The sequence below is a fragment of the Lysobacter sp. CFH 32150 genome, from assembly GCF_022758295.1.
Taxonomy (GTDB): Bacteria; Pseudomonadota; Gammaproteobacteria; order Xanthomonadales; family Xanthomonadaceae; genus CFH-32150.
In genome coordinates, this window is record NZ_JALDWJ010000003.1 from 169,519 (window position 1) to 400,204 (window position 230,686).

General features: G+C 65.1%; 198 protein-coding genes, 1 tRNA gene, 1 other RNA gene, 2 pseudogenes and 1 riboswitch (2 of these 203 running past the window's edge). Of the genes and pseudogenes, 139 read left to right on the plus strand and 63 right to left on the minus strand.

Going from position 1 to position 230,686, the window contains the following annotated elements; genetic code table 11:
• Nucleotides 1-288 carry the beginning of an orotidine-5'-phosphate decarboxylase gene (gene pyrF / locus MO486_RS07025; RefSeq protein WP_242905986.1) on the minus strand. Its footprint begins 555 nt before the window's first position, so the window shows 288 of its 843 coding nt (coding positions 1-288); the start codon lies at nucleotides 286-288; the stop codon falls past the left edge of the window.
• A 106-nt stretch (nucleotides 289-394) separates the two neighbouring features.
• Complete coding sequence (gene ettA / locus MO486_RS07030; protein WP_242905583.1) at nucleotides 395-2,062, minus strand: energy-dependent translational throttle protein EttA; 1,668 nt, start codon at nucleotides 2,060-2,062, stop codon at nucleotides 395-397.
• A gap of 175 nt (nucleotides 2,063-2,237) precedes the next feature.
• On the opposite strand from ettA, the gene glyA reads away from it, so the two are divergent.
• The 9 genes from glyA to thiL all read left to right on the plus strand — a co-directional run bounded on the left by glyA (nucleotide 2,238) and on the right by thiL (nucleotide 9,750).
• A complete protein-coding gene (glyA, locus tag MO486_RS07035; protein WP_242905584.1) occupies nucleotides 2,238-3,488 on the plus strand; it encodes a serine hydroxymethyltransferase in 1,251 nt (416 codons plus the stop codon).
• Between the two features lie 4 nt (nucleotides 3,489-3,492).
• Nucleotides 3,493-4,038, plus strand: coding sequence for a transcriptional regulator NrdR (nrdR, locus tag MO486_RS07040; RefSeq protein WP_242905585.1), 546 nt, complete (start codon nucleotides 3,493-3,495; stop codon nucleotides 4,036-4,038).
• A 16-nt stretch (nucleotides 4,039-4,054) separates the two neighbouring features.
• Nucleotides 4,055-5,158: a bifunctional diaminohydroxyphosphoribosylaminopyrimidine deaminase/5-amino-6-(5-phosphoribosylamino)uracil reductase RibD gene (gene ribD / locus MO486_RS07045; protein WP_242905586.1), complete on the plus strand. Its 1,104-nt coding sequence runs from the start codon at nucleotides 4,055-4,057 to the stop codon at nucleotides 5,156-5,158.
• Nucleotides 5,155-6,051: a class I SAM-dependent methyltransferase gene (locus tag MO486_RS07050; RefSeq protein WP_242905587.1), complete on the plus strand. Its 897-nt coding sequence runs from the start codon at nucleotides 5,155-5,157 to the stop codon at nucleotides 6,049-6,051. The genes ribD and MO486_RS07050 overlap by 4 nt, the downstream gene beginning before the upstream one ends.
• A 1-nt stretch (nucleotide 6,052) precedes the next feature.
• Nucleotides 6,053-6,655, plus strand: coding sequence for a riboflavin synthase (locus MO486_RS07055; RefSeq protein WP_242905588.1), 603 nt, complete (start codon nucleotides 6,053-6,055; stop codon nucleotides 6,653-6,655).
• The gene (gene ribB, locus MO486_RS07060; RefSeq protein ID WP_242905589.1) at nucleotides 6,652-7,755 is read left to right on the plus strand and encodes a 3,4-dihydroxy-2-butanone-4-phosphate synthase; all 1,104 of its coding nucleotides are present in this window, start codon (nucleotides 6,652-6,654) and stop codon (nucleotides 7,753-7,755) included. Before MO486_RS07055 ends, ribB begins: the two co-directional genes overlap by 4 nt.
• Before the next feature lie 61 nt (nucleotides 7,756-7,816).
• Nucleotides 7,817-8,299 carry a 6,7-dimethyl-8-ribityllumazine synthase gene (gene ribH, locus MO486_RS07065; RefSeq protein ID WP_242905590.1) on the plus strand — a complete coding sequence of 161 codons (483 nt, stop codon included), beginning with the start codon at nucleotides 7,817-7,819 and terminating at the stop codon, nucleotides 8,297-8,299.
• A complete protein-coding gene (gene nusB, locus MO486_RS07070; protein ID WP_242905592.1) occupies nucleotides 8,296-8,754 on the plus strand; it encodes a transcription antitermination factor NusB in 459 nt (152 codons plus the stop codon). Before ribH ends, nusB begins: the two co-directional genes overlap by 4 nt.
• Before the next feature lie 48 nt (nucleotides 8,755-8,802).
• Nucleotides 8,803-9,750 (plus strand): thiamine-phosphate kinase, encoded by a 948-nt coding sequence (thiL, locus tag MO486_RS07075; protein WP_242905594.1) that lies wholly within the window; start codon nucleotides 8,803-8,805, stop codon nucleotides 9,748-9,750.
• Between the two features lie 4 nt (nucleotides 9,751-9,754).
• Here the strand turns inward: thiL and MO486_RS07080 are convergent, their stop codons facing one another.
• From MO486_RS07080 to MO486_RS07095, 4 genes and pseudogenes are all read right to left on the minus strand, one after another.
• Entirely contained in the window at nucleotides 9,755-10,573 is an 819-nt protein-coding gene (locus tag MO486_RS07080) for an SGNH/GDSL hydrolase family protein (protein WP_242905596.1), read from the minus strand.
• A gap of 25 nt (nucleotides 10,574-10,598) precedes the next feature.
• On the minus strand, nucleotides 10,599-11,978 hold the full coding sequence (locus MO486_RS07085; RefSeq protein WP_242905598.1) for an FAD-linked oxidase C-terminal domain-containing protein: 1,380 nt from the start codon (nucleotides 11,976-11,978) through the stop codon (nucleotides 10,599-10,601).
• On the minus strand, nucleotides 11,975-12,382 hold the full coding sequence (locus MO486_RS07090; RefSeq protein WP_242905599.1) for a YraN family protein: 408 nt from the start codon (nucleotides 12,380-12,382) through the stop codon (nucleotides 11,975-11,977). Before MO486_RS07090 ends, MO486_RS07085 begins: the two co-directional genes overlap by 4 nt.
• Nucleotides 12,366-13,640: pseudogene (locus tag MO486_RS07095) on the minus strand (penicillin-binding protein activator); the annotation flags it as partial. The pseudogene MO486_RS07095 and the gene MO486_RS07090, both read right to left, overlap by 17 nt.
• Nucleotides 13,641-13,843: 203 nt before the next feature.
• Here MO486_RS07095 and rsmI point away from each other — a divergent pair.
• From rsmI to rnpB, 3 genes are all read left to right on the plus strand, one after another.
• Nucleotides 13,844-14,677, plus strand: a complete 834-nt coding sequence (gene rsmI / locus MO486_RS07100) for a 16S rRNA (cytidine(1402)-2'-O)-methyltransferase (protein WP_242905600.1) — start codon at nucleotides 13,844-13,846, stop codon at nucleotides 14,675-14,677.
• A 36-nt stretch (nucleotides 14,678-14,713) separates the two neighbouring features.
• On the plus strand, nucleotides 14,714-15,613 hold the full coding sequence (locus MO486_RS07105) for an alpha/beta hydrolase (protein WP_242905601.1): 900 nt from the start codon (nucleotides 14,714-14,716) through the stop codon (nucleotides 15,611-15,613).
• A 30-nt stretch (nucleotides 15,614-15,643) separates the two neighbouring features.
• Nucleotides 15,644-16,012: RNase P RNA component class A (rnpB, locus tag MO486_RS07110), an RNA gene on the plus strand.
• A gap of 183 nt (nucleotides 16,013-16,195) precedes the next feature.
• On the opposite strand, the gene MO486_RS07115 is transcribed toward rnpB, so the two are convergent.
• Nucleotides 16,196-16,774, minus strand: coding sequence for an ester cyclase (locus MO486_RS07115; RefSeq protein ID WP_242905602.1), 579 nt, complete (start codon nucleotides 16,772-16,774; stop codon nucleotides 16,196-16,198).
• 359 nt (nucleotides 16,775-17,133) lie between these two features.
• Here MO486_RS07115 and mraZ point away from each other — a divergent pair, with 359 nt between their 5' ends.
• The 15 genes from mraZ to lpxC all read left to right on the plus strand — a co-directional run bounded on the left by mraZ (nucleotide 17,134) and on the right by lpxC (nucleotide 33,881).
• On the plus strand, nucleotides 17,134-17,580 hold the full coding sequence (gene mraZ, locus MO486_RS07120) for a division/cell wall cluster transcriptional repressor MraZ (protein ID WP_242905603.1): 447 nt from the start codon (nucleotides 17,134-17,136) through the stop codon (nucleotides 17,578-17,580).
• Nucleotides 17,577-18,524 carry a 16S rRNA (cytosine(1402)-N(4))-methyltransferase RsmH gene (rsmH, locus tag MO486_RS07125; RefSeq protein ID WP_345779200.1) on the plus strand — a complete coding sequence of 316 codons (948 nt, stop codon included), beginning with the start codon at nucleotides 17,577-17,579 and terminating at the stop codon, nucleotides 18,522-18,524. Before mraZ ends, rsmH begins: the two co-directional genes overlap by 4 nt.
• A complete protein-coding gene (gene ftsL, locus MO486_RS07130; protein WP_242905606.1) occupies nucleotides 18,521-18,787 on the plus strand; it encodes a cell division protein FtsL in 267 nt (88 codons plus the stop codon). The genes rsmH and ftsL overlap by 4 nt, the downstream gene beginning before the upstream one ends.
• 11 nt (nucleotides 18,788-18,798) lie before the next feature.
• The gene (locus tag MO486_RS07135) at nucleotides 18,799-20,646 is read left to right on the plus strand and encodes a penicillin-binding transpeptidase domain-containing protein (RefSeq protein WP_242905607.1); all 1,848 of its coding nucleotides are present in this window, start codon (nucleotides 18,799-18,801) and stop codon (nucleotides 20,644-20,646) included.
• A gap of 8 nt (nucleotides 20,647-20,654) precedes the next feature.
• Complete coding sequence (locus MO486_RS07140) at nucleotides 20,655-22,118, plus strand: UDP-N-acetylmuramoyl-L-alanyl-D-glutamate--2,6-diaminopimelate ligase (protein ID WP_242905988.1); 1,464 nt, start codon at nucleotides 20,655-20,657, stop codon at nucleotides 22,116-22,118.
• Nucleotides 22,115-23,527 (plus strand): UDP-N-acetylmuramoyl-tripeptide--D-alanyl-D-alanine ligase, encoded by a 1,413-nt coding sequence (gene murF, locus MO486_RS07145; RefSeq protein ID WP_242905608.1) that lies wholly within the window; start codon nucleotides 22,115-22,117, stop codon nucleotides 23,525-23,527. Before MO486_RS07140 ends, murF begins: the two co-directional genes overlap by 4 nt.
• Nucleotides 23,517-24,599 carry a phospho-N-acetylmuramoyl-pentapeptide-transferase gene (gene mraY / locus MO486_RS07150; RefSeq protein ID WP_242905609.1) on the plus strand — a complete coding sequence of 361 codons (1,083 nt, stop codon included), beginning with the start codon at nucleotides 23,517-23,519 and terminating at the stop codon, nucleotides 24,597-24,599. Before murF ends, mraY begins: the two co-directional genes overlap by 11 nt.
• Nucleotides 24,599-25,894, plus strand: a complete 1,296-nt coding sequence (gene ftsW, locus MO486_RS07155; RefSeq protein WP_242905610.1) for a putative lipid II flippase FtsW — start codon at nucleotides 24,599-24,601, stop codon at nucleotides 25,892-25,894. The genes mraY and ftsW overlap by 1 nt, the downstream gene beginning before the upstream one ends.
• Complete coding sequence (gene murG, locus MO486_RS07160) at nucleotides 25,891-26,985, plus strand: undecaprenyldiphospho-muramoylpentapeptide beta-N-acetylglucosaminyltransferase (protein ID WP_242905611.1); 1,095 nt, start codon at nucleotides 25,891-25,893, stop codon at nucleotides 26,983-26,985. Before ftsW ends, murG begins: the two co-directional genes overlap by 4 nt.
• Nucleotides 26,982-28,415: a UDP-N-acetylmuramate--L-alanine ligase gene (gene murC / locus MO486_RS07165; RefSeq protein ID WP_242905612.1), complete on the plus strand. Its 1,434-nt coding sequence runs from the start codon at nucleotides 26,982-26,984 to the stop codon at nucleotides 28,413-28,415. The genes murG and murC overlap by 4 nt, the downstream gene beginning before the upstream one ends.
• Nucleotides 28,412-29,374: a D-alanine--D-alanine ligase gene (locus tag MO486_RS07170; protein WP_345779201.1), complete on the plus strand. Its 963-nt coding sequence runs from the start codon at nucleotides 28,412-28,414 to the stop codon at nucleotides 29,372-29,374. Before murC ends, MO486_RS07170 begins: the two co-directional genes overlap by 4 nt.
• Nucleotides 29,371-30,129, plus strand: a complete 759-nt coding sequence (locus MO486_RS07175) for a cell division protein FtsQ/DivIB (RefSeq protein WP_242905613.1) — start codon at nucleotides 29,371-29,373, stop codon at nucleotides 30,127-30,129. Before MO486_RS07170 ends, MO486_RS07175 begins: the two co-directional genes overlap by 4 nt.
• Nucleotides 30,126-31,361 (plus strand): cell division protein FtsA, encoded by a 1,236-nt coding sequence (gene ftsA, locus MO486_RS07180; protein ID WP_242905614.1) that lies wholly within the window; start codon nucleotides 30,126-30,128, stop codon nucleotides 31,359-31,361. Before MO486_RS07175 ends, ftsA begins: the two co-directional genes overlap by 4 nt.
• Nucleotides 31,362-31,475: 114 nt before the next feature.
• Nucleotides 31,476-32,702 (plus strand): cell division protein FtsZ, encoded by a 1,227-nt coding sequence (ftsZ, locus tag MO486_RS07185; protein ID WP_242905615.1) that lies wholly within the window; start codon nucleotides 31,476-31,478, stop codon nucleotides 32,700-32,702.
• A 270-nt stretch (nucleotides 32,703-32,972) separates the two neighbouring features.
• Nucleotides 32,973-33,881, plus strand: a complete 909-nt coding sequence (lpxC, locus tag MO486_RS07190; protein WP_242905616.1) for a UDP-3-O-acyl-N-acetylglucosamine deacetylase — start codon at nucleotides 32,973-32,975, stop codon at nucleotides 33,879-33,881.
• A 189-nt stretch (nucleotides 33,882-34,070) separates the two neighbouring features.
• Here the strand turns inward: lpxC and MO486_RS07195 are convergent, their stop codons facing one another.
• Nucleotides 34,071-34,541 carry a DUF721 domain-containing protein gene (locus tag MO486_RS07195; RefSeq protein ID WP_242905618.1) on the minus strand — a complete coding sequence of 157 codons (471 nt, stop codon included), beginning with the start codon at nucleotides 34,539-34,541 and terminating at the stop codon, nucleotides 34,071-34,073.
• A 7-nt stretch (nucleotides 34,542-34,548) separates the two neighbouring features.
• On the opposite strand from MO486_RS07195, the gene MO486_RS07200 reads away from it, so the two are divergent.
• From MO486_RS07200 to MO486_RS07210, 3 genes are all read left to right on the plus strand, one after another.
• Complete coding sequence (locus tag MO486_RS07200) at nucleotides 34,549-35,463, plus strand: M23 family metallopeptidase (protein WP_242905993.1); 915 nt, start codon at nucleotides 34,549-34,551, stop codon at nucleotides 35,461-35,463.
• 232 nt (nucleotides 35,464-35,695) lie between these two features.
• Entirely contained in the window at nucleotides 35,696-38,413 is a 2,718-nt protein-coding gene (gene secA / locus MO486_RS07205) for a preprotein translocase subunit SecA (RefSeq protein WP_242905620.1), read from the plus strand.
• Nucleotides 38,414-38,455: 42 nt separating this feature from the next.
• The gene (locus tag MO486_RS07210) at nucleotides 38,456-39,409 is read left to right on the plus strand and encodes a Nudix family hydrolase (protein WP_242905623.1); all 954 of its coding nucleotides are present in this window, start codon (nucleotides 38,456-38,458) and stop codon (nucleotides 39,407-39,409) included.
• Here MO486_RS07210 and coaE read toward each other — a convergent pair.
• From coaE to pilB, 4 genes are all read right to left on the minus strand, one after another.
• On the minus strand, nucleotides 39,396-40,016 hold the full coding sequence (coaE, locus tag MO486_RS07215; RefSeq protein ID WP_242905625.1) for a dephospho-CoA kinase: 621 nt from the start codon (nucleotides 40,014-40,016) through the stop codon (nucleotides 39,396-39,398). The two genes, MO486_RS07210 and coaE, sit on opposite strands and share 14 nt — an antisense overlap.
• A 53-nt stretch (nucleotides 40,017-40,069) precedes the next feature.
• A complete protein-coding gene (locus tag MO486_RS07220) occupies nucleotides 40,070-40,933 on the minus strand; it encodes an A24 family peptidase (protein ID WP_242905626.1) in 864 nt (287 codons plus the stop codon).
• A 15-nt stretch (nucleotides 40,934-40,948) separates the two neighbouring features.
• Nucleotides 40,949-42,103 carry a type II secretion system F family protein gene (locus MO486_RS07225; protein WP_242905995.1) on the minus strand — a complete coding sequence of 385 codons (1,155 nt, stop codon included), beginning with the start codon at nucleotides 42,101-42,103 and terminating at the stop codon, nucleotides 40,949-40,951.
• 213 nt (nucleotides 42,104-42,316) lie between these two features.
• On the minus strand, nucleotides 42,317-44,041 hold the full coding sequence (gene pilB / locus MO486_RS07230) for a type IV-A pilus assembly ATPase PilB (RefSeq protein ID WP_242905997.1): 1,725 nt from the start codon (nucleotides 44,039-44,041) through the stop codon (nucleotides 42,317-42,319).
• Nucleotides 44,042-44,159: 118 nt separating this feature from the next.
• On the opposite strand from pilB, the gene MO486_RS07235 reads away from it, so the two are divergent.
• From MO486_RS07235 to MO486_RS07280, 10 genes are all read left to right on the plus strand, one after another.
• Entirely contained in the window at nucleotides 44,160-45,011 is an 852-nt protein-coding gene (locus MO486_RS07235; RefSeq protein ID WP_242905627.1) for a glycosyltransferase family 2 protein, read from the plus strand.
• Nucleotides 45,012-45,104: 93 nt separating this feature from the next.
• Complete coding sequence (locus tag MO486_RS07240) at nucleotides 45,105-46,082, plus strand: glycosyltransferase family 2 protein (RefSeq protein ID WP_242905628.1); 978 nt, start codon at nucleotides 45,105-45,107, stop codon at nucleotides 46,080-46,082.
• A 27-nt stretch (nucleotides 46,083-46,109) separates the two neighbouring features.
• Nucleotides 46,110-46,880 (plus strand): glucose-1-phosphate cytidylyltransferase, encoded by a 771-nt coding sequence (rfbF, locus tag MO486_RS07245; protein ID WP_242905629.1) that lies wholly within the window; start codon nucleotides 46,110-46,112, stop codon nucleotides 46,878-46,880.
• Nucleotides 46,877-47,962, plus strand: a complete 1,086-nt coding sequence (gene rfbG, locus MO486_RS07250) for a CDP-glucose 4,6-dehydratase (protein WP_242905636.1) — start codon at nucleotides 46,877-46,879, stop codon at nucleotides 47,960-47,962. Before rfbF ends, rfbG begins: the two co-directional genes overlap by 4 nt.
• A complete protein-coding gene (locus tag MO486_RS07255) occupies nucleotides 47,959-48,522 on the plus strand; it encodes a dTDP-4-dehydrorhamnose 3,5-epimerase family protein (protein WP_242905637.1) in 564 nt (187 codons plus the stop codon). The genes rfbG and MO486_RS07255 overlap by 4 nt, the downstream gene beginning before the upstream one ends.
• Nucleotides 48,519-49,751, plus strand: a complete 1,233-nt coding sequence (locus tag MO486_RS07260) for a class I SAM-dependent methyltransferase (protein WP_242905638.1) — start codon at nucleotides 48,519-48,521, stop codon at nucleotides 49,749-49,751. Before MO486_RS07255 ends, MO486_RS07260 begins: the two co-directional genes overlap by 4 nt.
• Nucleotides 49,748-50,236 (plus strand): acyltransferase, encoded by a 489-nt coding sequence (locus MO486_RS07265; protein WP_242905639.1) that lies wholly within the window; start codon nucleotides 49,748-49,750, stop codon nucleotides 50,234-50,236. The genes MO486_RS07260 and MO486_RS07265 overlap by 4 nt, the downstream gene beginning before the upstream one ends.
• Entirely contained in the window at nucleotides 50,233-51,054 is an 822-nt protein-coding gene (locus tag MO486_RS07270) for an NAD(P)-dependent oxidoreductase (protein ID WP_242905640.1), read from the plus strand. The genes MO486_RS07265 and MO486_RS07270 overlap by 4 nt, the downstream gene beginning before the upstream one ends.
• A gap of 22 nt (nucleotides 51,055-51,076) precedes the next feature.
• Nucleotides 51,077-51,805, plus strand: a complete 729-nt coding sequence (locus tag MO486_RS07275) for a CmcI family methyltransferase (protein WP_242905641.1) — start codon at nucleotides 51,077-51,079, stop codon at nucleotides 51,803-51,805.
• Nucleotides 51,806-51,920: 115 nt separating this feature from the next.
• Nucleotides 51,921-53,426, plus strand: a complete 1,506-nt coding sequence (locus tag MO486_RS07280; RefSeq protein ID WP_242905643.1) for an oligosaccharide flippase family protein — start codon at nucleotides 51,921-51,923, stop codon at nucleotides 53,424-53,426.
• A 41-nt stretch (nucleotides 53,427-53,467) separates the two neighbouring features.
• Here the strand turns inward: MO486_RS07280 and MO486_RS07285 are convergent, their stop codons facing one another.
• The 6 genes from MO486_RS07285 to MO486_RS07310 all read right to left on the minus strand — a co-directional run bounded on the left by MO486_RS07285 (nucleotide 53,468) and on the right by MO486_RS07310 (nucleotide 61,155).
• Nucleotides 53,468-54,514 (minus strand): glycosyltransferase, encoded by a 1,047-nt coding sequence (locus MO486_RS07285; RefSeq protein WP_242905645.1) that lies wholly within the window; start codon nucleotides 54,512-54,514, stop codon nucleotides 53,468-53,470.
• Nucleotides 54,487-55,401 (minus strand): NAD-dependent epimerase/dehydratase family protein, encoded by a 915-nt coding sequence (locus MO486_RS07290; protein WP_242905647.1) that lies wholly within the window; start codon nucleotides 55,399-55,401, stop codon nucleotides 54,487-54,489. The genes MO486_RS07285 and MO486_RS07290 overlap by 28 nt, the downstream gene beginning before the upstream one ends.
• Nucleotides 55,398-56,606, minus strand: a complete 1,209-nt coding sequence (locus MO486_RS07295; RefSeq protein WP_242905649.1) for a glycosyltransferase family 4 protein — start codon at nucleotides 56,604-56,606, stop codon at nucleotides 55,398-55,400. Before MO486_RS07295 ends, MO486_RS07290 begins: the two co-directional genes overlap by 4 nt.
• A 59-nt stretch (nucleotides 56,607-56,665) precedes the next feature.
• Nucleotides 56,666-58,519, minus strand: coding sequence for a hypothetical protein (locus MO486_RS07300; protein ID WP_242905651.1), 1,854 nt, complete (start codon nucleotides 58,517-58,519; stop codon nucleotides 56,666-56,668).
• Between the two features lie 73 nt (nucleotides 58,520-58,592).
• The gene (locus MO486_RS07305; RefSeq protein WP_242905653.1) at nucleotides 58,593-60,602 is read right to left on the minus strand and encodes a tetratricopeptide repeat protein; all 2,010 of its coding nucleotides are present in this window, start codon (nucleotides 60,600-60,602) and stop codon (nucleotides 58,593-58,595) included.
• An 82-nt stretch (nucleotides 60,603-60,684) separates the two neighbouring features.
• Complete coding sequence (locus tag MO486_RS07310) at nucleotides 60,685-61,155, minus strand: pilin (protein WP_242905655.1); 471 nt, start codon at nucleotides 61,153-61,155, stop codon at nucleotides 60,685-60,687.
• Between the two features lie 297 nt (nucleotides 61,156-61,452).
• Between MO486_RS07310 and MO486_RS07315 the strand changes: the two genes are divergently transcribed.
• Nucleotides 61,453-64,452 (plus strand): spermine synthase, encoded by a 3,000-nt coding sequence (locus MO486_RS07315; RefSeq protein WP_242905657.1) that lies wholly within the window; start codon nucleotides 61,453-61,455, stop codon nucleotides 64,450-64,452.
• Nucleotides 64,453-64,461: 9 nt separating this feature from the next.
• On the opposite strand, the gene MO486_RS07320 is transcribed toward MO486_RS07315, so the two are convergent.
• Together MO486_RS07320 and MO486_RS07325 are read right to left on the minus strand one after the other, a co-directional pair.
• Nucleotides 64,462-65,841, minus strand: a complete 1,380-nt coding sequence (locus tag MO486_RS07320; protein ID WP_242905659.1) for a sigma-54 dependent transcriptional regulator — start codon at nucleotides 65,839-65,841, stop codon at nucleotides 64,462-64,464.
• A gap of 63 nt (nucleotides 65,842-65,904) precedes the next feature.
• Nucleotides 65,905-67,494 (minus strand): ATP-binding protein, encoded by a 1,590-nt coding sequence (locus MO486_RS07325; RefSeq protein WP_242905660.1) that lies wholly within the window; start codon nucleotides 67,492-67,494, stop codon nucleotides 65,905-65,907.
• A gap of 157 nt (nucleotides 67,495-67,651) precedes the next feature.
• Here MO486_RS07325 and sucC point away from each other — a divergent pair, with 157 nt between their 5' ends.
• From sucC to MO486_RS07355, 6 genes are all read left to right on the plus strand, one after another.
• Nucleotides 67,652-68,812, plus strand: a complete 1,161-nt coding sequence (gene sucC / locus MO486_RS07330) for an ADP-forming succinate--CoA ligase subunit beta (RefSeq protein ID WP_242905661.1) — start codon at nucleotides 67,652-67,654, stop codon at nucleotides 68,810-68,812.
• Nucleotides 68,813-68,893: 81 nt separating this feature from the next.
• A complete protein-coding gene (sucD, locus tag MO486_RS07335) occupies nucleotides 68,894-69,769 on the plus strand; it encodes a succinate--CoA ligase subunit alpha (RefSeq protein ID WP_242905662.1) in 876 nt (291 codons plus the stop codon).
• A gap of 91 nt (nucleotides 69,770-69,860) precedes the next feature.
• Nucleotides 69,861-70,109: riboswitch (cobalamin riboswitch) on the plus strand.
• Nucleotides 70,110-70,403: 294 nt separating this feature from the next.
• A complete protein-coding gene (locus MO486_RS07340; protein WP_242906004.1) occupies nucleotides 70,404-72,728 on the plus strand; it encodes a ribonucleoside-diphosphate reductase subunit alpha in 2,325 nt (774 codons plus the stop codon).
• A gap of 105 nt (nucleotides 72,729-72,833) precedes the next feature.
• Nucleotides 72,834-73,853 carry a ribonucleotide-diphosphate reductase subunit beta gene (locus MO486_RS07345; RefSeq protein ID WP_242905663.1) on the plus strand — a complete coding sequence of 340 codons (1,020 nt, stop codon included), beginning with the start codon at nucleotides 72,834-72,836 and terminating at the stop codon, nucleotides 73,851-73,853.
• Nucleotides 73,840-74,250 (plus strand): acyl-CoA thioesterase, encoded by a 411-nt coding sequence (locus tag MO486_RS07350; RefSeq protein WP_242905664.1) that lies wholly within the window; start codon nucleotides 73,840-73,842, stop codon nucleotides 74,248-74,250. Before MO486_RS07345 ends, MO486_RS07350 begins: the two co-directional genes overlap by 14 nt.
• Nucleotides 74,251-74,310: 60 nt before the next feature.
• Nucleotides 74,311-75,957: an NAD+ synthase gene (locus MO486_RS07355; RefSeq protein ID WP_242905665.1), complete on the plus strand. Its 1,647-nt coding sequence runs from the start codon at nucleotides 74,311-74,313 to the stop codon at nucleotides 75,955-75,957.
• A 59-nt stretch (nucleotides 75,958-76,016) separates the two neighbouring features.
• On the opposite strand, the gene MO486_RS07360 is transcribed toward MO486_RS07355, so the two are convergent.
• A complete protein-coding gene (locus tag MO486_RS07360) occupies nucleotides 76,017-76,877 on the minus strand; it encodes an outer membrane protein assembly factor BamD (protein WP_242905666.1) in 861 nt (286 codons plus the stop codon).
• 101 nt (nucleotides 76,878-76,978) lie between these two features.
• On the opposite strand from MO486_RS07360, the gene rluD reads away from it, so the two are divergent.
• The 3 genes from rluD to MO486_RS07375 all read left to right on the plus strand — a co-directional run bounded on the left by rluD (nucleotide 76,979) and on the right by MO486_RS07375 (nucleotide 80,375).
• Nucleotides 76,979-77,965, plus strand: a complete 987-nt coding sequence (rluD, locus tag MO486_RS07365) for a 23S rRNA pseudouridine(1911/1915/1917) synthase RluD (RefSeq protein WP_242905669.1) — start codon at nucleotides 76,979-76,981, stop codon at nucleotides 77,963-77,965.
• Nucleotides 77,962-78,708: a peptidoglycan editing factor PgeF gene (gene pgeF, locus MO486_RS07370; RefSeq protein WP_242905675.1), complete on the plus strand. Its 747-nt coding sequence runs from the start codon at nucleotides 77,962-77,964 to the stop codon at nucleotides 78,706-78,708. The genes rluD and pgeF overlap by 4 nt, the downstream gene beginning before the upstream one ends.
• A 65-nt stretch (nucleotides 78,709-78,773) precedes the next feature.
• Nucleotides 78,774-80,375 (plus strand): hypothetical protein, encoded by a 1,602-nt coding sequence (locus MO486_RS07375; protein WP_242905677.1) that lies wholly within the window; start codon nucleotides 78,774-78,776, stop codon nucleotides 80,373-80,375.
• A 98-nt stretch (nucleotides 80,376-80,473) separates the two neighbouring features.
• Here MO486_RS07375 and MO486_RS07380 read toward each other — a convergent pair whose 3' ends face one another.
• A complete protein-coding gene (locus tag MO486_RS07380) occupies nucleotides 80,474-82,594 on the minus strand; it encodes a tetratricopeptide repeat protein (protein WP_242905679.1) in 2,121 nt (706 codons plus the stop codon).
• 108 nt (nucleotides 82,595-82,702) lie between these two features.
• Between MO486_RS07380 and clpB the strand changes: the two genes are divergently transcribed.
• The gene (clpB, locus tag MO486_RS07385; protein ID WP_242905681.1) at nucleotides 82,703-85,303 is read left to right on the plus strand and encodes an ATP-dependent chaperone ClpB; all 2,601 of its coding nucleotides are present in this window, start codon (nucleotides 82,703-82,705) and stop codon (nucleotides 85,301-85,303) included.
• A 56-nt stretch (nucleotides 85,304-85,359) separates the two neighbouring features.
• Nucleotides 85,360-87,633 (plus strand): EAL domain-containing protein, encoded by a 2,274-nt coding sequence (locus MO486_RS07390; protein WP_242905683.1) that lies wholly within the window; start codon nucleotides 85,360-85,362, stop codon nucleotides 87,631-87,633.
• Nucleotides 87,634-87,699: 66 nt separating this feature from the next.
• On the opposite strand, the gene MO486_RS07395 is transcribed toward MO486_RS07390, so the two are convergent.
• Entirely contained in the window at nucleotides 87,700-90,129 is a 2,430-nt protein-coding gene (locus MO486_RS07395; RefSeq protein ID WP_242905686.1) for a TonB-dependent receptor, read from the minus strand.
• Nucleotides 90,130-90,234: 105 nt separating this feature from the next.
• Here MO486_RS07395 and abc-f point away from each other — a divergent pair, with 105 nt between their 5' ends.
• Nucleotides 90,235-92,130: a ribosomal protection-like ABC-F family protein gene (gene abc-f / locus MO486_RS07400; RefSeq protein WP_242905687.1), complete on the plus strand. Its 1,896-nt coding sequence runs from the start codon at nucleotides 90,235-90,237 to the stop codon at nucleotides 92,128-92,130.
• 9 nt (nucleotides 92,131-92,139) lie between these two features.
• On the opposite strand, the gene MO486_RS07405 is transcribed toward abc-f, so the two are convergent.
• A complete protein-coding gene (locus MO486_RS07405; protein WP_242905690.1) occupies nucleotides 92,140-93,045 on the minus strand; it encodes a PhzF family phenazine biosynthesis isomerase in 906 nt (301 codons plus the stop codon).
• A 147-nt stretch (nucleotides 93,046-93,192) separates the two neighbouring features.
• On the opposite strand from MO486_RS07405, the gene MO486_RS07410 reads away from it, so the two are divergent.
• Nucleotides 93,193-93,510 carry a zinc ribbon domain-containing protein gene (locus MO486_RS07410; protein ID WP_242905693.1) on the plus strand — a complete coding sequence of 106 codons (318 nt, stop codon included), beginning with the start codon at nucleotides 93,193-93,195 and terminating at the stop codon, nucleotides 93,508-93,510.
• Between the two features lie 7 nt (nucleotides 93,511-93,517).
• Here the strand turns inward: MO486_RS07410 and MO486_RS07415 are convergent, their stop codons facing one another.
• Nucleotides 93,518-94,606 (minus strand): DUF3011 domain-containing protein, encoded by a 1,089-nt coding sequence (locus MO486_RS07415; RefSeq protein WP_242905695.1) that lies wholly within the window; start codon nucleotides 94,604-94,606, stop codon nucleotides 93,518-93,520.
• Nucleotides 94,607-94,694: 88 nt separating this feature from the next.
• Nucleotides 94,695-95,771 carry a GGDEF domain-containing protein gene (locus MO486_RS07420; protein WP_242905697.1) on the minus strand — a complete coding sequence of 359 codons (1,077 nt, stop codon included), beginning with the start codon at nucleotides 95,769-95,771 and terminating at the stop codon, nucleotides 94,695-94,697.
• 117 nt (nucleotides 95,772-95,888) lie between these two features.
• Here MO486_RS07420 and aspS point away from each other — a divergent pair, with 117 nt between their 5' ends.
• From aspS to MO486_RS07510, 18 genes are all read left to right on the plus strand, one after another.
• Nucleotides 95,889-97,658: an aspartate--tRNA ligase gene (gene aspS, locus MO486_RS07425; protein WP_242905699.1), complete on the plus strand. Its 1,770-nt coding sequence runs from the start codon at nucleotides 95,889-95,891 to the stop codon at nucleotides 97,656-97,658.
• Nucleotide 97,659: 1 nt separating this feature from the next.
• A complete protein-coding gene (locus MO486_RS07430; RefSeq protein WP_242905701.1) occupies nucleotides 97,660-98,184 on the plus strand; it encodes a GNAT family N-acetyltransferase in 525 nt (174 codons plus the stop codon).
• Nucleotides 98,181-98,795, plus strand: a complete 615-nt coding sequence (locus MO486_RS07435; RefSeq protein WP_242905703.1) for an alpha/beta hydrolase — start codon at nucleotides 98,181-98,183, stop codon at nucleotides 98,793-98,795. The genes MO486_RS07430 and MO486_RS07435 overlap by 4 nt, the downstream gene beginning before the upstream one ends.
• A gap of 68 nt (nucleotides 98,796-98,863) precedes the next feature.
• Nucleotides 98,864-99,592 (plus strand): YebC/PmpR family DNA-binding transcriptional regulator, encoded by a 729-nt coding sequence (locus tag MO486_RS07440; RefSeq protein ID WP_242905711.1) that lies wholly within the window; start codon nucleotides 98,864-98,866, stop codon nucleotides 99,590-99,592.
• Between the two features lie 9 nt (nucleotides 99,593-99,601).
• Nucleotides 99,602-100,123 (plus strand): crossover junction endodeoxyribonuclease RuvC, encoded by a 522-nt coding sequence (gene ruvC, locus MO486_RS07445; protein WP_242905715.1) that lies wholly within the window; start codon nucleotides 99,602-99,604, stop codon nucleotides 100,121-100,123.
• 24 nt (nucleotides 100,124-100,147) lie between these two features.
• The gene (gene ruvA / locus MO486_RS07450; RefSeq protein WP_242905718.1) at nucleotides 100,148-100,738 is read left to right on the plus strand and encodes a Holliday junction branch migration protein RuvA; all 591 of its coding nucleotides are present in this window, start codon (nucleotides 100,148-100,150) and stop codon (nucleotides 100,736-100,738) included.
• A 45-nt stretch (nucleotides 100,739-100,783) separates the two neighbouring features.
• On the plus strand, nucleotides 100,784-102,700 hold the full coding sequence (locus tag MO486_RS07455; RefSeq protein WP_242905720.1) for a potassium transporter Kup: 1,917 nt from the start codon (nucleotides 100,784-100,786) through the stop codon (nucleotides 102,698-102,700).
• Between the two features lie 169 nt (nucleotides 102,701-102,869).
• Nucleotides 102,870-103,910, plus strand: coding sequence for a Holliday junction branch migration DNA helicase RuvB (gene ruvB / locus MO486_RS07460; protein ID WP_242905726.1), 1,041 nt, complete (start codon nucleotides 102,870-102,872; stop codon nucleotides 103,908-103,910).
• A complete protein-coding gene (ybgC, locus tag MO486_RS07465; RefSeq protein ID WP_242905731.1) occupies nucleotides 103,894-104,340 on the plus strand; it encodes a tol-pal system-associated acyl-CoA thioesterase in 447 nt (148 codons plus the stop codon). The genes ruvB and ybgC overlap by 17 nt, the downstream gene beginning before the upstream one ends.
• 11 nt (nucleotides 104,341-104,351) lie before the next feature.
• Nucleotides 104,352-105,122 carry a protein TolQ gene (tolQ, locus tag MO486_RS07470; protein ID WP_242906007.1) on the plus strand — a complete coding sequence of 257 codons (771 nt, stop codon included), beginning with the start codon at nucleotides 104,352-104,354 and terminating at the stop codon, nucleotides 105,120-105,122.
• A gap of 15 nt (nucleotides 105,123-105,137) precedes the next feature.
• On the plus strand, nucleotides 105,138-105,584 hold the full coding sequence (gene tolR, locus MO486_RS07475; RefSeq protein ID WP_242905733.1) for a protein TolR: 447 nt from the start codon (nucleotides 105,138-105,140) through the stop codon (nucleotides 105,582-105,584).
• Nucleotides 105,581-106,561 carry a cell envelope integrity protein TolA gene (gene tolA, locus MO486_RS07480; protein ID WP_242905735.1) on the plus strand — a complete coding sequence of 327 codons (981 nt, stop codon included), beginning with the start codon at nucleotides 105,581-105,583 and terminating at the stop codon, nucleotides 106,559-106,561. The genes tolR and tolA overlap by 4 nt, the downstream gene beginning before the upstream one ends.
• A gap of 89 nt (nucleotides 106,562-106,650) precedes the next feature.
• Entirely contained in the window at nucleotides 106,651-107,982 is a 1,332-nt protein-coding gene (gene tolB, locus MO486_RS07485; RefSeq protein WP_242905737.1) for a Tol-Pal system beta propeller repeat protein TolB, read from the plus strand.
• Nucleotides 107,983-108,092: 110 nt separating this feature from the next.
• The gene (pal, locus tag MO486_RS07490) at nucleotides 108,093-108,608 is read left to right on the plus strand and encodes a peptidoglycan-associated lipoprotein Pal (RefSeq protein ID WP_242905739.1); all 516 of its coding nucleotides are present in this window, start codon (nucleotides 108,093-108,095) and stop codon (nucleotides 108,606-108,608) included.
• A 24-nt stretch (nucleotides 108,609-108,632) separates the two neighbouring features.
• Nucleotides 108,633-109,439 (plus strand): tol-pal system protein YbgF, encoded by an 807-nt coding sequence (gene ybgF / locus MO486_RS07495; RefSeq protein ID WP_242905740.1) that lies wholly within the window; start codon nucleotides 108,633-108,635, stop codon nucleotides 109,437-109,439.
• 9 nt (nucleotides 109,440-109,448) lie between these two features.
• Nucleotides 109,449-110,126, plus strand: coding sequence for a 7-carboxy-7-deazaguanine synthase QueE (queE, locus tag MO486_RS07500; RefSeq protein ID WP_242905741.1), 678 nt, complete (start codon nucleotides 109,449-109,451; stop codon nucleotides 110,124-110,126).
• A gap of 93 nt (nucleotides 110,127-110,219) precedes the next feature.
• Nucleotides 110,220-110,915 (plus strand): 7-cyano-7-deazaguanine synthase QueC, encoded by a 696-nt coding sequence (gene queC / locus MO486_RS07505; RefSeq protein ID WP_242905745.1) that lies wholly within the window; start codon nucleotides 110,220-110,222, stop codon nucleotides 110,913-110,915.
• A 157-nt stretch (nucleotides 110,916-111,072) separates the two neighbouring features.
• Nucleotides 111,073-111,148, plus strand: a tRNA-Lys gene (locus MO486_RS07510).
• Nucleotides 111,149-111,535: 387 nt separating this feature from the next.
• Here MO486_RS07510 and MO486_RS07515 read toward each other — a convergent pair.
• Nucleotides 111,536-112,138 (minus strand): TetR/AcrR family transcriptional regulator, encoded by a 603-nt coding sequence (locus MO486_RS07515; RefSeq protein ID WP_345779202.1) that lies wholly within the window; start codon nucleotides 112,136-112,138, stop codon nucleotides 111,536-111,538.
• A 66-nt stretch (nucleotides 112,139-112,204) separates the two neighbouring features.
• Here MO486_RS07515 and MO486_RS07520 point away from each other — a divergent pair, with 66 nt between their 5' ends.
• The 4 genes from MO486_RS07520 to MO486_RS07535 all read left to right on the plus strand — a co-directional run bounded on the left by MO486_RS07520 (nucleotide 112,205) and on the right by MO486_RS07535 (nucleotide 117,423).
• Entirely contained in the window at nucleotides 112,205-112,822 is a 618-nt protein-coding gene (locus MO486_RS07520; protein WP_242905749.1) for a TetR/AcrR family transcriptional regulator, read from the plus strand.
• Between the two features lie 85 nt (nucleotides 112,823-112,907).
• Nucleotides 112,908-114,017 carry an efflux RND transporter periplasmic adaptor subunit gene (locus MO486_RS07525; protein ID WP_242905750.1) on the plus strand — a complete coding sequence of 370 codons (1,110 nt, stop codon included), beginning with the start codon at nucleotides 112,908-112,910 and terminating at the stop codon, nucleotides 114,015-114,017.
• The gene (locus MO486_RS07530) at nucleotides 114,014-117,100 is read left to right on the plus strand and encodes an efflux RND transporter permease subunit (protein WP_242905752.1); all 3,087 of its coding nucleotides are present in this window, start codon (nucleotides 114,014-114,016) and stop codon (nucleotides 117,098-117,100) included. The genes MO486_RS07525 and MO486_RS07530 overlap by 4 nt, the downstream gene beginning before the upstream one ends.
• Nucleotides 117,097-117,423 carry an SDR family NAD(P)-dependent oxidoreductase gene (locus MO486_RS07535; protein WP_242905754.1) on the plus strand — a complete coding sequence of 109 codons (327 nt, stop codon included), beginning with the start codon at nucleotides 117,097-117,099 and terminating at the stop codon, nucleotides 117,421-117,423. The genes MO486_RS07530 and MO486_RS07535 overlap by 4 nt, the downstream gene beginning before the upstream one ends.
• Nucleotides 117,424-117,861: 438 nt before the next feature.
• Here MO486_RS07535 and MO486_RS07540 read toward each other — a convergent pair whose 3' ends face one another.
• On the minus strand, nucleotides 117,862-118,779 hold the full coding sequence (locus MO486_RS07540) for a rhodanese-like domain-containing protein (RefSeq protein WP_242905756.1): 918 nt from the start codon (nucleotides 118,777-118,779) through the stop codon (nucleotides 117,862-117,864).
• Nucleotides 118,780-119,025: 246 nt separating this feature from the next.
• Between MO486_RS07540 and MO486_RS07545 the strand changes: the two genes are divergently transcribed.
• From MO486_RS07545 to MO486_RS07590, 10 genes are all read left to right on the plus strand, one after another.
• Nucleotides 119,026-119,874 carry a CoA ester lyase gene (locus tag MO486_RS07545; protein ID WP_242905758.1) on the plus strand — a complete coding sequence of 283 codons (849 nt, stop codon included), beginning with the start codon at nucleotides 119,026-119,028 and terminating at the stop codon, nucleotides 119,872-119,874.
• Nucleotides 119,875-119,933: 59 nt separating this feature from the next.
• Complete coding sequence (locus MO486_RS07550; RefSeq protein ID WP_242905762.1) at nucleotides 119,934-122,360, plus strand: sodium:solute symporter; 2,427 nt, start codon at nucleotides 119,934-119,936, stop codon at nucleotides 122,358-122,360.
• 57 nt (nucleotides 122,361-122,417) lie between these two features.
• Nucleotides 122,418-123,293, plus strand: coding sequence for a LysR family transcriptional regulator (locus tag MO486_RS07555; RefSeq protein ID WP_242905764.1), 876 nt, complete (start codon nucleotides 122,418-122,420; stop codon nucleotides 123,291-123,293).
• A gap of 260 nt (nucleotides 123,294-123,553) precedes the next feature.
• On the plus strand, nucleotides 123,554-125,794 hold the full coding sequence (locus MO486_RS07560; RefSeq protein WP_242905765.1) for a TonB-dependent receptor: 2,241 nt from the start codon (nucleotides 123,554-123,556) through the stop codon (nucleotides 125,792-125,794).
• A gap of 85 nt (nucleotides 125,795-125,879) precedes the next feature.
• Nucleotides 125,880-127,160, plus strand: a complete 1,281-nt coding sequence (locus tag MO486_RS07565; RefSeq protein ID WP_242905766.1) for a serine hydrolase domain-containing protein — start codon at nucleotides 125,880-125,882, stop codon at nucleotides 127,158-127,160.
• Nucleotides 127,157-128,116 carry a ribokinase gene (locus MO486_RS07570; RefSeq protein WP_242905768.1) on the plus strand — a complete coding sequence of 320 codons (960 nt, stop codon included), beginning with the start codon at nucleotides 127,157-127,159 and terminating at the stop codon, nucleotides 128,114-128,116. Before MO486_RS07565 ends, MO486_RS07570 begins: the two co-directional genes overlap by 4 nt.
• Before the next feature lie 14 nt (nucleotides 128,117-128,130).
• A complete protein-coding gene (locus MO486_RS07575) occupies nucleotides 128,131-130,320 on the plus strand; it encodes an SUMF1/EgtB/PvdO family nonheme iron enzyme (protein ID WP_242905770.1) in 2,190 nt (729 codons plus the stop codon).
• Nucleotides 130,320-132,173 (plus strand): beta-L-arabinofuranosidase domain-containing protein, encoded by a 1,854-nt coding sequence (locus MO486_RS07580; protein WP_242905772.1) that lies wholly within the window; start codon nucleotides 130,320-130,322, stop codon nucleotides 132,171-132,173. Before MO486_RS07575 ends, MO486_RS07580 begins: the two co-directional genes overlap by 1 nt.
• A gap of 88 nt (nucleotides 132,174-132,261) precedes the next feature.
• Nucleotides 132,262-133,461, plus strand: a complete 1,200-nt coding sequence (locus MO486_RS07585) for a CoA transferase (protein ID WP_242905774.1) — start codon at nucleotides 132,262-132,264, stop codon at nucleotides 133,459-133,461.
• Between the two features lie 90 nt (nucleotides 133,462-133,551).
• A complete protein-coding gene (locus MO486_RS07590) occupies nucleotides 133,552-135,399 on the plus strand; it encodes an acyltransferase family protein (protein ID WP_242905776.1) in 1,848 nt (615 codons plus the stop codon).
• 28 nt (nucleotides 135,400-135,427) lie between these two features.
• On the opposite strand, the gene recQ is transcribed toward MO486_RS07590, so the two are convergent.
• Nucleotides 135,428-137,236: a DNA helicase RecQ gene (recQ, locus tag MO486_RS07595; RefSeq protein ID WP_242905778.1), complete on the minus strand. Its 1,809-nt coding sequence runs from the start codon at nucleotides 137,234-137,236 to the stop codon at nucleotides 135,428-135,430.
• Between the two features lie 77 nt (nucleotides 137,237-137,313).
• Nucleotides 137,314-137,853: a Dps family protein gene (locus MO486_RS07600; RefSeq protein ID WP_242905780.1), complete on the minus strand. Its 540-nt coding sequence runs from the start codon at nucleotides 137,851-137,853 to the stop codon at nucleotides 137,314-137,316.
• 85 nt (nucleotides 137,854-137,938) lie between these two features.
• Here MO486_RS07600 and hrpA point away from each other — a divergent pair, with 85 nt between their 5' ends.
• From hrpA to MO486_RS07615, 3 genes are all read left to right on the plus strand, one after another.
• Nucleotides 137,939-141,832: an ATP-dependent RNA helicase HrpA gene (gene hrpA / locus MO486_RS07605; protein WP_242905788.1), complete on the plus strand. Its 3,894-nt coding sequence runs from the start codon at nucleotides 137,939-137,941 to the stop codon at nucleotides 141,830-141,832.
• A 100-nt stretch (nucleotides 141,833-141,932) separates the two neighbouring features.
• On the plus strand, nucleotides 141,933-144,074 hold the full coding sequence (locus MO486_RS07610) for a bifunctional (p)ppGpp synthetase/guanosine-3',5'-bis(diphosphate) 3'-pyrophosphohydrolase (RefSeq protein ID WP_242905791.1): 2,142 nt from the start codon (nucleotides 141,933-141,935) through the stop codon (nucleotides 144,072-144,074).
• Nucleotides 144,071-145,558, plus strand: coding sequence for a hypothetical protein (locus MO486_RS07615; protein ID WP_242905793.1), 1,488 nt, complete (start codon nucleotides 144,071-144,073; stop codon nucleotides 145,556-145,558). The genes MO486_RS07610 and MO486_RS07615 overlap by 4 nt, the downstream gene beginning before the upstream one ends.
• Here MO486_RS07615 and MO486_RS07620 read toward each other — a convergent pair.
• Complete coding sequence (locus tag MO486_RS07620) at nucleotides 145,555-147,657, minus strand: glycosyltransferase (protein ID WP_242905794.1); 2,103 nt, start codon at nucleotides 147,655-147,657, stop codon at nucleotides 145,555-145,557. The two genes, MO486_RS07615 and MO486_RS07620, sit on opposite strands and share 4 nt — an antisense overlap.
• An 88-nt stretch (nucleotides 147,658-147,745) precedes the next feature.
• On the opposite strand from MO486_RS07620, the gene mrcB reads away from it, so the two are divergent.
• From mrcB to lepB, 5 genes are read left to right on the plus strand one after another with little or no spacing between them, the layout of a single operon-like run.
• Nucleotides 147,746-150,154: a penicillin-binding protein 1B gene (gene mrcB, locus MO486_RS07625; protein ID WP_242906013.1), complete on the plus strand. Its 2,409-nt coding sequence runs from the start codon at nucleotides 147,746-147,748 to the stop codon at nucleotides 150,152-150,154.
• Nucleotides 150,151-150,657, plus strand: coding sequence for a hypothetical protein (locus MO486_RS07630; RefSeq protein WP_242905796.1), 507 nt, complete (start codon nucleotides 150,151-150,153; stop codon nucleotides 150,655-150,657). The genes mrcB and MO486_RS07630 overlap by 4 nt, the downstream gene beginning before the upstream one ends.
• A gap of 1 nt (nucleotide 150,658) precedes the next feature.
• On the plus strand, nucleotides 150,659-152,665 hold the full coding sequence (locus MO486_RS07635; RefSeq protein ID WP_242905797.1) for an ATP-dependent DNA helicase: 2,007 nt from the start codon (nucleotides 150,659-150,661) through the stop codon (nucleotides 152,663-152,665).
• 53 nt (nucleotides 152,666-152,718) lie between these two features.
• Nucleotides 152,719-153,417 carry a tRNA (adenosine(37)-N6)-threonylcarbamoyltransferase complex dimerization subunit type 1 TsaB gene (gene tsaB, locus MO486_RS07640; protein WP_242905798.1) on the plus strand — a complete coding sequence of 233 codons (699 nt, stop codon included), beginning with the start codon at nucleotides 152,719-152,721 and terminating at the stop codon, nucleotides 153,415-153,417.
• 18 nt (nucleotides 153,418-153,435) lie between these two features.
• Complete coding sequence (gene lepB / locus MO486_RS07645) at nucleotides 153,436-154,059, plus strand: signal peptidase I (protein WP_242905800.1); 624 nt, start codon at nucleotides 153,436-153,438, stop codon at nucleotides 154,057-154,059.
• An 18-nt stretch (nucleotides 154,060-154,077) separates the two neighbouring features.
• Here the strand turns inward: lepB and MO486_RS07650 are convergent, their stop codons facing one another.
• Nucleotides 154,078-154,974, minus strand: a complete 897-nt coding sequence (locus tag MO486_RS07650) for an energy transducer TonB (protein WP_242905801.1) — start codon at nucleotides 154,972-154,974, stop codon at nucleotides 154,078-154,080.
• Nucleotides 154,974-155,921 carry a glutathione synthase gene (gene gshB, locus MO486_RS07655; RefSeq protein WP_242905802.1) on the minus strand — a complete coding sequence of 316 codons (948 nt, stop codon included), beginning with the start codon at nucleotides 155,919-155,921 and terminating at the stop codon, nucleotides 154,974-154,976. Before gshB ends, MO486_RS07650 begins: the two co-directional genes overlap by 1 nt.
• Nucleotides 155,922-156,121: 200 nt before the next feature.
• Between gshB and pilG the strand changes: the two genes are divergently transcribed.
• The 8 genes from pilG (at nucleotide 156,122) to MO486_RS07695 (ending at nucleotide 168,733) form a co-directional block, all read left to right on the plus strand.
• Nucleotides 156,122-156,520 (plus strand): twitching motility response regulator PilG, encoded by a 399-nt coding sequence (pilG, locus tag MO486_RS07660; protein WP_242905804.1) that lies wholly within the window; start codon nucleotides 156,122-156,124, stop codon nucleotides 156,518-156,520.
• Between the two features lie 19 nt (nucleotides 156,521-156,539).
• Complete coding sequence (locus MO486_RS07665) at nucleotides 156,540-156,905, plus strand: response regulator (RefSeq protein ID WP_242905805.1); 366 nt, start codon at nucleotides 156,540-156,542, stop codon at nucleotides 156,903-156,905.
• A gap of 1 nt (nucleotide 156,906) precedes the next feature.
• Nucleotides 156,907-157,476, plus strand: a complete 570-nt coding sequence (locus MO486_RS07670; protein ID WP_242905807.1) for a chemotaxis protein CheW — start codon at nucleotides 156,907-156,909, stop codon at nucleotides 157,474-157,476.
• A gap of 30 nt (nucleotides 157,477-157,506) precedes the next feature.
• On the plus strand, nucleotides 157,507-159,522 hold the full coding sequence (locus MO486_RS07675; protein ID WP_242905809.1) for a methyl-accepting chemotaxis protein: 2,016 nt from the start codon (nucleotides 157,507-157,509) through the stop codon (nucleotides 159,520-159,522).
• 85 nt (nucleotides 159,523-159,607) lie between these two features.
• Nucleotides 159,608-165,934 (plus strand): Hpt domain-containing protein, encoded by a 6,327-nt coding sequence (locus MO486_RS07680; RefSeq protein WP_242905812.1) that lies wholly within the window; start codon nucleotides 159,608-159,610, stop codon nucleotides 165,932-165,934.
• Nucleotides 165,927-167,141 (plus strand): chemotaxis protein CheB, encoded by a 1,215-nt coding sequence (locus MO486_RS07685; protein ID WP_242905814.1) that lies wholly within the window; start codon nucleotides 165,927-165,929, stop codon nucleotides 167,139-167,141. The genes MO486_RS07680 and MO486_RS07685 overlap by 8 nt, the downstream gene beginning before the upstream one ends.
• Before the next feature lie 10 nt (nucleotides 167,142-167,151).
• The gene (locus MO486_RS07690) at nucleotides 167,152-167,616 is read left to right on the plus strand and encodes a chemotaxis protein CheW (RefSeq protein ID WP_242905816.1); all 465 of its coding nucleotides are present in this window, start codon (nucleotides 167,152-167,154) and stop codon (nucleotides 167,614-167,616) included.
• 43 nt (nucleotides 167,617-167,659) lie between these two features.
• Nucleotides 167,660-168,733, plus strand: a complete 1,074-nt coding sequence (locus tag MO486_RS07695; RefSeq protein WP_242905818.1) for a heparan-alpha-glucosaminide N-acetyltransferase domain-containing protein — start codon at nucleotides 167,660-167,662, stop codon at nucleotides 168,731-168,733.
• A gap of 34 nt (nucleotides 168,734-168,767) precedes the next feature.
• Here MO486_RS07695 and MO486_RS07700 read toward each other — a convergent pair whose 3' ends face one another.
• On the minus strand, nucleotides 168,768-169,508 hold the full coding sequence (locus MO486_RS07700; protein WP_242905821.1) for a 16S rRNA (uracil(1498)-N(3))-methyltransferase: 741 nt from the start codon (nucleotides 169,506-169,508) through the stop codon (nucleotides 168,768-168,770).
• The gene (gene bioA / locus MO486_RS07705; RefSeq protein ID WP_242905823.1) at nucleotides 169,499-170,932 is read right to left on the minus strand and encodes an adenosylmethionine--8-amino-7-oxononanoate transaminase; all 1,434 of its coding nucleotides are present in this window, start codon (nucleotides 170,930-170,932) and stop codon (nucleotides 169,499-169,501) included. Before bioA ends, MO486_RS07700 begins: the two co-directional genes overlap by 10 nt.
• Before the next feature lie 83 nt (nucleotides 170,933-171,015).
• On the opposite strand from bioA, the gene nudE reads away from it, so the two are divergent.
• The 4 genes from nudE to MO486_RS07725 are packed head-to-tail and all read left to right on the plus strand — an operon-like array spanning nucleotide 171,016 to nucleotide 173,515.
• Nucleotides 171,016-171,564: an ADP compounds hydrolase NudE gene (nudE, locus tag MO486_RS07710; protein ID WP_242905825.1), complete on the plus strand. Its 549-nt coding sequence runs from the start codon at nucleotides 171,016-171,018 to the stop codon at nucleotides 171,562-171,564.
• Between the two features lie 10 nt (nucleotides 171,565-171,574).
• Nucleotides 171,575-172,375 carry a 3'(2'),5'-bisphosphate nucleotidase CysQ gene (gene cysQ / locus MO486_RS07715; protein WP_242905826.1) on the plus strand — a complete coding sequence of 267 codons (801 nt, stop codon included), beginning with the start codon at nucleotides 171,575-171,577 and terminating at the stop codon, nucleotides 172,373-172,375.
• 4 nt (nucleotides 172,376-172,379) lie between these two features.
• Nucleotides 172,380-173,216 carry a nucleoside triphosphate pyrophosphohydrolase gene (mazG, locus tag MO486_RS07720; protein WP_242905829.1) on the plus strand — a complete coding sequence of 279 codons (837 nt, stop codon included), beginning with the start codon at nucleotides 172,380-172,382 and terminating at the stop codon, nucleotides 173,214-173,216.
• Nucleotides 173,213-173,515, plus strand: coding sequence for an Mpo1-like protein (locus MO486_RS07725; RefSeq protein ID WP_242905830.1), 303 nt, complete (start codon nucleotides 173,213-173,215; stop codon nucleotides 173,513-173,515). The genes mazG and MO486_RS07725 overlap by 4 nt, the downstream gene beginning before the upstream one ends.
• 604 nt (nucleotides 173,516-174,119) lie before the next feature.
• Here MO486_RS07725 and MO486_RS07730 read toward each other — a convergent pair.
• Nucleotides 174,120-174,461, minus strand: coding sequence for a DMT family protein (locus MO486_RS07730; RefSeq protein ID WP_242905831.1), 342 nt, complete (start codon nucleotides 174,459-174,461; stop codon nucleotides 174,120-174,122).
• 109 nt (nucleotides 174,462-174,570) lie between these two features.
• On the opposite strand from MO486_RS07730, the gene MO486_RS07735 reads away from it, so the two are divergent.
• From MO486_RS07735 to MO486_RS07765, 7 genes are all read left to right on the plus strand, one after another.
• Nucleotides 174,571-175,284, plus strand: coding sequence for a response regulator transcription factor (locus tag MO486_RS07735; RefSeq protein WP_242905832.1), 714 nt, complete (start codon nucleotides 174,571-174,573; stop codon nucleotides 175,282-175,284).
• Nucleotides 175,285-175,302: 18 nt separating this feature from the next.
• Nucleotides 175,303-176,589: a HAMP domain-containing sensor histidine kinase gene (locus MO486_RS07740; protein WP_242905833.1), complete on the plus strand. Its 1,287-nt coding sequence runs from the start codon at nucleotides 175,303-175,305 to the stop codon at nucleotides 176,587-176,589.
• 85 nt (nucleotides 176,590-176,674) lie between these two features.
• Nucleotides 176,675-178,192: an efflux RND transporter periplasmic adaptor subunit gene (locus MO486_RS07745; RefSeq protein ID WP_242905834.1), complete on the plus strand. Its 1,518-nt coding sequence runs from the start codon at nucleotides 176,675-176,677 to the stop codon at nucleotides 178,190-178,192.
• Nucleotides 178,189-178,893: an ABC transporter ATP-binding protein gene (locus MO486_RS07750; RefSeq protein ID WP_242905835.1), complete on the plus strand. Its 705-nt coding sequence runs from the start codon at nucleotides 178,189-178,191 to the stop codon at nucleotides 178,891-178,893. The genes MO486_RS07745 and MO486_RS07750 overlap by 4 nt, the downstream gene beginning before the upstream one ends.
• Nucleotides 178,890-180,125 carry an ABC transporter permease gene (locus MO486_RS07755; RefSeq protein WP_242905836.1) on the plus strand — a complete coding sequence of 412 codons (1,236 nt, stop codon included), beginning with the start codon at nucleotides 178,890-178,892 and terminating at the stop codon, nucleotides 180,123-180,125. Before MO486_RS07750 ends, MO486_RS07755 begins: the two co-directional genes overlap by 4 nt.
• A 369-nt stretch (nucleotides 180,126-180,494) precedes the next feature.
• Nucleotides 180,495-181,445 (plus strand): isoaspartyl peptidase/L-asparaginase, encoded by a 951-nt coding sequence (locus tag MO486_RS07760; RefSeq protein ID WP_242906015.1) that lies wholly within the window; start codon nucleotides 180,495-180,497, stop codon nucleotides 181,443-181,445.
• A gap of 99 nt (nucleotides 181,446-181,544) precedes the next feature.
• Nucleotides 181,545-182,012 (plus strand): hypothetical protein, encoded by a 468-nt coding sequence (locus MO486_RS07765; RefSeq protein WP_242905837.1) that lies wholly within the window; start codon nucleotides 181,545-181,547, stop codon nucleotides 182,010-182,012.
• Nucleotides 182,013-182,102: 90 nt separating this feature from the next.
• Here the strand turns inward: MO486_RS07765 and MO486_RS07770 are convergent, their stop codons facing one another.
• Nucleotides 182,103-182,591 (minus strand): VOC family protein, encoded by a 489-nt coding sequence (locus MO486_RS07770; protein WP_242905839.1) that lies wholly within the window; start codon nucleotides 182,589-182,591, stop codon nucleotides 182,103-182,105.
• A 322-nt stretch (nucleotides 182,592-182,913) separates the two neighbouring features.
• Here MO486_RS07770 and MO486_RS07775 point away from each other — a divergent pair, with 322 nt between their 5' ends.
• The 9 genes from MO486_RS07775 (at nucleotide 182,914) to MO486_RS07815 (ending at nucleotide 189,646) form a co-directional block, all read left to right on the plus strand.
• The gene (locus tag MO486_RS07775) at nucleotides 182,914-183,294 is read left to right on the plus strand and encodes a diacylglycerol kinase (RefSeq protein WP_242905841.1); all 381 of its coding nucleotides are present in this window, start codon (nucleotides 182,914-182,916) and stop codon (nucleotides 183,292-183,294) included.
• 26 nt (nucleotides 183,295-183,320) lie between these two features.
• Complete coding sequence (locus MO486_RS07780) at nucleotides 183,321-184,058, plus strand: TerC family protein (protein WP_242905843.1); 738 nt, start codon at nucleotides 183,321-183,323, stop codon at nucleotides 184,056-184,058.
• Between the two features lie 94 nt (nucleotides 184,059-184,152).
• A complete protein-coding gene (locus MO486_RS07785) occupies nucleotides 184,153-184,746 on the plus strand; it encodes a LemA family protein (protein ID WP_242905844.1) in 594 nt (197 codons plus the stop codon).
• A 16-nt stretch (nucleotides 184,747-184,762) separates the two neighbouring features.
• A complete protein-coding gene (locus tag MO486_RS07790) occupies nucleotides 184,763-185,656 on the plus strand; it encodes a TPM domain-containing protein (RefSeq protein WP_242906017.1) in 894 nt (297 codons plus the stop codon).
• A gap of 5 nt (nucleotides 185,657-185,661) precedes the next feature.
• Nucleotides 185,662-186,159, plus strand: coding sequence for a TPM domain-containing protein (locus tag MO486_RS07795; protein ID WP_242906019.1), 498 nt, complete (start codon nucleotides 185,662-185,664; stop codon nucleotides 186,157-186,159).
• 70 nt (nucleotides 186,160-186,229) lie between these two features.
• Complete coding sequence (lgt, locus tag MO486_RS07800) at nucleotides 186,230-187,111, plus strand: prolipoprotein diacylglyceryl transferase (RefSeq protein WP_242905845.1); 882 nt, start codon at nucleotides 186,230-186,232, stop codon at nucleotides 187,109-187,111.
• 13 nt (nucleotides 187,112-187,124) lie between these two features.
• On the plus strand, nucleotides 187,125-187,919 hold the full coding sequence (locus MO486_RS07805; RefSeq protein WP_242905846.1) for a thymidylate synthase: 795 nt from the start codon (nucleotides 187,125-187,127) through the stop codon (nucleotides 187,917-187,919).
• Nucleotides 187,920-187,973: 54 nt separating this feature from the next.
• Complete coding sequence (locus MO486_RS07810) at nucleotides 187,974-189,146, plus strand: hypothetical protein (RefSeq protein ID WP_242905847.1); 1,173 nt, start codon at nucleotides 187,974-187,976, stop codon at nucleotides 189,144-189,146.
• Nucleotides 189,147-189,148: 2 nt separating this feature from the next.
• Nucleotides 189,149-189,646 carry a dihydrofolate reductase gene (locus tag MO486_RS07815; RefSeq protein WP_242905848.1) on the plus strand — a complete coding sequence of 166 codons (498 nt, stop codon included), beginning with the start codon at nucleotides 189,149-189,151 and terminating at the stop codon, nucleotides 189,644-189,646.
• A 41-nt stretch (nucleotides 189,647-189,687) separates the two neighbouring features.
• Here the strand turns inward: MO486_RS07815 and MO486_RS07820 are convergent, their stop codons facing one another.
• The 6 genes from MO486_RS07820 to lptD are packed head-to-tail and all read right to left on the minus strand — an operon-like array spanning nucleotide 189,688 to nucleotide 196,479.
• Entirely contained in the window at nucleotides 189,688-190,572 is an 885-nt protein-coding gene (locus MO486_RS07820) for a symmetrical bis(5'-nucleosyl)-tetraphosphatase (protein ID WP_242905857.1), read from the minus strand.
• 1 nt (nucleotide 190,573) lies between these two features.
• On the minus strand, nucleotides 190,574-190,960 hold the full coding sequence (apaG, locus tag MO486_RS07825) for a Co2+/Mg2+ efflux protein ApaG (RefSeq protein WP_242905859.1): 387 nt from the start codon (nucleotides 190,958-190,960) through the stop codon (nucleotides 190,574-190,576).
• A 34-nt stretch (nucleotides 190,961-190,994) separates the two neighbouring features.
• Entirely contained in the window at nucleotides 190,995-191,843 is an 849-nt protein-coding gene (gene rsmA / locus MO486_RS07830; protein WP_242905861.1) for a 16S rRNA (adenine(1518)-N(6)/adenine(1519)-N(6))-dimethyltransferase RsmA, read from the minus strand.
• The gene (gene pdxA, locus MO486_RS07835; protein ID WP_242905863.1) at nucleotides 191,840-192,832 is read right to left on the minus strand and encodes a 4-hydroxythreonine-4-phosphate dehydrogenase PdxA; all 993 of its coding nucleotides are present in this window, start codon (nucleotides 192,830-192,832) and stop codon (nucleotides 191,840-191,842) included. Before pdxA ends, rsmA begins: the two co-directional genes overlap by 4 nt.
• Nucleotides 192,833-194,191, minus strand: coding sequence for a peptidylprolyl isomerase (locus MO486_RS07840; protein ID WP_255746243.1), 1,359 nt, complete (start codon nucleotides 194,189-194,191; stop codon nucleotides 192,833-192,835).
• The gene (lptD, locus tag MO486_RS07845; protein ID WP_345779203.1) at nucleotides 194,188-196,479 is read right to left on the minus strand and encodes an LPS assembly protein LptD; all 2,292 of its coding nucleotides are present in this window, start codon (nucleotides 196,477-196,479) and stop codon (nucleotides 194,188-194,190) included. Before lptD ends, MO486_RS07840 begins: the two co-directional genes overlap by 4 nt.
• Nucleotides 196,480-196,667: 188 nt before the next feature.
• On the opposite strand from lptD, the gene msrB reads away from it, so the two are divergent.
• The gene (gene msrB, locus MO486_RS07850) at nucleotides 196,668-197,078 is read left to right on the plus strand and encodes a peptide-methionine (R)-S-oxide reductase MsrB (protein ID WP_242905868.1); all 411 of its coding nucleotides are present in this window, start codon (nucleotides 196,668-196,670) and stop codon (nucleotides 197,076-197,078) included.
• A gap of 4 nt (nucleotides 197,079-197,082) precedes the next feature.
• On the opposite strand, the gene MO486_RS07855 is transcribed toward msrB, so the two are convergent.
• The 3 genes from MO486_RS07855 to MO486_RS07865 are packed head-to-tail and all read right to left on the minus strand — an operon-like array spanning nucleotide 197,083 to nucleotide 199,227.
• Entirely contained in the window at nucleotides 197,083-198,000 is a 918-nt protein-coding gene (locus MO486_RS07855; protein WP_242906026.1) for a histone deacetylase family protein, read from the minus strand.
• A 32-nt stretch (nucleotides 198,001-198,032) separates the two neighbouring features.
• Nucleotides 198,033-198,587 (minus strand): cob(I)yrinic acid a,c-diamide adenosyltransferase, encoded by a 555-nt coding sequence (locus tag MO486_RS07860; RefSeq protein ID WP_242905871.1) that lies wholly within the window; start codon nucleotides 198,585-198,587, stop codon nucleotides 198,033-198,035.
• A gap of 34 nt (nucleotides 198,588-198,621) precedes the next feature.
• Complete coding sequence (locus tag MO486_RS07865) at nucleotides 198,622-199,227, minus strand: hypothetical protein (protein ID WP_242905873.1); 606 nt, start codon at nucleotides 199,225-199,227, stop codon at nucleotides 198,622-198,624.
• Nucleotides 199,228-199,311: 84 nt separating this feature from the next.
• Between MO486_RS07865 and ubiH the strand changes: the two genes are divergently transcribed.
• Entirely contained in the window at nucleotides 199,312-200,535 is a 1,224-nt protein-coding gene (gene ubiH / locus MO486_RS07870; protein ID WP_242905875.1) for a 2-octaprenyl-6-methoxyphenyl hydroxylase, read from the plus strand.
• Nucleotides 200,535-201,713: a UbiH/UbiF family hydroxylase gene (locus MO486_RS07875; protein WP_242905876.1), complete on the plus strand. Its 1,179-nt coding sequence runs from the start codon at nucleotides 200,535-200,537 to the stop codon at nucleotides 201,711-201,713. The genes ubiH and MO486_RS07875 overlap by 1 nt, the downstream gene beginning before the upstream one ends.
• Before the next feature lie 87 nt (nucleotides 201,714-201,800).
• On the opposite strand, the gene MO486_RS07880 is transcribed toward MO486_RS07875, so the two are convergent.
• From MO486_RS07880 to MO486_RS07900, 5 genes are all read right to left on the minus strand, one after another.
• Nucleotides 201,801-202,364: a hypothetical protein gene (locus tag MO486_RS07880; RefSeq protein WP_242905879.1), complete on the minus strand. Its 564-nt coding sequence runs from the start codon at nucleotides 202,362-202,364 to the stop codon at nucleotides 201,801-201,803.
• Between the two features lie 159 nt (nucleotides 202,365-202,523).
• Nucleotides 202,524-203,582 (minus strand): 23S rRNA (cytidine(2498)-2'-O)-methyltransferase RlmM, encoded by a 1,059-nt coding sequence (gene rlmM / locus MO486_RS07885; protein WP_242906027.1) that lies wholly within the window; start codon nucleotides 203,580-203,582, stop codon nucleotides 202,524-202,526.
• 19 nt (nucleotides 203,583-203,601) lie between these two features.
• Nucleotides 203,602-204,162 (minus strand): nucleoside deaminase, encoded by a 561-nt coding sequence (locus tag MO486_RS07890; protein WP_242905880.1) that lies wholly within the window; start codon nucleotides 204,160-204,162, stop codon nucleotides 203,602-203,604.
• Nucleotides 204,162-204,479, minus strand: a complete 318-nt coding sequence (locus MO486_RS16475) for a hypothetical protein (protein ID WP_345779205.1) — start codon at nucleotides 204,477-204,479, stop codon at nucleotides 204,162-204,164. The genes MO486_RS07890 and MO486_RS16475 overlap by 1 nt, the downstream gene beginning before the upstream one ends.
• Nucleotides 204,480-204,622: 143 nt before the next feature.
• A complete protein-coding gene (locus MO486_RS07900) occupies nucleotides 204,623-206,344 on the minus strand; it encodes a glutamine--tRNA ligase/YqeY domain fusion protein (protein ID WP_242905883.1) in 1,722 nt (573 codons plus the stop codon).
• Between the two features lie 150 nt (nucleotides 206,345-206,494).
• On the opposite strand from MO486_RS07900, the gene MO486_RS07905 reads away from it, so the two are divergent.
• A complete protein-coding gene (locus tag MO486_RS07905) occupies nucleotides 206,495-206,761 on the plus strand; it encodes a DUF2007 domain-containing protein (protein ID WP_242905885.1) in 267 nt (88 codons plus the stop codon).
• Between the two features lie 103 nt (nucleotides 206,762-206,864).
• Nucleotides 206,865-207,539 (plus strand): glutathione S-transferase family protein, encoded by a 675-nt coding sequence (locus MO486_RS07910; RefSeq protein WP_242905887.1) that lies wholly within the window; start codon nucleotides 206,865-206,867, stop codon nucleotides 207,537-207,539.
• A 36-nt stretch (nucleotides 207,540-207,575) separates the two neighbouring features.
• Here MO486_RS07910 and MO486_RS07915 read toward each other — a convergent pair whose 3' ends face one another.
• On the minus strand, nucleotides 207,576-209,210 hold the full coding sequence (locus MO486_RS07915; RefSeq protein WP_242905889.1) for a peptide-N4-asparagine amidase: 1,635 nt from the start codon (nucleotides 209,208-209,210) through the stop codon (nucleotides 207,576-207,578).
• 106 nt (nucleotides 209,211-209,316) lie between these two features.
• Here MO486_RS07915 and msrA point away from each other — a divergent pair, with 106 nt between their 5' ends.
• The gene (gene msrA / locus MO486_RS07920; protein ID WP_242905892.1) at nucleotides 209,317-209,973 is read left to right on the plus strand and encodes a peptide-methionine (S)-S-oxide reductase MsrA; all 657 of its coding nucleotides are present in this window, start codon (nucleotides 209,317-209,319) and stop codon (nucleotides 209,971-209,973) included.
• Between the two features lie 116 nt (nucleotides 209,974-210,089).
• Here msrA and katG read toward each other — a convergent pair whose 3' ends face one another.
• From katG to MO486_RS07935, 3 genes are all read right to left on the minus strand, one after another.
• On the minus strand, nucleotides 210,090-212,261 hold the full coding sequence (gene katG / locus MO486_RS07925; RefSeq protein ID WP_242906028.1) for a catalase/peroxidase HPI: 2,172 nt from the start codon (nucleotides 212,259-212,261) through the stop codon (nucleotides 210,090-210,092).
• 344 nt (nucleotides 212,262-212,605) lie between these two features.
• Nucleotides 212,606-213,250, minus strand: a complete 645-nt coding sequence (locus MO486_RS07930) for a hypothetical protein (protein ID WP_242905895.1) — start codon at nucleotides 213,248-213,250, stop codon at nucleotides 212,606-212,608.
• Nucleotides 213,247-214,215 carry a LysR substrate-binding domain-containing protein gene (locus tag MO486_RS07935; RefSeq protein ID WP_242905897.1) on the minus strand — a complete coding sequence of 323 codons (969 nt, stop codon included), beginning with the start codon at nucleotides 214,213-214,215 and terminating at the stop codon, nucleotides 213,247-213,249. Before MO486_RS07935 ends, MO486_RS07930 begins: the two co-directional genes overlap by 4 nt.
• Nucleotides 214,216-214,365: 150 nt before the next feature.
• Here MO486_RS07935 and MO486_RS07940 point away from each other — a divergent pair, with 150 nt between their 5' ends.
• From MO486_RS07940 to MO486_RS07965, 6 genes and pseudogenes are all read left to right on the plus strand, one after another.
• Entirely contained in the window at nucleotides 214,366-214,905 is a 540-nt protein-coding gene (locus tag MO486_RS07940) for a peroxiredoxin (protein WP_242905899.1), read from the plus strand.
• Nucleotides 214,906-215,022: 117 nt separating this feature from the next.
• The gene (locus MO486_RS07945) at nucleotides 215,023-215,556 is read left to right on the plus strand and encodes a carboxymuconolactone decarboxylase family protein (protein ID WP_242905902.1); all 534 of its coding nucleotides are present in this window, start codon (nucleotides 215,023-215,025) and stop codon (nucleotides 215,554-215,556) included.
• Nucleotides 215,557-215,650: 94 nt separating this feature from the next.
• Entirely contained in the window at nucleotides 215,651-218,347 is a 2,697-nt protein-coding gene (locus MO486_RS07950) for a M1 family metallopeptidase (protein WP_242905904.1), read from the plus strand.
• Nucleotides 218,348-218,425: 78 nt separating this feature from the next.
• Nucleotides 218,426-219,259: a peptide chain release factor N(5)-glutamine methyltransferase gene (prmC, locus tag MO486_RS07955; RefSeq protein WP_242905907.1), complete on the plus strand. Its 834-nt coding sequence runs from the start codon at nucleotides 218,426-218,428 to the stop codon at nucleotides 219,257-219,259.
• Nucleotides 219,260-219,300: 41 nt separating this feature from the next.
• Nucleotides 219,301-220,242 carry a prolyl aminopeptidase gene (gene pip, locus MO486_RS07960; protein ID WP_242905910.1) on the plus strand — a complete coding sequence of 314 codons (942 nt, stop codon included), beginning with the start codon at nucleotides 219,301-219,303 and terminating at the stop codon, nucleotides 220,240-220,242.
• 88 nt (nucleotides 220,243-220,330) lie between these two features.
• Nucleotides 220,331-220,540, plus strand: a pseudogene (locus MO486_RS07965) (alkylphosphonate utilization protein); the annotation flags it as partial.
• Here MO486_RS07965 and MO486_RS07970 read toward each other — a convergent pair.
• Genes MO486_RS07970 through MO486_RS07985 form a run of 4 tightly spaced genes read right to left on the minus strand, consistent with a single transcriptional unit; the run spans nucleotide 220,527 to nucleotide 223,133 of the window.
• Nucleotides 220,527-220,988, minus strand: a complete 462-nt coding sequence (locus MO486_RS07970; protein ID WP_242905911.1) for an MmcQ/YjbR family DNA-binding protein — start codon at nucleotides 220,986-220,988, stop codon at nucleotides 220,527-220,529. The pseudogene MO486_RS07965 and the gene MO486_RS07970 overlap by 14 nt on opposite strands.
• A 9-nt stretch (nucleotides 220,989-220,997) precedes the next feature.
• Nucleotides 220,998-221,561 (minus strand): NUDIX hydrolase, encoded by a 564-nt coding sequence (locus MO486_RS07975; RefSeq protein WP_242906029.1) that lies wholly within the window; start codon nucleotides 221,559-221,561, stop codon nucleotides 220,998-221,000.
• Nucleotides 221,562-221,595: 34 nt separating this feature from the next.
• Nucleotides 221,596-222,540 (minus strand): 5'-3' exonuclease H3TH domain-containing protein, encoded by a 945-nt coding sequence (locus tag MO486_RS07980; RefSeq protein ID WP_242905913.1) that lies wholly within the window; start codon nucleotides 222,538-222,540, stop codon nucleotides 221,596-221,598.
• Nucleotides 222,537-223,133, minus strand: a complete 597-nt coding sequence (locus tag MO486_RS07985) for a nitroreductase (RefSeq protein WP_242905915.1) — start codon at nucleotides 223,131-223,133, stop codon at nucleotides 222,537-222,539. The genes MO486_RS07980 and MO486_RS07985 overlap by 4 nt, the downstream gene beginning before the upstream one ends.
• 103 nt (nucleotides 223,134-223,236) lie before the next feature.
• Between MO486_RS07985 and MO486_RS07990 the strand changes: the two genes are divergently transcribed.
• Together MO486_RS07990 and MO486_RS07995 are read left to right on the plus strand one after the other, a co-directional pair.
• A complete protein-coding gene (locus tag MO486_RS07990; RefSeq protein WP_242905918.1) occupies nucleotides 223,237-225,381 on the plus strand; it encodes a DUF1631 family protein in 2,145 nt (714 codons plus the stop codon).
• Nucleotides 225,382-225,510: 129 nt separating this feature from the next.
• Nucleotides 225,511-226,608: an NAD(P) transhydrogenase subunit alpha gene (locus MO486_RS07995; protein ID WP_242905920.1), complete on the plus strand. Its 1,098-nt coding sequence runs from the start codon at nucleotides 225,511-225,513 to the stop codon at nucleotides 226,606-226,608.
• Nucleotides 226,609-226,672: 64 nt separating this feature from the next.
• On the opposite strand, the gene MO486_RS08000 is transcribed toward MO486_RS07995, so the two are convergent.
• Genes MO486_RS08000 through MO486_RS08010 form a run of 3 tightly spaced genes read right to left on the minus strand, consistent with a single transcriptional unit; the run spans nucleotide 226,673 to nucleotide 228,019 of the window.
• A complete protein-coding gene (locus MO486_RS08000) occupies nucleotides 226,673-227,092 on the minus strand; it encodes a DUF3106 domain-containing protein (RefSeq protein WP_242905922.1) in 420 nt (139 codons plus the stop codon).
• A gap of 4 nt (nucleotides 227,093-227,096) precedes the next feature.
• Nucleotides 227,097-227,465, minus strand: coding sequence for a hypothetical protein (locus MO486_RS08005; protein ID WP_242905924.1), 369 nt, complete (start codon nucleotides 227,463-227,465; stop codon nucleotides 227,097-227,099).
• Nucleotides 227,462-228,019: an RNA polymerase sigma factor gene (locus tag MO486_RS08010; protein WP_242906031.1), complete on the minus strand. Its 558-nt coding sequence runs from the start codon at nucleotides 228,017-228,019 to the stop codon at nucleotides 227,462-227,464. Before MO486_RS08010 ends, MO486_RS08005 begins: the two co-directional genes overlap by 4 nt.
• Nucleotides 228,020-228,073: 54 nt before the next feature.
• On the opposite strand from MO486_RS08010, the gene MO486_RS08015 reads away from it, so the two are divergent.
• From MO486_RS08015 to MO486_RS08025, 3 genes are all read left to right on the plus strand, one after another.
• Nucleotides 228,074-228,394 carry a hypothetical protein gene (locus tag MO486_RS08015; protein WP_242905927.1) on the plus strand — a complete coding sequence of 107 codons (321 nt, stop codon included), beginning with the start codon at nucleotides 228,074-228,076 and terminating at the stop codon, nucleotides 228,392-228,394.
• A gap of 182 nt (nucleotides 228,395-228,576) precedes the next feature.
• Nucleotides 228,577-228,906 (plus strand): NAD(P) transhydrogenase subunit alpha, encoded by a 330-nt coding sequence (locus MO486_RS08020; protein WP_242905928.1) that lies wholly within the window; start codon nucleotides 228,577-228,579, stop codon nucleotides 228,904-228,906.
• Nucleotides 228,903-230,342 carry an NAD(P)(+) transhydrogenase (Re/Si-specific) subunit beta gene (locus MO486_RS08025; RefSeq protein WP_242905929.1) on the plus strand — a complete coding sequence of 480 codons (1,440 nt, stop codon included), beginning with the start codon at nucleotides 228,903-228,905 and terminating at the stop codon, nucleotides 230,340-230,342. The genes MO486_RS08020 and MO486_RS08025 overlap by 4 nt, the downstream gene beginning before the upstream one ends.
• A gap of 170 nt (nucleotides 230,343-230,512) precedes the next feature.
• Here the strand turns inward: MO486_RS08025 and MO486_RS08030 are convergent, their stop codons facing one another.
• A protein-coding gene (locus MO486_RS08030) for a hypothetical protein (RefSeq protein WP_242905930.1) crosses the window boundary here: on the minus strand, nucleotides 230,513-230,686 show its 3' portion. Its footprint extends 582 nt past the window's final position; 174 of the gene's 756 nt are visible here — the last part of the coding sequence; its start codon lies off the right edge, out of view; the stop codon is at nucleotides 230,513-230,515.

Here is a 230,686-nt window from a genome sequence, read left to right on the forward strand (position 1 = left end):
GCGCTTGCTGTCGAGGATCACCGGGACGCCGGGATGCATCGCGTGGATGTGCGCGATGAGGCGTTGCAGTGCGTCCTCGGCGCCGAGCGCGGCGAAGTGTGCGATCTGCGGCTTGAAGCTGCAGGCGTATTCGGCGGTGGCGTCGACGATGGCGCGGCTGAAGTTGAAGACCGCATCGGGGTCGTTGGCGAACTTCCCCGGGAACTTCGCCGGCTCCGGATCGAGCCCGACGCAGACCAGCGAGTTGGCCAGTTCCCAGCGCGTGCGCAGTGCCTGCATGAAGCCCATCGTCATCCTCTCCAAGCCCGACCTGTGGGAGCGACGTGAGTCGCGATGCATTTCCGCAGGTCAATCGCGACTTACGTCGCTCCCACAGGAATACAAGAACATACGATTACTTCAGCGCCTTGAACCGCAACCGGTGCGGCTGCGCGCCTTCTTCACCCATGCGCCGCTTCTTGTCTTCCTCGTACTCGCGGTAGTTGCCCTGGAAGAACTCCACGTGCGAATCGCCTTCGAAAGCGAGGATGTGCGTGGCGATGCGATCGAGGAACCAGCGATCGTGCGAGATCACGAACACGTTGCCCGGGAATTCCAGGATCGCGTCTTCGAGCGCGCGCAGCGTTTCGATGTCGAGGTCGTTGGATGGTTCGTCGAGCAGCAGCACGTTGCCGCCCTGCAGCAGCGTCTTCGCCAGGTGCAGGCGACCGCGTTCACCGCCCGAGAGCGTACCGACCAGCTTCTGCTGGTCCTGGCCCTTGAAGTTGAAGCGGCCGATGTAGGCGCGCGACTGGATCTCGATGCCGTTGATGTTGAGGATGTCGGCGCCGCCGGACACTTCCTGGAAGACGTTGTGGTTGCCCTCGAGTTTCTCGCGGCTCTGGTCGACGTAGGCCAGCTTGACCGTCGGCCCCATCGTGATCGAACCCTTGTCCGGCTTTTCCTGCCCGGTGATCATCTTGAACAGCGTCGACTTGCCGGCGCCGTTGGGGCCGATGATGCCGACGATCGCGCCCGAGGGCACGATCAGGCTGAGGTCGTCGATCAGCAGGCGGTCGCCGAAGCTCTTTGACACGCCCTTGAACTCGACCACCGACTGGCCGAGGCGTTCGCCCGGCGGAATGAAGATTTCGTTGGTCTCGTTGCGCTTCTGGTAATCGACCGCCTGCAGTTCCTCAATCCGCGCCAGGCGTGCCTTGCCCTTGCTGCGGCCGCCCTTGGCGTTGCTGCGTGCCCACTCGAGTTCGCGCTGGATCGCCTTCTGCCGCGCCTTCTCCGAGGACTCCTCCTGCTTCAGCCGCGCATCTTTCTGCGTCAGCCAGTCGGTGTAGTTGCCCTTCCACGGAATGCCGCGGCCGCGGTCGAGCTCCAGGATCCACTCGGCGGCGTTGTCGAGGAAGTAGCGATCGTGGGTCACCGCCACCACGGTGCCGCTGTAGCGCGCGAGGAACTGCTCCAGCCACTCGACCGATTCGGCATCGAGGTGGTTGGTCGGTTCGTCGAGCAGCAGCATGTCGGGCTTCTGCAGCAGCAGCTGGCACAAGGCGACGCGGCGCTTCTCGCCGCCGGACAACTTGCCGATCACCGCGTCCCAGGGCGGCAGGCGCAGCGCGTCGGCGGCGACTTCCAGCTGGTGCTCGAGGGTATGCGCGTCGCCGCTGGCGAGGATCGCTTCCAGCCGTTGCTGCTCGGCGGCGAGCTTGTCGAAGTCGGCGCCTTCCTCGGCATAGGCTTCGTACACGCGGTCGAGCGCAGCCTGCGCGCGGAGCACTTCGCCAACACCCACCTCGACCGCTTCGCGGACGGTGTGCTCGGGGTTGAGCTGCGGTTCCTGCGCCAGGTAGCCGACCTTGATGCCGGGCTGGGCCCGCGCTTCGCCGTTGAAGTCGGTATCGACGCCGGCCATGATCCTCAGCACCGTCGACTTGCCCGCGCCGTTGAGGCCGAGCAGGCCGATCTTGGCGCCGGGGAAGAACGACAGCGAGATGTCCTTGATGATCTGACGCTTCGGCGGCACGGTCTTGCTGACGCCGTTCATGGTGTAGATGTATTGCGACGACATGGGAGCTCCGCAGGGGGACGGCGGCGCCTGCATCGCGGGCGCCGTGAAGGAATTTCGGGATGGCGCCGATTATCCCGGAACGGGCTGGGTCGTGCCAGCTTTGGTGCCACCTCGATGGCCGTAAATCCGCGCTACAGCTACAATTTGCGCTTCCCCGACCCCCTCTGGAGCGCCGATGTTCCCCCGTGATGCCCGCATCGAAGGCTTTGACCCCGAACTCGCCCAGGCCATCGCCAACGAGAACCGCCGCCAGGAAGACCACGTCGAGCTCATCGCGTCCGAGAACTACGCCAGCCCGCGGGTGATGGAGGCGCAGGGCAGCCAGCTCACCAACAAGTACGCCGAGGGCTATCCGGGCAAGCGTTATTACGGTGGCTGCGAATACGTCGATGTCGCCGAACAGCTGGCGATCGACCGTGTAAAAAAACTCTTCGGCGCCGATTACGCCAACGTGCAGCCGCATTCGGGTTCGCAGGCCAACCAGGCGGTGTACCTCGCGCTGCTGCAGCCGGGCGACACCATCCTCGGCATGTCGCTGGCCCACGGCGGTCACCTGACCCACGGCGCCAAGGTCAACATCAGCGGCAAGTTGTTCAACGCCGTGCAGTACGGCGTCAACGACCAGGGCCTGATCGATTACGACGAAGTCGAGCGCCTAGCGCTGGAACACAAGCCGAAGATGGTCGTCGCCGGGTTCTCCGCGTACTCGCAGGTCATCGACTGGGCGCGCTTCCGCGCCATCGCCGACAAGGTGAATGCATACCTGTTCGTCGACATGGCCCACGTCGCCGGGCTGATCGCCGCCGGCGTCTATCCGAATCCGGTGCCGCACGCGCACATCGTCACCTCGACCACGCACAAGACCCTGCGCGGTCCGCGCGGCGGCATCATCGTCGCCAAGGCTGACGCCGAGATCGAGAAGAAGCTGCAGTCGATCGTGTTCCCGGGCATCCAGGGCGGGCCGCTGATGCACGTGATCGCGGCCAAGGCGGTTGCCTTCAAGGAAGCGCTGGAACCGGAGTTCACTGCCTACCAGCAGCAGGTCGTGAAGAATGCGCAGGCGATGGCGAAGACCATGATCGCGCGCGGCTACAAGATCGTCTCTGGCGGCACCGAGAACCACCTGATGCTGGTCGACATGATCGGCAAGCCGATCACCGGAAAGGTCGCCGAAGAGGCATTGGGCAAGGCCCACATCACCGTCAACAAGAACGCGGTGCCAAACGATCCGCAGAAGCCGTTCGTGACTTCGGGTCTGCGCATCGGCACGCCGGCGGTCACCACGCGCGGTTACAAGGAACCGGATTGCGTCGCGCTGGCGAACTGGATCTGCGACGTGCTCGACAACCCGAACGACGACAAGGTCATCGCCGGGGTGCGCGAGAACGTGACGCTGCAGTGCCGACAATTCCCGGTATACGGATAAGTCATTGCATTGCCCCTTCTGCCAGCACGAAGACACCCGCGTGATCGACTCGCGCGTGTCCGACGACGGGGCGACGATCCGTCGCCGCCGTGAGTGCGAGGCCTGCGGGGAACGCTTCAGCACGCTGGAAACCATCGAGCTGAAGCTGCCGTTGATCATCAAGGGCGATGGGCGTCGCGAGCAGTTCGACGCGCGCAAGTTGCGCCTGAGCCTCGACCGGGCGCTGCACAAGCGCCCGGTGTCTGAGGAGCAGGTCGAGGCGGCAGTGCGCGCGGTGGTGCACCAGTTGCGCATGACCGCCGAACGCGAACTGCCTTCCCGCCGCGTCGGCGATTTCGTCATCGCCGAACTGCGCAAGCTCGACCATGTCGGTTATGTGCGGTTCGCCTCGGTCTATCGCTCGTTCGAGGATGTCGCCGATTTCCGCGAGGAACTCGACCGGCTCGAACGCGATATCCCCGGCGACGGGCAGCTTCCGCTGCTGGGCGACGTGGTCATGCTCGACAAAGGCGGCATCGACAAGCACGCCGACAAGCACAAGAAGAAGTGATGCCTGGTTTGCCGATATGACGTTTTCCGCCACCGACCACGCGATGATGGCGCGCGCGCTGCGCCTGGCCGAGCGAGGTGCCTACACCACCAAGCCGAACCCGATGGTCGGTTGCGTCATCGCGCACGGCGACGAGATCGTCGGCGAGGGCTGGCACCAACGCAAAGGCGGGCCACACGCGGAGGTGTATGCACTGCAGGCCGCGGGCGAGCGCGCCAAGGGTGCGACTGCCTACGTGACGCTGGAACCATGCGCCCACACCGGCAATACCGGCCCTTGCGCCGATGCCCTGGTCGCCGCCGGCGTCGCCCGCGTGGTCGGTGCGATGCGCGATCCATTCCCGAAAGTGGACGGTGTCGGTTTCGAAAAGCTGCAAGCCGCGGGCATCGCGGTGGAAACGGGGTTGATGGAAGCCCAGGCGCGCGCGCTCAACCGCGGCTTCCTGTCGCGGATCGAACGCGGCCGGCCTTGGCTGCGCGTGAAGCTGGCAACCAGCCTCGATGGACGCAGCGCGCTCGCGTCGGGCGATTCGAAATGGATCAGCGGCGAGCCCGCGCGCATGGACGTGCAGCATTGGCGCGCGCGCTCAGGCGCGATCCTCACCGGTGCCGGCACCGTGCTGATCGACGATCCGGAACTGACCGTACGCCTCGGCGATGCCACCGAATTCGTCGCGCCTTTACGGGTGGTGCTCGATCCCGGCCTCGCCACGGTCGCACGCGGCCGCGTCCGCGAAGGCGATGCGCCGACGTTGTATCTGCATGCGTCCGACGCGAAGCCACCACGGGATTTCAAGGCGCAGCACGCGGCGGCACCGGTGTTCGAAGGTCGGTTCGATCTCGACGCGGTACTGAAACTGCTGGCCGAGCGCGGCATCAACGAAGTGCAGGTCGAAGCGGGTGCCACGCTCGCTGGCGCATTCCTGTCGGCGGGCCTGGTTGACGAGCTGCTGCTGTACGTCGCGCCGGTGTTGCTCGGCGACCGTGCGCGACCGCTGTTCGATGGTTTGCTGATCGACGCGATGTCCGATCGCCTGCACATGCGCATCGTCGAGACGCGCCGCATCGGCGAGGACGTGCGCGTGTTGCTGCAACCGGATGCGTCCCGGGCCACGAAGTGAACACCTCGTTCGCCGGCGCGGCTTTCAAGGATCATTTCTCTGCAGTCGCTGCCGATTACGCCAGCGCGCGGCCGGAATATCCCGAAGCGTTGTTTGCCTGGATCGGATCGCTGACGCCCGCAAGTGGCCGCGTATGGGAGGCGGGTTGCGGCAGTGGCCAGGCCAGCCGCGGGCTCGCCCGACATTTCGACACGGTGTTCGCCACCGATCCGAGTGCCGCGCAGATCGCGCAGGCCAGCGGACCGGCAAACGTCACGTTCGCGGCCGAACCCGGCGAGCGCTGCAGCCTGCCCGATGCCAGCGTCGATGCCGTGTGCGTGGCGCAGGCCCTGCATTGGTTCGATCGCGCCGCATTCTTCGCCGAGTGCGCGCGCGTGCTCAGGCCCGGCGGCGTGCTGGTCGCATGGGGGTACCAGGACATCGAAGTACCGCCGTCGCTGGTCGCGGCGAATGCCGCGTTGCAGGAGGAAATCCGCGTCTACTGGCCGCCAGAACGCGCGCTGGTGGATTCGGCGTATGCCGGGTTCGCGTGGCCGTTCGCGAAGGTCGAGGTGCCAGCGTTCGCGATGACTGCGGAATGGGCGCTGCCACGCCTGCTCGGCTATTTCTCCAGCTACTCGGCGACCAAGCAGTATCGCGAGGCCACTGGCACCGATCCGGTGGCGCAGCATGCGCCAGCATTGGCTGCGGCATGGGGCGATCCCGAATCGACGCAAACGTTGTGTTGGCCATTGTTCGTGCACGCGCGGCGCAAGGGTGAGCGGGCGCGTACAGCCGATGCCCTATCGGCATCGGCTGCGGCCGTGAACGCCCGGCCAGGGATGGCCGGGCAGGGCGATCCGAAGCGAGATAGTGCCGCCATGGATGGCTGCGAGGACATGGGGAAAAACTGAAGTGTTCACTGGTCTCATCGAAGGCGTCGGCGCGCTCGCTGCACGCGACATGCGCGGCGGCGATGCACGCCTGCGCATCGACGTCGGCACGCTGGCCGTCGCCGACGTGCAACTCGGCGAAAGCATCGCGGTCAACGGCGTGTGCCTGACCGTAGTTGCGTTCGACGCAACCAGCTTCGAGGCCGATGCCTCGAACGAGACTCTGGCGCTGACGACGCTCGGCGAATTGCCGATCGGTCGCGCCCTGAACCTGGAACGCGCCATGCGCCCGACCGACCGCCTCGGCGGCCACATGGTCAGCGGCCACGTCGATGGCGTTGGCCGTGTGCTGCAGGTGCGGGATGACGCCCGCGCGCAGCGTTGGCAATTCACCGTTCCGCCTGCACTGCTGCGCTATATCGCGCAGAAGGGCTCGATCTGCGTCGACGGCGTCAGCCTCACCGTCAACGCGGTCGACCCCCAGGGCTTCGAAGTCGCGCTGGTGCCGCACACGGTGGCGCACACCGCGTTCGCGCAGACGGCAGTCGGCGACGCGGTCAATCTGGAAGTCGACCTGGTCGCGCGCTATGTCGAGCGACTGCTAACCGCACGAGACAACGCATGAGTTTTGCACCGATCCCGGAACTGCTGGACGAACTGCGCGCCGGGCGCATGGTCGTGATCGTCGACGACGAGGACCGCGAGAACGAAGGCGACCTGATCATGGCCGCCGAACTGGTGCGGCCGGCCGACATCAACTTCATGGTTACGCATGCGCGCGGCCTGGTCTGCCTGTCGTTGACGCGCGAGCGTTGCAAGCAACTCGGACTGCCGCCGATGGTGCGCGACAACACTTCGCCGCACGGCACCAACTTCACCGTCAGCATCGAAGCCGCCGAAGGCGTCACCACCGGCATCTCCGCTTACGATCGCGCACACACCATCCGCACCGCGGTGCGGCCCGACGCGCATCCGAACGATCTGTCGCAGCCGGGGCATATCTTCCCGCTGATGGCGCAGCCGGGCGGGGTGCTCAATCGCGCCGGTCACACCGAAGCGGCGAGCGATCTTGCACTGCTCGCCGGATTCGAGCCGGCGGGCGTGCTGGTCGAAATCCTGAACCCGGACGGTTCGATGGCGCGGCGCCCGGAACTGGAAGTGTTTGCGCGCGAGCACGGCTTGAAGATGGGTTCGATCGAGGACCTGATCCGCTATCGGCTTGCCACCGAGCACACCATCGAGCGCGTCGACAGTCGCGATATCGACACCGAGCACGGGCCGTTCCGCCTGGTCACCTATCGCGACCGCGTCAGCCGCGCGCTGCATTTTGCGCTGCTGCGTGGCGAAGCCGAAGCCGCCACGCCAACGCTGGTGCGCGTGCACATGCAAAACCCGCTGGCCGATGCGCTGCACTGGCGTCGTGCGGACTTCGGGCCTGCGGTCGGCGATGTCCTCGCTGCCATCGTGCGCGAAGGCAGGGGTGCGCTGGTATTGCTTGGCGAGGCGCAGGACGCCGACGCGCTGCTGGGACGCATCCGCGAGCAGCCTGAACCCATCACACGTGGCGGCGCGCTGGTCGAATGGCGTCGCAACGGCGCCGGCAGCCAGATCCTGGCCGATCTCGGCCTCGGCAAGCTGCGCGTACTGGGCACCCCGCGCAAACAGATCGGCCTGGCCGGCTTCGGGCTGGAAGTCGTCGAGTACGTGGAATTGCCGCATTCCTGACATCCGCGGCCAGCCTGTGCTGGCAGGCGTTAAACTGGCCCACCTTTTTGAAAGCCTGCCCATGCCCCGTTACGAAGGCGATCTGCGTGCCGCCGAAGGCGCCCGCTTCGCGATCCTCGCCAGCCGCTGGAACCCGCGCGTCACCGATGCGCTGGTCGCCGGCGCGCGCAAGGCGTTCATCGACAACGGCGTGGCCGAAGCCGCGGTCGACGTGATCCGCGTGCCGGGCGCGTGGGAGTTGCCGCTGGCCGCGGCGCGACTCGGTGCGGCGGGATCGCACGTCGCCATCGTTGCGCTCGGCTGCGTGGTGCGTGGCGATACGCGTCATTACGAACACGTCGCCGATCGTTGCGCCGAAGGATTGATGCGCGTGGCGCTCGACTATCGCCTGCCGGTGCTCAACGGCGTGCTCGCAGCAGAGCGGTTTGAAGACGCCGAAGCACGCGCGGGCGGCACGCATGGCAACAAGGGCGAGGAAGCCGCACTCGCGGCAATCGAAATGGCGAACTTGTTGGAGAAACTGCCCTTGAGGACCCAGCCGTGAAGCACCGCAAGGACGGCATCGACCCCGTGGCGCGTTCGCGCGCACGTCGCCGCGCATTGCAGGCGATCTACGCCTGGCAGCTGTCGGGGGGCACGGCCCAGCAGATCATCGCGCAGTTCGCGCACGAGCAGGCGCACGAAGTCGCCGATCTCGAGTACTTCGATGACCTGGTCCGTGGCGTGATGAAGCACACCGACGAACTCGATCACGCGCTCGCGGAATTCGTGGACCGTGACGTGGACCAGATCGACCCGATCGAGCGCGCCGCATTGCGCATTGCTGCCTACGAACTGCGCCATCGTCTGGATGTACCGTACCGGGTGGTGATCAACGAAGCGATCGACACCACCAAACGCTTCGGCTCCGAGCACGGGCACACCTACGTCAACGGCGTGCTCGACCATGCCGCCGCCGCCTGGCGTGCGCCGGAATTCGGCGCCACGCGCGACAAGTAACTTTTTCTCCCTCCCTTTCGCGAAGGGGAGGGTTGGGGAGGGGTGCTCTTGCGGGAATTCGATCTCATCGCGCGCATCCGAGCGCGCTCCAAGTCTCGCGATGATGTCGTGCTCGGTATCGGTGACGATGCCGCGCTGTTGCGGGTACCCGCGGACAAGTTGCTGGTCGTGGCGACGGACACGCTCAACGCCGGCGTGCATTTTCCGGATGAGGCCATGCCCGCCGACATCGGCTGGAAAGCGCTGGCCGTGAACCTGTCCGACCTCGCCGCGATGGGTGCGCAACCGGCGTGGTGCACGTTGTCATTGTCTTTGCCGGACAGCGATGCCGCGTGGATCGATGCTTTCCTCGACGGATTCCTTGCGCTGGCCGATACGTTCGATGTTGCCCTGGTCGGCGGCGACACCACCCGCGGGCCGTTGTCGGTCTGCGTCACGGTGCATGGATTTGTCGACGAGACGCGCGTGTTGCGTCGCGATGCCGCGCGCATTGGCGACGAGATCTGGGTGACCGGTACGTTGGGCGATGCCGCTGGTGCGCTGGCGCAGTGGCAGGCGCAGCAACCAATCGACCCGATGTTGCGTGCGCGACTCGATCGGCCGGCGCCACGCATCGCAGCCGGCCTGGCATTTGCCGGCATCGCGCATGCAGGCATCGATCTCTCCGATGGTTTGCTTGCCGACCTCGGCCATGTCTGTAGCGCGAGTGAAGTCGCTGCCGAGGTGGAGGTCGATGCGCTACCAGCATCGCCGGCATTGCAGGCCGCGTTCGATAGCGCTGCGCGCCGCGCACTCCAAACGAGCGGCGGCGACGATTACGAGCTGTGCTTCACCGCTGCTGCGGATCAACACGAAGGTGTCGTTCGCGTGGCACAAGAAACTGGCATCGCTGTTACCCGTATCGGCCGCGTCGTCGCGGGATCAGGCGTGCATGCCGTGTTGGCGGATGGCACCGAATGGATACCGCCGCGCGCGGGTTACGTCCACTTCGCGTAGCGCATTACTGCATTGCTGCTTCCAGCAACGGCGCCACCGCCTCGGCCTTGAGCACGAAGCGTTTGCCGTCGCCGGCGAGTTGCGGTTGCTGCTCGAGCGGTGCATCGGGTTTGATCAATGCATTCGGCGGCAACAGCGGGAAATCGATGGTGACGTCGCGTGCCTGTGCTTCGCTACCGGTGATGGCGCGAAACAGCTGTGCGGCCATGATCAAGGTTGCCGGCAGGCTCGGATGCACCTTGTCGGGGAAGGTGGTGTCCTGCGAGTGCTTCGCTGCGTAGGCGCGCAATGTGCTGCCAGCGGGCACGACTTCGGCGGATGCACGCGATGCCAGCTGTTTGATGGCGCGATCGAGCTTGAGTTGCCAGGCCTCGTCGGGACCCCATGTTGCGAGCAATAGCGTGCGCGCACCGCCGGCCTTGGCGAGTTCTGCGAACTGCTTGTGTGCGCGTTCGGCGGCGCGGCACTCGCCTTGCTGGCGTTGCTCGGCATCGACCATGCAGGCCAGGAGGCCGCCGCGTTCTTGGAGCACGAGCGCGTCCCATTTACCTTCGCGCAAGGCAGCGGCGGCATGGCCATCCTTCCAGCGTTCCGCGACGGTGCCACCCGGTGCGACGAAGGTCGCGGTGGTGATGCGCATGGACGTGGGCTGCGCGATGGCGAGCGCGCGCAATGTTGCAGGCAGGTTGTTGACGTAGGTGAGGCTGTTGCCGACGAACAGCACGCGCAATTCTTGCGGTACACCGGTGGCCTGTTCGCTGGCCGCCGCTGGAGCCGCATGCCAGAACAGCAACGCAGCGATCAGTAGCAGAGGTGCACGCATGGAAACCTCGAATGCAAAGCTTGCGTCATGGCAACAGTTTGCCCGGGTTGAGGATGCCGTCCGGATCGAACACCGCTTTTACTTGTCGCATCAGCGCCAATGTCGGCGCGTCGATCGCCTGCGGCATGAATTCGCGTTTCATCATGCCGATACCGTGCTCGCCGGACAGGGTTCCACCGAGCGACAGCGTCAGTGCGAACACCCGCGCCAGTGCGGCCTGCGCGCGTTCGCCCTGGCCAGCATCGGCCGGGTCGTAGAGGATATTGACGTGCAGGTTGCCGTTGCCGGCATGGCCGAAAGTCACGATCGGCAGCAGGAATTCACTCGCAAGCGCTTGCACGCCGCCGACCAGCGCGGGGATGCGCGATACGGGCACCACCACATCTTCGTTGATCTTGCCCGGGGCCAACGTGCGCAGCGCCGGCGACAGCGCCTTGCGCGCAGCCCAGAGTCGGGTGCGGCTGGTTTCGTCCGCGGCATCGTCGAGCGAGACCAGGCCTTCGCCTTCGGCGGCACGCGCGAGCGCTTCGATCGCGTGCGGCAAGGTTTCGGCATCGCCATCGGCTTCGATCATCAGCAACGCGCCGGCCTCCAGCGGCAGATCGGCGCCGCCCACGTCGCGTGCGAGCTTCACGCACTCGCCATCCATGAACTCCAGCATCGACGGCGTCACCGGCTGTGCCATCAAGCGCGCGACTGCAGCCGCGGCAGACGCGACGTCGTGGTACAGCACGCGCAGCACGCGCCGGTGCGGCGGCAACGGGACGAGTTTCAGCGTCGCCTCGACGATCAGCGCGAGCGTGCCTTCGCTGCCAACCAACAGGCGTTGCAGGTCGTAGCCGGTAGCGCCTTTGGTCGTCGCGCTGCCGCAGTGAACCAACTCGCCGGTGCCGGTCACTGCACTCAATGCCAGCACGTTGTCGCGGCTGGCGCCGTACTTCACCGCGCGCGGACCACCGGCATTGCACGCGAGATTGCCGCCCACGGTCGAGTAATCGGCGCTGGTCGGATCCGGCGGCCAGAACAACGCATCCGGCGCCAGCGCACGCTGCAAGTCGCCGTTCAACACCCCAGGCTCGACGATCGCACAGCGATCGCCAGGACGGATGTCGAGGATGCGGTTCATGCGCTCGAACGACACCACCACGCCACCTGCGACCGGTACCGCGGCGCCGGTGGTGTTGGTGCCGCGGCCGCGCGCGATCACCGGCACGCGTTGCGCACGACAGAGGCGGACCAGGGCGACGACCTGCTCGCGGGTGGTCGGCAGCGCCACGGCATCCGGCACGGCCAGCCTGCGCGAATTGTCATAGCCGTAGGTCAGGCGTTCGTCGGGGTCGGTGCGCCAACCGTCGCCGAGCAGGGCGGCGAGTTCGTTCGATAGCGATGCCGGCAGTGCGTTCACGCGAGATCGTCGGCGCGGAATGCGTCGCGTAACCAGTTGAGCTGCGGTGCGGCGGGATCGCCGCTGGCTTCGACCACGTCGAAACGACAAGGCGCATGGGCGAGTTCGCGATGCGCGGCGAGGAACGATTGCGCGGCATGGATCAGCTTGCGGCGCTTGCCGGCATCGATCGAGGCAGCACCACCGCCGAAGCCGCCGTGGCTGCGATAACGCACTTCGATGAAAACGACGCAATCGCCATCGCGCCCGCCGTCGTCCAGCATGATCAGATCGAGTTCGCCGCCGCGGTAGTTGGCATTCGCGGCGATCCTGCGTAGTCCCGCGCGCTGCAGATACGCATGCGCAGCGGCTTCGACCGCGGCGCCGCGCGCCTTCCGGTCCAGCGATTTAACGACGGTTGCCATCCGCCAGCGGCAACGGGTTGCCGCCACTGAAGGTCGACCAGGTCGGCGTGCGTTGCACGTTGCCGAAACCGTCGACACGCAGGGTGCCCGTGGCGCCTTGCACTTCGCCGCCGGCGCTGAGCGCGAGGTGTTCGAGATAGGCGGTGAGTAACCATGCGTCGTAACCGAAGGCGAATAACCGTGCCGCCGGGCCGCGCGCGGTCTTCAGCCGTGATCCGACGCTGGCCGCCGACGGCAGCGCCGCAATGCCGCGTGCGCTCCAGGTGTCGGTGGGATAGGCGATGCCGTCGAGGACGAGATCGTCGACGGGCTTGCCGGTGCCGGACACGATTTGCGACGTGGCTACGCGCAACTTGCCGCCGAGCCCGGCCGCGGCCAGCTGCGGCGCCAGCGCGCGCGCCTGCGCACCCTTCACCGCGAAGAACACGGCGTCGACGCCGCCGTCCTTCTGCGCAGCAGCTTGCAGGCGTGCGTTGAGGTCGCCGACGACTTCGGCAACATCGAGGCTGTCGACCACGTTGCCACCGCGCTCGCTGAAGCGCTGGCGGAATGTTGCAACCGCACGACGCATACCGTCGTCGCTGCTGCCGATGATCAGCACGCGGCGTGCGTTGCGTTCGATCAGGTATTCGGCGGCAGCGAGTCCCTCGTCTTCCGGCGACAGCGAGAAACTTGCGCTGCCGGCCGGCGTGGCGACGTTGCCGCGATTCAACGCCAGCATCGGCACGCCAAGGTTGGCTTCGCGGAATACCGCACTGACTTCGTCACGGCCGAGCGGCCCAAGCACGAAATCATTCCCTTCGGCCGCAGCCTTGCCATAGGCAGCTACGGCGCCGGCAGCGGTGCCGGTCGTGTCGTAGAAAGTGATGTCGGGGCGACGACGGGTTTCACCGTAATACCCGGTGAGCAGGCCGTCGCGTACCGGCGCGGCCGCGGCGGCGAGGCTGCCGGACAATGGCAGCAACACCGCCAGCTTCATCGGCGGACGGTAACCATCGCGCTCGGCAGGCGGGCGATTGCCCGCGTTGAACTGCCATGCGCCGCGATCGAATGGACGCGGCAGTGGCAGACCGCGATTGAGCAACGCGCGGCCTGCGAAGTTGTAGAGAGGATCCTCGGGCGGCAAAGCGGCGGCGTTGCTGGCCAGGGTGGCGTCGTCGAGTCCGGCGAGCAGACGTTCGATCTGACGCGCATTGTCGGCTTTGGCCTGGCCGCTGAGCGTGGCGTCGTTGCGGGCGAGGTCACGGGCGCTGGCGAAGGCTGGGTCCAGCGTTTTCGCAGCCGCGCCCGGGCCTTCGCTGACGCGCACCGTGGCGCAACCAGCAAACAACAGCGTTGCCGCGACAAGCGCGGCCGAAAGCCCCTTCAATGCGATCCGCGATGCGGACAAATCCATGGCAGCCTCGTCGGCATTCCAGTCAGACCGGCTAGGATTCTACCCGTGACCGTGATGGATGGATGATGCAGACCGCCGCAACCCCTGCTGGAACCTTGTTCGTGGTCGCCACGCCGATCGGCAATCTCGGCGATCTGTCGCCGCGCGCGCTCGACACGCTGAAGGCGGTGGCCGCGATCTGCGCCGAGGACACGCGCCACACCCGCCAGTTGCTGGCGCATTACGGTGTGGAGAAACCTCTGGTGGCGCTGCATGAACACAACGAGGAGCAATTGGCGGCGAAGATCGTCGCGCGGCTGTTGGCCGGCGAATCGCTGGCACTCGTCTCCGATGCCGGTACGCCACTGATCAGCGACCCGGGCTTCCGCCTGGTGCGCGCTGCGCGCGCTGCGGGCGTACGAGTGTCGCCGGTGCCGGGTGCATGCGCCTTCGTTGCCGCACTCAGCGCGGCTGGATTGCCAAGCGACCGTTTCGTCTTCGAAGGTTTCCTGCCGGCGAAGGCGAGCGGGCGGCGCGAACGATTGGCGCGACTGGTTGCCGAAACGCGCACGCTCGTGTTCTACGAATCCGCGCATCGCATCGAGGAAGCGCTCGCTGACCTCGCCACCGCATTCGGCGATGAACGCCCGGCGGTGCTCGCGCGCGAGCTGACCAAGCTGTTCGAAACCGTGCTCGACGGTACGCTCGCCGAATTGCGCGCGAAGGTTGCCACCGATGCCAACCAGCGAAAGGGCGAATTCGTCTTGTTGGTGCACGGCGCTGGCGAGGATGCCGACGCCCAGATCGCCGAAGGTCGACGGCTGTACGCGAAATTGTCCGAACATCTGCCGCCTTCGACGGCCGCCAAACTCGCTGCGGAGCTCAGCGGTGCGCCGCGCAAGGCGCTGTACGGCCAGTAAGCATTGCGTGATACGGTCCGCGCGCAGATCTGCGCGATGTTCGGAACCCAAGGAACGGACCACATGATTGCAAAGATCATTTTTGGCATGGTTTTGGCTGTAGTGTTACCGCTCGCAGGCCAGGCAAGAGCGGCCGAAGCGGCTGCTACGGAGCCGGAGGTCGAAACGTATGCCCGCATCGACAATGTGCCGCTGACAGCGCGCATCTTCCGGCCGACTGAACAATCGAATGCGCCACGTGCGGCGATCGTGCTGTTCCATGGTGGCGGCTGGAACAAGGGCGATGCCAGCTGGATGGATGGGGTCGCGCAGCGCCTGGCGACTGCCGGCCTGGTAGCGATTTCTGTCGATTACCGCTTGTCCGATCAGAAAACGACGACGCCTTTCGATGCGGTCTCCGATGCGCGCGCCGCGATGCGATGGGTGCGGAGCAACGCCACACGATTGGGTATCGACCCCAAACGAATCGCCTCGGGAGGCACCTCCGCAGGCGCGCATCTCGCTGTTGCAACGGCGATTTTCGATGATCCTTGGGGCGATGCCGTCTCCGCACGTCCTGACGCCTTGGTACTACGGTCGGCGGCGGTATCGACCGCAGACTCGACATGGTTCCGGAAGCTCACCGGCGGCACCGCGCAAGCCGCGTCGCTCTCGCCGGACCTGCATGTTCGGCCGGGAATGCCACCTGCCATCGTCCTGCAGGGTGCAGAGGACAATGTCACCCCGGCAGCAGGGGTACAACGCTTCTGCGATCGCATGCGGCAGTCCGGCAATCGCTGCGATCTGCAGCTTTACCCGGGCGTGGGCCATCTGTTCACGCGGAATCTCCAGCAGCAGGAGATTCCAGATTACGACGCCATCGACCGGGACATTGCAGCGGACGCCAATGCCAGGACTGTCGCCTTCCTGCGCGATATCGGCTTCGCTCAGCCTTGATCTTCGGCCGCGTGCGACAATGCCCGCGGCGGAGCCGGCCAGACAGCCGCGTCATCCGCATCCATTTCGGTGGAGGCGGGTGCCGAGGAAAGTCCGGGCTCCACAGGGCACGGTGCCAGGTAACGCCTGGGCGGCGCGAGCCGACGGAAAGTGCAACAGAGAGATACCGCCGAACGGCGTCGCAAGACGCGCGTGGTAAGGGTGAAATGGTGCGGTAAGAGCGCACCGCGAGTCCGGCAACGGACCGGCACGGCAAACCCCACCGGGAGCAAGGCCAAATAGGGACCCCATGACGCGGCCCGCGTCGGGTCCGGGTAGGCTGCTTGAGCGTAGCGGTGACGCTGCGCCTAGAGGAATGGCTGTCCACGACAGAACCCGGCTTACAGGCCGGCTCCGCCACCTGCCCCAAGCAGGCGAAGCGTGTTTGGGGCAGGTGGCGACGCCTTCGCGCTGCGCGCGAACCCAAGATGCTGTGCATCTTGGGTCCCGGCTAGTACTTCCAAATCCCTGCCGCTGTCGCGGCACCCCCTTTTACTAAAAGGGGGCTATTCACGATCGATTGATGTAGCGGGTGGAATCTCTTCATTTCGTCAGGCCGATCTGTTGCATGAAGGCGTGGTTGTCCCAGAACAACCATTCCTCCTGCATCACGCCGTTTTCCCAGCGGCCGATGGTGACCATATCGAGTTTGAAGGGCTTGTTGGTCGGCGGGATCGTCTTGCCGTCCGGTGTCGGCATCGGCTGACTGAAGGTGCCTTCCATCACGCCGGTGACGGCAGTCCAGTTGCCTTGCGCGATCTTGATCGGGTGCGTCTTGATCTTCGTATCGGGGGCGAATACGAACTGTTTCTTGAGATCCTCGATGTGCGGCTCGATGCCGGTCGTGGTGCGGCCGTCGGGCCAGTGCACGACGATGTTCGCGGCGTGGCTCTTCGACAATTCATCCCACTTCTGGTTGCTGTAGACGTTGAAGTCGAGATCGTCGAAGTTCGCCAGGTTTTGTTCGATCTTTGCTTGCTCGGCCTTGATCTCGGCGAGTTCGCTGGCGGCGGCGGTGTCGGCGGACAGTGCGGCTGGCGCGGGCGCGGTCCGATCGCAACCGATTCCGCACAGGGCGACCAGCACCAGGGCAACGGTGCGTTGGTGGAGGGAAGAGAGCATTGCGGTCTCCGAGGGGGTTGGGTCGAGGCGAGGCTAAGCCTGTAACTGTTACGGACTCGTCTCGCCCTACTGCTGCATCGCAACAAGGAGAGGGCCGAAATACCACGCTCCGTCCCAGGTCGATCAGCAGCCGGGCAAAAATCTCAAAATTTGAGACTAAACAGCAGCTAGTGGATAACTCTTGAACCAGTCTCTCAAGTTTGTCGCAAGCCATTGATGCCAAAAGCGAAATTCCCCAGCAAAGTTGTTGACAACCCTGTGCACCACTCCTAAGGTGGCGGCATGTGGGAAAACCGGGAGATTTGTGGTTTTCCTGAGCTGAGAAGCCCGCGGCAGACGGGCACCCACCAGGCAGGGCCATGTTCCAGGGCGAGACCGCCATCACGATCGACGACAAGGGCCGGCTGGCGATCCCGACCAGTTACCGGGACCTGGTCGCGCGCGAGTGCGGCAATCGCCTGGTGATCACCTACAACCCGTTCGAGTCCGGCTGCCTCTATCTCTACCCGCAGCCGGTGTGGGAACGCGTGCGCGACCAGATCAACGCATTGCCGCGCACCAAGAGCGTCAGCCGCAACCTGCAGTTGAAGCTGGTCGGTGCGGCGAGTTTCGTCGAGCCCGATGGCAGTGGCCGCATCAGCGTGCCGGCGAGCCACCGCAACGCGGTCGGCATCGAGAAAAAAGCGGTGCTGCTGGGCATGGGCGACAAGTTCGAGTTGTGGAGCGAGCAGGCGCATCACGCGCAGATCCGGCAGACGTTGACCGATGCCGATCTGGGCGACGACCTGCTCGACCTGCAGCTGTGAGCCGCGGTGGCGCGGGCGCCCGGCCCGGCCACCTTCCGGTTCTGTACGCACAGGTCATGGACGGGCTGGCGGTGAAGGCGGAGGGAACCTATCTGGACGGCACGTTCGGGCGCGGCGGCCATGCGCGCGGAGTGCTCTCGAAGCTCGGGCCCGGAGGGCGGTTGCTGCTGATGGACAAGGATCCCGAGGCGATCGCGGTGGCTGAACGCGAGTTCGGCACGGATCCGCGCGTCTCGATCCGGCGCGGCAGCTTCGCCGACCTCGCGCACTGGGATGCCGTATCCGGCGGCCTCGATGGCGTGCTGCTCGACCTCGGGGTGTCCTCGCCGCAACTCGACGTCGCCGAGCGCGGCTTCAGTTTCGGCAAGGACGGCCCGCTCGACATGCGCATGGATCCCGACAGCGGCGAAAGCGCGGCGCAGTGGTTGGCGCGTGCCAGCGAGAAGGAAATCGCCGACGTGTTATTCACCTATGGCGAGGAGCGCATGTCGCGGCGCATCGCGCGCGCCATCGTCGCCCGTCGTGGCGAACAACCGCTCACGCGCACCGCGCAGCTGGCGGAGTTGATCGCATCGGTCATGCCGCGCGGCGACAGCAAGATTCATCCGGCGACGCGTTCATTCCAGGGCATCCGCATCTTCATCAACCGCGAGCTGGCCGATCTCGAAGCCGGCCTCGATGCCGCCTACGCATGGCTGAAGCCGGGCGGTCGCCTTGCGGTGATCAGCTTCCATTCGCTGGAAGACCGCATCGTCAAGCAGTTCATCGCCCGCCACGCCAAGGCGCCGCCGACGCATCGCCGCATGCCGGTGGTGCAGCCGTTCACGCCGACGCTGAGGGCGATCGGCGATGCGCAGAAAGCCGATTCCACCGAGCTCGCGATGAATCCACGCGCGCGCAGTGCGGTCCTGCGTGTCGCCGAAAAACTCGCGGAGGCAGCATGAGCCTGCGCCTCATTCTCGCCGTGCTGATCGCCGCCAACGTCGCTTCCGCGATCGGCGTGGTCTATGCGCGCCACCAGCATCGCCTGCAGTTCGTGGCGCTGGACAAGCTGACGAAAGCGCGCGATGAGCTCAATATCGAATTCGGCCGGCTGCAGCTGGAACAGGCGACCTGGGCCGAAAGCAACCGCATCGACCAGGTCGCGCGTAATCGCCTGCACATGGTGTTCCCGCAGACGGACGAAATCGTGGTGATCAGGCCATGAAGCAGCCGCCCATGAGCAGCAAGAAGGCGCCACCGAAGTCGAACAAGCCGCGCAACCGCGCGCAGTTCAACCTGCGCGGACGGCTGGCGATGGTCGCCGGAACGCTCGGGCTGTGCTCGCTGGCGCTGCTCGGCCGCGCGGTCGATCTGCAGGTGGTCGACAACGATTTCTACCAGAAGCAGGGCGATGCGCGTTTCCTGCGCGAGATCCCGATCCCGACTTCGCGCGGCATGATCACCGACCGCAACGGCGAGCCGCTGGCGGTGTCGTCGCCGGTGGAAACGATCTGGGGCAATCCGCAGGAACTGCTCAAGCAGCCACAGCGCTTGCCAGAACTGGCGAAAGCGCTCGGCATCCCCGTCGAGCACCTGACACGCAAGCTCAGCCAGCGCGCCGACAAGGAATTCGTCTATCTCAAGCGCCGGATCAACCCGGACGCCGCGCGCAAGATCCTCGCGCATGAGATCCCTGGCGTGTTCTCGCAGCGCGAGTTCCGCCGCTTCTACCCGCAAGGCGAAGCGGTCGCGCACGTGCTTGGTTTCACCAACATCGACGACCGCGGTCAGGAAGGCCTGGAACTCGCGTTCGACGACTGGCTGCGCGGCAAGGCCGGCGCCAAGAAGGTGATCCGTGACCGCCGCGGCCGCGTCGTCGAGAACGTCGACCTGGTACGCGCGGCCGAACCCGGCCATGACCTGACGTTGTCGATCGATCGCCGCATCCAGTTCCTCGCTTACCGCGAGCTCAAGGGCGCGCTGCTCGAACACGGCGCCGGCAGCGGTTCGGCGGTGGTGCTCGACGTCGCCACCGGCGAAGTGCTGGCGATGGCGAACCTGCCTTCGTACAACCCGAACGCGGTCGATGCCGGGCAACGCGATGCGCACCGCAATCGCGCCGTGACCGATCTGCTCGAGCCCGGTTCGACCATGAAGCCGATCACGGTCGCCGCCGCGCTGGAAGCTGGCGTGATCACACCGCAGACCCGGTTCGACACCAATCCCGGCTGGATGCCGAACGGTCGTTTTCGCACTACCGACACCCACAACTACGGCGTGCTCACCACGGTTGGCGTGATCACCAAGAGTTCCAACGTGGGCGCGTCCAAGATCGCATTGCGTTTGTCGAATCGGCAGTTCTACGACTATGTGCGCAAGCTCGGTTACGGCCGCAGCACGGGCAGTGGTTTCCCGGGCGAAGCCGCGGGTTTGTTCCCATCACCCGACCGTTGGAGCGGTACCTCCAAGCAGACGATGTCCTACGGCTACGGCCTCAATGCGACGCCGTTGCAGATCGCGGCCGCCTACGCCGCGCTCGGTAATGGCGGCAAGCTGATCGCGCCGACGTTCGTGAAAGGACAGCGCAACGAAGCGCGGCAGGCGATGGATCCCGGCGTCGCCCGCGAAGTCGTGCGGATGATGGAAACCGTGACCTTGCCCGGCGGTACGGCGCCGCACGCGCACGTGCTCGGCTATCGGGTCGCCGGCAAGACCGGCACCGCGCGCAAGGCCAGCGGGGGCGGCTATTCGCGCCGCTATGTCTCGTATTTCGCTGGGCTGGTGCCGGCCAGCAATCCGCGCTTCTCGATGGTGGTGGTGATCAACGATCCGGATGTGAGCAAGGGCTGGACCTATGGCGGCGGTGGTCGCGTTTCGGCACCGGTGTTCCACAACGTCATGGACGGCGCGCTACGCCTGATGGACGTGGCGCCGGACGACCTCGACGCCTGGCTCGCCGCGCAAGCCGCGGCCGAAGCCAAGCGCAATGCGCGAATGCCACTGGCCAGTGATGTTCCGATCGCCGCTGCACCGACGGCTGCATCCGCCGCGCCGCTGTTGCCAGCGCAAAGGGCTTCGCAATGACCCGCGCGATGGCGCTCGCCGAGCTGCTGCCCGACATCGCCGGCATCCCCGGCGATCTGCGCATCAGCGGCCTGGTGCAGGACAGCCGCGAAGTCGAACCCGGGAACGCGTTCGTCGCGATCGCGGGCTTCGGTGCGCATGGCTTGAAATTCGTCGACCAGGCCCGCGCTTCAGGCGCCAGCGCGATCCTGTTCGAGCCACCTGCACCGGACGATCTGCCGGTGCCAGCCGATGCGATCGCGGTGCCGGGTTTGCGTGCGCGCCTTGGCGAACTCGCCGACCGCTTCCACGATCATCCCAGTGCAGCGATGACGATGGTGGGCGTCACCGGCACCAACGGCAAAACCTCCACCGTGCAGCTGCTGGCGCAGGCGTGGTCGTTGCACGGGACGCGCGCCGGCACCATCGGTACGCTCGGCGCCGGCCTGTACGGCGAAGCTGCGCCGACGGGTTTCACCACGCCCCTGGTACTGCGCATGCACGCATTGCTCGCCGAGCTGCGCGATGCCGGTGCGCAGGCGGTGGCGATGGAGGTCAGTTCGCACGCGCTCGACCAGGAGCGCGTCGGCGGCGTGCATTTCGACGTAGGCATATTCACCAATCTCACCCGCGACCACCTCGATTACCACGGCGACATGGCCACCTACGGCGCGGCCAAGGCCAAGTTGTTCGGCTGGCCGGGATTGCGCGCCGCCGTCATCAACCTCGACGATGATTACGGCCGCGCGCTGTACGACGCGCTGCCGGCTTCGCTGCAGCAAGTCGGGCTGAGTTCACGCGATGTCCAGGATGCGACGCTGCGCGCGCAGGCGTTGCAGTTCGACAACCGCGGCATCGGCTTCGATCTGGTCGCAGCGGCTGGCGAAGCGCATCCGGTGCAATCGCCACTGCTCGGACGCTTCAATGTCGACAACCTGCTGGCCGTGGCCGGTGCGCTGTACGCATTGGGGGATACACCCGCGCAGATCGCCCAGATCCTGTCGCGGCTGCAGCCGGTGCACGGCCGCATGAACCGACTCGGTGGCGATGGTGTCAAACCGCTGGTGGTGATCGACTACGCGCATACGCCCGATGCCCTGGAGCAGGCGTTAGCCTCGCTGCGTGCACATGTGCACGGCCGACTGGTCTGCGTGTTCGGCTGCGGTGGCGAACGCGATCGCGGCAAGCGTCCGCAGATGGCGGTGATCGCCGAGAAACTTGCCGATGTCGTCATCGTCACCGACGACAATCCGCGCAACGAGGACGGCGATGCCATCGTCGTCGACATCATGGAAGGGTTCGTCGACGCGCGGCGCGTGCTCGTCCAGCGCGACCGCGCTGCCGCGATCGCGCGCGCGATCGGCGAAGCCGGTCCGAACGACATCGTATTGATCGCAGGCAAGGGTCACGAGCCTTACCAGGAAATCGCTGGCGTCCGGCATCCGTTCGACGATACCGAAGTCGCACGGATGAACCTGGAGGCGAAGGCATGAGGCCGCTGCCGCTCTCGCAGATCGCGCGCATGGCCGGCGGCCGCCTGCATGGCGCGGCTTTGGATGGAAATGAAGTCGTGATCGATGGCGTTGCCACCGACACGCGCGCGCTACCCGGCGGCAGTGCGCTGTTCGTCGCGCTCAAGGGCGAGCGCTTCGACGGCCACGATCATGTCGCAACGGCGGCGCAAGGCGGCGTGGCCGCGGCGCTGGTGTCGCGCGAACTTGGCGTGGCGACTGCTCGCGGCATGCTCCCGCAGATCGTCGTCGCCGACACCGAGCGCGCGCTGGCCGCATTTGCCGCAGCCGTGCAGCGCGAACGCAAGACCAGGGTGGTCGCGATCACCGGCAGCAACGGCAAGACCAGCGTGAAGACGCTGACGCTGGCGATCCTCTCGCGCGTCGGCAGCACCTACGCCAATCCTGGCAACCGCAACAACGAGATTGGCCTGCCGCTGGCGGTGCTGGACGCACCGGAAGATGCCGCGTTCGCAATCTACGAAATGGGCGCGGGCAAGCTCGGCGACATCGCCTATCTCACCGCGGTCGCGCAGCCTGACGTCGCCGTGGTCAACAACATCGCGCCTGCGCACCTGGAACGCATGGGCAGCCTGCTTGGCGTCGCCGATACCAAGGGTGCGATCTACGACGCACTGCCTGCCGACGGTGTCGCCGCGATCAATGCCGACGATGCGTTCGCCCCGTACTTCGCCGAGCGCGCGCACGGCCGGCGCCTGATCCGTTTCGGCCTCGATGCCAGCGCCGATGTCACCGCGCGCGATGTACGCCTGAGCGCCGAGGGCGCGCATTTCACCCTGGTCACGCCCTCCGGGAAAGCGGAAGTCGCCCTGGCGATGCCCGGACGCCACAACGTGCTCAATGCACTGGCCGCGACCTCGCTGGCGCTCGGTGCCGGCGCGTCTCTCACGGCGATCCGTGAAGGCCTCGACGCCGCGCAACCCGTTGCCGGGCGCTTGATCAGCCATCGCCTGGCCAGTGGTGCGGTGCTGATCGACGACAGCTACAACGCCAACCCCGGCTCGCTGCAAGCTGCAATCGACACGCTCGCCGCCGCCTCCTCATCAGAGCGTGGCGGCGAAAGCTGGCTGGTGCTCGGCGACATGCGCGAACTCGGCGCCGATGCCGAATTGCTGCATGCCGAAGCGGGGCGCCGCGCCAAGGCCGCCGGCATTGCGCGGCTGTATGCGCTCGGGCCGCTCAGCGTGCACGCAGCACGCGCGTTCGGCGAGGGCGCCCGTCATTTCGAATCGCATGCCGAACTGGCCGACGCCTTGCGCGTCGACCTGCACGCCGGCGTGCGTTGCCTGGTCAAGGGCTCGCGCGGCAGCGCGATGGACCGGATCGTTTCCGCGTTGCTGCCTGGGGAGGGCACCACGCATGCTGCTTGAACTCACAAGATGGCTGGAGCAACTGCAGAGCCTGTTCGGCCTGTTCGGCTATCTCACCGTGCGCGGCATCCTCAGCGCGTTGACCGCGCTGGGACTGTCGCTGTGGTGGGGGCCGGCGGTGATCCGCAAGCTCGCCACTTACAAGGGCGGCCAGCCGATCCGGCAGGAAGGCCCGCAAACGCACTTCTCCAAGGCCGGTACACCGACCATGGGCGGCGCGCTGATCATCATGACGGTGATGGCGGCGGTGCTGTTGTGGGGCGACCTGCGCAATCGCTATGTCTGGATCGTGCTGGCAGTGCTGGTGGGTTTCGGCCTGATCGGCTGGCTCGACGACTGGATCAAGATCGTGCATCGCGATCCGAACGGGTTGAAGTCGCGACTGAAGTATCTGTATCAGTCGATCTTCGGCCTCGCTGCCGGCCTGGTGCTGTTCTACACCGCGGATACGCCGGCGGCGACGACGTTGTTCGTACCGTTGCTGAAGAACGTCGCGATCCCGCTCGGATTGTTCTTCGTCGTCATCGCGTACTTCTGGATCGTCGGTTTCTCCAATGCAGTGAACCTCACCGACGGACTCGATGGCCTGGCGATCATGCCGACGGTGCTGGTCGCCTGCGCGCTCGGCGTATTCGCCTATGCGTCGGGCAATGCCGTGTTCTCCGAATACCTGCAGATCCCGGCGATTCCAGGCGCCGGCGAGCTGGTCATCATCTGCGCCGCGATAGCGGGGGCGGGGCTGGGGTTCCTCTGGTTCAACACGTATCCAGCGATGGTGTTCATGGGCGACATCGGCGCGCTCGCGCTCGGTGCCGCGCTCGGTGCGATCGCGGTGATCGTGCGCCAGGAAGTGGTGCTGGTGATCATGGGCGGCGTGTTCGTGATCGAAACGTTGTCGGTGATGATCCAGGTGGCTTCGTTCAAGCTTACCGGCAAGCGCGTATTCCGGATGGCGCCGATCCACCATCACTTCGAACTCAAGGGCTGGCCCGAGCCGCGCGTGATCGTGCGCTTCTGGATCATCTCGGTGATCCTGGTGCTGGTTGGCCTGGCCACGTTGAAGGTGCGCTGATGAGCGAAGCACCACGCCAGGCGACCCGACTGGACGCGATCGAAGGCCGCTTCGATCCGTGGCTGCTCGGCGCGAGCATCGCGCTGGCGTGCCTGGGCGTGGTGATGGTGGCGTCGAGTTCGATCGCGATCGGCGAAGGGCTGAATGTCGGTCCGTTCTATTTCCTGACCCGTCACATCGTCTTCCTCGCCATCGGCCTCGGGCTGGCGGCGTGGATGATGCGCACCGAGTTGAAGATGATCGAACAGCACAACCAGTGGTTGCTGCTGTTGTGCTTCGTGCTGCTGCTGCTGGTGTTCGTGCCCGGCATCGGCCACACCGTCAACGGTGCGCGGCGCTGGTTGAACCTGGGGGTGTCGAACTTCCAGGCCGTCGAGGCGGTGAAGCTGCTGTACATCGTGTGGCTGTCGAGTTACCTGGTGCGTTTCCGCGACGAGGTCAATGCGACCTGGATGGCGATGCTGAAGCCACTCGGTGTCGCCGTGCTGTTGGTCTGTCTGTTGATCATGCAACCCGATTTCGGTTCTCTGTCGCTGATCCTTGCCATCACCGCAGGCATGCTGGTGCTCGGCGGCGTGCATCTGCCACGGATGTTCGGTCCGGTGCTGGTCGGGTTGCCGGTGTTGGCGGTGATCGCGATCGCCGAACCGTACCGCATGCGCCGCTTCACTTCCTTCCTCGATCCGTGGGCGGATCCGTTCGACAGCGGGTATCAGCTGACGAACGCGCTGATGGCGGTCGGTCGCGGCGAATGGTTCGGTGTCGGCCTTGGCGACTCGGTGCAGAAACTGTCGTACCTGCCGGAAGCGCATACCGATTTCATTCTCGCGGTGATTGCCGAGGAACTCGGTCTGTTTGGCGTCACGCTGGTCATCGGCCTGTACGCATTGCTGGTGGGTCGCGCGTTCTGGGTCGGGCTGAAATGCGTGGAGATGCGCCGTCATTTTGCTGGCTACTGCGCGTTCGGCATCGCGTTGTGGATGAGCCTGCAGAGTTTTGTTTCGATCGGCGTCAACCTCGGCTTGCTGCCGACCAAAGGCTTGACGCTGCCGTTGATTTCATCGGGCGGCTCCAGCGTGCTGATGACCTGCGCCGCACTCGGCCTGCTGCTGCGGGTGTCGTACGAACTCGATCGCGCCGAACGCCAGGTCGCGCGCCTGCGTGGCGAGGCGTTGCAGCCGTCGGCTGGCAACATCCCGGCGACTGCGCAACCGGTGGGCGCCACGGCCACGGCCGTGCGCGGTACCAACCGCCTGCGCCAGCGCATCGAACCCACGCTGGGGAGGACGGCATGAAGCTTGCTGCCACCGACTCCGACCTGCATCCGGTGATGATCCTCGCCGGCGGCACCGGTGGGCACATCTTCCCGGGGCTCGCTGTCGCGCACGCGCTGCGCGATCGCGGCGTGCCGGTGCTTTGGCTCGGCGCCGAAGGCGGCATGGAAACGCGATTGGTGCCGCAGCACGGTTTCCAGATCGACACCATCGAAGTGCGCGGCGTGCGCGGCAAGGGTATTGCCACCCTGCTGGCAGCGCCGTTCCGCGTACTGGCGGCGGTGCGGGCGGCGTTGCAGACGCTGCGCGAACGTCAGCCGCGGGCCGTGGTCAGCTTCGGCGGCTATGCCGCGGGTCCCGGCGGACTTGCGGCGAAATTGCGCGGGATTCCCCTGCTCGTGCATGAGCAGAATCGTGCGCCGGGCCTTACCAATCGAGTGCTGGCGCGGTTCGCGCGGCGCGTGCTCACCGGGTTTCCACAGACATTCCCGAACATGATCGAAGAAGTCGTAGGCAATCCGGTGCGTGCCGAGATCGCCGCAGTCACGCCGCCGGAAATCCGCTTCAACAACCGCGGCGGCCCGCTGCATCTGCTGGTGCTGGGCGGCAGCCAGGGTGCGCGCGCGCTCAACGCCGCGGTGCCGCAGGCGCTGGCGGCGCTGCATGGACAATCGATCGAAGTACGTCACCAATGCGGCGAAAGAATGCGCGAGGACGCCGAGCGCGCCTATGCCGCCGCCAACGTGACTGCATCGGTGGAGCCGTTCATTGCCGACATGGCCGCCGCATATGCCTGGGCCGACATCGTCGTCTGCCGCAGCGGTGCGCTGACGCTGGCCGAGTTGTGCGCGGTCGGTATCGGCAGCGTGCTGGTGCCGTTCCCGCAAGCGGTCGACGACCATCAAACCAAGAATGCCGAGTTCTTGGTCGAACGTGGCGCGGCGCTATTGCTCAAGCAGGACGAACAACTCGCCGCACGCCTGAGCGAGGTATTGGGCGATCTTGCCACCGACGCCGGCAAGCGCCGCGCCATGGCGGTCACTGCACGCGCGCTGGCCAAACCAGACGCTGCCGCGCGCGTCGCTGCTGCTGTTATCGAGGAAGCCGCATGATCCGCCGCCTGCAAGCATCGGGTGACCTCGCCAAGGCGTATCCGCGCGTGCATTTCGTCGGCATCGGCGGCGTCGGCATGAGCGGCATCGCCGAAGTGCTGTGCACGCTCGGCTACCAGGTGTCCGGTTCCGACACCGCCGACAACGCCGTGACCCGGCGGCTGACTTCACTCGGCGTCACCGTGCACCGCGGCCACTCCGCCGCCAACGTGCTCGACACCGACTGCATCGTCGTGTCGAGTGCGATCAAGCGCGACAACCCCGAACTGATGGAGGCCCGCTCGCAGCGCATTCCGATCGTGCCGCGCGCGGAAATGCTGGCCGAACTGATGCGTTTCCGTCGCGGCATCGCCGTCGCCGGCACGCACGGCAAGACCACCACCACCTCATTGCTTGCGAGCGTGCTCGGTGAGGGTGGGCTCGATCCGACCTTCGTCATCGGCGGGCAACTGCTCGCCGCCGGTGCCAATGCACGACTGGGCGGTGGCCAGTGGCTGGTGGCCGAGGCCGACGAGAGCGACGGCAGCTTCTTGCGCCTGAATCCGGTGGTGGCGATCGTCACCAACATCGATGCCGATCATCTCGAGAACTATGGTGGCGACTTCGCCAAGGTGCAGGCGGCGTTCGCCGAATTCCTGCATCGCCTGCCGTTCTACGGGCTGGCCGTGCTGTGCATCGACGACCCGGAAGTCGCCGCACTCGCCGTCGACACACCACGCCACCTGATCACCTACGGCTTCGCGGCGCACGCCGACGTGCGCGCCGAGGGCACCACGCAGACCGGCGCGCGCATGCACTTCACGCTGTGCCTGCCGGATGGCAGCCGCACGCCGGTGACGCTGGCGCTGCCGGGCCGGCACAACGTGCAGAACGCGTTGGCTGCGGCGGCTGTGGCGTGGCAGCTCGGCGTGGCGCCGGACGTCATCGCGCGCGCGCTCGAAGGGTTCGCCGGCATCGGTCGCCGCTTCAACCTCCTGGCGCAGATCCAGACGCCGCGAGGCGCCATGGTCACCGTGGTCGACGACTACGGCCATCACCCGAAGGAACTGGAAGCGGTGTTCGCCGCTGCACGCGGTGGCTGGCCGGACAAGCGCCTGGTCGTCGCGTTCCAGCCGCATCGCTACAGCCGCACGCGCGATCTGTTCGACGATTTTGCCGGTGTGCTGTCGAGTGTCGACGCGCTGGTGTTGACCGAGGTCTATCCGGCTGGCGAACAACCCATCGCCGGCGCAGATGCGAAGTCGCTGGCGCGCGCGATCCGTGCGCGCGGCCGCATCGATCCGGTCGTGGTCGGCAGCGCCGGCGAGCTCGCCAGCGTCCTGCCCGACGTGCTGCAAGACGGCGATCTGTTGCTGCTGATGGGGGCCGGCGACATCGGCCACGCCGCGCAGCATCTGGCCGCGCATGGATTCGACGGAGCCAGCAAGTGACGACAAAGTTTCCTCCACTCAAAGTCACCGATCCGACCGCGTTCGGCCGTGTCGCGGTGCTGATGGGTGGGACCAGTTCCGAGCGCGAGGTGTCGCTCGATTCCGGCCGTAACGTGCTGGAAGCGCTGCAGGCGCGCGGCGTGAATGCGTTCGCGGTCGATGGCATTCCCGCGCTGATCGATGCGATTCAAGCCAAGCATGTCGATCGCGTCTTCAACATCCTCCATGGCCACGCTGGCGGTGGCGAGGATGGTGTGCTGCAAGGCCTGCTCGAAGCGCTGGGTGTGCCATACACCGGCTCCGATGTGCTGGGTTCGGCACTGAGCATGGACAAGATCCGTACCAAGCAGGTGTGGCTGTCGCTTGGATTGCCGACACCGCGTTACGTGCGTCTCGCCAAAGGCAGCGACGTGCATGCGGCTGCGCGCGAACTGGGTCTGCCGGTGATCGTGAAGCCGGCGGCGGAAGGTTCCAGCGTCGGCGTGTCGCGCGTGTACGCCGATGCCGATCTCGATGACGCGGTCGAGCTCGCCGCGCGTTATCCCGGCGAACTGTTGATGGAACAGTTGATCGAAGGTGACGAGCTGACCGTGGGCATCCTCGGCGACGTCGCGCTGCCGTCGATCCGGATCGTGCCGAAAGGCCAATGGTACGACTACCACGCCAAGTACGTTGCCGAAGACACGCAATACCTGTGCCCGGGGCTCGAAGGCGAGGCCGAAGATGAAATCCAGCGCATTTCGTTGGCCGCGTTCGAAGCGGCCGGATGCAGCGGCTGGTCGCGCGTCGACGTGATGCGCGATCGCAACAGCGGCAAGTTCTATCTGCTCGAAGTGAACACCGCCCCCGGCATGACCAGCCATTCGCTGGTGCCGAAGGCGGCGCGCCAGGTCGGGATCGCATTCGAGGAGTTGTGCTGGCGCATCCTCGAACAGACCTTGGAGGGCGCGCACGGGTGAACGCGTTGCTCCGCATCGTTGCGTGGATGCTCGCGGTCGTGCTGGTCGCGTTGCCGGTCGTCGCCGTGCTCAACGGTTGGATCGGCGCCGAGCGCTGGCCGCTGCGGACGCTGCGCGTCAATGGCGAACTGCAACGCGTGAACGCCGAGAAACTGCGCGCGACCGTACTGCCGTATGCACAGCGTGGTTTCTTCGCGGTGCGACTGGAAGACGCGCAGGCGGCGGTGGCTAAGCTGCCGTGGGTCGAGCGCGCGGAAGTGCGCAAGCGCTGGCCGGACGTGCTGGAAGTGCGTGTGATCGAACACAAGCCGTTCGCGTTGTGGGGCAAGGACCAGTTGTTGTCAGAACGTGGCCGCGTGTTCCCGGCCGCCGGCATCAAGTTGCCGAAGGACCTGCCGCAGCTGGCCGGGCCGGATGCGCGGGTTGGCGAAGTGGTCGCGCTCTACAACGAATCACGCGTGTTGTTTGCCAGTAGCGGAAGTGATGTGCGGGTGTTGGAGCTCGACCGTCGCGGCAGTTGGTCGCTGACCTTGTCGCACGGCGCCACATCGATCAGCACGCAAGTCGTGGTCGGACGCAGCGATGCCCGCCCGCGCCTGGCGCGCTTCGCGCGGCTGCTGCCCCAGCTGCTGTCGCAACACCAGCAGCGGGCACTGACGCGCGCCGACCTTCGCTACACCAATGGTTTTGCACTCAGCTGGGCGACGCAACCGACGCCAGCCGTAGTGCCGCCGCAACTGCAGGGACAGACATGAATCGCAAAGGTGACAAGTCGCTGATCGTCGGACTCGACATCGGCACCTCCAAGATCACCGCGCTGGTCGGCGAATACTCGCCGGGCAATCCGATCGAGGTGATCGGCATCGGCTCGCACGAATCGCGCGGGATGCGGCGCGGCGTGGTGGTCGACATTGAATCAACAGTGCAGTCGATCCAGCGTGCAGTCGAGGAAGCCGAGCTGATGGCCGGCTGTGAGGTGCGTTCGGTCTACGCCTCGATCTCCGGCAACCACGTGCAGTGCCGCAATTCGCAGGGCATCGCACCGATCCGCGATGGCGAAGTCACCTACGCCGACCTCGACCGCGTACTGGATGCCGCGAAAGCCGTCGCCATTCCCGCCGACCAGAAAATCCTGCACGCGATCCCGCGCGACTACGTGCTCGATGATTCGCAGGAAGGCATCCGCAACCCGGTCGGCATGACTGGCGTACGGCTGGAAGTGCACGCGCACCTGGTGGTGTGTGCGCAATCGGCCGCGGCCAACATCAGCAAGTGCGTGGCGCGTTGCGGGTTGCAGGTCGACGACCTGATCCTGGCTTCGCTGGCATCCAGCACCGCGGTGTTGACACCGGACGAGCGCGAGCTCGGCGTGGTGCTGGTCGATCTCGGCGCCGGCACGACCGACATCGCGGTGTTCGTGCAGGGTGCAATCGCACACAGCGCGTCCCTGCCGATCGCCGGCGATAAGGTCACTGAAGACATCGCGCACATGCTGCGCACGCCCACGCCCGAGGCCGAGCAGATCAAGGTGCGTTATGCCTGCGCGCTCGCACAGCTGGCGACGGCGGAGGAATCGATCCAGGTGCCCAGCGTCGGCGATCGTCCGCCGCGCCGGCTGCCGCGGCATTCGCTCGCGCAGGCAGTGCAGGCGCGCTACGAGGAAATCTTCGAAATGGTGCAGGCCGAACTGCGCCGTTCCGGCTTCGAACAGCACGTCCGCGCCGGCATGGTGCTGACCGGCGGTGCTTCGAAGATGGAAGGCGTGGTCGAGCTCGCCGAGGAAATGTTGCAGATGCCCGTACGCGTGGGCATCCCGCAACACGTCACGGGTCTGGGCGAAGTGGTCGGCAATCCGGTGCATGCCACCGGCGTCGGCCTGCTGCTGATGGGCAGCCAGATCGAGCATCCGCGCCGGCCGGTGATCCCAACCGGGCGCGCCGGCAGTTTCTTCAACAAGTTGAAGAACTGGTACCGCGGTGAGTTCTGACGATTGGACGCCGGCGCGATGGCGCGGCGGCGGGCAGGGCAGGAGAGGACGACTTGCAGTGCGTTTGGCAGCACCCGATTCGATAACTAGCAATACATAACGGAGGACGTGGACATGGCGCATTTCGAACTACTGGAAAAAATGGCCCCGAACGCGATCATCAAGGTGGTCGGCGTGGGCGGCGGCGGCGGCAACGCCGTGGCACACATGGTCAGCGGCAACGTCGATGGCGTGGAATTCATCACCGCCAACACCGACGCGCAGGCGATCAAGAACTGCGGCGCCAAGCTGCAGTTGCAACTCGGCAGCAACGTGACCAAGGGTCTCGGTGCAGGCGCGAATCCGGAGGTCGGCCGTCAGGCCGCGCTCGAGGATCGCGAGCGCATCATGGACGCCCTCGGCGGTGCCGACATGGTGTTCATCACCGCCGGCATGGGTGGCGGCACCGGAACCGGCGCGGCGCCGGTGGTGGCGCAGCTCGCCAAGGAAATGGGGATCCTCACGGTGGCGGTGGTGACCAAGCCGTTCCCGTTCGAGGGTCGCCGCCGCATGCAGGTGGCGCTCAAGGGCATCGAGGAGCTGTCGCACCACTGCGACTCGCTGATCACGATCCCGAACGAGAAACTGATCACCGTGCTCGGCAGGAACGCGACGATGATCCAGGCGTTCCGCGCTGCGAACGACGTGCTGCTCGGCGCGGTGCAGGGTATTGCCGACCTGATCGTGCGTCCGGGTCTGATCAACGTCGACTTCGCCGACGTCCGCACCGTCATGTCCGAGATGGGCCTGGCGATGATGGGCACCGGCTCGGCCCGTGGCGACGACCGCGCGCAGGCCGCGGCCGAGGCGGCGATCCAGAACCCGTTGCTCGACGACGTCAATCTCACCGGCGCCAACGGCATCCTGGTCAACATCACCGCGGGTCCGGATTTCACCATGGCAGAGTTCGACGAGGTGGGCCGCACCATCGAAAACTTCGCCAGCGAAGACGCCACCGTCGTCATCGGCACCGTGCTCGACCCGGACATGCAGGACGAGGTCAAGGTCACCGTGGTCGCCACCGGCCTCAACCGCGCTGTCGCGCGCCAGGCTGTGCCGACCTCCACCGTCCGTGGTGGCATGGAGCGCGAGCCGATGCGCCAGCCGGTGCGGCTGGTCCGCAACGCCACCACCGGGCAGGCCGACTTCGACGCGATGGCCAACGTCAACGAGCCGATCCTGCCGAACTTCGGCAGCAGCAGCCTGCGCAGTGGCGGTCGGAGCGATGGTGCCCCGGCGACGGCCGATCTGCCGCCGGACTACCTGGATATCCCGGCCTTCCTGCGGAGGCAGGCCGACTGATACGCACTGCGCCGGCAGGCAGACTGATCTCTGCCTGGGCGTCCTCCCACCGTCGGGCCTGCGCCGGCCCGACGGGTGTCTTTCGGTCGGTCGGCGACAGCCGGCCGGCCAGTTTCGTCGCCGGTCGTTGCATGCCTGCGACAGAGCGTCGTTTACGTTCAGGTTCAGGCAGTCGCGTGCTACCCTGTTCGGCCGCTGCGCTGCAGGTTGGCGCGCATTTAGCCAGTTCGCCCAGAACCATCCACGGACAGGTCGTTCCCTGACCCCACCATGCTGCGTCAACGCACCCTAAAGAATGTGATCCGCGCCACCGGCGTGGGCCTGCACAGCGGCGAGAAGGTTTATCTCACCCTGCGCCCGGCCCCGGTCGATGCGGGCATCGTATTCCGGCGCGTCGACCTGGACCCGGTGGTGGAGATTCCGGCTAGCGCCGAGCTCGTCACCGAAACCATGCTCTGCACCGGACTGTCGCGCGACGGCGGCAAGGTGATGACGATCGAGCACCTGATGTCGGCCTTCGCCGGCCTCGGTATCGACAATGCCTATGTCGACCTGTCGGCGCCGGAAGTGCCGATCATGGATGGCTCGGCCGGTCCATTCGTGTTCCTGCTGCAGTCCGCGGGCATCGCCGAGCAGCAGGCGCCGAAGCGCTTCATCCGCATCAAGAAGCCGGTGGAAGTGCGCGAAGGCGACAAGGTCGCCCGTTTCGAGCCGCACGACGGTTTCCGCATCGGCTTCACCATCGACTTCGACCACCCGATGATCCCGACTGCGCAGTCGCGCGCCGAGGTCGACTTCTCGACGACGTCCTACGTCAAGGAAGTCAGCCGCGCACGCACGTTCGGCTTCATGCGTGACCTGGAGTTCATGCGCGAGCGCAACCTCGGCCTCGGTGGCTCAATGGACAACGCCATCGTCCTCGACGAATTCCGCGTGCTCAACGATGACGGCTTACGCTACGCCGACGAATTCGTCCGCCACAAGATCCTCGATGCCGTCGGCGATCTCTACCTCGCCGGCCGGCCGATCATCGGCGCTTTCGAGGGTTTCAAGTCCGGCCACGCCCTCAACAACAAGCTGGTCCGCGCCTTGCTGGCCGAACGCTCGGCCTGGGACGAAGTGACCTTCGACGATCCGGCCGCCGCGCCGGTGCTGTACGCGAATCCCGCCACGGCCTGAGCTGCCGGCACCCTGCAGTGACCTCCGGTCACCAAGTGAGTGTTCTGTGAATCCCGCCATCCGTATTAACGGATGTTTAACTTTTGCCTAGCGGGTTATTAACGAAATCAGAGGGTTACCCCGGTAGGATGCCCACTGGTCGGTTCGAGGCGGGCTATGAAACGCAGTCCGAAGCCTGTATCGGCCAAGTTAGGAGTCGTCTTCCGGCCCTGTGGATGCGGGGTTTTTCAGGGACGCCAGCGCGGCTTGCAGGGCATCGCGTGCAGCCGCAGACATCGGTTTGACCTTTGTGTCCGCCCGCTCAGGCGGGTGGACCGGGGAAGTCGTCACCTTGACGACCAACTCGGTCACGCCGAGCCCGAGGGATCGGGCCGCGTCAAGCACCTCGGGTGCGGCGAGCCGCAATTTGGCGCGCCACACGGGGGAATCGACGAGGAAAACGAGTCTGCCACCATCGAGGTTCGCCAGCCGCGCATGCGCGGCCAGCGCAGGCGGCAGACAGGGGCGCAACCGTTGGTCCAGCGCGTCAAGCCACAAGGCACGACGCAAGGGGTCGAACGCGGCGTCAGCAAGCAGCGCGTCGAGCGCATCTTGCGGGCCGGCGGTTCGACGCGTGCTTTTTTGAGGCGGGCGTGACGAGCTGGATTTGGAATCAGACATGCGGAAGATCACCTTCGACACCATCCTAAACAAACGACGCGGCAGTATCGCTGACCGCATCGCTGTTCGCGCTGCGGAACGCCCCGGCATCGCCGTCGGCATGCTGCTGGGCGCCGGCTTGATCCTCGGCGTGGCCGGCAGCGCCGGCTTCGCCATGACGTACAGCGCGCACCTGCAGGCCAAGGTCGCCGCGCAGGACGCTGAGCTCGCCACCGTCCGCGACGGCGCGCAGCGTGAAATCAATGCCCTGGCCGCGCGCCTGGGCGAACTGCAGGCCCAGGCCAACCGCCTCAATGCCCTCGGCGAGCGCCTGACCCGCGTCGGCCAACTGCAGGACGGCGAGTTCGATTTCGATCAGCCAGTCCCGACCGGTGGTGCCGGTCCCGTCCGCGATATGCCGCCGGGTGAGCTCAAAGCTGGCCTGGGCGAGCTGGAGCACGAATTCGCGTCTTCCACCCGGCAGCTGACCGTGCTGGAAGCGCTATTGTTCAACCGCGAACTGGACCGCAATGCGCTGCCGTCGCGCGAACCGATCGCCAACAGCTACATCACCTCCGGTTTCGGCGGCCGTGCCGACCCCATCCGCGGCGGCCACCAGTTCCACAAGGGCATCGACTTCGAAGCCGACGTCGGCGACCCGGTGCTGGCAGTGGCCGACGGCGTCGTCAGCTATTCCGGCGCGCGCAGCGGCTACGGCAACGTGATCGAAATCGACCACGGCAACGGCTACGTCACCCGCTATGCGCACAACTCGCGCCTGAGCCGCCGGGTTGGTGACCTGGTCCGTGCCGGCAACGAAATCGCCAAGGCCGGCTCCACCGGCCGCTCGACCGGCGCCCACGTGCACTTCGAAGTGTGGGAAAACGGCCGCGTCACCAATCCGCGCAAGTTCCTCGGCGACCGCAAGGCGGTACGCGGCTGATTAGCCGGGTATTCGGAACCGGGAATCGTTAAGGCGGCGCGGCTTTGGCTGCGCCGTCTTGTTTTGGTGGGAGAGCCAGGGCACGAATCCGTGCCTTGTAAACGCGTGGACCCGCCACCACGCTACAATGCGCGTTGCCAAAAAGGGCGCCCAGCGCCCTTTTTTATTGCGGGATTCGCGGCGGTCTTTCCGCCGGCGATTCCGACTTCTCCATTCCTGATTGCGGTCACCCATGCTCAACAGTCTGCTTACCCGCGTCTTCGGCAGTCGTAACGAACGACTGCTCGGCCAACTCGCCGGCCTCGTCAAGAAGATCAACGCACTCGAAGCGCAGATGCAGGCGTTGTCCGACGCCGAACTGCAGGCCAAGACCCCGGAATTCCAGCAGCGCATCGCCAAGGGCGAATCGCTCGACAAGCTGCTGCCAGAAGCCTTCGCCGTCTGCCGCGAAGCGAGCACGCGCGTGCTCGGCATGCGCCACTACGACGTGCAGCTGATCGGCGGCATGGTGCTCCATCTGGGCAAGATCGCCGAAATGCGCACCGGCGAGGGCAAGACCCTGGTCGCGACGCTGCCGGTGTACCTCAACGCGCTCGAAGGCAAGGGCGTGCACGTGGTTACCGTCAACGACTACCTCGCCCGCCGCGATGCCGCCTGGATGGGCAAGCTCTACACCTGGCTCGGTCTGTCGGTGAGCGTCGTGTATCCAGGCATGCCGCACGGCGACAAGCACGCCGCCTACGCCGCGGACATCACCTACGCCACCAACAACGAAATCGGCTTCGACTACCTGCGCGACAACATGGCGCTGGCGAAGGAAGACCGTTTCCAGCGCGGCCTGAATTTCGCCATCATCGACGAAGTCGACTCGATCCTGATCGACGAGGCGCGCACGCCGCTGATCATCTCCGGCCCCGCCGACGAATCGCCCGAGCTCTACCATAAGGTCGACAAGATCGTGCCGCAGCTGACCCGGCAGAAGGTCGAGGACGGCATGGGCGACTACTGGGTCGACGAGAAGGGCAAGCAGGCGCACCTGTCGGAATCCGGCATGGAGCACGTCGAAGCGCTGCTGCGCCGCGCCGGCGTGTTGCAGGGCGAGGACGATGCGCTGTACGCCGCGCACAACATCCATGTCGTCCACCACCTCAACGCCGCGCTGCGGGCGCACGCGATCTACCAGCGCGATGTCGATTACATCGTGCGCGATGGCGAAGTCATCATCGTCGATGAATTCACCGGCCGCACTTTGCCGGGCCGGCGTTGGTCGGATGGCCTGCACCAGGCGGTGGAAGCGAAGGAAGGGGTGGCCGTACAGCGCGAGAACCAGACACTCGCCAGCATCACCTTCCAGAACCTGTTCCGCATGTACAAGAAGCTGTCGGGCATGACCGGCACCGCGGACACCGAAGCCTATGAGTTCCAGAGCATTTACGGCCTGGAAGTGATCGTGATCCCGACCCACCGTCCGATGGTGCGCAAGGACCATTCCGACCAGGTCTTCCTCAACCGGGTCGGCAAATATCGCGCGGTGGTGAACGAGATCAAGGCTTGTCACGAACGCAGCCAGCCGGTGCTGGTCGGCACCACCTCGATTGAGGTATCCGAACTGCTGTCCGAACAACTGCAGGAAGCCGGCATTCCGCACGAAGTGCTCAACGCCAAGCAGCACGAACGCGAAGCGCAGATCGTCGCCCACGCCGGACGCCCGAAGGCGGTCACCATTGCCACCAACATGGCCGGCCGAGGTACCGACATCGTGCTCGGCGGCTCGCTTGAAGCGGAACTCGCCGCGCTTGGCGAGGACGCAAGTGAAGCCGACAAGGCACGCGTGAAATCCGACTGGCAGCAGCGCCACGAAGCCGTCAAGAGCGCTGGCGGCCTGCACATCGTCGGCACCGAGCGCCACGAATCACGCCGTATCGACAACCAGCTGCGCGGCCGCTCCGGCCGGCAGGGCGACCCGGGCTCCTCGCGCTTCTACCTGTCGCTCGAAGACAACCTGATGCGCATCTTCGCCGCCGACTGGGTGCAGCGCGTGATGGCGCGGATGGGCCTGCAGGAAGACGACATCATCGAAAGTCCGTTGGTGACCAAGCAGATCGCCAACGCGCAGCGCAAGGTCGAAGCGCACAACTTCGATATCCGCAAGAACTTGCTCGACTACGACGACGTCAACAACGACCAGCGCAAGGTGATCTACCAGCAGCGCGACGAGTTGCTTGAGGCCGAATCGGTGCAGGACAACATCGAAGGCATCCGCGGCGACGTGGCAGCCGACATCGTCGAGCGTTTTGTGCCGCCGAACTCGATCGACGAACAGTGGGACCTGCCGGGGCTGGAGTCCGAACTGGCCAACGAATTCAACCTGCAGCTGCCGCTGGCGAAGATCGCGCAGGAACAGGCCGAACTCGACGCCGAGCAGATCGCGCAGCGCGTGCAGGACGAGCTGACCAAGCTGTTCGCCGACAAGGAAGCGCAGATCGGCGGCGACAACATGCGCATGCTGGAAAAGCACATCATGCTCAACGTGCTCGACCAGAACTGGAAGGAACACCTTGGCCGCATGGATTACCTGCGCCAGGGCATCCACCTGCGCGGCTACGCGCAGAAGCAGCCCAAGCAGGAATACAAGAAGGAAGCATTCGAGCTCTTCAGCGAGATGCTGGAGAAGGTCAAGCGAGAAGTGGTAACCCTGCTGGCGCGCGTGCGCATCCGCACCGAGGCCGAGATCGCACAGGCGGAGGCCGAAGAGCGCGCCCGCGCCGAAGCGATCGCCCGGCAGATGCAGTTCCAGCACCCGGAGATGGGCGGCCTCGGCGCCGACGAGGAAGCCGCGCAGGCACAAGCCGCTGCGCAGCAGGGTGGGATGTCGAAAGTCGGTCGCAACGATCCTTGCCCCTGCGGCAGCGGCAAGAAGTTCAAGCACTGCCACGGCCAGCTCACCTGACGTATCGCCATGGGCGATGATCGAAGTCGCGAACGGGCTGAGATGCGTGCCATCGACGTCGTCGCTGGCGTCATCACCGACGCGCGCGGCCGCATCCTGCTCGCGCGTCGTACCGAGGGCCGCGACCTCGCGGGTTTGTGGGAATTCCCCGGCGGCAAATGCGAACCCGACGAGTCGCCCGAAGCTGCGCTGGCGCGCGAACTGCATGAAGAGCTTGGCATCGAAGTCGAACTCGGCGCTCCACTGATCACGGTGCCTCAGCAATATCCGCACAAGCGCCTACGTCTGGACGTTCGGCGGATCGCCTCCTGGCACGGCAGCATCAAGGGACACGAAGGCCAGGCATTGGCTTGGGTGCCGCCGCACAAGCTGGCGAGTTATGCGATGCCGCCTGCGGATATCCCAGTAGTTGCGGCGTTGCTGCAACCCGATCGCTACCTGGTCACGCCTGAGCCAGGCGCGGACGATGCCGCGTGGCTAGGGGCGCTCGAGCGCGCGTTGGCAATAGGCATTCGCCGCGTGCAATTGCGCGCGCGTACGCTCGATCCCCCGCGTTGGCGTGCACTCGCAGGCGAAGCTGTGCGGCGCTGCCGCAAACACGACGCCGAAGTGCTGCTCAATGGCGATGCCGTGCTCGCGGCAGAACTTGGCATCGGCCTGCATCTGCGCGCGTTGCAGTTGCGCGCCATCGATCGGCGTCCGATGCCTGCGGGCGTTGCGGTTGCTGCGTCTTGCCACGACATCGACGAACTGCGCCAGGCGGAACTGCTCGGTTGCGATTTCGCCGTGCTCGGTCCCGTGAACGCGACGGCGAGCCATCCCGGTGCGCCACCGCTGGGCTGGTCCGGATTCGCTACGCTGCGTGAGCAGGTGTCGTTGCCGATCTATGCGATCGGTGGCATGACGCAGGCCGACATCGCGATCGGGCGTGCGCACGGCGCACAGGGAATCGCGGCGATCCGCAGTATTTGGCCCGGCGCCGCTACGAGGTGCTGAGCGTTGCGAGTGTGCGATAGCGCATGTCCAGCGCCGCGACATGCGCATCCAGCCGCTGCAGCGGTCCGTCGTTGACGATCACGTCATCCGCGATCGATAGCCGCTGCCGGCGGTCGGCCTGTGCGGCCAGCATCCGCTCGGCCAGTGCAACATCGATGCCATCGCGCTGCACCAGACGGGCAAGTTGCGTTTCACGCGATGCATCGACGACGAGGATCCTGTCGAGCCAGGCATAGGCTGCGCGAGCTCCCCCTTCGGTCAACAAGGGGATCGCGGCGATGGCGTATCGGCCTGGCGCGGCCGCGCACTCGCGGCGCAGTTGCGCGCGCACGTGGGGATGGACGATCGCTTCCAGTCGTCGGCGTGCGTCTGTATCGGCGAACACGCGCTGGCGCATCGCGACGCGATCGAGACTGCCATCGTCGGCGAGTACTTCCGTGCCGAACGTCGCCGTCACTTCGGCCAGACCCGGTGAACCGGGCGCAACTGCGGCGCGCGCGGCCAAGTCGGCGTCGGCCACGAATACGCCCAGGGCCTCGAAGCGTCGTGTGACTTCGCTCTTGCCCGAAGCCACGCCGCCGGTGACGCCGACGATATAGTCGCTCATATGTGCTTTTTAGCGGCCCACTCGAGGTGGGACAAGCTTGCCAGGGCGCAGTGCTATTTGAGGCCCGACAACTGCAGGTAGCCGTCGATCAGCGCCTGTCCCCAGAAGAACGTGACCCAGCCGGCAATGGCGAGGTACGGACCAAACGGGATCGGGGTGGCGCGATCGCGCCCCTTCGCCGCCAGCCAGATCGAGCCGATGATGGCGCCAACCAGCGATGACAGCAGCAGGATCGGCAGGACTCCCTTGAGGCCGACCCAGGCGCCGAGTGCCGCTAGCAGCTTGAAGTCGCCGTGGCCCATGCCTTCCTTGCCGGTCAACTGCTTGAACACCCAATACACCGACCAGAGGCTGAAATAGCCGGCCATCGCCCCGAGCAGCGCGGCCTTCGGTCCCATGTACAGGTTCTCGACGCTCGCGATCAGGCCCAGCCACAGCAAAGGCAGGGTGAGCTGGTCGGGCAACAGCTTGGTGCGCAGGTCGATGCCGGTCAGCGCCACAAGGAAACAGGACAGCAGGATCGCGCCGAAGCCCTGCCAGCCGAAGCCGAAGCGCCAGACGCAGGCGAGGAACAGCAGCATCGTCAGCAGTTCCACCAGCGGATACTGCAGCGAAATGTGGGTGCCGCAGCCGCGGCAGCGCCCGCGCTGGATCAGGTAACTGACAACCGGGATGTTCTCGTACCACGACAGCACGCGTTTGCAGTGCGGACAGTGCGAGCGTTCGACAACGATGCCGGGCGGCGGCGGGTCGTAAACCTCCGGCTCGCCGAGGATCTCGCGGCTATCGCGTTGCCACTGCCATTCCAGCCGCCTGGGCAGGCGCAGGATCACCACGTTGAGGAAGCTGCCGACAAGCAGCCCAAGTCCGGCCGCGGCAGGAAAGCCGAGGCCGGGGTTCTGGTCGAGGAAGGCCATGCTTTCTTGCGGCCCTTACACGACTGCCGCGAGCTTGAAGATCGGCAGGTACATGGCAATCACCATGCTGCCGACGATCACGCCCAGCATCACCACAATGATGGGCTCGATCAGGCTGGCCAACGCATCGACCGCATTGTTGACCTCTTGCTCGTAGTACTCGGCGACCTTGTACAGCATGGTGTCGAGCGCGCCAGCCTCCTCGCCGATCGCGGTCATCTGCACCACCATGTGCGGAAACAGGTTGGTCTGCTTCATCGCCATGTTGACCTGGTAACCGACTGCAACGTCGTCGCGAATCCGCAGCACGGCTTTTTCATAGACGGTGTTGCCGCAAGCGCCGGAAACCGTGTCCAGTGCTTCCACCAACGGCACGCCAGCACTGAAGGTAACCGCCAGGGTGCGGGAGAAGCGGGCGAGCGCAGCGTTGTGCATGATCTGGCCGATCACCGGCATCCTCAGTATCAACCGATCGAGGAAGTGCGAGAACGCTATCGAGCGCTTCTTGGCCATGATGAACGCGATTCCGCTTCCGACCACCGTCAACAGGATCACCCACCACCAGGCGACCATGAACCTGCTGAAGCCGATGATCAATTTGGTGAAGGCGGGCAGATCAGCGCCGAAATTCTTGAACACTTCCTCGAATTGCGGGACCACGAACACGAGCAGAATCGCACTGACTATCAGCGCCACCGCGATGACCATGGCAGGGTAGAACATCGCTTTCTTGATCTTGCCCTTGAGGGCTTCGATGTTTTCCTTGTAGGTCGCGATCGTTTCGAGGACGGTATCGAGTACGCCGGCCGATTCGCCGGCCTTGACCAGGTTGCGGAAGAGCTCGTCGAACTGGACCGGATGCTTGCCCAACGCCTCCGATAGTGACGAACCACTCTCGATGTCGGACCGGATGCTGTTGACCAGATCGCGCATCTTTGGATTCTTCTGGCCGCCGGAAATGATTTCCATCGCGGTCACGATCGGCACGCCGGACTTCAGCATGGTGGCGATCTGTCGGCTGAATACTGCGATGTCCTTCGCCGTGATGCGCTTGCCGGTACTGCCGAACAAGGGCTTCGGCTTCGGTTTGACCATGGTCGGGGTGATGCCCTGCTTGCGCAGTTCGGCACGCAGCAGGTTGGGGCTCTTCGCCGCCTGCTCACCCTTCATCTTGGTTCCGCGCTTGTCATTGCCCTCCCACACGAACGTGGTCAGCGGGTCGGGACGGCGGACGGCCCGGGGAGTGGCGGCCTTCGCTGCGGTCTTTGCGGCGGATCGAGTCACGGCCATGGGCGAATTTCCTGTGCTGTATGCAGTGCGGAGACGGTATCAGTTACGAATGGTGATCGTTGCGGGCGTCCCGCACCGAGGGTTTTCATCGCATCAGTCCTTGGTCACGCGGTTGATCTCGGCGAGGCTCGTGAGACCGTTCTTCACTTTGAGCAGGGCTGATGCGCGCAGGTCCTTTACCCCGGCCTGCTTGGAGGCTTCTGTGATCTGCAGCACATTGCCGCCGGCGAGCACGATGTCCTGGATCTCATCGGACATCGGCATCACCTGATAGATGCCTGTGCGACCCTTGTAGCCCTCGGTGCAGTCGGGGCAGCCGACCGCATCGTAGATCTTCAGCCCGGCATGGATCTCGTCGGCGGTGAACCCCTCGGCGAGCAGCGCATGGTCGGGCAGGTGCACTTCGCGCTTGCAGTCGTGCAGGCGACGGGCGAGGCGCTGGGCGATCACGAGTGAGATCGACGAAGTGATGTTGTAGGGCGCCACACCCATGTTCATCAGGCGCGCGATGGTCTGCGGCGCGTCGTTGGTATGTACCGTCGACAGCACCATGTGACCGGTCTGCGCGGCCTTGATCGCAATTTCGGCCGTTTCCAAGTCGCGGATTTCGCCGACCATGATCACGTCCGGATCCTGGCGCAGGAACGAGCGCAGCGCAGCGGCGAAGGTCATGCCGCGCTTGACGTTCATCTGCACCTGGTTGATACCCGGCATGCGGATTTCGACCGGATCCTCGACGGTGGAAATGTTGCGGTGATCGTCGTTGAGGATGCCGAGCGCGGTATACAGCGACACGGTCTTGCCGGAGCCGGTCGGGCCGGTCACCAGCACCATGCCATAGGGCTTCTGCACTGCCTCAAGGAACAGGTTTTTCTGTTCCTCCTCGTAGCCGAGCTTGTCGATGCCGAGCTTGACCGCGCCGCCGTCGAGGATACGCAGCACCACCTTTTCGCCGAACAGGGTTGGCAGGGTGCTGACACGGAAGTCGATCTGCTTGGTCTTGGACAGGTTGAGCTTGATGCGACCGTCCTGCGGTATGCGTTTTTCGGCGATGTCGAGTTGCGCCATGACCTTCAAACGGGCAGCGATGCGCAGGTGCAGCTTCACCGGCACCTTGGCGACCTGCTTGAGCAGGCCGTCGATGCGCAGGCGCACGCGGAATTCGGTTTCGTAGGGTTCGAAGTGGATGTCCGAGGCACCACGGCGGATCGCGTCCACCAGGACCTTGTTGATGAACTTGACGACTGGGGTGTCGTCGCCCTTGGCGTCGACGCCGGTGTCGGCACTCAGGTCTTCCTCACCGCCGCTGACCTGGAGGCCTTCCAGCCCCTCGTCATCGGAGACAGCATCGCCCAGCGCATCGGCCGACTCCAGCCACGAGTCAAGCGTGCGACGGATGCGGTCTTCGTCGACCAGGATGGGTTCCACCACCAGGTTGGTGTGGAACTTGATCTCGTCCAGCGCGTGGCTGTTGGTCGGATCGGTCACGCCGACGAACAGGCGCCCGCCGCGTTTGAACAACGGCAGGGCATTGTGCTTCCGCACGAGTTCTTCGCTGACCAGCTTGATCGCGCTTTGAGCCGGGTCGAGCGCCGAGACGTCGAAAATCGGCATGCCGAACTCTGCGGAATTGGCCGCGGCCAACTGCGCTGGACTGACCAGCCTCTTCTCCGCCATGAACGTCGCCAGCGGCTTGCGCTCGCGGGTAGCGCTCTCCATGGCGTCGCGGGCGACGCCTTCCTCAAGTGCGCCGTCCAGCACCAAACGCCGGGCGATGCCGGTGATGCCCACCAGATTGGCAGTCGCGACGGTTGCCATCGCCATGTCCCCTAGTTTCCCACGCCGACTGTACCGCAAACCCTCATTAACACAACGGATCGCCGTCTCTTTTCCGGACGTGAATTCACGGTACCCTTTCACGGAAAGGGGAGGCTGTATGCGCGTTTCGGTGATCCTGCCAGCCAAGAACGAAGTCGAGGGGCTGCGGCGGACCCTGCCAGCGCTACGGGCTGTGCTGCCCACGGCGGAAGTGATCGTGGTCGACGATGGCTCTACCGACGCCACCGCGGCCGTGGCCTCCGAACTTGGTGCGGGCGTCCTGTCCGCACCTTACTCGATGGGCAACGGCGCGGCGATCAAGCGCGGCACCCGTGCTGCCACCGGCGATATCCTCGTATTCATGGACGCCGACGGCCAGCACGATCCGGCGCAGATCCCGCAGCTGCTGGAACGGATCGAAGCCGGCTTCGACATGGCCGTGGGAGCGCGCGGCGCGGACGGGCAAGCCAATGCCGGGCGCGGATTGGCCAACGCGTTGTACAACCGCCTCGCCAGCTGGATGACCGGTCACCGCGTCGCCGACCTGACCTCGGGTTTCCGCGCGGTACGTGCCGACAAATTTCGCGAGTTCCTGCACCTGTTGCCGAATGGGTTCAGTTACCCCACTACTTGCACCATGGCTTTCTTCCGAAGCGCTTATCCCGTCAGCTACGTACCTGTGGCGGTCGCGCAGCGCATCGGCCGCAGCCATATCCGTCCATTGCGCGACGGTCTGCGTTTCTTGTTGATTATCTTCAGGATCGCCACGCTGTACTCGCCACTGAAACTTTTCGCGCCAGTCGGATTTCTGTTTTTCCTGCTCGGTGCGGGCTATTACGGCTGGACTTTCACTACATCGGGTCGTTTTACCAACATGAGTGCGTTGTTGCTCAGCGCCGCCGTCATCGTCTTCCTGATCGGGTTGGTCTCGGAGCAGATCACGGCATTGACCTATCGCCGGCATGATTGAACCAGACGCGCAGATGCAGGGCGACGGGCTGCCTGTTTGGATACGGGTTCGGAGGGGGTTGGGCGGCCATCGCCGGGTCATGGCGGTGTGATCATGAAGGTGCAGGTCTTCATACCCACCTTCAATCGGTCGGAGCGGCTAGCCAAGGCGGTTGCAAGCGTCCTGGGCCAGACCTTCAGCGACGTGGAAGTCGTGGTGCTCGACAACCATTCCACGGACGATACGCCGGTGGTCATGGCATCACTGATGGCTTCCGACCACAGGGTGAGGCTGGTACGGCACGCGGAGAACATCGGAATGATGGCCAATTTCAATGCCATCCAAGGTCTTGCGAACAGCGACTTCTTCACCGTGCTCACCGATGACGACGAATACGAGCCCTGTTTCATCGAAACCGCCATGCAGTGCTTCGCGGGCCATCAAAGTGCAGGGTTCGTGGCCTGCAACGCTCCGACCCGCATCGACGGCCAGGTAGTCAAGAGCCAGCTCGATTACTGGCGGGAAGGTTTTTACAAGTCGGGCAGTGCCGTATCGAAGTGTTTGCTGGGGCATTACCCATTGGTCACCAACTGCCTCTTCCGGGCAGAGACGAAGGGCGACTTCTACTTCGACCCGGCTCTTGGCATCGTCAGTGATGGGTTGCTGCTGACCTGCATGTTTGCCAAGTACGATGCCGTCATCAGCAAGACGGTGACCGGGTACTGGGACAATCACGGCGGGAACGCATCTTCAGTCCACCGGCTGGACCCGGCAGCCCTGGTCGACGCAGCGATCACCGAGGCAAGGCTGTACCGTGAGTTCTGCGGGAGGAACGGAATTCCGGTGCGAGGCCGATTGCTCTCCTGGTTCAAGCAGGCGCTTACGGTTTTGGTGGCGGCAGACAAATCCAGTTTCGAGCATGTCCATTCCCATAGCCTGATGCAGCAGCGTTTTGGCTGGGCATCGATGCTGGTGCTAAGGGGGGTGCACGGCTCCCGCCTGATCCGCGTGTTTACCTGGGCGCTAGCCATGGGACGCCGGCGTTACACCGCATGGGTTGCACGCCAGTCAGTACGTAACCGCCATGTCTAAGCCACGATCTGTGTTGGGAGAGGACGCATGAAGGCTGTGATTCTTGCCGGTGGTCTTGGCACCCGGATATCCGAAGAAACACATCTCCGGCCCAAGCCGATGATCGAGGTCGGCGGTCGGCCGATCCTGTGGCATATCCTCAAAACGTATTCCGCACATGGCGTCAACGAGTTCGTGATCTGTTGTGGCTACAAGGGTTACGTCATCAAGGAATATTTTGCCAACTACTTCCTGCACATGTCCGACGTCACCTTCGACATGGCCAGCAATCAGATGCAGGTACATCAGCGTAACGCGGAGCCCTGGAAGGTGACGCTGGTGGATACCGGCGACGATACGATGACCGGCGGCCGCCTCAGGCGCGTTGCGCGCTACATCCAGGACGAGGACGCGTTCTGTTTCACCTACGGCGATGGTGTTGCCGATCTCGATATTTCCCGCCAGATTGCTTTCCATCGGGCCCATGGCAAATGGGCGACGGTGACGGCTGTGCAGCCACCAGGACGCTACGGTGCCCTTCAGATGGATGGACAGAATGTCCTGGGCTTCATGGAAAAGCCGCGTGGTGATGGCGGTCTGATCAACGGTGGTTTCTTTGTCCTTTCCCCACGCTGCCTCGATCTGATCGAAGGCGATGAAACGAGTTGGGAAGTCCAACCGTTGGCGGAGCTTGCCAGGCTGGGCCAGTTGATGGCGTTCGAACACCAGGGGTTCTGGCAGCCGATGGATACGCTGCGGGAGAAGACGCTCCTGGAGGACCTCTGGGCAACCGGCAAGGCGCCATGGAAAGTCTGGTGAAATCCGGCGCCGGCGTCTGGCGCAACCTGCCGGTTTTCGTCACGGGACATACCGGCTTCAAAGGTGGGTGGCTGGCGCTATGGTTGGAGGAGCTCGGAGCCCGGGTCCACGGCTATGCACTTGGCCCGCCGAGTCAGCCGGCCCTGTTCGATGCCGCTGGTATCGCATTGGGACTGGCCTCGGATGTGCGCGCCGATCTGGGAGACCTTCCACGGCTCAAGGCGGCGCTGCACGAAGCGCAGCCGGAGGTGGTCTTCCACCTTGCCGCGCAATCCCTGGTGCGGGAGAGCTATCGCGATCCCCTTGGCACGCTTGCCACGAACATCATGGGAACGGCCAACCTGCTGGAAGCGGCCCGTGGCATTGCTTCGATCCGCGCCATCGTGGTGGTCACCACCGACAAGGTCTACGAGAATCGCGAGTGGCAGCAACCTTATCGAGAAGCGGATGCGCTGGGCGGACATGATCCGTACAGCGCCAGCAAGGCCGCCGCGGAGATCGTGGCCGCGAGCTATCGCGACAGTTTCTTCAACGCCAGAACCGGCCATTCGGCACGCATAGCGACCGCACGGGCAGGCAACGTGATCGGCGGTGGCGACTGGGCCATCGATCGCCTGATTCCGGATTGCCTGCGTTCGTTTGCGCTCGGCCAGCCAGTGCAGCTGCGTTTTCCCGATGCCGTCCGCCCTTGGCAGCACGTGCTGGAACCATTGGCGGGTTACTTGAAGCTGGCGGAGCATTTGCTGGCGCCCGATGGCGCCGACTTCGCCCGCGCCTGGAACTTTGGACCCGATGCCGGCGGCGATGCCACCGTCGGCGAGGTGGCCGAGGAAATTGCGCGACTCTGGGGTGGAAACGCACGCGTGGAGCGCGAGCCTGCCAGCGGGCATCCGCACGAGGCCGGGTTGCTTCGTCTCGACAGCACGCTCGCACGCGACGAGCTCGGGTGGGCGCCACGCTGGTCGCTGCAGCATGCACTTGCACAGACAGTCGCCTGGCAACGTGCCTGGAAGGAGGGCGCGGACATGCACACCTTCGGCCTGGAACAGATCCGCCACTATCTTGCGGATGTCCCGGCATGACGCGTCGTTTCGAAGTGCTTGATGCGCCGCTTGGCGGGCTCAAGATCATCCAACGCATGCCCATCGGCGACAGTCGTGGCTATCTTGAGCGTCTCTATTGTGCGGACGAATTCGAAGGGTGCCTTGTGGGGCGGAGTATCGTGCAGATCAATCGTTCGTTGACATTGCGGATGGGCACGGTGCGCGGCATGCATTACCAGCGTTCGCCGCATGCCGAGACCAAGTTCGTAAGCTGCCTGCGCGGCGAGGCTTTTGATGTCGCCGTCGATTTGAGGCCCGATTCGCCTACGTTCCGCAGCTGGCATGCAGAAATCCTGTCTGCCGATAATCATCGGACCATGATGATTCCGGAAGGTTTCGCCCACGGCTTCCAGGCGCTGAGCGACGACTGCGAGCTGCTGTACTTCCACACGGAGGCCTACCAGCAGGCGTTCGAGGCCGGCCTGCATCCCGAGGATCCTGGTCTTGCCATCCGCTGGCCGGTTCCCATCGCCGAGATGTCGCCGCGCGATTCCGCGCATGCATTCATGACCGAGAATTTTCGCGGGGTGGAGGCATGAAGTGCCGCCACTGTGCTTCCGAACTCACGTTGTCGCTGGTGGATCTGGGTAGCGCTCCTCCGTCCAATGCCTACCTGACCAGACAGGCATTGCAGGCCCCTGAAAAATGGTTTCCCTTGCGCGTACTCGTTTGCGAAAACTGCTGGTTGGCGCAGACACAGGATTTTGCCCAAGCCCACGAACTGTTCGACGCCGAATATGCCTACTTCAGCGGATTCTCCAGCAGCTGGCTCGCGCATGCGGAGCGTTACGTGGACGACATGGTGGCCCGCTTCGGGCTGCACTCGGGTAGCCATGTCGTCGAGGTCGCCGCCAATGACGGCTATCTCCTGCAGTACGTCAAGGCGCATGGGATAGGCTGTACCGGCATCGAACCGACCGCCAGCACCGCTGCGGCTGCGCGCGCCAAGGGCATCGACGTGGTCGAGGATTTCTTCGGCGTACGCTTGGCGAAGTCACTGGGCGATCGCGGGATGCAGGCCGACCTGATGGTGGCCAACAATGTTCTGGCCCATGTACCCGACATCAACGACTTCGTCGCCGGGTTCGCCAGTTTGCTCAAGGCCGATGGCGTCGCAACCTTCGAGTTTCCGCATTTGCTCCAACTGGTGACAGGCGGCCAGTTCGACACCATCTACCATGAACATTATTCCTACTTGTCGCTGACCGCGGTCGTACGGATCTTTGCGGCCAACGGCTTGGCGGTGTTCGATGCGGAGCAACTCCCGACGCATGGTGGCAGCCTGCGCCTGTTCGCGCAGCGCAGCGATACGGGGCGCAATGCGCGCACGACGCGCCTTGAGCGTATCGAACAGGCTGAGTCGAGCGCTGGGGTGGCGACTCCTGGCTACTACGAGGGCTTCCAGTCGCGTGCAGAACAGGCGAAGGACGAATTCCTCATGTTCCTGCTCCAAGCCAAACGCCAAGGGAAGACTGTTGCTGCCTATGGCGCGGCGGCCAAGGGCAATACGCTGATGAATTTTGCCGGTGTCCGGCCGGATCTGCTGGCCTTCGTGGCCGACCGCAACGATGCCAAGCAAGGCAAATACATGCCAGGCAGCCGCATTCCCATCGTCGACGAAAACCACTTGCGGGTGGCCAAGCCGGATTTCGTGGTCATTCTGCCCTGGAATCTCAAGGATGAAATCCAGTCCCAGCTCGACTACGTAGTCGAATGGGGTGGCCGGTTTGTTACCGCGATTCCCAGGCTCGGAGTCTTCCCGCCGTGATCATCGTCCACCCCAGTAGCCGAATTTCGCCATTGGCCGACATCGAGGATTCGGTGCGCGGTACGCGTATTGAAATATCGGAAGATGTCGTCATCGATGCCTTCGTCAAGATCAAACCGGTTGGTGGGGCAGGCGACTGCATCATTGGTGCGGGGTCGACGATCAATTCGGGTTGCGTGCTGTACACGGGCAACGGGATTCGCATCGGCCGTGGCGTTGCCATTGCAGCCAACTGTACGTTTGCCCCGGTCAACCACGAGTACGCGCGCAGGGACACTCCCATTACGAAACAAGGATTCCGCCCGAGCAAAGGCGGAATCGTACTGGGCGACGATGTCTGGGTTGGCGCCAACTGCGTTTTCCTCGACGGGGCGAGGGTCGGCCAAGGCTGCGTCATCGCTGCAGGATCCGTGGTTCGTGGCGAACTGGAGCCCTACGCCATCTATGGCGGCAATCCTTTGCAGAAGCTGGGTGTGCGTGGATGAACTTCACCGTCATCGGGGCCAGCGGGTTCATCGGCAGCGCATTGTGCGACTCCTTGCGCGCATCCGGGCATAGCGTGTCCGCGCCGGACCGGAGTGCCGGCACCATCCTTGATCGCCCGCTGGGGCATGTGGTTTACGCGGCCGGCGTGACCGCCGACTTCCGCACGCGTCCCTTCGATACCTTCAGGGCGAATACGGGCTTGGTCGCCGAGATACTCGAGAAGGACCAGTTCGATTCCTTCTTGTACCTGTCGTCGGCCCGGTTGTACCGGCATGCGGCGCAAAGCGGGGAGGCAACGAGAATCTGCGTGGAGGCCAGTGATCCCGAGGATTTCTATGACCTGACCAAGCTCACCAGCGAAGCGCTTTGCCACGCCAGTGGGCATGCCAGTGCACGCGTCGTCAGGCTTGCGAACGTGGTCGGGCAGGATTTTCGTTCGCAGAATTTCCTATACGACCTGATCCGGAGTGCTTGCGACTCGGGCGTGATCGAGCTTCGCAGCGACTTGGCTTCGGCCAAGGACTACGTGCTGCTGGAAGATGTGGTCCGCATCTTGCCAATGATTGCGCTCAGTGGCCGCGACAGTTGCTACAACTTGGGGTCAGGGCAGAATCTGACGCACGCGCAACTGCTGGAACCGATTCTCGCGACAACAGGCGCCACGCTGAAGGTGGTCGAAGGCGCGCCCTGCGTGATGGCGCCGCAGATGGACATATCGAAGCTGCGCAATGAATTCGGGTTCCGGCCGACGCCGGTCCTGCCGAGCATCGCGGGGCTGATCAACCACTACAGGAAATTCGCACATGCTCAAGATTGATCTGGAAGCCGGCTTGCTTGAGGTGGATACGCGCGATGGCGTCGACCGCCATCCGATCGGTTCGCCGCAGGCCTTCCGACTGCTATCCCAGGCCTGGTTACGATCGGGATGGGACGCGAAGTACGTCTATGGGTTCAGCTGGATGGGACGGCCGATCATCCAGCTCCCCGAGGACATGATGCGGATACAGGAAGTGCTCTATCGGATCCAGCCCGACGTGGTGATTGAAACCGGTATCGCGCACGGCGGCAGCCTTATTTTTTATGCGAGCTTGTTCAAGGCCATGGGCAAGGGCCGGGTCGTTGGCGTCGATATCGAGATACGCCCGCACAACCGGCAGGCGATCGAAGCGCATGAGGTGTCCGACCTGATTGCCATGATCGAAGGATCTTCGATTGATGCGGACGTGGTTTCGCAGGTTCGACGCCAGTTGCGGCCGGCCGACCGTGGGTTGGTGATCCTCGATTCGAACCACACTCGCGCGCATGTCCTGGCCGAACTGCGCGCCTACGCGGAATTCGTCGCAGTCGATTCGTACATCGTGGCATGCGACGGCATCATGCAGGAGGTGGTTGGTGCGCCAAGGACGCATCCAGACTGGATCACGGACAACCCGCAAAGCGCGGTCAAGGATTTCCTTGCAGAACGTGACGATTTCATCCTCGAGGAACCGGTGTTTCCGTTCAATGAAGGGAGTATCACGGAGCGCGTCACCTATTGGCCGAATGCGTTCCTGCGCCGGATAAAGTGAGTCGGGACCTGGGGCCATGCTGTTGCGGATCGACCGGCCATCGGTCCGCAGGCCAGCAGGCGCTTCATCGGTTTGTTGATTTGGATGGCGATCGCCAGAAATCAGGAGCTGTTGCATGCCCCTGAAGCGAAACCTGGTGGCCAATTATCTCGGGGCAGGCTGGAACGGCCTGGTGACGATTGCCTTCGTGCCGTTATACATCCGTTATCTCGGGGTCGAAGCCTATGGGCTGATTGGCGTGCATGCCCTGTTGCAGGCCATGTTGTCGCTTCTTGATGGCGGGATGGCACCGGCGATCAGCCGCGAAATGGCACGGTTCGGCGCTGGCGCAAACCAGGGGATCGCGATTCGTACCCTGCTGCGCAGCGTGGAATCGGTTGCGTTGGCTGTCGCGTTGCTGGTCACGATCGGGGTCTGGGCGCTGTCAGGCTGGTTCGCGACGGGTTGGCTGCAAAACGAAGGACTGTCGACCGATACGGTTGAACGTGCACTTGCCCTGATGGGTGCGGTCGTCGGTCTGCGCTTTGTCGAGAACATCTATCGCAGCAGCCTGGTCGGACTTCAGCGCCAGGTCGTCTTGAACGGGATATCCACTCTCGTAACGACGGTACGCGCCGTCGGGGCCGTGCTGGTGCTGGCGAAGGTCTCGCCGAGCATTGAAGCCTTCTTCGTCTGGCAACTGCTCGTCTCGATCGCAGCCGTGGCACTGTTTGCCGGCGCCTGTTACCGCCAGTTGCCGCCAGCTTCGACCAAGGTCGTGTTTTCGCTCCAGGCACTGCGCAGCATCTGGCGCTACGCGGCAGGGACCATGGTAATCACCGCGCTGAGCTTGTTGTTGACGCAGATGGACAAGATCCTGCTATCACGACTGCTGAGCTTGGAGGCGTTTGGCTACTACGCCTTTGCCGTCGTCGTGGCGCAGCTGCCACTGGCCGTGGTGGGTCCCACCTCCCAGGCGTTCTTCCCACGCTTTGTCGAACAATTCGACCGCGGCACGAAATCCGGGCTGGCGGCGTCTTACCACGATGCCGCGCAGATGGTCAGCGTGGCCTTGTCCGCGATCACGATCATGTTGGTCGTCTTTGGTTTCGAGATTCTCAGGTTGTGGACAATGGATGGCGAGCTGGTGGCGCGCAGTCACAAGCTGGTTGTGCTGCTGTCGATCGGTACCCTGCTCAATGGCCTTGTGACGGTGCCGTACTACCTGCAGCTGGCCGCTGGGTGGACTGGCCTGGTGATCCGCGCCAACGTGCTGGCGATCGCTGCAGTCATCCCTGCGTTGTTATGGGTGGTGCCCAGGCATGGCGCCATTGGCGCTGCGTGGGTGTGGCTCCTGCTCAATGCGGCGTACTTCATCGCGATGATGCCGTTGATGCACCGGCGGCTTCTGCCAACGGAACTGCAGGCGTGGTATCTGCAGGATGTCGGCTTGCCACTGCTTTCTGCTGCCGCGATGGCTGCAACGTTGCATTTCCTGGTGCCGTCGTTCGGTTCCCCCATGCTGCAAATCGTAAAGCTCGGTCTGTGTGCCGGGCTGGTGCTGGTTGCGGCCATGTTGGCCGCTCCCCGTGTCCGGGAAGCGCTGCTGCGGCATCTGGTCGCGGCGTCCCGTTCCTCTTGAGCGTATCGCGCTGCCCTGACGAAGGGCCTGCGTCTGCAGGATCAGCGGATGCGAGGGATGCCGTGACGCAACAGCAATTGGAGCTTGCGCGGAAACGGCACCATGCAACTGAAGTAACTGCGCAAGCTGGTCTTGCGCTGCTGTTGTTGCAGGCGGCGTAGAGCCTGCAGCATGCGGTACTTCCGGAACGGCAGCGAGACCGCCGGCCAATAGATGTTCCGACCCAGGCGCAGGTCGCGCACAAGCAGAGGGATGAGCATGCCTTCCAGGGACAGCGCCAGCAGGTGGACAGCCAGCAGTGGCCACATCGTGATGCCCGGTGTCAGCATGAACAGTGCCGCGGTTTTGTTGCGTTCGCTCAGCTGACGGCGGCGGGCACTGGTCTGCAACCGGCCCTCATGCGGCTTGTTGCCACCAAAAGTCCTGCCTTGCCAGTGCTTGTATCCGCTGCTGTTCAAGGCCTGCACTGGAACACCCTGCAGCCTGGCCTGCCCGCACAGGTAAAGATCTTCACCGATGGACTCGATCCATTCCGGGAACCCGCCCAATTGCTGCCACAGGCTGCGCGGAATCCACAGGCAGGCGCCAATCACCATGGCCACATCGTGTCGTTTTGGATCGAGGTTGGGCACCGGGTTGTAGAACGGATCGAGCAGGCAGCCACGGTCGACCAGCGCACCGCTTTGCCAGTCGTACTGCGGCAGCGTCAGGATGCCAGTCGGTGTCTGTGCGCGGGCAGCTGCCAATAGACTCGCAAGGGCATCGGGATAAAGCGCCGCATCGTTGTTCAACAGCAGCACGAATTCACCGCGCGCCTGGGCGACCATGCGGTTGTTGCCGATGCAGAAGCCCACGTTGGTGTCACTCGCCAGCAGTTCGACCTGTGGATAGCGCTCGCGAAGCCAGGCGACCGATCCGTCGGTGGAAGCGTCGTCGTGGACGATGACTTCGTAGCTGAAATCCCCTTGCTGGGAGAAGACCGACTCCAGGCAATCGACCAGCAGTTGTTCGCCGTTGTAATTGGCAATGCAAATGGAAATCGCAGGCCTCGCCGGCCCGCCTACGGCCGGGTAATGAACCACTGCCATGTCTGGCGGAGTCCTTGCTCGAGGGGTGTCGCTGGCTGCCAGCCGAAAGTGGTGCGCGCAGCGTTGTTGTCCAGGACGATTCGGTGCACGTCGACGCGGCGAGCGGACTGGTAGTCGCGTCGCAGCGTCTGTCCGGTAATGCCGTCGATGGCGTCCAACAGGGTGTTCAGGGAAATGCCTTCGCCATAGGCGACGTTGTATGTGTGCGTACCCTGCGGAAGGTCGCGGGTCAGCGCCAAGCCACACAATGCGACCAGGTCGTCGACGTACAGGTAATCGCGAACCGTGCCGCCGTCGCCCCAGACAGTCAGCGGGTCATCGCGCAGGATGCAGTCGAAGGCAGTCGGGATGATGCCGAATCCAGTGCGTGGCAGTTGCCCAGGGCCATAGACATTGGAGGGACGCAACAAGACCGCCGTGCCATCGTATTGCGTGGCCCATGCCTGCGCGAAGTGTTCGGCTGCGGCCTTGCCGGCGCCGTGGTAGGAGCGAGGGCGTAGTGGGTCGTCTTCTCGTGCGGCGCGATCGCGATCACCGTACAAGGTGCCGCCCGATGACAAGTAGACCAGGCGCCGATCCGGGCAAGATTGAAGCGCTTCGATCAAGGCCAAGGTGGTGCGCAGGTTGCCGTCCAGCTGTGGTTGCGCGGTGCTGCTGCCCGGAGTACTGATGGATGCGGCATGGATTGCTGCCTGGCACCGCGCCAGCAGTGGCGCAAACTGATCGGGTGCGTCGAACGGAGCAACCGCGTTCACGATGCCCGGATGCGCGAAAGCTGCCGGGCTTCTGGTCGCGGCGATGACCGGCACGCCCGCGCGTGCGAGGGCTTCCGAGAGGTGCCGGCCGATGAAGCCGGATGCTCCCAGCACCAGGATTGCATCGTTCACGTTGCAGTCCTGTCGAGCAATTGGCGATACAAGCGGACATAGCGCTCGGCGCAGTCGTCCCAGGTGCCGATCTCTGCGGTGACCCACTTTCGCGCTTCCGCGCCGATTCTCAAATTGGCAGCCGGATCAGCTAACACTGCCAGGGCATCGCTCAGGTCTTCGGGGCTCTCGCACAGCCACCCATTTTCACGATGGCGGATCAAGTCGGCATGCGCCGGTAATCGTGAGGCGATGATCGGGAGTCCGGCGGCCATCGCCTCCAGCATCACCTGCGGGCGTCCTTCGGCGTGCTGGCTGAGCGTGATCAGGCCATGCGCCCGCGGAAACCAGTCGCGGCACAGCGCGTCCGGTGAGGCCGGGCCGTGATAACGAATCCACTCAGGGAGCTCAATTTGTTCCTGCATTGGGCCGAACAGATGCAGCTCACGGCTGCCATCCGCGAAATGCGGCCCGCACCATTCGAACAGCGTACCGAGCTTGCCCTTGGTCAGCCGTGTCACGCACAACCATTTCTGCGCGCCGGTTTCGGGAAGTGCGCGTTGCAACTGGAACCAGCACGGATCGATGCCGAAGGGGACGAACTGGATCGCGGCGACATTGCCGAATGCTTCCTCCAGCGCTGGCAGCATCCACTCGGCATTCGGGCATATCGTGACTTCCCGGCCGCGGAAAACCCGCCTCAGCAACCATCCCATCAACGGCAATTTCAGCAGCTGCATGTCGGTGCCCAGCACGGTCACCAGCAACGGGCGACCATTGGCGGGAAGCGGCAGCGCATTCTGCAGCCAGTTCACATGCAGGATGTCGGTGGTGCTGTTGCGTCGATAAACGCGCCGGAGGAACGCCATCAGCTTGAGTATGGCGCTGAACCCAGCCAGCCCTCCGCGTCGATACAGATGGGCGATGCCGTCGGCCGCCATCAGTTCGGTCAGCCAAGCCTTCTCGTCAGCCTGCAGATCGAAGATCACATCAGGGTGCGCTTCGCCGGGAGGCGCCCATAAATGCAACGCGATGTCATCGCGACGGGCCATGGCATCGGCCTTGTGCCGCATGAACAAACCGCGCCAGTCGTTGAGATCGGCAGGGAACGAAGTGCTGATCATCAAGGTGCGGATGCGCGCGCCGGCGGCCTGACCATTGGTGGCCGTTACAGAAGGAATCGTCCTGGCCTGTTGGCTGGCGGGAATGTCGGCGATCGCGGGCATGCTGACAGCGTCAGTGTCGAGGCGTTCCAGGTCAAGCCCGGTCTCGGGGGCGCACCCACTCAATGGATGCCGGGCATGGCAGCTTTGAGTCTGGCTTCGAGTTCATCGGCGGCGTTTTCGTTCTGTCCCAATCGCCCCAGACGGCGGAGGGATGCGATTTCAGTCCGGGCCTCGCCCCAGCTGCCGGTTGCGATGAGCAACTTGATCAGGTTGATTCGATACTGCGCCACACCAGGATAGTTTGCGCGGACCTCACGCCACAGCTGCGTAGCCAGCTGGCGGTCGTTCAACACGTTGAGTGCGTAGTCACCGTACATCGTGAGCAGATCGGGATTGCGGCGATGGCTGAGCGCCGCATCGTAGCTGGCCAGCATCATCTCCGGTGGAAAGTCGCAATGCCGGTCGCGCGCGCAACTTGTCATCGCCGCGAGTGCATTGATTTCCTGCGGGCCTATGGGTCCGCGTCGCAGTTTGTCCTGCAGCTCCAGCCACCATGCGGGGTCCACCGTTCCTTTGCTCCGCGCCGCCAACATGAGTGAGGCTTGCAATGGAAGAACCCCACTGCCCGGCACGTTCCTCGCTTTTTCAAGAGCCTCATAAGCCGGCTGCAGGAAGGTAGATTCGGGACGATAGTGGGTCAGCATGACCATCACCCGTGCGAGGTCGTAGGTCGCACGAGGGGAATGCGGATGCTTGGCGGCTTCACTGACCGCGAAGCGCACCGGATCGCTCCACTCGCGCGCGCGCAAGTGAGTGACCCCCGCGGATAGCACAACAAAAAACACGGCGAGCAATGCGCCCACACGCTGTGTGCTTTCGCTGCGCGGGGCCAGGATCAACAGGTCTGCCAGGATCAGGCAGATTCCCAACGAGGCAAAGTAGTTGCGGTGTTCGAACACCAGCTCGAACGGAATGAAAGTGCCCGTCAGCAGATGCGCGCCGAGGAACCACAGCAGGCCCAGGCTGACCAGCGGATGTGTGCGACGGCACAACCAGGCAGCCAAGAGCAGGCAAGGCAGCGCGACCAGAGCGAACAGCGTCGCCGATGGGTCGAGGAGTCCGCGCGAGGCGGAATAATCATCGTGGTACAGGCTCAGCTGGCCGAGGTCGGGCAGCAGGATCCAGTGCAGGTAATCCATTACCACGCGCGGCTCGGTGAGCAGGCGCTGCACCAGCGTGAACTCGCGGCCCGCGTAGGCTTCCGGCGTCAGCATCAGCGGCAAGAGCCACATCAAGCCGACGACCATGGGCAAGGCAAGGACGAGCGCATAGGCAGTGAACAGCCGTCGATCGCGACGGCCTGAACTGTTACGGAATCCGAGCAGGCACAGCTCGATGCAGAGGGCATACAGCGGCAGCAATGTCGCCGACTCCTTGGCCAGCACGCCGAACATCGTGCCGGCCAACAACCCGGAACCGATCAGGCCCCATCCGCCGCTACCGCGTAGTTGCCGCTTGCGGCCGAGCAGATACAGCCAGAGACCGGCGAACACGAACGTATGGCTCAGGCTCTCCATGCGCTGCACGACGAACAACACCGCCATCAGGTTGATGGGGTGCAGCGCCCAAGCTGTGGCTGCGAAGCGCGCTGCCCATTCGCGGCGGGGATCGCTGCGCTCGACGGATGAAACGGTGAGCAAGCTGCGGACCAGCCCCAACACGAGAACCGTATTGAGCCCGTGGATGGCGAGGTTGGTGAGCTTCATCGGCCACGGATCGAGGCCGGTGAAGTAGTGGTTGAGCGCGAAGGACAGCATGGCCAGCGGCCTCTGGATGGCGCTGGCGGGCGAGGACAGCGCCGCGGCGATCCATTCATGCCAACTTGCGCCGCTGACACGAAGCCGGACGTTGTCGACGATGTTCGGATAGTCATCGAAGACGTACCCGCCATTCAGGCCGGGCCAATAGACCATTGCGACTGCGGCTAGCAAGACCGCTGGTACCAGCCATGCGGAATGGAGAAGCCGCTGCCCTGCCATTGGGAGCTCAGTCCTGGGCGGTCGCATCGTTCACTTTGTCCGTACGCGAATCGACCGCCATTTCCGCGCGCAGCTTCTTGCGCAGTAAAGCCAATTCGCGGGGCCAGTAGCCCTGCCGATCGAGCACCCATTCGTGCAGTCTTGGCATGTTCCAGCCAGTCGCGTGTGGGGCGTGGGGCATGAGGCGTTCGTAAGTGTCGAGATGGGCCAACGCCAACGCATAGTGTCCGTGCGTCGCCAGAATCGCAGCTTGTTGCGCGGCAGCTCCCGGCGTGGTGTATGCGGCCAGTGCACGGTCGAACTCGGACAAGGCGTCGCCTGGCTGGCCGCGTTGGAGCGCCAGGCGTCCGGCGACGCCGTGCAGTTCCTGCTGGCGGCCGGGCTGTCCGCTCAAACGCGGATTGTTCTGGGCAGCTCGCAGCCATTGCTCGACCGTGGCGAAATCCAATCCAGGACAACTTCGGTCTGAAGCGACACCGAGGGCACGGTCCAACCAGCGGTACACGAGTTGCTCCCCTTCACTGGAAGACTGCTGCAGCGCTTGTGCGACCGCGGCGCTTTCCAGCGGGCTCAAGCCACGCAATGCGCAGGCTGTATTGGCATAGTTGAGCGCCAGCTGCAGGTCGTGCGGTCGTTGCCGCCACAACGGGGCAAGCCGGCTCATGGCGAGATCTGGCCTGCCGCCTCGGGTTTCCCATGCCGCAGCCGTGGCTTGCGCGCGCGAGGACTCGGGATGGTCGTAGGCCCAGAGCGCCGCCTGTTGATCGGGTTTGCCCCACAACTGCGCGCGCTGGTGAGTGGTCGTCGCCAGCAGCGCAAGCAGGGCGATGGCAATTGTGGTGCGCGCGACGACTGGTGCGCGCCAGGCGCAGAGTGCACGCGCCAACGGCCAGAACAACAGCAGCGCGGGCAGGTAGTTGCGGTGCTCGTAGTACAACTCGAGAGGGATCGCGCTGGATTCGAGCAGGTGCCCGGCGAAATAGAAAAGCAGGGCCACCGATAGCGCCGGCATCCGCTGGCGCAGGGCAAAGCCCACGCCAATCAATGCACCGATCAGCACCAGGCACGCGAGCGTGCTGGGCGGGGCAAGCAGCCCGATCGAGGCGATGTAATCTTCGTTGTAGAGCCCGGTCGACAAGGCTCGCGGCACGACCAGCAACTGCAGGTATTCGGTGAGAACGCGGGGTTCGGTCAGCAGGCGCTGGCCGATGGTCCAGGTGCGCTGTTCCATCACGGCACCAGGATCCGTGAGGTGGCTCGCCACATAACCGGCGATCAGCACGCTGGGCAGCACAAGCAGACCGAGTCGCAACCAGTGCAGGCTGCGCTTGGGCATGGAATCGACGTCCTGCCGCGCGACGTTATGCCGCAATACGGTGGTTTCCAGCGTCCACGCCAGGAGTGGCAGCAAGACGCCATTGGCCTTGCTCAGTAGCGCCAGCACCGTGCCGATGCTGATGCTTGCGAGCATCCACGCCAAGCCCGCACGTTGGCGTCCGCGATCGTATGCGTCACGCCCATGGACATACCCAAGCAGCCCGAGCAGGGTGAACGTGGCCGGCAGCATCGCCTCGCGCTGGATCACATACAGCGTGGTGGACACAAACAACGGATGCAGCAACCACAGCCCGCTGCCGAGCAAGGCTGCGGCATCGTTACGCTTTGCATCACTGTCGAGGCGCCTGCCGAGTAGCCGCAGCAAGGCAAACAGCAGCGCGCCATTGAGCAGGTGCAGGCACAGGTTGGTGCGCAGGAAAGGTGCGGGGCCAGCCGGCCAGGTGCGTGCGTCGAGCAGGAAGCTCAGCAGTGCCAGCGGACGCCCGGTCGGATCGGCACTGCCAGAAGTCAGGTAGCGCCAGAACGTGGCCCAGTCGTCGACGGGTCCGGTCGCGCCGATGGCGGGCAGGTTGACGAAATCGTCGAACAGGAAATCACCGGCCAACCCGGGCAGATAGGCTAGCCACGTGGCGAGCAGGAGCGCGATGAGCCCAAGCCAGGGCCAATGACGACGGATCATGCGGCTATGAGAGCGATGTGGGCCGGAAAAGGAAAGGGCCGCGCTGGGCGGCCCTCTCGATGCGACAAACGACCGAATCCGATCAGGTCGGGTTGTAGGTCGGAGCGCGGTTCACGCAGGAGCTGCCCAGCCACTTCTGCTGGATGTTGGCGCTGAGGCAGTTCCACTCGATGGTGCCAGCGTGGGTAACGGCCGAGAAGATCAGGATCTTGGTGTCGATCTTGGTGTTGGCCTCGCGCGGCGCGGTGGCCGAGAAGGTCATCTGGATCGTACCGAGGTTGGTGTTGACCGCACCCTGGCTGACGTAGTTACCGACGATCGACACCGGAATCGCCAAGCCTGCAGAGGTGTTGACCGGCGGCCAGCGACCCTTGTTCTGGTAGAACTCGGCCAGCGCGGTCTTCATGCCGTCGGCGAGTGCGGAACCTTCCGACACCTGCGAGCGGATCACGTAGTCCTGATACTGGCTGATGGCGATGGCGGCCAAGATCGCGATGATGGCGACCACGATCATCAGTTCGATCAGGGTAAAGCCTTGCATGTTCTTCTTCATGGTGTTTCCCCTAGGAGTGTTGGTACTTCACGTGTCCCGCGCGGCCAGCGTTCCGGTCCGTTGGGCAGCCGTGCCGCGTGGCACGTGCATGCAATGTATACGCAGGTTGCATGCCAAGCAGGACAGCGATGCAGTGCAGGTATCGAGTGTGAACCTGTCCACGGTATTGCACCAGCCCGCACCCAGATTGACGTCATATAGCGTCGCAATCTGACCAATGGCGTCACAGGCACTCAGGAAGCCCCACTGCCACACCATCGGCTACCCTAACTGCCATCTGAGTCGAGGGGGATCAGCATGCACTTGTCCACGAAGCGCGCCGGCCACGCGCTGTTGCTGTTGTTCGTGCTTTCGGGCTTCGCGGGTCTGATCTACCAGTCAGTGTGGTCGCACTATCTGGGCCTGACGCTGGGCCATGCGGCTTATGCGCAGAGCCTGGTGCTGGCGATCTTCATGGGCGGGATGGCGCTCGGCGCATGGCTCGCAAGCCGCTTCAGCCTGAACTGGCGCAGCCTGATCCTGGCCTATGCGGTCATCGAGGTGGGCATCGGTGTCGCCGGTCTCCTGTTCCACCCGATCTTCGTCGGTTACATGGCGCTGTCCACGAGCACAGTGTTGCCGGGGCTTACCTCGCCACAGCTTGCGCATGGTTGGCAGTGGCTCAGCGCAGCCATGTTGATCGCGCCGCAATGCGTACTGCTCGGCGCCACATTCCCGATCCTCAGCGCCGGCTATATGCGATTGGCGCCGGACGAGGCTGGTCCCATCCTCGGCGGCCTTTATTTCAGCAACAGCCTGGGTGCCGCTGCCGGGGCACTGGTGACGGCTTTCTTGCTGCTGCCGACGTTGGGGATGCCGGGCTCGATGCTGGTCGCCGGCGCGCTGAACCTGCTGGTCGGCGTCGGTGCCTGGGCAGTATGGCGACAGACCGGTGACGGTGCATCCGCAGCAATACCGACAGGTGCACCGATGCAAGCAGCGGCCGTCCCCACGGCTGGGCGCGGTTTCGTACGGTTGATACTGCTGGCGGCCGCGATCACTGGCGCTACCTCTTTCGTGTACGAGATCGGCTGGGTGCGCATGCTCAACCAGGCGTTGGGCACGACCGTGCATGCATTCGAGCTCATGCTGGCGGCCTTCATTCTCGGCCTGGCCTTCGGCGGCCTGTGGGTGCGTCGACGCTGCAAGAGCGAATCAGACGCAGTGGCGATGGCAGGCTACGCACAGATCCTGATGGGCATCGCCGCGCTGGTGTCGATCCCGATGTTCAACCAGAGCTTCCGCTGGGTCGGATGGTTGATGCACCAACTCGTCCGCGACGATACCGGCTACGCATGGTTCAGCGCGGGTAGCGGTGCGATCGCGATGGCGGTGATGTTCCCGGCTGCGTTCTTCGCCGGCATGACCTTGCCGCTGTTCACCTTGGCGCTGCTGCGCCGTGGCGTTGGCGAGTCCAGCATCGGGCGCGTCTACGCCGCCAACACGCTGGGCGCGATCATCGGCGTGTTCGTGATGGTGCATCTGCTGGTGCCCGGGATCGGAGTGCGCCTGGCGGTCACGTTGGCCGCACTGTTCGACGTGGCGCTGGGACTATATCTGCTGCGCAGGGTGAGTCCAGGTCGCGCAACCCGAGGCTATGCACTGGCCAGCATGGCCGTGGTGGCGGCGGCACTGGTGAGCCTGCATTTCGGCAAGCCTGACCCGCACAAGCAAGTCGCGGGTGTCTTCCGTACTGGCAATTGGCGCGTCGACGAGAGCATGCGAATCCCATACCTGCGCGATGGCAAGACTGCCACCGTTTCGGTGGCTACCGATGCGGACGCGAGAGCCGCCAGCATCGCCACCAACGGCAAGCCGGACGCGAGCCTCGCGTTGAACCTGTCGGTGGCGCCGCAGCCGGATGAAGTCACCATGCTGATGGCGGCCGCGCTACCGCTGGCCCTGCATCCGGACCCGCGGCGGGTTGCCGTAATCGGTTGGGGCTCCGGGCTGACCACGCATACGCTGCTCGGCAGCCCGGTGCCGCGGGTCGTGGAAAGCGTGGAGATCGAGCGTGCGATGTACGACGGTGCACGCCTGTTCGGCGAGCGCGTTGCACGCGGATATGACGATCCGCGGTCAAAGATCCGGATCGAGGATGCACGCACCTATTTCGCGACCAGCAACCGCCGCTACGACGTGATCGTGTCGGAGCCATCGAACCCGTGGGTGAGTGGTGTCGCCAGCCTGTTCACTGAGGAGTTCTACGGCTTCATCCACAGGCACCTTGAGGAAGACGGCATCCTGGTGCAATGGGTGCAGAGTTATGAGCTCAATGATCAACTGCTGGGAACGATGATCTCGGCATTGTTGCAAGTGTTTCCGCAAACCGACGTCTACGTGACCAACAGAGGTGACCTGCTGATGGTGGCATCGCGCGACCGGGCGCATGCGCCGAACTGGGCAGCGTTGGCAGCCGAGCCGTTGCGAAGCGAACTGCAACGGGTCGGGCTGGGGTCTTCGGCGGAGTTCCAACTGCGCCGGATCGGCGGCCCCGCGACCCTGCGCAACCTCGTCAAGCTCACCGGCGCGACGCCGCATTCGGACTATTACCCGACCGTCTCGCTGCAGGCCCCAAGGGCGCGTTTCAAGGGCGAGAGTGCCGATTTCCTGCTGTACCTGACGGGTAACGGGCTGCCGGTGCAGGACATCCTCGGCGAGCGGGTTCCGCCAGGTGTCGCTGCGGTCATCGCCGACACGGGCGCGTCCGAGGCGCACATGCTGGCGCTGTCGATGCGCTCGAGTCTGCTTGCAGGGCGCGTGGATGACGTGCTGCGGCAACGCTGGCCGAGTTTCGCCGACGCTGCGGAGCAGCTGTTTGTACTTTCCGCAGTCGTGGTCGATGGGTCACGGCAGAAGGCATGGTCGCAGGCACTGACCACGGTCAGCGAGAACGTGACCGGCATCCTGCCACGCGAGGATGTCGCGATGCTTTTCGACCATCCGGCTTGGCTGGCAAACGCAGCGCAGCAGCCCGTTGAAGTCCGTACCCTCCTGGCGATGCATGCGGCGGCTGCACGGCGCGATGCAAGCGAGATGCTGCGCGTTGCCATGCAGGTGCTGGAGCAGCGCCGCGACAGGATCGCGCGCGACGCACGCGAGCAGGCCTTGGTCGTCGCGATGCTGGGCGCTGTCGGCACGGGCAAGCCGGCCCTGGTGGCAACGATCGAAAGGCAATACGGGCCAGATATTCCACCGACGCAACGTTGTGGCCGGATGCGGTCGTGGCTGTTGTCCTGGGTCGATGGGGCCGAATAGACCGCGGGATCAGTCGATTCCCAGTTTCTTCAATTTGTATCGCAGCGCTCGGAACGTGATTCCCAGCGCTGCCGCTGCCTTGGTCTTGTTGTAGCGGTTGTCCTCCAGCGCTTGCTGGATCGCATTGCGTTCGATCTCCTCGATGTAGCTCGGCAGTGCGCTGGTCATACTGTCGCGAGGGTCGGCAGTGCGTGGATCGGGCAAGGGTGGCGGTGCGGGCTGGCGCGAGGTGGCGGATGCGCCGCTAGGTAGGCGTAGATCGGAGGCTTCGATGCGGTCGTCGTCGGCCAGTGCCAGCGCGCGCTCCAGGATGTTCTCGAGTTCGCGCACGTTGCCGGGGAATGGGTAGGCACGCAGGGCTTCCAGGGCTTCCGGGCTCAGCGCCGGTACCGCACGGCCCTGCAGGCCGGCCAGGCGATGCAGGATGGTGGCGGCAAGGCCAGGCAGGTCTTCGCCGCGTTCGCGCAACGGCGGTACCTGCAGCTCGATGACGTTGATGCGGTAGTAGAGGTCGTGACGGAAACGGCCGTCGGCGACCAGTGCGGACAGGTTCTTGTGCGTGGCCGAAAGGATGCGCACGTCGACATTGATCTCGATGTTGGCACCGACCGGGCGAATCGATTTCTCCTGGATCGCGCGCAGCAGCTTGACCTGCATCGACAGCGGCAATTCGCCGACTTCATCGAGGAACAACGTGCCGCCATCGGCTGCCTGGAACAGGCCGGGCTTGTCGGCATGGGCGCCGGTGAAACTGCCTTTCTTGTGGCCGAAGAATTCACTCTCCATCAGCTCGGCCGGGATCGCCCCACAATTGACCGGAACGAACGGACCATTGCCGCGCGCACCCTGCTCGTGGATGGTCCGCGCGACCAGTTCCTTGCCGACGCCGGATTCGCCGGCGATGTAGACCGGTGCCTGGCTGCGCGCGACTTTCGACAGGGTCTGCTTGAGCGCGACGATCGCCGGCGAGTCGCCGTACAGGCGCGTGGCTAGCGCGTCGCTGGTGGCGCGCTTGCGTTGCGGCAGCTCCAACGCGTGCTTGACCAGGCCGCGCAACACCGAGAGGTCGACCGGTTTGCTGACGAAGTCGAAGGCGCCGGCCTTCAGGGCTTCGACCGCGGCATCGACGTTGCCAAAGGCGGTGATCATCGCCACCGGCGTGTGCGGGTACTGCGCGTTGATGGTGGCGATCAGTTCGATGCCGGACCCGTCCGGCAGGCGCATGTCGGTCAGGCACAGGTCGTAATGATGCGCAGCCAGCAATACACGAGCCTCGCTCAGGCTGGCGGCGGTGTCTGTCCGCAGGCCCATGCGGCCGAGGGTGAGGACGAGCAGTTCGCGGATGTCGCGTTCGTCGTCGACGATGAGGGCGCTACGGGTTTCGCTCATGCGCGCACCTTAACGCGGCGATCGGAAGCGGCCAAGCACGCGCTGCATGCCGGGACGCCCGGATCAGGTCGGCAGCAGCGAATGCGGACCGGGCAGCCGGATGCGGAAGCAGCAACCGCCGCCTGCCACCGGCACGTATTCGAGCGTGGCCTGGTTGGCGCGGCACAGCTCGCGGGCGATGTACAGGCCGAGCCCCGTGCCGTGGCCGGAGGTCGTGAAGAACGGCCGGAACAGCTGTCCCGCCACCATCTCCGGGATGCCCGGGCCCCGGTCGAGCACGTCGATCTGCGGGCCGTGTTCGTGGCTGATGCTCAATGTCACCCGCGCCGGTTCCCCCGGCATGCGGCCGTAAGTCAATGCGTTGTGCACCAACGCGATCAACACCTGGTGCAGTTGGCGTGGATCGGCCATCGCCGGCACCGCCGGTCGCTGTGTGACCACGTTCAGACTGTCGCCCTCGAGAGGATGGCCGTTGCGGTAATCCTCGACGAAACGACGGGCGAAGCCCACCAGTTCCACATGCTCCGGCTGCGCGCGTTCGCGCCGGGCCAGGCCCAGCACGTTCTCGACGATGCCGTTCATGCGCTGGGTCTGCTGATGGATGATCTCGAGCAGGCGGCGATCGGCATCGAGGATTTCTTTCGATTCCTCGAGCAGTTGGGTGGCGTAGCTGATCGCCGCCAATGGATTGCGGATCTCATGCGCAAGGCTGGCCGAGAAACGGCCGAGCGTCGCCAGCGTCATCGATTCGGCGCGACGCGACAGCAACGAGGTGTCGTCGAGGAAGACCAGCGTCTGGTCGCTGTCGGCGAGCAGTCGGGTGAAGCGCGGCAGTACTTCCGGAAGATCGGGTGCGAACTGCAACGGAGTGTCGTCGCTCACATTGTCCTTGCGCCAGCGCCGCAGGCGACGGGACAGTTCCGGCGCGGCCAGATCGAGCTGGCGTTCGCCGCCATCGTCGCCCAGCAGCAACATCGCGGCTTCGTTGGCCAAGTGGATGCGGCCATCCCCATCCACCAGCAGCACGCCTGTGCGCATTCGGCGGATGATCAGTTCGCTGGCCTCGGCGAGATTGGCGGCGACGGCGCCGCGGTGCTCGGCCAGCGCTTGGCTGGCGCGCATCTGGCGGCCGAGCAGGTAAGTCAATGTCGCGACGGCGAGGAAGCTGACCGCGAACATCATCAGTTCGGCCAGCGGCCGGCCCGCGCCGCCATCGACGAGCTCGCTCCAGACGTATTCGCCGGTCAGCGCCGCTCCGGCCAATGCGGCGGCACCGAGGCCGAGCCGCAATCGCAACAGCAGTGATGCAGCGCCGATGTTGAACAGCAACATCAATGCGATGCCGGAGCCGGAGGCGGGGAGGGCGTGCATTGCCAGTGTCGCGGCGGCGATGTCGATGACCACGCCGATCAGCGCCTGCCTGCGTAACAGGCCGTGCCGCCCAGCCACGAACAGGATGACGGCCGCGAGGAGATAGCCCGTGGCCGCGGCGCGGCCCAGGACCAGGTGGCGTGGTTCCTCGATCAGCGCGCCGGCCGGGCTGAACAACACCAACGCCAGCAGCCCCGCCTCGAGCACGCGGTAGAGGGTGAAGAAATACAGCTCGCGGCGCAGCGCACTCTCGGGGCTGGCGGGGGCGAATGTGCGCGGCAAGCAGGCCGTCCGGGCTGGGGCGTGGCGCGAGTATAGGCACGGTTTTGCCCGCAGCCCGGGCATCGGCGACAATACCGCCCCCTTCGTGCACCAGGCCGCGGGCTTTTGCCCACCAGGCCGCATCGCTGCGCGCAGGCTCTCCCCACTCTGGTGACGCATGAACTTCCACGAATATCAGGCGAAGCAGTTGTTTGCCGACTACGGCATTGCGGTTCCGGCCGGGCGCGTCGCGCGCACGCCCGAGGAGGCCGTCGACGCGGCCAAGGCCATCGGCGGCGACTTCTGGGTGGTCAAGGCCCAGATCCATGCCGGCGGTCGCGGCAAGGCCGGCGGTGTGAAGCTCGCCAAGACTTATGACGAAGTCCGCGACTACGCCAAGGGCATGCTCGGCAGGAAGATGGAGACCTACCAGTCCGCTGGCGTCGCCCTGCCGATCGACAGCGTGCTGGTCACGCAGGCGACCGACATCGCCAAGGAGCTGTATCTCTCCGTTCTGGTCGATCGCAGCAGCAAGTCGATCACCTTCATCGCGTCCAGCGATGGCGGCGTCGAAATCGAGAAGACCGCCGAGGAGAATCCCGACGCGATCAAGACGCTGCATGTGAACTACGTGCAGGGCCTGCAGCCCTACCAGTGCCGCGAACTCGGCTTCGCGCTCGGCCTGAACGCCAAGCAGGTCAACCAGCTGAGCAAGATCATGCTGGGCCTGTTCAAGCTGTTCAACGAGAAGGACCTGGCGCTGGTCGAACTGAACCCGCTCGCCATCCTCACCAACGGCGACCTCGCCGTGCTCGACGGCAAGATCAATTCCGACGACAACGCGACATTCCGCCACCCCGACCTGGCGGCGATGCGCGACATCCGCCAGGAAGACGAGACCGAAGTGCTGGCCAGCCAGCACGACCTCAACTACGTGACCATGGACGGCAACATCGGCTGCATGGTCAACGGCGCGGGCCTCGCGATGGCGACCATGGACGTGATCTCGCTCAACGGCGGTTCGCCGGCGAACTTCCTCGACGTCGGTGGTGGTGCCACCAAGGAACGCGTGACCGAGGCGTTCAAGCTGATCCTGTCGAGCGACAAGGTGAAGGCGATCTTCGTCAACATCTTCGGCGGCATCGTCCGCTGCGACATGATCGCCGAGGGCATCATCGCGGCGGTCAAGGAAGTCGACGTCAAGGTGCCGGTGATCGTGCGCCTGGAAGGCACCAACGTCGAAGAAGGCAAGGCGCTGCTCAAAGGCAGCGGCCTGGCGATCACGCCGGCCGACGACATCAACGACGGCGCGAAGAAAGCCGTCGCCGCCGCCGCCTGATTCCGTAGGGCGGGTCTTGACCCGCCTGCGTCCAATGCATTCGATCGGCGGGTCAAGACCCGCCCTACAGGACTCAACGCAATGTCCGTTTTGATCAACAAGAACACCAAGGTCATCGTCCAGGGCTTCACCGGCTCGCAGGGCACCTTCCACGCCGAGCAGATGCTCGAGTACGGCACCCAGGTCGTCGGCGGCGTGACCCCGGGCAAGGGTGGCACTGAACACCTCGGCCTGCCGGTCTTCAATACCGTCGCCGACGCCGTCAACGAAACCGGCGCCGACGCCTCGGTCATCTACGTGCCGCCGCCGTTCGCGGCCGATGCGATCCTCGAAGCGGCCGACGCCGGCATCCGCGTGATCGTCTGCATCACCGAGGGCATCCCGGTGCTCGACATGCTGCGCGTCAAGAACACGCTGGCCGGTTACGACGACGTCGTGCTGATCGGCCCGAACTGCCCCGGCGTGATCACCCCCGGCGAGTGCAAGATCGGCATCATGCCGGGCCACATCCACAAGCCCGGCAAGATCGGCATCGTCTCGCGCTCCGGCACGCTGACCTACGAAGCCGTGAAGCAGACCACCGACGTCGGCCTCGGCCAGTCGACCTGCATCGGCATCGGCGGCGATCCGATCAACGGCACCAACTTCATCGATGCGTTGCGCCTGTTCCAGGACGACCCGCAGACCGAAGGCATCATCATGGTCGGCGAGATCGGTGGTTCGGCCGAAGAGGAAGCGGCCGAGTTCATCGCCGAGTACGTGACCAAGCCGGTGGTCGGCTTCATCGCCGGCGCATCCGCACCCGCAGGCAAGCGCATGGGCCACGCCGGCGCGATCGCCTCCGGTGGCAAGGGCACGGCCGAGGGCAAGTTCGCGGCGATGGAGAAGGCCGGCGTCACCACGGTGAAGTCGCCCGGCGATCTCGGTGCGGCGATTGCGAAGCGCCTCGCGAAGTAATCGTTCCACGCAGTTGTCATGCAAAAGGCCGCCCATGGGCGGCCTTTTTGTTTTGAGCACATTTTGTGTTGACCGATTCAGCGATCCACACTATGTTGTGGTCGTCGATGGTGCCAACCCCGCCAGGGGAAGGCTTAAAGGGAATCCGGTGAGGCTGGCTCTGATCGAGAGATCGGCCAACTCCGGAGCTGCCCCGCAGCGGTAACTGGGAACGACCCGCGTCAATGGCACTGGCCCTCGGGCTGGGAAGCGACGCGCAGTAGATCAAGCGGCACGCCTCCGTATGAGCGTGCCGCCCCGCCCAGGAGCCCGAAAACCTGCCGCGACCGGATGCGCAGGCATCCGTTTGGCCAGGCGTCTCCGCGGGGAGCGACGGTCGACCATGCCGGGTGTGTGCCCGTGTCGTCGTTCCGTTGCCTGTCGCGCTGATGCCGGCTCGCCCGAGGGGGTGAGGGCCGGTGTTCTCGCATTCGCAGTGCGTGCGACGCCGCTTTCGCTTCCTCTCCACCTGGACCCCGGAGAGGAGTGCCATATGAACACCGAAATCCTGGCCGACGCAGTGCGTGATGAAGCCACCGCAGTGGCAACCACGCAATCGAGCTTCGCCCTCACGCCGCCGCATGCGCCGGCGCAGATGACCATCACCAAGCGCGACGGCCGCAAGGAGCCGGTCGACGTCGCCAAGATCGTGCGTGCCGTGCAGCGTTGCAGCGACGGCCTCAACGAGATCGACCCGATGCGGGTTGCGCTCAAGACCATCGCCGGCATCTACGACGGTGCGACGACGCGTGAACTCGACGAGCTGTCGATCCGCATCGCCGCCGCGTTCACCGCCGAGGAACCGCAATACGCACGCCTCGCCGCGCGCCTGCTGGCTGGCTACATTGACAAGGAAGTCTGCGGCCTTGGCGTTTACTCGTTCTCGCAGTCGATCGTGCTCGGCCACGAACTCGGCCTGATCAACGACCGCGTCCGCGACGTGGTCGAGGCCAACGCGCGCAAGTTCAACGACGCCATCGACGCAGCGCAGACCCAGCGCTTCGAGTACTTCGGCCTGCGCACGCTCTACGACCGTTACCTGCTCAAGCATCCGCAGCGCCGCAGCGTGATCGAAACACCGCAGCAGTTCTTCATGCGCATCGCGGTGGCGCTGACCGACACCCCGGCCGCGGCGCTGGAGCTGTACCGGTTGATGGCGTCGCTCGATTACATCCCGAGCTCGCCAACGTTGTTCAATTCCGGCACGCGCCACGAACAGCTGTCGTCGTGTTTCCTGCTCGACTCGCCGCAGGATTCGCTGAGCGACATCTACGCCCGCTACGGTGACGTCGCGCAGCTGTCGAAGTTCAGTGGCGGCATCGGCCAGGCGTACTCACGCATCCGCGCGCGCGGTTCGCTGATCCGTTCCACCAACGGTCGCAGCAACGGCATCGTGCCGTGGCTGAAGACGCTCGATGCCTCGGTCGCTGCGGTGAATCAAGGCGGCAAGCGCAAGGGTGCGGCCTGCATCTATCTCGAAACCTGGCACGCCGACATCGAGGAATTCCTTGAGCTGCGCGAGAACACCGGCGAGGAAGCGCGCCGCACCCACAACCTCAACCTCGCCAACTGGGTGCCGGACCTGTTCATGCGCCGCGTGGAAGAGGATGGCGATTGGTCGCTGTTCGATCCTTACGTCGTGCCGGAATTCCCGGACCTGTGGGGCGAAGCGTTCGAGCGCGCTTATGTGCAGGCCGAACAGCAGGGACTGGCGAAATCGACGATCAAGGCGCGCGAGCTGTACGCGCGGATGATGAAAGTGCTGGGCGAAACCGGCAACGGCTGGATGACGTTCAAGGATGCCTCCAACCGCACCTGCAACCAGGTCGGCCCGGGCCGCACGGTGCATCTGTCCAACCTGTGCACCGAGATATTGGAAGTCACCAGCGCCGAGGAAACCGCGGTCTGCAACCTCGGTTCGATCAACCTCGCCCAGCACGTCACGACGTGGGACGAAGGCAAGCCGGCATTCGACTTCGACAAGCTGGCCGAGACCGTGCGCGTCGCGGTGCGCCAGCTCGATCGGGTCATTGACCTCAACTTCTATCCGATCGAATCCGCGCGTCGCTCCAACTTGCGCTGGCGGCCGGTGGGCCTCGGCGTGATGGGCCTGCAGGACGTGTTGTTCAAGTTGCGCCTGCCGTTCGATTCGGCCGAAGCGTTGCAACTGTCGACGCGCATCGCCGAGCGCATCTACCTGCATGCGATGCAGGCCTCGTGCGAGCTGGCCGAGCAGCACGGCGCGCATCCGAGCTTCGCCGACACCCGTGCCGCGACGGGCGCACTGCAGTTCGACCTGTGGGGTATCACGCCGACCGAAACCGCCGCATGGGCGGCGTTGAAGGAACGCATCGCCGCGCACGGCCTGCGCAACTCGCTGCTGATCGCGATCGCACCGACCGCGACCATCGCCTCGATCGCCGGTTGCTACGAGTGCATTGAGCCGCAGGTATCGAACCTGTTCAAGCGCGAGACGTTGTCCGGCGACTTCCTGCAGGTCAACCGTTACTTGGTCGACGAACTGAAGCGCCTTGGCCTGTGGACGATCGAAGTGCGCGACGCGATCAAGCTCGCCGAAGGGTCGATCCAGAACATCGCCGCCATCCCCGATCTGCTCAAGGCGGTGTATCGCACTGCATGGGAGTTGCCGCAGAAGGCGCTGATCGACCTCGCGGCCGCACGTGGACCGTACCTCGACCAGTCGCAATCGCTGAACCTGTTCATGGAAAGCCCGAACATCGGCCGCTTGTCGTCGATGTACATGTATGCGTGGAAGTCCGGATTGAAGACCACCTACTACCTGCGCTCGCGTCCGGCCACGCGCATCGCCAAGGCAACCGTGTCCGCGCCGGTTTACACCGAGCAGCAGGCATTGGCGTGTTCGCTGGAAAACCCGGAAGCCTGCGAGGCCTGCCAGTAACCTGCCTTTGTGGGAGCGGCGTGAGCCGCGAACGCAAGGATCGCGGTCGCCAGGATGCGATCGCGACTTGCGTCGCTCCCACATCACTCATTGCAAGGAATGAAGATGTCCGCCGCCACCCATCAGCACCTGCTCGATCCTGGTTTTGCACTCACGTTGCGCCCGATGCGCTACCCGGCGTTCTACGAGATGTACCGCGACGCGGTGCGTAACACCTGGACGGTGGAGGAGATCGATTTCGGCATCGACCTCAACGACCTGCAGCACAAGCTCAGCGCGGCGGATCGCCACCTGATCGAGCGCCTGGTGGCGTTCTTCGCGACCGGCGATTCGATCGTCGCCAACAACCTGGTGCTGAACCTGTACCAGCACATCAACGCGCCCGAGGCGCGCATGTACCTGTCGCGCCAGCTGTACGAAGAGGCGTTGCACGTGCAGTTCTACCTGACACTGCTGGATGCCTACATCCCCGACCCGGCGCGCCGCGCCGAAGCCTTCGCCGCGATCGACAACATCCCGTCGATCAAGGCCAAGGCCGCGTTCTGCTTCAAGTGGATCGACTCAGTGCAGGACCTGCAGCGGCTCGACACGCGCGATCAGCGCCGCACTTTCCTGCTGAACCTCATCTGCTTCGCCTGTTGCATCGAGGGCCTGTTCTTCTTCGCCGCGTTCGCCTATGTCTGGTTCCTGCGCTCGCGCGGCTTGCTACCGGGGCTGGCCAGCGGCACCAACTGGGTGTTCCGCGACGAGTCGGGGCATATGGCGTTCGCGCTGGAAGTGATCCGTACCGTGCGCCTGGAAGATCCGGGTTTGTTCGACGCCGGCATGGAGCGCGAAGTGCGCGCGATGCTGCGCGAAGCGATCGAGGTCGAGGCCGGCTTCGCCGACGACGTGCTCTCCGGCGGCGTCAACGGCCTGTCGCCGCGCGAGATGGGGCAATACCTCGAATACGTCGCCGACACGCGCCTTGCTGCGCTCGGCCTGGCACCGGAATTCGGCACCAAGAATCCGTTCGGGTTCATGGATCTGCAGGACGTGCAAGAACTGACCAACTTCTTCGAGCGCCGCGTCTCGGCATACCAGGTCGGGATCAACGGTGCGGTCGCATTCGATGACGCGTTCTGATCACAACCATGTAGAGCAGGCGCCGGTCGAGGCGCGGTTGTGGGAGATCGTGTTCCCCGACCACACCAACCACCTCGGCACGTTGTTCGGTGGACAGGCGCTGGCGTGGATGGACAAGGCGGCGTTCGTCGTTGCTACCCGCTACGCACGCCGCACCGTGGTCACGGCGCGCTCGGAGCAGGTGGATTTCCATGTGCCGGTGCGCCTGGGGCAATTGGTGGAACTGGTGGCGCGCGTCGTCGAAGTCGGGCGCAGTTCGATGCAGGTCGAGGTGGAACTGCACACGGAAGACCCGCACGCCGGCACGCGCCATCTGTGCACCCGCGGCCGTTTCGTGATGATCGCGCTAGACGCGAACAGCCGGCCCGCGCCGATCGCCGCCCTGGCGGAGGCCTGACGGCCGCACTATCGCAGCGCGCCCGGTAAACTGCGCGCATCGAGAGGTGCGGAGCAAGGCATGACGTTACGGATCGCGCTGGCGCAGTTCGATTTCCCGGTTGGCGCAGTGGCGTCGAACGCCGAACGCATCGCAATGATGATTACGGCGGCGCGCGATGAGCACCGCGCCGACGTGGTGCTGTTCCCGGAGTTGGCGCTCAGCGGCTATCCGCCGGAAGACCTGCTGTTGCGGCCGAGCTTCCTCGCCGATTGCGAAGTGGCGCTGCAGCGTATCGCCGTCGGCACCCACGGCATCGTCGCCGTGGTCGGCTGGCCGCAGGCGTCAGGTGCGGTGGTCTACAACGCCGCCAGCGTGTTGCGTGATGGTGGCGTTGCGCACACCTATCGCAAACGTGAGCTGCCGAACTACGCGGTGTTCGACGAGCGTCGTTATTTCGACGTCGATCCGGATCGCGATCATTGCGTGTTCGAAGTAAACGGTGTGCAAGTCGGCCTGATCATCTGCGAAGACCTGTGGTTCCCCGAGCCGCTGGCCGACACCGTCGCCGCCGGCGCGCAGCTGGTGCTGGTGCCGAACGCGTCGCCGTTCGAGCGCGACAAGCATGCGCAACGCGATGCGTTATTGGCGCAGCGCGTGCATGAGGGTGGCGTCGCGCTTGCCTATCTCAATGTCGTCGGTGGCCAGGATGCATTGGTCTTCGATGGCGCTTCGGTGCTCGCCGATGGCGATGGCGTGGTGCATCCGGCGGCGACTGCCTTCGAAGACCATTGGCTGGTCGCGGATTTCGATGCCGATACGCGCAAGTTCGCCCCCATCCATTGGCCGATCGAAGCCGACGAGAGCCGCGATGCCCTGGCGTGGCGCGCAGTGGTACGCGGCACCCGCGATTACTGCACCAAGAACGGATTCAGCAAAGTGTGGCTGGGGTTGTCCGGGGGCATCGACTCGGCGCTGGTACTGGCCATCGCGGTCGATGCGCTCGGCGCGGACAACGTCACCGCAGTACGGCTGCCCTCGCGCTACACCGCCGACCTGTCCAACGACCTCGCTGCCGAGCAATGCATCGCACTTGGGGTGAAGTACGAAACCGTGCCGATCGAAGCGCCATTCAGGGGCCTGCTCGAAGCGCTGGGACCGGTATTCGCGGGCAGACCCGCCGATGTCACCGAGGAAAACCTGCAGTCGCGCGCGCGCGGCGTGATCATGATGGCGTTGAGCAACAAGTTCGGTGGACTGTTGCTGACCACCGGCAACAAGAGCGAATACGCGGTTGGCTACGCCACGATCTACGGCGACATGTGCGGCGGTTACGCGCCGATCAAGGACCTGTACAAGACCGAGGTCTATGCGCTGGCGCGCTGGCGCAACACCATCGGCGGCAGCGCTCCGCATGGCGGCAGCGTCCTTCCTGAAGCGGTGATCGAACGGCCACCGTCAGCGGAACTGCGCGAGAACCAGAAGGACCAGGATTCGCTACCACCCTACGACGTCCTCGACGCGATCCTGTATCGCCACGTCGACCAGGAACAGTCGCGCGACGAGATCGTCGCCGCCGGTTTCGATGACGCGATCGTCGACAAGGTGCTGCGACTGGTGCGGATCAGTGAATGGAAGCGACACCAGGCCGCACCGGGACCGAAGGTGTCGCGGCGTGCGTTCGGGCGCGAGCGACGGTATCCGATCACGAACGGGTATTCGGCCTAGTCCGACGTCCAAACAAAAACGCCGCCCGGAGGCGGCGTCTTTCGCGATGCAGTCGGGGCTTAAGGCTTGGTCGCCGCCGACTTCTCGCCCGCGAACGGATTGAGCTTGCGGAAATTGGACGGGTAGTCCGGCCATTTGCCGCTCAGCCACGGGTGGTTCGGGTCGTTCTGCTGCAGCACGCGCTTGGCATCGTTGGCGAGGGTCTCGTTGCCGAGCTTGGTATACGCCTCGGCGAGCACGGCGACCGCATCGTTCTGGTGCTCGCTCTGCGGATAGGTCTCGAGCAGGTACTTGGCGCGCGTCGCCGCGGCGACCCAGGCGGTGCGGCGCAGGTAATACAGCGCCGTGTCGAGTTCGTGCTTCGCGAACAGGTTGCGCAGTTCGACCATGCGTGTGCGCGCGTCGGCCGCGTAGCGGCTGTTGGGATAGCGTTCGGCGACGATCGAGAAGTCGTTGTAGGCCTGCTGCGGCGTCGACAGGTCGCGGTTGCTCATCTCCAGCGAGAACACGCGCTGCAGGAAGATGGCGTTGCGGGTCGCGTTGGACAGGCCGCGCAGGTAATAGAAGTAGGCGATGTTGCGATGGGTCGGATAGGTGCGGATGAAGCGGTCGATGGTGGACACCGCGTCATCGTGCTTGCCGGCCTTGAACTGTGCGTAGGCCGTTTCCATCAGCGCTTGTTCGGTATATGGACCGTACGGGTATTGCGCGATCAGGCGCTGGAATGTCTCGGTCGCGCCGCCCCAGCGTTCGTCCTTCATCTGGTCGTGGGCGCGGTTGTAGAGCTGCTCGACCGGCACGCCCTCGTTGCGGTTTTCTTTTTTCCAGAGTTTGCTGATCCGGGCACAGCCGGAGCTGGCGAGGATGACGACGAGCAGCAACAGCAGCAGGGAGCGCAGCGGGACGAAGCGTGGGGTCATGGCAGATACACGGGCGCCGGGGGCACGAAGGGCCGATAATAACAGGCTCGCAATAACAGTCCGGGCGAGCGGCCCCTCCCAGCCTGAACCGAAGCCCTCGCATGACCGCAGCCGACACTGACCGCGCCGAACCGCGCACCGCCCTGGTCCCCGACAGCGCCTCTGGACGCCGTTTCGACGCCGTTCTGGCGGAGCTGTTCCCTGAATTCTCGCGGTCGCGGCTGGCCGAATGGATCAAGTCCGGCGACGCCCTGCTCGACGGCAAGCCGGTCCGGCCGCGCGATCCGGTGCGCGGCGGCGAGACCGTTTCGCTCGATGTCGTGCTGGAAACGCAGACCGAGGCCGTGGCCGAGGACATCGCCCTCGACGTCCTGTACGAGGACAGTGAGGTGATCGTGCTGAACAAGCCGGCCGGCCTCGTCGTGCATCCGGGCGCAGGCAATCCGGCCGGGACCTTGGTCAATGCGCTGTTGCATCGCGACCCGACCCTGTCGCTACTGCCCCGTGCCGGCATCGTGCACCGGCTCGACAAGGACACCTCCGGTGTCATGGTCGTCGCGCGCACGGTGCCCGCGCATACCGCGCTGGTCGCCCAGTTGTCGGCCCGCGGCGTGCATCGGCAATACCTCGCCATCGTGGTCGGTGCGCTGGTGTCCGGCGGCACCGCCAACGCCGCGATCGATCGCCATCCGCGCGACCGCATCCGCATGGCGGTGCGCGAGGACGGCCGCGACGCGGTCACGCATTACCGCCTGCGTGAGCGCTTCCGCGCCCATACCGCGCTGGAATGCCGCCTCGAAACCGGCCGCACCCACCAGATCCGCGTGCACATGGCGCACCTCAAACATCCGATCGTAGGCGACCCGCTCTACGGCGGCCCGTTGAAGCTGCCGAAAGGCGCGACGCCGGAGTTGATCGAAGCCCTGCGCGGCTTCAAGCGCCAGGCCCTGCACGCGGAAACGTTGGAGTTCGCGCATCCGATCACGGGCGAACCCGTGCGTTGCACCGCGCCCGTACCGGACGACATGCAGCACTTGATGAAGGCGCTGCGCGACGATGCGAAGGCGGCTGCCGGGGCTGCGCGTTGAACGATGCTGCGATCCTCCCGGCCGACTGGCCCGCACCACAGAACGTGTGCGCGTTCACCACGCTGCGTCATGGTGCCGGCGCCTCGCTGCCGCCGTTCGATACGTTCAATCTCGGCCTGCGCAGCGGCGACGATGTCCAGACGGTCGCGCGTAACCGTGTCGAATTGATCGAACGTTTCGCGCTGCCATCCGCGCCCCGCTGGCTGCACCAGGTGCACGGAACGACGGTCGTAGCCGAGCCTGGCTTCGACGAACCCGAAGCCGATGCGGCCATCACGCGCACGCCAGGCACGGTGCTTGCGATCCTCACCGCCGATTGCATGCCGGTGGTGTTCGCCGCGGACGACGGTAGCGAAGTCGGTGCGGCGCATGCCGGTTGGCGCGGGCTTGCCGGTGGCGTGCTCGAAGCAACGGTCGCGGCGATGCAGACGCCATCGGCAGACATCGTTGCCTGGCTCGGTCCTGCGGCGGGGCCGCAGGCCTACGAGATCGGCCAGGAAGTCCTGGATGCCTTCGTTGCGCACGATCCACGCGCAGCATCGGCCTTCGCCGCCACCCGGCCTGGTCACTGGCGCATCGACCTGTATGCGCTGGCGCGGCAACGCCTCGCCGATGCCGGCGTCGGGCGCGTGTTCGGCGGCGACCTGTGCACGATCACCGATCCGCAGCGGTTCTTCTCCCACCGTCGCGACCAGCGCACAGGACGCATGGCGACGCTGGCTTGGCTCCGGCCGTTGCAGTAAGTCTTGCCGCCGCTCCTCGCGGCTGCAGTATCGTGCGCGGCAGTGTCCTCAAGCCGACGGAATCCATGCCAATGACATCCTCCCGCCGCTGGTTCGTCGCCGGTGACCTCAACGGCTTCTTCGGCCTGGTGGTCGACAACCTGTCGATCCTCGGCTTCATCGCGGCTGCGCTGATCGGTATCTTCGGTTTTCCCGCCGAGGTGGTGTATGCGCGGATGTTTCCGGGCACCGCTTTCGGCGTGCTCGTCGGCAACCTGATCTATACCGCGATGGCGCGCCGCCTCGCCGCGAGAACCGGTCGCGACGATGTCACCGCGATGCCGCTCGGGCTGGACGCGCCGACCAGTATCGGCATGGCGCTGCTGGTGCTGGGCCCGGCATTCGTCGCATTCAAGCAGCAGGGGCTCGACGAGCACGCGGCGGCGATCGCGACCTGGCAGCTCGGCATGGCCTCGCTGATGGTGATGGGTGCGCTGAAGTTCGTGCTGTCGTTCGCCGGCGACGCGGTGACGCGGCTGATCCCGCGCGCCGGCCTGCTCGGTTCGATCGCCGGCATTGCGCTGGTGCTGATGGGATTCCTGCCGCTGGTCGAGGCGTTGCGCTCGCCGGTGGTCGGCTTCGTCACGCTCGGTCTGCTGTTGTACGTGCTGATTGCGAAGGGCCGGTTGCCGGTGAAACTGCCTGGCGTGTTCGTCGCGTTCGTATTCGGCACCGTGCTGTATTACGTGCTTGGCGCAGCCGGCCTGGGCGCACCGGGTTTCCGTTGGCCGCAGCTGGCACCGCTGCAACTGCATTTGCCGTGGCCGACGCTGGGCTTCGTCGAGGGGTTGCCCGCGACCGTTCCGTATCTGCCGCTGCTGCTGCCCTTCGGCCTGTTGATGGTGGTCGGCGGCATCAATGTCAGCGAGAGCGCGCGTGCGGCGGGCGACGACTACCGCACACGCGACATCCTGCTCGCCGAGGCGTTCTCGACCCTGATCGCCGGTGTCTGCGGCGGCGTCGCGCAGACGACGCCATACATCGGCCAGCCTGCGTACAAGCACATGGGTGCGCGCAGTGGCTACACGCTGCTGACCGGACTGTTCATCGGCATCGGCGGGATGCTGGGTCTGGTGTCAGGGTTGGTGCAATGGCTGCCGCTGGCGGTGCTGGCGCCGATCATCGTCTACGTCGCCCTAGACATCACCACCCAGGCGTTCCAGGCGACGCCACGCGAACATGCCGCGGCGATGGTGCTGGGGTTCCTGCCGTCGGTCGCGTACATGCTGTCGATCAAGCTCGGTAATCCGGCCTGGATCCCACCACAGCATTTCGCCGAACTGATGGCCGCCGGCGACAGCCCCGGCCTGCCGGAAATGGCGGTGATCGTGACGCTCGGCAATGGCTTCATCATCACCGCGATGATCTGGACGTCGGCGGTGGCGGCGATGGTCGACCGGCGCCTGCTGCGCGCGGCGGCGTTCCTGTTCGCTGGAGCCGTCCTCGCGCTGTTCGGCATCATCCACTCGGTGCATCCGCAGGGCGGCATCTACCTGCCATGGACGTTGCAGGGATTGCCGAGCGTGATCGCGTGGCAGTTCATCGGCGCCTACCTGGCGCTGGCGACGTTGATGGCATTGCTGTCGCTGCAGCGCGATGCGTCGAAACCAGGGACGGCGGTGCGCTAGCTGCACCAGAGGTGCACGGGACGACGGTCGCGACCAGCACACCGGTTGCAGGGCGACGATCTGCTGGATCGTCTGACGCTGCATCGAGTGCGATGCGTCTACAGCAACCCCTCGGCCTTGGCGGCGGCCACTTGCGCTGCGGCTTTCGCGCGCGCGGGTGCCAAGATCTTCATGTAGCGCGGATCTGCGCGCAGTTCGGCGAGCAACGGATCGGCATCGAGTTCGGCGATGATCTGGAAATGACCACCCGCGACGCCCTCCTGCAACGCGGCGAAGGCGCGATCGAGGTCCCCGAGTTGCGCATAGGCCACAACCTCGAACCAGCCACGCCCTGCGACGAATGCGGGATAGGGGCGATCGGCGATCGAGGCGACCGCCGCTTCCAGTAACGCCTGTCCCTGGGGCTTGGCTCCGGTCTGGATCAAGGCTGTGCCTGCATGGATGGCATCCCTGGCTTGCCCCGGATAAACCTTGGGTGTGGTGTTGGCAAAGAACCAGGGAACGAGCTTGCGGTAGGTCGCCAGTGCTTCCTCCGTGCGTCCGCTGCGGAGCAGCAGGTACCCGCGAAAGCCCTCGGGCGGTGGTTGCACTTTGGCAAGTAACGCCAAAGCCGCATTGGGATCGCCGTCCAGCGTCGCGAGCCTCGCCTCGGCGAACAGCACCTCGCGCGAAGCGGGAGCGCGTTGCGCCAGTGGGGCCAAGCATGCCTTGGCCTCAGCCAGCGCGCCGAAATCGATCATCGCGTGGCACCGGTGCGCCCGGAAGCCAAACGCCTCGGGGTCGAGGATGTCCTGCTGCTTCAGGTCACGCATGGTCGCGACCAGGTCATTCTTCATCTGGTGCAGCGTGCTGCGGTCGTCGTAGTTCCTGGCGACGTCCGGGTGATCGGCGATCAGTTGGTTGCACAGCGCAAAGGCCTCGTCGACCCGGTCGCTCTGCCCGAGCGCGAAGATGTAGACGCCGCGGATCACCGGCGACAAGGGGTCCAGCTCGGTCGCTTTCTTGAGCATCGGCAGTCCCTCGTCGAAGCGTCCAAAGGCGAGGGCGAGTAGTTCGCCATACCACTGGTAGCCTGTGGCGTATCCCGGTGCCAACTGGACACCGCGCCGGTATTCCGCTTCCGCGGCGATGACATCACCGGCCAGTTCAAGCTCAGCCGCCCGAGAGATGTGCGCCTCACCCAATTCCGGCGCAAGCGCAAGTGCGCGTTCCAGGTAGCGCTTGCCGCGACTGCGTTCTTCCGGCGTGATGCTCGCGTATGAGTTCAGGAGCGCGTACGCATCGCGCGCGGCGACATAGGCGCGTGCGTACGCGGGATCAAGCTGGATGGCGCGTTCGAAATGCTGGGCCGCCCTGCGCATCTCGGGCACGTTGCGTTTGGGCAGCAAGGCGATGCCTTTCAGGTATTCCTGATAGGCGGCGACGTTGTCGGTGCGCTTCTGCACGAGGCGCCGCTGCTCTGGTTCCGGCAGCTTCACCTGCAACGCCTGCACCACCGAGGTTGCGATCTCGTCCTGGATCTTGAAGACATCGGTCATGCGTCGATCGAAACGTTGCGACCACACATGCGAACCATCCGATGCACGGATCAATTGAACAGTGATGCGAACGGTGTCGCCTGCCTGTTGCACGCTGCCTTCGAGCAGGTGGGCAGCGCCAAGGGCCTTGCCGATCTCGCGCATGTCGGTCGGCTTGCCCTTGAACGCGAACGACGACGTGCGTGCGATCACCTTCAGGTCCTGCACCTGCGCCAGCATGTCGAGCGTGGTCTCGGCGAGGCCATCGGAGAAATACTCGTTGGCCTTGTCGCCGCTCATGTTCACGAACGGCATCACCGCGATCGAACGCTCCGGGATGGCGGTGCGGCCATTGCGCAGTGCAGGTTGGCCGAGGTAGTACCAGCCCAGTGCGAGCGCGATCAGTCCCGCGGAAATCACGGCCATCCGTTTGTTGCCGACCTTGCCGGTGGCGAGTTTGATGCCCTCCGGCGTCAACTCCAGCACCCAGGTGAGCAGGAGCGCGAGCGGGAACCCGAGTGCGAACAGCAGGATGACGACGCGCAATGCCCAGGGAGGCGCATCGAAGGCCGGCAGCGCGATCGACGCGGCTTGGATCGCAATCCAAGCCACGACCAGATATACCAGGCCAACCCGGAATACCTTGCGCTGCTTGAGTTCGGCGACGAAGGACACGGCGACTCCCGGCACGTCATCAAGCATGCAAACGCGGCTACGGGCCAATGGCGGACACCACCTTGCATCCCCGCTTCACGCCCGCACCTTCAGGCTATCGCCGGTTCGCCGGCCCAAGTTCTGGAGATCCCGTCCATGCGCATGGACAAACTTACTTCGCGTTTCCAGGAGGCACTCAGCGACGCGCAGTCGCTGGCCGTCGGGCGCGACCACAACCTGATCGAACCCGCGCACTTGCTGGCCGCCTTGCTCGACCAGCAAGGCGGCGGCACGCGGCCGTTGCTGGCGCAGGCCGGCGTCAACGTGCCGCTGCTGCGCGAACGGCTTGGCGAGATCCTGGAGAAGTTGCCGAAGGTGTCCGGGCAAGCCGGCAGCGTGTCGGTGGGCAACGATCTTGGGCGACTGCTCAATGTCACCGACAAGCTGGCGCAGCAGCGCGGCGACGCCTTCATCGCTTCGGAATTGTTCCTGCTTGCCGCGTTGGAAGACAGCGGCGACGCCGGCCGTGCGCTGAAGGCTGCCGGCGCCAACAAACAGAAACTCGAAACTGCGATCGACGCCATGCGGGGAGGCGAGAAGGTGCAATCCGAGAATGCCGAGGACCAGCGCCAGGCGCTGGAGAAGTACACCATCGATCTCACCGCGCGCGCCGAGAGCGGCAAGCTCGATCCGGTGATCGGTCGCGACGAAGAGATTCGTCGCACCATCCAGGTCCTGCAGCGCCGCACCAAGAACAATCCGGTGCTGATCGGTGAGCCCGGCGTCGGCAAGACCGCGATCGTCGAGGGCCTGGCGCAACGCATCATCAACGGCGAGGTGCCCGAGGGCCTCAAGGGCAAGCGCGTGCTGTCGCTGGACATGGGCGCGCTGATCGCGGGAGCCAAGTTTCGCGGCGAATTTGAAGAGCGGTTGAAGGCTGTGCTCAATGATCTGGCCAAGAACGAAGGCCAGATCATCCTGTTCATCGACGAACTGCACACCATGGTCGGCGCGGGCAAGGCCGAAGGCAGCATGGATGCCGGCAACATGTTGAAACCGGCGCTTGCGCGCGGCGAATTGCACTGCATCGGTGCGACCACGCTCGACGAATACCGCAAGTACGTCGAGAAGGACGCCGCGCTGGAGCGTCGCTTCCAGAAAGTGTTCGTCGGCGAGCCCAGCGTCGAGGACACCATCGCGATCCTGCGCGGCTTGAAGGAACGCTACGCCGTGCACCACGGCGTCGAGATCACCGACCCCGCCATCGTCGCCGCAGCCACACTCTCGCACCGTTACATCGCCGACCGGCAATTGCCGGACAAGGCGATCGACCTGATGGACGAGGCCGCCTCGCGCATCCGCATGGAGATCGACTCCAAGCCGGAAGAGCTCGACCGCAAGGAACGGCGCCTCATCCAGCTCAAGATCCAGCGCGAAGCTTTGAAGAAGGAGAAAGACGCCGAATCGAAGAAACGCCTGGCCGACCTCGAAGCCGAGATCGCCACGCTCGAGCGCGACTTCAACGATCTCGAGGAAGTGTGGAAGGCGGAGAAGGCGACGTTACAAGGTGCCACCAAGCTCAAGGAGCAGATCGAAGCCGCCAAACTCGAACTCGAAGCCGCCCAGCGCAAGCAGGATTACGCTCGGATGAGCGAGTTGCAGTACGGGCTGATTCCGGAGTTTGAAAAACAGTTGGCCACCGCACAGGAAGCGGAGCAGAAGGGTTTCCGTCTGCTGCAGGACAAGGTCACCGAGGAAGAGATCGCAGAAGTCGTTTCGCGCTGGACTGGCATTCCGGTGTCGAAAATGCTGGAAGGCGAGCGCGAGAAGCTGCTGAAGATGGAATCGCAGCTGCAGAAGCGCGTCGTCGGCCAGGCCGAAGCGGTGAAGGCGGTATCGGACGCGATCCGCCGCTCGCGCGCGGGCCTGAGCGATCCAAATCGCCCGAATGGTTCATTCCTGTTCCTCGGTCCGACCGGCGTCGGCAAGACCGAACTGACCAAGGCGCTGGCGGAATTCCTGTTTGACTCATCCGACGCGATGGTGCGCATCGACATGAGCGAGTTCATGGAGAAGCACAGCGTCGCGCGCCTGATCGGTGCGCCGCCAGGCTATGTCGGTTATGAGGAAGGCGGTTACCTGACCGAAGCGGTGCGGCGGCGTCCGTACAGCGTGATCCTGCTCGATGAAGTCGAGAAGGCGCATTCGGATGTGTTCAATGTGCTGCTGCAGGTGTTGGATGACGGTCGCCTGACCGATGGACAGGGGCGCACGGTGGATTTCCGCAATACCGTGATCGTGATGACGTCGAACCTCGGATCACAAATGATCCAGGACATGTCTGTTGAAAGCGGGGCTTCCGACGACTCACCCGAGGCTTACACGCAGATGAAAGCCGCGGTGATGGGCGTCGTCCAGTCGCACTTCCGTCCGGAGTTCATCAACCGGCTCGACGAGATCGTGGTGTTCCATCCGCTCGACAAGGCGCAGATCCGTGAGATCGCGCGTATCCAGACGCAATACCTGGGCAAACGCCTGGCCGAGCGCGGCATCGCCATCGAGATCGGCGAATCGGCGCTGATGCTGCTCGGCAACGTCGGCTTCGACCCGGTCTATGGCGCGCGACCGCTGAAGCGCGCGATCCAGCAGCAACTCGAGAACCCGCTTGCACACAGGATTCTATCTGGCGACTTCGGTAGCGGCGACACGATCAGGGTCGAGGCGGAAGGCGGGCAGTTGGTGTTCCACAAAGCCTGACGTTTCGCCCTTCCAACGGCTCGTGCGCCTGCTGCATTCCGTGCCAACATGGCGCGATGACGAGTGCTGCTCCAGCAATCGGTAATGGATGGTCGTGGGCGCGGAGCCGTAGTGGCAAGATCCTGCTGCTCGGCGCGCTCGGCGTGCTGCTGCAGCAGGTGTCCGTACCCTATACGGCCAACTTGTTCGGGGTGACCAGGGACGCCTCGCTGCTGCACCTGCATATGGGTTTGCTGCTCGCCGTCGCGATGCTGGACCGCGACCGTTGGGTGCTGGCGGGCGCCTTCATTTTGGTCTTCCTGGGTTGGGTGGCGCGGGCCTGGACACAGGCCTACGACATGGCCGTCTGGCTGCCGATCGGGGCGATCGCCTACCTGCTTAGCCTGGGCTGGACCTTGTTGTGCGCACACTGGATGGGTTGGCCCAGGCCGCCGGGCTCGGTCCGCGTCGACAAGCGTGATCTTGCGAGGTTCGCCAGCATCGGCCTGCTGCTGTTCCCGCTCGGGTCGACCGCGATCGCACTGCTGGCCGGCCTGCAACTGAGCGACACCGAGCGCATGGTCGCAGCTGCGCAGATCCTGTTCGCACGGCACTTCGGTGTTGCGGTCCTGACTTTTCCGCTGGTGATGGCGTGGTGCGAACGAAATACGCCACGATCGCGCGCGCTGCGGCCGCACGATTGGTTGTGGCCGCTGCTGCTGTGCCTGGGCGTGGTGGCGAGCATTGCCGCGAGTGAACGCATCCAGGCGGCTTTCGCTGCCTTGCAGGGCGACCGTCCGGTCGTGCTGATGGACTATCGCTTCGCACTGTTCGCGCTGCTGGGCTGGTGTGCGCTGCGCCTGCGCCCACGGTCTTCGATGCTGTTGCTGGTGGCGACGATGTTTGCGCTGGTGGAGGCGATCGCCGGCGCTGCCGAGCGCAACGGCACGCCGCTTGGATTCGTCAATCTCGTGCATCTGGCTTTCGAGTTGAGCGTGCTGCTGATGGCGATGCTGTATTTCGTGGTGATCGAGCGCGAAAGCCGCGAGTTCGCCGCGAGGCTGGAGGACGAAACCCGCCGCGACACCGCCACCGGTTTGCCAAACCTGACCGCGTTGCGACACCACATCGATCGCATGCGCCCGTTGGCCGCGTCTGGTGCGGTGGGCTACTTGCTGCTGGACCATACCGACGATCTGGTGGCCGGTTTCGGCCTGGACATGCAGTCGCGGGTGATGAACACCGTGGCCGTGCGCCTGGCCGGCATTGCCCAGCCGTTCCTGGTCGGCATGGGACAGTTCGCGCTGTTGCCGACCGAAGGGGAAGCGGGCGAGGACCATTGGGAGCGCGCGATCGATGCGGTCGAGGCGATCGAAGTCGATACCGGCGGCCAACGTTTCGGGCTGTCGCCGTACCTGGGTGTCGCGCGCCGGACGGATGCGACGCCGGAAGCGATCGAGGCAGCGCTGCTGCTCGCCTCGCAACTGGCGTTCGAGGCGCGGCGGCGCAACGAGGTGCGGCCGCTGCACGATGACGAGATGTCGTCGTCGCAATCCGGGGCGATGCGACAACAGTTGCATACGGCGACCGATGCGCTGGCGTGCCTGCGCAACCGACGCATGGAATTGCATTTCCAGCCGATCCGCCCGCTCGACAAGAGCCACCCGGGCAACCAGGAACCGGAATATGCGGTCGGCGAAGTGCTCTGCCGCCTGCGCGGCACGCAGGGAGAACTGCTGTATCCGGAAACGTTCCTTGGGCCGATCGAAGCGGTGGGGCGCAGCGTCGAACTCGACCTCGCCGTGGTGCAGACCTTGTTCGAACTGCTGCACCAGCACCCGCGCGCGCTGCCGCGGATGAAGCGCATCGCCATCAACTTGACCGGCCAGAGCCTGGCCTCGGTCAGTTTCAAGCAGCAATTCGAACGATTGCTGGCCGACTCGCCCTTGCCACTGTCCGCGCTCTGTTTCGAGATCACCGAGAACGCGGTGATCGCCAGCGAAGCGCACACGCGCAGCTTCCTCGACGACCTGCGCCAGCGCGGTTGCCGCATCGCCATCGACGACTTCGGCAAGGGCATGCAGAGCTTCGCGCGGTTGAAGGAGCTGCCGGTGGACATCATCAAGATCGACGGCAGCTTCGTCCGCCACGTCGCCGAGCGCGGTCGCGACTACGCGTTGGTCGAAGCCTCGGTCTCGATCGCGCGCGCATTCGATGCCGAGACGGTGGCGGAATTCGTCGAGACCGAGGCGACCGCCGACTGCCTGCGCGAGCTCGGCGTGCAATGGATGCAGGGTTACCTGCATGCGAAGCCGACGTCGTTGGCAGAGATGCTTGCGCTGGCCGACTGACGAAGGTTGCAAAAAGCAAACGGCCCGGGATCACCGGGCCGTTTGCAGGGGCTCACACAAACCGTTTCACCATTTGAAGCCGACCTTGGCATACACGAAGGCGCCGTTGAAGCCGAAGGGCGACGCCGCGCTGTACGGCAACTGGCCGCCGGTCGAGTTGGCGAGCTTCACTTCGTCGGGATACTCATCGGTCACGTTGTCGCCGCCCAGCGTGAATTCCCAACCATTGAGCTTGTAGGTGGCAGCGAGGTCCAGGGTCCACTTGGCGCCGAATGTCTGGTCCTTGGTGAGGTCCGGCGGAATCTGGTTGTTCAATACCGAGAACTCGCCATAGCGCGTGGCACCGGCGTTGAAGCGCCAGCTACCGACATTCCACGTCGTGCCCAGGAAGTATTTGTCGCGCGGTGAGCCGACGGTGATGCGACCGATCTCGATGCGGCCAATGCGGGACGCATTCGGGTCGATCGCCGCCAGTGCCGCGGGATTCGGCGCCACCCGGTCCACTTCCGTCTTCGAGTAGTTGTAGCCTGCAGTGAACTCCAGGTCGCTGCTATCCAGCTTCCAGCGATACGTGCCGACCAGGTCGACTCCGTCAGTGGTGGTGTCGACGGCGTTGGTGAAATAACGTCCACCGCCAATCCCTGGGTAGCCGTTGTTGTTGAGATAGGTGCGCACCGCGGTGCTGGTCAGGTTCTCCGACAGCATGATGCGGTCATCGATCTGGATCCGGTACGCGTCGACCGTGATGTACAGCTCTGCTGCCGGCTGCAACACCAGGCCGAGGCTGTAGTTGATGGACTCTTCCGCTTTCAGTGGTTCGGCGCCCAGCGCGATCGCGGCCGGGTTATCGACGCGGAACGTGCCAACCTCGAACGGCAGGTTGCCGCTGGCGGTCTGGATGAAGTTGGTGGCGATCGACTGGAAGAACTGTTGCTGCAGGGAAGGCGCGCGAAAACCGCTGGACACCGTGCCGCGCAACGCGACCGCGTCGCTGAAGGCATACCGTGCCGACAGCTTGCCGGACGTAGTCGTGCCGAAGTCGCTGTAGTCCTCGTAGCGGGCGGCGATACCTGCAGAAAACTTCTCGGTGATTTCTGCTTCGGCGTCAGCGTAGATCGAATAGTTGTGGCGATCGAAGCTGCCGGCGTCGGTGGGTTTGAAGCCGCTGAACACCTGTGAGCCTGGCGCAGCAGGAGATCCGGACGGCAGCAACGCGCCGCCATTCAAGTAGGACGCCAGTTCACCAGCGCTTTCGATGAATTCTTCGGAGCGATATTCCGCGCCGAACGCTAAGGTCAACGGTCCTGCGAATGCGCCGACCTGGAACGGCCTGCTGATATCGAAGTTGAACACGTCCTGCTTCACTTCCAGTGCGCCCGCATAGAAGTTCAGCGGCGAAGCCAGGCCCATGCTCCGGTTGAGGCTGTTCTCGACCTTGAAGCTGAGGAAGTTGTAGCCGTGGTTGTAGCTGGCGTCCCAGTCCCAATCACCGGAGGTGCCGCGAACACCCGCGACGATGGAGCGGTCCTTCGCCAGGTTGTGGATCTTGGGCAGGAAGCCGTCAGGGTAAATGGCCGGGTTGTTGCGGCTGTCGTTCGGCGCGCGGAAGAATCCGTTCGACAGTGCGTCGCGATTGCTGGCCATGCCGAAGGCGTAGGCCGTCAACGTGTCATTGAAATCCCAGGTGCCGTTGAACGACACCGCGGCCTGGCTGATCTCGGGATCGCCGTAGCGCTGGACGACTTTACCCAACGGCGGCACGGGGCTGGGCAATGGCGTCGCCGACAAATTCACCGGACGCGCGCGATCAGTCTGCTCGTTATGCCCTGCCTGTCCCGCAAGATGCACCAGTCCGCGCTCGCCGCCGAACTTGAAGCCGCCATCGCCGCTGAGCTGCACCTGTGCACCATCGCCGGCGCTCATCTGTCCGTGCTTGGCTTCGATGCCGCCACCTTCGCCGCCCTTCAAGACGATGTTGACCACACCAGCGATCGCGTCCGAACCGTATTGCGCGGAAGCGCCGTCGCGCAGCACTTCCACGCGCTCGACTGCAGACACCGGGATGGCGTTGAGGTCGACGGGCGAGGAGCCGCGACCCTGGCTGCCGTTGAGGTTGATCAGCGCGGTGGTGTGGCGACGCTTGCCGTTGACCAGCACCAGCACTTGGTCCGGCGCGAGGCCGCGCAACTGCGCGGGGCGGACTGCGTCGGTACCGTCAGTAATCGCCGGACGCGGGAAGTTCAGCGCCGGCAGTGCGCGCGAGAGTGCGGTCGCGAGTTCGGACGTGCCGGTCGCTTCCAGCGCTTCCGGCGTGATCACGTCGATCGGGGATAACGATTCGGCGACTGTGCGGTCGCTGGCGCGGGTGCCGGTGACCACCACAGTATCGAGCGTTTTGGCGGGGTCTTTCGCTGGTTCCGGTGTCGGCGTGGTCTGCGCTACAGCGCTGCCGCTGGCAATGGTGAGCAAGGCAAGGACAAGCGAATGGCGCGTCATGCGGAGCCCTCAATTGGAGTGTGATTTCGCTTTAACATGTTTTTTACATTAGCGTCAATCGTTCCATTCGAATGGAACACTAATGCGCACTGATAAAATCGAACGATGATCTCTTTTCGAAACTTCGCCCTGCGCCGGGGCGAACGCCTCCTGTTGTCCGATGTCGACCTCACCCTGCACGCCGGCTGGCGCGTCGGCGTGGTCGGCCGCAATGGCACCGGCAAATCCTCGTTGTTTGCGGCGCTGATGCGCGAGCTGGAAGCGGACAAGGGCGATCTCGACCTGCCCGGCAAGGCGCGCATCGCCTCCGTTGCGCAGGAAACCCCATCGCTCCCGGACGCGGCGATCGATTTCGTGCTCTCGGGCGATGCCGCCGTGCACGATGCGATCCAGGCCGAGGCCAACGCGTTCGCCAACGAGGACTGGGAAGCGGTCGCCGTCGCGCATCACCGCCTCGAAGAACTCAACGGCTACGACGCCAGCGCGCGTGCCGGCCGATTGCTGCATGGCCTCGGCTTTCCTGCCGAGACGCATGCAAAGCCGGTGTCTGATTTCTCCGGCGGCTGGCGCGTGCGCCTGAACGTCGCCCGCGCGCTGATGACGCCGAGCGACCTGCTGCTGCTCGACGAACCGACCAACCACCTCGACCTCGACGCGGTGCTGTGGCTGGAGCAATGGTTGCTGCGTTATCCCGGCACACTGCTGGTGATCTCGCACGACCGCGAGTTCCTCGACAACGTGACCACGCACACGCTGCACCTGCACGAAAGCAAGGCCAAGCTCTACACCGGCGACTACACGGCATTCGAACGCCAGCGCGCCGAACAGTTGCGCCAGCAGCAGATCGCGCACGAGAAGGAACAGGCCGAACGCGCGCACCTGCAGAGCTTCATCGATCGCTTCAAAGCCAAGGCCAGCAAGGCCAAGCAGGCGCAGTCGCGGATGAAGCGGCTGGCGAAGCTGGCCGGAACCGAGGCGGTACGTGCCGAGCGTTCGTTGCGGATCGAATTCCCGGCGCCGCAGCGCTTGCCGAACTCGCTGATCCGCCTGAACCACGTCGATGCGGGGTACCGCGTGGCGCCTGTGGGAGCGACGTCAGTCGCGACTGCAGTGACCATCCTCCATGACGTTGGTTTCGGCCTCGAAGCCGGCGATCGCGTCGGCCTGCTCGGCCCGAACGGCGCCGGTAAATCGACGCTGGTGAAGACCCTGGTCGGCGAACTGCCGCTGCTCGCCGGTGAGCGCAACGCGCATCCAGACCTGCGCATCGGCTACTTCGCCCAGCACACGGTCGAGTCGCTGATGGCCGGGCAGTCGCCGATCGATCACATGCGCAAGCTGTCACCGGATGCATCGACGCAGGCGTTCCGAGATTTCCTCGGTAAGTGGAATTTCCCAGGCGACCGCGCCTTCGAATCGATCGACAGTTTTTCCGGTGGCGAGAAGGCGCGCCTGGCGTTGGCCCTGATCGCATGGAAACAGCCGAACGTCCTGTTGCTCGACGAACCGACCAACCACCTCGACCTCGACATGCGCGAAGCCCTGGCCGAGGCGCTCAGCGATTTCGATGGCGCGATCGTGATGGTGTCGCACGATCGCCACCTGATCGGCCTGGTCTGCGAAACGTTCTGGCGCGTCGCCGGTGGCAAGGTCGAAGCCTTCGACGGCGACCTCGACGAATACGCAGCCTGGCTGCGTTCGCGTCCGGGCAGCGAAGCGGCCAAAGCCGAAAAGCCGGCAAGTCCCGTCCCGCCGCCGGCACCCGTCGCGAAGCAGAAAGTGTCCAAGATCAATCCGCACAAGCTGGCAAAGGCGGAATCGCGTGTCGCCGACCTGGAAACGCGCATCGCGGCGCTCGAAACCGAACTCGCCGCGCCCACGCTCTATGCGGATGGCGGGGCGCGTGCAGCGGCGCTCGGCAAGCAGCAGACCGAGCTGCGCATCGAACTCGAAACCGCCGAGCTGGAATTGCTGGCCCTGTACGAGGCCAACGCAGCCTAGCCGCTTCGTTTACGGCAGCAGCGTGGTCTGGAAACAGGTCACCGCATGGCCGGCGATGCGCACGCCGACCGGCTGCCGGTCGTCGACGCGCACGCTGACGTCGACATAACCGCCGCGGCCATCGCCGGTCGCCTGGCGGGCGCGGAAGCTGAATTCCGGACCGGTCGCATCGACCAGTCCGTGCCGCACCAGGTACGCGCCGAGTGGGCCGTTGGCATTGCCGGTCACCGGGTCTTCGGCGATGCCGATGGCCGGCGCGAACATGCGGCCCTCGGTAAGCGCGTCGTCGTGTTCGCCACGGTCAAGGGTGAAGGCGAAGAAGCCTTTGCTGTCGATTTCGGCGCCAAGCGCTTTCAGTTGCAGTGGGTCAGGGGTCAGCGTGCGCAAGCGCCGGTAATTGCGCAGGCCGACCAGCAACTTGCCGTGGCCCGTGGAGACGAACTGCGGTGGGCAGCGTGGGTCGAGTTCGTCGGGGGCCACGCCCAGCGCAGCCGCCAAGCGTTGCGTCTGTGCCGGCGACAGTGGATCGGCGAAGGTGGGTGGATTCTGGGTGATGACGATGCGCAGATCGTCGCCGTCGCGTTCGGCTTCCACCATTTGCACCCCGGCGCCAGTCAGTTGCCGGCGCATGCCCGTGGCGCCACCGGCCTCGCACGCCAGCGCGTAATGCGCGGCGATGGTGGCGTGTCCGCACACCGGCACCTCGGTCGTCGGCGTGAAGAAGCGCACGTGGACATCATGATCCGGGCCTTGCGCGGGGAGCACGAAGGCGGTCTCGGAGTTGTTGAGCTCGCGCGCGATCAGCAGCATCTGCCGCTCGTCGAGGCCGGCGGCATTGGTGACAACGCCGGCCGGATTGCCCATGAAGCGCTCGCGGGTGAAGGCATCGATCTGGTACAGGCGCAGCGCTTCCATGGCGACTCCGGCGTGAAAGCGACGCAGTCTAGCTGGACGGTGCGCAACAAAAGCCGCGTTCTGGCGCCGTCGACGCGGGGCAAAACGCTTGAAAGCTGGCGCCCAGGCCCCAGACTACCCGCCTGTTCTTCCGCAGTCCCCATCGCCATGCCGATCTACGCTTTCGAATGCACCGCCTGCGGCCATAGTTTCGACCGCCTGCAGAAGCTGTCCGACCCCGACCCCAGCGTCTGCCCGGATTGCGGCGCCGATGCGGTGAAGCGGCAGCTGACCGCGCCGGCGTTCCGCCTGTCCGGCAGCGGCTGGTACGAGACCGATTTCAAGAAAGGTGGCGACAAGCAGCGCAACCTGACCGAGAAGGGCGAGGGTGCCGGCGGCAGTGTGGCCAAGGCCGAAACTGCACCGAAAGCGGAAACCAAGGTTGAGCCCAAGCCGGCGACGAAGTCCGCCGCCGGCGAAGCCTAACTGCGCCCTAACGCGCCCCGAAGCGGGCGCGGCAGCCGGCGCTGACCCAGAGACCGCGGCTGGTGTTGTAACCCCAAGTCAGGCCTTCGGTGCAGCGTGCATTCGAGAGCTGCTGCAACAGATATGGACGACCGCGATTGCGATCCCAGTCGCACGTCGTCGGCAACACGCTGCTGCTGGTGCAGGTCACGGTATACGGAGCAGGGACGGTGTCGCGGACCTGGACGAACTCGCCCCGACAGCCATTCGAGACCCAGACCTGGCCGGGCTTCCAACCCCAGCTCCGGCCCTGGGTGCAGGCGGCGTTCGACAACTGCCGTTGCAGGCGCGACCGGCCGCGCCATGGCGTGTTGCAGGTGTGATCGCGCGAACCGCTGCTTTCGCAACGGATGCTGCCCGTGGTGGGCGGGGCCACCGGCGCGGCGGCGAATTCGCCGCGGCACCCATTGCTGACATAGACCTGTCCCTGCTGCGACTGCCAGGTGCGGCCTTCCTCGCAGGGCGACTTCGACAGCTGGCGCATCAGTCGCGATGTCCCGGACCACGGCGTGCGACAGGTCCGGGCGCGACCATCCGCGCTTTCGCAACGGATGCTGCCGGTGATAGGCGGGACCACCGGGGCGGCGGCGAACTCGCCGCGGCACCCATTGCCGACATACACCTGTCCCTGCTGCGACTGCCAGGTGCGGCCTTCCTCGCAGGGTGACTTCGACAGCTGGCGCACCAGCCGGGTCGGCCCGGACCACGGCGTGCGACAGGTCTGCGCGCGACCATCCACGCTTTCGCAACGAATGGTGCCGCCCGGAACCGGCTGCGGTCCGGTGTTCCCGCCCAGCGACTTCGCGATATCCGCCTTGATCTGGCTGAAGCCCCAGTTCGAGCGGTTGACCTGGTCGATGTAGAAGCGCAGCTGGTCGTCGGGGATACGGCGGCCGTTGGACTGTTCCGAATATTCCAGGCTGATCACCCGGACCTGGTCGTTGTAGGACAGGGTGCGCAGATCCTCGGGCGCGTAAGCCCGCTCCTGGGCCACTAACGGGGCGGCGAGGAACGCAAAGCACAGGGCGATGGCGATGCGTTTGACGATCGACGGCATGGGACTCTCCTTGTAAGCGTCGGTGCAGCGGCGCGAAGCAGTGATACACGACAAACGTTAAAACGGCGCGTTGTCGCGCCAGCCGCTCTCAGGTCACCGCTTCAAGCTCTGGCGACCACCGCACGATGCGGTTGCGTCCATTGCGCTTGGCGGCCAGCAGCGCCAGGTCGGCGCGATGCAGCAGATCGGACAGGCTCTCGCCCGGCCGCCACGCGGCGACGCCGACGCTGGCGGTCACGGAAAAACCCTCGATGTCGATCGTGGCGATCTCGGCACACAACTGCTGCGCCAGAGTCTGTGCCTGGTCGATCGGAACGCCCGGCAGCAGTAGCGCGAACTCCTCTCCGCCCAGTCGACCGATCAGGCGCCGGGCACCGCCTGCCGCCAACAGGCGCTGGGCGATGGCCACCAGCAACTGATCGCCGATCCGGTGGCTGCCTTCGTCGTTGACCCGCTTGAAGTGATCGAGGTCGATGAAGCAGGCACTCAAGTTGCGGCCGGGGCGCGCCGATTCGACCAGCGCCTCGCCCGTTTCGATGAAGTGGCGGCGATTGAGCACGGAGGTCAGGAAATCGAGACGGGCCCGCTGCGCCAGTTCCTCCTCGGCGACGAAATAACCGCGACGGGCCTGGTCGACAGTCGCATGCATCACCAACGCGACCAGCGAACCCACCGCGGCCTGGATGCCGAATGCCAGCCACACCGTGCTGCCGGCGTTGCTGTGCCACAGCGCCACGGTGCCGGCGAGGTAACCGAGGGCGATGGCCGTGACCACCGTCGGCCCACGCGCCCAGAACGGCGCGGTGACCAGCGGCGTGGCGACGAACAGCGGCAACACCAGGGCCAGCGCGCCGTGGCCGGGCCGGGTCATCAGGGCGCAAGCCAGGCAGAACGCGGTCTGCAGCGCGACCCCGGCCCACGCGAACGGGATCGCGCGCCTGAACCTGCGCATCCACAACCCCAGCCCCAACAGGATCGCGAGATAGACGTACAACGCCGGCTGCTGCAGCCAGATGACGAGCGGGGTGCGCATCAGCAGGCTTTGCAGCCCGATGAACAGCAACAGCAGCACCGGTGGCAGCAACACCAACCACCGCAGGCGCAAACGCTGCCACTCGAACATCTGTTCGAGGTAGGCGGCTTCACGCTCTGGTGAGAAAACCATGGCTGCTCCCCCGCAGCAATGTCCGTGCAGCCTGCGCCCAGTCGCGGCGGGCCGCAAGTCACGGGCATGTCTGGCAAAATAACGGGTTGTGCAGGCCGTTTCGGCCTCGGAGTCCCCATGCGTACCCATTTCTGCGGCCTGATCGACGAGGCCCTGATCGGCAAACCTGTAACCCTGTGCGGCTGGGCCGACGTCGCCCGCAACCTCGGTGGCTTGTGCTTCATCGATCTGCGCGACCACGAAGGCATCGTGCAGGTGCTGGTCGAGCCTGAACAGGCGGAAGTGATGAAGGTCGCCGCGCACGTGGGCTACGAGGACTGCCTGCGCGTCACCGGTGTGGTGCGCAAGCGCCAGTCGGTCAACGACAAGATCAGGACCGGCCAGGTCGAAATTGTCGCGACGCAGATCGAAGTGTTGAACAAGGCCGAGCCGCTGCCGTTCCACGCGCACGAGAACCCTGGCGAGGACATCCGCCTCAAGTACCGCTACCTCGACCTGCGTACGCCGCAGATGCAACGGATGATGCGCACCCGCATCAAGCTGGTGCAGGCACTGCGCCGCTACCTCGACGAACGTGGCTTCCAGGACATCGAGACCCCGATCCTGACCAAGGCCACGCCGGAAGGCGCGCGCGACTTCCTGGTGCCGGCGCGCATGCATCCGGGCGAGTTCTACGCGCTGCCGCAATCGCCGCAGCTGTTCAAGCAGATCCTGATGATGGCGGGCTTCGACCGTTACTACCAGATCGCACGCTGCTTCCGCGACGAGGCGTTGCGTGCCGACCGCCAGCTTGAATTCACCCAACTCGACATGGAGTTCGCGTGGGTGCGCGAGCGCGATGTGCAGGACACGGTCGAGGAGATGATCCGCGTCGTGTTCCGCGAAGTGATGGATGTGGAACTTGCGACTCCGTTCCCGCGCATGACTTACGCCGAGGCGATGCGTCGCTATGGTTCGGATAAGCCCGACCTGCGCATCGATCTCGAGTTCACCGACATCGCCGAGTTGGTGAAGACGTGCGAGTTCAAGGTGTTCACCGACTGGGCGAACCACGAAGACGGCCGCGTGGTTGCGTTGCGCACACCCGGCGGCGCGACGCTGTCGCGCAAGCAGATCGACGATTACGGCGCGCATGCGGCCAAGTTCGGTGCCAAGGGCCTGGCGTGGATGAAGGTCGAGGACGCGGCTAAAGGTCGCGAGGGCGTCAATTCGCCGATCGCCAAGTTCCTCGACGACGCCACGCTCGCCGCGATCATCACCGCGACCGGAGCGCAAACCGGCGACCTCATCTTCTTCGGTGCCGCGACCTACAAGACGGCTTCCGACTTCATGGGCGCGCTGCGCTTGAAGCTCGGCAAGGACTTGAACCTCATCAAAGCGGGTTGGGCACCGCTGTGGGTCACCGACTTTCCGATGTTCGAGTGGGACGACGAAGAGAATCGTTACGTCGCGCTGCATCACCCGTTCACGGCGCCGGCAGTCGATGACATTGCTGAGCTGCGCGCGAAAGCCAGGACCGCAGTCAGCCGCGGCTATGACATGGTGCTGAACGGCAACGAGATCGGTGGTGGTTCGATCCGCATCCACAACTCGGCGATGCAGTCGGCGGTGTTTGAGCTGCTCGGCATCGGTGCCGAGGAAGCGGAAGGCAAGTTCGGCTTCCTGCTCGACGCGCTCAAGTACGGCGCACCGCCGCACGGCGGCATCGCGTTCGGCATCGACCGCATCGCTGCGCTGATGGCCGGCACCGAGTCGATCCGCGACGTGATCGCCTTCCCCAAGACCACTACGGCGCAGTGCCTGATGACCGGCGCGCCGTCGCCGGTGCCGGACGCGCAGCTCGCGGAAGTGCATGTGTCGGTGCGGTTGAAAGAAGCGAAGGCCTGAGGTGAGCGTCGCGATTCGCTGCGCAACGGAAGCCGATGCGGCAGTGCTGTCGGCGCTGTCGACTGCCTGCTTCATCGAAGCCTTCGGCCACCTGTACGAGCAGGACGACCTGCAGGCGTTCCTGCAGGAGGCCCATTCGCAGGAAGCCTGGCAGAAGCTGCTCGGCAACCCGCACTACGCCACCTGGATCGCGGGGGATGCAGACGAAGCACTGGGCTATGCCACGGCGGGCACATGCGGCCTGCCGCATGCCGACGTGCGTGCCGAGGATGGCGAGCTCAAGCGGATCTACCTGCGCAAGCAACTCCAGAACGGCGGGTGGGGCGGCAAGTTGTTCCAGGTTGCGATGGATTGGCTCGAACGCGACGGCCCGCGCACGTTGTGGATCGGCGTCTGGTCGCAGAACCTCGGCGCGCAGCGGTTCTATGCCCGGCATGGGTTTGAGCAGGTCGGCGAATACGAATTCCCGGTTGGCCGCGTGCGCGATCTCGAATTCATCCTGCGCCGCCAAGCGCGCTACGCATGACGAACCGCGTCGTCCTCCTGCACGGCCTGTGGATGCCGGGCGCCGCGATGCGCTGGTTCGCAGCGAAGCTGTCCGCGGCTGGCTTCGCGCCGGAAATTTTTTCCTACCACAGCGTGGTCGACGGCCCGGACAACGCCGTGCCGCGCCTGATCGAGCATCTGCGCGAAGGCGACGAAGCGCATCTGGTCGCGCACAGCCTCGGCGGAATGATCGCGCTGCAAGCCTTGTGCGACGCGCCCGATCTCGATGTGGCGCGTGTGGTCTGCATGGGTTCGCCGCTGAAAGGCAGCGGTGCCGCGGCCGGCCTGCTGCGCTGGCCGATCTCCACGCTGATGCTCGGCCGTAGTGCGACCCTGTTGCAGGGCGGCTTCCCGTGCTGGCAAGGGCGGGCCGAAGTGGGCGTCATCGCAGGCCATGTCCCGCATGGACTGGGGGCGCTGTTCGCTGGTTTCCACGAGGAGCACGACGGGACCGTCGCCGTCGCCGAAACCCGGCTCGACGGGCTGGCCGACCATGTCGTGGTCGCTGCCAGCCATAGCGGCCTGCTGTTCTCGCATGACGCCGTCGAACAGACGGCTGCGTTCCTCCGAACCGGGCATTTCCAGCACTGAAACCACCCCTGCCAGCGCGCAGGGGCTAGTAAAATCACCGTTTCGCCAACCTGTCAGTCCGGAGTGTCATGGGTAGAGGACCGTCCATCGAAGCCCGCAAGAACGCCACCGACGCCAAGCGCGGCAAGATCTTCACCAAGATCATCCGCGAGATCGGCGTCGCCGCGCGCGCCGGTGGTGGCGATCCAGCCAACAACCCGCGCCTGCGTGTCGCGATCGACAAGGGCCTCGCCGCGAACATGTCCAAGGACGTGGTCGAGCGTGCGATCAAGAAGGCGACCGGCGAGCTCGAAGGCGTCGAGTACGAGGAGATCCGCTACGAGGGTTATGCCCCTGGCGGCGTCGCCGTGATCGTCGATTGCCTCACCGACAACAAGGTGCGGACCGTGGCCGACGTGCGCCATGCCTTCGGCAAATTCGGCGGCAATCTGGGCACCGACGGCTCGGTCGCCTTCATGTTCAAGAAACTCGGCGTGCTGTCGTTTGCGCCGGGTGCGGACGAAGAAAAGATCACCGAAGCCGCGATCGAAGCAGGTGCCGACGACGTCGTGGTGTATCCGGATGACGGCTCAATCGATGTGTTGAGCGCCCCGGATGCGTTCGAAGTGGTCAAGGCCACGATGGAAGGCGCCGGCCTCAGGCCCGATATCGCCGAAATCACCATGCGCGCCGACAACGACATCGCCGTCGCCGGCGAAACCGCGGAACAGGTTGCCAAGCTGCTCGCCTGGCTCGAGGACCTGGACGACGTGCAGAACGTCTACTCCAATGCCGACCTTAGCGACGCATACGCGTAAAGTGAACGTGTGACCCGCATCCTCGGCATCGATCCCGGCTCCCAGCGCACTGGCCTTGGTGTGATCGACGTCGCCGCCGATGGCCGCTGCACGTTCGTGCATGCCGAAGCCCTGGTGCTGCTGGACGCGGCGAATTTCCCGGCGCGGCTGGGCATGCTCTGCGAAGGCCTGGAAACCGTGATCGACTGCTGGCGTCCGGACGAGGTCGCGATCGAGACCGTGTTCATGGACAAGAACGCGACCTCGGCGCTGAAGCTCGGCCATGCGCGCGGTGCAGCGCTGGCGACGGTGGTACGTCGTCACCTGGCCGTGCATGAATACGCGCCGCGCCTGATCAAGCAATCGCTGGTGGGCCGCGGCGCTGCGGAAAAGGCCCAGGTGCAGCACATGGTGCGGCTGTTGTTGAACCTCCCGAACCAGAAATTGCAGGCCGATGCCGCCGATGCCCTGGCCGTCGCGTTGACCCACGCGCACATGAGCGCGACCGCGCAGCGTACTGGCGCCAGCATTGCGCTGTTGCGCCGTCGATAAGGGCGGGCCAATGAGGAGCAGCGAGTGATCGGACGCCTGAAGGGAATCCTCATCCACAAGCAGCCGCCATGGCTGGTGATCGACGTGCATGGTGTCGGCTACGAACTCGAAGCGCCGATGAGCACCTTCTACGACCTGCCCGAAGTGGGTCGCGAGGTCTCGCTGTTCACCCATTACGCGCAGAAGGAAGACAGCGTCTCGCTGTACGGTTTCTTGCGCGAGAGCGAGCGCCGGTTGTTCCGCGACGTGCAGAAGGTCAGTGGCATCGGCGCCAAGATCGCGCTGGCGGTGCTGTCTGGCGTGAGCGTCGACGACTTCGTGCGACTGGTGCAGGCCGGCGATGTCACCGCGCTGACCCGCATCCCGGGCATCGGCAAGAAGACTGCCGAGCGGATGGTGGTGGAGTTGCGCGATCGCGCGGCGGACCTGATCGCGGGCGGCATGACGCTCGGCGGCAGCGGCGTGCCGGCCGATCCGCAGTCCGAGGCGGTCAGTGCCCTGCAACAACTCGGCTACAAGCCGGCCGAAGCCGCACGCATGGCCCGCGATGCCACCACAAGCGGCGATGACGCCGCCACGATCATCCGCAAAGCGCTAAAGTCCGCGCTTCGCTGAGCCCCGCCAACCCGAAATTCCGCGTATTTCCTTCAGGGAAGGCCCATGGCCGTCACCACAAATACTTCCAATCACGGCTCGCATAACGGCCACGGCCAGGTCGGACTATTCGGCCTGACCGTTGGCGCGATCGGCGTCGTCTTCGGCGATATCGGCACCAGCCCGCTGTATACGATCAAGGAAGCATTCTCGCCGCATTACGGGTTGACGCCGGACCCTGCGACGGTGCTCGGTGTGCTGTCGCTGATCTTCTGGTCGTTGATCATCACCGTCACGGTGAAATACGTCGCGGTGATCATGCGCGCCGACAACGAAGGCGAAGGCGGCATCATGGCGCTGATGGCGCTGGCCCAGCGGACGCTGCCGAAAGGATCGCGCTCGGCGTATGCGGTCGGCATTTTAGGCATCTTTGGCGCGTCGTTGTTCTTCGGCGACGGCGTGATCACGCCGCCCGTGTCGGTGCTCGGCGCGCTCGAAGGGATCGAGGTGGCGGCGCCGAAGTTCCACAACTGGATCGTGCCGATCGCCGTGCTGATCATGCTCGCGCTGTTCAGTACCCAGCGTTTCGGCACTGAGAAGGTTGGCCGCGTGTACGGGCCGATCACCGCGATGTGGTTCCTGGCGATTGCTGCAATCGGCCTGCTCAACATCCTGCACAACCCGGAAGTGTTCAAGGCCTTCAATCCATGGTGGGCGGTACAGTTTTTTGTCACCCACGGCTGGCACGGGATTTTCATCCTCGGCGCGGTCGTGCTGGCGGTGACAGGCGGCGAGGCGCTGTATGCCGACATGGGTCATTTCGGCGCCAAGCCGATCCGTTACGCGTGGTATTTCTTCGTGCTGCCGTCGCTGATGCTGAATTATCTCGGCCAAGGCGCACTGGTGCTGGAAAACCCGGCCGCGGTCAAGAATCCGTTCTATGTCGGCGTGCCGGAGTGGGCGCTGTATCCGATGATCGCGCTTGCGACTGCCGCTGCCGTGATCGCATCGCAAGCGGTCATTACCGGTGCTTTCTCGGTCGCACGGCAGGCGATGCAGCTGGGCTACATCCCACGCATGGCGATCAAGCACACTTCGCGCGAAACCATCGGCCAGATCTACATTCCGACCATCAACTGGACGCTGATGTTCGCGGTGATCGCCCTGGTGCTGACGTTCCGAAGTTCCACCGCATTGGCGTCAGCCTACGGCGTGTCGGTGTCCGGCACGATGCTCATCGACACCTTGTTGCTGGCACTGGTTGCGCGCGCCAGCTGGCCCGATTCGCGCCGGTGGGTGGTGCCACTATGCGCCGTGTTCGCGATCATGGAACTGGCCTTCCTCGTGGCCAATGGCGTCAAATTCCTCGACGGCGCGTGGTTCCCCGTGCTGCTCGGCATCCTCGTCTTCACGTTGCTGCGCACCTGGCGCCGCGGCCGCGAGTTGCTGCATGCCGAGATCCGCAAGGAAGGCCTGCAGCTCGACAGCTTCCTGCCGGGCCTGATGCTGGCGCCACCGGTTCGGGTGCCGGGTACCGCGGTGTTCCTGACTGCGCAGACGGGCGTGGTGCCGCATGCGCTGCTGCATAACCTCAAGCACAACAAGGTGCTGCACGAGCGCAACGTGTTCCTGACCGTCGACACGCTCAACGTGCCGTACGCACCGAAGGAGAAGCGCCTGAAGATCGATTCGATCGGTGGCGAGGATTTCTATCGAGTGGTCGTGCGCTTCGGCTTCATGGAAACCCCGGATGTGCCATTGGCGCTGATGCGCAGCTGCGACAAGGGCGGCATCTATTTCGACCCGATGGACACCACTTATTTCGCCAGTCGCGAGACCATCATCGCCAGCCGGCACCGTGGCATGCCGATCTGGCGCGACAAACTGTTCGCGGTGATGCACCGCAATGCGGCACCGGCGACCGGGTTCTTCCACATCCCGGGCAACCGCCTGGTCGAACTGGGTGCGCAAATCGAGATCTGAGTTTTCTCCTCCCTTGCGCGTAGCGCAGGGGAGGGTTGGGGAGGGGTTCGAGCGCCGCAGGCGCGAGTGCTTAAGCTTCTGAAAAGCAGCAACATCAAAAGCACCCCTCCCCAACCCTCCCCTTCGCCTCTCGGCGAAAGGGAGGGAGTAAAGCCGGCATAATGCCGGCATGAACGACGAACGCATCGTGTCGCCCGCCGCCACGCGCGAAGAAGACGCCATCGAGGCGAGCATCCGCCCCAAGCGCCTGGACGAATACCTCGGCCAGCAGCCCGTGCGCGAGCAGATGCAGATCTACATCCAGGCGGCGAAGCAGCGCAACGAAGCGCTCGACCACGTCCTGATCTTCGGCCCGCCCGGCCTCGGCAAGACCACGCTCGCGCACGTCATCGCCAACGAACTCGGCGTCGGCCTGCGCCAGACGTCCGGTCCCGTGATCGAGAAGGCCGGCGACCTCGCCGCGCTGCTGACCAACCTGCAGCCGCACGACGTACTGTTCGTCGACGAGATCCATCGCCTCTCGCCGGTGGTCGAGGAAGTGTTGTATCCGGCGATGGAGGATTACCAGATCGACATCATGATCGGCGAAGGCCCTGCGGCGCGCTCGATCAAGCTCGACCTGCCCCCATTCACGCTGGTGGGCGCAACCACGCGCGCAGGCTTGCTGACCGCGCCGCTGCGCGACCGCTTCGGCATCGTGCAGCGCCTGGAGTTCTACACGCCGGAAGAACTGACCAGGATCGTGCGGCGTTCGGCGCAGATCCTCGCCATTCCCTGCGAAGCCGAAGGCGCCGGCGAGATCGCGCGGCGCGCGCGCGGCACCCCGCGTATCGCCAATCGCCTGTTGCGCCGCGTACGCGACTTCGCGCAGGTGAAAGCGGACGGACGCATCGATCGCGACATCGCCAATGCGGCGATGCAGATGCTGAAAGTCGATCCGGAAGGTTTCGACGAGCTCGACCGGCGCATGCTGCGCACCATCGTCGATTCCTTCGACGGTGGCCCGGTGGGCGTCGAATCGCTGGCCGCAGCGCTCAGCGAGGAGCGCGGTACGCTCGAGGACGTGATCGAACCCTATCTGATCCAGCAGGGTTATCTGATCCGCACGGCGCGCGGGCGCATGGCCACCGCGAAGGCCTATCGCCACCTCGGCCTCAAGCCCAAGGCCAGTCCCAACGATCTGTTTGTTGCAGATGCAAGCGGCGATTGAACCCGTGTTCAGTTGGCCGACACGGGTCTATTGGGAAGATACCGACGCCGGTGGCGTGGTCTACCACGCGCAGTACCTGGCCTTCCTCGAACGCGCGCGCACCGAATGGCTGCGCGCACGCGGCAAGGGCCAGGAACTTTTGCGTGCGGAACACGATCTGCTGTTCGCGGTGCGGGCGATGCGGATCGATTTCCGCCAGCCGGCACGGCTGGACGATGCGCTCGACGTCACGGTGGCGTTGCGCGAATGCCGTCGCGCCAGCCTGGTGATCGCGCAATCGATCCGCCGTGGCGACAAGGTGCTGCTCGATGCCGAAGTGCGGGTGGCGGCGCTGACGGCGAACGGATTCCGCCCGCGTCCGATCCCGCAATCACTGTTCGACGAATTACACGCTCTTTTAGAGCCGGCTTTAGTGGAGGACACCGCATGACCCAATTGCTGATGCTGCAGGCCGCGACCGCACTGCCCGAGGAAGCGCCCGCGCAGACCGTCGAACTCGCGGCCCAGGCCGCCAATGGTGCGGCTGCCGCCGGCAACAATGGTCTGGACCTGCTGCAGCTCGTGTTGCACGCGAGCATTCCTGTGCAGTTGGTGATGGTGTTGCTGCTGTTCGCCTCGATCGCCTCGTGGCTGATCATCTTCCGCAAGAAGCGCGTGCTCGACCGCGCCGACAAGGAAGCCGAACGCTTCGAAGAACGCTTCTGGTCCGGTGCCGAACTGTCCAAGCTCTACTCCGGCGCCACCGAGCGCGGCCACGGCGTCGAAGGCATGGAGGCGATTTTCGAAGCCGGCTTCCGCGAGTTCAACCGCATCCGCCAGCGCAAGGGCGTCGATCAGCGCATTCAACTGGAAGGCGCGCAACGTGCGATGCGCGCGACCTCCTCGCGTGAACTCGACGGCCTCGAGCACAACCTCGAATTCCTCGCCAACGTCGGCTCGATCAGTCCCTACGTCGGCCTGTTCGGCACGGTGTGGGGCATCATGATTTCGTTCCAGGGCCTGGCCAATGTGAAGGAGGCGACCATCGCCACCGTCGCGCCGGGCATCTCCGAAGCGCTGATCGCCACCGCGATGGGCCTGTTCGCCGCGATCCCCGCGGTATGGGCGTACAACCGCTTCGCCACCAAAGTCGACCGCATCGCGACGCGCTATGACGCCTTCAGCGAGGAGTTTTCCTCGATCCTGCAGCGGCAGGCGCACATCGAAGACTAAGGCGAGGAGCATCCCATGGCCCATAACGCCGCCGGTCGTCGCATCCGCAAACGCAGACTCAAGGCCGACATCAACGTCGTGCCGTACATCGACGTGATGCTGGTGTTGCTGATCATCTTCATGGTCACCGCACCGCTGCTGAACCTGGGCGTCGACATCGAACTGCCGCAGACCAACGCCAAGCCGATCGAACAGAAGAAGGAACCGGTGGTGGTCAGCGTCGACCCCGAAGGCCACCTGTTCCTCACTCTGCAGGGCGCGGAACAGGAAGCGCTCAGTGCCGAACAACTCAGCGCCAAGGTCGGTGCCTTCGTGCAAAGCAATCCGGATGTGCCGGTGTTTATCCAAGGCGATCGCAAGGCCAACTACGAAGTCGTGATCGACGCGATGGTGCTGCTGCAGAACGCCGGTGTTCCGAAAGTGGGCCTGATGAGCCAGCCGGGTGAGGCGATCCAGCGGTGAGGGAAACCCGCGCCGACAACACGCAGGCGTTGTTCTACTCGATCGCGCTGCACGCGATCCTGTTCGCGATCGCGTTCATTGGCTTGTGGTGGACGCGCAGCAGCGCGCCGGTGTCGGCGGCGGGTCCAGTAATCGAAGCCGAACTGATCGACCCGAGCGCATTGTCCGCGTCGATGCGCCGTGCGTTGAAGAAACGTCCGGAACCTGTGCCTGCCTATGCCGAGCCGCCACCAGCGGAGCAGGCGCAAGAAGAAGTCGCACCCCCGCCGCAGCCGGAACCCGAGCCGGCGCCGCAGGATTCGCCGGTCGAGCCGCAGTTCCAGGCCCAGGAGCGCGTCCCCGAACCGGACACGCGCGAACAGGAACGCGTGTCGCGCGAAGCGATCGCGCAGGAGACGCGCGAGCGCGAGCAGGAAGAAAAGCGCCGCCAGGAACAGGTCGATCTGACCGAGGAGCGCGAGCGCCAGCAGGAAGCCGAGCGCAAGCAGCGCCTGTCGCAGATGCAACTCGAACGCCTGAAGCAGCTCGAGGATATCCGTCGCCAACGTGCCGTCGCGGCGCGCGATGCCAAGCTCGCCGAGGCCAAGCTCAAGCAACTCGCCGATGCGCGCGCGCGCAGCGCGTCCGAAGCCGCGGCGGAGGCCGATGCCGAGGCCAGTGCCAGTCCGCCTCCGGGTAATAACGGCGTGGATAACAATTTGCTTGCGCGCTACCAGGCCGCGCTGCAGGAAGCTATTGCGCGCAATTGGACACGGCCCGAAACCGTACCGATCGGGCAGAAATGCCGGTTGTTGATCCGTCAGATCCCGGGCGGAGAAGTCATCGATGTCGAAGTCGCGCCTTCTTGTCCCTATGACGAACTGGGCAAGCGTTCCGTCGAGGCCGCCGTATTGAAGGCGCAACCCTTGCCTTATGCCGGCTTCGAAGCAGTGTTCAATCGTCAACTCAATCTAAATTTCGAGGCGCAGGATCGCTGATCGCCTGATCTAGTCCGTGTTCGTTCATCTTTGAGACAACATTCACGGCCAAGCTGTTAACACTGATCGTCCATTCAGGAACCCCCACGATGATCCGATCGCCGCGTTGGCTCGCCACATTGTTCGCCCTGCTGCTGCCGTTGTCCGCACTGGCGCAGCAAGGTTTGGAAATCGACATCGTCGGCGGCAACGCCGCTGCGCTGCCGATCGCTGTCGTGCCGTTCCAGAATTCCGGCACGGCATCGCAGACCGATATCGCTGCTGTGATCAACGCCGATCTCAACCGCAGCGGCCAATTCAACGGGATGCCGGCCGACCGGATCCGCGCGGTGGTCGCGCCCAAGCCGCTGCCGAGCCGCGCTTCCGAAGTCGAGTACCCGACTTGGCGCACCGCCAAGCAGGATTTCCTCGTTGTTGGCCGCGTGGTCGAGGCCGGCGGTGGCTATCGGGTCGAATACGAACTGTTCGACGTGGCCAAGCAGCAACGCCTGCTCGGTTTTGCCATCAACGGCAACGCGGCCAACCTGCGCACCGTCGCCCACCAGATCGCCGACGCGATCTACGAAAAGATCCTCGGCGTGCGCGGCGCGTTCGATACCAAGATCGCGTATGTCGTCCAGCGCGGCGTCGGCAAGGAGGCGCGTTACTCGCTGATGGTGGCCGATGCCGACGGTTATGGCCCGCGCCAGCTGTTCCCGAGCCGACAGCCGATCCTGTCGCCGGCGTGGAGCCCGGACGGCCGCAAGCTGGCGTTCGTCAGCTTCGACAGCGGCAACTCGGCGATCTACATCCTCGACATCTACCGCGACACCATGGTGCCGCCGCCGGTGGCGAAATTCCGCGGCATCAACAGCGCGCCGAGTTTCTCGCCGGATGGACGCAGCCTGGCGCTGACTCTGTCCAAGGGCGGCAACCCGGAGATCTACGTGATGGATCTGGCCAGCAAGCAGTTGCGCCAGATCACCAATCATTTCGGCATCGACACCTCGGCGGTGTGGAGTCCGGATGGCGGCTCGCTGTTCTTCGTCTCCGACCGCGGCGGCCGTCCGCAGGTGTACAAGGCCCCTGCCAGTGGTGGCGGCGCCACCCGCGTCACTTTCGACGGCGCCTACAACTCCGACCCCAGCGTGTCCTTCGACGGCAAGAAGATCGCGGTCGCGCAGGGAAGCGGCAACACCTACCGGATCGCGTTGCTCGACCTGGGCCTCGGCTCGCGCTGGAGCACGTTGTCCCCGGGCTCGCTGGACGAATCACCCAGCTTTGCCCCCAACGCGAGCATGGTGCTGTACGCCGCCCGCGAGGGCCGTCGCGGCGTGCTGTACGCGGTATCGGCCGATGCCCGGGTGCGCCAGCGCCTGGTCCTGGCCGATGGCGACGTACGCGAGCCGGCCTGGTCGCCGTACCGGCAATCACAACGCTGAATTCACTGAATACGCGTAGACTTTCGACGCTGATTCATACCGGCAAGCTCCACCCGGCTTCCCAAGCCCGGCTTTCCCCCAGCATCCCTGCGAGAAGACGAGGAACGACGATGAACGCAACTGCCCGCGTACTGCTGACCGCCGTGCTCTGCACCGCGGCCGTGGCCTGCACCAAGAAGGTCAAGGAACAACCCCCGACCGACACCGGTACCGGCACCACCCCGATCACCGAGACCCAGCCGAGCGTCCCAGGCGCCTACGGCCCGGGCGACCTCGACACCGACGCCTGCCTGCGCCAGCGCGTGATCTATTTCGATTTCGACCAGGACGCGCTGCGCCCGGAATTCCAGGCCGCGATGGCCTGCCACGCCAAGTACCTGCGTGACCGTCCGTCCGCACGCATCACCCTGGAAGGCAACGCCGACGAACGCGGCAGCCGCGAGTACAACCTCGGCCTCGGCGAACGCCGCGGCAATTCGGTGTCCTCGGCGCTGCAGGCCAATGGCGGTTCCGGCAGCCAGCTCACCGTGGTCAGCTATGGCGAAGAGCGCCCGACCTGCCAGGAATCCACCGAGGACTGCTGGGCGAAGAATCGCCGCGTCGAAATCGTGTACACGGCCAAGTAAGCCAGCATCCGTTAGATTTCCGGCATGAAGACGTCTCGTTTAATGGTTTCAACCGTGGTAGCGGCGGCCCTGGCGGTCGCCGCTCCCGCATTCGCGCAACGTGTCAGCCTGGCCGACCGCGTGGCAGCGCTCGAGCAGCAAGCCGCGAACAACCAGGGCAACGTCGATCTGCTCAACCAGGTCACCCAGCTCCGCAGTGAAGTACAGGCCCTGCGCGCCCAGATCGAGGAGCTGCAGCAACAGAACGAGCAGCTCAAGCAGAGCGGCCGCAACCAGTACCTCGACCTCGACGGCCGCCTGAACCGGCTCGAAGGCAGTGCGACCACGGCCCCGGCCACGACGACGATGGCGCCGAAGCCACCCGTCCCAACCGCGGCCACGCCGTCCGCACGCGACCGCACCCCGGCGGTGTATGGCGATGCCGGCTCGCTGGCGCAAGGCGCGGACGAACGCAGCGCCTACAACGCCGCTTTCGACGTGCTCAAGGCCGGTCGTTACGCGGAGTCGGCACGGCTGTTCCAGGATTTCCTGCAGGCGTACCCGAACGGGGCGTACGCGCCGAATGCGCTGTACTGGCTGGGCCAGAGTTATTACGTCACCGGCAATTTCGAATTGGCGCTGGAGCAGTTCCAGACCCTGGTCGGACGCTACCCCACGCACGACAAGGCGACCGACGGTCTGTTGAAGGTCGGCCTGTCGCAATACAGCTTGAAGCAGTTCGACGCCGCCGAGCGCACGCTGGGCGAAGTGGCCGCGCGTTATCCGGGGACGCAGATCGCACGCGACGCCGAGGACCGCCTGAATCGCCTGCAGGCCGAGCGCTCCCGCTAAAATTCACCCATGAACGCCGTCGCCACCGATGCGGCTGCCGCATCGGCGAGCCGCCTCAAGATCACCGAAATCTTCCTCTCCCTGCAGGGCGAAGCCCGCGACGCCGGCTGGCCGACCGTGTTCGTGCGCCTGACCGGCTGCCCGTTGCGCTGCCAGTACTGCGACACCGCCTATGCCTTCTACGGCGGCGAGTGGCGGGAGATCGACGCCATCCTCGACGAGGTGGCGAAGCATGGTGTCCGCCACGTCTGCGTCACCGGTGGCGAACCCCTGGCGCAGAAGCGCTGCATCACCTTGTTGGCGCGCCTTTGCGACGCCGGGTACCAGGTCTCGCTGGAGACCTCCGGCGCGATCGACATCGCCGAAGTCGACCCGCGCGTCTCGCGCGTGCTCGATATCAAGACGCCCGGTTCGCAGGAAGTCCACCGCAACCTGTGGAGCAACCTGCCGCTGCTCACGCCGCACGACCAGGTCAAGTTCGTGATCTGCAGCCGCGAGGATTACGACTGGGCCAAGGGCATCGTCGCCGAACACCATCTGGCCGACATTTGCGACGTGCTGTTCTCGCCCAGTTACACGCAGGTCGCGCCGCGCGAACTGGCGGACTGGATCGTCGCCGATCGCTTGCCGGTGAAATTCCAGATGCAGCTGCACAAGATGCTGTGGGGCGAGGAGCAAGGCCGGTGATCGCTGCTTGTTGTGGGAGCGACGTAAGTCGCGATATTGGTGCCTTCGTGACTTACGTCGCTCCCACAGGGAAGCGGAAGTAGGGTGCATGCGATGAAGAACGCTGTTGTCCTCGTCTCTGGCGGCATGGATTCCGCCGTCGTCCTCGCCATCGCCCGCGAGCAGGGCTACGCCGTGCATGCACTAAGCGTGCGTTACGGCCAACGCCACACCTCCGAACTCGACGCCGCCGCGCGCGTCGCGCACGCGCTTGGCGCGGTCGCGCACAAGACCGTCAACGTCGAGCTGCGCAGCATCGGTGGTTCGGCGCTGACCGATGACATCGATGTGCCGCTGGACACCGACCACCACCCGATAGGCGTGGATGCGGTCAAGGACGACATCCCGGTCACCTACGTCCCCGCGCGCAACACCATCATGCTGTCGGTCGCGCTCGGCTGGGCCGAAGTGCTCGGCGCCGCAGACATCTTCTGCGGCGTCAACGCGGTCGACTATTCGGGCTATCCCGACTGCCGCCCCGAGTTCATCGCCGCGTTCGAGCAACTCGCCAACCTTGCCACCAAGGCTGGTGTCGAAGGCGCCGGCCTGCGCGTGCATGCGCCGCTGCAATTCCTGAGCAAGGCCGACATCGTCCGCGAAGGCCTGCGCCTCGGCGTCGATTTCGCCCAGACCGTGTCCTGTTACCAGGCCGACAGCGAAGGCCGCGCCTGCGGCCACTGCGACGCCTGCCGCCTGCGCGCCGAAGGCTTCGCTGCGGCCGGGGTGGCCGATCCCACGCACTACGCCTGAATACCGCCGCCGCACGCGCTGCCGCGTCGGCGCTCCCTTTGTTAGAATGCACGCCCCGGCGCAAGGCCGGGACCCTCACCCCTTGCCCTCTCCCGCAAGTGGGAGAGGGGAGTGATCGTCGCGCGAAGCGCGACAGCGTTACCTTTTTGAAAACTGTGGGTCGTTAGCTCAGTCGGTAGAGCAGAAGACTTTTAATCTTTTGGTCGAAGGTTCGAATCCTTCACGACCCACCATCTAGTCCAGTAACCTCGTTTCTCTCTAGTGCTTGCCCTAGAAAGCCCTTGAACATTCAAAGGCTTGGCACATTTGTTTTCGTCGCAGAGAGACCGCCGCACCTGCAAATAGGCGACGTCAGCGGTGCCTTTCTCTGGCGTCAGTGCAGGTCGACCAAAAGATGCGTTTTTGCTGGTTTTCAGCTTTAAAACGCACGGCTGCAATACCGCGCCAACGTGCCTACGTCAGAGAATAGTTTTTAAGGCCTTTTTGCCGATTTTCGATTAGCGCCAATGTCAGCTTTCGGCCACTAGCAGTCACTCATGTGCCGCTCCCCAAGTGGTCGGTTAGGCCGGCTTTGGCGATGCAACTATCGCCACGAGAGAGTGCCTGGCCCTCTCGAATGGTCAGACCTTGAGCTGCACTGCTGGATAGGCGCGCAAGAGAAAGTCCACGGCGCGCTCGATCCTTGGCGGTTCTTTATCCAGAATCGCAGATTGTGGGCACAGGTCGCCGACCACCAAAAGAACGAATAGTCGTGCTACTTGCTTGGGGTCTTCGCAGTGGCAATGGCGCTCCAGCAGTTCGGCCAAGAATCGTTCGAACTCTTCGTACCGCCTCTGCCATGCGGCCAACTGTTTCGCAGACAATCGCTGCTCTGCAATCCCGATGGCCAAAGAGACAGCCGCAGGATGCGCTGCCAACTCCTGCAGCTGAAGACCGATGTCGATGAGCTGCTGGCGCAACGGGCGGGATCCATCTAATGGACGCAAAACAGGCAGCTCTTCCAACAGCGTCTCGATCGCTGCGTCGACCAACGCGGACTTCCCGTCGAAGTACGAGTAGAGCGTCGCCTTTTGCACCCCCGCCGCCGAGGCAACCTCGGCCATCGTGAGCTGCTCGAACCCTCGTTGGGCGAAGAGTCGCGTCGCCGCACCTAAAATGACGGATCTCAGCTTGCGCTTCCGGCCTCTGGGCCGTGGCGTATCGGGTAGGCTGAGCTGTTTCACGCAGTAACTATATTACTGTTTGGTCACTTGTTGATTCGTTCATGGGCCAAGCGATAGGCTTAGGGAATGAACACACCAGCCCCTTATTCAGGTTCTGCGCGCGGCCCAGCCGATCACGATGTGCGGGACCAGATCGTCGCGGCAGCGACCGAGCACTTCAGCCGGTACGGCTACGAGAAGACGACTGTTTCCGATCTCGCCAAGGCTGTGGGCTTTTCCAAGGCCTACATCTACAAGTTCTTCGAGTCCAAGCAGGCCATCGGCGAGATGATTTGCGCGAACTGCCTGCTCGAGATCGAGGCCGAGGTGAGGGCCGCCGTTGACGAGGCCGACCGGCCGCCTGAGAAGCTGCGGCGGATGTTCAAAGCGATCGTTGAGGCGAGCCTTCGCCTGCTTTTCCAGGATCGCAAGCTCTATGAGATCGCGGCCTCAGCGGCCAGCGAACGTTGGCAAGCGGCTCTGGCCTATGAGGCGCGCATCCGGGCACTGCTTCAGGACATCGTCCAGGAAGGCCGGCAAACCGGAGACTTCGAGCGCAAGACCCCGCTCGATGAGGCCACGACGGCGATCTATCTGGTCATGCGTCCGTACCTGAATCCGCTGCTGCTGCAGCACAGCTTCGACTACACCGACGAAGCGCCGGCCCGGCTGTCCGGTCTCATCCTCCGCAGCCTGTCTCCATGATGAACGGCCTATAGTGACTATTGACTAGTTTGGTCACTAGGATCATGATCCAGTCCCAGATCAGCTCGTCTGTGGGACTCTCCTCATGCTCCGGCGCCTCGTTTCATCCGCAATCCTTTGCGCATTGCCGTTCGCGTTTGTCGCCTGCGGCGATACCACCGCATCCGATCCGCGCACCCAAGCCCCGCTGGTGCGGGTCGCCACCGTTCAAGGGGCAAATGCCGCATCGCGCTCCTTCACCGGAACCGTAGCCGCCCGGGTACAGAGCGACTTGGGCTTCCGCGTCTCCGGCAAGGTGCTGGAACGGCTCGTGGATGCGGGACAGACCGTCACGCGCGGTCAACCGCTCATGCGCATCGACCCGGTCGATCTCAGGCTCGCGGTGAATGCGCAGCAGCAAGCTGCCGCCGCCGCACGAGCGCAGGCGAAGCAAACGGCGCAAGAAGAAGTCCGTTATCGCAATTTGCTCGGAACTGGTGCCGTATCAGCCTCGGCCTACGATCAAGCCAAAGCTGCGGCGGACGCCGCCAAGGCACAGCTCAGCGCGGCCGAGGCCCAAGCCGAGGTCGCTCGTAACGCGAGCCGCTATGCGGAACTAGTGGCCGACGGCGACGGCGTCGTCATGGAAACGCTGGCCGAACCCGGGCAGGTCGTCAGCGCCGGACAGGTCGTGGTGCGCGTGGCACACGCAGGTCCCCGCGAAGCCCTCATCCAGTTGCCGGAAACCCTGCGCCCTAAGGTCGGGTCCGCCGGACAGGCCACGCTCTTTGGCAGGGAAGGTGTCAGTGTTCCGACCCGGCTGCGGCAACTCTCGGATGCCGCGGACCCGCTGACCCGCACCTTCGAGGCGCGATACGTGCTCGAGGGAGAGCTGGCCAACGCACCGCTGGGCGCAACGGTCACCATCCAGATTGCGGACGGACATTCCGGCGCGCATGGCGACTTGCAGGTGCCGGTCGGTGCCCTGTTCGATGCGGGCAAGGGGCCGGGCGTGTGGGTCATCAACGGTAGCCCCACAAAGGTGACCTGGCGGCCGGTTACGGTCCTGCGCGTGAGCGATGAAGGCGCACGCGTCACCGGCAGGCTCATGCACGGCGAACGCATCGTCGCGCTTGGTGCCCATTTGCTGCGCGACGGCGAGCAGGTCCGAATTGCCGGCCAATCTGCCGCCCCGACTGCGGGAGTCGGGCCGTGAGCGCGAGCCGCTTCAACCTGTCGGCGCTTGCCGTACGCGAGCGCTCCGTCACCCTGTTCCTGATCTGCCTGATCTCGTTGGCCGGGCTCATTGCGTTCTTCCAGCTGGGTCGCGCGGAAGACCCCGCCTTCACGGTCAAGGTGATGACCATCGTCACCGCGTGGCCTGGCGCCACTGCACAGGAAATGCAGGACCAGGTCGCCGAGAAGATCGAAAAGCGCCTGCAGGAGTTGCGCTGGTACGACCGTAGCGAGACCTACACGAGAGCTGGCCTGGCTTTCACTACCTTAAGTCTGCGCGACAGCACGCCGCCTTCGGCCGTGCAGGAGGAGTTCTACCAGGCCCGCAAGAAAGTCGGCGACGAGGCAAACAATCTTCCGGCCGGCGTTATCGGGCCGATGGTCAACGACGAATACGCGGATGTCACCTTCGCGCTGTTCGCGCTCAAGGCCAAAGGCGAACCGCAGCGGTTGCTGACACGTGAAGCAGAGACGCTGCGTCAGCGCCTGCTGCACGTGCCGGGGGTGAAGAAGGTCAACATCATCGGCGAGCAGTCCGAGCGCATCTATGTAGAGTTCTCGCACGAGCGCCTGGCGACGCTGGGCGTCGGCCCACAGGACGTGTTCGCCGCGCTCAACAGCCAAAATGCCCTGACTCCGGCCGGATCGGTGGAAACCAAGGGGCCGCAGGTACTCGTCCGCCTGGATGGCGCGTTCGACGAATTGCAGAAGATCCGCGACACGCCAGTGGTGATGCAGGGCCGCACGCTGAAGCTATCTGACATCGCCACCGTCCGGCGCGGTTACGAAGACCCTGCGACGTTCCTGATCCGCAACGGTGGCGAACCCGCCTTGCTGCTGGGCATCGTCATGCGCGACGGCTGGAACGGGCTCGACCTTGGCAAGGCGCTGGACCACGAGGTCAATGCGATCAGTGCCGAGCTGCCGCTGGGAATGAACCTGACCAAGGTCACCGACCAGGCCGTCAATATCAGCTCGGCGGTCGACGAATTCATGGTGAAGTTCTTCGTCGCGCTGCTGGTGGTCATGCTGGTGAGCTTCGTCAGCATGGGCTGGCGCGTGGGTGTAGTGGTCGCCGCGGCCGTGCCGCTGACGCTGGCGGCGGTCTTCGTGGTGATGGCCGCGACCGGCAAGAACTTCGATCGCATCACCCTGGGCTCCCTGATCTTGGCGCTGGGCCTGCTGGTAGACGACGCCATCATCGCCATAGAAATGATGGTCGTGAAGATGGAGGAAGGTTTCAGTCGCATCAAAGCGTCCGCCTACGCCTGGAGCCATACCGCCGCGCCGATGCTGTCGGGCACGCTGGTGACCGCCGTCGGCTTCATGCCCAATGGCTTCGCCCGTTCCACCGCGGGCGAATACACCAGCAACATGTTCTGGATTGTCGGCACCGCGTTGATCGCGTCGTGGGTAGTCGCCGTGGTGTTCACGCCCTACCTCGGCGTCAAACTGCTGCCTGACTTCAAGAAGGTCGAAGGCGGCCACGAGGCGCTCTACGACACCCCGCGCTACAACCGATTCCGCCAAGTGCTGGAGCGCGTGATCGCGCGCAAGTGGCTGGTTGCCGGCTCGGTGGTAGGGCTCTTCGTCCTGGCGATTCTCGGCATGGGCATCGTCAAGAAGCAGTTCTTCCCGATCTCCGATCGACCCGAGGTGCTGGTGGAGGTGCAGATGCCCTATGGCACTGCGATCGGGCAGACCAGCGCCGCCACGGCGAAGGTGGAGACATGGCTGGCCAAACAGGAGGAAGCCAGGATCGTTACCGCCTACGTAGGCCAGGGTGCGCCGCGCTTCTACCTGGCGATGGGGCCGGAGCTGCCTGATCCGTCGTTTGCCAAGATCGTGATCCGCACGGACAACCAGGAAGAGCGCGATGCGTTGAAGCACCGGCTGCGCCGGGCGATCGCCGATGGCCTCGCCCCCGAGGCGCGCGTTCGCGTCACCCAACTCGTCTTCGGTCCGTATTCGCCGTTCCCGGTCGCCTACCGGGTCGTCGGACCGGACCCTGACAAGCTGCGCGAGATCGCGGCCGAAGTGCGGCACGTCATGCAGGCGAGCCCGATGATGCGAACGGTCAATACCGACTGGGGCACGCGCACGCCAACGCTGCACTTCACCTTGCAGCAGGACCGGCTGCAGGCGGTGGGCCTGACCTCAAGCGCCGTGGCGCAGCAATTGCAATTCCTGCTGACTGGCATACCGATCACTGCCGTACGCGAAGATATCCGCACTGTGCAGGTCGTCGCTCGCTCCTCCGGCGACATCAGGCTCGATCCGGACCGGATCGCGGACTTCACGTTGGCCGGCGCCAACGGGCAACGCATCCCGCTGTCGCAGGTGGGCGAGGCGGATGTGCGCATGGAAGAACCCATCATGCGCCGGCGTGACCGCATGCCGACGATCACCGTACGTGGCGACATCCCCGACCACTTGCAGCCGCCCGACGTATCCACGGCGATCTTGCGTCAACTGCAGCCGATCATCGACAGGCTGCCGCGCGGCTACCGCATCGAGCAGGCGGGTTCCATCGAGGAATCGGGCAAGGCGACCAAAGCCATGCTGCCGCTGTTCCCGATCATGCTGGCCGTCACCCTGATCATCCTCATCTTCCAGGTGCGTTCGATCTCGGCAATGGTCATGGTCTTCCTGACCAGCCCGCTGGGCCTGATCGGCGTGGTGCCTACCCTGATTCTTTTCAAGCAGCCATTCGGCATCAATGCGCTGGTGGGCTTGATTGCGCTGTCGGGAATCCTGATGCGAAACACACTGATCCTCATCGGACAGATTCGTGAAAACGAACAGGCGGGACTGGACCCGTTCCGTGCAGTGGTGGAGGCGACCGTGCAACGTGCCCGGCCGGTGATCCTGACCGCTTTGGCGGCAATCCTGGCCTTCATCCCGCTAGCCCATTCGGTGTTCTGGGGAACGCTTGCTTACACGCTGATCGGAGGCACGTTCGCAGGAACGATTCTGACGCTCGTGTTTCTGCCGGCCATGTATTCCATCTGGTTCAAGATCAAGGCGGATGGCAGCGACTCGCTGGTAGGGAAACCGGCATGAATGTTCTATCGCGTTCTTCCGCAACACAGTTCGCCGCGCGGGAGTGCCGAGTGTTCGGCACTGTGCGTGGCATCAGCAAAACAACCCCCGTACCCGGTGTCGAGCTTGTCGAGATGGATGTTCGCGACGACGCTTCCGTCCATCGTGCAATCCAATTCGTCATCGATCAGGCTGGCCGTATCGACGTGCTGATCAACAGTGCGGGAGCGAATTTGATCGGCGCGGTGGAGGAAACGACCACCGACGAGGCAGCAGCACTTTTCGACACCAATGTATTCGGCATTCCCTGTGGAAGGTTTCGCCGTTGCCTGGCACGAACGTAGTCACGGGCACAGCGGACTGCGTTGGATTCGAGAGACCCTGGTCTCCATGCTCAGCGAGCAATAATGACAGTCGAACGTACTGAATGGCTGACGCGCTTTTGGGTCGGAAGCAGACATTCAAGGCCTGAGAGAAATTCTGCTTTAGACGTTCTGGTCAAAAGTTTGAGATTCACGCTGGTAGGCTCGATGGGCTTCCCCTTCCCGTGTGAGTCGGTTCCCAAAATTCGACAAGAGATCAGGGCCTTGCATCGTCGTTTCCGGTACAGAGAAAGGACGCAAAGCAGCGCAAATGCAGCCCTTTTTCTCTTATCATCGATTGGCCGCGCCGACGTTCTGGTCGATGGTTCGAATCATTCTCTGGCCACCACTTAGTCAAGTTCCTGGTTCTCTCTGCCGCAGCTGTGACTTCGCGACTGGTGATCGCGCGGCGACGGACATCTAGACGTCGCGTGCGACCTCATATCCCTCGGCTTGCCAGGCATGGAATCCGCCCGCCAGTGGGCGAACGCGACCAAAGCCGCGCTTTTTCAGTTCGCGGGCCAGCAATGCCGCCGAGGCTTCGTTGGGGCAGTCGCAGTACACGATCACTTCGTCCTGCGGGTCCAACTGCGCGTCGGCCAGGCTGGCGACGAACACCGCACCGGGGATCCAGCCGTCGTCGCGTTGTGCGGGCGAGCGGACATCCAGGATCAGCGGCATCGCGCCGCCCGAGAGCAACTGGTAGAGCTCCGGCACGGTGATGCGCGCCATCTTGAGTTCCTGCAGGAAGCGGTGACGCTGCCACCACTTGTAGGCGACGAATGCGGCGATCACGGCCAGGACGAGGGGCAACCCGTAGCGTCCGAGGTCTTCGAGGCGTAACAGCACGTCATTGACGGCTTCATGGAAGATCGCACCTAGCGCGACCGCAACACCGGCCCACAGCATTGCGCCCAGGCTGTCGAAGAAGACGAAACGCGGTACCGGCGTGCGGTTCTCGCCCGCGAGCGTGGTGGCGACGGCGGCGAAACCGGGCACGAACTTGGCGCCGATCAGCGAAGGCGCACCCCAGCGGGCATAGATGTCGCGTGTCATCAGCACGCATGAGTCCGGCGACAGCGACAGCCGGCACATCAATCGCAACAGGCGCACGCCGAAGCGCCGGCCACCGGTGAACCACAACAGGTCGGCCAACACGGCCGCCAGGGTTGCGACCGCAAGGATGGGCAGCACGCTCTCGCCTTTGTCCACGGCGAGCGCTGCGGTAACGACCAGGGGCGGGTAGGCCGGTATCGGCAGCCCACCCTGATCGAGGAAGACCGAGACGAAAACGACCAGGAGGCCGTAGCCCGCAATCAGGTCCAGCAGCATGTCCATCGGTCTTGCGGTTCTCTCAGGTCAGCGCAGACAGTGTCTGGCCGGCGTACTTGTCCTGCAACCGTCGAGCTTGCAACGCAGCGTCGCTCCCTGCGCGTGAACGATTGTTCCGGTGTTGGCTTGTACAAGCTTCTCGCCCCCGACTGCACCCGCCAATCGAAAGAATCCCTATCGTCTGAATATGCCTAACCGCAGGCCAGCTGCAGGGCTTTTGTCGCAAACTCCACGCGATGGAAGCAACGGCCAATGCGTAGCAAGTTGTTCATTCCCGGGGCCCGCCGGGACTTGTTCGCCAAGGCGCTGGCCGGCGAGGCGGACGCGTTGTCGCTGGACCTCGAGGATTCGGTTCCTGCGGAATCGAAAGCAGATGCCCGCATGGCGGTATCCGAGTTCATCGGCTCCGAAGCAGCGACAAGCGCAGCGAAGGCGATCATCGTCCGGACCAACGGTCCCGACACGCCGTGGTTCGAAGGGGACGTGCAGGCCGTGGCGCGATCGGGACTGGCGCTGCTGAACCTGCCGAAGATCGAGTCTGCCGAACAACTGCTCGCAACGGTGCAGCTGCTGGAGCGCGCGGAGGCGGCGAACAATGTGCCTGCGCCGATCCGGTTGCTGGTCAATATCGAGACACCGAAGGCACTGGCCAACGCGGCCGTCATCGCCGCGGCGCATCCGCGCGTTGCTGGTCTCCAGGTAGGCCTCGGCGATCTGTTCGAGCCATTGGGCATCGATCGCGGCGATCCCGCCAACGTGCATGCCGTCCTGTTCGCCGTGCGCATGGCCGCCGCGCAGGCCGGTGTCTTCGTGCTCGATGGCGCGTTTCCCGATATCGCCGATGCGGATGGGTTCACCGAAGAAGCGCGCCGCGCGCGCCGTCTTGGGTATCTGGGAAAAAGCTGCATCCATCCCAGCCAGGTGGCGCTGGCCAATGCTGCGTTCGCCGCGACCGAGGCAGAACTTGCGCAGGCGCGTCGTATCGTCGAAGCGGCCCAGGTGGCACGACGGGAAGGGCGGGGCGCGTTTGTCGTGGATGGCCGCATGGTCGACCTGCCGTTCCTCAAAAGCGCGCAGGCGTTATTGGCGGGAAACCGATGACGTACTCCGCTTCCCACTGCTGTTCCATTCGCGTCGCGAACCCCAAGGCTGTTGACCTCATGACGCGTGCATGGTTGCTGGTGTTGATCCTCTGCGCGCTTGTCTTTGTGATGCCCGCGCATGCGGACAGCCTCACGCCGGTGAAGGCCACGGCACTCCCTGCGCTTCCCAGCGGTGAACCTCTGATAGGCATTGCCGTCGTCGGCGGCACGCCGATCGCCATCCAGCGCGAAGCGGTGTGGATGCTCGATCCCCCCGGGCACACGGCGTGGTCGCGTGCGCAATGGCCCGAAGGCGCGGCGTCGTCCGTCATCGAAGGCGTTTTTGGCGACGGACTGCGCGCCTACGCGTTGACTGGAACCGGCGCAGGCGAGGTGACGACTGTCGAGCAGATCCAGGTCGTCAACGGCGAACTCAGGCGCACGGCATTACCGTCTTTGCCCGCGGCCATGCGCGAGACGCGCGGGACGCTGTTGGGCCAGACGTTGTTCGTCGCGGGATTGACCGGTTCGTCGCCACGCCTGTTGCAGATTTCGCTCGACGCGGTGCGCCCGCAATGGAAAGAAATCCCCGGCTGGCCGGCCGATGCGCCTGCGACGACGCTGGCTGGACAGACGGGCGCGATCTTCGCGACCGTCGCCGGTGGAGACACCTTGTGGCGCTGGTCGGCAGACAAGGGATGGACGGCACGCGGCACTGTTCCCGGCATCGTCCTCCCGGGTTCCGGGCGCGCGATCGGGCAGGCACACATCATTTATCTGGTGCGCGATCCCACGCAGCCGGACGCACCCGCCGAGTTGCGAACGTTCCAGACCATCACCGGATCATGGGCGACGCTGCCTGGTGCGACCGTTTCCGATCCTCTCTATTCCGCGGCGTGGCAGGACGGCCTGTTCTGGGCGCAGGCAAGCGCGGACGGCCGCGGCATCGACTTCACCCAGGCACGCGTGCAGTCGACGAAGGTGCTGCTGAAGTGGCTGGACTGGCTGGTCATCATCACCTACCTGGCGTCGATGATCGGCATCGGTTTGTTCTTCTACCTGCGCGAAAAACGCAACTCGACGGCCAGTTTCTTCGTCGGCGGCCGCAGCATTCCGTTCTGGGCAGCGGGCGTGAGCCTGTATGCCACCAACACCAGTTCGATCAGCTTCATCGCGATCCCCGCCAAGGCATTCGAGACCAACTGGCAGTACCTCACCAACAACCTGATTGCCGTGCTCGGACTGATGTTCGTCGCGGTCTGGATCGTGCCGTTGTTGCGCCGGCTCGACCTGATGTCGGTGTTCAGCTATCTGGAAACCCGCTTCCATCCCGCGATCCGCATGCTGGCGAGCGCGCTGTGCATCGTCATGCAGATCGGCAGCCGCATGAGCGTCATCCTGTTCCTGCCAGCGCTGGCGATCGCCACCATCACCGGCATCAGCCTGACGCTGAGCATCCTGCTCATGGGCGGCTTCACCATCATCTATACGGCGATGGGCGGAATGAAGGCGGTGATCTGGACCGATTTCGTCCAGGTCATCGTGAAGATGGGCGGCGCGATCTTCGCCATCGTCTTCATCGTGTGGCAGCTGAAAGGCGGATTCGGCGAGTTCGTCGAGATCGCGACCGCCGAAGACAAGATGCACCTGTTCGACTTCAGCTTCGATCTCACCAAGGCCACGGTGTGGGGCTTCATCTTCCTGGTGCTGTTCGACGTCGTGCTGACCTTCCCCAAGGACCAGGTGCTCATGCAGCGCACGCTGTCGACCAAGTCCGACAAGGAAGCCGGTCGCTCCATCTGGGCGTTCGCCGCGATCATGATCCCGGGCGGCTTCGTGTTCTACGGCATCGGCACGGCCTTGTACGTCTACTACAAGGCCCACCCGGAACGGATGAATCCGCTGTTGCCGATCGATGCGACGTTCCCGCTGTTCATCGCCGCGGAGCTGCCGATGGGCGTGACCGGCCTGATCATCGCGGGCATCTTTGCCGCGGCGATGGCCACGCTGTCGGGCATCATGAACAGCGTCGCGACCCTGGTTTCGGTCGACTTCTACGACAAGCTGGTGAAGAACGGAACGCAGAAGAAGAGCGTGTTCTTCGCCGAGATCATGACGGTGGTCGTCGGCCTGGTCGGCATTGGCGCCGCGCTGCTCCTCTCGCGTTTCGACATCCATTCGCTGTTCGACGTCTCGATCGAACTCGCCGGCCTGTTGAGCGGCGGTTTCGCCGGTGCCTATACGCTCGGCATGTTCACCCGGCGCGCGAATTCGCCGGGCGTGGCGATCGGCATCGCCAGCAGCATCGCGCTGACCTTCCTGGCGTGGTCCTTCAAGCTCGTGCATCCCTATTTCTACCTGGCGATCTCGATCATGCTGTGCATCGTGATCGGCTACCTGGCGAGCCTGTTCTTCCCGGCACCGACGCGTTCGCTCGACGGGCTGACGATCTACCGCGACCTGGGCCCGTCCCGTGCCGCACCCGAGGCCGAGCCGCAGGTGTAGCCCTCGCGGAGGCGTGACCAAGTGGTGTAGCCTGCCGGCGGCCCAGAGCGAGTTGCCGTGGAAACGCAGTACCTCAACACCTTCCTCATCGTCGTCGACCAGGGCTCGCTAGCCGCTGCGGCGCGCGTGTTGAACATCACGCCGGCCGCCGTCGCCCAGCAGATCAGGACCATCGAGCGTGAACTCGGCACCACGCTGATCGCACGCGTGGGCCGCACCGTCAGCGTCACCGAGGAAGGCGCGCGGATCTTCGAGCGCGCGCGCGAACTGGTGCGTGGCGTGGCCGATCTCCGCAGCATCGCCAACGACAACGCGGTCTCCGGGGAATTGCGGCTGGGGGCCTGTCCAACCGCGCTCGCAGGCATGTTGCCCGACGTGCTGGCGCGCATGGTCGAAACGTTTCCGCAGATCAACGTGTTCATCCAGCCCGGTTACTCGGCGGACCTGTATCGCGCGATCGAGCACAACGACCTCGATGCCGCGATCGTGCTGCAAGCGCCGTTCGCGCTGCCCAAAACCTGCGAATGGCAACTCCTGCGCGAGGAGCCGCTGGTGGTGCTGGCGCCGGAAAGCATGGCCGGCCGCGATCCGCATGAGCTGCTCGCGACACAACCCCTGATTCGCTACGACCGCCATCAATGGGGCGGGCGCCAGGCGGACGACTACCTCCGCGCCGCCGGGATCGTTCCGCATGAGCGGTTCGAACTCAATGCACTGAACGCGATCGCCGTGATGGTCGACCGCGGGCTTGGTGTATCGCTCGTCCCCGACTGGGCACGACCGTGGCCGGAAGGCGTCAGGCTCGTGCGCTTGCCGCTTCCGCTTCCTGCCGAGCCGCGACGCATCGGGATCGTCTGGTCGCGATCGAGCGTGCGCGTCCGGCTGGTGAACGTGCTGCTGCAGGAATGCCGCAAGGCAGCGAAGGCGTCGTAGTCCACGCCGATACGCGAACGCGCTGACCGGACTCACCGGATGTTGCATCGCAGCAGCAACAAAAACTAGGCACTGAACATAGTGCGGGGCGGTTTCCGCCCGACGCAGGTGGCCATAGGCTGCGAGCCACACACACCGCAGGACTGCACGGCGCCGTGAGGGGGGCGCCGATTCGCACGGATGCCGCGGATCCGCTTTTCGAGTTCATACCGCGCGCCACAGCGGCGCGCTCTCGCAGCTACGAACAGAAGAGACTGCACATGATCAAGCCACTTTCCGCAGCCATCGCCTGCATCCTGCTGGCCTCCGTCGCGTCGCAAGCGCACGCACAGGCGCAGGACACTTCGGGTGAAACCGACGAACAGGCCAAGAAGGACACGCCGACCGACCTCGACCGGGTGATCGTGACGGGCACGCGCAGCCCGAAGGCGGTCGACAAGATTCCCGGCGCCATCAACCTGGTCTCGCAGGAAGAAGTGCAGCAGACCCTGGTGTTGACCGAGGATGCCACCGCGGTGCTGGCGCGCACGGTGCCCGGCTATGCGGAGTCCTCGCAGGCGATGAGCAACACCGGCGAGAACCTGCGCGGCCGCGTCGCGTTGCGCCTGTTCGACGGCGTGCCGCAGGGTTCGCCACTGCGCGAAGGCACGCGCAACGGCACGTTCACCGACATGGGCCTGGTCGGCCGCATCGAAGTGATCAACGGCCCTTCGGCTTCCGAAGGCATCGGCGCGGCGGGCGGCATCATCAATTACATCTCCAAGGTGCCGACCAAGCCAGGCAACGAGACCACGATCACCTCGCGCTACTCCTCCCAGTTCGCCGACGACAGCGAAGGCTGGAAGCTCGGCGTCAACTTCGCGCGCAAGGCCGAGGCCTACGATCTGTTGTTGAGCGCCTCGTACATCGACCGCGGCATCTCCTACGACGCCAACGGTCGCCGCGTCGGCATGAACACCAGCGGCTCGGTCTCCGACTCGGAAGCGCGCAATCTCTTCGTCAAGGTCGGCTTCGATTTCGGTGCCGACTATGCGCAGCGCCTCGAAGCCTCGGCCAGCCACTTCAAGATCGAGGGCAAGGCGAATTACCACCAGGTCGAGGGTTGCCGGTTCGACGAGAACAACCCGGCTGCTTGCCCCGTGCCGACAACGAATACGTCCGAACGTGGATCGATCGCCGGTTCGTTGGCCGAATTCAACGACTTCAAGCAATACCAGTTGAACTACTCGCATAGTGATTTCTTCGGCGGCACGCTGGTCCTCAATGCGTACAAGGCCGACCAGGCGATGCGCTACCTGCCGGAGAACGGTGAGGACAAGCAGTTGGTCAAGCCGGCACCTCCGGTGGACCAACGTATCTACGACCAGTCGGAGATCGTCGCCGAGAAGCACGGCCTGCGTTCGTCGTGGACCCGCCCGGAGTTGTTCGGCGTGACGGGCCTGGAAATGCGCATCGGCCTGGACCTGGTCGAAGACACGGCACAGCAGCGATTGGCGCTGACCGATCGCCTCTGGGTGCCGCCGATGGAGTACACCAGCACCGCGCCCTGGATCCAGTTGTCGTGGGATATCGGCCCGGTCACGCTCAGCGGCGGCTATCGTCGCGAGGACGACGAACTGCAGGTCGACAGCTACACCACCACGGCGTTCCGCAACAGCGTGTTCGTCCAGGGCGGCAACGTCGAATACACCGAGGACCTGGTCAACTTCGGCGCGATCTGGCGCGTGACCGATGGCTTCTCGCTGTTCGGGTCCTACGGCGAAGGCTACACCTTGCCCAACATCGGCATCCCGCTGCGCAACATCAGCGTGCCCGGCCAATCGGTGGAACGCATCGACGACCTTCAGCCGATCATCTTCGAGAACACCGAGTTCGGCTTCACCTGGCGCGGCGACGATTGGTCGTTGAGCGGATCGCGCTATGACTCGCACTCCGATTTTGGCGCTTCGCTGGCGATCGATCCGGCCACCAACGATTTCATCCTGACGCGTGCGCCGGTCGACATCGAAGGCTATGAACTCAATGCCGAATGGCGCTTCTCCGAGAACTGGAAAGCAACCGCGATCTATTCCCATACCGAGGGCATGACGTCGTTCTACCCGGCGAGCACTACCGGCCTGTACCCGGCGGGCGCACTGCGCAAGCCGATGGGCGTGCTCGACATCAATCCGGACAAGTTCGCGTGGTCGGTCTCCTGGAAATTCGTTCCCAATGGCGAGATCAACCTCGGCGCGACCACGTTGCGCTCACGCACCTTGTCGGGTTCCGACGTGCGGCCGTTCGACGGCGCCACGTACAGCTACCGCGAGGAAACCGATGGCTACACCCTGTTCGATCTCGGTGTGAACTATCAAACCCAAAGCTTCGGCAAGTTCTCGCTCGGCGTGGAGAACCTGTTCGACAAGCAGTACATCCTCAGCTGGTCGCAGGTGCCGGGCTTCCAGAACTACTGGGCGGGTCGCGGGCGGATGGTGTCGCTGACGCATACGTTCACGTTCTGACCGGTTGACGATGGCGTTCCTATCGCGCGAGGCCGGTGCAAGTTCACCGGCCTCTGCGTCCAGGGCAGCAGGAGCTTCCCCTTTCATGCGATTTTTCTGCATGCTCGCCGCGTTCCTTGCGACCGCCGCTCCGGCGGTCGCGTTGCCTGCGGATGCTCCCTTGCCAGTCGTGGCGCCCGCTGCCGAAGGCTTTTCGCCCGAGCGTCTCGAAAAACTCGGCCGCTTCATGCACAAGACCACCGACCAGAACGGATATCTCGGCGGCGTGACGCTCGTTGCGCGCAACGGCCATATCGTCGACTGGCAGGCGTATGGCCATCGCGATCTCGCACGCAAGGCGCCGATGGCGCGCGATGCGATCTTCCGCATCTATTCCATGACCAAGACGGTCACGACCGTGGCGGTGATGATGCTGGTCGAGGAAGGCAGCATCGCGTTGGACGATCCGGTGTCCAGATACCTTCCCGGATTTTCTGCGCCCAGCGTGCTGACCGCAGGCGCGGATGGGAAGCCGGTTTCGCGACCCGCGGTGCGGCCGATCACCATCCACCACCTGCTCACGCACACGGCTGGATTCCCCGCCGGTTTGAAGGGCGACGAGCCGGCCATGGCACGCATGGAGCAAGACGACCCGCACGGCGCGCGCGATCTGCGCGGCTTCGTCGAACGGCTGTCGCGCGCACCGCTGGCCGCCGATCCCGGCACCCGTTTCGGTTACGACGCCGCTGCGCTGGAAGTGGCGGCACGGCTGGTCGAAGTGGTGGGCGGCGTGTCGTTCGAACAGTTTCTGCGCGAGCGGATCTTCGTGCCGCTGGGCATGCGCGATACCGGCTTCAGCGTGCCGGATGCCGAGCGCGGACGTGTCGTGGACATCACCACGATGGGCGAGGACGGCAAACTTCGCCTCGATGACGGACCGAGTGCGTTGCATCCCGGCGTTCCCTTGAATGCGTACACCAGCGGCGCCGGCGGGCTGTACTCGACGGCCGGCGATTACGCGCGCTTCTGCCAGATGCTGTTGAACGGCGGCCAGCTCGGCGACGTGTCGATCCTCGGACGCAAGACGGTCGAATCAATGATGCGCAACCACCTCACGATGCTGGATCGGCCCGTCACCCAGTTCAGCAATGCCGAAGGCTTTGGCCTCGGCGGTTACGTCGTGATCGACGTTGCGCTCCGCGGCCAGCTCGGGTCGCTCGGCCAGTTCGGCTGGAGCGGTTCGGCGTCCACGACTTTCACGATCGATCCGGAGGAAAAGCTCGTCGCGATCCTGATGCTGCAACACCTGCCGCGCCAGGACATGCGCGACCTGCCGCGCATCAGTCGCAACTTCTACACGCTGGTCTACCAGGGATTGGTGCAATGACCGCACGACGTAGGGGCAGGGTGTTGGTCGCCGGCTCGGCCAACCTGGACTTCGTCGTTCGCGCACCGCGCGTGCCGGCTCCGGGTGAAACGATCCTCGGATACCAGTGCACGACCTTTCCGGGCGGCAAGGGCGCCAACCAGGCGGTTGCCTGCGCGCGGGCGGGCCATGTCGAAACCCGCATGCTGGTGGCGCTGGGCGACGACCCGCAGGCAGAGCCGATCGAGGCATCGCTGCGTTCGGCGGGCGTGCAACTCGACATCGTACGGACACCGCAGGTGGCGACTGGTGCGGCGTTCGTGTGCGTCGGCGACGATGGCGAGAACGCCATCACCGTCGTCTCCGGCGCCAACGCGCAATTGCGTGAAGAAGACCTGCCCGAGCTGCATGGCGTCGACTGCCTGCTGTTGCAACTCGAGACGCCGCTCGCCAGCGTCGAGGCCTGGGCACGGAAGGGGCACGTCGCTGGCGTAACGGTCGTACTGAACGCCGCGCCGGCGCAACAGTTGCCGGAATCCCTGCTGGCGGTGGTGGACCTGTTGGTGGTCAACGAAGGCGAGCTCGCTACGGTCGTGTCCGCTCATGGCGATATCGCGGCGCGCATCGGCGATCCCCACCTACCGAGCGTCGTGGTCACCCTTGGTGCGCGCGGATGCTGCGCCAATGTCGATGGCCGGGTGCTGCTGCAGCCCGGATTCCGGGTCGAGGCCGTGGACACCACCGGTGCCGGCGATACCTTCTGCGGCACGCTTGCGGCGTGCCTGGCCGCGGGCGAATCGATGGACAACGCATTGCGCCGCGCATCGGCGGCATCGGCGCTGGCCTGCACCCGTTTCGGCGCACAGACCAGCGTGCCGTCGCGCTCGGAAGTCGACGCCATGCTCGCCTCGGGTGAGGACAATGGCGTGCATGCGCGCGACGCACTGGCTGCATACTGCGGTTTGTCGCTTCACTGATCTGCTTCCAGACCATGACGTCTCCCTACGACATCGACTCGCAGCAAACGCCCGGCGACGAAGCCCCGCGCCAGCGCGTGGCCACGGAATACAAGTTCTCCCATGTCACCACAGGCCGTTACCTGCCGACACCAGGTAAGGCACCGGGTTGGCCGTTCGCCGAAATCGGGCATTGGAAGATCGACGTCAATGCCACCGCCGAGGACTGGATCGCGGAACTGCTGGACTGGCGACGCGAACACCTGACGCGCATCGGTTACGACGACGCCAACTATCGTCGCCCGGAACTGCAATGGGCGCAGCGCAACTTCGTGCATGCGCAGATCATGGTGGAGGATCGCTACTTCTACGATCCGGTCGCCGGGGAATACACGGTCGACCGCTACCTCGACGATCTCGAAGCGCGCTTTGGTGGCATCGACAGCGTGCTGATCTGGTTCGTCTATCCCAACATCGGCATCGACGATCGCAACAAGACGGATTTCGCTTACGACCTGCCGGGCGGGATCGAAGGACTGCGCGGTGCTATTGAACAATTCCATCGTCGCGGCGTGCGGGTGTTCCTGCCGACCATGCCATGGGACAACGGTACCCGCGTGCCGGAGCGCAACGACTGGGACACGATCGCCGCACTCGTCGCTGCCGTGGGTGCCGACGGCGTCAACGGCGACACCTACAACGGCGTGCCGCGTGCGTTCTTCGATGCGTGCGACGCGGCCGGACATCCGGTCGTGCTGCAGCCGGAATCCACCATCAGCGCCGAGGAAGCGCTGATCTGGAACGTCCAGAGCTGGGGCAAGAAAGCGCCGAACGAGGTCGTCCCCCCGGTCGCGAAGTTCAAGTGGCTCGAGCCACGCCACATGATCAATTACGAGAATCGCTGGGGCCGCGACCGCAATCACGACCTGCAGTACATCTTCTTCAACGGCATCGGCTACAACGCCTGGGAAAACGTCTGGGGCATCTGGAACCAGCTCACCCCGCGCGATGCGGAAACGCTGCGCCGGATCAGCGCCATCGAGCGCAGGTTCGCGTCGCTGATGGTCAGCATGGATTGGCGGCCTTATGCGCGGACGCGGCAGGCAGGTGTGTTCGCAAGTTGTTTTCCAGGCGAGGGCAGGGCGCTGTGGACGCTCGTCAATCGCAACGAGTTCGCCGTCGACGGCGAGCAGATCGCCGTGCCGCATGCGGAGGGCACGCGCTACTTCGACGCATGGAACGGCGAGGCGCTGCAGCCGCGCATCGACGGTGGTCAGGCAGTGTTGACTTTCGCGATGGAGCCGCGCGGTTTCGGTGCGGTGCTTGCGCTCGACGCGGGCAGCGATGAAGCGGAACTCGAAGCGTTCCTGGCGGCCATGCGCGAACGCAGCCGCGTGTCGCTGCAATCACTGTCCAATGCGTGGCGCTCGTTGCCGCAGGCGCTGGTTGAAATCGAACCTACGCAACGCGTGACTTCGCCTCCTGAGGGCATGGTCACGATTCCCGCCGGCGATTTCGATTTCGTGGTCGGCGGCGTGGAGATCGAGGGGCAGACGTGGGAAGGCGTCGACGTCCAGTACCCGTGGGAGCCGAGCGCGCGCCGCGGCCATCGCCAGCGCATGGCGATGCGGGCGTTTCACATCGACCGTTATCCGGTCACCAACGCGCAATTTTTGGAATTCCTGCAAGCCACGGACTATTGGCCTCGGGATGCGCACAACTTCCTGCGTCACTGGCGCGATGGCGCGCCGCCACGCGGCTGGGAACGAAAGCCCGTGACCTGGGTGTCGATCGAAGATGCGCGCGCCTACGCACACTGGGTGGGCAAGCGGCTTCCGCGCGAATGGGAATGGCAGTACGCAGCGCAGGGCACCGACGGACGTGTGTATCCGTGGGGCAATGCGTGGCGCGACGACGCGGTGCCTGAGCCCTGCCGCGCGCGACGCATGCGCGCACCGGACGACGTCGATGCGCATCCTGCCGGCGCCAGCCCGTTCGGCGTGATGGACCTGGTCGGCAACGTCTGGCAATGGACCGACGAGTACCACGATGAACATACCCGCGCCGCGATCCTGCGCGGCGGTAGCCTGTACCAGCCGCAGACGTCGCACTGGTATTTTCCGCAAGCCTATCGGCTGGACCAGCACGGCAAATACCTGTTGATGGCGCCGTGCAAGGACCGCTCCGGCGGCATCGGCTTCCGCTGCGCCGTGGACGCTGGTTGATGGCAGCAACGATCGCCACCCGCATGCGCGGTGTGCTCGGCGAAGCGCTGGAGGCGAACCTGCGCGGCCGGCTGTCGCATTTCATCGTTGACGAACACAGTCCGGCGATCGAGATGTTCTCGCCGCAACGCCGCGCGCAGAACATCGAAGGCGACTGGTACGGCGAGCACGCGGGCAAGTGGCTGTACGCCGCATCCAAGGCGGTCACCCGCAGCGATGACACCGAGCTCGCAGGAAAGTTGCGGCGCGTCGCGGATTACCTGATATCGGTGCAGGAGGACGACGGTTACCTCGGCACCTATGCGCCGGAACGGCGTTTCATGCGGCCGCAGCCACCGAAGCCCGGCACCTGGGATGGCGCACCCAGCGTGCGCACCTGGGATATCTGGACGCATGCCTATCTGCTGCTTGGACTGATCGAAGCCGCGCGCGTCCTGCAGGAGTCGCGCTATCTCGATGCCGCACACCGCATCGGCGATCTGTGCTGGCGGACGCTGGTCGATGGCGGCATCGACATCAGTGATCTCGGCAACCACCACGGCATGTCGGCCACCGTGCTGATGGATCCTGCGACGGAACTGTATTTCGCGACCGGCGAACAGCGCTATCTCGATCTCGCCTTGCATGTGTTGGCGAGCGCCGATCGCAACCCGGCGCTGGGGCTGCTTTCGCGTGCGCTGGCAGGCGCGGACGCCGCGGAGATCGCGACCGGCAAGGCTTACCAGCTCGCGTGGAATCTCGTCGGGCTGGCGAAGCTGCATCGGGCCACGGGCGACGTGCGCTATCGCGAGGCGGTGGAAGCACTGTGGCGCAGCATCCGCGACCATCACCTCACCTTGGGCGGCGGGCCGTGGGGTGGCGTGGCGCATCGTTCGCGTGAAGTGTTCAACCCGGCCGGCGTCTTCAGCCCGTACGCGTATGTCGAAACCTGTTCGACGCTGGCGTGGATCCAATTGAACCGCGAATTGCTTGCCATCACCGGAGCCCCGGTCCATGCCGAGGAGATCGAGCGCGCCGCCTACAACGACCTGCTAGGCGCGCAGGCGCCGGATGGCGAAGACTGGTGCTACTACGTGTTTCCGAATGGCAGGCGCGTGCACACCACCTATTGGCGCTGCTGCAAATCCAGCGGCGCGATGGCGCTGGAGGAGTTGCCGGCGATCGCATACACCGCTTCGGACGACTGCATCAGCGTCAACGTTTACGGCGAGAGCGAGGCGGTCGTCCAGTTGCCCGCAGCAGGGCGCGTGACACTCGTGCAGGCGACGGCGTATCCCTTCGACGGAGATATCCGGATCCGCATCGATACGCAAACGGAAGCCGAATTCGAACTGCAGTTGCGCATTCCGTCGTGGACGGACGCTGCCGCAGTGGAAATCAATGGCGAGACCTGCGACATCGCGATCGAACCCGGGCGCTACGCCGCCATCCGGCGCCGCTGGCTGAAGGGCGACGAAGTCGTGCTGCGATTGCCAATGCGCGTGCACGTGCATCGCGCCACGAACAGCAACATCCAGGAGTCGCGCGCACCGGACGGGAGTCCCGTGCAGCAGCAAGTGTTGCGCTTCGACTACCTCGCGCTCACACGCGGGCCGTTGGTGTACGCGACCGGATTGATCGACGGCTACAAGATCGAGGACACCATCCGGTTGCCGGAAACGCCGCCAGAGGCATGGCTGCGATTGACGCTGGCTGACGACGTGCCACGCGTCGAAATGCTGCTGCCGGACCGCGCGCCGATCGTGTTCGAGCCATACTTTCGCGCGGGCGGGCGTGTGGATGGCGCGTGGCGCCTGACCTGGATGTCGCTGGCGCCACCGGAAGCGATCGCGCCGGTAACCAATAATTTGTAGTACCAGAACATATGAAGCCTGCCTGTTTCCCGGTCACGCCATCCCGCAGAGTGATGCGTAACGCCCCCGCATCGGCTTCTCCACACGCATGAGCGACCCGTCAAAACCGGCAGAGGACGACGCCGTGGCAGGCCCGCTGAGCGGCGTGCGCATCATCGACCTGAGCGCGTACATCGCAGGTCCGTACGGCTGCACGCTGCTCGCCGATCAAGGCGCGGACGTCATCAAGGTCGAGCCGCCTGGCGGCGACAACCTGCGCCAATACCCATCGACCCTGCCCTCCGAAAGTCGTGCGTTCCTCGGCGTGAACCGCAGCAAGCGCGGCGTCGTGCTCGACCTCAAGCGGCCGGAAGACCATGCCGTGTTGTTGCGCCTGGTGCGCGATGCCGATGTCCTCGTCCACAACTTCCGTCCGAGCGTCCCGCCGCGCCTGGGCATCGACTTCGATCGGCTCAGCCTGATCAATCCGCGCCTGATCTACTGCGCGGTGACGGGGTACGGCGAGACCGGGCCGCTGAAAGACAAGGCCGGCTACGACCAGGTGCTGCAGACGATGACCGGGATGTGCACCCTGCAGGGCAAGCGCGGCGGTGCGCCGGAAATCATCTACGGCTCGGTCGTCGACTACTACGCCGCGGCCCTGCTCGCCGCCGGCGTCTCTTCTGCGCTGTACGAACGTGAGCGCAGCGGCCTAGGACAGTTCGTCGGCGTGTCGCTGCTGCGCAGCGCGTTGACCATGCAGTCGGCGCGCATGATCTGGGCCGATGGCGAAGCCCTCGACATCGGTCGCGACATGCGCTCTGGCGGCGTCACCGGCATCCATCCCACCCGTCAGGGATACATCTACATCTCCGCCAACACGCCGCGGTTCTGGCAGGCGTTGTGCTCGAAGATGGGACTGCAGGCACTCGCCGACGATCCCCGCTACGACACGGTGCGCAAACGCGCGCAACTTGCGGCAGAGATCGTTCCCGTGCTGCACGAGGCGCTGGCGATGCGCAGTGCCGAGGAATGGGAGCAGATCTTCGGCGACGAGGTGCCCAGCGCCGCGGCGCGCCGGATCGAAGACATGTTCGATCACCCGCAAGTACTGGCAGAAGAGTTGGTGACGACATTCGAGCATCCGGCGGTGGGCCGGTATCGCGGCGTGACGAATCCCATCCGTTTCGGCCGCACACCGAATCCCGCGCCGTTCGCTGCGCCGGTGCTTGGCCAGGACACCAAGGATGTCGTCGAATCGACGATGACAGCGTCGGAGCCAGCCTGGAAGCCGCGGACGGGACACTGATTCCGGCACGTAGGTTCCTGCCGCCATGCCTGTCGGCATCTGTGGCGCATGCAACGGTCATCCCCTCGACCAGCGTAGTAGCATCGTTACATGGGGAGATTGCCTTACCGTGCCGAGATCGACGGCCTCCGCGCCATCGCCGTGCTGGCGGTCGTGCTGTACCACGCGGGCGTCGGGAATGCCGGGTTCGTCGGCGTCGATGTGTTTTTTGTCATTTCCGGGTACCTGATCACGTTGCTACTGCTGCGTGAATGGCGTTCAACGCAGGCTATCGATGTGCTCGCGTTTTACGCCCGGCGCGTTCGCCGGATATTCCCCGCCGCCGCTGCCGTCGTGGTCGTCGTGCTCGCCGCATCCACGTTGCTGTTGTCGATCACGCCCCAGGTGCATACGTCGCTTTCCGCTGGGGCAGCGCTGGTGTTTGGCGCCAATGTGTTCTTCCAATTCACCAGCGGGGGCTACTTCGACGGGCGCGCCGAGGAGATGCCGCTGTTGCACCTCTGGTCGCTATCGGTCGAGGAGCAGTTCTATTTCCTATGGCCGGCGCTACTGATCCTGGTACTGCGATACAAGCCACGCCAGCTGTTGCCGATCCTCGTCGGCCTCGGGCTCGCATCGTTCGCGTGCGCTGAAGTACTGATGCGCATGGATCCAAGCGCCGCGTTCTACCAGATGCCGGCACGCTTCTGGGAGTTGGCCGCGGGCGGGATCATCGCGGTGCTTCCGGTGCGCGCCCTGCCGCGCTATGCGATTCATGCGGGCATCCTGTTCACACTGGCGGCATGTGTATGGCCGCTCGGCCACTTCCCGGGCGTCGGCGCGCTTCCGGCCGTGGCGGGCGCTGCCACGGTGATCGCCGCGGTGCACGGAGGCGCGACCAATGGTTTCCTGCGCTCGCGTGCGATGGTCGGCGTTGGCCTGATCTCGTATTCCCTTTATTTGTGGCATTGGCCGCTGCTGGCGTTCTACCGCGCCACATCGATCGGTGAGGGCAATACGCAGACCCGGCTGATGCTCTGTGGCGTGGCGGTGTTGCTGGCCATCGCCAGCTACCGCTATATCGAACAGCCATTCCGCCGTCTGCGCACGCCGAAGGGCCGCACGATTGCGGCCGGCGCCGCGGTTTCGCTCTCGTTGGCGATGGCCGCGTGCACTTACGGGCTACAGGCACAGCGCGACCAGGCGAAGGCCCCGGACAATCCGTTGGCGATGGCGGCCGAACGCGATCTACCGCCCGATTGGAAGCGATGCCACTACGGTGTCGCCGACGAAGGGCTAAAGCCAGGTTGCGAGACCATCCCTGGCCGCCCAGCCACGGTTGCGATGTGGGGCGACTCGATGGCGATGGCGTGGAAGCCGCTGCTGGGCAACCTCGATCAATCCGCCATCGCCTACTCACGCGACAGCTGCCCGCCCCTCGTCGGTTATTTGCCTGACAAAGTATTCCCGGGTGACCTGAAATGCCGTGATTTCAATGCTGCCGTAATCGAACAGGCCAAGCACATGGACACGGTGATACTCGTCGCCCGCTGGGGGTTGTCTGCACACGCAGTCGGCGAGCAAGGACTGCGAGACACACTGGCCGGCCTCGCATCGGTGCGTCGCGTGGTCATCATCGGGCCGACCCCGGAGATGCGCGAGGATGTGCCGCGCTGCATCCGGCAGAACGCGCTCGACCGATGCGCCGTGCCGCGCGCCGATTTCGAGGCGCGCACTGCGCCACTCCTGGCGAAGCTGCGCAGGCTGGCAGCCGGTCACGAGAATATCGAAATCATAGATACGACCGATTTCTTCTGCACCGAGACGAGTTGCCCTCCAGTGAAGGACGGCATGCCGTTGTACTGGGACTCCCATCACATCAGCGCTTCGGCCGCTGCTGAATTTTCGCGACGCTGGCTGACTGGCAAGGGCAATGGTCACCCCACGGCATCAGGTTGATGTCCATCTCCTGCGAGATCCCGCGTCATTAGCCCATCGCAAGGGTTTCCAGCACTGCGCGGCCATAACGTTCGAGCTTGCCCACGCCAATGCCGCTGATGCCAGCGAGCGCATCGAGATCATCCGGTTGCGACACTGCGATCGCGCGCAGCGTACTGTCGTGGAAGATCACGTAAGCCGGTATGTTCTGCTCGCGTGCGATGCTGGCGCGCCAGCCGCGCAAGGCTTCGAAGCGGGTCATGGCCTCGGGTGGGAGTTCGAGCGTGCCGATGCTGGCGGTGCCGCGACGTTCCCGTTCGCGCCTGCGTCGCGGCGCTTTTGGTTGTTCGGTGCGGAATGACAGTGTGCGCTCGCCACGCAGCACGGGTGCGGCGTCGACGGTGAGACGCAATGCGCCATGCACGTCGGCTTCGAGCAGGCCCGTCGCGACCAGTTGCCGGAACACGCCACGCCATTGCCTGGCATCGAGTTCGGCACCGATTGCCCATGTACTGAGCTGGTCGTGCTGCAGTTGCTGCACGCGCTCGGTGGCCTGGCCGCGCAGGATGTCGATCAGATGCGTCGCGCCGAAGCGCTGGCCGCTGCGATATGCGCACGACAACGCCTTGCGAGCGGCCAGCGTGCCATCCCAGCTTTGCGGTGGCTCCAGGCAGTTGTCGCAATTGCCGCAGGCGTCGGCGTGGGTTTCGCCGAACCAGCCCAGCAGCGATTGCCGCCGGCAACCCGTGGACTCGCAGTAAGCGAGCAAGGCATCGAGCTTGCGCAGTTCGAGGCGCTTGCGTTCCTCGCCGGCCTCGGACTGCAGGATCAGCTGACGCAGGTTCACTGTGTCGCCGAGGCCGTAGCACAGCCATGCTTCGGCGGGTTCGCCATCGCGGCCGGCGCGGCCGGTTTCCTGGTAATAGCCTTCGATCGACTTGGGCAGGTCGACGTGGGCGACGAAGCGCACGTCGGGTTTGTCGATGCCCATGCCGAATGCGATCGTCGCCACCATCACCACGCCGTCTTCCTGCAGGAAGCGTCGCTGGTTGGCGGCGCGCGTGGCTGCATCCATGCCGGCGTGGTAGGGCAGGGCGTCGATGCCGTCCTCGCACAGTTGCTCGGCGATCTTCTCCACCCGCTTTCGCGAGAAGGCGTAGACGATGCCGCTGTCGCCGCGATGCGCTTCGAGGAAATCGAGCAGCTGGCGATGGCCGCTCTGCTTGGTGACGATGCGGTAGCGGATATTCGGCCGATCGAACGAACTGACGAACTGCCGCGCTTCCTCCAGTGCCAGGCGTTCGGCGATCTCCTGCCGCGTGGGTGCGTCGGCGGTGGCGGTCAGCGCGATGCGCGGCACCTGCGGCCAGCGTTCGTGCAGGACGGTGAGCGCACGGTACTCGGGACGGAAGTCGTGGCCCCATTGCGAGACGCAATGTGCTTCGTCGATCGCGAACAGCGCGATCTGCGCGCGATCCAGCAGCGAGAGGAACCGTGGGGTCAGCAGCCGTTCCGGCGCCACGTAGAGCAGGTCGAGCCGGCCGTCCAGCAGCGCGCGTTCGACTTCCGCGGCGCTGGTCGCATCGAGCGTGGAATTGAGGAAGGCCGCACGCACGCCGAGCTGGCGCAGCGCCTCGACCTGATCCTGCATCAGCGCGATCAGCGGCGAAACCACGATGCCGCAACCCTCGCGCAACAGTGCCGGCAACTGGAAGCACAACGACTTGCCGCCGCCGGTGGGCATCAGGACCAGCGCGTCACCGCCGCCGGTGACGCAATCGACGATCTGCGCCTGCTCGCCGCGGAACTCGCGGTGGCCGAAGATGCGGTTGAGCAGGATCAGGGCGGTGTCGGGCATGCGACTAGGGTAGCAAGCCGCATTCTCACGCCCAGCGGATTCCTACCCGCCATCGGGTAGGAATTCCCGCAGATCGACTACTGCAGCAAAGACCGCAGCATCCACGCATTCTTTTCGTGCACCTGCAGCCGCTGGGTCATCAGGTCGACCGTCGGGTCATCGCCGGCGTCGTCGGCGGTCTTCAGCACTTTGCGCGCGGTGCGGCAGACGGCTTCGTTGCCGACGGTGAGCTGGCGCACCATTTCGCGCCAATCGGGGGCCTCGGTCAGGCCGGGTTCCTCCGGGATCGAGGTCAGCCGCGTGTATTCGGCATAGGACGCGGGTGCGTTGGCGCCCAGGGCGCGGATGCGCTCGGCGATGTCGTCCAGCGCCATCCACTGCTCGTTGTACTGCCCCTCGAACATCACATGCAGCGAATTGAACATCGGCCCAGTGATGTTCCAGTGGAAGTTGTGGGTCTTCAGGTACAGCGTGAAGCTGTCCGCCAGGAAGCGCGACAGGCCATCGGCGACCTTCTTGCGATCGCCGCCGCTGATGCCGATATCGATGGCCGGGGCGTTGCTCGCCACCTTCGCCGGCACGTCCGGTTTGGACTTAGCGGTTTTCGTCTTGGCCATTGCGGGTTCTCCTTCTCCATTGATGCCGCGACAATAGGCTTTGGCGGCGATGATGTGAAATGGTTTGTTCGGAACGATTCGATCAATGAAAGCTATGCAAGCAGACGCCGCGTTACGCCAGGCCCGACGCGCCATCGATGGCGCGTTGAGCCGCGACCGCGGACGCCTGCACGGCCTCTGGTCACGTTGGAGCGCGAAACCGGCGGACGTGCATGCACGCGACGCATTCGCACAGGCGTTGGCGGCTTCGGTCGCGCAACGCGAGGCGCGTGCGGCATCGCTGCCGCAGGCGCCGGTCGATCCATCGTTGCCGATCGCGAATGAAGCCGAGCGCATTGTCGCGTTGATCCGTGAACATCCTGTGGTGGTGATCGCCGGCGAGACCGGATCGGGCAAGACCACGCAGTTGCCGAAGCTGTGCCTCGCCGCCGGTCGTGGCCAGGCCGGCATGATCGGCTGCACCCAGCCGCGGCGCATCGCCGCGCGTGCGGTGGCGCGGCGCGTGGCGGAAGAGCTGCGGGTGCCGCTCGGCGGCGCGGTCGGCTACCAGGTGCGCTTCAACGAGAACGTCGGCGACAACACCGCGGTCAAGTTCATGACCGACGGCATCCTGCTGGCCGAGATCCAGTCCGATCGCTGGCTCTCGCAATACGACACGATCATCATCGACGAGGCGCACGAGCGCAGCCTCAACATCGACTTCCTGCTGGGTTACCTGAAGCAGGTGCTGGCGAAGCGACGCGACCTGAAAGTGATCGTCACTTCGGCGACGATCGATACGGAACGCTTCGCGCAACATTTCGGTGGTGCGCCGGTAGTCGATGTCGAAGGCCGCGGCTATCCAGTCGAAGTGCGTTACCGGGCGCTGGAGGGCGAGGGTGAAGACGATGGCCAGCGCACGGTGCTGAACGGCATCGTCGCGGCGTGTGACGAAATTTCACGCGAAGCGCCACTGGGCGACACGTTGATCTTCCTGCCCGGCGAGCGCGAAATCCGTGACGCACACCAGGCGCTCGAACGCCGCAAGTATCGCCACACCGAAGTGCTGCCGCTCTACGCACGCTTGTCGGCGCGCGACCAGGACCGCGTGTTCAGTCCCGGCCCGAAGCGGCGCATCGTGCTGGCGACCAACGTCGCCGAGACCTCGCTGACGGTGCCGCGCATCCATTACGTGGTCGACCCGGGCTTCGCGCGGGTCAAGCGCTATAGCCCACGACAGAAACTCGATCGCCTGCACATCGAGGTGATTTCGCAAGCCAGCGCCGACCAGCGCAAGGGGCGCTGCGGCCGCATCGCGCCGGGCACCTGTTACCGGCTCTACGCTGAAGCGGACTTCGCAGCGCGCGCGCAGTACACCGACCCGGAAATCCGCCGCGCTGCACTGGCCGGCGTGATCCTGCGCATGCTGTCGCTGGGGTTGGGACGCATCGAAGAGTTTCCGTTCCTGGAACCGCCCGATCCGCGCGCGGTCGCCGACGGCTGGCAGACCCTGGCCGAACTCGGTGCCGTCGACGAGCACCGCAAGCTGACGCCGGTTGGCAAGCTGATGGCGCGGCTGCCGGTCGACGTGAAGCTCGCACGCATGCTGGTCGCGGCGCATGCGCACGGTTGCGTGCACGAGATGCTGGCGATCGCGAGCTTCCTAGGCATCCAGGATCCGCGCGAGCGTCCAGCCGACCAGCGTGCGGCTGCCGACAACGCGCATGCGCAGTTTGCCGACCAAAAATCGGAATTCGTCGGCATCCTGAAGTTGTGGAATGCCTATCGCGAGGCGCACGAGGAGTTCACCCAGTCGCAGCTGCGCAAGTGGGCGGACAAGCACTTCCTCGGTTTCCTGCGCCTGCGCGAGTGGCGCGAACTGCATCGGCAGCTGAAGCTGCTGTGCGACGAACTCGGCTGGCGCCAGAACGAGACGCCAGCCGAGTACGGGGTCCTGCACCGGGCCCTGATCGCCGGCCTGCCGACGCAGATCGGCAATCGCACCGAGCGTGGCCAGTACGATGGCCCGCGCGGACGCAAGTTCCAGCTGTTCCCGGGTTCGGCATTGGCGAAAAAACCACCACCGTGGGTGTTGTCGGCGACCCTGCTCGACACCGAACGCGTGTGGGCGCTGACCAATGCCACGATCGAACCAGACTGGGCGATCGCCGAGTTGCCGCACCTGTTGGCGCGCCGTCACCACGATCCGCGCTGGGCGCGTTCGCAAGGTCGCGTGGTCGGCAGCGAGCAGATCAGCCTGTTCGGCCTGGTGCTGGCACCCAAACGGCCGGTGCATTACGGTGCGCTATATCCGGAGGAAAGCCGCGCGATCTTCGCCCGCGATGCGCTGGTGAGCGGCGAGATCAACACGCGCAGTGCCTTCCTCGCGCGCAACCTGCGTACGCTGGCGCAAGCCAGCGAGGAAGAGGCGAAGCAGCGCCGGGCCGGCCTGGTGGTCGATGAGGAATGGATGGCGCAGTGGTACCTAGACCGCCTGCCGCCGCATGTGCACAACGCGCAGGCGCTGGACGCTTGGTACGCCAGGTTGCCGGCCGCAGAAAAGGCGGCGCTCGAATGGACCCTGGAGGATCTGCTGATCGGCGGCGAAACCGAAGCCGCGCGTTTCCCGCCGTTCCTCGCCCTGGGCAATGCGCGACTTGCGGTGGCTTATCGTTTCGAGCCTGGCGCCCCCGACGACGGCATGACCGTGACGGTGCCATTGCACCTGCTCAACGCGCTCGATCCCGCGCGGCTGTCGTGGTTGGCGCCGGGTTTCGTCGCCGACAAGGCGACTGCATTGATCAAGACGCTGCCAAAAACGCTGCGCCGCAATTTCGTGCCGGCACCGGATTTCGCCCGTGCCTTCGCCGAAGCCTGGCCGCAGCCAAGCGCGGATGCGCTGGAAGGCGAACTTGCGCGCTTCCTGCACAAGGCCACGGGCGTGGCGTTGCCGGCTACCGAGTTCGACATTGTGTCCATCGAACCGCACTTGCGCGTCAACCTGCGTTTACTCGACCACGACAACAAGACGGTCTTGGCCGAGTCGCGCGACCTCGACGAGTTGCGTACACGTTTTGGTGCGCGCGCCGCGGCTGCATTTGCTGCGCGCGCCGCGGAAGGCCTGGCGCAACGTGGACTGACGACCTTTCCTGACACGCCCATCCCGGTTTCGGTGCCCGGCGCGGGTGGTGTGCCGGCCTATCCGGCACTCGATGACGACGGCGACAGCGTGTCGCTGTCGGTGCATGCGGATCGCGCCGAGGCCCAACGCCGACATCCACTCGGTGTGCGCCGGCTGCTACAACTCGCGCTCGGGGACAAACTGAAGCAGGCGCGCAAGCAACTGCCAGCGCAGCCGAAGACTGCATTGTTGTACGCGGCGATCGAATCGGCGGCGCCGCGACCAGGCAGCGGCAATGATGGCGATCGATTGCGCACGGACCTCGTCGATGGCGCCTTTGCCGCCCTGGTCGCCGAGGGCCTCGATGACATCCGCGATGCCGCCGCGTTCGCCCAGCGTCGCGACACGGTCGCCAAAGGGCTGTTCCCGGAAGCGGTGGCGCGGCTGCAGCAGGCCGAGACCATCCTCGGCCTGATCGCGGAAGTGCGGGCGAAGCTCGATTCGAAACTCATCGGCTGGGCCAGTGGCAACCTCGATGACATGCGCAAGCAGCTTGCTGCACTGGCCCCGCCGGGTTTCCTGCGCGACGTGCCGGCCAGCGTGCTCGTTGAGTATCCGCGCTACCTGAAGGCATTGGTGCTGCGCGGCGAGCGCGCACTGCGCGATCCCGTCCGCGACCAGGCGCGCATGCTGGAGCTCAAGCCCTTCGCCGACGCGCTGGCCGCGGCGAACGAGATGGCCGGTCACGCCGAATGGCAGGCGCTGCGCTGGGAGCTGGAGGAGCTGCGGGTGTCGCTGTTCGCACAGGAACTCGGTGCGCGCGGTGGGGTGTCGCCCAAGCGGCTGGCGGCGCGATTGGCCCGATTGCGCGCGTCGTGAATGAAGCCAGTACCAGCTGCCATCAGGGGCCCGTAGTCGCCGTCGACACACCCCGCTACTGTAGGGTTGCGGTTCGTACCGCGATCAAACGTTTCCACACGTGAGCACGAGCACCTCCGACACGCTGTCCGCACTGCTGGCGCAAGCGCCGGCCGATGCGATCGCGCCGGCGTTGCGGCGTGAGCTGCTGGCGGTCAACGATGGCGATGCCTTCGCAGGTGCCGTTGATCCACCGGTCGTGCTGGAGGATACGTTGGCGTCGCTGGCCACACTCGGCGCCGACGGCGAAGTCGCCGCCGCGGCGATCCTGCATGTCCTGCCGGGCCTGCGCGCGCAGCTTGGCGACAAACTCGAACGCAGCTTCCCCGGTGTCGCCGCACTGCTCGAAGGCCAGCGCGCCGCGGCACAGGTGTGGGCGCTGCATGCCGAACAACGCGATGGCGGCAGCAGCGAAGGCCTGCGCCGGCTGCTGCTGGCGATCGTGCGCGACTTGCGCGTGGTGCCGATCCTGCTGTCGCGGCACTTGGCGCGCCTGCGCATCGCCACGCAATTGCCCCCGGACAAGCGCCGCGCGCTGGCCCAACTGACGCGCGACATCCATGCGCCACTGGCCAACCGGCTCGGCATCTGGCAACTGAAGTGGGAGCTGGAAGACCTCGCCTTCCGCCACCTCGAACCGGACATCTACCAGCGCATCGCGCGCCTGCTCGACGACAAGCGCAGCGGACGGGAGCGCTACATCGAGGCGGTGAAGGCGCAGCTGCGCGAAGCGCTGGCGGCGCAGGGCGTGAAGGCCGAAGTCGCCGGACGGCCGAAGCATATCTACAGCATCTGGAAGAAGATGCAGAAGAAGAACGTGCCCATCGGGGAACTTTATGATCTGCGCGCGGTGCGCGTGCTGGTCGATGACGTCGGTGCCTGCTACGCCGCGCTCGGCGTGGTGCATGCGCAGTGGGTGCCGGTTCCCAGTGAGTTCGACGACTACATCGCCCGGCCCAAGCGCAACGATTACCGCTCGCTGCACACCGCGGTGATCGGGCCGGAAGGCAAGACGCTGGAAGTGCAGATCCGCACCCACGAGATGCATGCACAGGCCGAACTCGGCGTCGCCGCGCACTGGAAATACAAGGAAGGCGGCAAGAGCGGCAGCGATGCCGCGCTGGAAAAACGCATCGCCTGGATGCGACAGCTGCTCGAAGGCGACGACAGCGGCCTGCTGCGCGAGCTCGACAGCGAACTCGCCGAAGACCGCATCTATGTGCTCACGCCCAAGGGCGAAGTGATCGACCTGCCGCAGGGGGCGACACCGCTCGATTTCGCCTACCACGTGCACACGATGGTCGGGCATCGCTGCCGCGGCGCCAAGGTCGACGGCCGCATCGTGCCGCTCGACCATGTGCTGCGCAGCGGCGATCGCGTCGAGATCATGACCGGCAAGGTCGCCGAACCGCGCCGTGACTGGCTGATCGCCGCGAATGGCTTCCTTGCCAGCGCGCGTTCGCGCGAGAAGGTGCGCAACTGGTTCCACAAACTCGATCGCGCGCGCAACCTGCAGGCCGGGCGCGAGTTGCTGGACAAGGAACTGAAACGGCTCGGCCTGGCGAAAGCCGACCTTGCGCCAATCCTGTCGAAGTTCAACGTCGCCACCGACGACGACCTGTGCGTCCTGATCGCGCTGGGCGATGCGGGCCCGCACCAGGTCGGCCGCGCGCTGCTCGAACACGAACGCGCGATGGCCGAACCCGAGCCTGTGCCGACGCTGATCGTGCCGCCGCGCCGGCAGGCGCCGCGCAAGCGCTCTGATTTCACCGTGGAAGGCATCGGTAACCTGCTGGTGCAACCCGCGCGTTGCTGCCAGCCGCTGCCGGGCGAACCCGTCGTCGGCTATCTCACGCGCGGCCGCGGCGTGTCGGTGCATCGCGTCGATTGCGCCACGTTCCTGCGCCTGTCCGCCACGCAACCGCAGCGGGTAATGACGGTGGAGTGGGGCGGCAAGGGCAGTGGCTACGAAGTCGACATCGCGTTGCTGGCGCTGGACCGCAAATGGTTGCTGAAGGATCTCAGCAATCTCATCGCGCAGGAAAACGCGCACGTCGCCGATATCCACACCGAACCGGAACGCGGTAGTGGCCGGGTGCGGTTGCGCCTGCGCCTGCGCGTCAACGATTTCGGACAACTGTCCACCCTGCTGGGCAAGTTGGCCGCGGTGCCGGGTGTCGAGGAAGCGCGGCGCGCGACATGAGTGCAACGCAGTCGGCATCGCTGCGCCATCGCGTCGCCTGGTTGCTGGCGGCGCTCGTAATGCTGGGATTGCTGGCGATCGTGTTCCGCCAGCCTTTGGCGGATCGTCTGTGGCCGGAAGCTCGCGCGCAACGCCTGCGAGAGGCCGCGGCGCAGGCGTTGGCGCACGACAAGTTGACCGCGGCGGATGGCAGCGGGGCGCGCGAACTTTATGAAGCGGCCTTGGCGCTCGATCCCGATCGCGATGAGGCCCGCGTCGGGTTGCAGCGTGTCGCACTGGCGGCGCTGGCACAGGCGCGACGGGCGACGCAGGCGCAGCGTTTCGAGGATGCGCATCGCGCCTTGCAGCTGGCGCGCGACTTGGCAGTGCCGCGCGCAGAGGCCGACGCGGTGGCGGAAACGTTGCGCAAACGCGAAGCCGAAGTCGCCGGCATCGATGGGCTGCTGGCGCAGGCCGCCGCTGCGCGCAAGGCCGGACGCCTCGACGGTGATGGCACTGCGGCGCTGCCGCTGTACCGGCGTGTACTCGCCTTGCAACCCAATCGTACCGAAGCGCTGGAAGGTCGCGAGGATGCGTTGTCGGAGCTGCTGCAACGGGCCGCCGGCCTGATCGAGCAGAAGCAATTGGCGGAGGCGGCGGCGCTGGTCGCACGCGCACGCGAGTACGACCCCGGGCACGTGGACCTGCCCGACATGCAGGCGCAACTCGCGCGCGCGGCCGACGCGCGCCGCACGCAAGGCCAGCGTTTCCTGCGGCGTGGACGCCTGGACGCAGCTGCAGCGGCTTATCGCGACGTGCTGGCAGTCGCTACCGACGATGCCGATGCGCAGTCAGGCCTGGAACGGGTGGCGCAGGCCTACGGGCAGCGCGCCGAACGTTACGCGGCTGATTTCCGCTTCGCCGATGCCGAACGTGTTCTGCGCCAGGCACGCGAAATCGCGCCGCAATCGCCAGCGCTGGTAGAGGCCGAACGCAGCCTCGCGCAAGCGCGGCAGCATCAACGGCAACTGCATATTCCGGCGAACAGTGCGCAGCGGGCGCGTCGCGTGCGCCAGTTGCTCGCCGCCGCTGCGGCTGCCGAAACCCGTGGCGACCTGCTCGCACCACCCGGCGAAAGCGCCTACGACCACTTGCGCGCGGCACGTGCGCTGGCGCCGAACGACCCCGCGGTACGGCGTGCATCGGCGCGTTTGCTGCCGGCGGCGAAAACATGTTTCGAGGATGAGTTGCGCGGCAACCGCCTCGTGCGCGCACAGGCCTGCCTGGATGTGCGATTGCAATTGGAAGGAGACACGGCCAGCGCGCGCGATGCGCGCCGGCGGTTGGCGTCACGCTGGATCGCGGTTGGCGACGAGCGGCTGGGCGCGGGCGAACTCGATGTCGCGAAGCGGGCGCATGCCGCGGCGCAAGCGCTGGATCCGAAGACGCCGGGATTGGCCGCACTCGCCGAGCGTTTGCGCGCAGCGGCGCCAGCCGACGATTAATTCGTACGTAGCAAGACCCGCCGCACGACTTCGCGTCCGGCGTCGAGCGAGAAATGGCTGGCGACGTTGTCGAGCCCATTCGCGCTCAACTGTTGCCACAAGTCGCCGTCTTGATACAAGCGCACGACCGCGTCGGCGAAACCTTCGGCGTCGTCTGCCACCAGCACATCGGTGCCATCGCGAAGGTGCATGCCTTCTACTGCGCACGTGGTGGCTACGATCGGCTGTCCATGCGCCATGCTCAGGTTGATCTTGCCTTTCACGCCAGCGCCGTAACGCAGCGGTGCCAGGCCGATGCGCGCACCGTCCATATACGGCGCGATGTCGGGCAGATGACCGTGGACGATGACGCCGGCGTGTTGCGCCAGCGCTGCAATCTGGCCCGGGACATTGCTGCCGATGCAATGGAACGTCACTTCCGGCAGGCGCGCGCGGACCAGCGGGAACACCGCTTCGACGAACCAGCGCACCGCATCGACATTCGGCGGGTGCCGGAAGCCACCAACGAACACCAGGTCGCGGCGTTGCGCGAACGGTTGCCCGGGACCGGACAGCTGGTGCAGGTTGGACAGCACCTCGACTTGGGCCTTCGGCGCATCCTTGGCCAACAGTTCGCGTTCGCTGTCGCTGACCACCAAGGTCACGTCCGCCCGTGCGATCACGGCCAATTCCTGCGCCCGCGTACGCGCCGCAGCACGCAGCAGGGCCGGGTCGCCCGCCATTTCGGCGCCACGTTGTTCACGCAGGTAATGCAGGTCGACCGAATCGAACACGATCCGCGCCTGCGGCGCATGCCGGCGCAACAGCAGCAGGAACTCGCGGGCGACGTAATGGCGTGAGACGAGGATGGTGTCGAAGCGCGGGCCGTGTTCGCGCAGCCAGCCGGGCGCGCGTTGTGCTCCAGGTGCGTACCAGGCTTCCACACCGAGTTGCTGCAAGGCGGCAGTGTAAGTGCCCACATGCTCGCGATTGGAGGGCAGGAATACCACGTGCGCACCGTCTTCCTGCAACAGCCGGATCAGGTTCACCAGGCGCAGCGAACCGGAGTCGTGGTCGGGCCGTGGCGTCAGCGCATCGATGATGAGCACTTGCTTGTCGCGCGCATGCACCACGGCCGGTGATGGCATCGTGCCAGCCGCCGGCTGCCGCTGCAGCGCAGCCTGCCATTTCGCGGCGAAGCGCTCGCGATTGCGCACCTGATAGGCCTTGATGCCGCTGCCGGTGTCGGTGCCGGCAGTGACTCCTTCGACGTGGACTACGCGCGCGGCAGGCTGGTAAAGCACGCGTTTGCCGTGCTGTCGCACCGCAAAGGCGAGGTCCGTGTCTTCGTAATAGGCCGGTGCGTAACGCGTGTCGAAACCGCCAAGGCCGGCAAACAAGCTGCGTGGCAGCGCGATTGCCGCGCCGCTGGCGTAATCGCAATCGCGCAGATAGGCGTAGCGGCAGTCGTCGGGTGCAGCGAAGCGCCCGTAATTCCAGCCGCTGCCATCGGCGAACACGACACCGCCCGCTTCCTGCAGTCGCCCATCCGGGTACAGCAGTTGCGCACCGACCAGTCCCGCATCGGGATGCGTGTCGAACGTGCCCAGCAGCGCATCCAGCCACCCCGGTTGCGGCACCGTGTCGTTGTTGAGGAAGATGAGGAAGTCGCCACGCGCCAGGGCTGCGCCGTCGTTGCAGGCGGCGATGAAGCCGCCATTCGTGGCGCGGCGGTGGTAACGCAGGCCCTTGATTCGTGGCAGTGCCGTGGTTGTTTCGTCGGAGGAGCCATCGTCGACCACGATGATCTCGACGCCGGCCTGTGGCGGATGCTCGGCCAGCGCACGCAAACAGACCAGCGTGTGCGCGAACTGGTTGAACACGGGGATCACGATGCTGGCGCGCGGCGTGTCGGCATCCGGCACCGCGAACGGCGCGAATGGCGCGGCATCCGGGAAATACAGCCCCGCCCGCTGTTCAGCCGGGACCCGATGGAACTGCGACTTGACCCGCTGCCAGCTCGCGCCCCATCCGCGGGTGCGCAGGCTCACCAGGCCGCGGTGGCAGAGACCGAGCGCGCGTTGGAACAGGAAGCGCGCATCGGCCAACGACATCGGCATGCCAACGGAACTCCGGCTGACTACGGGACCTGCGGCCCAGTGCGGCGTTGGGACGCTGCGCTAGACTCGCTACTCCGCCCATTGTCGCATCCCCGTGGCCATCGATTACGACGAAGACGAAGACCTCGACGACGACACCTCCACACCGGACTGGCGTCGTCGCCTGATCACCTGGGCCCTCGCCGCGGCGGGCCTCGGCCTTGGGTTCCTGATCCCGTACACGCTGTACCTGAACCACCAGGTTGGCGAACGTTTCGGCCAGTTGCGCTGGCAGATCCCGACCCGGGTTTATGCGCGGCCGCTCGAACTGCGGCCGGGCGTGGCGATGGACGCGCAGACGCTGAAGACCGAACTAGATGCCGCCGCCTATCGAGACGACGGCGCCGGCGTGCGCCCGGGTAGCTATATGCGCAAGGGCGGGCGCTGGCTGATCGCGAGCCGCGGTTTCTTCGATGTCGACGGCCAGGTCGCGCCACGCCGGATCGAGGTGGTGGTGTCGGGCGGCCGTGTTGCCAGCGTCCGCGATGCTGCGCGCAAGCAGAGCGTGAAAGTCGCGCGGCTGGACCCGGCGCGTATCGCCACGCTGTACGGCCAGCAGCAGGAAGAACGCCGGCTGGTGCGGATCGAGGAAGTGCCGGAGCTGCTGGTGACCGGGCTGCAGGCGGTCGAGGATCGCGATTTCAATCATCACCACGGTATCGATTTTGGCGGCATCCTGCGCGCCGTCTGGGTCAATCTGCGTTCCGGTGAAGCCAGGCAGGGCGCGAGCACGCTCACCCAGCAGCTAGCACGCAGCGGCCTGCTCGGTATCGGCAAGGAACAGACGATCACCCGCAAGTTCAACGAGGTCCTGTACGCGATGCTGATCGAGGCGCGCTACGACAAGCGCACCATCCTCGAGGCCTACTTCAACCAGGTCTATCTCGGCCAACGCGGCTCGCAGGCGATCCATGGCGTCGCCGCTGGCGCCGAGTTCTGGTTCGGTCGCGACCTGCGCGACCTCACCACCGAGCAGATCGCGTTGCTGATCGGCATCGTCAAGGGCCCATCCGCCTACGATCCGCGCCGCAACCCGGAACGCGCGCTGGAACGCCGCAACTTCGCCCTCGGCAAGATGCACGAGTCCAGCCTGATCAACGACGCCGAGCTCGAGCGCGCGAAAAAAGCGCCACTGGGCGTGACACCGACGCCGATGAATGTCGCCAATCGCTTTCCGGCGTACGTCGATCTGATCCGCCGCCAGCTCGCTCGCGACTATCCGGCCGATGCGCTGCAGGGTGCGGGACTGAGCGTGCTCAGCGGGATGTCGCCGTCGGCGCAGGCCTATGCCGAGGGCGCGGTCACGCGCACGTTGAAGGCGGTCGAGAACAAGAAGCGGCCGCCGCTGGAGGCGGGCCTCGTGATGACCGACGTGCACAACGGCGAAGTCGTCGCCATGGTCGGCAGCCGCAGCTTCGCCGAGCACGGATTCAATCGCGCGGTCGAAGCGCAGCGTCCGGTCGGTTCGCTGCTGAAGCCGTTCGTCTATCTGCTGGCCTTGGCGCAGCCGGGCAAGTATTCGCTGGCGAGCTGGGTCGACGATGCGCCGGTGACGGTCTCGCTTGGCCGCAACAAGAAATGGAATCCCGGCAATTCCGATGGCCGCAGCCACGGCAGCGTGCGCCTGATCGATGCGCTCGCGCAGTCGTACAACCAGGCCACGGTGCGCGTCGGCATGCAGGTGGATCCCGAACGCATCGCCGACCTGATCCGCACCCTCGCCGGCATCGAAGCGGACAAGAATCCGTCGCTGATCCTTGGTGCCGTCGACCAGAGTCCGTATGCGATGGCGCAGCTGTACCAGTTCCTCGCGTCCGGCGGTGAAATCCAGCCGCTGCATGCGGTGCGCGGCGTGCTCGATCCCAACGGCAAGGCGCTCAACCGCTACGACACCGCGCCGGCGCCGGCGCAGGAAGGCGATGCGATCGCCGCGCGGCTGGTGACCACCGCGCTGCAGCATGCGGTCACCTCCGGCACTGGTCGGCAGCTGATGGGTGACGGCCTCGGCCGCCTGCAGCCAGCAGGCAAGACCGGGACCAGCAACGACAGCCGCGACAGCTGGTTCGCCGGTTACACCGGCGACCACCTCGCCGTGGTGTGGGTCGGCAACGACCAGAACCAACCCACCGGCCTGTACGGCGCGACGGGTGCCATGCGCGTGTGGTCGGGCATTTTTTCGCGCCTGCCGAGTGCGCCGCTGGAAGTCGGCAGCAAGGGTGTGGATTGGCAGTGGGTGCTGGGTTCGAACAGTACCGATCCAAGCTGTCCCGGCGCGCGTCGTTTCGCTTTCGTCGCCGGGTTCGCGCCGCCGTATACGCCGTGCGTGGCAGCGCCGCCAGCGGAAGAAGAAGGCGGCGGTTGGCGCGACTGGTTCGGTTGGGGCGACAAGGACAAGGCATCCGAGCAGCCCGCGGCACCACCGCAGCCAGAACCGCAAGCAGAACCGGAACAGCCATGATGCGCTTGCTTCCAGTCGTCATCGCGGTGATGTTGGCCGCTTGCGCGACCACGCCTCCGCCGCAGACGAAGTTCGTGACGACGCAGGCGCCCGAGGCCCTGGTCGCGACCATCCGCGCCGCAGCTGGCAACGACGAAGACGAACTCGCGGTGCAACCACTGCGCGATCCGCACGTGGAGGATCTGCGCCAGCAGGCCGTCCAACTCGAACGCAACCATCTGTACCGCGCCGCCGCTACCGTGCTCGACCAGGCCCTGGTGATCAATCCGGATGACCCGGCGGTGCTGCAGGAACGCGCTGAAGTGGCGATCCTGCTGCGCGACTTCGAGCAAGCCGAAACGCTCGCACGCCACGCCTACGATGCCGGTGCGAAAGTCGGGCCGTTGTGCCGGCGGCACTGGGCGACGATCGAGCAGGTCCGCATCGCCAACGACGATGCGGTGAATGCCGCGGCAGCCAAGGCGCAACTCGCGACCTGCAAGGCCGCCCAGAACCCTTACTAGCATGTCCGAACTTACTGCCAGCAGTCGCGCCGCACTGGCCGAAGGCGGTGCGCTTGCCGAGGCGATTCCCGCCTTCGCACCGCGACCGGCGCAACAGCGGCTCGCGGTCGCGGTCGCGCACGCATTCGAGCAACGCGACGTGCTGCTGGCCGAAGCCGGCACCGGTACCGGCAAGACCTACGCCTACCTCGTGCCCGCATTGTTGTCGGGGCTGAAGACGATCATCTCCACCGGCACGCGCGCGCTGCAGGACCAGCTGTTCTTCCGCGATCTGCCGCGCGTACGCGACGCGCTCGGCGTCGGCCTGAAGACGGCGCTGCTGAAAGGGCGCGCCAACTACCTCTGCAAATATCGCCTCGAAAAAGCCAAAGGCGAACCAAAGTTCACCTCGCGCGAACAGGTTGCGCAGTTCCAGCGCATCGTCGCGTGGGGCGGCCGTACGCGCATGGGTGATCTGGCCGAACTCGACGCGCTGCCCGAGGATTCGCCGTTGTTGCCGCTGGTGACGTCGACGGCCGAGAACTGCCTCGGCAGCGAATGTCCGTTCTGGTCGGAATGCTTCGTCGTACAGGCGCGCCAGCGCGCGCAGACCGCCGATGTCGTCGTCGTCAATCACCACCTGCTGCTGGCCGACCTTGCGTTGAAGCAGGAAGGCTTCGGCGAAATCCTGCCGGGTGCACAGGCCTTCGTGGTCGACGAGGCGCATCAGTTGCCCGACCTGGCTGCACAGTTTTTCGGCGAAGGCCTCGGCGCGCGACCGCTGGTGGAGCTGGCGCGCGATGCGCTGGGCGAATGCAAGGACGTACCGGGTTCCCTGGCGACATTGCAGGACCCGGTGCGCCAACTCGAACACGCCGCCCGCGCCTTGCGCGCGGCGATGGACACGCTGCCGATGCGCGGCACGCAACGACGCGCGTTGCAGGAAGCGTCCGTGCGCGACGCGTTCGATGCGCTCGGTGCTGCGCTGGCGCATATGACCGAGGCGCTGGCGACGTTGCGCGATGCTTCACCCGGTTTCGATGGCTGCCATGCGCGGGCACGGGATTTCGGCGCACGGCTCGCACGTTGGCTGGATGTTTCCGGTCAGCACGATGAAATGGATGACGAGTCGGCTGGGAACGCCGACAACGTCCTGTGGTTCGAACTGTCCCCGCGTGGCTTCCGGTTGCAGCGCACACCGCTGGATGTCTCCGGTCCGCTGCGCGAGCACCGCGAACGCTCGCACGCGGCCTGGGTATTCACTTCGGCGACGCTCGCCGTCGCCGGAGGTTTCGACCATGTCGCCACGCGGCTCGGGCTCGACGCGCCGACCACGCTGCTGGAACCGAGCCCGTTCGACTGGAACACGCAAGCGTTGTGCTACCTGCCGCAGCGATTGCCAGAACCGATGTCGCGTGACTACAACGCCGCGCTGGTCGACGCGTTGCGACCGGTGCTGGAAGCCTCGAGCGGCCGCGCCTTCGTGCTGTTCGCCTCGCACCGCGCGTTGCGCGAAGCGGCCGAATCGTTGCGCGGCGGGCCGTGGCCGCTGTTCGTCCAGGGCGAATCGCCGCGGCATGTGCTGCTGCAGCGCTTCCGCGAATCCGGCAATGGCGTGCTGCTGGGCGCCGCCAGTTTCCGCGAAGGCGTCGACGTCGCCGGTGCCGCGCTCAGCGTGGTGGTGATCGACAAGCTACCGTTCGCCGCGCCGGACGACCCGGTGTTCGAGGCACGACTGGAAGCGATCCGACGCAGCGGCGGCAATCCGTTCCGCGACGAACAACTGCCGCAGGCGGTGATCGCATTGAAGCAGGGCGTCGGTCGCCTGATCCGCACCGAATCCGATCGCGGCGTCCTCGTGCTGTGCGATCCGCGCCTGCTCGGCAAAAGCTATGGTCGCGTCTTCCTCGACTCCCTGCCGCCGTTGCCGAAGACCCGGGACGTGGCGGATGTCGAAGCGTTCTTTGCGGCAGAGGGGGGCTCGTTAGAATCAGTTGCAGTCCTCGCGGCGGAGAATGCACATGGCTGACGAACCACAGACGGCCTCGGCAATGTGCCGCACCTCGATGGCGCATTCTTGAAATGAAATTGCTCGCCTTCGAAACCGCAACCGAAGCCTGTTCGGTCGCCGTCTACAACGATGGCGAGGTGCATGAGCGCTTCGAGTTGGCGCCACGCCGTCACGCGGAACTGGCACTGCCATGGGCCGAGCAACTACTGGCCGATGCCGGCATCGCCAAATCGCAACTCGATGCGATCGCCGTCGGTCGCGGCCCCGGCGCATTCACCGGCGTGCGGCTTGCGATCTCGATCGCGCAGGGCATCGCGCTGGCGATGGACAAACCGGTGGTGCCGGTGTCGACGCTGGCGGCGCTTGCGATGCAAGCGCAGGGCAAACGCATCGTTGCCGCGATCGACGCGCGCATGGGGGAGATCTATGTGGCAGCGTTCGAGCGCGATGGCTCCGGCCTGCGTGCGCTAAGCCAGGAAGCCGTGGTCAAACCGGAAGCGGCCATCATTCCCGATGGGGGCGACTGGCACGGCATCGGCACCGGTTTCGCGGCGGTCGGCGGTGTCCTGCAACAACGATTCTCCGACCGCCTTGCGATCGTCGATGCCAGCGCGCTGCCGCACGCAGCCGATGTCGCACTTCTGGCTGCGATGGCATTCGCGCGCGGGGAACTCATGGCGCCCGAGCGCGTCGAACCGGCCTACCTGCGCGACAACGTCGCTCTCACCATCGTGGAACAAAAGGCGTTACGCGACGCGGGCCGAACCTGACGACGAACGAGGAGCGAAATGATCGAGGCCGAATCTTCCGACCTGCGTATGCGTGCCAAGCGCTGGCTGCGCGCGGAGTTGGTGCCGATGCTGATGCTGGTCCTGTTACTGACCGCGGCACGTTCCTCGTTCGCCAATCACTACGTCGTCCCCACCGGGTCGATGGAACCGACCTTGATGCCCGGCGACCGGGTTGCAGTCGACATGAGCGCCTACGGCGTGCGGATTCCCTTCACCAACTTCGATGTGATCCCGCGCGACAAACCCCGGCGTGGCGATATCGCTGTCTTCGACGCGCCGGATGACGGTACGCGCCTGATCAAGCGCGTCGTCGCGGTGGCTGGAGACGAAGTCGAGCTGATCAATGGCCGCCTTACGGTGAATGGCCACGTCCTGCACGGAGACGAGCCCGGCGTGGAGTGGCTCGGCGGGCGTAAGGTCACGTTGAACCTCGACGCTGGCGGCGGTCCCGATATCAATGGCCTGATCGTGCCTGAAGACAAGGTGCTGGTCCTTGGAGATCACCGCGGCAACAGTCGCGATGGCCGCTTCTTCGGCCTGGTGCCTGCGCACGAGCTGTACGGCAAGGCGGTCGGCGTGTACTACCGGCGCGAGCAGGGATTGGTCTGGAAGCGGCTCTGAACGCGCGCCGCTAGCGACCTACTCGTCGATCAACTCGCCACCCGCGCGGAAATGCCAGGTACGGGTCACGTGCAGGATGTCGATGTCTTCCTGCGTCTTCGGCAGCGGCGCGTAGGGTTCGGCTAGGCGCACGATGCGCAGCGCTGCGGCGTCGAGCATCGGGATCTGGCTGGACTGGATGATCTCTACGCGTTCGATGCTGCCGTCGCGCTTGACCGCCACGCTGAGCACAAGCACGCCGCCGATGTGGCGGCGGCGCGCTTCCTCGGGATAGTTGAGGTTGCCGACGCGCTCGACTCGGTCGCCCCATCTGCGCAAGTACGCGGCGTACGCGTACTCCTTCGTACTGGCGGAGACGAACTTGCGCTTCGGTCGCTTGGCGTAGCGCTCGGTGCGCATATGGATTTCGGCAGCGAGTCGCGCCATCGCCATGTCGTGTTCGATTTTTTCCTGGCTGGGCGGCAGCGGACGCTCGGTCGGCGTCGGCGTTGCTTCGGGTCGCGCTGCGCGCACGTCGCTGCGCGTGCTGCTGGTGACCACGCGCGTCTGCGGCGGCGGTTGCTCCGCGGGCGACTGCGCGCGCATCGGCTGCGGGGCGACGCCGGGCTCGGGCTGTGGTGCGATACCCGTCTGGCTGTCGCGTGGACGCGTGCTCTTGTCGTGCTCGCCACCGCCCTGGTTGCTGGCCTGGGCGAGGAAGTCCGCCTGTTCCGGTGTCAGCGGCGTCTGGGTCTGGGTCAGGATCACGTCGAGGGTCGGCATCACCCGCGCTGCGTCGTCGAGGGCGAAGCCGACGCCGAGCACCAGCAGCCCATGCACCAGCAGCGACAGCACGAAGGTTGCGCTGAGGCGCTGGTTGTCGCCGATGTCACGCTGATGAACAGCCGGCTGGCCTGGGGCGACGACCACGGACATCAGGCGAGCTTTGCTTCAATCGCGTCGAACAAGGTATTGGCGATGTTCAGGCCGAACTGGGCATCGAGTTCGCGGATGCAGGTCGGGCTGGTGACGTTCACTTCGGTCAAGTAGTCGCCGATGACATCGAGGCCGACGAAGACCATGCCGCGGCGCTTGAGTTCGGGGCCGACCTGGGCCGCGATCCAGCGGTCGCGTTCCGACAGCGGTTGGCCGATGCCCTTGCCACCGGCGGCGAGGTTGCCGCGGAATTCGTCGCCCTGCGGGATGCGGGCCAGACAGTAGTCCACCGGCACACCGTCGATCAGCAGGATGCGCTTGTCGCCCAGCGCGATCTCCGGCAGGTAGCGCTGGGCCATGGCCAGGTGGTGGCCGCCGCCGGTCAGGGTCTCGAGGATGACGTTGAGGTTGGCCTCGCCGGCCCGGGCACGGAAGATCGAACGCCCGCCCATGCCGTCCAGCGGCTTCAGCACCGCCTCGCCGTGTTCGGCGACGAAGGCCTTGAGGGCGGTGTGGTCACGGCTGACCAGGGTGGGCGGGCAACACTGGGGATATTCCAGCGCTGCCAGCTTCTCGTTCATGTCGCGCAGGCCCTGCGGGTCGTTGACCACCAGGGCGCCGGCGCGCTGCGCCAGGGTCAGGATCTGGGTGTCGTGGATGTAGGTCGGGTCGACTGGTGGATCTGTGCGCATCATCACAATTTGGCCGGGACCGAAAGCCAGCGGCGAAGGCTGCCCCAGCTCGAACCAGCCGGCCTTGTCGTCCCGGACCTGCAAGGGCGCCGCCGTGGCCTGAGCCCGGCCGTCGACGACGGCCAGCCCACCGGGAAAGACGTAATGCAGGCGATGGCCGCGGCGTTGCGCCTCGAGCAGCATTGCGAACGTGGAATCCTTGGCGATCTTGATCGACCCGATCGGGTCCATCACGACGACGACATCAAGTGGCATGACGAGAGTCAGGGGGATGCGGGCGCGTGATGGTAGCAGGCGCGTTGCGCGTTGCCGGGGGTGCGTATCGCAACCTGACAGGTTCAGAATTCACGTGAAGCATGATCGCGCTTGACAGGCTTCGCGCGGACTGGGATATAGGGACATTAGCCGCGGCGCAGGATGCGTTTTCCGCGCGGCGTGTTTGAAGGGGAAAAGTGATGCAGGATGAAGGTCGGACCGGCAACCTCAGCGGGCTGAGGGTCATGGTCATCGACGACTCCAAGACGATCCGCCGCACCGCGGAAACGCTGCTCAAGCGTGAGGGTTGCGATGTGTTGACGGCGACCGACGGCTTCGAGGCTCTGGCCAAGATCGCCGATTCGCAGCCCCAGATCATCTTCGTCGACATCATGATGCCGCGCCTGGACGGCTATCAAACCTGTGCGCTGATCAAGAACAACCAGATTTTCAAATCCACGCCGGTCATCATGCTGTCCTCCAAGGACGGCCTGTTCGACAAGGCGCGGGGTCGCATCGTCGGCTCCGAGCAGTACCTGACCAAGCCGTTCACAAGGGAAGAACTGCTCGACGCCATTCGCAAGCACGTCAACGCCTGACCGGGGGGTAGGGCAAGACATGGCAAGAATTCTGCTGATCGAGGACTCGCCGACCGATACGGCCGTCCTGACCCAGCTGCTGGAACGCAATGGGCACCAAGTGCTGGCTTCGGGTAGCGCCGAGGATGGCATCGCCATGTGCAAACGCGAGCTGCCGGACCTGGTGCTGATGGACATCATCCTGCCCGGCATGAACGGCTTCCAGGCCACGCGCGCGTTGTCGAAGGATGCGGCGACCAGCGCCATCCCGGTGCTGATCGTGAGCACCAAGAGCATGGAAACCGACCGCGCCTGGGGCCTGCGCCAGGGCGCTCGCGACTACATCGTCAAGCCGCCACGCGAGGATGTCCTGATAGCGCGCATCAACGAGCTGCTGCACAGCTGACATGGTCAAGTCGTCCTCTTCCAGCCGGCAAACGCCGTTCGAGTTGCTCGCCGACTACGAGCGCAAGAGCCTGGCGCACGTGCCCGGCTTGCCGGAGCAGCTCGATGCGCCCGGGCTCTGGCGTGGCGTCGGCTATCGCGTCGGCACGCATCGCCTGGCCTCGGGTTTCGATGAGGTCATCGAAATCCTGCCATTGCCGCCGATCACCCCGGTGCCCGGCGCGCAGCCCTGGATGCTGGGCGTAGCCAATATCCGCGGCAATCTGCTGCCGATCGTGGATCTCAAGCAATTCCTCGAGGGTGAGCGCACAGTGCTGCACGAAGGACAGCGCGTGCTGCTGGTGCGCCAGGGCGGCGGCGACGTCGCGGTGACGATCGATGAGCTGTATGGCCAGCGCAGCTTCCACGACGAAGAGAAGATCAACACCGAAGGCCTGGCCGAGGGCACGCTCTTCGAAGGCAGGTACGCGCATTTCATTGACCGGGCCTATCGCCTGGCCGACCAACCGTGGGGCGTGTTCAGCCTGTCGTTGCTGGCGCGTACCCCCGAATTCAGACAAGCCGCGGCCTGAGCCGCACCGTAAGAGAGATCGAGGTCGAACATGAGCACTGTGATGGATAGCGCCGGCAAGGGCCGCGGCCTGGGCACCAACTTCTGGCTGACGATGCTGGCGATCGCGCTGGTGGTCTTCGGTGCGAATACCGGCTATGCGACCTGGAAGGCCCAGCGCCTCGGCGGTGCCAGTACCTCGGCCTCGAACCTGCAGGTCAACTCGCAGAAGCTCGCGGTCCAGGGACGCGCGGCGGTTGGTGGTAGCGCCGATGCGTACCGGGCGTTTAAGGACACCAAGGCGCAGATCGACAGCGACGTGAAAACGCTGAACGATCGCTTCGGTACCACCGCCGATGTTTCCGGGCCGATCTCGACCGTCACCGGCACCTGGGACCTGCTCGGCAAGAACGCTGAACAGCTGATCGCCAGCGAGCCTGCGGTGCTGGCGCTCGCCGGCCACGCCGACAAATTCACCGGCCGCGTGCCGCAGCTGCAGGCCCAGCTCGACGAAGTGGTGCGCGCAATGACCGGCGCCGGTGTCGCCGGCACCCAGGTCTACATCGCAGTGCGCCAGGTCGTGCTGGCCGCGACCATGTCCAGCCGCGTCACCCAGATTCGCGCCGGCGGCGAAACCGCCGCGCTCGCGGGTGATGCGCTGGCGCGTGACGCCGGCGTGTTCGAACAAGTGCTCAAGGGCCTGCGCGAGGGCGGTGCCGCGAACGCGCAGAAGGTGACCAACCCTGCCGCGGTCGCCTCGCTGAACCAGGCCAACGCCTTGTGGGTGGAGATGAAGAAGGACCTCGACGCCATCCTCGGCACTTCGAAGAACCTCTTCAGCGCGCAGGCCGCCGCCGAGTCGCTCACTGCCGAATCCGACAAGATGCTGGGCGAAAGCGTCGACCTGTTCCGCGCCTTCACCACCTTCGGTTCGCTCAAGGACAAGAGCTTCCTCGGCAACATCTGGATCTCGATCGTATCCGGCCTGCTGGCGATCCTCGCGATCGCAGGTTTGCTGTACTCCCTGAACGCCGCGCAGCGCGCCCGGTACCAGACCACCAAGGAACTCAACGACCGCAACCAGGAGGCGATCATGCGCCTGCTGGATGAAATGGGTTCGCTCGCCGAAGGCGACCTGACCGTGAAGGCGACCGTGACCGAGGACATGACCGGCGCGATCGCGGACTCGATCAACTTCGCCGTCGAACAGCTGCGCAGCCTGGTGGCGACGATCAACGACACGTCGGTGCAGGTGGCATCGAGCGCACAGGAAACGCAGGCGACCGCCATGCACCTGGCCGAAGCCGCCGAGCACCAGGCGCAGGAAATCAATTCCGCCTCCGACCGCATCACCGAAATCGCGGCCAGCATTAACCAGGTCTCGCGCAACTCCGCCGAATCGGCAGACGTGGCGCAACGCTCGGTGCAGATCGCAACCAAGGGTGCGGGCGTGGTGCGGCAGACGATCGCCGGCATGGACTCGATCCGCGACCAGATCCAGGAAACCTCCAAGCGCATCAAGCGCCTGGGCGAGAGCTCGCAGGAAATCGGTTCGATCGTCGAACTCATCAACGACATCTCGGAACAGACCAACATCCTCGCGCTGAACGCGGCCATCCAGGCGGCCTCGGCGGGCGAAGCGGGCCGCGGGTTCGCGGTCGTGGCCGACGAAGTGCAGCGCCTCGCCGAACGCGCGTCGAACGCGACCAAGCGAATCGAGACGCTGGTCCAGACCATTCAGTCCGACACCAACGAAGCGGTCAGCTCGATGGAGCAGACAACTTCGGAAGTGGTCGCCGGTGCACGCCTTGCGGAAGACGCCGGTACTGCGCTGGGTGAAATCGAAAAGGTGTCGGTGGACCTGTCTACCCTGATTCAGGGCATCTCCTCGGCGGCGCAGCAACAGACCAGCGCGGCGTCGAATATCACCGCGACGATGAACACGATCCAGCAGATCACCGCGCAAACCTCGCAGGGCGCAAACCAGACCGCCGAGTCGATCGGCAACCTGGCGCAGCTCGCGGCCGACCTGCGTCGTTCGGTCGCCGACTTCAAGCTGCCGGCCTGACGGGTAGGGCACACGCAAGGATGAACACGCTTGCTCCCGGCCAGCGCGCCGCACATCGCCACGCGCCTCCTCGCGGAGGTGTGCGATGACTGCGTTGCGCGATGCCATCGACACCACCACGCTGGGCTGGATCAAGCCGGAGCTGGATGAGACCCTGCGCCAGGCACGGGTCGAGATCGAGGCCTACGCCGAAGACCCCGCCGACAGCGGCCGGATGCGCGCCTGCGCCAACTTCCTGCATCAGGTGCACGGCACCTTGCGCATGGTCGAGTTGTACGCACCGGCGATGGTGGCCGAGGAAATGGAGCGGCTGGCGCAGACGTTGTCCGGCGCCGACCAGGGCCAGGTCGGCGATCGCGACGAAGCCTGCGCCGCCTTGATGCGCGGTGCTGTGCTGTTGCCCGATTACCTCGAACGCTTGCAGGGCGGGCACAAGGACATCCCGATCGTCCTGCTGCCGCTGCTCAACGAATTGCGCGCCGCACGCGGCGAAACCGGCTTGAGCGAGAGCGTGTTGTTCGCGCCCGACCTCGACCGTCCGCTGCCTGACTCGCTGCCCGAACCCACCCCGCTGCCGCGGCAGAGCCGGCAGCTGGTCGCCAGCCAACAGCTCACCGCCCTGCGCGAAGCGCTGGCGGGATGGCCGGAAGAAGGCGTGCCGGCGAACATCGCCGCGTTGGGGCAGGCGATCGACGGCCTGCTCGACAGCGCCGACCACGAAGCGGTCCGGCGCATGCTGTGGGTGGCCGCGTCGGTCACCAATGCCTTGCGTGACGGCGCACTGGCGCCGACGCGTGCGCTGCGCCAGGCCTTCGCCAGCGTCGAGCGCGAAGCGCGGCATGTATTCGAGGACGACGGCTTCGCCGCACCGCGCGCGGAACCGACCTTCGAGCCAACCCGCCAGCTGCTTTTCCACGTCGCCCACAGCGATCAGTCGCACCCCGCGCTCGACAGCCTGCGCAAGACGTTCGACCTCGCTGCGCAACAGCCCAGCGAATCCGAACTCGCGCACGCGCGCGGCAGCCTCAGCGGCCGCAACCGCGCATTGCTCGACACCGTTGCCGCGGCGATCAAGGAAGACCTGCTGCGGGTCAAGGACGCACTCGACCTGCACCTGCGCACCAAGCAAACCGGTGTGGCCGACCTGCAGCCGCAAGTGGAGGCCCTCGGCCGCGTCGCTGACACCCTCGGCATGATGGGCTTGGGTGTCGCCCGCAACGTCGTGCTGCAGCAGCGCGATGCGATGCACGAGATCGTCTACGGCAACCGCGCCGCTGATGAAGGCGCATTGCTCGACGTCGCCGGTGCACTGCTTTATGTCGATGCGTCGCTCGACGACCAGGTCGCGCGTCTTGGTCGCACCGGTGAAGATGAAGAAGATCCGCTTGCGAGCGAATCGCGCAAGGTCGTGGACGTGCTCGCGCGCGAAGCCATCGCCAACTTCGCCGATGCCCGCCAGGCCTTCGTCGCCTTCGTCGAAACCAGCTGGGATCACACCCAGTTGACCGATGTGCCGCGCTTGCTCGATGAAGTCGCCGGCGCACTGCGCATCCTCGAATTGCCACAGCCGGCCGACTACCTCACCGGTATCCGGCGCTACACCCAGAACGAATTGCTCGGCCGCCGTCGCGTTCCGAACGGGCAGCAGCTCGACACCCTCGCAGACGCGCTGGCCAGTCTCGAGTACTACCTGGAAGCGTTGCGCGAGCAACGGCCGAACCGCGAACGTATCCTCGAGATCGCGCGCCAAAGCCTGGAGACGCTGCGTTATTGGCCGCTGCCGCCCGCCGAAGCGGTGGCACAGGTGCCGGTTGCGACCGATGCCGACGCGGATGCCGAAACCGAAACCGAAACCGCCACGTACGATTCCGCGCCAGCCGTGCCGGCTGCGACACCGGCGGTGGCGACTCCGCCGGCACCGCCGGTTCCGGCCCATGCGCCTGCGCCGGTCGCCACCGGCGCTGCGGGCGGCTTCGAGGCCACCGGCGACGAGATCGATGACGAAATCCGCGAAGTCTTCCTCGAGGAATTCGAGGAAGAGATCGGCCATCTCGACGAGATGCTGCCGCCGTGGCGAGCTGACCCCGAGAACCTGGAACGCCTGCGCCCGATCCGACGCGTGTTCCACACGCTCAAGGGCAGCGGCCGACTGGTCGGTGCCAAGACCCTCGGCGAGTTCAGCTGGAAGGTCGAGAACATGCTCAACCGCGTGCTCGATGGCACGCGCCCGCCGACGCCGGCGGTAATCGCGGTCGTCGACCAGGCGTTCTACACCTTGCCGCAGTTGCACGCGGCGTTGCGCGGCGAGGGCCGGCTCGACGCCGATCTCGAAGGCATCCAGGACGTAGCCGATCGCGTCGCCGGCGGCGAAGAAGCGATCTATAGCGCCAGCATGGCGGCTGCAGCGGCAGCGACTACAGCTGCAGCAGCCGAAGCGGCAGCGCCCATTGTTGCGATGGCTGAAGTCGCAGCGGTTGCTGCCGAGGCGCCGGGCATTCCGGCGACGGTCGATCCGGTACTCCTGGAAATCCTCGGCGCCGAAGTCGGGGGCCATCTCGCCACCGTCGACGAGTGGCTGAAACGTGCGACGCCCGCCCCGGTCCCGGCCGAAGACGCGCTGCTGCGTTCGGTCCACACCATGAACGGCGCCTTCGCGATGACCGAAGTGCCGGCCATCACCGACGTCACGGGTCCGGCCGAGGGCTACATCAAGCGCGCTCTGGCCGCGGGCGTGGTGCCCAGCGCCGAAGCCGTGGCCGCATTGAATGAGGCCGCAGGCGCGATCCGCCGCACCATGACCGCGCTGCAGTCGCCGTCCCCGCGCGTTCCGGTCTACACCGAGCTGGCCGCTCAACTGACGACCCTGCGCGACAGCTTGCCGGAAGCCAAGGCGGCGCCGTTCCCGATCATGGAGATGGACGAGGAGCTGGGCGCGCTCGACCTCAGTGAGTTCACCAATCTCGCCGAAACCGCCCCCGTCGACACCGGTCTGCCGATTAGCGCTACCGAGGAGACCGTGGCTGCCGAACTGGCCACCGGTGAGTTGGACCCGACCGAACTCGCCGCCCTCGACCTGAGCGCCTTCACCGACCTCGCCGACACTGCGCCGGTCGACACTGCCTTGCCGGTGGCCGCCGAAGAACCTGCGGCGGACGATTTCGTGCTCGAGGATCTCACCATTGAGGAACTCGACGGCGCCGAAGCGATCGAGCTGACGGGCGAAGAGTCGATGCTCGAAGAGGTGCCAGTCGAAAGCGTGTCGCTGGAAAACGCCTATTTCGACGACCAGCCGCTCGAAAGCACCACCCTCGCCACAACTGCCGACGACACTGCCCAGGCGGCGCAACTCGAAGCCGAGCGCATCGCCGCCGCCGAGGCCGAGGAATACGCCCGCCTCGAAGCCGAGTACGCCGAAGCTGACCGCATCGCGCGTGAGCAACAGATGGCGGTCGAACTGGCTGACGCACAACGCGCCGAAGCCGAACGTCTCGAAGCGGTGCGTCTCGAGTTCGAACGCCTTGAAACGGTGCGCCTTGCGGAAGAAGCAGAGCAGACCGAAGCCGCGCGCGTTGCGGAAGAAGCCGAACGTGCTGAAGCCGCGCGCGTTGCGGAAGAAGCCGAACGTGCCGAAGCCGCGCGACTGGCAGAAGAAGCCGAACGCGTCGAAGCCGCGCGACTGGCAGAAGAAGCCGAACGCGCTGAAGCCGCACGCGTGGCCGAAGAAGCCGAACGCGCAGAAGCCGCACGCGTGGCCGAAGAAGCCGAACGCGCAGAAGCCGCACGCGTGGCCGAAGAAGCCGAACGCGCTGAAGCTGCACGCGTGGCGGAAGAAGCCGAACGCGCCGAAGCTGCACGCGTGGCCGAAGAAGCCGAACGCGCTGAAGCTGCACGCCTGGCCGAAGAAGCCGAACGTGTCGAAGCAATGCGTCTGGCCGAAGAGGCCGAGCGCCTGGCTAACGAACAGGCCGCTGCGGCGGCAGTCGAACCTGCGCCGGTGCCGGAACTGGCGATCGAACGCCTGCTCGCCACCGCACTCGCCACCAGCGTCGACCCTGACCAGCCGTTGGACCTGACCGATCTGGATCCGGAGCTGGTCGATATCTTCGTCGAGGAAGGCAGCGACCTGCTCGATCATTCCGACGGTCTGCTCGCGCAACTGCGCGCAGCCCCGGGCGAGCGCGAACCGCTAGTAGGATTGCAGCGCGACCTGCACACGCTCAAGGGCGGTGCGCGCATGGCCGGCATCATGGCGGTGGGCGAGCTCGGCCATGTCATGGAATCGTTGCTCGAGGCGGTGGTCGAACATCGTTCCGAACTCGGCCGCGACGGCATTCCGCTGCTGGAACGCGGCTTCGATCGCCTGCACGCAATGATCACCCGCGTTGGCGCGCGTCGTGCGATCGCAATGCCGGAAGCACTGATCGCCGAATTCGAAGCCCGTTCGCGTGGCGAAGGCTATGTCGCGAGCACCATCCCGGCAGCGCCAATGGCGACCGAAGCCGAGCCCAAGGTCGTCGAACTCAAGCCGCTGTCGGCGCCGATCGACACGATGTTCGGCGACGAGGAAGGCGAGACCGGCGTACGTGCACCGCAGGAACAGGTGCGTATCCGCGCCGACCTGCTCGACCGCCTGGTCAACTATGCCGGCGAAGTCGCGATCTACCGCGCCCGCCTCGAGCAGCAGCTCGGTGCGTTCCGCGGCGCGATGGTGGAAATGGAGCAGACCAACGCGCGCTTGCGCGACCAGCTGCGCCGCCTCGACAGCGAAACCGAAGCGCAGATCATCGCCCGCTACCAGCGCGAGCATGAGGTCGGCGACGAAACCTTCGATCCGCTGGAACTCGACCGCTTCTCGACCCTGCAGCAACTCAGTCGCGGCCTGGCCGAATCCGCCGCCGACTTGACCAGTCTGCAGCAGTCGATGGACGACCTCACGCGCCAGTACGAAACTCTGCTGCTGCAACAGTCGCGGGTGAGCTCGGACCTGCAGGAAGGCCTCATGCGCACGCGCATGGTGCCGTTCGACTCGCTGGTGCCGCGCCTGCGTCGCGTGGTGCGGCAGGCCGCCACCGACACCGGCAAGCAGGTGCAGCTGCAACTCGACGGTGCCCAGGGCGAACTCGACCGCAACGTGCTCGAGCGTATGACCGCGCCGCTGGAACACATGCTGCGCAACGCGGTCGCGCATGGCCTGGAATCGCCGCAGGATCGCAAGAAGGCGAAGAAGCCGGACGAAGGCACCGTCCGCATCGCGATCCGACGCGAAGGTTCGGAAGTGGTGCTGGAAGTCAGCGATGACGGCGCCGGCCTCAATCGTGCCGCAATCCGCAAGCGCGCCGAGGAGCGCGGTTTGGTCCGCAGTGATGTGGTGCTGGCCGACGCCGATCTCGACATGCTGATCATGGAGCCGGGCTTCTCCACGGCCGACGAAGTCAGTCGTCTGGCCGGCCGCGGCGTCGGCATGGACGTGGTCGCCTCCGAAGTGCGCCAGCTCGGCGGTGCGCTCGACATCGTTTCGAAGAAGGGTGAGGGCACCAACTTCATCCTGCGCCTGCCGCAGACGCTGGCGGTCACCCAGGCGGTGTTCGTCAAGATCGGCGAAACCACGTTCGCAGTGCCGATCGCTTCGGTACGCGGCGTCGGCCGCATCGGTCGCGACAAACTCGCGCAAGGCGATGCCGTCTATTCGTACGGCGGTGAAGACTACACGTTGAACGACCTCGGTACGTTGGTCGGCCATGCGCCGGCCAAGGCCGAAGGCCAGCTACAGATGCCATTGCTGTTGATCCGCTCGGGCGAACTGCGCGCCGCCGTCACCATCGACCACGTGCTGGGCAACCGCGAAATCGTGGTCAAGCCAGTCGGCCCGCAGGTGATGTCGGTGCCGGGCATCTTCGGCGCGACGATCATGGGCGACGGCAGCGTCGTCGTGATCCTCGACATCGCCCCGCTGGTGCGTCGCCATGCCGCGTTGCCGCGCGATGTCGAGGCGGCGCCGGCGGTCGAACAGCGCCGCGTGCCGCTGGTGATGGTGGTTGACGACTCGGTGACGATGCGCAAGGTCACCGGCCGCGTGCTCGAACGCCACAACTTCGAAGTCGCCACTGCGAAGGACGGCCTCGACGCGCTCGAACGCATGGACGAACGCGTACCCGACCTGATGCTGCTCGACATCGAAATGCCGCGCATGGACGGCTACGAACTCGCCAACGCGATGAAGCTCGATCCACGCCTGCGCAACGTGCCAATCATCATGATCACCTCGCGTACTGGCGAGAAGCATCGCCAGCGCGCGTTCGAGATCGGCGTCGAGCGTTATCTCGGCAAGCCCTATCAGGAGCACGAGCTGCTGCGTAACGTGTTCGACCTCCTGGCGCAGCAACGTGCCAATGAAGGCCGTGCGAATGACTGAGACCCGACGCGTCGCATTGCTGGCGCGCCCGGGCGAAGCCTGCGAACGGCTGCGTGCAGCGCTCGCCGAGGCAGGTGGCGAGATCGTGCTCGAGGCCGATCCGTCCACGCTCGCCGCGGAAACGCTGCGCGCCTCGTCACCCCAAGTGGTCCTGATCGCACTGGAGCCGTCGGTGGAAGTCGCACTCGACCGCTTCGACAGCGTGCTTGGCGATCCATCCGTCGCCGTGATCTTCGACGAAGCCGAACTCGCCGCGCGTCGTACCGGTTGGGATGCCGCGCGCTGGACGCGCCACCTGCGCGCCAAGCTGTCCGGCAGCGACGACGTGCTGCCGCCGGGTCGCGAACCCGAACATGACATGTTGCCATTGCCTGGCCGCCCGCCGTCGCCGGGGCAGCGCGACGCCGACGTCCCACTGGCTTCGTTCGCGAACGAAGCCGAAACGGTGGCGCCCCAGGTGCCGAGCGAACCGGTCGTCGGGGAGCCCAAGCGCGCGAGCATCTTCGGCGAACTCAGTCTGGTCGACGATGCGCCGGTCGACACGACCGATGCTGCGGCAACCGCAAGTAATGAAGCCGCCGATGCGCTCTTCAAGAATGATCTCGAGGACCTGCAGCGCCGCATCGCCGCGATGGACTTCTCCGATGCGCCGGCCGCTGCATCAGCACCAGCTGCGGTTGGTTCGGCGCATGCGCGCGGTGCGGTCCTGATCCTGGCCGGCATCGGGGGCCCCGATGCAGTACGACAGATACTGACAGCGCTGCCGCAGACGTTCTCGCTCCCGGTGCTGATCAGCCAGCGCCTCGATGGTGGCCGCTACGATCGTCTGGTGCAGCAGATGGCGCGTGCGACTTCGTTGCCGGTGCATCTGGCCGAAGCCGGCGTGGTGGCTGCGGGTGGCAACATCTATATCGTCCCACCGGAACTCGGCGTCGCCGAATCCGACAACACGCTGCGCTTCGTCGCCAATGCGCCCTTGCTTGCCGGATTGCCGGCATCCGACAGCGCCATCTTCCTGCTCAGCGGCAGCGATCCGGCAACAGTCGATGCCGCAATGGCGCACGCCGCGCGCGGCGCGCTGGTGGCCGGGCAAGCGCCGGAAGGCTGCTACGACGGCGCCGCGCCCAACGCCTTGATCGCGCGCGGCGGCAATGCCGGTTCGCCCGCCGACCTGGTCCAGCAGCTGCTGAAGCGCTGGCCTGCCTGAGGTTCACGAGATGACGACCACTAGTGACATCCGCGGTGTCTTGATCCAGGTGGCTGGCGGACGCTTGCTGCTGCCCAACGCGACCATCGCCGAAGTACTGTCCTTCGCCGATCCGGAAGCCATCGACAACACGCCGGACTGGCTGCTCGGCCGTATCCGCTGGCGCGGCTGGCAGTTGCCGCTGATCGCGTTCGCGCGCATGTCCGGCATCGCCGAGGAACAGGGCGGCCTCGGCAGCAAAGTGATCGTGCTCAAGGCGTTCGGCGGCAATTCGAAGATGCCGTACTTCGCCGTGCTGACCCAAGGCTTCCCGCGACTGGTCACCATTGCCCGCGACAGCCTGCTGGTCGACGAAGTCACCGACCTCCCGCCAGGCGTCAGCGCCCGCGTCCGTCTCAACGAGGACGATGCGTTCGTACCGGATCTGAGTGCGGTCGAAGCGTTGATCGGCGAAGCGATGGCGCAAGCCGCCTGAGCTTCGTGATGCCCGCGCTGGATTGCCGCGCGGTTCTGTTCGCATGACATCCGTGTCGACGATGCGGTTCGCGTCGGTCGACGCGCTGCGTGGGATGACGGTCGCCGCGATGCTGCTGGTCAACAATCCAGGCGATTGGGGGCACGTCTACGCGCCATTGCGACACGCGACGTGGCATGGCTGCACGCCTACCGACCTGATCTTCCCGCTGTTCCTGTTCATCGTCGGCGTCTCGATCACGCTGTCGCTATCGCCGCGCCTGGAACGCGGCGATCCGCCGCAAGGCCTGGCTAAACCGGTGATGGTGCGGGCGGCGCGCATCGTTGCGCTGGGATTGCTGCTGCACTTGTGTGCCTGGTGGGCATTCGACCTGCCGCACTACCGGGTGATGGGCGTGCTGCAGCGGATCGGCCTGTGTTTCGCCGCTGCCGGGATGGTCGCCCTGTTCCTGCCGGCGCGTGCGCAATGGATTTTGTGGATCGTCGTGCTGCTTGGCTACGCCGGCCTGCTCGCTGCCGGCGGCTCGTATGCGCCCTTCGACAACCTCACGAGCCGTGTCGATAGCGCGGTGCTCGGCGTGCACGTATACGAGTTCGACGCCACCGGGCGCGGCCACGATCCGGAAGGTTTGCTCAGCACGCTCGGCGCCTTGGCCACCACTTTGCTCGGACTGCGCGCCGGCGACTGGCTGCGCCGGGGACGGATCCGGTTGCTATGGCTCGCGGGTGCGATGGCGCTGACCCTGGGCTATGCCTGGTCTTTCGCTTTACCCATCAACAAGAATCTGTGGACGTCGTCGTACGTGCTGTGGACCGGTGGCTGGGCGTGCTGGTTGCTCGCGCTGTGCCACTGGCTGATCGATCGTCACCGCGGTCCTGCGATCGGACGTGCGTTCGGCGTGAACGCGATCACGGCGTATGCCGGCTCGGCGTTGCTCCTTTACGCGCTGGCGGCGGCCGGGTGGCTGGCGCCCATCTACCAGCACGGCTTTGCCGATTGGATGGACCCGCGGTTTGGCGCGTACTTCCCGTCGTTGGCCTACGCGCTCGCCTTCGTCATGCTGTGGTGGGGCCTGATGCGCTGGCTCGATGCGCGGCGGGTTTACTTCAAGATCTGAGCGCTGTCGCCAGGGGGCTCGAATCCGGCGCTCGTTACGTGAGATCGCCGAATCGCGCTTGCAGTGCGGCAATGGCGGCAAGCCCGGCGGTTTCTGTGCGCAGGATGCGCGGGCCGAGGCGCAGCCCGCTGAACCCGGCTTCGCGCAGGATTTCACGATCACGCGGCGACCAGCCGCCCTCCGGACCCACAGCGAGCACGCATCCGGCGTTCACGGGCAACGATAGGGTTGCGGTCGACTGCGCCGCTTCGGGATCGAGCAGGAAGCGTGCGGAAGTCGTTGCCGGCAATTGCGTCAATGCCGATTGCAGCGGCAGTGGTGCAGCCACGGCCGGCACGCACGCACGTCCACTCTGTTCGCAGGCCGACACCACCACGCTGCGCCAGTGCGCCACGCGCTTGTCGGCGCGCTCGCCTTCGAGCCTGACCTCGCTACGTTCGCTGCTCACGGGCACGACAGCCGCGATGCCGAGTTCAGTCGCTTTCTGCAGGATCAGATCCATCTTCTCGCCGCGAGCGACACCTTGCACCAGGGTGATCTGCAGCGGCGATTCATTATCGATCACGCGCGCGCCAAAGACTTCGGCTTCGACGCTGCGCTTGCTGGCCGCGAGAATGCGCGCATCGTAGTCATGGCCGTCACCGTTGAACAACACGCAGGCATCGCCCGGCTGCAGGCGCAGCACGCGGACCAGGTGGGCGGCGGCATCTTCCGGCAGCACGATCTTCGCGCCCGTCGCCAAGACGGTATCGACATGGACGCGGGTCAGGCGCATGCGGTGGCCTCGTCGATCGCCGTGCGCGTGGTTTCCGCCAGCAGTACGAGCTGTTCCTCGTCGATGCAGTACGGTGGCATCCAGTACAGCACGTCGCCGAGCGGGCGTAGCACCACGCCGCGTTCGAGTGCGGCGCGATAGGCACGCAGACCGATGCGCAGCGCCGGATCGAACGGCGTGCACTTGTCGCCGTGCCTGGTCAGCTCGAACGCGACGATCATCCCGGCCTGGCGTACATCGGCGACATGCGAATGCGCAGCCAACGGGGCGGCGAGCTCGGTCATCCGCGTGGCCGTGACACGATTGCGCGCGAGCACGCCGTCCTCGTCGAAGATCTGCAGCGATCGCAGCGCCGCGGCGCAGGCCAGTGGATTGCCGGTATAACTGTGCGAATGCAGGAAGGCACGTTCGCGCGAATCGCCGAGGAAACCGTCGTAAATGTCTTGCGTCGCCAACACGGCGGCCAGCGGCAGGAAGCCGCCGGTGAGGCCTTTCGACAGGCACAGGAGATCCGGAGCGACCCCCGCTTGTTCGCAGGCGAACAGGGTGCCGGTGCGACCGAAGCCGACCGCGATTTCGTCGGCGATCAAGAACACCCCGTGCGCGTCGCACAGTTCGCGCGCACGCTGCAAATACAAGGGGTCATGCATGCGCATGCCCCCAGCGCATTGCACGCGTGGCTCGAGGATCAGCGCACAGATCTCACCGGCGTGGCGTTCCAGCAATTCACGCAATGCGACGGCGGCGCGTTCCGCGCAATCGATGGCACTTTCACCCGCCTCGGCCTGATACGCGTCCGGCGACGGCGCGAACACGGCTTCCGCCAGCAACGGCGCATACACACGTCGGTACAACGGAATGTCGCCGACAGCGAGCGCGCCGATGGTTTCGCCGTGATACCCGTTCTCGAGCGCGATGAATTTCGTACGCTTGTGCTCGCCGCGGTTGTGGAACCAGTGGAACGCCATCTTCAGCGCCACTTCCACGCCGGCCGAACCGTTGTCGGCGTAGAACACTTTTGACAGCGGTGCGCGTCCGTCCTCGCGCGGTGCCAGCGACAACAGTTTTTCGGCAAGCTCGACTGCGGGCTGGTGCGAGAAACCGGCCAGGATCACCTGTTCCAGTGTGCGCGCCTGCGCGGCGATCGCGTCGGCGATGCGCGGCTCGGCATGGCCGAACAGGTTGGTCCACCAACTCGATACGGCGTCGAGGTAACGACGGCCGTCGCGACCGACCAGCCAGGCGCCGTCTCCGTGCGCGATCGGCACCAGCGGCAGGACGTCGCCGCGCCCGTTCTCGGCGGGCGCGCCCGAGTCCATATGCTCGCGCATCTGCGTGCAGGGGTGCCACAGTACGGCGAGGTCGCGTGCTCGCCAGTGCGCGGCGTCGGCTATCATCGACGCATCGTGAGTGCCTTCGTTCATCCCGACATTATCCTTTGTCTCAAAGCGGCCTGCCTTAAAGCCGCTGGCCTAGAAGCTGCCCGCCGCGGCGCCGGAGCCGCGCAATGAGCCATAAGCTGCCGACCATCCACAGCATCACCGAGCACGAGGCCGGTCCATACCGGATGGAGCGGATCGATCTCGAATTCGACAACGGCGAACGCCGCCGCTACGAACGCCTGCACGGGCGCGGCCATGGTGCGGTGGTCGTGGTGCCGATGCTCGACGCCGACACGGTCCTGCTGGTGCGCGAATACGCCGCCGGCGTGCATCGCTACGAACTCGGCCTGGTGAAAGGACGCATCGATGCCGGTGAAACGCCTGAACAGGCTGCGGACCGCGAGTTGAAGGAAGAAGCCGGCTACGGCGCGCACTCGCTGCACGTGCTGCGTTCGCTGAGCCTGGCGCCGACCTACATGAGCCACCAGACCCATCTCGTCATCGCCCGCGAGCTGTACCCGGAGCGCTTGCCCGGAGACGAACCCGAAGAACTCGAAGTGGTGCCGTGGAAATTCGATCGCCTGCATGAGCTGATCCTGCGCGAGGATTTCTCCGAAGGCCGCTCGATCGCGGCGCTGTTCATCGCGCGCGAATGGTTGAGGACAAGCCAATGAAGGCAACGCAATGAAAATCGACACCACGCTGCGCGAAGGCGCGATCACGCTCGCCCGCGATGCCGCCGCGGCGATCATCGGCATCTACGACAGCGCATTCGCAGTCGAGCACAAGGCGGACGCCAGCCCGCTCACGGCCGCCGATCTGGCCGCGCACCGCATCCTGGTCGAAGGCCTGGAACGACTGACGCCGGATATCCCGGTGCTGTCGGAAGAAGCGGCGGAGGATGCGACCTGGAATGTGCGCTGCGGCTGGCAGCGCCTGTGGCTGGTCGACCCGCTCGACGGCACCCGAGAATTCGTCAAGCGCAATGGCGAATTCAGCGTGAACCTCGCACTGATCGAAGACGGCGTGCCGGTCTTCGGCATCGTGCAGGCACCGGTGACGGGCACGTTGTGGCACGCCACGCGCGGCGTCGGCGCGTTTCGCCGCGAGGGCAACGACGAAACGACCTTGCACACCCGTCGTCCCGCACGCGCGCCGTTGCGCGTTGCCGCCAGTCGTTCGCATCGCGATGCACGCACCGAAGCTTTCATCGCGAAGATGGGTGAGGTCGAGCCGATCGGCCTCGGCTCGTCGCTGAAATTCTGCAAGCTGGCCGAAGGCGGCATGGATGTCTATCCGCGCTTCGGCCCGACCAGTGAATGGGATACCGCAGCGGGGCAATGCGTGCTGGAAGCCGCAGGTGGCGTGGTGATCGATCCGAAAGGCCGGCCCCTGCGCTACAACCAGCGCGACACGCTGTTGAATGGTGACTTCCTCGCCCTCGGCGATCCGGGGCTGCCATGGCGGGACTGGCTGGAAACCTGATGCGATGAACGATTCGGCGCCGATGGCTTCGGGCGACATCGACGATCTGCTCGCGATCATGGCGCGCTTGCGCGATCGCGAATCCGGCTGCCCCTGGGACGTCGAACAGACCTTCGCCACCATCGCGCCCTACACGATCGAGGAGGCCTATGAAGTCGCCGACGCGATCGACCGCCACGACCTGCACGGGTTGAAGGACGAGCTCGGAGACTTGCTGCTGCAGGTCGTGTTCCATGCGCGCATGGCCGAGGAGCAGGGTGTATTCGCTTTCCGCGACGTGGTCGCCGCGATCAGCGACAAGATGCTGCGCCGGCACCCGCACGTGTTCGCCGGGGCCTCGGTCGAGGACGCCGAAGCGCAGACCCGTGAGTGGGACGAGCACAAGCGCCGCGAGCGCGATGCCGCGGGGCACGAGGACACCTCCGCACTCGCCGGCATCGCCCGTGGCCTACCGGAGTGGCAGCGCGCGGTGAAGCTGCAGCACAAGGCGGCCAAGGTCGGCTTCGATTGGCCTGGCCCCGAGCCGGTGATCGAGAAACTGCACGAAGAGATCGACGAGGTCCGCGTCGAGTTCGCCGCGGTCGCCGCCGATCCCAAGGACGCGATTGCCCGCGACAAACTCGAGGACGAGATCGGCGACCTGCTGTTCGTCTGCGCCAACATCGCCCGCCACGCCAAGGTCGACGTCGGCAGCGCGCTGCGTCGTGCCAACCACAAGTTCGAACGCCGCTTCCGCGCGATGGAAGCCCTCGCAGCCGAGGATGGTGTCGACTTGTCCGCGTTATCGCTGGAGGCGCAGGATCGCTACTGGGATCGAGCCAAGGCCGGGGAACACAAATGAGCCGCTTCGACAGTTTCCGCGAGTTCTATCCGTTCTACCTCGGAGAACACGAGAACCTGATCTCGCGCCGCCTCCATTTCATCGGCAGCATCGGCGTCCTGGGTTTCCTCGCCGCGGCGATCTTCACCCGCAATGCATGGTGGCTGCTGGGAATGCCGCTTTGCGGCTATGCCTTCGCGTGGGTCGGTCATTTCTTCTTCGAACACAACAAACCGGCGACGTTCAAACATCCGCTGTATTCGCTGATGGGCGACTGGGTGATGTTCAAGGACATCCTTGTCGGCAAGATCAAGTTCTGAAGCATTGACAGCGACTTCTTGTAGGAGCGGCTTCAGCCGCGACTATCCTCGACCCAGATCGCGTCCCAAAACGGATAATCGCCTACCTTTTTTGCAAGTCCCGGCCCGTATCGGGTTCATCACCAGATAACGAGCTGCAGCAAGCAGGTCGTCCTCGCTACGCAGCGCGCGGTCGTAATAGCCAGCTGCCCAAATGCGTCCAAGTCCGGGATGCGTTTGCCGCAGGTGGCGCGCACTCGCTCCCTTGAGCCGCCCAATGCAGATAGAGAGCGGCTCGTTGCCGCCTAATGCCACCATGCCGTGCCAGTGGTCTGGCATTAGCACCCAGGCCAGAAGCCGTGACTTTCGCCATCCTGATGGCGCGGCCAGAAACCTCGCGGCGTCGGTAGCGATGGTCCACGAAGCGAAATGACGATCGCTTCCAGCTGTTCGAAAGGTGACGTGATAGATCTGGCCAGTGATCGACCATCGGCCCTTTCTCAAGGCAAAGCGTCCCATGGCCAGAATATGGACATTACGTCCGGCTTTGGAAATCGGTGAATCGTGACGAGTTTGATCAGGGTTTTCCCAGTGGTCGCGGCTGAAGCCGCTCCTACAGGGATAGTCACTCCAGGAAGATCAGCCAGGCGGCCACGGCGATCAGCGCAAACCCTGCCCAGTGGTTCCACTTCAGCGGTTCGCCCAGGTACCAGGCCGAGAACCCGGCGAAGACCAACAGCGTGATCACCTCCTGCATGCCCTTGAGCTGCGGCGCCGAATAGACCGCGCTGCCCCAGCGATTGGCCGGCACCATCAGCGTGTACTCGAACAGGGCGATGCCCCAGCTGACGAAGATCACCGGCAGCAAGGGCGAAGTCTTGTACTTGAGGTGACCGTACCAGGCGAAAGTCATGAAGACGTTGGAACCCAGCAGCAGGGCGATGGGCAGCAGGCGTTCGATGGGCATGGCGACGTGTGGGGTGAAATCGGCCGCTAGCCTAACGTCTTCACGGAACCTCCACCCGATGGACGGCACTCTTCACAAAGCTGAAGATGACCTTCCCCAAGGAGGCGCTATGCGCAGCAGTGAAGAGCCCGCCGGGCTCGTCCTCATCGTCGAAGACAACCGCAATATCTCCGAGATGGTCGGCGAATACCTGGAAGGTCGCGGATTCGAGGTCGATTACGCCTCGGACGGGCTGGACGGCTACCGGTTGGCCGCCGAGAACAGTTACGACGTCGTCGTGCTCGACCTGATGCTGCCGCGCCTCGATGGCCTGGAAGTGTGCAAGCGCCTGCGCGAGGAAGCCCGCAAGTCCACGCCGGTGCTGATGCTGACCGCGCGCGACACCCTTGATGAAAAACTCACTGGTCTGAGCGCTGGCGCCGACGACTACCTGACCAAGCCCTTTGCGATCCAGGAGCTCGAGGCCCGGCTGCGTGCCCTGATCCGCCGCGAACGCCGCCAGGTCGGCGCCGAGGTCCTGAAGGTCGCAGACCTGGTCCTCGATCCGGCCAGCCTGCGCGCCACCCGCGGCGGCAACGAGCTGCAGCTTTCGCCGATTGGACTGAAGCTGCTGACCATCCTGATGCGCGAATCGCCGCGCGTGGTCAGCCGCCAGGAAATCGAGCGCGAGATATGGGGCAATGGCCTGCCGGATTCGGACACTCTGCGCAGTCACCTGTACAACCTGCGCAAGACCATCGACAAGCCGTTCGAAAAGCCGCTGCTGCACACGGTGCAGAGTGCCGGCTATCGCATCGCCGACATCGAACAACCGCCCGCGTAGTCGTCACAGGCCCTAGCCATGCCCCAGGGTCTGCCTCGCAAGATCCGGATCGCCTTCATCCTGCAGGTGGTGATGGTGAGCCTGGCCGTGCTCGTGGGCGGTTACGTGGTGTCGGCGGTGATCAACCTTGGTTTCGTGAAGAAATCCTCCGAAGCCGAGGCCGCCGATTTCTTCGCGATGCGCGCGAACGATCCCACCTACCCGGTACCGAATGCACGCAACCTCGACGGCTGGTTCGTGCCCGCGGGCGTGCGCACGGAAGGCGTGCCATCGCAGATCGCCGCCCTGCAGCCGGGATACCACGAGCTGCCTGGCCGGGAGTTGCTGGTGCGGGTGGAGCGCCGCGCACCGGGGACGTTGTACCTGGTCTATTACCGCGAGCGTATCGACGCGTTGTTGTACGGCTTCGCGGTGCTGCCGATCGTGGTCGCGCTGCTCGCGGTATTCGCGGTGTCGTGGCTGGCGTATCGCGCGTCCAAACGGCTTGTGGAGCCCGTAACCTGGCTGGCGCGCCATGTCGCGCAGTGGGATCCGCGCAAACCCGACATCGGCGCCCTGGCCCCAGGACGATTGCCGGCCGACATCGGCAGCGGCGAGGCAAGGCAACTGGCGCAGGCGCTGCACGCGCTGGGCGGCCGGGTCGAGGCGTTCGTCGCGCGCGAACGCGACTTCACACGCGACGCCAGCCACGAACTGCGTACGCCGCTGACCGTGATCAGGGTCGGTTCCGACCTGCTGCTTGCGGAGCCTGATCTCCCGCCGCGCACCGTGCGTTCGCTGAAACGCATCCAGCGCGCGGGGCGCGACATGGAAGGCGTGATCGATGCCTTCCTGATCCTTGCGCGCGAGGAGGACGTCGGTATCCACAGCACGGACTTCGCTGTCGCCGACATCGTCCACGAGGAAGTCGAAAACGTGCAGTTGTTGCTCGTCGACAAGCCGGTGGAACTGCGCGTGATCGAAATCGCGGCGCCGCGGCTGCACGCGCCGCCGCGCGTCCTCGGTGTGATGCTCGGCAACCTGCTCACCAATGCCTGCACCTTCACCGACCGCGGCAGTATCGAAGTGCGCCTCGAAGCCGACCGTGTCAGCGTGCGTGATACCGGCATCGGCATGTCGCAGGCGACGCTTGCGCGCGCTTTCGACCCGTTCTACCGCGCCAGCGATACCGTTCCCGACCGGCCCGGCAGCATGGGGCTGGGCTTATCGATCGTGCGCCGGCTCGGGGAACGCTTCGGCTGGGGCGTGCACATGACCAGCACGCCCGGCGCGGGGACGACGGTCACGATCCTGTTCGGACCCTGAACTGATCGCTTCCTGCGCGGTCAACCTTGCGCGACCGGACGCGTTAGCGTTCGGCTCGTCCCCTTTCTTACTGCCAGACTCGCGCATGCCTCCAGTCCGTCCGTCGTCCCGCAACCGCATCCTTCTTGTTGTCGCAGTCGTGCTGGCGGTGCTTGCCGCTGGGTGGTGGTGGAGCCAGCGCAAAGCCGGGGACGGCAACGGTGGCTACCGCACGGCGTCGGTCGAGCGCGGTGACATCCGCGTGGCGATTTCCGCCACTGGCACGCTTGCGGCGATTTCCACGGTGGATGTCGGCAGCCAGATCTCGGGGCAGGTCACCGACGTCCTGGTCGACTTCAACGACCGCGTCGAAAAAGGCCAGGTGATCGCGCGGATCGATCCGAGCACGTATGAAGCGCAGATCGCCCAAGGCTCGGCCGCCGTCGCCAGCGCTCGCGCCAGCCTCGCCACCGCGCAGGCCGTGCTGCGCAACGCCGAGGCCGATTACTCGCGCAAGGTCGAGCTTGCCCAGCAGCAACTGATCGCGCGCGGCGATCTCGACCTGGCCCGCGCTGCACGCGACCAGGCGCGCGCGCAGTTGAACGCAGCGCAAGCGCAGATCACGCAGCAACAGGCGTCGACGCAGACCACGCGGCTCAATCTGCAGCGCACTGTGATCCGTTCGCCGGTCGACGGCGTGGTGTTGACGCGTTCGATCGAACCGGGGCAGACCGTGGCCGCGAGCCTGCAGGCACCGGTGTTGTTCCAGATCGCGGAAGACCTGTCGCAGATGGAGATCGTGCTGGCGATCGACGAGGCCGACATCGGCCAGGTCAAGGCCGGGCAGAACGTCAATTTCACCGTCGATGCGTTCCCGGAGCGCAGCTTCCGCGGTCGCGTGCAGCAGGTACGGTTGTCGGCGACCAACACCAACAACGTGATCACCTATCCGGTGGTGGTGACCGCCGACAACAGCGACCGCAGCCTGTTGCCCGGCATGACGGTCAATGCCGAAATCGAAGTCAGTCGCCGCGACGGCGTGCTGAAAGTGCCGAATGCGGCCTTGCGCTACAAACCAACCGAAGAAGACCCCGCCACCGCGACCGCCGGTGCCCCGGCGATGCGCAGTGGCGGCATGGCGACGGATCTGCCGCGCCTTGCGCAGTCGCTGCAGCTCAACCCGACGCAACAGGTGGCGTTCGACGCTGCGCTTGTGCAGATGCGCGAACGCATGGCCGCGCGCGTAGCGCCCGCGGCGTCACAAAACGGCGGCGGTGCGAGTGTGCTGTTCGGTCGCGGACCGGGCGGCGGACAGCAACGCAGCGCCAACCCCGGCGGCGGGACGAGCGGCGCGATGCGCCAGCGCATGCAGGAACGCTTCAACCAGCAATTCGCCGCCTTCCGCGCCAGTCTCGACGAGAAGCAGCGTGCGCGATGGGACAGTGAAGTCGCCGCACTGGTCAGTGCACGCCGCGCACCGCTCTACAAGCTGGTCGATGGCAAGCCGCAACCGGTGACGGTGCGTGTCGGTGTGTCCGACGGCAGCAGCACCGAAGTGTCCGGCGACATCCGTGAGGACGAGCAGATCGTCATCGGCACCGAACGCGCGGTGGAGAAGTCGTGAACGAGGTGGCGACGCACGCGACCGTCATCGAGACCCGCGGCCTCGGCAAGGTCTACGCGGCCGGCAGCGAGGCGGAAGTGATCGCACTACGCGATGTCGACCTGCGGATCCGTCGTGGCGAATTCGTCGCGATCATGGGGCCGTCCGGTTCCGGCAAGTCGACGCTGATGAACCTGATCGGCTGCCTCGATACACCCACCTTCGGCAGCTACCACTGCGATGGTGTCGACATCGCCACGCTCGATGCCGAGCAACGCGCGCGGTTGCGATTGGACAAGATCGGCTTCGTCTTCCAGGGCTTCAACCTGCTGCCGCGGATGAACGCGTTGGAAAACGTGGCGATGCCGATGGGGTACGCCAACGTCCATCGCGAAGAACGACTTCAGCGCGCGCACGCGGCCCTGGCCGCGGTCGGGCTCGCCAATCGCGAAGGCCACCGTCCGAGCGAACTGTCGGGCGGCCAGCAGCAGCGCGTGGCGATCGCGCGCGCGTTGATCAACCGGCCGCCGATTCTCCTCGCGGACGAACCGACCGGCGCACTCGACAGCAAGACCGGTGAGGAAATCCTGGCTCTGTTCAAACGCCTGCAAGCCGAAGACCACACGGTGGTGCTGATCACCCACGATCCCGATGTCGCCCAGCATTGCGATCGCATCTTCGCGATGCGCGACGGTGAACTGCACGAGCAGGCGGCCGCATGAATTTCCTGGAAGTCCTGCGCACCGCCGTCTTCGCCCTGCGCGGCAACTGGCTGCGCAGCGCGCTGACGTCGCTCGGCGTGATCATCGGCATCGCGGCGGTGATCGTGATGGTGTCGGTCGGGCAGGGCACGCAGCGCGAGATCGACAAGCTGGTCTCGGGACTCGGCTCCAACCGGCTCGACATCAGCCCCGGCTCCGGCCGCGGTTTCGGCGGCGTGCGCATCGGCGGCAGCAATTTCTTCACCCTGACCCAGGAAGACGCCGACGCGATCCGCGCCGAGATTCCCGAGGTGCAGTTCGTCGCCAGCACGTTGCGCGGCAACAGCCAGCTCGTCTACGCCGAGAGCAACTGGGCTGGCAGTTGGCAGGGCGTGCAGGCCGACTGGTTCGACATCAACGGTTGGACGCTGGCCAGTGGCGATGGCTTCGACAGCCGCGACTACAGCGGCGCAGGCAAGGTCGTGATCCTGGGCGAGACGGTGCGCCGCGAATTGTTCGGCGATGAAAGTCCGCTCGGTCAGACCGTGCGTCTTGGCCGTGTGCCGTTCACCGTGGTCGGTACGCTCAAGCCGAAGGGGCAGGGCGGATTCGGCCAGGACCAGGACGACATCGTGGTGGTGCCACTGGATACCGCACGCCGTCGATTGATGGGATCGATGGGCCTGGCGCCGGATGCGGTGATGCAGATCGCGCTTGGCGTCGCACGAGCGGACGACCTCAGCTACGTACAGGGCGAAGTCGAAGCGCTGTTGCGGCAACGGCACAAGATCCAGCCCGGCGGTGATGATGATTTCAACGTGCGCAACATCGCCGAGATCGTCGCGACCCGCACGCAGGCGACCAAACTGATGTCGCTGCTGCTGGGCGCGGTGGCCTCGATCTCGCTGATCGTCGGCGGCATCGGCATCATGAACATCATGCTGGTGTCGGTGACTGAGCGCATCCGCGAGATCGGGCTGCGCATGGCGGTCGGTGCTGGGCCTGGCGACGTGCGTCGGCAGTTCCTCGCGGAGGCGATGCTGATTTCGCTGATCGGTGGTGCGATCGGGATCGCGGTGGGCATCGTCGGGGCATTGCTCGTGGGCAAGTTCGGTTCGTTGCCGGTGGCGTTGAATGCAAATGTGATCGGGTTGGCGGCGGGGTTCTCGATCGCGACCGGATTGTTCTTCGGCTATTACCCGGCGCGGAAGGCGTCGTTGCTGGATCCGATCGAGGCATTGCGGCAGCAATAATCTTGCTCGTCATCCCGGCGGAAGCCGGGATCCATTTTGACTTTGCCTTTTTGCTTCAAGAGCAAGAGCATTCCACTGCTCCGCAGCGGGTCACTTTTCTTTGCTGGCCCAAAGAAAAGTAACCAAAAGAAATGGCCTCCTTGGCAAGAGCACACCTCGCAGCGTGGAGGTCACGGAGATTTTTCGACTCGGCATCCATGCCTCGGTCGAAAAACGGCGCACATCCTGTGCGCCGCCCTCCGGGTTATGGATATGGTCGTTACTTGGCGCTTTTTTCGAAGCAAAAGGTATTAAGCGGTATTCTTCTGGCGATGACTGCCGGAGTCCACAATGCGCCTCTTGTTCACGATCCTGTTTGCACTCGCCGCCATGTCTGCGCACGCTGAAGACAAATCGAAAACCGCGCTGGTGATCCATGGTGGCGCCGGGGTCATCGAACGCAATGCTCTCAGCGCCGCGGACGAGAAGGCGATTCGCGCCGATCTCGACCGCGCGCTCGATGCCGGGAACGCAATCCTGGCCAAGGGTGGCAGTGCACTCGATGCAGTCGAAGCCGTGATCGTGGTGCTGGAGGATTCGCCGCGATTCAACGCGGGCAAGGGCGCGGTGTTCAACGCCGAGGGCGGGCACGAACTCGATGCCTCGATCATGGAAGGGCACACGCGCCGCGCCGGCGCGGTCGCGGGCGTGACGACCGTGCGCAATCCGATCAAATTGGCGCGTGCGGTGATGGAGCGCTCCAAGCACGTGATGCTGGCTGGAACCGGTGCGGAGAAGTTCGCCGACACGCTGCCGGATATCGTGCGGGTGCCGAATACGTGGTTCGACACCGAGCGCCGACGCAAGCAGCTCGACGATGCGCGGGCAAAGAAAACCACAGCGATCGATGTCCCGGGAACCTATTTCGGCACCGTCGGCGCAGTCGCGCTCGACCAGAACGGCCACATCGCCGCTGCGACCTCGACCGGCGGCATGACCAACAAGCGCTGGAGTCGTATCGGAGATTCGCCGGTGATTGGTGCCGGTACTTATGCTGACGAGCGTTGCGGGGTATCCGGTACCGGTTGGGGCGAGTTCTATATCCGCGCCGCGGTGGCACACGATATTTGTGCGCGCGTGGCATATCGTGGCGATGCCATCGCGGTCGCGGCGGAGGAAGTCGTCAACAAAGTCGTGCCGGCGCTCGGTGGCGACGGCGGAGCGATCGCGCTGGATGTCGATGGCAACATCGCGATGCCATTCAACACTTCGGGTATGTATCGCGCCTGGATCAAACCCGACGGTTCGCGCGGGACCGCGGTTTTTCGCGACGATGAATAGGCCCGGGGCAGGTGATTTGATTCACGTCTAACGTCGCTCGCACGATGGCGTAACCGCGGATCGTGTAGCTATGTCCCTGGATTCCAACAGGAGACCGCGATGCGCCAGTCCCACACCACTGAAGCCCGCATCGGCAAGCGCGCCGTTGCCATGGCGGAAAAAGATTCGCGAATCCAGAATCTGCTCGATCAGCTCGCGAAGGCGTTGACTGCGGGCGATGGACGCACGGCTGCCTCGTTCTGGCGGACGCCGGCCTTCGTCATCGGCGACGAGCATGAGCATGAGCAGGTCGTCGCCTCGCAGCAGGAGGTCGAGCAGTTCTTCAGCGGCAGCAAGGAGCAATACAACCAGCGCGGCATCACCGATACGCGCGCCGACATCCAGCGCCTGGACTGGATCACCGACCGGATCGCGCTGGTGGAAGTGCGTTGGCCGTACCTCGACGCCAAGGGCAATGAGGTCGGCGAGGAGACTTCGACCTATCTGTTCAAGCGCGATGACACTGGCGAGCTGAGGCTGCGTCTGGCGATCATGCACGGCGCAGCCGAGACGCCGAAGCAGCACTAGCGATTACCACGGCTGCCGATTTCCACGGGTACGAATACAGCGAGGCCATGCCGAGCGTTCGGCATGGCCTCGCCATGTGACGCACGATGATTAATGTGTGGTCTGTTGCTTCTTCGACCACTCCAGCATGCGCTTCTGCAGTTCTTCCTGCGGCACGTCTTCTACGTGGGTGCCGAGTGTCCATTTGTGTCCGAATGGATCGACGATCGTGCCGGTACGATCACCCCAGAACTGGTTCTCGACCGGTCTGTCGGCCTTGGCGCCGGCCTTGATCGCCTGGTCATAGGCCTTGTCGACGTCCGGCACGTAGATCATGAAGCTCGTGGGGGTGCCGCCGAGCGCGTTCGGCCCGCGCGCGTTCATCTCGGGATACTCATCCGACAGCATGATCTGCGAATCGCCGATCTTGATTTCCGCGTGGCCGATCTTCTCCACGCCGTTATCGGCGGGAACCGGCAGGCGGTAGAGTTCCTTGGCGTTAAGCGCCTTCTGATAGAAATCGATGGCTTTGGCGGCGTTGTCGACGATCAGGTACGGGGTGACACTGTGATAGCCGGTGGGTGGGGTTTGGACTGCCATGTTGTGGTCCTCCGATGGTGAGTGAGCGCAAACAGCCGCTGCGAGGCGGTATGGGCTGCGGAGAGATGGGCCGGGCGCGTACGCGTTCACAGCGGCGAAGGCCAAGCGTACGCCCGCGTGTGCTAAGGCGATGCGAAGGCGCGGCTACGGCTTTTTGACCGCAAAGGCGGCGAAGCGGGGCTTGTGGCAAAATCCACGGCTGTTGCGGCCATGCAGGCCGTCCCGCGTCCCTGAGCAGAACCCGTCCCCATGCTGACCTTCGAGTCGTCGTACGCGATGAATTTCGTCCCCATGAATGTCGTCTTGAAGCTGGCGATGTGACATGGCCGACAGCACGGGGCATCTGCCGCGGCATCCGCTGCGCATCCTGAAAGCGGCCAAATGGTCGTTCCAGGGGCTGCGCGCGGCCTGGTTGCATGAATCTTCGTTCCGGCTCGAGGTCTACCTGTTCCTGGTCCTCGCCCCGCTGGGGTGGTGGCTGGGCGCCACTGGCGTCGAGCGCGCATTGCTGCTCGGCTCGATGCTGCTGGTATTGAGCATCGAATTGCTGAACTCGGCGGTGGAAGCCGTCATCAGCCGTTATGGCGACGAGTTCCACGAATTGGCCGGACGCGCCAAGGACATGGGCTCGGCCGCGGTGTTCGTGCTGATGCTGAATGTATTGCTGGTGTGGGGACTGATCCTCGGCCCGCGCCTGCTTTGATCGCTGCTTTGATTGGAACTTGAATGATGGGCTTGGAATTTCTGGCCGATCCGCAGACGTGGATCACCCTGGTGACCTTGAGCGCGATCGAGATCGTGCTCGGCATCGACAATCTGGTGTTCATCTCGATCGCGGTCAGCAAGCTGCCGCACCATGAACGTGAAAAAGCGCGCAAGTTCGGCATCGCCGTCGCCTGCCTCACCCGCATCGGACTGCTGCTGACGCTGGCCTGGCTGGCCAGCCTCACCCACGACCTGTTCCGTTTCTTCGGCCAGGGCATCTCGGTACGCGACCTGGTCCTGATCCTGGGTGGCGTGTTCCTGGTGGTGAAGGGCACGATGGAGATCCGCGACCTGGTCATCGGCGAGGAAGAATCCGAGGACGTCCACGCCCATCCGATGGCGTCGTTCGGGATGGTCATCGCGCAGATCGCGGTGATCGACATCGTGTTCTCGCTGGACTCGGTGATCGCCGCGGTTGGCATGGCCAACCAGACCATCGTGATGGTGACGGCGATCCTCATGGCGGTGGCGGTGATGCTGCTGGCGGCCACACCACTGGGTCATTTCATCGAGCGCAATCCGACGATCAAGATGCTGGCCCTCGCCTTTATCGTGCTGGTCGGCGCAGTGCTGATCGCCGATGGCTTCGAGGCGCACGTGCCCAAGGCTTATGTTTATTTCGCCATGGGCTTCTCGGCTGCGGTCGAATGCCTGAACCTGTGGGTGAAGCGCCGCGAACGGGCGCGGCAGCTGCCGCTGTAACGCGACTGGCGCGGCCTGCGGGCCACGATTGCGTCGTCACGTCCACAATGCTGCAATGGCGCCCCGCCCGTACCCACCCAGCGGAGCCGTTGCCATGCGTATCGCGCGTATCGTGTTGTTGATGCTGCTTGCCGCGCTGCTGTCCGGCTGTGGCTACAACCAGATCCAGCAGAAGGACGAAGCAGTGAAGGCCGGCTGGTCGGAGGTGCTGAACCAGTACAAGCGCCGCGCCGACCTGATCCCCAACCTGGTCGCCACCGTGAAGGGTTATGCAGCGCAGGAGCAGCAAGTACTGCTTGGTGTCACCGAGGCTCGCGCGAAGGTCGGCCAGATCAACGTCAACGCCGATGACGCGGCTTCGCTGCAGCAGTTCCAGCAGGCGCAGGGCGAATTGTCGAGCGCGCTGTCGCGGCTGATGGTGGTGGTCGAGAACTATCCGAACCTGAAATCCGACCAATCCTTCCGTGACCTTCAAGCGCAGCTGGAAGGTACCGAAAACCGCATCACCGTCGCGCGTGGTCGTTACATCGAGACGGTGCAGGACTACAACACCTACATCCGCTCGTTCCCGCAGAACCTGGTCGCGATGATGTTCGGTTACAAGCAGAAACCGAACTTCACCGTTGAGAACGAGAAGGAAATCCAGGAAGCGCCGACCGTCGATTTCGCCAAGCCGGCCGCTGGCTGATACGCGGATATCGATGATGTTGCGGCGCGGGGCTTTCATCAGGCGTGCTGCGCTGTTCGCCCTGCTGCTCGCCTGCACGCTGGTGCAGGCACAGGCGCCGATTCCTGTGCTGGATTCGCCGGTGGTCGACATCACCGGTACGCTCGACGCCGAGCAGAAACAGCAACTCGAGCAGCAGTCGCTGGCGTTGCAGCAGCGCAAGGGCAGCCAGTTGCAGGTGCTGATCGTCCCGACCACTGAACCGGAAACAATCGAACAGTACGCCGTGCGCGCGTTCGAACAATGGCGGCTCGGGCGCGAAAAAATCGAGGACGGCGTGCTGCTGGTTGTTGCCAAGGACGATCGCAAGGTGCGGATCGAAGTCGGCTACGGTCTCGAAGGCGCGATCCCCGACGCGATCGCCAACCGCATCATCCAGGAATACCTGGTGCCGAAATTCCGTGCCGGCGATTACGGTGGCGGGATCGCCGACGCGACCGCGGCGCTGGTCAAGATGATCGACGGCGAGCCGCTACCCGCGCCCATGGCCGACAACCGCGATCGCGGCAATGGCGGCGGCAATTGGCTGATGGCGTTGTTCGCCGCATTCATCGTCGCCCAGGTCGTGCGTGGCGTCTTCGGTGGCACCCCTGCCGGCGTGCGTGGCGTGCTCGGTGGCGGCGCTGCGGGCGGCATCGCCTGGCTGTTGTCGTCGGTGCTGCTGGTGGGTGGGATCGGCGCAGTGATCGGCCTGCTGATCGGCCTGTCGAGCGCACCCCGTGGCCGTTATGCGCGCCAGCACGATTGGGGCGGCTTCGGCGGCGGCGGTGGCTGGGGTGGTGGAGGCGGTTGGGGTGGCGGGAGCGGCGGTGGTGGCTGGTCCGGCGGTGGTGGATCGAGCGGGGGCGGTGGCGCCTCGGGGAGCTGGTAGTGCTTATTCAGAGCCGGAGGTTATTGCGACACCTCTTCGCGCCCTCTGCGCAGCGTCTATTCCCTGCCGATAGTCTGCAACGCATCGCCGATGCGATCGCCGCCAGTGAAGGCAGCCACAGCGGCGAAATCTGCTTCGCAGTCGAACCTGCATTGCCCTGGCGCGAAGTCATGCGCGGCGTGTCGGCGCGCATGCATGCGGAAGACGCCTTCGCCCGCCTGCAGGTGTGGGACACCGCCGCCAACAACGGCGTGCTGCTGTACCTGCTGCTGGCCGACCACCGCATCGAAATCGTGGCCGACCGCGGCCTCGATCACCTGGTCAGCGCCGAACAATGGCGTGGGGTCTGCCAACTGATGGAGGAGCGCCTTCGGGCCGGCGAGCCTGAAGCAGCCGTGCTGCGCGGGATCGCGGCCGTGACGGACCTGCTTGCCGCGCTTTACCCGCAAAGGCCAGGTGCGATCGACGAGGATGAACTGTCGAATCAACCGCGATTCCTGTGAACGCCCGCGCGGTCGCCCGCGTCGGGCAGAATACGGGTTGCTCCCCCACGCCCCGGGCGCCAACTTCCGCATGATCCATCTGCACCAGATCGACCCGATCGCCCTCGCGCTCGGTCCACTGAAAATCCATTGGTACGGGTTGATGTACCTGCTCGGCTTCGCCGTCGCCTGGTTCCTCGGCCGCAGCCGTATCCGCGCCGGCCGCCTGCCGGGCGTCGACGAACACGGCTTCGGCGACCTGATGTTCTACGGCATGCTCGGCGTCGTGCTCGGCGGTCGCATCGGCTACATCCTGTTCTACAGCTTCGGCGATTTCCTCGAGGATCCGCTGATGCTGTTCAAGGTCTGGCAGGGCGGCATGAGCTTCCATGGCGGTCTGCTCGGCGTGTTCGCGGCGGTGTGGTGGTGGTCGTGGCGCCGCGGGCTGCACCTGATGGACACGATGGAATTCGTCGCGCCGATCGTGCCGCCCGGGCTCGGCTTCGGCCGCCTCGGCAACTACATCGGCGGCGAACTCTGGGGCAAGCCGACGGGTAGCGACTGGGGCGTGATCTTCCCGCGCGCGCTTCCCGAGCAACTCTCCAACCTCGATGCCACGGCGCTGCGCACGCAGTTCGAATCCGGCGCGCTGGATGCCTTCGCGCGCCACCCCTCGCAGCTCTATCAAGCCGTACTCGAAGGCCTCGTACTGTTCGTGGCGCTCTGGATCTATTCGCTGAAGCCGCGTCCGCGTTATTCCGTGGCTGGTTTGTTCGCGCTGCTGTATGGCGTGTTCCGCTTCGCGGTCGAGTTCGTGCGCGAGCCGGATTCGCAGCTTGGCTACCTCGCCTTCGGCTGGCTGACCATGGGCCAGGTCTTGAGCCTGCCGTTGATCGCGATCGGACTGATCTGGCTGTGGATGTCGCGGCGCGCGCCGACGCTGCAACCACAACTTCCCGCAAGCGCCGGCTGATGTATCCCCGCCAATGAAGCAATACCTTGAATTGTTGCGCCATGTCCTCGAACACGGCGCCGAGAAATCCGACCGCACCGGCACCGGCACGCGCAGCGTGTTCGGCTGGCAGATGCGCTTCGATCTCAACGACGGTTTCCCGCTGCTCACCACCAAGAAGCTGCACCTGCGCTCGATCGTGCACGAGTTGTTGTGGTTCCTGAAAGGCGAAACCAACATTGCCTATCTCAAGGACAACAAGGTCAGCATCTGGGACGAATGGGCCGACGCGGACGGCGAACTCGGCCCGGTCTACGGCAAGCAGTGGCGACGCTGGAGCGCGGCCGATGGCAGCGAGATCGACCAGATCCGCTGGGTGGTCGACGAGATCAAGCGCAATCCCGATTCGCGGCGCCTGATCGTCAGCGCCTGGAACGTTGCCGACCTGCCGCAGATGGCGTTGATGCCCTGCCACACGCTGTTCCAGTTCTACGTCGTCGATGGCAAGCTCAGCTGCCAGCTGTACCAGCGCAGCGGCGACATCTTCCTCGGCGTGCCGTTCAACATCGCCAGCTATGCGTTGCTCACGCACATGGTGGCGCAGGCGACAGGGCTCGGCGTTGGTGATTTCGTCCACACCCTCGGCGACGCGCACCTGTACTCGAACCATTACGAACAGGCGCGTGAGCAGTTGTCACGCGCGCCCGGCAAGCTGCCGACATTGCGGCTCAATGCTGCCGTCACCGACCTGTTCGCCTTCGCCTACGACGACATCGCCATCGAAGGCTACGACCCGCTGCCCGCGATCAAGGCGCCGGTGGCGGTGTAAACACCATTCGGGCTGGGGAGCCCGGATCCACCATCAACCACGCAAGGGGGATCGATGTTCAAACGCGGTCGTTACGCCATCGGATTGTTGGTATTGCTGCTCAGCCAGCAAGCACTCGCCGGAACGGTAAAGATACTCGGCACGCAGCTGGAGTTGCCGTACGAGTACAAACTGGTCAAAGGCACCGAGAGTTTCAGCAGCGGCTATGGACTGAACACGGCCGAATCGCAGGTCATCGAGATCACGGCCGGCGAGTTCCAGGGACAGACCATCGAAATCGATGCGTCTTACTATGCGCCTAGCCGCGTCGATGCCGGCACCGTGCAGAACTGGATGCGCACCGAGGCCGAGAAGGCTGCCGGCGAAGCCGGCATGCGTAGCGTGGTGCCGGTGCAGGTCGACGGATTCGGCTTCAACTTCATCGATGGCCCGAGCAAGTCCAAGGAATATCCCCAGCGCATGAGCATCAGTGGGTCGGTCAACGGTGCCATCTATCGCCTGACCCTGTTCACCAAGGACGCCAAGCTACTGTCGGCGCAGGTTGCGGAACGGATGAAAGGGATCCGGCTCGACTATGCCTCGCTGTTGAAAGCGAAAGGCCGCTTCGACGAAGAAGGCCGCCTTGCGGCGAAGGACAACTGGATGGAAAGTCCATTCGGCCGGCTGGTAGTCGGTTCCGGGGTCCAGTCGCGCTTGAGCGGCTCTTATATCCAACGCAATGGTGCAGGCCAGACGGTGGCCCGTCGTCGTAGTTTTGGGTTGTACAAAACCGGTTTCTGGACGATCCAGAATCTGGCCATCTCGGTGTCCTGCAGCAAGGAAGATGCATCCGCGGACGCGTACGCAGACTTCCTGCACATGACCAAAGAGCAGAATGACGAGGACATCAAGGATCGATACACGAACGTCTCGATGCCGCAACCTGCCGTCTTGCTGGGCGTGCCTGCGGAAACCGCATCTGCCACGGGCCCGGAGTTCAACGCTCTGCGCAATGTCCAGGTCAATCGTTGGGCGGCGAAGAAAGACGGCACGAACTACATGCTGCAGGTCCAACGCGTGAATGGTTCGCCGGTCGAGAACGCCTTGGTTAAACAATTGGCGAATGCGACACCAGCCTGCAAGCTGGATCTGCCGTTCGGCCCGTCGGTGGCGGCAGCCGTGCCAATCGACATCGCTGTGCCACCACCGGCGCCGCCAGCGCCGCCAGCGCCTGCCGCGGCGAAATAGTGGTGCAGCTGACGCTGATCGCCGCGCTGGATCGTTGCCGTGCCATCGGGCGCGGCAACGCCCTGCCTTGGCACCTGCCCGACGACCTCAAGCGCTTCAAAGCGCTCACGCTGGGCAAGCCATTGCTGATGGGGCGAAAGACCGCCGAGTCGTTGGGGCGCGCATTGCCAGGGCGACGCAACCTGGTGTTGACACGCTCGGGCCGAGTGCCGTTCGCCGGAATGGAGGCGGTTACATCGCTGGATGCTGCGTTGTCGATTGCGCGTGTCGACGGTGCCGAAGAGTTATGCGTGATCGGTGGTGGCGAACTGTATGCGCTCTGCTTGCCGCATGCGACGCGGATGCATCTGACCCACGTCGACACCGTGGTAGAGGATGCCGATGCGTTCTTCCCGCAGTTCGCTGCGGCCGAATGGCGCGCGACGAAGCACGAACCGCATGCGGTCGATGCCAGGCACGCATGCGTGTTCGAATTCGCCGACTACCTGCGGATTGGTTGAGGGCGCGGAACGACGGCCTTCAGCCATGGGCCGCGGGGCGATCAACCCGTTGTTCTTTCGCGCGGCGTACGGTCGTGATGGTGGTGCGAACGAGGCGGATTCGCCGGCACGTCGCGCCCCGCCACCTGCACCACGCGCAGCTCGTCGGTATCCAGCTGCAGGGCGGTGAGCTTGCCTCCCCACACCGCACCGGTGTCGATCGCATGGACGCCGTGGCCGATGAACAGCCCCAGCGTGCTCCAGTGCCCGCACACGATTTTCAGATCGCGTTCGGCGCGGCCGGGCACTTCGTACCACGGGTATAGCCCAGCCTGCTGCGTGCCCGGCCCGCCTTTTTCCTCGAAAGCGATGCGGCCGCGCGGGGTGCAGTAACGCAGGCGGGTGAAGACGTTGATGATGGCGCGATCGCGGTCGGGACCGTTGAGCTTCGGCGACCACGCGGGGCGATCGCCGTACATGTTCTTCAGCAGCTTGCGGTAGTTGTCGCCGTGCAGTTTCAGTTCGACTTCGCGCGCATGCTTTTCGGCTAGGCCGACGGTCCACTTCGGTGCCAGACCGGCGTGCACCATCATCCAGCCAAGCGCGCGGTCGATATGCAGCAGGTTTTGCGTGCGCAGCCAGTCGATCAGGACCTGGTGGTCTTCGGCGAAGAGCACACTCTGCAAATCCGGGTTGACCTTGCGCTGCTCGTCGGGACGACGTTCGGCGATCGCCAGCAGCGACAGATCATGGTTGCCGAGTACGACGACGCTGTAGGCACGCAACGAATGCACCAACCGCATCGTTTCCAGCGATTGTCCGCCACGGTTGACGAGGTCGCCGCAGAACCACAGCCGATCGACCGCAGGGTCGAAGCGAATACGTTCCAGCAATCGCTGCAGCGGGTCGTAGCAGCCTTGCAGGTCGCCGATCGCCCAGACGGCCATGTCAGTGGAGAGTACGCGGTACGGTCAGGGTGAATGCCGGGATCGGCGCGGCGAAGCGGGTGCCGTCGTCGGCGAGCATGTCGTAGCTGCCGCGCATGGTGCCGAGGCTCGTTTCCAGCACGGCGCCGGAGGTGTACTCGAAATCCTCGCCCGGGCGCAGCCACGGTTGTTCGCCGACCACGCCTTCGCCGACCACTTCCTCTACCTTGCCGTTGGCGTCGGTGATGACCCAATGGCGGCCAAGCAGGCGCGCCGGTACTTTGCCGCGGTTGCGGATGTGGATGGTGTAGGCGAACACATAGCGGCCCTCGTCGGGCGCGGATTGGTCGTCGAGGAAGCGGGTGGCGACGTCGATGTCGATCGCGTAGTCGGCGGTATCGTGATTCATGCCGACAGTGTAGCCAATGTGCGTGAATGCGGCGCTAGGTCGGCATGCTCAGAGACGGCATGATGTTCGCCAGACGGACGAAGCCGGCGACTTCGATCTGCTCGGCGCGTGCATCCGGGCGCAGTCCGGCAGCTTCGATCATGGTGCCGTCGGCGACGCCGCTGAGGGCATTGCGCAGGGTCTTGCGGCGTTGGCCGAAAGCGGCGCGCACGACTTCGGTGAAACGCTTCGGATCGGCGATGCCGATGCTGTCGGGCGTGCGCGGAACCAGCCGCACCACGGCCGAATCGACTTTTGGCGGCGGTCGGAATGCGCCAGGCGGGACATTGAACAACGGCGTCACCGCGCAGTAGGCCTGCAACATCACGCTGAGACGGCCGTAAACCTTGCTGCCGGGCGCCGCGGCCATGCGGTCGACGACTTCCTTCTGCAGCATGAAGTGCATGTCGCGGATCGCCGCGGCGTGATCGAGCGCGTGGAACAGGATTGGTGATGACAGGTTGTACGGCAGGTTGCCGACCAACCGTAGCGGCGCGCCACCACGGGCGAGTGCGGTGAAGTCGACGGTGAGCACGTCGCGGTGGATCACTTCCAGCGTGCCGTGCGCGCGGGCGGCTTCGGTCAGCGGGAAGATCAGGTCGCGATCGAATTCGATCACGGTGAGCTCGCCGTGCTTGTCGAGCAGCGGGAAGGTGATCGCACCCTGGCCCGGGCCGATTTCGACCAGGCGATCGCCAGGCTGCGGGTTCACCGCCTGCACGATCTTGGCGATGATGCCGCGCTCGTGCAGGAAGTGTTGGCCGAGGTGCTTTTTCGCCTCGGCGGAAAAGCCTTGGGCCGCGCCCTTGGCCGGCTTGGTGGACGCGTGCGAGCGTATGCTCATGCGCGCACTCCAGTGCGGCGTACGCGCGCGATGCGCGCGCAAGTCGCGACCGCGGCGAATAGGCTGGATGGGTCGGCGCTGCCTTTGCCAGCCAGTTCCAATGCGGTGCCGTGATCGACGGCGACGCGTGGGTAGGGCAGGCCGAGGGTCAGGTTCACCGCTTGTTCGAAACCGCTGTACTTCAACACCGGCAGACCCTGGTCGTGATACATCGCGAGCACCGCATCGAAGTCGCGCAATTTGGCCGGCAGGAAGGCGGTGTCGGCGGGCAGGGGGCCGATCAGCAGCATGCCTTCCTCGCGCAGCGCGGCCAGGGTGGGTTCGATGACATCGATTTCCTCGCGACCGAGGTGGCCTGCTTCGCCGGCATGTGGATTCAGGCCGAGCACGGCGATGCGCGGCATGGCGATACCGAAGTCATCACGCAACGCGGCATGCGTGATCCGCAGCGTACGGGCGAGCGATTCGGCGGTGATTGCATCGGCGACCGCGCGCAGCGGCAGGTGGGTGGTAGCGAGGGCGACACGGACGATGTCATTGGCCAGCATCATCACCACTTCGCGTCCCGCCTGCGCGGCCAGCAACTCGGTGGTGCCGGTATAGGCGATGCCAAGTCCAGCGCTCATCGTGGCCTTGTGCACCGGACCCGTGACGAGACCGGCGAATTCACCGTCGAGACAGGCTTGTGCTGCGCTCTGCAAGGCGGTGATCACGGCCGCTGCGTTATGCGGATCGGTGGTGCCGAACACGGATGGCGCGGCATTGTCGATCGCACTCAATGGCAAATCGCCAGGCGCCATTGCGGATGCTTCTGCGGCCAGCAGCCGCAAAGGTAGCGACAGTGCGGCTGCCGCAGACTCAAGCACCTGCCGGTCGGCGAACGCGACCAGTTCGCAATCGTCGCGCGGTTGTTGCGCCAACCGCACGCACAACTCCGGTCCGATCCCGGCCGGCTCGCCTGGCACCAGCGCCAAGCGTGGCCGGTTCACTCAGCCGCCGCTGCCGTTGGCGGGTGCCGGCGCGGGTGCGGGCGCTGCTTCTGCCGCCTTGGCCTGGTTGCGGAACTCGACGAACGCCTCGCCGCGCATCTCGCGCAGGAAGCGGTTGTATTCCTCTTCGAGCTTGCGGCGGCCGATGGTTTCGCGCATCTGCGTGCGGCGGTTCTGGTCGCCCTTGCTCTGGCGACTGCCGACGCGCTGCACGATGTGCCAACCGGCGTCGCTGCGGAACGGTGCTGACACGCCGCCGTCGGTGAGCGCTGCGACCTGGGCGCCGAACGCGGGGCCAAACGCATCGGCCGGGAACCAGCCCAGGTCACCGCCTCGTTCGCGGCTGTTCGGATCTTCGGAGCTTTCCTTCGCGACGGTGGCGAAATCGGCACCGCCGGTGATGCGTGCCGCGATCGCGTCGATCTTCGACCGCGCCTCGGCGTCGGTGTGGTTATCGTCGATGCGGGCAAGGATGTGCCGCGCATTGAATTCGGTCACGGTGGCGGCATCGCCCTGCGCCGCGTCGCGGGTTTCGACCAGCTTGAGCAGCTGGAAACCGCTGGGTCCGCGGATCGGTCCGATCACCTGGCCGACGCTCATGCTCCGGATCACATTGGCGAAGGAAGCCGGAATCTCGTCGAGGCTGCGCCAGCCGAGATCGCCACCTTCAAGCGCGTTCGGGCTGTCGGAATAGCGCGCCGCAGCCGCCGTGAACTCCATCTCGCCCTTGTCGATCAGGCCCTTGACCCCCTCGATCTTCTGCTGCCCGATGGCGATCTGCTCAGCCGTGGCGCCATCAGGCAGCGCGACCAGGATATGTGCGAGGTGGTACTGGGAAGTACTTTGCGCGGCAAGCGCGGTGTCCACTTCGGCTTCGCTGACCGCAATGCGGCTCTGGGCGAAACTCTGGCGCAACCGCTGCATCAGCAGTTCGTCGCGGATCGAAGCGCGGAAGTCGGCGAAGCTCTGTCCCTCGCGTGCGACCTGCTCGCGCAGCTGGTCGATGCTGAGCTGGTTGCCCGCTGCGATCCGGCCGATCGCGGCGTCGACTTCCTCGTCGGTGGCGCGGATGCCGCTGCTTTCCGCGCGCGCCACTTGCAGCTTGGTCAGCACCAGGCGTTCGAGCACCTGGCGCTCGAGCACGTCGGCTGGTGGCAGCTGGTTCTCGCGACCGGCGTACTGCGCGGTGATATTGCGCACGGCGCGGTCGAGTTCGCTGCGCAGCACCACGTCTTCATCGACGATGGCGACGATGCCTTCGACCGGTTGCAGTTGTTGCCCGTGTGCGGCGCCGAACAGCAGCGCGAGGAGGAAAAGAATACCGGCGGACGTGCTGGCAAAGCTGGGGGAAGTCTTCATTGCGTAGGGTCTGGATCCGTTGGTGGCTGGCCCGTGGGCATTTCCGGCGGCACCAGATAGAGATCGCCGCGATTGTAGCCGAGGATGGCGCGGCGAAGCGTTTTGCGGGTGTCCTGGCCGCCGGAACCAAGGCCCTTGAGTTCGATTTCCAGCATCAAGCCGCTGCTGAGATCGCCTTCGCGGTTGTGCACGTAGCGGCGACCGACCAGGCGCACAGCGATGCAGCAGCTGTCCCACTGCACGCCGGCGATGGTTTCCAGCGGCTTGTGATCGAGCAGCGAGTAGTAGTGCCGGCCGACCAGGCTCCAGGCCGCATTGATCGGGTACAGGAACGAAAAGTCGGCCTGCTCGACCAGGTCGCGGCGATAACGGTAGGCGAGGTTGACCACACCTTCGTCGCGCATCAGGTAACGGGCGCGGAAGCTGGCCATTTCCTCGCGGCGCAGTTTCGGATCCCATTGATAGGACGCACCGATGGTCCAGCGGTCGCTGGGAGCGTAGCTGACATCGGCGACCCATGCGGACTTCCCGCGCTGGACCGGGGTTTCGCCGGGCACCGTTACGCGGGAATCGTCGAAATAGCGGATCTGTCCGAGGCTGACCGCGAGTTTTTCGCGGCCGTCTGCCTCGCGGATCAGGCGACTGGTCATCGCCATGGTCAACTGGTTGGCGTCCGTCTGGCGATCGGGACCGGAATACCGGTTGTCGCGAAACAGCTGGCCCCAACTGAAGGTGAGTGGAGCCGTGTCGAACCGGGGTAAGTCGTCCTGGTTGCGATAGGGCACGTGCAAATAGAACAGCCGGGGTTCCAGCGTCTGCAGGTACGCCTTGCCATCGAGACGGGTGCTGCGGTCGAAGAACAGGCCCGCGTCGACCGTGGTGATTGGCAGGCTGCGGCTCGGCGACTTGTCGCCGAAGGTTGTGGCGAGGGCGTCATCGAGCTGGTAACCGGTGTAGCGCCAGGCCAGGGTCGGCTTGATGAACCAGCTGGCGCCTTCCAGCGGCATGCTGACATAGGGTTTGAAATCGAGCCGCGAGCCGCCGTCGCGTTCGCTGTGCTGGAAGCGGACGGCTTCGGTTTCGGCGCCGAGGGCGAACCAGCGGCCAAAACGCTGCTCCCAGCGGAAGGCGGCGCGTGGGAGCCGGTTGAAAGGCAGGCTGGCTTCGGTGAGGGTGAAGTCGGCGAGTTGCCAGTGGTCGGCCGTCAGCCTGGCATCCCAGTGGAGCCCACGCCCATATAGGCCGACTTCGCTGTGCGCGGACGTGATCGCGATGCCGTTGATGCTGTTGTTGAAGTCCTCGAAATAGCGCGGATCGCTGATCCAGGTCACGTTGGAACGCGCTTGCCACTTGCTGCTGACGTTCTGGTACGCGTGGTAGGCGAAATAGCCACGTTCGCGATCGCGCAACTTGTCGTCCGGCATCCAGGACCCGGAGACCGTACCGCTGCCTCTCTCGTTGAGATAGCGGAACTCGGCACCGAGCAGTGCGCCGCGCTCGGTCATCACCCGGGGCGACAGCGTCGCATCGTAATTCGGCGCGATGTTGATGTAGATCGGCTGCTTGTAGTCGAAGCCGTTGCGGTCGGAATTCGCGACCGAGGGGAACAACAGACCGGTACGGCGGCGGTCGTCGATCGGGAACATGAACCACGGCACGTACAACACCGGGACTTTGCCGACCCGCAGCACGGCGTTGCGCGCCACCGCGAAGCCTTCCTCGGTATCGACGTCGATGCGATGGGCGCGCAGTTCCCAGCGGCGGTCGTTCGGTGGGCAGGTGGAATAGGTGGACCCGTGCAGGCTGCCCTCGGTGCCATGCAGGTTGATGCGTTCGGCGCCACCGTTGCCGCGTCGCGAGACCAGCTGGTAGCGCAGGTTTTCGATCTGGTGCTCGTCGGCGGCCTGGTCGCCCTCGGCGCGCTCGGCGACCAGGCGCATGCTCGAATCCTGGTAACGGATATTGCCTTCAGCGACGTAGCGTTCGTTCTGGCTGTCGTAGCGCAGCTTGTCGGCGCCGAGGAACTGGTCGCCGCGTTTGAGCGCGACGTTGCCCTGCACGTTCAGCACCTCCCCGTCGACGCCTTCGGCCTGGTCGCCTTCGATGTCGGTCGGCTGGCTGGCGCGATCGCCCGGCTTGCCGCCGACCGGGGCGTCGGGGAACGCCGGCACGGCATCGCCGACGGGGCACAGGCTCCAGTTGTCTGGCATGTCGTCGTCGCCGGCACGGGCCGACAACGAGAGTGCGATGCAGAACGGCAGTGGAAGCAGACGCAGGACTGGGCGCACGCGAACATCCGGGCAGCGACAAACGGCGGTTAGCTTGCCGTATCCCCGGGACCCGGGCAATGCGAGCACCTGATTCGTCATTTTGCTGTTCACTTGGCCTGAACATGCCCCCTGAGGGGTTGGTTCAGACTCGGGCGCATCTACAAGTCTGTCCCGACCGTAAATAGAAGGACCAGAAGGAGCCGCTAATGAATGAAGACCGCATTGAAAAAACCGATGCCCAATGGCGCGAACAGCTGAGCCCCGAGCAGTACGCGGTTTGCCGCTGTTCGGCCACCGAGCGCGCTTTCACCGGCAAGTATTGGGACCACAAGGCCCCCGGCACCTACACCTGCGTCGCCTGCGAGACCCCGCTGTTCCGATCGGAATCCAAGTACGACTCCGGCAGTGGCTGGCCCAGCTATTTCCAGCCGATCGCGCCCGGGGTGGTGCGTGAGCACGTCGACGACAGCCATGGGATGCGCCGGGTCGAGGTGCGCTGCGCGCATTGCGAGTCGCATCTGGGGCATGTGTTCCCGGATGGGCCGCCACCGACGGGATTGCGCTATTGCATCAATTCGGCGGCGCTGGATTTCGTGCCTGAGGCGCAGGGCGGCTGATCCGTCACTCGTGTACCCGCAACGCTCCTACATGCGCCACGCTGCACTCGCGCAGCGCTTGCAAGTCATAGCCGCCTTCCAGCAATGAAACGATGCGGCCCTGCGCATGGCGGTCGGCGAGCGCGGTCAGTTCCTGTGTCAACCAGGTGTAATCGTCGGTCTCGAGTTGCAGTTGCGCCAAGGGGTCGCGCCAGTGGGCGTCGAAGCCGGCCGAGACCAGCAGGAGTTGCGGACGGAAGTCGTCGAGGATGGGGAGCAGGCGTTCGCTCCAGGCCGTCCGGAATATCGCGCTGCCTGCACCCGGCGGCAATCCTGCATTGACGATATTGCCGACGCCGCGTTCGCTGGGGTAGCCGGTATCGGGATACAGGGGCATCTGGTGCGAACTGAGGTAGAGCACGCGTGGTTCGTGTTCGAAGATCGCCTGAGTGCCGTTGCCATGGTGCACATCGAAGTCGACGATCGCGACGCGGGCCAGGCCATGCTTCTCGAGTGCATGCATGGCAGCGACGGCGACGTTGTTGAACAGGCAGAAGCCCATCGCAGTCGCGCTGGTGGCGTGGTGTCCAGGTGGACGCACGGCGCAGAACACGCGCTTGGTCTTGTCGTTCATCACGTCGTCGACGGCAGCCACTGCAGCACCGGCAGCGCGCAGGGCGGCCTCGGCCGAGGCGGGCGAGAGCATCGTGTCGGCGTCCAGTTGCACGCGTTGCACCGACTGCGTTTCAAGCACCATCGTGAGCAATGGCTCGGCATGCGCGCGCAGCAATTGGCCGCGGGTGGCACGCGGGGCCTCATGCCAGTCGAGCGCAGGCATCGCCTCGTGCAAGGCGGAGATGATGGCGCTCAGGCGCTCGGGACGTTCGGGATGACCAGGACCGGTGTCGTGGGCAAGGCAAGCGGGATGACTGTAGATCCGCATATCTGGAATCGGCATGCCGTGGGCAGGCAGGTTCAACCCTGGCGCCGTTCGTGCTTCCACAGCACTTCACCGTGGCCATCGGCGCGTGCCAGTACCCGCGCCAGCACGAACAGGAGGTCGGACAGGCGGTTGAGATAGCGGACCGCCTCCGGCCGTACCGAATCGTGGTGCGACAGCGTCACCGTCTCCCGCTCGGCGCGGCGCACGATGGTGCGGGCGAGGTGGCAACGCGCCGCCGCTTCACCGCCGCCGGGCAGGATGAAATCCTTCAGCGGCGGCAACGGGTCGTTGTAGCGGTCGAGGTGTTGTTCGAGCGCGGTGACGTCGGCATCGGTGATCGCGGCGTGGCCGGGAATGCACAGCTCGCCGCCGAGATCGAACAGCTGGTGCTGCACCGTAGTCAGCAATTCAGCGATGTCCGACGGAACATCGCCCGCTAGCAGCAGGCCGATCGCCGAATTCGCTTCGTCGACAGTGCCGTACGCGCAGACACGCGCCGAATCCTTGGCAACCCGAGTGCCGTCACCGAGGCCGGTCGAGCCATCGTCGCCGGTTTTGGTGTAGATCTTGCTGAGGCGATGACCCATGACGGCGTGACCTCGAGGATTCAGTGCGGGGGACTCAGCGCTTGTGATGATCACCGGAATGCGACTGCATCTGCGTCGCAATCTGCGCAGCAACCAGGTGCACCACTACCGCCGCACCGACATACATTGCAGTGGTCCGCAGGTAGAGCGGGAACCAATCGCTGTAGTTCTTCCACCAACCCGCAAACGTGGGCTCGGCGACGACACTGCTGATCCAGTAGAAGCTGCCCTGGCTGAGCAGGTGGCACACGATCACTGCGGCCAGCAGAGACACGGCCGTCATGGCCAGTGCGCGGCCATCGTTGCGGGTGACGAAACGGCGCGCGACGGTGCCGCCGGCCCACATCGCGAAATAGGCCGGGATCAGGAACCAGTACGCCGGAGACATGCAGTAGTGCTGCCAGAAGTTCATGCCCAGGCTGGTGATCACGTAGTAATCGACGACCACGGCCAACGCCATCAACAGTGGGAAAGCCCAGGCCGTCCACCGGCGCAGGTAGAAACCGCCGATGAAGAACACCGCCCACGAGGCGTCCGGGATCGGGTCGAAATGGTGCAGGCGCGTCCCCACCATCAACGCGACGAGCGTGATCAGGATCAGCGTGGCGGGAGTGCGGCTACGCTCGGTAATGGCTGTCATGGCGGCTGTCCTAAGTCTGCGCTGACGGGGCTGCGCGTGAGGCCGACATTCTAGCGCGCCACGGTACGGCCGTATCATGGCCGCATGAAGGTCAACCATGACGCTCCCATCCATGATGCGCTCATCGTCGGCGGCGGTCTGGTCGGTGCCAGCCTGGCGATCGCACTGGACCGGCTCGGGCTCGATGTCGGTCTGGTCGAAGCCGCCCCGGCGGGCGCGTTGCCAGCGGTGTTCGACGAACGCAACCTCAGCTTCGCCGAAGCCACGATCAATGCGTTGCGCGCGCTCGGTGTGCTGCAAAAACTGCGCGCGCCAACGGGCGCGATCCGCAGTATCCACGTCACCCGCACGGGGGATTTCGGTCGTGTGCGGCTTGACGCTGCCGATTATGGCCGTGACGCGTTCGGACAAGTCGTGGTGGCACGCGATTTTGGCGAAGCGCTGGAAGCGCGGCTGGCAGAACTGACGCGGCTGACCCGTTATCGCCCGGCGCGCTTCGTCCGCTTGGCGGAAGACGATGCCAATGCTCGTTGTATCCGCATCGCCGATGCCGATGGCGAACGTGTGTTGTCAGCCCGACTGCTGATCGCCGCCGACGGCACACGCAGCGGCTTGCGCGAAGCGCTTGGCATTGTTGCCGATAAACATGATTACGAACAGACATTATTCGTCGCCCGCGTACGCGCCGAACGTGCGCCCGAGGGTATCGCCTTCGAACGCTTCGGCGACGATGGTCCGACTGCGCTGCTGCCGCGTGGCGATCGTCACTACGGCGTGATCCACGGCGTTGCGCGCGCAGAGGCGGAAACCGTCGCCGCACTCGATGAAAATGCATGGCTGGCGCGACTCCAAACCGCGTTCGGTTGGCGCGTTGGCCGTTTCCTCGCGAGCGGCCCGCGCAGCGCGTATCCGGTCACACGCGTGGTCGCGCAACGCACGACCGCTGCCCGCGCGGTGCTGGTCGGCAATGCTGCGCAGACGTTACACCCGATCGGTGCGCAGGGTTTCAACCTCGGTCTACGTGATGCGTTGACGCTGGCCGAGTTGATCGAAGCCGACGGCAGTGATCCCGGTGCAGCGACATTGCTCGATGCCTACAGCCAGCGCCGCCGCGAAGATCGCGAACGCACGCTGGCGTTCTCCGATGGACTGGCGAAACTGACTGCGAATCCCGCACCCCTGCTGCGGCCGCTGCGCAGCCTCGGTCTGCTGGTGCTAGACCGCTTGCCTTCGACACAGGCACTGCTGGTGGGTGGCGCGCTCGGTTATCGCGGCGAAGTGCCGAAACTATGCCGGAGCGACACCTGATGAATCGGCGCAACCGCTTAGATATCGCCGTTGTCGGCGGTGGCGTGGTCGGCAGCGCGTGCGCGTTGGCGCTGGCAAAGCTCGGACTCGATGTGGCGCTGCTCGAATCTCGCGAACCACCGCGCTGGTCGCCCACGCAACGCGACCTGCGCGTGTACGCCTTCGCACCCGACAATGCCGCCTTGCTCGACACGCTCGGCGTGTGGCGTGCGGTGCAGGACGCGCGTCTGCATCCGTACCGGCGCATGCGCGTCTGGGATGCCGGCGGTGGTGGTGAATTGACGTTCGATGCCGACGCCCTAGGTCGGCGCGAACTTGGCTGGATCGTCGAACACGGCCTGCTCGTGGATCGCCTGTGGACGGCGCTCACGGCGACTGGCGTGCGCGTGCAGTGCCCGGCGCGTGTTACCGAACTCGAACAGCATGACGATGGTGCGAAGCTGCGGCTGGAGGATGACAGCACGCTCGATGCGCGCCTGGTCGTCGCCGCCGACGGTGCCGATTCGAGCCTGCGCACGCTGGCCGGCATTGGCATCGATGCCCACGACTACGCGCAGAAGGGCGTCATCGCCTTCATCGCTTCCGAACAGCCGCACGCCGATACCGCTTGGCAACGCTTCCTGCCCGGCGGGCCGCTGGCGCTGCTGCCGTTCGTCGGCGGCGAAAGTTCGATCGTATGGACGCTGCCGAATCCGGAAGCCGAGCGCGTGCTCGCACTCGACGAAGGCACGTTCAATCGCGAACTGACCGCAGCATTCGATGCCCGCTTGGGTGCGTTGCAATTGCGTTCGCCACGCGCGGCATTCCCCTTGCGCCGGCAACTCGCGGACGATTACGTGCGAGGCCGCGTGCTGCTGGTTGGCGACGCCGCGCACGTGGTGCATCCGCTTGCCGGGCAAGGCGTTAACCTGGGCCTGCGCGATGTAGCCGCATTGCGCGACAGCATCCGCGAAGCGCAGGACAGGCACGTCGACTTCACGGCACCACAACGACTGGCGCGTTGGGCACGCACGCGCAAGAGCGAGAACGCAACCGCCGCGCATGCGTTCGGCGCGATCAACCGCGTCTTCAGCGACGACGGCATGGCTGCGACGTTGTTGCGCGGACCGCTGCTCGGATTGGCAGGCCGCATTCCCCCGCTGGCGCACGCGTTCTGGCGTCACGCCGCGGGCATCTAGAAGCTCGGTTCTACGAAACAGAATTCCACTGTTTCCCCACGATGCCCCGCGCCGGGACATCGTGGAGAAGTGCGCCTTCCCGACTCCCTAGTCGAGCCAGCCTTTCAGTTCCTCGCGGGTCAGGCGGCCATTGTTGTTGGCGTCCACGACGTGGAATTCGCGCATCAGGTCGGCATTGCCGCTGGCGCTGACTTCGGCGCGGACGATGTTGCCGTCGCCGTTCGTGTCCATGGCGGCAAAATCGATGTGGTAATTGGATGAGATCGAATTGCCGGGGCTCGACGTCACAGTAACCAGTGCGGTTGCCGGCGACGTGGCTGGAGCGGGCGTCGTTGCCTGCATTGTGCTCGCGGCTTGCTGCGCATCCTGCGCGGCGGCCTGGGCTTCGACCGCAGCCTGCCCGGCTTGTGCCGCCGCGGCTTGCGCGGTGTCTGCAGCCTGCTCGGCGACATCAGCGGACGTCTTGGTCTGGGCGACGCCGCGGCCGCCATCATCGAAGGCCTGGTTGGCGGTCGCAGCGGCTCCCGCTGCAACACCTGCAGCCGCCGCTGCTTCGGAAGCCTTCTGCTGGGCGGTTTGGGCGTCCTGCTCGGCCGATTGCGCCGCACGTTGCGCGTCCTGTTGCTCGGCGGTCTGGGCCAGCGCAGGCATGCATGCCATGGCTAGCAGGGTCAGGGCGATACCATGGAAACTGGTAATGAGAGCACGGGTAATGAGAGCAGTCATGGGATGTCTCTCGGTTGGGGACTGGTCGACCCTAGCCCCGTCCGGATCAACCCGGCGTCAACTCCGGCAACGCCGGCTGAATGGCTACCGCAAGCGCTCTGACGCGGCGAAGACCGTGATTTCCTCGCGGTCGTGATACAGCTGCCGCGCGCGCAGCTGCAGCGGCCGCTGCGCCTCGCGCTGGAACAGGTCGAGGCAGAGGCGGGTTTCGTCCCAGCGCTTCTTCATCGGCAGTTTCAGGTTGAAGATCGCGTATCGGCACCAGCCTTCGCGGAACCATTCGGCCATGCGCGTGGCGACGCGACGCGGTTGTTCGACCATGTCGCAGACCATCCAGTCGAGCGGTTGCGACGGACGCCAATGGAAACCGTCTTCGCGCAGGTGTTCGACCAGTCCGGTGTCCAGCACGTGCGGACGCAATGGGCCGTTGTCGATCGCCTGCACGCGCAGGCCGTGGCGCGCCAGTACCCAGGTCCAGCCACCGGGTGCAGCGCCGAGGTCGGCCGCGCGCATGCCAGGCTGCAGCAGGCGTGCCCGTTCGTCGGCGTCGAGCAGGGTGAATAACGCTTCCTCAAGCTTGAGTGCCGAGCGCGAGGGCGCGTCGGCGTGCAGCTTCAGGCGCGGGATGCCCGATGGCCACGGCGACGCATCGCGCGGATGGCCGCTGGCCAGCAACAGGTGATCGCCGTCGAGCAGGCAGACGTGCAGGTGCGGGAGGCGGTCGTCGTCCTGCGCGGTCAGCAGTTTGACTTTGCGCAAGGCGGGACGCAGTGCGTTGCCGAAGCTGCGGGCAAGCCCGGCGAGAGGCTTGCTGGCATCGGAGTCAGGATGCTCGACGACCAACGCACCGAAGGCGGCATGCTCGAACAAGGCGGCGATGACCGGCGTGATGCGATCCTTCGGATCGATGCCGCGCAGTTCCGCAAGCAGGCGCAGCTTCTGCCGGGCGAAGATCAGATCGCGCAGCGGCAGGGCTTGTGCCAGCGCATGGCCGTGTTCGCCGAGGAACTGGACGTAGCCGCTGAGGCGTTCGGCCTTGGCGTAACCGGGCAATTCGGCCGCCGCGGCGCGCTCGCTCAATTCGGCCGCGAGTTCAGGCTCGAAGCCGGCGCGGCAGTAGCACAGCAGGCCGTTCGACGGCACGCCGTTTGACTGCAGGCCGTCAATAAAACTCTCCGCCTTGTTCGCCGTATGCGCGCAATACGGCGCAGGCGACATCGCGGTGCAGATCGCGGACCACCGCAATGCCGCGACGCTCGAGTTCGCCGATCCAATCGGCCGGTAGCGGGCCTTCGTCGAATTCGGTCAGCGTCATCACGTCCTCGCTGCGCGCGCCGATCAGCAGGCGATCGATGCCTGCCCAGAACGTCGCGCCATAGCATTGGCAGCAGGGCTGCGCCGAGGTCGCCAGCGTGATGGGGCCACCGAGTTCATTGAGCCGCGACTGTTGCGTGCGTTGTTGCGCCAGCATGTAGGCCATGGTTTCGGCGTGCGCGACCGAGCATGACTGCTGAAGAACACGATTGACGCCGATCGCGATCACGCGATCGTCCCCTCCAAACACCGCTGCGCCGAACGGACCGCCGCTGCGGGCGTCGATATTGCGACGCGACAGTTCGATCGCCAGCGCCACTTTGTCTTCATCGCGCGGATAAGTACGTGCGGGATCGATGGCGTCGTGCACCCAGGCCGGCAACGTGAGATGTACTTGGGCGTAGAGCATCAGCGGTCCGTGGGGGGTGGGGGCGGCGGGTCGTCGCTCCAGCCTCCAACGGGCTGCTTCTCGTCGACGCATTGATTGCGCACGCAGCGGCAGGCCGTGATTTCGCTGAAGCCACAGACTGCGGCCATTCCGTTCTTCGCGCACTCCGCCTGCACGCCTTGCGGATCGGTCGGACTGTTCTTGTTGACACAGGCCGGGTAGTAGCCGCAGCAGTTGCCGACGTTCTTGACGGTGCAATCGGCGTCGGCCTTGCAACTGCGATCGAGCGCCACCGGCTTGCTGTCCGGCACCCTTTCGGGCGGCAAGGGATCGCTCATCGGCGGTGGTCGTTTGTGCGGCACGGCCTGTGGGCTGGATGCCGACGCGATGGCAGCCTGGTCCACACTTGGCGTCGGTGCGGCGCACGCAAGCAACAGGATCGACACGATCAGCAGGGCAAACGCGCGCATGGCGGATCTCCTCAGGCTTTCGTGGCCCAGGTGTCGCGCAGGGTCACGCTGCGGTTGAACACCGGGGCATCGACGCGATGGTCGCGGCGGTCGGCGACGAAATAACCGAGTCGTTCGAACTGGAAGCATTGTTCGGGTTGCGCCAAGGCCGCGGCCGGTTCGACATAACCCTGCGCCACGGTGCATGAATTCGGGTTGAGGTGGTCGCGGTAGGTCTTGCCGTCGGCTTCGTCGTCCGGGTCCGGCACGTCGAACAGGCGGTCGTAGAGGCGCACCTCCGCCTTGATCGCGTGCTTCGCACTGACCCAGTGGATCGTGCCCTTGACCTTGCGATCGGCACCGGCCATGCCGGGACGCGATTCCGGATCGAGCGTGCCGCGCAATTCGACGATGTCGCCAGCGGCGTCCTTGATCACCTCATCGCAGCGCACGATGCCTGCGCCGCGCAAACGCACGTCGCCCCCAGACACCAGCCGCTTCCAACCTTTCGGCGGAACTTCGGCGAAGTCCTCGCGCTCGATCCACAGTTCGCGCGAGAACGGGATGTCGCGCGCGCCGAGCGTTTCGTCCTTCGGATGATTGGCGAAGCGCAAGGTTTCCTCGTGTACGTCCGGCAGGTTGGTCAGCACCAGCTTGATCGGATCGAGTACGGCCATCCGTCGCGATGCGTGCGCATCGAGGTCTTCGCGCAGGCAGTTCTCGAGGATGGAAAAATCGGTAAGCGAATTCTGCTTGCTGATGCCGACTCGGTCGGCGAACAGGCGCAGCGACGACGGCGTGTAGCCGCGGCGACGGATGCCCTGCAGGCTCGGCATGCGCGGGTCGTCCCAGCCGTTGACTAGGCCTTCGTTCACCAGCGTCATCAGCTTGCGCTTGCTCATCACCGTGTAGTTGATGTTGAGGCGCGAGAATTCGATCTGGCGTGGCTTGCTCGCTTCGAACGGCATGCCCTTCGCGGTCAGCGACACCAGCAGTTCCGGCGAATGGGCGAGGTCGACCTTGTCGACGCACCAGTCGTACAGCGGGCGGTGGTCCTCGAACTCGAGCGTGCACAGCGAATGGGTAATGCCCTCGGCCGCGTCGCTGAGCGAATGCGCGAAGTCGTACATCGGGTAGATCGGCCAGGCATCGCCGGTGTTCTGGTGCGACACGTGCTTGATCCGGTACAGCGCCGGGTCGCGCAGGTTCATATTGCCGCTGGCCATGTCGATCCTGGCGCGCAGCGTGCGCGCACCATCGGCGAACTCGCCCGCGCGCATGCGCCGGAACAGGTCGAGGTTCTCGTCGACGGATCGATCGCGGTACGGCGAGTTGCGTCCCGGCTCGGTCAGCGAGCCGCGGTATTCGCGCACCTGCTCGGCGGTGAGGTCGCACACGAAGGCGTCGCCCTGGCGGATGAGTTTTTCCGCGGCGAGGTAGAACACCTCGAAATAATCGGAAGCGTGGCGCAGGTCGTGCCATTCGAATCCGAGCCAGTGCACGTCGTCCTGGATCGCGGCGACGTACTCGGGGTCTTCCCTGGCCGGATTGGTGTCGTCGAAGCGCAGGTTGCAGCTGCCGGCGAACTCCTGCGCGATGCCGAAGTCCAGGCAGATCGCCTTGGCGTGGCCGATGTGCAGGTAGCCATTGGGCTCGGGCGGGAAGCGGGTCCTCGGCGCGGCGTGCTTCCCGCTGGCGAGGTCGTCACGGACGATCTGGCGGATGAAGTCGTTCTTCTCGACAGGGGCGGGCACGACAGGAACAGGGGAATCAGGGGCGGACATGCGTCGGGATCGCGTAGGGAAGCTCGCAGTTTAGCGGGTGGGGTGTGGTGCCGCCGCTTTTCTTGCAGGCACGGGCGGAAAGCGGCGTATGCTGGCCATGAGCCCATGCGGAGCGCTGCGATGAAAGTCGTCTACGAAGCCGCTCACCTGATCGATGCCCACCTGGTCCGGCATGCGCTGGAAGCCGCCGGCATCCCGGTGTTCCTGCGGGGCGAGCCACTCGTGGGTGGCATGGGCGAGCTGCCGCTGTTTGGGGTGATTGCGGTCTGCGTCCCCTCGGTCGTGTGGCCCGAGGCGCGCGGCATCGTAGAAGCGCTGCCATTGAACGCGCCGGCTGCTGAAAGCGCCGATCTCGGCCTCGATGATCCGGGCTTGCTGCTGGCCTAGCTCCACCAGCATGAGCGTGGCTTGCGTCCGGCCTGCAAATCAATTCGCTTGTCGGAACCCGTAACGCAGGCGAGCATGCGCTTCCCCCGTCGTGGAGTCGCGCATGCCCCTGCTCGTGATCGGCAACAAGAACTATTCCTCGTGGTCACTGCGGCCGTGGCTGTTGCTGCGCCAGTTCGACATCGCGTTCGAGGAACGCAAGCTCAACCTGGACACGCCCGAATTCTTCGCGGAAATCGGTAAGTGGTCGCCGACCGCCCGCGTGCCCGTGCTGCACGACGACGGTTTACCCGGTGGCAACCTGGTGGTGTGGGACACGCTGGCGATCTGCGAATACATCAACGAGCGCTGGCTCGCCGGCCGCGGCTGGCCCACGGACATGCGTGCCCGCGCGCAGGCGCGCTCAGCTGTCGCCGAGATGCATTCGGGTTTTGGCGCATTGCGCTCGCAACTGCCGATGAACGTGCGTCGCAAGCCGAACGGCTATCGCGGCAACGCCGCGGTGTCGGCCGACGTCGCGCGCATCGAGCAGCTATGGCAGATGCTGCGCGCGAACCATGGCGCCGGTGGCGAGTTCCTGTGCGGCGATTTCGGCATCGTCGATGCGATGTTCGCGCCGGTGGTGATGCGCTTCACCGGTTATGGCGTTGAAGTGGGCGACAACGCGGCGCGTTACATGGAGGCGCTCAATGCCTTGCCGGGAATGCGCGAATGGCGCGCTGCATCCGAGGCAGAGCCCGAGCATCTTGCGCCGACCGACAACATCGGCCGGCAATAAGCCATGCAGTGCCGAGCGGACTCGGCACTGCCATGGTCATTTGTCGCAACCGTCGCGATCTTCGGTGACGAAACCGTTCTCCTGCGCGATCGTGCGGTCGTAACAGCTATTGCCTGCTTTGACCGAGTAGCGCTGCCTTGAGTCCCCGACCGCATTGCGCTTCTCGCGCGGCACGCCGGAGGTGTAGGAAGCGCTGCCTTCGAAGTGGTCGTGGGTTTCGGTAGACGCGATCACGCGCTTGCCGCGGAAACGCTGCAGGTCGGCGTCGTCGTCGACCTTCAGCTCGGTGGTGAGGCGATCGAAGCCATCGACCTTCTCCGTGCGGATCTCGCCATCGACGGCGTAACGCTGGTGGTGCGTGGTCGGGATCGCCGCCTGGTGCGGACCTTTCTCCGTGGTGTTGACGGTGCTGGTCCACTCGATGGTCAGCGCATCGCGCTTTTCGCCATCGTCCCAGCGGTGGGAGTTGTGGTTGGCGACGGCGTATTCGATCGCGGTGTCGATCCGGCCGCGCGACGTGAGCAGTTCGCCGCGTACCTTCAGCCGGTGGCTGCCGCGGGCTTCGACACGGGTGTCGCCGTTGGCATCGGTCGAGGGCAGTTGTGTCCGCACGAGCTCGTCCAGCTGGTATTCCAGCAGCTTGCCGCGCGTCGGCTTGCCGCTCGGGTCGAGCCACAACTGCAGCGACGGCAGCAGCTGCCAGCCCTTGCTGTCGGCACCCACGCCGAGGACGCGTACGCGCAGGTCGTGCGGCTTGCCGTCGTTGAGCGTGCCGATGAACGGGGTCAGGTCGTAATGGATCGGGCGCACGTCGAACGCGCGTGGCGCCGGCAGCACGTACCAGAGGAACGGGTTCGACCAGCCGCCAGTCCAGATGTGCGGGTACGGCATGGCGATGCCGGCGACGCGGCCGTCGAGTAGCACCTGCACTTCGCGGTAGGGGCCGTGCTCGGAGGGGCAGGAATACTTCGACGTCGCTGGCGCGGTGAAGTACCAGAACTCCTCGCAGCCGCCGCCAGAACCGGTGGTGTAGACCTCGGCGACCAGGCGCTGCGCGTTGGCGGGCAGGGTGAACTTGCCGGTGACGTCGGGGCCGTCGCGCTGCACGTCCTGCGGCAGGGTGATGCGGTCGGCGGTGGTCGCGGCGGGATGCTCGGCATCGGCCTGGTAGAAGGTCACCCGCGCCTTGATCTGGAAAATGCCGGTATAGGTCTCGTTGACCACGTTGCCCAGCCACATTGCCACCGGCTGCTTCGAGACGAACACAGGCGCGTAGGCGCTGAGGTCCTTCTCGACATGCCAGGTGATGCCTTCGCGCGAAGGCTCCGGCGTGCTCGTGTAGAGCACCGTGACGCCGCCGACCTCGATCCGCGCGATGCGGTCGTACTGGCGGCCTTTCACGCTACCGTCCATGTCGAGGACGATCTTGTTCCACGGGCCCGGGCAGGCCGCCGGCGGGGCAATCGAACTTTGATAGGCCTCGAAATCCTTGAAGCCGTGATCGACGATGTCGACCGTGCAGCTTTTGACCTTCGGGCGTTCGACCGGCGGCGCGGCGGTGCGTGGATCGTCCCAGTCGGCGCCGAATTCGCTGGCCTTGCCGGCATAGGCTGGAGCCGCGGCGAAGGCGAGCAGCAGCAGCGCGGCGGTCTGGGCAGGGTAGGTAGTCATCGTGGCGCCTGGACTTCGGAAGCGCCGCAGCTTGCAGTGCACCGGCTTGAATCGCAACGACACTTCCCCACGTATCTATAGGTTAGTTCCCCAGTGGAGTCCAACCATGCTCGGTATTGGCAGCTTCAAACAACGCATGCCGCGTCCCGACGACGCGCTGCCCGGCCGCGCGGCCGAGATGCCGTTGTTGCATAACGCCCACCATGTGCTCAAGCGCCCCCTGCGCGATGTATTTGCAGGGTTCGCAAAGGTGCAGTTCGGAATGGGCTGTTTCTGGGGAGCCGAGCGCAAGTTCTGGTCGCTGCCAGGGATCGAAACCACGGCAGTTGGTTACGCCGGCGGTTACACGCCCAACGCCAACTACCACGAGATCTGCAGCGGCCTCACCGGCCACGCCGAGGTGGTGCTGGTGGTGTACGACCCGGACGTGATCGCTTTCGACACCCTGCTGAAAACGTTCTGGGAAAACCACGACCCCACCCAGGGCATGCGCCAGGGCAACGACACCGGCACCCAGTACCGGTCGGCGATCTATTGCGAGACCCAGGCGCAATACGATGCCGCGATCGCCAGCCGCGATGCCTTCCAGAAAGGCCTGCATGATGCCGGTTTCGGCGACATCACCACCGAGATCGTGTACCCGGCGCCGCCGTTCTATTACGCCGAAGACGAGCACCAGCAATACCTGGCGAAGCATCCGGCGGGTTATTGCGGATTGGGCGGCACCGGCGTGGCGTGCCAGGTGGGCCTGACCGCTCCGTAGCCTTCCGCAGGCGATCGCCAGGCAACTAGGCCGCAAAGAAGTTCAGCCTCGACCGACCCGTCGTCCGGTGTCAGGTCGAGGCTGTCGGGTCCCGAACGCAGGCCCGTGCTCTGCGATCACCTCAGGTCGAAGCGGTCCAGGTTCATCACCTTGTTCCAGGCGGCCACGAAGTCGCGCGCGAACTTCTCCTGCGAATCGCTGGCGGCATACACCTCGGCCAGCGCCCGCAGCTGCGAGTTCGAACCGAACACCAGGTCGGCGACCGTCGCCGTCCACTTGAGATCGCCGGTGCTGCGGTCGCGGCCTTCGAATACGTTCGCATCCTTGTCCGAACGCTGCCACGCAGTGCACATGTCGAGCAGGTTGACGAAGAAGTCGTTGCTGAGCGTTCCCGGGCGCTTGGTGAACACGCCATGCGGGGTGTGTCCGGTGTTGGCGTCGAGCGCGCGCATACCGCCCAGCAGCACCGTCATCTCCGGCGCGGTGAGGGTCAGCAGGCTGGCCTTGTCGATCAGTGCCGCCGCGGTGAAGTCCTCGCCGCCCGGCCGCATGTAGTTGCGGAAGGCATCCGCCGCCGGCTCCAGCACTTCGAAGGAGTTCACGTCTGTCTGTTCCAGCGAGGCGTCCATGCGCCCCGCCGAGAACGGCACTGTCACGTTGAAACCGCCCTTCTTCGCTGCGGCTTCGACCGCGGCGCAACCACCCAGCACGATCAGGTCGGCGAGCGAGACCTTCTTGCCGCCCTTCTGCGCTGCATTGAAGTCCTTCTGGATGCCTTCGAGCACGGCCAACGCCTTGGCCAGTTCGGCGGGTTCATTCGCCGGCCAGTGCTTGTGCGGTTCGAGGCGGATGCGCGCGCCGTTCGCGCCGCCGCGCATATCGGTGCCGCGGAACGTCGAGGCCGAAGCCCACGCGGTCTTCACCAGTTGCGGGATGGACAGGCCCGACTCGAGCAGCTTGGCCTTCAGTTCGGCGATATCGTTCGCGTCGACCAGCGGGTGGTCCACGGCGGGAATCGGGTCCTGCCAGATCAGGTTTTCCTTCGGCACGAGCTTGCCGAGGTAGCGCACTTTCGGGCCCATGTCGCGGTGGGTCAGCTTGAACCAGGCGCGGGCGAAGGCGTCGGCGAACTTGTCCGGATGGGCCATGTAATCGCGCGAGATCTTTTCGTACACCGGATCCATGCGCATCGCCATGTCGGCGGTGGTCATCATCGGCTGGTGGGTCTTGCCGGGGACATGCGCGTCGGGCACGTTGTTGCCTGCGTCTCCCTTCGGCTTCCACTGGTTCGCGCCGGCGGGGCTCTTGGTCAGCTCCCACTCGTGGCCGAACAGCGTTTCGAAGTAGCTCATGTCCCACTTCGTCGGCGTGGGTGTCCAAGCGCCTTCGATGCCGCTGGTGATGGTGTGCGCGCCGACGCCGCTGTCGTAGCTGTTGCGCCAGCCGAAGCCGAGTTCCTCGATGTTCGCACCCTCGGGCTCCACGCCGACGTGGCTGGTCGGGCCCGCGCCGTGGGCCTTGCCGAAGGTGTGGCCGCCCGCGGTGAGCGCGACGGTCTCCTCGTCGTTCATCGCCATGCGCGCGAAGGTTTCGCGGACGTCGCGGCCGGACCCGAGTGGGTCGGGATTGCCGTTGGGGCCTTCCGGGTTCACGTAGATCAGGCCCATCTGCACGGCGCCGAACGGATTGGCGAGTTCGCGTTCGCCGCTGTAGCGCTCGTCGCCGAGCCACGTGGACTCGGGGCCCCAGTCGATGGGCTGCGGTTCCCAGACGTCTTCGCGACCGCCGCCGAAGCCGAAGGTCTTGAAACCCATCGACTCGAGCGCGACGTTGCCGGCCAGGATCAACAGGTCGGCCCACGACAACTTGCGTCCGTACTTCTGCTTGATCGGCCAGAGCAGGCGGCGTGCCTTGTCGAGGTTGCCGTTGTCCGGCCAGCTGTTCAGTGGCGCGAAGCGCTGGTCGCCGGAGCGGGCGCCGCCGCGTCCGTCGAAGATGCGGTAGGTGCCCGCGGCATGCCACGCCATGCGGATGAAGAACGGTCCGTAGTGGCCATAGTCCGCAGGCCACCACGCCTGCGAATCCGTCATCAACGCGTGCAGGTCCTTGACGACCGCATCGAGGTCGAGGGTCTTGAATTCCTCGGCATAGTCGAAGCCATCATCCATGGGGTCGGTCGACGACGCGTTCGGCACCAGCATCGAGAGATTGAGCTGCTCGGGCCACCAATCCGCATTGCTCCGTGCGCGGGGACGCTTGCCTGCACCATCAGTGACCGGACACTTCATTTCAGTTGCCATGACCTTCTCCTTTGCTCGTGGAATCCGAGGGACTCATGCAGCTTGGCGCACGTACATCGATAGGTGAAATCGTTTGTACTGATTGCACCTATAGGGGCCGTGTATGGAGGGCGGCCGGTTACGCCGACGGCTAACACGAGGCCGCGATCGCCTGTCGCAATGCCTTTTAGAAGCGACTGCGTGACGTCGGCTTCGGCGACATCACGACCGATCGACTACCGGCTCCGCCGTTCCATTACGTCGATGGCGAGCACCAACAAGACTGACGAAGCACCGTCAGGCTGTTGCGGACCAAGTAGGACTGACGTGAAGCGCGCGATCAGAACCGGCGCTCAATCACTCGTCAACGAACAGACATAGACCACTTCGCAGGCGCCGCTGCCGCTGTCGTCGCGCGACAGCGAACTGCGCCAGCGCCAGCCGTCCGCGGCCACGGCCTCCACCAGCCATCCGTCGATGCGCACGCGTTCGCCTGCGCGCACCCGCGACAACGCGGCTGCCGCTGCGGCGTCGGCCGGGATCATGTGCATGTTGGCGCTGGAACCAACGATCTCTTCGACCGGCAACGGCGATTCGCCCTGCCAGCGGTATTGGTACCAGCGGCCGGATTGGCTGATATCCAGTCGCGACAACACGGCTTCGTCGCGCATCCGCCCCCAACCGAGCGCCAGGTCGGTCGGCGACAGATCGGCTTCGCGTCCGAAGCTGTAGTCCTCGCGCGACAGCACGCGGGCCTCGAGGCTGAAGCCGGCGAGCGGACGCAATTCGGCGGCAGCGAGCCGGAATGCCGGCAGCGTCGCCGGCACATCGCTCTGCAGGGGTGGGTCGCCCGCCAACACGCGTGGCGGCGGTGGGCAGTGCACGGTGGCGCCTGCAACAGCGGCTGGGGGCCCCGGCACGCGCGGCGACTGTGGCGAGAACCACCAGCCCACCAGCGCGATCGCCAAGGCGATCAACACCCAGTTGCGCAGGTTCATCGCGATCGTTGCTCCGAACCCCGTTTACTGGATGGCTTCTTCGCAACAGCCACCAGGTCGGACGTCGGCGTGAACAACTCCGCCGGCAATTCCCGGAACACCTGCGCGAGCTTGAGGAGGAAATCGCTCATCGCCGAGCTCTTGCGCCATACCATCGCGATCTGCCGGCTCGGCCTGGAATCGCGGAAGCCGAGCAGGTGGATGTTCTCCGAGCGCGCCACCGGCGGCTTGATCGCGAGCATCGGCAGCAAGGTCACGCCTACGTTGGCCGCGACCATCTGTCGCAGCGTTTCCAGGCTGGTGGCCTGGAAACCGCTCATCTCGCCAGTGCCGGCCATTTGGCACACATCCAACGCCTGGTCGCGCAGACAGTGGCCATCCTCGAGCAGCAACAGGCGTTGGTTGGCGAGTTCCTTCAATGCCAGCGAATCGCGCTTGGCCAGCGGATGCGTTTCCGGCACGGCCAGAAGGAAGGGTTCCTCGAACAGGAACTCGACGTGCAACTGGTCGTCGTGCAGCGGGAGCGCCAGCAGGCCAGCATCGAGCTTGCCTTCGCGCAACCTCGCCAGCAGCACGTCGCTTTTTTCCTCGACCAGCAGCAGTTCCAGCTTCGGGAAACGTGCTCGGATGCCGGGGACCACATGCGGCAACAGGTACGGCCCGAGCGTCGGGAACATCCCCAGCCGCACCGTGCCCGCTTCCGGATCCTGGCTGCGGCGCGCGACTTCCTTCATCTGCTCGACTTCGCCGATGACGCGCCGCGCGCGCTCGGCGATATCGCGTCCGGCGGGGGTCAGCATCACCTTGCGCGGCGCGCGTTCGAACAGCGGCACGCCGAGCTCTTCTTCGAGTTTCCGGATCTGGGTCGAGAGCGTGGGCTGACTGACGAAGCAGGCCGCGGCGGCGCGCCCGAAATGAGCGTGGTCGGCGAGGGCGACGAGATAGCGGAGGTCGCGCAGGTTCACAATCGATAGCCTACACCTATTGACACGATTTAAACAATCGACTTGATAGATTGATGTTGCGACGCAACAATGTGCCAACACCGCGGCGACGTGCTCTTCCCGTACCGGGCTGCGTCATTATTTCCATCCACCTACCGGAGAAACCGCTCCATGCTGACCGTCGGCGACAAGCTGCCCCAGTTCAAGCTCAAGGCCACCGTCTCGAACGACCTGAACAAGGCCTTCGTGGACATCGACAACGACACGTACAAGGGCAAGTGGCTGGTGCTGTTTTTCTATCCGAAGGATTTCACCTTCGTCTGCCCGACCGAGATCACCGGTTTCGCCGCCAAGAACCAGCAGTTCGTCGACCGCGATGCGCAGCTGCTGACCGGTTCGACCGACAGCGAGTTCGTGCACCACGCCTGGCGCACGCACCACAAGGATCTGAACAGCCTGCCGTTCCCGATGCTGGCCGACATCAAGCGCGAGTTCACCTCGGCGCTGGGCATCCTCGACAAGAACGAAGGCGTGGCGCAGCGCGCGACCTTCATCGTCGACCCGGACGGCATCATCCGCTTCGTGTACGTGACCGACCTGTCGGTTGGCCGCAATCCGGATGAAGTGCTGCGCGTGCTCGATGCGTTGCAGACAGACGAGCTGTGCCCGTGCAACTGGAACAAGGGCGAAGCGGTTCTCAAGGTCGCCTAAAAACTCTCGCTTTGTTCCGCGTCAGGACCGCACCCCCCGGCGGTCCGCTCCCTCCCCTGAGCGCGGAATCCCTGTGGCCGGGATCATCCCGGCCACAGCTTTATCTGGAGACATGTCATGAGTCTGTCCGACCTGCGCAATGCGCTGCCCGACTATGCCAAGGACCTCAAGCTCAACCTCGATTCCGTGCTGAGCGATGCCGGTTCGCCCGGCCTCGATGGCAAGCAGGTCCGCGTCATTGCGGTGGCCTCGGCCATCGCATCGCGCTACACGCCGTTGGTCGCGGCGATTGAAGCCTTCGCGGCCGAGCAGCTGTCGCCGGAAGAAATCGCCGGTGCCAAGGCGGCCGCCGCGATCATGGCGATGAACAACATCTATTACCGAGCTACGCACCTGATCCACAACGACGAGTATGGCCAGCTGCGCGCCGGCCTGCGCATGAACGTCATGGCCAATCCAGGCATCGACAAGATCACCTTCGAACTGGCGTCGCTGGCGGTGTCCGCAATCAACGGCTGCGGCGCGTGCATGGATTCGCACGAACGCACCATCCGCCAGCACGAAGTCAGTGCCCAGGGCGTGCAGAGTGCGCTGAAGATCGGCGCGGTAGTGCACGCCGTGGCGGTGACGCTGGAGCAGTCGGCCGCCTGACTGCGACTCCCGCGCGAGTCACTAGGACTTTTGTCAGGGGCCGGGCAGGGATGCGGCCCCTTAAGCTTCGGCGATCACTCCCGGAGCCTCATCGATGACCCTGCTGCGCCGTAGCCTGCTCGCAACCGCCCTCCTGACCGCTGCCGGCCTTGCGTCCGCGGCTGACGAAGTTCCTACCGGCCGCCTGCCACGCACCGTGGTGCCGTCGCTGGTCCAGCTCGAACTCAAGCTTGATCCCAAGCAGGAACGCTTCAGCGGCGTGACCCGCATCGAGGCGAAGGTTGCCGAGGCCACCGACGTCGTCTGGATGCATGGCCGCGACCTGAAGATCGCCAAGGCCGAAGCCGTGGCCGGCAAGAAGCGCATTGCGCTCACCGCCGAGCAGGTCCATGTCTCCGGCGTGCTCAAACTGACCGCTGCCGAGAAGATTCCCGCCGGCAACGTGGTTTTCGAACTCGCCTACGACGCGCCCTATGGCAAGCTCGATGGTGCCTATCGCGTCAAGCCGGACGGCCGCGATTACGTCGCCACGCAGATGGAAGCGCTGGGTGCGCGCAACACCTTTCCTGGCTTCGACGAACCCAGCTTCAAGCAGCCGTGGGACATCACCCTGATCGTGCCGGAGGCCGATGTCGCGGTCGCCAACACGGCCGAGACCAAGACCGAGAAGCTCGCCGATGGCTGGAAGAAGGTCAGCTTCATGCGTACCGAAGCGCTGCCGAGCTACCTGATCGCGTTCGCGGTCGGTCCCTGGGACCTGCCGCAGGGCCCGGACATCGCACCGCGCGGTAGCCGCACCACGCCGATCAAGCTGCGTGGCGTCGCCGCCAACGGCATGGGCGGCAAGATGAAGTATTCGCTGGATAACACCCCGGCGATCGTGCATGCGCTCGAGGACTACTTCGGCATGCCGTATCCGTTCGATAAGCTCGACAACGTCGCGGTGCCGGACTTCGCCGCTGGCGCGATGGAAAACGCCGGCCTCATCACTTATCGCGACAACCTGATGTTCGCAGACGAGAAATCATCGGTCGGCCAACGCCAGGGTTTCTGGGGCGTCAGTGCGCATGAACTCGCGCACCAGTGGTTCGGCGACCTGGTGACGATGGAATGGTGGGACGACCTCTGGCTCAACGAAGCGTTCGCGACGTGGATGGGCAACAAGATCCACGGCCAGCTCGATCCCGAGGCGCATACCGACCGCGGCATCCTGCAGGGTGCGCTCGGCGCGATGGGCGCCGACAGCCTCGCCAGCGTGCGTCGCATCCACCAGCCGATCAACGACTTCACCGAAATCCAGTCGGCCTTCGACGGCATCACCTACCAGAAGGGCGGCGCGGTGTTGGCGATGTTCGAGAGCTACGTCGGCGAGACCCAGTTCCGCGACGGCGTGCGCAACTACCTGAAGGCGCACGCTCGCGGAAACGCCACCAGCCTCGACCTGATCGAATCGGTCGCCGCGCAAAGCAGCGATGCGGCTGGCGTCAAGGCCGCGTTCGTGAGCTTCATCGACCAGCCGGGCGTGCCGCTGGTGAAGGTCGACATCGATTGCAGCGGTGCCAAGCCGGCGCTGGTGCTGCAGCAGCAGCGCTACCTCCCGCTCGGCTCCAGCGCCAGCGCCGACCAGACCTGGGGCATCCCGTTGCACGTGCGCTATGCCGACGGCGGTACGGTGCGCGAGGAGAAGGGCATCGTGACCGGCGCGCAGTCGCGCTTCGAGTTGAAGCAGGCGCAGGGTTGCCCGGCCTGGGTGATGCCGAACGCGCATGGCATCGGCTACTACCGTTTCGCGCTGGCGCCGAAGCTGCAGCAGTCGCTGGGCAACGCTTTCGCCCAGCTCGACGAGCGCGAACAGCGCGTCTACGCCGATTCGGTCACCGCTGCGTATGGCGCCGGCGAGCTCACGCCGTCGCAGATGCTGGCTGCGCTGCCGCAGTTCGCTTCGGCCAAGGTACGCCAGACCATCACCGCAGGCATGGGCAACATTGAATGGATGAAGACCCATCTGATCAGCGATGAAGGCAAGCGCACCGAGTTCGTCGCCAAGGCCGCTGAAATCTATCGTCCGCGCCTGGACCAGCTCGGCCTGTCGCTGAAGGATGGCGAGAGCGACGACGACCGCCTGCTGCGCAACAGCCTGATCAACTTCTTCGCCTACACGGTGAAGGATCCGGCGGTGCGCGCCGTGTTCGCGAAGCAAGGCCGCACAGTGCTCGGTCTGGATGGTGACGGCAAACTCAACGCCGATGCCGTCGCGCGCGAACAGCGCGGTACCGCGCTAGCCGTCGCGGTGGAGGAGGGCGGCGTCGCCGCCTTCGATGCGGCGGAGAAGCACTTCCGCACTGCACAGGATCCGGTGCTGCGTAGCCAGTTGCTGGCCGCGATCAGTAGCACCACCGACACCAAGCTGGCCGAGCGTGCCCGCGCCTTGGTGCTGGAACCCAACCTGCTGCGCCGCAATGAAATCGGGATCGTGGTCGGGGTTCAGATGGAAGACGAGAAGCTCCGCCCGACGATGCGGGCGTGGGTCGAGTCCAACTTCGACAAGCTCGCCGAGCGCGTCGCCCCGGGTGGCGCTGGGTTCGCCGGGGCTTACTCGGACGGCATGTGCAGCGACGCGGAAGCCGACACGCTCGAAGCCAAGTTCGCCGAGCGCCTGAAGACCATGGAAGGTGGCCCGATGATGCTCAAGCAGGTCCGCGAAGGCATCCACCTGTGCGCCGTGCAGAAGCAGGCGCGCCAGGGCCTGCCGCTGGAGTTCCCCAAGTCCAACCGCGTGACCAAGCAATAATTCGACCGCAATGGTGACTACGACGCCGCCCTTTGTCGGGCGGCGTCGTTGTTTTTGCGTCGTTGCTACGATGTCGCGATGAACACGCACAATCCCGGGCGGATCGATGCATCCCTGCGCAGTGCCGGCGCCCGCGTCGACATCCGCGATGCCGAACTACTGCTCGCGCACGTGCTGGACAAGCCACGCAGCTGGCTGTTCGCGCATGGCGACGACGCGTTGTCGCCCGATGCGGCGGAACGATTCGACGCGCTCATAGCGCGCTGCGCCGCCGGTGAACCTGTCGCTTATCTGATTGGCCGACGCGGATTCTGGAAGTTCGACCTCGCCGTCGATGCCGCTACGCTGATCCCGCGTCCCGAAACCGAATTACTGGTCGAACTCGCGCTCGCGCGCCTGTCGAACGAGGCATCGCTGCGTGTCGCCGACCTCGGGACGGGCAGCGGCGCGATCGCATTGGCGCTCGCGCACGAACGTCCGCGTGCGCAGGTGATCGCGACGGACGCGAGCTCGGGTGCGCTGGCGATTGCACGCGCGAACGCGCAGGCACTCGGGCTCGCGAACATCGAGTTCCGTCACGGCGATTGGTTCATGCCGCTGGCCGGCGAGCGTTTCGATCTGATCGCCAGCAATCCTCCTTACATTGCCGACGACGATCCGCATCTGCAGGAGTTGCGCTTCGAGCCGGGCAGTGCGCTTGCGTCCGGTGCCGATGGCCTCGATGCGATCCGCGTCATCGCGCGCGATGCGCCGGCGCATCTCGTGCCCGGCGGCTGGTTGTTGCTCGAACACGGCTGGGAACAAGGCGCCGCCGCGCGTGCATTGCTGTCTGCTGCGGGATTCATGCAGGTCAGCACCGAACGCGACCTCGAAGACCGCGATCGCGTCACCTTGGGCCGTATGGGCGGATAGCGGCATTAAACTAGTGCGCATCCCCACCGCGAGACCCCGCGATGCGCACCCTCTACCCAGAGATACAGCCCTACGACACCGGCACGCTGCAGGTCGACGATCGCCACGCCCTGTACTACGAACAGTGCGGCAATCCTGAAGGCAAGCCGGTGGTGATGCTGCACGGCGGGCCGGGCGGTGGGTGCAGCGACAAGATGCGGCGTTTCCATGATCCGGCGAAGTACCGGATCGTCCTGTTCGACCAGCGCGGCAGCGGACGTTCGACGCCGCATGCGGATCTCGTCGACAACACCACCTGGGACCTGGTCGCCGATATCGAAAAGCTGCGCGCGAAGCTCGGCATCGACAAATGGCAGGTGTTTGGCGGTTCCTGGGGCTCCACGCTGGCACTGGCTTACGCCGAAACCCATCCGCAATGCGTGACCGAACTGGTGTTGCGCGGCATCTTCATGCTGCGGCGCTGGGAACTGGAGTGGTTCTACCAGGAAGGCGCCTCGCGCCTGTTTCCGGATGCATGGGAGCAGTACCTCAATGCGATCCCGCCGGTCGAGCGCCACGACCTGATTTCCGCCTACCACCGCCGCCTCACCAGCGATGACGAGGCCATCCGCCTTGCTGCCGCACGTGCGTGGAGCGTCTGGGAAGGCGCGACCAGCTTCCTGCATGTCGACGCCGACTTCGTCAGCGGCCACGAGGACGCGGCCTTCGCGCTCGCCTTCGCGCGCATCGAGAACCACTACTTCGTCAACGGCGGCTTCTTCGAAGTCGAGGATCAGCTGTTGCGCGACGCGCACAAGATCGCCGGGATCCCGGGCGTCATCGTGCACGGTCGCTATGACGTCGTCTGCCCGTTGCAGAACGCCTGGGACCTGCACAAGGCGTGGCCGAAGGGCGAACTGCACATCAGCCCGGCTTCCGGCCACTCGGCCTTCGAAGCCGAAAACATCGATTCACTGGTGGCCGCTACCGATCGCTTCGCCTAGCGCGCGCCGCTTAACCAACCCTTCCAAACAATCGTGCGAATGGCGCACGCCTAGAGGAAACAGCATCATGTCGGATAACGAAGAATTGATCGTCAAGGACAGCAACGGCACCCAGCTTCACGACGGGGATTCCGTCACCACGATCAAGGACCTGAAGGTGAAGGGCACCTCGGTCACGCTGAAGCGCGGCACTCTGGTCAAGAACATCCGCTTGACCGACGATGCCGACCTGATCGAATGCAACGTCGAAAAGGTCAAGGGACTGGTGCTGCGCACCGAGTTCCTCAAGAAGGCTTGAGGCGTCCTGTAGGGTGGGCTTTAGCCCACCGCTCTACGTTCTGGTGGGCTAAAGCCCACCCTACGGATTCCATGAATGAAGCAGGCTTGCGCATATCGAGCAGTTCGATCCGTCGACGCTTGCTCAATGAGTTCAGCGCTTTGTTGTAAGACCACTCCACCAGTTCAGCCAGATACGCGGCCGGGACGCTGCGGACATCGACGATCGTCACCCAGTGATACCGGGCGCGAAAGCGGGCGGGCTTGATGCCGGGAATGTCGGTGAGTTCGACGAAGCGATCCGGGCTGACGCGGATGCTGAAGCGCCACCGCTCCGGTTCGCTGGTCTTGAAGTAGGCGAAATTCCTGTCGCCGACCGAATAGACGAGGATGTTGCTTGGATGTCCGAGCAGGCGCGATGTCGCGCCTGGCAATTGCGCACAAAACTTCTTCAGTTGCGCAGTGTCCACCTCGCCGCGCTACCTCGGTTCAGCGAGGGGAGAGCCATCCGGATTTCGCTCCAGCATCCACAGTCCCGCCCACAGCTTCGCGTCCATCTCGTAGCCTTCGCGCATCTTCTGCGCCAGCCAGGCCGGTGCCTCACTGCGCGGGATCGCATGCACGGTGATGTCTTCGTCGCCATCGCCGCCGCCATCGCCTGTCTTGGTGAGATGGGTGGCGCGGACGAAGGCGATGCGCTCGCTGCTGCTGCCGGAAGAAGTGGGGCCGATCATCAGCACTTCGGCGTGCGCGGCGCGCCAGCCGGTTTCTTCTTCGAGTTCGCGGATCGCCGACAGTTCGATTGATTCTGTGGCATCGATATCGCCGACCAAGCCGGCCGGCATCTCGATGGTGTGCTTCTGCAACGGCACCCGGAACTGTTCGACGAACAGCACGCGGTCGTCCGGGGTCAGCGCGACGATGATCGCGGCAAGGCCGCCGGCGTGGGTGCGTTCGGCATACTCCCAGTGATCGCGCACCACCATGCGCAGATACTTGCCCTCGTAGACGGTGTGTGGGGGTGAAGTCTTGGCGTCGGTCATCGCGCCCATCGAAGGTCCTGGAGTCATCCCGATCCTACGATGTTGCAGATGACGTCGCGACCGCCAGGCCTGCGCTTTCGTGCAAGCGCCGACGGGTGAGGGGGCCGAAACGCAGGGCTTCGCACAATGCGACCAAGCTGGCGCCGTCGGCGCCGCCGCGCGCGAAGGCCTCGACAGGCCCAGGATGGGTGCCATCCCTGGTGAGCGGAGCGTCGAGCGCGATGGTGGTCAATTGACGCCAGAGCAATGCCTGCTCGCGATGTGCGCGCAACTTGGTCGCGACCTGTGCTGCGCCGCGGAAACGTAGGAACTGGATTTCGTCTATGCGCAGCAACAGGGCATCGAGGCTGCCGAAATGCGCGAGCAAGATTGCCGCGGTCTTGGCGCCGATGCCGGGAACGCCGGGAATGTTGTCGACGGCATCGCCGGTGAGCGCGAGGTAATCGGCGATCTGATGGGCGTTGACACCGTAGCGCGCCTTGACGCCGCCGACGCCCCAACGCTGGCCCTTGGCGTAATCCCATTGTTCGTCGTGCGTGTCGAGCAGCTGCGACAGGTCCTTGTCGGCGGAGACGATCACGCCGCGGTGGCCTTGTTGGCGGGCAGCGTGCAGGGCGCTCCCGATCAGGTCATCGGCTTCGTAATCGCTATGGGCCAGGACTGCCAGCCCGAGTGCAATGCACAACGCCTTGCAATGCACGAACTGGCGCTTGAGTTCCTCCGGCGCCGGATCGCGATTGGCCTTGTAGGCCGGGTAAAGCGCGTTGCGGAAACAGGAATCGAGTGCCTCGTCGAAGGCAATGACGATGTGGCGCGGACGCTCGCGTTCCAGCAGTTCCACCAGGAAGCGGGCGAAGCCATGCACGGCGTTGGTCGGCCAGCCGTCGGCGTCGTGGAACTCGTTGGGCATCGAGTGCCAGGCGCGGAACACGTACATGCTCGCGTCGACGAGATAAAGCGTCGGCTTGGCGCCACTCATGCCGGTGCCCAATCGGACAGCAGCTGGGTCGGGTCCGGGCGTTCGCGTTCGGGTACCTCGAGTTGCGGGGTGCCGATATGGATGAAGCCGACGATGCGTTCCTCGGTCGACAAGCCGAACCAGCGCATCACTTCCGCGTCATATGCCGGCCAACCGGTCAGCCACTGCGCACCGAAGCCGCACGCCTGCGCCGCCTGCAGCAGGGCGAAGCAGACACAACCTGCGCTGAGCAGGCGTTCCTGCTCGGGGATCTTTTCGTCGGGGCCCAATTTGGCGATCACCACCAAGACCAGCGGGGCGTTGGCGAAGCGTTGGCGATCCTTTTCGAGGATGGCGTCGCCGGCATTCGGATCGCGTTCGAGCGCGCGTGCGACCAGGCGTTCGCCTAGCGTGTGCCGCGCTGTACCGCTGATGCGCAGGAAGCGCCACGGCACGCGCTTGCCATGATCGGGCACCCGTACCGCCGACTGCAGCATGCGCAACAGGGTGGAGTGGTCGGGGCCGGGGGCGGTCAATTGCTTGGCCGGAACGGAGCGGCGGGCATCGAGGGCAGCCAGCGATTCAGGCATCGGTGCGACGAAAGGTTGGGACATTGATCACAGATTGCGAAAGGGGCGTGGGAACTGACGCATCTTGCCACTATGCTCCGATACATGTCGCAATCGGTCGCATTGCGTCGCGCGCGAGGGGAATCAAGTGTCCGGTCATCCGCTAGGTCTCGGTCACACCGAGCGTTCCAATCCAGTCGGCGTACTGGAGGAGATGAAGCGCCTCGCCGTCGAACAACTCGGCGCGGTACCGGGGGCATTGTATGCGCCCGTTGCTGAAGTGCTGGGCGATGCGGCCAAGCGCGACGGCCAATCCTTCGTGCAGCGCAACGATCATGCGGCCCTCCTGGCGCTGCGCCAGCGCAACGCCGCCTACATGATGCGCTTCAGGCAATTGATCGCACAGGGTTTCGAGGAATTCCGTGCGTTGCCACTGCGCACCAACCGTAGCAACCTGCCGCTGGACCTGGTCAACGAAAACCAGCTCGACTACCACTACGCCGGGCAGAAGCTGGCGGAATCCATCGGCCAGCGCTACTCGCGCCAGCTGGAAATGCTCGACGCACGCCTTGAAGCGCTCTCGCAGGAGCTCGGCCAGCCGCCGGCGTCCAATCCGATCGGTGCCGGCCGGCTCGCCGGCGCCTTCATCAGCACGTTCCGCGATGCCGAATTGCCGGAATCGCTGCGTCCGCTGTTGTTCCGCCAGTACGAACAGGAATTGTCACGGGTCCTCGGTGATCTTTACGGCCGCATCAACACCTTGCTGGCCGCTGCCGGTTATGGGGCGAAATCCGGTACAAGTTCCGCCGCGAAAGCAGAATCGCAGCCGAAGTTGCGCTCGGTCGAAACCGAAGCCGACGCGCGTCTGCGCCTGGGCGAACTGCGGGAAATGCTGCATACATGGCGCGAGGGCAGCACCCATAGCCGTCCGGCCTCCGTCGATGGGTCTGGGGAGCGGCGCGGCGCGCAGCGACGCGAGCTGCGTACGGCCGAAGTCGCGAGCGTGGCGGCCCTGCTGCAGCGTGATGCGCCTGAACCTTACGCGCGCGCGCTGGCGGGTGCCGGCAATCTTGCCGACGCGATCCGCGAGCAATTGACCGAAGGTGCGCGCCGGCTCGGCCTGGACCCGGACCAGACCCAGATCGGCGGCAAGGAAAACGACGCGATCGACATGGTCGGGCTGTTGTTCGAATCCTTGTTCCAGACCCACGCCATGCTCGACCGCGCGCGTCGCCTGTATGCGCGCCTGGTACTGCCCTATGTGCGTGTTGCACTCAGCGACGATGGCTTGTTCGTCCAGCGCGAACATCCGGCGCGGCGCCTGCTCGATGTCATCACCGAAGCCTGCGAAGGCAACGATGGCACCACGCCACAGGATCGCGAACTGCTCGAACGCGCCGCCGGTGTCGCTCAGCGCATCGTCGCCGACTACAACGAGGACCTGGAGATCTTCGCCCTCGCCAGCGACGAACTCGAGGCTCTGCTGGACCAGCAGCGCAAGCGCGTCGACATGCTGGAGAAGCGTTCCGCCGAGTCGGTGCACGGTCGCGAACGGCTGCTGCAGGCGCGGTTGCAGGCCGGTGCAGCGCTCGGGCAACGTGTCGGCAAGTCGACACTCACTGCTGCTGTCTCCGATTTCCTGATTGAACACTGGCAGCACCACCTGGTGCAGACGCTGCTGCGCGACGGGCTGGGTTCGGCCAAGCACGCCGACGTGGTGGCACTCGCCGATGCGCTGGTGGTGGTCGATAACATGTCCGCGCAGGGGCGCGGTGCGGTCGTTGCCGACCGCCTCATCGCACTGCAGCCGGCGATCACCGAATGCCTGGCGAGCTGCGGCCTCGACGAGACCGTTTCGCAGGAATGGCTGGCGGGACTGGTGCGTGCATTGGCGCAACCGGACCTCCCACGCATCCTGCGCCAGCTGCCGCCTCCGCAAGTGGCCGACGACGAGGCCGAACAAAGTCAGCTGCGCGTCGTCGGTGGCCATGCTGGCCTCGACTTCGACCCGCAAGTCGCCGAGCGCATGCGTCGGCTGACGCCAGGCGAATGGCTGCGTTTGCTCGACGCGCAGGGTGAGCACGTTGCGGTCAAGGTCGCCTGGATCAGCCCACTGAGTGCGCGCCTGCTGCTGGTCAACCGGCGAGGCGTTCGCGTGCTGGTCGCCTCGGCCGAGCAACTCGCGTCGCTGGTCGCGCAGGGCCGGCTGGTGGTCGGCACCGAACAGGCGCCGTTCGACGAAGCCATGCGCCAGATGCGGCAACGACTGAGCCGCGCCGTCGGTCAGAACTAAGGATGCGTTGAGCAGGTCCGTCTCCGGACTTGTTTCAAACGTTACGGGTCCGGTGCATGCCGGACTCGCATCCGATGCGCCATCGCCCGATTCCCGCGCTACGATGCCGGGATCACAGGGAGCGAACACATGGCGGTCACGATAGGCGTTGCGCGCGAATCCGCGCCGGGCGAGAAGCGCGTCGCACTGACGCCAGAAACCTGCAAGAAGCTGGTCGCCACCGGCGCCGCCGTGCGCATCGAGCGCGGCCTCGGGCGCAACGCGCATTTCCCCGACCAGGCCTATGCCGATGCCGGCGCGCAGCTGGTTGATTCCGTTGCAGCGGCGACGGGCGATGCCGACCTGGTGCTGTGCGTGCAGCCCCCGGATCCCAGTGCGATCGCGCAATTGAAGTCAGGTGCGGTACTGGTTGGCACCCTGCAGCCACAGTCTGATGCATCACGCGCCGATGCGATCACTGCGCGCGGCATCGTCGCCTTCCCGTTGGAGAAACTGCCACGCACCACCCGCGCGCAGGCGATGGATGTGCTCAGCTCACAGGCTGGCATGGCGGGTTACAAGGCCGTGCTGATCGCCGCTCAACTCGCGCCGCGCTTCTTCCCGATGCTGACCACCGCCGCCGGTACGATCCGGCCGTCGAAAGTATTGATCGTCGGCGCCGGCGTCGCCGGGTTGCAGGCGATCGCCACGGCGAAACGCCTCGGCGCGCAGGTCGAAGGCTTCGACGTGCGCCCGGAAGTGAAGGAACAGATCGAATCCCTCGGTGGCAAGTTCCTCGACCTCGGCGTCAGCGCCGTAGGCGAGGGCGGCTACGCGCGTCCGCTTACCGACGAGGAACGCGCCGAGCAGCAGCGTCGCCTCGGCGAACACCTCAAGAACATCGACACCATCGTCTGCACCGCCGCCGTGCCTGGCCGCCCCGCGCCGAAGATCATCAGTGCCGCGATGGTCGCCGGCATGAAACCCGGCAGCGTGATCGTCGACCTCGCCGCCGAAACCGGCGGCAATTGCGAACTCACGCAACCGGGGCACACGATCGAATCGGCGAACGGCGTCACCATCGCCGGCCCACTCAACCTGGCCAGCAGCGGCGCGCTGCATGCCAGCGAGATGTACGCGCGCAACGTCTACAACTTCGTCAGCCTGCTGCTGAAGGATGGCGCGCTCGCATTCGACTGGAACGACGAGTTGCTGGCGAAGACGGTGTGGCCCGAGCGCAACGCGTAGGGTGGGCTTTAGCCCATCGATCATGTGCGACGAATTGGCGGTGGGCTAAAGCCCACCCTACGGGTTATCGCTTCGGTGAATTCGCCTCGATCCACACCTTGCGTTGCTCCGGCGTCATCGCCTTCCACTGCTCGCGCAGGGCCTTGCGCTGTTCCGGATCGAGCGTGCGCATCTTGTGGAACAGCGCGCGCATTTCCTCGCGCTTCCCGGCGTCCATGTGCGACCAGCGCTTCATGCCGTGGTGGGCCCGCTCCCGCTGTTCAGGTGTCATCGTCTGCCAGCGTTGCGCATGATTGAGCATGCGCGCGCGCTGCGCGGGATTGGCGTTCCAGCGTTCGCGGACCGGGGCAACCAACAATTCTCGTTCGGCCTGGCTGAGCTGCTCCCAGGCCGGTGGGACGGCGGTCGTTTGCGCAGGTTGCGCCGCGAACGCCGGGGCGGCGCACAGCGCCAGCAGCAAGGTGGAAAGACGGATGCGGTGCATGGTGTTACTCCGAGGCAAGGGTGACGGCATCGTTGGACGCCAGCCATAGGTAAAGTTCGGGGGTTTCGTCGAGCGCGGCATAGGCGTCGTCGACGTCATTGGTGTCGCTGGCGACAACGGCCGTGGTCGCGGGCGCGACCTCGGGTTGGCGCAGCTGCAGGCCGAGTGCGAGCACGCCGATCGCGCATGCGGCGGCCAGCGGCCAGGCAAACGCACGCATCGGCGCCGATGCGCGCGGAGACAACGCAGTCTTTCGGCGCTGCTGCAATTGCGCCAGCGTGCGTGGCGAAAGATTCGCCAGGGCCTGCGCGTGGCGGAGGCGGAGTTCGCGATCCAGATCGCTACCGTTCAAGCCGTTGTCATGGGCGCTCATCGGAATTCCTCCAGTTGCCGCTGCAGGGCGGCGCGTGCACGCGAAAGATGGGTCTTGACCGAACCTTCGCTGCAACCCATTGCCCTCGCCGTGGCGGTGACATCGAGCTCCTCCAGCACGCGCAGGGTGAAGGCTTCGCGCTGGCGTCCTGGCAGTGCGCGCAATGCTTCGGCGATGCGCGAATACGCCTCGCGCCCGTCGTGCTTGCGCGCGGGATCGGGGCCGGCATCCGCCCAATCGATCGTGTTGTCGTTGGCGTCGGATTGCGGCGACAACCAGCGCAGCCGGAACACCCGCCGCCGCTGCACGTCGATGATGCGGCTGCGCAGGATGCTCCAGAACAGCGGTGTCCATTCGCCGGGAGGACGCCCGCGGTAGGCGAGCATCTTCGTCATTGCGTCCTGCACGGCATCCAGCGCGTCATCGCGCTGGCGCAGGCCGAGCTCGGCGAAGCGGAAGGCACGCGTGCCGATGCCGGCGAGGAATTGCTCCATAGAGGCAGCTTCCAGTGTCGTCGGTTCGCGGATGGTTGCAACCGGAACGGTCGCAGCCACTGCGGTGTCGTCGGCATCGGCGTTCACGCGTTGCAGCATACGGGTGCCGGCTTAATGCCGACGATCCCAACGCCGGTCGAAGCGTTCGCCGCGGCGGTCGAGGCGGTTGTCGATACGGTCGCCACGCCGATCCAGACGGTTTTCGATGCGGTCGCCCTTGTTGTCCAAGCGAGTCGCAAGGCGTTCATGGCCTCGGTTCTCAGCCCGTTCGGCACGGCGATCGAGACGTTCATCGATGCGGTCGCCGCGTCGGTCGAGGCGGTTGTCGATGCGGTCGCCGCGGTTGTCCAAACGGCGTTCGACGCGGTCGCCGCGGTCGCCGGCGGTCGCGGCGCCGGCAGCCACCAGCAAGCCCAGTCCCAGTGCCATTCCTAGCCCGGCTTTCATGACGCCGGCTTTCGTGGTGCTTGCCCTCATGATCCCAGCTTTCATGTGGAATTCCCTCGGCGCAGGCCAACCCTGCGAGGGAGAGAACGCCGCGCCGTGCGATCGGTTGACGGCGTCCCCGTGGCGTTCAGGGATCGTTATGATGGCCGGACGCGATCAAGGGGTGGCATATGGCTGACGGATTAGGGGCGCAGGCTTTTGTGATGCTCTACATCTTCATGCTGGCGGCGATCGCCGGCCACGTGATCATCTCGCGGGTGCCGACGATCCTGCACACGCCGCTGATGTCGGGTTCCAACTTCATCCACGGCATCGTGCTGATCGGCGCCATGGTGGTGCTGGGACATGCCGACACCACGCTGGAGAAAACGATCGGCTTCCTCGCCGTCCTGCTCGGCGCGGGGAATGCCGCCGGCGGTTACGTCGTCACCGAGCGCATGCTCGACATGTTCAAGTCGTCGAAGAAGCCCGCTGGCGACAAGCATGGAGCGAAGCCATGACCTGGCTGCCACTGTTGGTGAAGGCCAGCTACTTCGTCGCCGCCACACTGTTCCTGCTCGGCCTGCAACGCATGGCCTCGCCGGCGACCGCGCGCAGTGGCATCCAGTGGGCCGGGCTCGGCATGTTGATTGCGACGGTCGCGACGATCGCGCTGCCGGGCCTGCACAACCTCGGCCTGATCGTGCTGGCGACCGTCATCGGTACGGCGACGGCCTGGATCTGGGGCAAGAAGGTCGCGATCACCGACATGCCGCAGATGGTCGCGTTGTTCAACGGCATGGGCGGCGGCTCCGCAGCGGCGATTGGTGCGGTGGAATTGCTGAAGTATTCGGCGCTTCCTCCGGCGGGCGCAGCGGTCGAACGCCTGCAAGGCCAAACCGGCGATGTCACGCAGCCAGCGACGATCACACTGGTGCTCGCTGTCCTCGGCGCGTTGATCGGTGCGATATCACTGTCCGGTTCGGTGATCGCCTGGGCCAAGCTCGATGGACGCATGGACAAGCGCTACATCTTCCCCGGCCAGAAGCTGTTCAATGCCGCAGTGTTCGGTAGCGCGGTCGTGCTCGGCGCGATCGTGGTCCATTCGCTCGGCGTGCCGGCGACCGTCGCGTTCTTCATCGCTGCACTCGCGTTTGGCGTGCTGATGACGTTGCCCATTGGCGGCGCCGACATGCCGGTCGTCATCTCGCTGTACAACGCATTGACCGGCATCGCGGTTGCGTTCGAAGGCTATGTGCTCGGCAACGAGTCGTTGATCATCGCCGGCACCATGGTCGGCGCGGCCGGTATGTTGCTGACGCGCCTGATGGCCAAGGCGATGAACCGCTCGATCAAGAACGTACTGTTCTCGAATTTCGGCGGTGGCGGCCAGGCGCAGGAAATCTCCGGCGCGCAGAAACCCATCGAGGCCGGCGACGTCGCCGCGATGATGGCCTATGCCGAGCGCGTCGTGATCGTGCCCGGCTACGGCATGGCGGTGGCGCAGGCGCAGCACAAGATCTGGGAACTGACGCAGCGGCTGGTCGAGCGTGGCGTGAAGGTGAAGTTCGCGATCCACCCGGTCGCCGGGCGCATGCCAGGGCACATGAACGTGCTGCTCGCCGAAGCTGGCGTGCCCTACGACCTGATCGCCGACATGGACGACATCAACCCCGAGTTCCCGAACACCGACGTGTCGCTGGTGATCGGCGCCAACGACGTGGTGAATCCGGTCGCGAAGACCGATCCGGCTTCGCCGATCTACGGCATGCCGATCCTCGACGTGAACAACTCGAAGAACACCATCGTCATCAAGCGCGGCAAGGGCACCGGTTTCGCCGGCATCGAGAACGCGCTGTTCTACGCCGACAATACGCGGATGCTGTACGGCGATGGCGCCGAGATGGCGAGCGCGCTGGTCAGTGAACTGAAGGCACTCGATAGCGGCGGTCACTGAGGAGCAACCCGGAGGGCCGGGCCTGAGGCCGCGCGATGCCGCGTCATCGCTCGGTTGCGTATCGACATACGCGCCCTCGCTCTTCCTTGCCTCGCACGCCCTCAGGCCCGGCGCGACCTGCTCGGATAGCGTTAACAGGGCCCTAGTCCGCCGCGGTTGTCACGCGATGCTTACCTGGTCGGCTTCGGGTAACTCGCAGCCACGATCCACGCCGCACCGCACAATGCCACCGCTACGAACAGATTGGTCATTTCGGGCCGGTTCCCGATATCGGGCAACACCCGAGGGACGTGCAGGATCAATGCCCAGCTGCCATACATCGCGCCGGCCAGCAGCGCGGCCAG

Coding starts and splice junctions, on each gene's coding strand:
- ettA (WP_242905583.1), bottom strand. CDS start 2,062: ATGTCGTCGCAATACATCTACACCATGAACGGCGTCAGCAAGACCGTG.
- glyA (WP_242905584.1), top strand. CDS start 2,238: ATGTTCCCCCGTGATGCCCGCATCGAAGGCTTTGACCCCGAACTCGCC.
- ribD (WP_242905586.1), top strand. CDS start 4,055: ATGACGTTTTCCGCCACCGACCACGCGATGATGGCGCGCGCGCTGCGC.
- ribB (WP_242905589.1), top strand. CDS start 6,652: ATGAGTTTTGCACCGATCCCGGAACTGCTGGACGAACTGCGCGCCGGG.
- ribH (WP_242905590.1), top strand. CDS start 7,817: ATGCCCCGTTACGAAGGCGATCTGCGTGCCGCCGAAGGCGCCCGCTTC.
- MO486_RS07080 (WP_242905596.1), bottom strand. CDS start 10,573: ATGCGTGCACCTCTGCTACTGATCGCTGCGTTGCTGTTCTGGCATGCG.
- MO486_RS07090 (WP_242905599.1), bottom strand. CDS start 12,382: ATGGCAACCGTCGTTAAATCGCTGGACCGGAAGGCGCGCGGCGCCGCG.
- rsmI (WP_242905600.1), top strand. CDS start 13,844: ATGCAGACCGCCGCAACCCCTGCTGGAACCTTGTTCGTGGTCGCCACG.
- MO486_RS07105 (WP_242905601.1), top strand. CDS start 14,714: ATGTTCGGAACCCAAGGAACGGACCACATGATTGCAAAGATCATTTTT.
- MO486_RS07115 (WP_242905602.1), bottom strand. CDS start 16,774: ATGCTCTCTTCCCTCCACCAACGCACCGTTGCCCTGGTGCTGGTCGCC.
- mraZ (WP_242905603.1), top strand. CDS start 17,134: ATGTTCCAGGGCGAGACCGCCATCACGATCGACGACAAGGGCCGGCTG.
- ftsL (WP_242905606.1), top strand. CDS start 18,521: ATGAGCCTGCGCCTCATTCTCGCCGTGCTGATCGCCGCCAACGTCGCT.
- MO486_RS07135 (WP_242905607.1), top strand. CDS start 18,799: ATGAGCAGCAAGAAGGCGCCACCGAAGTCGAACAAGCCGCGCAACCGC.
- MO486_RS07140 (WP_242905988.1), top strand. CDS start 20,655: ATGGCGCTCGCCGAGCTGCTGCCCGACATCGCCGGCATCCCCGGCGAT.
- murF (WP_242905608.1), top strand. CDS start 22,115: ATGAGGCCGCTGCCGCTCTCGCAGATCGCGCGCATGGCCGGCGGCCGC.
- mraY (WP_242905609.1), top strand. CDS start 23,517: ATGCTGCTTGAACTCACAAGATGGCTGGAGCAACTGCAGAGCCTGTTC.
- ftsW (WP_242905610.1), top strand. CDS start 24,599: ATGAGCGAAGCACCACGCCAGGCGACCCGACTGGACGCGATCGAAGGC.
- murG (WP_242905611.1), top strand. CDS start 25,891: ATGAAGCTTGCTGCCACCGACTCCGACCTGCATCCGGTGATGATCCTC.
- murC (WP_242905612.1), top strand. CDS start 26,982: ATGATCCGCCGCCTGCAAGCATCGGGTGACCTCGCCAAGGCGTATCCG.
- ftsA (WP_242905614.1), top strand. CDS start 30,126: ATGAATCGCAAAGGTGACAAGTCGCTGATCGTCGGACTCGACATCGGC.
- ftsZ (WP_242905615.1), top strand. CDS start 31,476: ATGGCGCATTTCGAACTACTGGAAAAAATGGCCCCGAACGCGATCATC.
- lpxC (WP_242905616.1), top strand. CDS start 32,973: ATGCTGCGTCAACGCACCCTAAAGAATGTGATCCGCGCCACCGGCGTG.
- MO486_RS07195 (WP_242905618.1), bottom strand. CDS start 34,541: ATGTCTGATTCCAAATCCAGCTCGTCACGCCCGCCTCAAAAAAGCACG.
- secA (WP_242905620.1), top strand. CDS start 35,696: ATGCTCAACAGTCTGCTTACCCGCGTCTTCGGCAGTCGTAACGAACGA.
- MO486_RS07210 (WP_242905623.1), top strand. CDS start 38,456: ATGCGTGCCATCGACGTCGTCGCTGGCGTCATCACCGACGCGCGCGGC.
- coaE (WP_242905625.1), bottom strand. CDS start 40,016: ATGAGCGACTATATCGTCGGCGTCACCGGCGGCGTGGCTTCGGGCAAG.
- MO486_RS07220 (WP_242905626.1), bottom strand. CDS start 40,933: ATGGCCTTCCTCGACCAGAACCCCGGCCTCGGCTTTCCTGCCGCGGCC.
- MO486_RS07225 (WP_242905995.1), bottom strand. CDS start 42,103: ATGAAGGGTGAGCAGGCGGCGAAGAGCCCCAACCTGCTGCGTGCCGAA.
- pilB (WP_242905997.1), bottom strand. CDS start 44,041: ATGGCAACCGTCGCGACTGCCAATCTGGTGGGCATCACCGGCATCGCC.
- MO486_RS07235 (WP_242905627.1), top strand. CDS start 44,160: ATGCGCGTTTCGGTGATCCTGCCAGCCAAGAACGAAGTCGAGGGGCTG.
- MO486_RS07240 (WP_242905628.1), top strand. CDS start 45,105: ATGAAGGTGCAGGTCTTCATACCCACCTTCAATCGGTCGGAGCGGCTA.
- rfbF (WP_242905629.1), top strand. CDS start 46,110: ATGAAGGCTGTGATTCTTGCCGGTGGTCTTGGCACCCGGATATCCGAA.
- MO486_RS07255 (WP_242905637.1), top strand. CDS start 47,959: ATGACGCGTCGTTTCGAAGTGCTTGATGCGCCGCTTGGCGGGCTCAAG.
- MO486_RS07260 (WP_242905638.1), top strand. CDS start 48,519: ATGAAGTGCCGCCACTGTGCTTCCGAACTCACGTTGTCGCTGGTGGAT.
- MO486_RS07270 (WP_242905640.1), top strand. CDS start 50,233: ATGAACTTCACCGTCATCGGGGCCAGCGGGTTCATCGGCAGCGCATTG.
- MO486_RS07280 (WP_242905643.1), top strand. CDS start 51,921: ATGCCCCTGAAGCGAAACCTGGTGGCCAATTATCTCGGGGCAGGCTGG.
- MO486_RS07285 (WP_242905645.1), bottom strand. CDS start 54,514: ATGGCAGTGGTTCATTACCCGGCCGTAGGCGGGCCGGCGAGGCCTGCG.
- MO486_RS07295 (WP_242905649.1), bottom strand. CDS start 56,606: ATGCCCGCGATCGCCGACATTCCCGCCAGCCAACAGGCCAGGACGATT.
- MO486_RS07300 (WP_242905651.1), bottom strand. CDS start 58,519: ATGGTCTATTGGCCCGGCCTGAATGGCGGGTACGTCTTCGATGACTAT.
- MO486_RS07305 (WP_242905653.1), bottom strand. CDS start 60,602: ATGATCCGTCGTCATTGGCCCTGGCTTGGGCTCATCGCGCTCCTGCTC.
- MO486_RS07310 (WP_242905655.1), bottom strand. CDS start 61,155: ATGAAGAAGAACATGCAAGGCTTTACCCTGATCGAACTGATGATCGTG.
- MO486_RS07315 (WP_242905657.1), top strand. CDS start 61,453: ATGCACTTGTCCACGAAGCGCGCCGGCCACGCGCTGTTGCTGTTGTTC.
- MO486_RS07320 (WP_242905659.1), bottom strand. CDS start 65,841: ATGAGCGAAACCCGTAGCGCCCTCATCGTCGACGACGAACGCGACATC.
- sucC (WP_242905661.1), top strand. CDS start 67,652: ATGAACTTCCACGAATATCAGGCGAAGCAGTTGTTTGCCGACTACGGC.
- sucD (WP_242905662.1), top strand. CDS start 68,894: ATGTCCGTTTTGATCAACAAGAACACCAAGGTCATCGTCCAGGGCTTC.
- MO486_RS07340 (WP_242906004.1), top strand. CDS start 70,404: ATGACCATCACCAAGCGCGACGGCCGCAAGGAGCCGGTCGACGTCGCC.
- MO486_RS07345 (WP_242905663.1), top strand. CDS start 72,834: ATGTCCGCCGCCACCCATCAGCACCTGCTCGATCCTGGTTTTGCACTC.
- MO486_RS07350 (WP_242905664.1), top strand. CDS start 73,840: ATGACGCGTTCTGATCACAACCATGTAGAGCAGGCGCCGGTCGAGGCG.
- MO486_RS07355 (WP_242905665.1), top strand. CDS start 74,311: ATGACGTTACGGATCGCGCTGGCGCAGTTCGATTTCCCGGTTGGCGCA.
- MO486_RS07360 (WP_242905666.1), bottom strand. CDS start 76,877: ATGACCCCACGCTTCGTCCCGCTGCGCTCCCTGCTGCTGTTGCTGCTC.
- rluD (WP_242905669.1), top strand. CDS start 76,979: ATGACCGCAGCCGACACTGACCGCGCCGAACCGCGCACCGCCCTGGTC.
- MO486_RS07375 (WP_242905677.1), top strand. CDS start 78,774: ATGCCAATGACATCCTCCCGCCGCTGGTTCGTCGCCGGTGACCTCAAC.
- MO486_RS07380 (WP_242905679.1), bottom strand. CDS start 82,594: ATGCTTGATGACGTGCCGGGAGTCGCCGTGTCCTTCGTCGCCGAACTC.
- clpB (WP_242905681.1), top strand. CDS start 82,703: ATGCGCATGGACAAACTTACTTCGCGTTTCCAGGAGGCACTCAGCGAC.
- MO486_RS07390 (WP_242905683.1), top strand. CDS start 85,360: ATGACGAGTGCTGCTCCAGCAATCGGTAATGGATGGTCGTGGGCGCGG.
- MO486_RS07395 (WP_242905686.1), bottom strand. CDS start 90,129: ATGACGCGCCATTCGCTTGTCCTTGCCTTGCTCACCATTGCCAGCGGC.
- abc-f (WP_242905687.1), top strand. CDS start 90,235: ATGATCTCTTTTCGAAACTTCGCCCTGCGCCGGGGCGAACGCCTCCTG.
- MO486_RS07405 (WP_242905690.1), bottom strand. CDS start 93,045: ATGGAAGCGCTGCGCCTGTACCAGATCGATGCCTTCACCCGCGAGCGC.
- MO486_RS07410 (WP_242905693.1), top strand. CDS start 93,193: ATGCCGATCTACGCTTTCGAATGCACCGCCTGCGGCCATAGTTTCGAC.
- MO486_RS07415 (WP_242905695.1), bottom strand. CDS start 94,606: ATGCCGTCGATCGTCAAACGCATCGCCATCGCCCTGTGCTTTGCGTTC.
- MO486_RS07420 (WP_242905697.1), bottom strand. CDS start 95,771: ATGGTTTTCTCACCAGAGCGTGAAGCCGCCTACCTCGAACAGATGTTC.
- aspS (WP_242905699.1), top strand. CDS start 95,889: ATGCGTACCCATTTCTGCGGCCTGATCGACGAGGCCCTGATCGGCAAA.
- MO486_RS07435 (WP_242905703.1), top strand. CDS start 98,181: ATGACGAACCGCGTCGTCCTCCTGCACGGCCTGTGGATGCCGGGCGCC.
- MO486_RS07440 (WP_242905711.1), top strand. CDS start 98,864: ATGGGTAGAGGACCGTCCATCGAAGCCCGCAAGAACGCCACCGACGCC.
- MO486_RS07455 (WP_242905720.1), top strand. CDS start 100,784: ATGGCCGTCACCACAAATACTTCCAATCACGGCTCGCATAACGGCCAC.
- ruvB (WP_242905726.1), top strand. CDS start 102,870: ATGAACGACGAACGCATCGTGTCGCCCGCCGCCACGCGCGAAGAAGAC.
- ybgC (WP_242905731.1), top strand. CDS start 103,894: ATGCAAGCGGCGATTGAACCCGTGTTCAGTTGGCCGACACGGGTCTAT.
- tolQ (WP_242906007.1), top strand. CDS start 104,352: ATGCTGCAGGCCGCGACCGCACTGCCCGAGGAAGCGCCCGCGCAGACC.
- tolR (WP_242905733.1), top strand. CDS start 105,138: ATGGCCCATAACGCCGCCGGTCGTCGCATCCGCAAACGCAGACTCAAG.
- tolB (WP_242905737.1), top strand. CDS start 106,651: ATGATCCGATCGCCGCGTTGGCTCGCCACATTGTTCGCCCTGCTGCTG.
- pal (WP_242905739.1), top strand. CDS start 108,093: ATGAACGCAACTGCCCGCGTACTGCTGACCGCCGTGCTCTGCACCGCG.
- ybgF (WP_242905740.1), top strand. CDS start 108,633: ATGAAGACGTCTCGTTTAATGGTTTCAACCGTGGTAGCGGCGGCCCTG.
- queE (WP_242905741.1), top strand. CDS start 109,449: ATGAACGCCGTCGCCACCGATGCGGCTGCCGCATCGGCGAGCCGCCTC.
- queC (WP_242905745.1), top strand. CDS start 110,220: ATGAAGAACGCTGTTGTCCTCGTCTCTGGCGGCATGGATTCCGCCGTC.
- MO486_RS07520 (WP_242905749.1), top strand. CDS start 112,205: ATGAACACACCAGCCCCTTATTCAGGTTCTGCGCGCGGCCCAGCCGAT.
- MO486_RS07525 (WP_242905750.1), top strand. CDS start 112,908: ATGCTCCGGCGCCTCGTTTCATCCGCAATCCTTTGCGCATTGCCGTTC.
- MO486_RS07535 (WP_242905754.1), top strand. CDS start 117,097: ATGAATGTTCTATCGCGTTCTTCCGCAACACAGTTCGCCGCGCGGGAG.
- MO486_RS07540 (WP_242905756.1), bottom strand. CDS start 118,779: ATGGACATGCTGCTGGACCTGATTGCGGGCTACGGCCTCCTGGTCGTT.
- MO486_RS07545 (WP_242905758.1), top strand. CDS start 119,026: ATGCGTAGCAAGTTGTTCATTCCCGGGGCCCGCCGGGACTTGTTCGCC.
- MO486_RS07550 (WP_242905762.1), top strand. CDS start 119,934: ATGACGCGTGCATGGTTGCTGGTGTTGATCCTCTGCGCGCTTGTCTTT.
- MO486_RS07560 (WP_242905765.1), top strand. CDS start 123,554: ATGATCAAGCCACTTTCCGCAGCCATCGCCTGCATCCTGCTGGCCTCC.
- MO486_RS07565 (WP_242905766.1), top strand. CDS start 125,880: ATGCGATTTTTCTGCATGCTCGCCGCGTTCCTTGCGACCGCCGCTCCG.
- MO486_RS07570 (WP_242905768.1), top strand. CDS start 127,157: ATGACCGCACGACGTAGGGGCAGGGTGTTGGTCGCCGGCTCGGCCAAC.
- MO486_RS07575 (WP_242905770.1), top strand. CDS start 128,131: ATGACGTCTCCCTACGACATCGACTCGCAGCAAACGCCCGGCGACGAA.
- MO486_RS07580 (WP_242905772.1), top strand. CDS start 130,320: ATGGCAGCAACGATCGCCACCCGCATGCGCGGTGTGCTCGGCGAAGCG.
- MO486_RS07585 (WP_242905774.1), top strand. CDS start 132,262: ATGAGCGACCCGTCAAAACCGGCAGAGGACGACGCCGTGGCAGGCCCG.
- MO486_RS07590 (WP_242905776.1), top strand. CDS start 133,552: ATGGGGAGATTGCCTTACCGTGCCGAGATCGACGGCCTCCGCGCCATC.
- recQ (WP_242905778.1), bottom strand. CDS start 137,236: ATGCCCGACACCGCCCTGATCCTGCTCAACCGCATCTTCGGCCACCGC.
- MO486_RS07600 (WP_242905780.1), bottom strand. CDS start 137,853: ATGGCCAAGACGAAAACCGCTAAGTCCAAACCGGACGTGCCGGCGAAG.
- hrpA (WP_242905788.1), top strand. CDS start 137,939: ATGAAAGCTATGCAAGCAGACGCCGCGTTACGCCAGGCCCGACGCGCC.
- MO486_RS07615 (WP_242905793.1), top strand. CDS start 144,071: ATGAGTGCAACGCAGTCGGCATCGCTGCGCCATCGCGTCGCCTGGTTG.
- MO486_RS07620 (WP_242905794.1), bottom strand. CDS start 147,657: ATGCCGATGTCGTTGGCCGATGCGCGCTTCCTGTTCCAACGCGCGCTC.
- MO486_RS07630 (WP_242905796.1), top strand. CDS start 150,151: ATGATGCGCTTGCTTCCAGTCGTCATCGCGGTGATGTTGGCCGCTTGC.
- MO486_RS07635 (WP_242905797.1), top strand. CDS start 150,659: ATGTCCGAACTTACTGCCAGCAGTCGCGCCGCACTGGCCGAAGGCGGT.
- tsaB (WP_242905798.1), top strand. CDS start 152,719: ATGAAATTGCTCGCCTTCGAAACCGCAACCGAAGCCTGTTCGGTCGCC.
- lepB (WP_242905800.1), top strand. CDS start 153,436: ATGATCGAGGCCGAATCTTCCGACCTGCGTATGCGTGCCAAGCGCTGG.
- MO486_RS07650 (WP_242905801.1), bottom strand. CDS start 154,974: ATGTCCGTGGTCGTCGCCCCAGGCCAGCCGGCTGTTCATCAGCGTGAC.
- gshB (WP_242905802.1), bottom strand. CDS start 155,921: ATGCCACTTGATGTCGTCGTCGTGATGGACCCGATCGGGTCGATCAAG.
- pilG (WP_242905804.1), top strand. CDS start 156,122: ATGCAGGATGAAGGTCGGACCGGCAACCTCAGCGGGCTGAGGGTCATG.
- MO486_RS07665 (WP_242905805.1), top strand. CDS start 156,540: ATGGCAAGAATTCTGCTGATCGAGGACTCGCCGACCGATACGGCCGTC.
- MO486_RS07670 (WP_242905807.1), top strand. CDS start 156,907: ATGGTCAAGTCGTCCTCTTCCAGCCGGCAAACGCCGTTCGAGTTGCTC.
- MO486_RS07675 (WP_242905809.1), top strand. CDS start 157,507: ATGAGCACTGTGATGGATAGCGCCGGCAAGGGCCGCGGCCTGGGCACC.
- MO486_RS07680 (WP_242905812.1), top strand. CDS start 159,608: ATGACTGCGTTGCGCGATGCCATCGACACCACCACGCTGGGCTGGATC.
- MO486_RS07685 (WP_242905814.1), top strand. CDS start 165,927: ATGACTGAGACCCGACGCGTCGCATTGCTGGCGCGCCCGGGCGAAGCC.
- MO486_RS07690 (WP_242905816.1), top strand. CDS start 167,152: ATGACGACCACTAGTGACATCCGCGGTGTCTTGATCCAGGTGGCTGGC.
- MO486_RS07695 (WP_242905818.1), top strand. CDS start 167,660: ATGACATCCGTGTCGACGATGCGGTTCGCGTCGGTCGACGCGCTGCGT.
- MO486_RS07700 (WP_242905821.1), bottom strand. CDS start 169,508: ATGCGCCTGACCCGCGTCCATGTCGATACCGTCTTGGCGACGGGCGCG.
- bioA (WP_242905823.1), bottom strand. CDS start 170,932: ATGAACGAAGGCACTCACGATGCGTCGATGATAGCCGACGCCGCGCAC.
- nudE (WP_242905825.1), top strand. CDS start 171,016: ATGAGCCATAAGCTGCCGACCATCCACAGCATCACCGAGCACGAGGCC.
- cysQ (WP_242905826.1), top strand. CDS start 171,575: ATGAAAATCGACACCACGCTGCGCGAAGGCGCGATCACGCTCGCCCGC.
- mazG (WP_242905829.1), top strand. CDS start 172,380: ATGAACGATTCGGCGCCGATGGCTTCGGGCGACATCGACGATCTGCTC.
- MO486_RS07725 (WP_242905830.1), top strand. CDS start 173,213: ATGAGCCGCTTCGACAGTTTCCGCGAGTTCTATCCGTTCTACCTCGGA.
- MO486_RS07730 (WP_242905831.1), bottom strand. CDS start 174,461: ATGCCCATCGAACGCCTGCTGCCCATCGCCCTGCTGCTGGGTTCCAAC.
- MO486_RS07735 (WP_242905832.1), top strand. CDS start 174,571: ATGCGCAGCAGTGAAGAGCCCGCCGGGCTCGTCCTCATCGTCGAAGAC.
- MO486_RS07740 (WP_242905833.1), top strand. CDS start 175,303: ATGCCCCAGGGTCTGCCTCGCAAGATCCGGATCGCCTTCATCCTGCAG.
- MO486_RS07745 (WP_242905834.1), top strand. CDS start 176,675: ATGCCTCCAGTCCGTCCGTCGTCCCGCAACCGCATCCTTCTTGTTGTC.
- MO486_RS07755 (WP_242905836.1), top strand. CDS start 178,890: ATGAATTTCCTGGAAGTCCTGCGCACCGCCGTCTTCGCCCTGCGCGGC.
- MO486_RS07760 (WP_242906015.1), top strand. CDS start 180,495: ATGTCTGCGCACGCTGAAGACAAATCGAAAACCGCGCTGGTGATCCAT.
- MO486_RS07765 (WP_242905837.1), top strand. CDS start 181,545: ATGCGCCAGTCCCACACCACTGAAGCCCGCATCGGCAAGCGCGCCGTT.
- MO486_RS07770 (WP_242905839.1), bottom strand. CDS start 182,591: ATGGCAGTCCAAACCCCACCCACCGGCTATCACAGTGTCACCCCGTAC.
- MO486_RS07775 (WP_242905841.1), top strand. CDS start 182,914: ATGGCCGACAGCACGGGGCATCTGCCGCGGCATCCGCTGCGCATCCTG.
- MO486_RS07780 (WP_242905843.1), top strand. CDS start 183,321: ATGGGCTTGGAATTTCTGGCCGATCCGCAGACGTGGATCACCCTGGTG.
- MO486_RS07785 (WP_242905844.1), top strand. CDS start 184,153: ATGCGTATCGCGCGTATCGTGTTGTTGATGCTGCTTGCCGCGCTGCTG.
- MO486_RS07790 (WP_242906017.1), top strand. CDS start 184,763: ATGTTGCGGCGCGGGGCTTTCATCAGGCGTGCTGCGCTGTTCGCCCTG.
- lgt (WP_242905845.1), top strand. CDS start 186,230: ATGATCCATCTGCACCAGATCGACCCGATCGCCCTCGCGCTCGGTCCA.
- MO486_RS07805 (WP_242905846.1), top strand. CDS start 187,125: ATGAAGCAATACCTTGAATTGTTGCGCCATGTCCTCGAACACGGCGCC.
- MO486_RS07810 (WP_242905847.1), top strand. CDS start 187,974: ATGTTCAAACGCGGTCGTTACGCCATCGGATTGTTGGTATTGCTGCTC.
- MO486_RS07820 (WP_242905857.1), bottom strand. CDS start 190,572: ATGGCCGTCTGGGCGATCGGCGACCTGCAAGGCTGCTACGACCCGCTG.
- apaG (WP_242905859.1), bottom strand. CDS start 190,960: ATGAATCACGATACCGCCGACTACGCGATCGACATCGACGTCGCCACC.
- rsmA (WP_242905861.1), bottom strand. CDS start 191,843: ATGAGCATACGCTCGCACGCGTCCACCAAGCCGGCCAAGGGCGCGGCC.
- MO486_RS07840 (WP_255746243.1), bottom strand. CDS start 194,191: ATGAAGACTTCCCCCAGCTTTGCCAGCACGTCCGCCGGTATTCTTTTC.
- msrB (WP_242905868.1), top strand. CDS start 196,668: ATGAATGAAGACCGCATTGAAAAAACCGATGCCCAATGGCGCGAACAG.
- MO486_RS07855 (WP_242906026.1), bottom strand. CDS start 198,000: ATGCGGATCTACAGTCATCCCGCTTGCCTTGCCCACGACACCGGTCCT.
- MO486_RS07860 (WP_242905871.1), bottom strand. CDS start 198,587: ATGGGTCATCGCCTCAGCAAGATCTACACCAAAACCGGCGACGATGGC.
- MO486_RS07865 (WP_242905873.1), bottom strand. CDS start 199,227: ATGACAGCCATTACCGAGCGTAGCCGCACTCCCGCCACGCTGATCCTG.
- ubiH (WP_242905875.1), top strand. CDS start 199,312: ATGAAGGTCAACCATGACGCTCCCATCCATGATGCGCTCATCGTCGGC.
- MO486_RS07875 (WP_242905876.1), top strand. CDS start 200,535: ATGAATCGGCGCAACCGCTTAGATATCGCCGTTGTCGGCGGTGGCGTG.
- MO486_RS07880 (WP_242905879.1), bottom strand. CDS start 202,364: ATGCCTGCGCTGGCCCAGACCGCCGAGCAACAGGACGCGCAACGTGCG.
- MO486_RS07890 (WP_242905880.1), bottom strand. CDS start 204,162: ATGCTCTACGCCCAAGTACATCTCACGTTGCCGGCCTGGGTGCACGAC.
- MO486_RS16475 (WP_345779205.1), bottom strand. CDS start 204,479: ATGAGCGATCCCTTGCCGCCCGAAAGGGTGCCGGACAGCAAGCCGGTG.
- MO486_RS07905 (WP_242905885.1), top strand. CDS start 206,495: ATGAAAGTCGTCTACGAAGCCGCTCACCTGATCGATGCCCACCTGGTC.
- MO486_RS07910 (WP_242905887.1), top strand. CDS start 206,865: ATGCCCCTGCTCGTGATCGGCAACAAGAACTATTCCTCGTGGTCACTG.
- MO486_RS07915 (WP_242905889.1), bottom strand. CDS start 209,210: ATGACTACCTACCCTGCCCAGACCGCCGCGCTGCTGCTGCTCGCCTTC.
- msrA (WP_242905892.1), top strand. CDS start 209,317: ATGCTCGGTATTGGCAGCTTCAAACAACGCATGCCGCGTCCCGACGAC.
- katG (WP_242906028.1), bottom strand. CDS start 212,261: ATGAAGTGTCCGGTCACTGATGGTGCAGGCAAGCGTCCCCGCGCACGG.
- MO486_RS07930 (WP_242905895.1), bottom strand. CDS start 213,250: ATGAACCTGCGCAACTGGGTGTTGATCGCCTTGGCGATCGCGCTGGTG.
- MO486_RS07940 (WP_242905899.1), top strand. CDS start 214,366: ATGCTGACCGTCGGCGACAAGCTGCCCCAGTTCAAGCTCAAGGCCACC.
- MO486_RS07945 (WP_242905902.1), top strand. CDS start 215,023: ATGAGTCTGTCCGACCTGCGCAATGCGCTGCCCGACTATGCCAAGGAC.
- MO486_RS07950 (WP_242905904.1), top strand. CDS start 215,651: ATGACCCTGCTGCGCCGTAGCCTGCTCGCAACCGCCCTCCTGACCGCT.
- prmC (WP_242905907.1), top strand. CDS start 218,426: ATGAACACGCACAATCCCGGGCGGATCGATGCATCCCTGCGCAGTGCC.
- pip (WP_242905910.1), top strand. CDS start 219,301: ATGCGCACCCTCTACCCAGAGATACAGCCCTACGACACCGGCACGCTG.
- MO486_RS07975 (WP_242906029.1), bottom strand. CDS start 221,561: ATGACCGACGCCAAGACTTCACCCCCACACACCGTCTACGAGGGCAAG.
- MO486_RS07980 (WP_242905913.1), bottom strand. CDS start 222,540: ATGAGTGGCGCCAAGCCGACGCTTTATCTCGTCGACGCGAGCATGTAC.
- MO486_RS07985 (WP_242905915.1), bottom strand. CDS start 223,133: ATGTCCCAACCTTTCGTCGCACCGATGCCTGAATCGCTGGCTGCCCTC.
- MO486_RS07995 (WP_242905920.1), top strand. CDS start 225,511: ATGGCGGTCACGATAGGCGTTGCGCGCGAATCCGCGCCGGGCGAGAAG.
- MO486_RS08000 (WP_242905922.1), bottom strand. CDS start 227,092: ATGCACCGCATCCGTCTTTCCACCTTGCTGCTGGCGCTGTGCGCCGCC.
- MO486_RS08005 (WP_242905924.1), bottom strand. CDS start 227,465: ATGAGCGCCCATGACAACGGCTTGAACGGTAGCGATCTGGATCGCGAA.
- MO486_RS08015 (WP_242905927.1), top strand. CDS start 228,074: ATGCCGACGATCCCAACGCCGGTCGAAGCGTTCGCCGCGGCGGTCGAG.
- MO486_RS08020 (WP_242905928.1), top strand. CDS start 228,577: ATGGCTGACGGATTAGGGGCGCAGGCTTTTGTGATGCTCTACATCTTC.
- MO486_RS08025 (WP_242905929.1), top strand. CDS start 228,903: ATGACCTGGCTGCCACTGTTGGTGAAGGCCAGCTACTTCGTCGCCGCC.